Source organism: Peribacillus sp. ACCC06369, from assembly GCF_030348945.1.
Taxonomy (GTDB): domain Bacteria; phylum Bacillota; class Bacilli; order Bacillales; family DSM-1321; genus Peribacillus.
In genome coordinates this window covers 5,245,238-5,466,422 of the sequence record NZ_JAUCEN010000002.1, presented here as the reverse complement: position 1 = coordinate 5,466,422, position 221,185 = coordinate 5,245,238, and the positions used below count along the sequence as shown (strand labels likewise).

Sequence of the window (221,185 nt, the reverse complement as noted above, 5' to 3'; positions counted from 1 at the left end):
ACTTATCCCTCCTTTGCAAAATATTTTTAATAATAGTTTCTAAAATGTATAGGCACAAATAAACTCATCGATTGCCGTCTTTATATAAATTTTGACAGCAAAGGTTCGGTGAGCTGTATAAGGGATTTTTGTGTTGTGTAATGTGATGTCCCTAAAACTATATCTTGCGCTGTACAACCTTTGTACAGACTACATCTGGTAAGCCGGTGTAGATTTGGATGTTTATTCATCAACAGGTATTTTGAGAAATATATAATAAAGAAGAAAAAAGGGTTTTCGACAATATCCACCATCTGTGGACAAATTAATATACACAGGTCGAATAAGCTATCCACATGTTATACACAGTCTGTGGATAACCATTACCTGTTGATAAAGTTATTCAGAGTGAAAACACAAATATAATATCAGAAATTCAGGCGTCTTGCAATGGGTTAGAAAACTTTATCCACAACTTACCGAGCTTGTGGGAAAAACTTTTCCACAGGCTATTGTTATGTGCAAAAGTCTATAAATTGGGTTGTGGATAGAAAAAAACATGTCGAATTTTATCCACAGACCATGATTATGAATTGGATTAATTTAATTTTATTTTTGGATAAACCAAGTTGTTCAAGCTGGAAAACCTACATTGATAAAAATCGAATGATACATATTGAAGATGGTTTAGGTTCGTCCAAATTATGTCGGATGCTAGTCGATCAATTGAAGATACCTCGGGAATCTCATATATTTATTCGTGGAGGAATCGATGAAATTTTCCTCTCCCCAAAAATTTCTATATCAGTTCGGAGCAAAATCATTTACAATAGGCTAGGTAGTAAAAAAAGACCTACTGGACATTGAGCATTAAAAAGAAATATTTTTTTGGATGAGGTTGACAAGTAGAAACCTCCATCTATATAATTGTAAAGACTGTCTTTAACTGTTATTCCTCAGGGAGGTGTCATATAATGAAAAGAACTTATCAACCGAATAACCGCAAACATAGTAAAGTTCACGGTTTCCGTGCACGTATGAGCACGAAAAACGGACGTAGAGTAATCGCAGCACGTCGCCGTAAGGGCAGAAAAGTATTATCTGCATAGACCACTGAAAAGTCTCAGTGGTCTTTTTTCGCAAAATAAGGGATTTACTGAGACTCAATTCATGTAATGAAGGTGTAAAAATGAAAAAAAAGTTAAGGATTAAGAAAGAGGATGAATTTCAGCTTGTTTTTAAAAAAGGTGAATCTTCTGCTAATCGGCAATTTGTTGTCTATGTCCTTGAAAAGCCAGATCAGGATTATTTTCGGATCGGCCTTTCAGTCAGTAAAAAAATCGGGAACGCCGTTGTAAGGAACCAAATTAAAAGATACATACGGCAAGCGTTTTTGGAATTGAAAGAAGATATAGAAGAGGGTAAGGATTATATTGTGATTGCTCGAAAACCAGCGGCGGAGATGGACTTTTTCCAGGTGAAAAGCAGCTTGATCCACGTCCTGAAACGTTCTAAATCACTAAACTTTAAAATGAAAAAACAATAAAGTCCCCTTTATATCGAATACTAAGCATTCCTCGGATCATGTAGTTACTTGAGAAAAGATAATATAGAAAATTCCTATTGGAACTGTAGAAAAATGTGGATTACTTATGTGAAATCTGCTAATAAACAGTTCACAATTGTTTCAAAAAAGATTGATTGCAGTTAGGAGGAAATTACGGTTGAAAAAACGAATATTACTCATTATTGGACTAGCCTCGATAATGATGCTGTTAGCAGGGTGTACGGAAATTAAAGAACCTATTACTGCGGATAGTGAAGGTTTTTGGAATTCATACATTGTCTATCCATTATCAGCCCTGATCATTTGGCTTTCTGAAGCATTTGGCGAGAATTATGGTTTGGGAATCATCGGTGTTACATTAATCATACGCTTAGCATTACTTCCACTAATGATCAAACAGGTGAAAAGCTCGAAAGCAATGCAGGCCATTCAGCCTGAGATGAAAGAACTTCAAGCAAAATACAGCTCAAAAGATGCTGCCACACAACAAAAACTACAGCAAGAAACAATGGCTTTATTTTCAAAATATAATGTGAATCCATTGGCGGGATGTTTGCCGATAGTGGTGCAAATGCCGATTTTGATCGGATTTTACCATGCCATCAGCCGTACGGAAGAAATTTCTTTACATAGTTTTCTTTGGTTTGATTTAGGTTCCCCGGATCCTTTTTATGTTTTACCGGTGGTTGCTGGTATTACGACTTTTATCCAGCAGAAGATGTCCATGGCTGGAATGAACTCCAATCCACAAATGGCGGCACAAATGACGATGATGCTTTACATCATGCCAATTATGATTGTTGTTTTTGCTATTAATTTCCCCGCTGCTCTTTCTCTTTACTGGGTAGTAGGTAACCTTTTTGGTATCGTTCAAACATATTTCATTAAAGGTCCGGATCTTAGAAAAGCAGCTGCGGAAAACGCGGGAGGGGCAAAGAAAAAGTGAAAAAGGTAACTGCTACAGGACAATCTGTCGAAGAAGCAGTAAATTTAGCTTTAGCTCAACTGAACAGCACTAAGGATCGCGTGGAGATAGAAATAGAAGATGAAGGCAAAAAAGGATTTTTTGGTTTATTTGGTGCAAGGAAGGCGATTGTCCATGTGACATTGCCTGCCGATCCCATTGAAGAGACACTTGAATTTTTGAAGAATGTCAGCGTGGAAATGGGAGTCAATGCAGAAATTGATGTCCACCGTAAAGGTAAGAACGTAACATTCCATTTATCAGGTGAGAAAATAGCATTATTAATTGGAAAAAGGGGTCAAACACTAAATTCTCTTCAGTATTTAGCGCAGCTGGTTGCAAATCGATATTCGAAGCAGTTTTTGAATATTACTGTGGATGCAGAAGATTATCGAAATCGCCGCAATGAAACTTTAATCCAATTGGCTGATAGAATGGCAATTAAAGCCAAGAAAACAGGTAAGGCTGTTTCACTGGAGCCGATGCCTTCCTATGAACGGAAGGTCATCCATAATGCTCTCCTGCATTATCCAAAAATAAAAACAACTTCAAGTGGGACGGAACCATATCGCCATTTGGTCATTACTCCACTCAAATGAACCTTCTGCTTTAAAGCAGGGGTTCTTTTTTTTTAGGACATAATATCGATGTGTGTCGAATATCTTTTTATAAAAGGATAATTCAACAATTACTGACAACTCTTTTTATATTCCCATGATAAAGAAAAGGGAATGGAATAAAGGGAGGCTGGCGATATTTGTTATTCACATGTGGATAAGTTAAAATGAATGTTACAGAATATGGATTCATTGCATGTGGATAACCCTTGAAAGGAAGGAGTATCTACTTTTTTTCATGAATATACTGTGGTATTGTAGTAATTTAGGGATTCGACGATTTTATTATCAGAAAAAAATAGAAACATCAATATATAAGAGGTGAAAGCATGGAATTCGATACAATCACCGCTATCTCTACTCCCTTAGGGGAAGGGGCAATCGCCATCGTTAGAATCAGCGGTGATGAGGCCATAGAAATAGCCGATAGGATCTTTAAAGGACCAGGTGGAAAAGGATTGCTTGAAGTGAAATCACATACGATTCATTATGGCCACCTAATCCAGCCTAAAACAGGTGAAATCATAGAGGAAGTCATGGTTTCGGTCATGAAGGGTCCAAAGACATTTACAAGAGAAGATGTAGTTGAAATAAATTGTCACGGTGGAATAGTTTCGGTCAATCGGGTATTACAGCTCATTCTCTCACAAGGTGCTCGTTTAGCAGAACCTGGTGAATTTACGAAACGGGCTTTTTTGAATGGCAGGATCGATCTTTCTCAAGCTGAGGCCGTTATGGATTTAATCCGTGCTAAAACGGATAAAGCCATGAATGTTGCTTTAGGTCAAATGGAAGGCCGGCTTTCGAAATTAATCCAAAACCTACGTCAAGAAATTTTACAGACCCTCGCTCAAGTCGAGGTAAATATAGATTATCCGGAATATGATGATGTCGAAGAAATGACGCATCGTTTATTTTTGGAAAAAGGCATTTATGTGAAGACTGAAATAGAGAAACTGCTTCACACGGCCCAACAAGGGAAAATCTTGCGAGATGGGCTTGCGACGGTTATCATAGGGCGCCCCAATGTCGGAAAATCTTCTTTGCTTAACAGCTTGGTTCATGAAAATAAAGCGATTGTCACTGATATCCCAGGTACAACACGTGATGTAATTGAAGAGTATGTCAATGTTCGCGGTGTACCGCTTAAACTTGTCGATACAGCAGGAATACGCGAAACGGAAGATATCGTTGAACGAATTGGAGTTGAACGGTCCCGTGCAGTATTAAAAGAGGCGGATCTAATATTACTTGTATTGAACTATTCCGATGATTTTACAACGGAAGATGAAAAACTATTCCAAGCGGTTGATGGAATGGATGTTATCGTTATCATCAATAAAACCGACCTTCCACAGAAAATCGATTTGGCAAAGGTTAAGGAAAAGGCGGCATCCCATAAGGTTGTTTCCACTTCTTTACTTGAGGATAAAGGGGTCGATGAATTGGAAGAAGCCATCGCTTCACTATTTTTTGAGGGATCTTTAGAAACGGGAGACCTGACCTATGTTTCCAATGCCAGGCATATAGCTTTGCTAGGACAGGCATTACAGTCAATCGAAGACGCAATCGAAGCTATTGAAATGGGTACGCCGGTTGATTTGGTTCAAATTGATTTCACGAAAGCATGGGAGCTTCTTGGGGAAATCATTGGTGAAAGCGTTCAGGATAATTTAATCAACCAATTGTTCTCACAATTTTGTTTAGGAAAATAAGCGTAAAAGGAGGAAAAGGATATGCAATACGAAGCAGGTAGCTATGATGTCATTGTTATTGGTGCTGGTCATGCTGGTAGTGAAGCTGGCCTTGCGGCTGCAAGAGTCGGAGCTAAAACGTTGATGATCACCATTAACTTGGATATGGTCGCCTTTATGCCATGCAATCCGTCCGTTGGTGGGCCGGCAAAAGGTATAGTTGTTAGGGAAATTGACGCTTTAGGCGGTGAAATGGGGAAAAATATCGATAAGACCCATATCCAAATGAGGATGCTGAATACTGCTAAAGGTCCGGCTGTTCGAGCGTTGCGGGCGCAGGCAGATAAATTTCTCTATCAACAAGAAATGAAAAAGACGATAGAAGACCAAGAAAATTTGACATTGATTCAGGGAATGGTAGAAGAATTAATTGTTGAAAATGACGTTTGTACGGGTGTAATCACTAAAACTGGTGCGGTGTATCGTGCGAAAACTGTCGTAATAACGACGGGAACATATTTACGCGGTGAAATCATATTAGGGGAACTGAAATATTCAAGCGGTCCTAATAATCAACAGCCTTCCATCAGGCTATCTGAACATTTAGAGCAGTTAGGATTTGATTTGGTCCGTTTTAAAACGGGGACACCACCACGTGTGAATAGTTCTTCCATAGATTACAGCAAAACGGAAATTCAGCCTGGTGATGAAGTGCCACGTGCATTTTCTTATGAAACCACAAAGTTCATCACTGATCAATTACCTTGCTGGTTAACGTATACGAATGAGGGAACACATCAGCTCATTGATGATAATCTACACCGTTCACCAATGTATTCCGGAATGATAAAGGGAACTGGACCTCGTTATTGTCCTTCGATAGAAGATAAAGTCGTCCGTTTTAATGATAAACCACGGCATCAAATCTTCCTGGAACCTGAAGGTCGCAATACAAAGGAAGTTTATGTGCAAGGTTTATCTACCAGTTTGCCTGAAGATGTACAAGTGAAAATCCTACAAACCATTCCAGGCCTCGAAAAGGCGGAAATGATGCGTGCTGGATATGCAATAGAATATGATGCTATCGTTCCTACGCAGCTTTGGCCTACACTGGAAACGAAAAAAATCAAAAATCTGTATACTGCTGGCCAAATTAACGGGACATCCGGTTACGAGGAAGCAGCAGGACAAGGATTGATGGCCGGTATTAATGCGGGATTGAATGCAATAGGTAAAGAAGAACTGATTTTAAGCCGTTCGGATGCCTATATTGGTGTTCTCATTGATGACCTTGTAACGAAAGGTACGAATGAACCATACCGATTGCTTACTTCACGAGCAGAATATCGTTTATTGTTGCGTCATGATAATGCCGATTTGCGCTTAACGGAAATTGGATTCAATATCGGAATGATCCAAGAAGAACGTTATAATCGTTTCCTTTTGAAAAAAGAAGCGGTTGAAATGGAAAAAGAACGACTAAAATCAAATTTCATCAAACCGACTAAAGAGGTACAAGAAATCATTACAGCAAGTGGCGGCAGTGAGTTGAAGGATGGAATCCGTGCCTCTGATTTATTGAAACGGCCTGAGATGGATTATTCCCATATTCAGAAGTTGGCGCCAAGTGATGTCGAACTGAGCGATGAAGTGACGGAACAGGTCGAAATCCAGATCAAGTATGAAGGTTATATCGAAAAATCTCTACAGCAAGTCGATCGCCTGAAAAAAATGGAGAATAAAAAGATTCCAGAGAATATCGATTATGATGCAATTTCTGGTCTAGCAACGGAAGCACGTCAAAAATTAAAGCAGGTCCACCCGCTATCAGTAGCTCAGGCTTCAAGAATTTCCGGTGTGAATCCCGCTGATGTTTCCATTTTGCTTGTTTATTTGGAACAAGGTAAAATTGCCAGAGTATCTCAGTAATGGAAATACCCGAAAAGGATTGAAGAAAACATGAATATTGAACAGTTCCAACAAGCACTGCAGGAGAAAGGGATTGAGCTTTCTCCTCACCAGCTTGATCAGTTTGACACTTATTATCGATTATTGGTGGAATGGAACGAAAAGATGAACTTAACAGCCATCACTAATAAGGAAGAAGTTTATCTAAAGCATTTTTATGATTCAATCAGCGCAGCCTTCTATTTCGACTTTAACAAGTCATATCGAATTTGCGATGTTGGGGCTGGAGCCGGATTTCCGAGTATTCCATTGAAGATTTGTTTCCCTGATATCCACGTATCGATTGTGGATTCTTTGAATAAGCGAATCTCTTTTTTGAATCACCTTGCTGAGTCCTTACAATTAAAGGGAGTTTCCTTCTATCATGACCGGGCGGAAACCTTCGCCCAAAAACTGGAGCAACGCGAATCCTATGATATTGTCATGGCAAGAGCGGTAGCCAGGATGTCCGTTTTAAGTGAACTATGTTTGCCGCTTGTTAAGCCAAACGGGACGTTCATTGCCATGAAAGCGGCTAGTGCACAGGATGAAATGGACACAGGGAAAAAGGCCATTTTTACATTAGGCGGAGAAATCGAAGAAATTCATCCTTTCACATTGCCAGAGGAAAATAGTGAAAGAAACATCATTACAGTAAAAAAAGTGAAGAAGACTCCTAAAAAATACCCAAGAAAACCAGGGACACCGAATAAGCAGCCTATTGAATAACCTCTATTATATGGAGATGGTTTCATATTAAGCGTAAATGATTCGGATATATGGCTGGTACTTGCCCTAATTTTCTTTTACTATAAATGTACGAGCTTATTATCAATATTGTATTTGCCAACAAGAAGGCAATTTTTCGGTACAATGTCAAACGTGTGCCAGATTTTACAGTTGGGCTAGAAAGTCGGCGATTTTTCTTTTTGATTCAGGGAAATAATCTTGGGCAAGCCGGCGATATTTATAATAACTGGCCGTCAATTCCTCATTATTGCCTTGATGACGCCAGTCGACATGTTTTTCACAGTGAAGGGCCATATGTATAACCATGTCGGGAAATGTATGCAGGACTTGTCCTTTAAATAGAGAATATGTTATTTGGGAGTTTTAAAAGGTGGTGTAGGAAGATGAAGCATCCTTTTTCGCGGTTCTTTGGGTTTGGCGAAAAAGAAGAACAGCAACTAGAGATGGAGACACCTAGCAATAATAATGAAGAGATAAGAAAAATTTCCATTTCTGATATTGTGCCTAATCGATTTCAACCAAGGACAGTTTTTAATGACGATAAAATTGCTGAATTGGCTCAAACGATTCATACACATGGAATCATTCAACCAATTGTAGTAAGGGCTTATGGACAGGGGAAATATGAAATCATTGCTGGTGAGCGTCGTTTTCGAGCCATGCAAAAGCTTGGCTGGGAATTGGCACCTGCAATAATCAAAGATTTCACCGATACAGAAACGGCTTCCGTTGCGCTGATAGAAAACCTTCAGCGTGAAGAACTGACACCGATTGAAGAAGCTTTGGCTTACGGTAAACTATTGGAGCTGCATAGTTTAACCCAAGAAGCTCTGGCACAAAGACTGGGAATAGGACAATCTACCGTGGCGAATAAGCTTCGGTTGCTTAAGCTGCCCCAAGAGGTTCAAGATGCACTTCTTCAAAAGCAAATTACGGAACGCCATGCCCGCTCGTTGATACCGTTAAAAAGTCCAGAAAAGCAGCTTAAACTGCTTTTGGAAATCATCGAAAAGGGGTTAAACGTCAAGCAGACCGAAGAGCAGGTCGTCAAGCTCTTAACGGGTACTGTGCAAAAGCCGAAACCTAAGCGGAAAGCGTTTAGTAAAGACATGAGGATTGCCGTGAATACTATACGCCAATCACTCAGTATGGTTACAGACAATGGAATAAATTTGGATGCAGAGGAAGAAGAATTCGAGGAGTATTATCAATTCACGATTAAAATACCTAAGAAAAAAACTTGATTCCCTATCCTTAACCCTGCTTGGTAGTCTCTGATTACCAAGCTTTTTTTATTTTGTCGCCAACACTGGCATTTGCCATCTCAAAAAGGTTTCAATTTTCCCGGTATTTAATGCTGTTTAGATATATTTCAATTTTTAAGAGGAATTTAAGAAAACGATTTCTTCCAGTAACATTCATGATAAAATAGAAAGAAATAAATGGATTTACGGTAAAAGTTAATAGATATAGCGTGATGAAGATAGTTGAAAGCAGGTGAATTCGTGGGTAAGATTCTCGCCATTGCCAATCAAAAAGGCGGTGTTGGAAAAACGACAACTTCTGTCAGTCTGAGTGCTTGTCTTGCATACATTGGACAGAAAGTCTTAATGGTCGATATCGATCCGCAGGGAAATGCTACAAGCGGGGCAGGTATCGATAAAGCAGATGTGGAACAATGTATTTATGATGTATTGGTTGATGATGTCGAGGCCAGTACCGTCATCATGGAAACAAAGGTAGAAAATTTATATGCTATACCTGCGACCATTCAACTTGCAGGTGCTGAAATTGAACTTGTTCCAACCATCTCAAGGGAAGTCCGATTAAAAAGGGCATTGGAAGAGGTGCAAAGCCAATATGATTACATTGTGATTGACTGTCCTCCATCATTGGGTTTGCTCACGCTTAATGCATTAACGGCAGCTGATGCCGTTTTGATTCCTGTACAATGTGAATATTATGCACTGGAGGGCTTGAGCCAACTTTTGAATACGGTCCGTCTCGTCCAAAAGCATTTGAACCATGATTTGAAAATCGAGGGTGTGCTATTGACGATGTTGGATGCCAGAACAAACTTAGGTATCCAGGTTATAGAAGAAGTCAAAAAATACTTTCAGGATAAAGTCTATCAAACCATCATCCCCCGCAATGTCCGTTTGAGTGAAGCACCGAGCCATGGGGAACCAATAATTATATATGATCCAAAGTCACGAGGAGCGGAGGTCTATCTAGAACTGGCAAAGGAAGTGGTATCAAATGGCTAAAGGACTTAACGCACTTTTCAACAATGGGGAAATCAGTAAAGATGAAATCGTGCGCGAAATCAAATTAAGGGAATTAAGGCCAAATCCTTATCAGCCCCGAAAGAGCTTCCGACTTGAAGCTATAGAGGAATTAAAGCAATCTATCATGGAACACGGGATATTACAGCCGATTATTGCCCGGAAAAGCATTAAGGGATATGAAATCGTGGCAGGGGAAAGGCGTTATCGTGCTGCTAAGGAAGCGGGTTTAAAGACAGTTCCGGTTGTTGTGAGGGAATTGAATGAACAGCAGATGATGGAACTGGCGATTTTGGAAAACCTGCAACGGGAAGATTTAAATCCGATTGAGGAAGCGGCTGCTTATCAAACACTTCTTGAAAAATTGGAATTTACCCAGGAGCAGTTGGCCAATCGCTTGGGTAAAAGCCGACCCCATATCGCGAATTATGTCAGATTACTGTCTTTGCCTGAAGGGATTAGGAGTTATATCTCCGATGGGGAAATTTCCATGGGGCATGGCCGAGCATTACTGGGTTTAAAGAAAAAAGAGATGCTAAAGCCAGTAGTGGATAAAATCCTTAAAGAAGGAATGAATGTCAGACAGCTAGAGCAATATATACATCAATTGAATGATACCGTTTCACGTGAAACCAAAACTAAGAAACAAGAGAAAAAGGATATATTCATAAAGCAGCGGGAGTCAAGTCTGCGTGAAAGACTAGGAACGAGTGTAACGATAAAACAAAGTAAGAAAAAAGGGAAAATAGAAATCGAATTCTTCTCAAAAGAAGATCTAGAGAGAATTTTGGACTTGATCGATCAAGAGAACCTTTCCTCTTAGATTGCCTTTATGAAAAGATAGTGGCAACAGAAGTTAGATCTATTTTTCACTGTAGAAAATTAGGTGGATGAGATGGTATTATTAGGGGCTTTGGTGAATGGTGCCTGCATTTTAATCGGTTCGATTTTGGGAAGGTTTTTACAACATATACCTGAAAAGATAAAAGAAACGGTCATGAGCGGGATCGGTTTAGCCGTCATGGTCTTAGGCTTGCAGATGGGGCTGAAAAGTGATCAGTTCCTCATTGTCATTTTAAGTATTGTTGGAGGGGCAGTCCTTGGCGAATGGATGGATCTTGAGGCAAGGCTTAATTCTTTAGGCAATTGGATTGAACGCAGGATGAAAGCGACTGAAGGAACTTCGATATCTCAGGGGTTTGTAACGGCTACACTCATATTTGGCATTGGGGCGATGGCCATTATCGGTGCCCTGGATAGTGGTATCCGGAATGATCATGACGTTTTGATAACAAAAGCGATCATCGATGGATTTACAGCGCTGGTCCTCGCCAGTACGCTTGGCATAGGTGTACTTTTTTCAGCATTTCCAATCATTCTTTATGAGGGATTTTTAGCAATTTTTTCAAGACAAATCAATACGATGATCCCAACCGCTTTAATGGATTCCTTCATATTGGAGATGACGGCAACTGGAGGAGTCATGATTTTAGCCATTGGTTTGAATATTATCGGTGTCACCAAAATAAGGGTGGCCAATCTGCTTCCAGGCATAATGATTACCGTCATTCTGGTTACTATCATGTATTATGTATAAAAAAGAAGGAAGGGGTAAACCCTTCCTTCTTTTTTATGATCAGAAATACCAATCAAAGGGATTTTTCTTGCTTGAATGACCATGTGAAAGGAGTGATGGAAGGTTTTACTGGATAATGATCTTGTGCTTCGGAAATTCCTTCGGCGATGGTTTTGGCCATCTTCAGAACCAGATTAAGACGAGTGTTTTGTAAAACCATGAACTCCATGAATCCACTTACATTCACGATTCCTGTAATATGGGCATTTCCAACGGAAGGAAGTTCTTTATTGACTCCAGCACCTGGTTTCACTGGTCCTTGACCGATTTGAACAATACCCACACTTTTCATTTTGCCTAAACAAGCGTCGATTCCGACAATAAAGGGATTGGTATGAATCTTTTTTATTTCATTTAATTTTTCCTGTAAATTCATCGCATGAATAGGGTCATCCAGAGTACCGTACACATGGAATGTAGAAGAACCGCTTCCAGCTTTTTCACTAAGCAGAGTGCCGACAAGTGGTCCGAGGGAATCGCCTGTAGAACGGTCTGTGCCTATACAGACGATGACGATTGGTTGAAGCTTTCCAGTTGGTAGAAGGTTGATTAATTCCTGGGAAATTTGTTTGGATGCATCCGTATCTTCATGCAGGATGCGACTCAATCTATTTTTATTATTATTAAATAGACTAGAATTCAGATTCATCGGCTCCACTCCTTTACTTTATTTGGTATTACAGTATACGGATAATAAGGGAAAAATATACGGTATTTAACGTAATGGATGAGGGAATTTTTTGTAGAACATGCAAACAGGTGAAGGGGAAATGGATTGACGTCCTTCCTCTACCAATTGCTTTCATTAATACATTCTATTAGAAAAATACTTGATTAATTCGGAAAAAACTTCTAATTCCTTTACCTATATACCCATATTTTTTTTGTACAGAAACCCTTATTTATTGATAAAATAGAGAAAACTTCTCTTATTCAGGGTTATCTCACAGCAGTAGGGGTAGAGGACTACGTCTATATGGAAAAGTCATAGAGAAGATATAAAAGTTTTGCAGTTTGCATTAGGCAGGAGGAAAAGATGGATCGCATTTATGATAACGTTACAAAAGAGATATTGGATGAAAAGGTATGGCTGCTGATGGGCGAGGGCATTATTAAAATCTTCCTTGTTCTGTTATTATCGCGTATTATTATTTCAATAGGAAAGACGGTTATAAATAAATTTTTCGCGGTTCGCTTAAGAAGTCCTATTCGTGTTTCAGAGCGTAGAGAAACGACACTCATTAAGTTGCTGGAAAATATTGTAACTTACGTTATCAATTTCATTGCCTTGATAATGATTCTTGAAATTTTCTCATTCGATGTAAAGGCCTTACTGGCTGGAGCTGGTATTCTTGGTTTGGCAGTTGGGTTTGGTGCTCAAAGTTTGGTCAAGGATATAATTACAGGGTTTTTCGTCATTTTTGAAGATCATTTCTCGGTTGGGGATTATATTAAAATAAATAATTTTGAAGGGGAAGTCATTGAAATCGGGCTTCGTACTACGAAAATTAAAAGTGGTGCAGGGGAATTGCACTTCATACCCAACGGCAGCATCATCCAGGTTACGAATTATTCCATTTTAAACAGTATGGCTGTGGTTGATGTGACCATACCTAACGATGGGTCGGTCGAGCTTGCTGAGAAGGTGCTGATTGAACTCTTAAGCAGTATGGAAGGCAAATATGAAGCCTTGATTAAAGCACCTGAATTTTTGGGAATCGAAACAATAAGTGCTGAAGAAATCGTCCTTCGGATTACAGCGGAAACAAAGCCAATGCATCACATCGAAATCAGTAGGATATTAAGAAAAGAAATAAGTGCTGCGCTTGATTTAAGTGGGATTAAATCTACGTACAATGGCAGCGAGTCATAGGAATTAGGGGGGCTCATGGTTATGGAGGAGAAAGAATTTGGGCTTAAGGATGTTGTGGAAATGAAAAAGCCGCATCCCTGTGGAATAAACAAGTGGAAAATCATTAGGCTTGGTATGGATATCCGGATAAAATGTGAAGGTTGCGGTCATAGCGTAATGCTGCCTCGACGTGAATTCGCGAAGAAAATGAAAAAAGTTCTGCAAAAGCATGAGGAGTGATCATGCTTTTTTTTTTGGAATGAAAGTAGTCCTGCCATCTCAATGATTTACTTGTCTTTTTAGGGAGCGAAATCTATAATTGGGAAAGGTTTAGGTAATTGGATGGTCTTTATAGAAGATCAGTCTTTTTCCATATGTACGAATTATCTTGAAGGAGTGAAATATAAATGGCTTTAACAGCTGGTATAGTTGGTTTGCCTAACGTAGGTAAATCCACTTTATTTAATGCAATTACTCAGGCAGGTGCGGAATCTGCCAACTATCCTTTCTGTACGATTGATCCAAACGTCGGGATTGTGGAAGTGCCGGATCACCGTCTGCAAAAATTGACTGAATTGGTTAAACCGAAAAAGACGGTTCCGACAGCATTTGAATTCACGGATATCGCCGGGATTGTAAAAGGAGCAAGTAAAGGAGAAGGACTGGGTAATAAATTCCTTTCCCATATCCGTCAAGTGGATGCCATTTGTCAGGTCGTCCGATGTTTCGCAGACGATAACATTACTCATGTTTCCGGAAAAGTAAATCCAATCGATGATATCGAAGTCATCAACCTTGAATTGATCCTTGCCGATTTGGAATCCGTTGACAAACGCATCGACCGTGTCGGAAAAATGGCCAAGCAAAAAGATAAAGGCGCAGTGGCAGAACATGAAATTCTTGTGGCTTTAAAAGAGGCATTGGAAGATGAAAAACCAGCCCGTTCAGTTGAATTCACTGAAGAACAGCAAAAAATCGTGAAGGGCATGCATTTACTTACAGCGAAGCCGACGCTTTATGTGGCGAATGTGAGCGAAGATGAAGTGGCTAATGCTGACGATAATGAATATGTTCAGCAAGTTCGTGAATATGCTGCTAAGGAAAATGCCGAAGTAATCGTAATTTGTGCCAAAATCGAAGAAGAAATTGCAGAGCTTGAAGGTGAAGAAAAGGAAATGTTCCTATCTGAACTTGGCATTGAGGAGTCAGGTCTTGACCAGTTGATCCGTGCTTCATATAATCTGCTTGGATTGGCAACATACTTTACGGCTGGTGTACAGGAAGTGCGTGCATGGACATTCCGGAAAGGTATGAAGGCCCCTCAATGTGCAGGCGTCATTCACACGGACTTCGAACGTGGTTTCATCCGTGCCGAAATCGTTTCTTATACCGATTTGCTTGAAGCGGGTAGTCATGGTGCTGCAAAAGAAGCAGGAAAAGTTCGTTTGGAAGGAAAAGAATACATCGTTAACGATGGCGATGTAATCCATTTCCGTTTTAACGTTTAAGATTCAACTCCAGTCTGAAAGATCCTACAGCTCCATATGTAGGGTCTTTTTTGAGCCTTTAATCATTAGATTTCAATTAATTGTAATAAGTCGAACCGCTCGTTGCAAAGCCTCTTTAACTATGCTATAATTTTATCTTGTGAGTAATTATAAATAATTGCTCCTTGCCCAATTGGGCCGCTTAGACCAAAAGGAGGTGACAGTGATGAGAAAATACGAAATTATGTATATCATCCGTCCAAACATTGAGGAAGAAGCTAAAAAAGCTTTAGTTGAACGTTTCAACACAATCCTTTCTGATAATGGTGCGGAAGTAGAAGCAAAAGAATGGGGTAAACGCCGTCTTGCATACGAAATCAATGATTTCCGTGACGGTTACTACATGCTTCTTAAAGTTAACGCTGAAAGTGCTGCGATTCAAGAATTCGATCGTCTTGCTAAAATCAGTGAAGACATTATTCGCCACATGGCTACTAGAGAAGAAGTATAATCACATATTTAATATAAATTCTAATCTTGTTTCACATGAAACAGGCTTGAAACCTAGGGGTTGATTCTGATGATGAATCGCGTAGTTTTGGTAGGACGCTTAACTAAAGATCCTGAATTACGATATACACCTAATGGAGTTCCCGTAGCTACCTTTACTTTAGCTGTGAACCGTAGTTTTACGAATCAGCAGGGTGACCGTGAAGCGGATTTCATTAACTGTGTTGTTTGGCGTAAACCGGCAGAAAATGTAGCTAACTTCTTGAAAAAGGGCAGTTTAGCTGGCGTGGATGGACGTGTCCAAACACGTAATTATGAAGGACAAGACGGCAAACGCGTATATGTGACGGAGATTCTGGCTGAGAGCGTTCAATTCCTTGAACCACGAAGCAGTTCAGCGGGTGAAAGAAATGAAGGCGGTTCTTACGGTGGAGGTCAAAAAAGTTATAGCAATAATCATAACGGAAATGACAACAATTCGTATGGACAAAATCCTAATCAGAATCAACGGAGCAATAACAACTACACTCGTGTAGATGATGATCCATTTGCAAATGACGGTAAAACAATCGACATTTCAGATGACGATCTTCCGTTTTAAACAGCCGTTTAAAATGAAAATTGAAAAAGCAGGGAGGGAAATTTATTATGGCAATGGGTGGACGTAAAGGACGCGGTAAGCGTAAAAAGGTTTGTTATTTCACATCTAACGGAATCACTAAAATTGATTACAAAGATGTAGATCTTCTTAAAAAATTCGTCTCAGAACGCGGTAAAATTTTACCACGTCGTGTAACTGGCACTAGCGCTAAATATCAACGTAGATTAACGATTGCTATTAAACGCTCACGTACTATGGCATTACTTCCATATGTATCTGGTGAATAATAAATTGGCACATTGAGGAGTTTTCCTTAATGTGCCTTTTTTATAAAATCGGCTCTTATGCCTGAAAACCGCTGAATTGCGGTTTTTTTATTTTCAAAAGTAATTCATATGGCCATTTTCCTTAGAAAAAGTAATCATATCCTAAAAAAGAATGTGATGTTTGAAATATCCTAGCCGTAACGGATACAATATAAAGATGGAGATAAGACATTTTTAATCATAACAGGGGGGTGAAAACAAAGATGAATAGCGGAAGACGAATTGCGGAGGGTGGAGCCCTTTTGGCACTATATTGCATTTTATTGTTCATCACCATTCAAGTACCATTAGTGAATATCTTCACCACTTTCTTTTTACCCATTCCATTCATACTGTTCACAGCCAAACAAAAGTTATCGTGGAGTCTGGGTTACTTATTTATAGCCTCGCTGTTGTCAATCCTCATTGGGACGCTATTGTCTGTTCCGCTTACCTTACTTATGGGGGCAACCGGAATTGCGATCGGTTATTTTTTGAAAAGGGACAAATCGATGGCAACTATGTTCATAAGTGCAGTACTTGTCTTCCTGGGAGGCATTTTATTAATATATGCAGCTTCAGTGTTGATCATGGATGTTAATTACATAGAAGAATCGATGGATATGGTTGAAGAGTCCGTTGAAAATACAGTGGGCATCATGGATTCTTTTGGCCAGGCACCGACGGAACAAGTCAAAAAGCAGGTGTATGAAACTGTCGATATGTTAAACACACTGATGCCAAGTTTGTTCGTTCTGATGTCAGTCATCATGGTTTTATTGATTTTCTTCGCTGCGCATCCAATTGTGAAGAGGTTCAGTGATAAAACGTTAAAATGGCCCCATTTTCGAGATCTGCGACTCCCGAAAAGTCTTTTATGGTATTATTTAATTACGATGCTTCTTGCTCTTTTTGTGAATACGGACAAGAACAGTTTTGTATATATGGCCATAACGAACATATTTTTCATCTTGCAGTTCTTCATTTTATTACAAGGATATTCCCTGATATTTTATATCGCTCATGTGAAGTCATGGGCTAAAGCCATACCTGTTATAATCGTGGTTTTTTCTTTGCTGCTGCCGATTCCGATTATTACAACAGCCGTACGATTTTTAGGTATAATAGATTTAGGCTTTCCTTTTAGGGAGACAATCAAGAAAAAGGAATAGACTTTTTTGTAAAACAGATGCTTTTAGGAGCTGAAACTATGCCATCTTATTTGAAAGAATACTCGATTAAGTCCCCGTTGTATGGGATGCTGGCCGCGGGCGTTTTACTTTTGGGCGTACTGGCTTATTATAATTGGGTTATTGCACTTGTTGGACTATTGATTCTTGCTGGTTTATTTTATTTAACATTAAGAATGGTAGAAAAAAAGCAACGTAAGACAGAAGAGTATATAACGACTTTATCTTACCGATTAAAGAAGGTCGGCGAGGAAGCGTTATTGGAAATGCCAATTGGGATCATGCTCTTTAATGAGGATTATTACATTGAATGGACCAATCCATTCCTGGCTTCATGTTTTAGTGAAGACTCCTTGGCAGGAAGATCGCTCTATGATGTCGCGGACTCGATCGTTCCATTAATTAAGCAAGAGATCGAGACAGAGACACTTACGCTCCACGATAGGAAATTCAAAGTGGTCCATAAGCGTGAGGAAAGGCTTCTTTACTTTTTTGATGTGACGGAGCAAGTTGAAATTGAGAAATTATATGAAGATGAGCGAACGGCAATTGCGATCATTCTCCTTGATAACTATGATGATTTGACACAGGGTATGGATGATCAGCGTAAAAGCAGCATTAATAGCCTGGTCACCTCACTTCTTGATAAATGGGCAAGGGATAATGGCGTTTTCTTTAAACGGGTTTCCTCTGAACGATTCATCGCTGTCTTTAATGAGCATATCCTTCAGCAGCTTGAGAAGGGGAAATTCTCGATTTTGGATGAAATCAGGGAAACGACAGCCAAGCAAAATGTACCATTGACCTTGAGCATCGGGGTCGGCTCGGCCGTGTCATCCTTACCGGAACTAGGTACGCTTGCACAGTCCAGCTTGGATCTCGCTCTAGGTCGGGGCGGTGATCAGGTAGCAATAAAGCAAGCGAATGGTAAAGTGAAATTCTATGGCGGTAAAACCAATCCGATGGAAAAACGCACAAGGGTCCGTGCACGTGTGATTTCCCATGCATTGAAGGATATAGTCCTTGATAGCGATAAAGTCATTGTCATGGGCCATAAAAACCCGGATATGGACGCAATCGGTTCAGCGATAGGCATCTTGAAAGTTGCCCAAATGAATGAACGTGAAGGCTATATTGTTATAAACACCCAGCAGCTTGATAGCAGTGTCCTCCGTTTAATGGAGGAAATCAAAAATAAAAAAGAGCTTTATGCCCGGTTTATAACTCCTGATGATGCATTTGAAATGATTACGGATGAGACATTACTGGTTGTGGTCGATACACATAAACCTTCCATGGTAATTGAAGAGCGGTTATTGAATAGGATCGATAAAGTTGTAGTCATCGACCATCATCGCCGGGGTGAAGAGTTCATCAAAAACTCGTTGCTCGTCTATATGGAGCCATATGCGTCTTCAACAGCTGAACTTGTAACCGAACTGCTTGAATATCAGCCGAAACGCAGCAAGATTGATATGCTGGAATCGACGGCGCTTCTTGCGGGTATCATCGTCGATACGAAAAGCTTCACCTTAAGGACGGGGTCACGTACTTTCGATGCAGCCTCCTATCTTAGGGCACATGGAGCTGATACGGTACTTGTCCAGAAGTTCTTAAAAGAAGACGTGGACACCTATATTAAACGGTCAAAGCTCATTGAAGAGGTAATCTTTTATAAAAAGGGAATTGCCATTGCCTCGGCAAAAACCGATCAGGTCCATAATCAGGTGCTCATAGCTCAGGCTGCTGACACCCTATTGACCATGGATGGCGTTGTTGCTTCCTTTGTAATGGCTAAGCGATCTGATGATACAGTAGGCATAAGTGCGCGTTCTCTTGGTGATATCAATGTACAGGTGATCATGGAAATGTTGAATGGGGGCGGCCATTTGACAAATGCCGCTACTCAACAGGTATGCTCCATTGATGAAGCCGAAAGTCGATTGAAAGTAGCTATTGATGAATATTTAGAAGGGGGACAAAAAGAATGAAAGTAATATTTTTAAAAGACGTTAAAGGTAAAGGGAAAAAAGGGGAAGTTAAAAATGTTGCAGATGGATATGCACATAATTTCCTACTTAAACAAGGATTGGCTGTTGAAGCAAATAATACAAATGTGAAAACTTTGGAAGCACAGAAGAATAAAGAAGAATCACTTGCTGCCGAGGAACTGCAACATGCTGAAGAATTGAAAGTCCAACTGGAGAAATTAACGGTTGAGCTATCTGCCAAAGCCGGTGAGGGCGGGCGTTTATTCGGTTCCATCACGACTAAACAAATTGCATCAGAGCTTCAGAAGAAACATGGTATCAAGATTGATAAACGCAAAATGGAGCTTGCTGACGGTATCCGTTCTTTAGGACACACCAAGCTTCCAGTCAAGCTTCATCCTGAAGTCACAGCGACACTTACTGTGCATGTGAAAGAAATTAACTAATTTTAGTTGTTTCATATCTGTGAAAAATTGATAAAATAGAGGTAGACGAAAAATGTGATTGGGCATGTTGTCCTTTCACTTTTTTCTTTTTCACTAGAAACATATAAAAGGTATCCTCTTAGAATGGGAGGTTTTAAGATATGATAGAACAATTTCAGGATAGGATTCCCCCTCAAAATATAGAAGCCGAACAGGCTGTACTAGGAGCCATTTTTCTTGAGCCCTCTTCATTGACCGTTACATCGGAAGTTTTGATTCCGGAGGATTTTTACAGAAGCTCTCATCAAAAAATCTTTAATGTGATGCTTAAATTGAATGACGAAGGAAAAGCTGTCGATTTGATTACGGTGACAGAGGAACTGGCTGCGACCAAAAACCTTGAAGAAGTTGGCGGAGTTTCTTATTTAAGTGAATTGGCCGGATCGGTACCTACCGCGGCCAATATTGAATATTATGCCCGCATCGTCGAGGAGAAGTCATTGCTTCGCCGTTTGATCAGGACAGCGACCAACATCGCCCAGGAAGGCTACAGTCGCGAGGACGAGGTCGAGGAGCTGCTCGGGGAAGCAGAAAAAACGATCATGGAAGTGGCCCAGCGCAAGAATTCCGGGTCTTTTCAAAATATTAAGGATGTATTGGTGCGGACGTACGATAACATTGAAGTTTTGACTACCCGTAAAGGGGATGTCACGGGAATACCGACCGGGTTTGCTGAACTGGATCGAATGACAGCCGGGTTCCAACGTAATGACCTCATCATAGTGGGCGCCCGTCCTTCGGTTGGTAAAACCGCCTTTGCATTGAATATCGCACAAAACGTTGCAACCAAAACGGATGAGAATGTAGCGATTTTCAGTCTTGAAATGGGTGCAGAGCAGCTCGTTATGCGTATGCTCTGTGCTGAAGGAAATATCAACGCCCAGAATTTACGGACAGGTTCCTTAACTGATGAGGATTGGCGTAAATTGACGATGGCGATGGGAAGCTTGTCGAATGCCGGCATTTATATCGATGATACGCCGGGTGTGAGGATTGGCGAAATCCGTTCAAAATGCCGTCGTTTGAAGCAGGAACATGGCCTTGGCATGATATTGATCGATTACTTGCAGTTGATTCAAGGCGATGGTCGCTCAGGCGACAATCGTCAGCAAGAGGTATCCGAGATTTCACGTTCACTCAAAGCGCTCGCCCGTGAACTTCAAGTGCCCGTCATCGCCCTTTCCCAGCTATCGCGGGGAGTGGAGCAGCGCCAGGATAAGCGCCCGATGATGTCCGATATCCGGGAATCAGGGAGTATCGAGCAAGATGCTGATATCGTGGCATTCTTATACCGTGATGATTATTATGACAAGGAATCCGAGAATAAAAACATCATTGAAATCATTATAGCGAAACAGCGTAATGGTCCAGTAGGAACGGTTTCGCTTGCATTCGTAAAAGAATACAATAAATTCGTTAACCTCGAACGTCGCTTCGATGATGATTCGATGTCTCCCGGGGCGTAGAGAACAGCCTGCCATTCATGGAATGGCAGGCTGTTTTTATTTTGGGAAAAAGAAAGGGGCTGGTGATAATAATTAAAGAAATTAAAGGGCAGAATAATGATTGACAATCCAAAACCAATTTTAAAACGGAAAGGATTTTTCATATTTACGAACAAATAATTTATTAAAATGTGTATTGTTCGGATTTTGTATTGACTTCCAGTTTGGATTATTGATAAAATAGGTTTGTTTGATAAGAACCGGTTAAAAATCGGTATTACGTGAACCTTTGGAGGTGCTTTATTCAGATGTCATCAGTTGTAGTAGTCGGTACACAATGGGGAGACGAAGGTAAAGGTAAAATAACAGATTTTCTATCCCAGAATGCGGAAGCCATCGCTCGTTATCAAGGTGGGAATAATGCAGGGCATACAATAAAATTTAACGGCGTTACCTATAAACTGCATTTAATTCCGTCAGGGATTTTTTATAGTGATAAAATTTGTGTCATTGGAAATGGTATGGTGGTTGATCCAAAAGCTCTTGTAGAGGAGCTTGCTTATTTACATAGTCACGGTGTAAGTACGGATAATCTTCGTATCTCAAACCGTGCACATGTCATTCTTCCTTACCATATCAAATTGGATGAAGTCGAAGAAGACCGTAAAGGCGCCAACAAAATCGGAACGACAAAAAAGGGTATCGGCCCTGCTTATATGGACAAGGCTGCTCGTAACGGAATCCGCATGGCAGATCTTTTGGATCGTGAGATTTTCGAGGAAAAATTGTCTCAAAATCTTGTTGAAAAAAACCGTATGTTTGAACGTTTCTATGAAACGGAAGGTTTCAAGATTGAAGATATCATGGAAGAATACTATGAGTACGGACAACAAATTCAGAAATATGTTTGTGATACATCCGTTGTATTGAATGACGCACTTGATGAAGGAAAACGGGTATTATTCGAAGGGGCACAAGGTGTCATGCTTGATATCGATCAAGGAACATACCCATTCGTCACTTCATCTAACCCGGTTGCAGGTGGGGTTACCATCGGTTCTGGCGTAGGCCCTACTAAAATCAACCATGTAGTTGGAGTATGTAAAGCATATACAAGCCGTGTGGGTGATGGTCCTTTCCCTACAGAATTGCATGATGAAATCGGTAACCAAATCCGTGAAGTTGGCCGTGAATATGGTACAACTACAGGCAGACCGCGCCGTGTCGGCTGGTTTGACGCTGTTGTCGTCCGTCATGCTCGCCGTGTCAGCGGGATTACCGATTTATCATTGAACTCGATTGACGTATTATCAGGTCTTGATACGGTCAAAATTTGTGTAGCTTATGAATACAAAGGCGAGATTATTCATGAGGTACCAGCGACCTTGAAAGCGATTGGCGAATGTAAACCAGTCTATGAAGAGCTACCAGGCTGGCCAGAAGACATCACAGGGTGCAAATCATTGGATGAGCTTCCAGAGAACGCACGCCACTATGTAGAGCGGGTATCTCAATTGGTAGGCATTCCTTTGACTACTTTCTCTGTCGGTCCTGACCGTAACCAAACAAATGTCGTGAGAAGCCCTTGGCGTCTAGCGTAATTCATGAAAAAAGAGCTGGCTTTTTTGCCAGCTTCTTCTTTTTTTATAGGGTGCATGCATTCTGATGTCACGTTCGTGAGGCATGGGATACAGAATTAATGGAGTGAAACAGTAGTGAAAAAGGAAAAAGATAAGAAAATTTTAATTTTATTTCAAAAAACTATTGCCTAAACTATATTAATCATGATATTATCAAAAGCGTCGTCACAATAGAACAAGCCATTAACAACAGCAAGCGAGTAGCTGCATTGGAGATGTTAAGTTTACATCCGGCGAAGTTACATTTCATTAGAACGAGCCATTAGCTCAGTTGGTAGAGCATCTGACTTTTAATCAGAGGGTCGAAGGTTCGAATCCTTCATGGCTCACCATTTTTTTCGGCCCATTGGTCAAGCGGTTAAGACACCGCCCTTTCACGGCGGTAACACGGGTTCGAATCCCGTATGGGTCACTTCTTTATATAAATTCTTTACTGGTCCCGTGGTGTAGCGGTTAACATGCCTGCCTGTCACGCAGGAGATCGCGGGTTCGATTCCCGTCGGGACCGCCATTTTGTTTTTTTGTTCTAAAATAGAATATTTGGCTCAGTAGCTCAGTCGGTAGAGCAAAGGACTGAAAATCCTTGTGTCGGCGGTTCGATTCCGTCCTGAGCCATCCTTTTTAAAAACGCCTTTCCTTTAAGGCGTTTTTTTGTTTTACATCAGAAGTATTTTAAATGAAATCTTGTTAATAGATTGTTAACGATTTGTAACATACCAATTTTGGCCAATTTGTCATATAACTCGCTTTTACCCATACGGGGCTTATATCCACTCCTTTTTTCGTAATTTACCGAACTATCCTCATTAACATATTTATTGGTACTTGTTGTCACCATTTATACAGTTCTATTACATTATGAAGTCTATTTCTTGTTTTTTTTCTTATTATGGTAGAGTTATGAGTGGAAAAATCATTAAATCAGTCATATGTATGTAGATATTTAAAATGGACTAATAAATCTCAAAATAAATTTGATTAGTTTCTTAATTGGTGACTGAGCCGTTAAGGAGGACAATATATGTTTAGCTCAAAAGGTAAGGGGATCATCCTGTTGATGGTTTCCGTCATTTTATTGCTTGCAGGAAATCGGGCAACGGCTGCAGGGATATCGGAAACTAACACCATTCAGCATGTTTACCTTAACGATGAGTTCGTCGGAAGTGTGACGGATGAAACGGAAATAGAGAAGGTCGTAGCCGAAAAGGTAGAAGAAGCACAGGAAGATTATCCTGACTTTACATTCGATAGGGAGACACAGCTGACGTTTGTACCTGAAGAGGTATTCGATGTAGAGGTTAAAGAGGATCAGGCTGTAAAGGGTATTCAAGATCAGTTGAATGTGAAGGCAGAGGCGTATGAAATCGATATAGATAATCAGGCGGTAGCCTATGTTGCGTCAAAGGATGATGCTGAGGACGTTTTGGAGAAAATCACTTTATTATATGTAAATGAAGAGGAATTCTCCGAATATGAATCAGTTAAAAAAGAAAGCGAAACGGACGCGGGAGCGTTAAAAGAACCGGGAAGCAGAATTCTGGACATCAAATTTTCAGTTCCCGTCACGTTTAAAGAAACAATGGTCGATCCAGATGAAATCAAGACCGTCGATAAAACCCTTTCCATGATTGAAGAAGGAAAGGAAGAAAAGACGATTTATGAGGCTAAGGAAGATGAGGATCTTGAATCAATTGCCATTAGGCATGATATGGACCTGGATCAACTGTTGGAGCTAAATCCAGGACAGGAAGAGGACAAAGGTATTAAAGAGGGAGAGCGTCTCTATGTGACCCAGCGTACGCCCTATGTGAACGTAATGGTAGAAAGAGAAGTTTTTAAGGAAGAGAGGATTCCTTTTGAAAAGAAAGTGAAGGAGGATGACGAACTTCCAAAGGGCGAACTCATTACTGAACAAATAGGCAATGAGGGGATTCGGGCATACACCTACGCAGTATCTGAAACAAACGGTAAGAAAATCAGCGAAACGATCGTAAAAAAGGAAGTCACGGAAAAAGCCAAAACAGAAATCACCAGAAAAGGCACGAAGGTCATTCCTTCACAGGGAAGCGGTACATATTCATGGCCTGCAGACGGTGGTTATATTTCCAGTAAGCAGGGCCAGCGTTGGGGGAAACTTCATAAAGGTATTGATATCGCCCGGCCAACCACCAGAACCATAACGGCAGCAGATCATGGAATAATCGAAACTGCCGGAAACTCCGGAGGGTATGGAAATAAGATAACGATCAATCATAATAATGGGTATAAGACAGTGTATGCCCATTTGGATTCAATAGATGTAAAAGCAGGACAAAAGATTGAAAAAGGCATGAAAATTGGCATGATGGGTTCAACAGGGCACTCAACCGGTGTCCATCTCCATTTTGAAATATATAAAAATGGGTCTCTTGTAAATCCGCTAAACTATATAAGTCAGTAATCGATGGAAGTCTTCGAAAAATATTCGAAGACTTCTTCTGCTTCATATATAGATGAGAATAATAGGAAAAAGGTGATTTAATGCCTATAAAATGATAAAGTAGAATAGATACAATTTGCTTTCATTCCGGTGTTCAGCCCCTTTTATTGGGTATATATATATAATTTTGTTGAATCAGGTTGTTAGATTGGTGCAAACAGAAGGAAAAGTGAATAAGGTCCCGGATAAGGACACGGTTTTTAATAGATTCAGTTTAGTTATTAAAAAGGAGATAAGTACATGGATAAGAAGATTCTGGTAGTGGATGACGAAAAGCCAATTGCTGACATATTACAATTCAATCTAAAAAAGGAAGGCTATGAAGTTTTTTGTGCTTATGACGGCAATGAAGCCCTCAAGATGGTAGAAGAACGGCAACCTGATTTGATTTTACTTGATATCATGCTACCGCAGCGCGATGGGATGGAAGTTTGCAGGGAAGTAAGGAAGAAGTATGAAACGCCAATCATCATGTTAACGGCTAAGGATTCAGAGATAGATAAGGTCTTAGGCTTAGAGCTTGGAGCAGATGACTATGTGACAAAGCCATTTAGTACCCGGGAAATAATTGCCCGCGTTAAGGCGAACTTAAGACGTCAGCAAGCTGTCCCGGTCCCAGATCAAGAAAATGAACCGAAGGAAATTACGATAGGAACGCTCACTATCCATCCGGATGCCTATGTGGTATCCAAGCGGGGCGATACGATTGAATTAACGCATCGCGAATTTGAATTGCTTCATTACTTGGCGAAGCATATCGGTCAGGTCATGACAAGGGAGCACTTATTACAAACCGTGTGGGGCTATGATTATTTTGGTGATGTACGGACAGTCGATGTAACGGTCAGGCGTCTTCGTGAGAAGATTGAAGACAATCCAAGCCATCCTGGTTGGATTGTAACTAGAAGAGGGGTCGGTTATTACCTGCGTAACCCTGAACAGGAGTAGTCCTTATGAAAAAGGTTGGTTTTTTTCGCTCAATTCATTTTAAATTTGTTCTGATTTATGTTTTGCTCATTTTCGTAGCGATGCAAATAATCGGGGTATATTTTGTTGGGGAATTGGAAGAAAATCTTGTCGGGAACTTCACGAAATCAATAAAAGGTCACGTTAACCTTCTTACCTACAGTATTGGTGAAGAAATGGAAAAAGAGAGGGGAGAGGAAGATCCAACCCTCGAAGAAGCGATTTATACGATATTGAAAGACCGGGATAACTCATCGAATGATATTTCGGAAGTACGTGTCATCGACACCCGCAGCAGGCGTGTGATCGGAACTTCAGTCCCAAGTAACCAAGGTATCGTAGGAAAGAAGACAACGGAAGCCCTTATTAAAAATACGCTGATTTATGGAAAAGAAGATAGTGATGTTTTTCGAGATCAGAAAACCGGCAGGCGGCTCTGGGTCCTTTCGACACCCATTGAAGCAAATGAGGAGGTCATTGGTGCCGTTTATGTAATTGCAGAGATGGAAAATGTCTTTGAGCAGATGGATGAAATCAATAGTATCTTCATGACGGGCACAGCCATTGCCCTAGTGATTACGGCCATCTTAGGGATCCTGCTCGCACGAACGATCACCAGGCCCATGTCTGATATGAGAAAACAGGCCCTGGTGATGGCGAAAGGGAATTTCTCCAGAAAAGTTAGGGTATATGGCGATGATGAAATTGGTCAGCTTGCCGTCACTTTCAATAATTTGACCAAAAAGCTTCAAGAATCGCAATCAAGTACAGAAGGAGAGCGGCGTAAGCTTTCATCTGTCCTTGCCAATATGACGGATGGCGTAATTTCAACGGACAGACGCGGTCGGGTGAACTTGATTAATGAACCGGCGGCACAATTATTGAATGTCTCGCGTGAAACCGTCATGAATCAACCAATCATTGAGGTTTTGGGTCTTGAAGAAGAATATAAATTCGAGGATTTACTGGAAGAGCGAGAGTCCGTGATCCTTGATTACAGCAAAAAAAATCGGCCATTCATTTTAAGGGGAAACTTTTCGGTCATTCAAAAGGAAACGGGATTCGTTAATGGCTTGATTACTGTTTTGCATGATATTACAGAGCAGGAAAAGATCGAGGGTGAACGCAGGGAATTTGTTGCCAACGTTTCACATGAACTGCGAACTCCGCTTACAACGATGAGAAGTTACCTGGAGGCATTGGCTGAAGGGGCATGGAAGGACGAGGAAATCGCTCCATCCTTTTTAAGTGTGACCCAAAATGAAACAGAGCGAATGATCAGGCTTGTTAATGATCTGTTACAGCTTTCGAAAATGGACAGTAAAGATTACAGGCTTAAAACAGGCTGGGTGAATTTCAATAAATTCTATGACCATATCATCGATCGTTTTGAAATGACGAAAAATGATGATATCACGTTTAAGCGTGATTTGCCTAAGGAAGCTTATTTTGTGGATATTGATGAGGATAAAATCACCCAGGTTCTCTATAATGTAATCTCCAACTCATTAAAGTACTCACCTGAAGGGGGTCAAGTGACTTTCCGTGTCAGGGCATCGGATGGCTTTATCATTGTGAGCATTACAGATCAAGGAGTGGGTATCCCGAAAAACGTCATTGATAAAATATTCGACCGCTTCTACCGTGTGGATAAAGCAAGGTCGCGGAACTTAGGTGGGACCGGGCTTGGTTTAGCGATCGCAAAAGAAATGGTCGTGGCGCATGGCGGGAAAATATGGGCGGAAAGTGTGGATGGAAAAGGAACTACCGTGTTCTTTACACTTCCTTACGAACAGGAAGAAGAGGATGATTGGTCATGAATTTTGAACGTGCAAAAAGCATCATACTGATTATTTTGGTTGGGACAAGCATTTTTTTGACTTGGAGCATTTGGACGTACGAGCCTGAATATGATAAATTTGGTGACCAATCGAATTATATAAAGATTAAAAGCGATGTCCAGATTGTTAGTGATGTCATTAAACCTGTCAGTATCCTTTTTCATGGAAATGGTCGACATTTCCAGACTTCCAATCCGGTAGAGATAAATAGAATGGAAAAAGAATTTTCGCAATGGAATTTTACCGGCGTAAAAGAGATATCCGTAAAAAGGCTGCAAAGGAAATTTGATGATTTTGTCCACGAAGATGGGTCGATTGAAATCGAATATTCCGATGAGGTTCCCATCTCCCTCTATAAAACGGTATTGGGTATTACGGATACGGAAGTGCCTGGATTTTCATTCGATAGAATCATCATTAAACAAAAGGATATCAGTGGTAATGAATCTGCCGTTTATTTTGTTTCCTACGATCAAGGGAAGATCTATCAAGGTATGGTCGACTCTAAAAGACTAAGGCGTTTTATGGATTTGTTTTATACGGGTTCTTACGATAGGCACCCTGAATATACGGCCGAAACCATAAACAGCAAAAGGACATTGTTCGTTCCTGAAAAACCAGTGACGATCAGCAAATTTCAATATTATATCGACTCTTTGGATATTGGAGACCTTAAAAACGCTCTATTTAATAATCCGAAGTATGTACGACAGGACTCCGTTTCGGTCGGTGAGGAATACACGGATGGAACAAGACTCATGACGGTCAATAAAGAGAATTACCTAATTTCTTATATCAATCCGGCACAAAAGAGCAAGTTATTTGACAGTTCCAGTGACCTTCTCCAAAAAGGAATAGAGTTCATCAATGATCATACTGGTTGGGAAGATAACAATTACCGCTTTGCCTATATGTCGGAGAATGAGCAACGAGTGGTATTCCGCTTATTCGTAAATGGTTATCCGGCCTTCAATGAATCCGGGATGACCGAAATCGAGCAAATTTGGGGGAAAGAAGAAATTTATAGCTACGAGCGCCCATACTTTTCACTTGCCTCAGTCCTTCCGTCTGAAGGGTCGGAAATGACTTTAAAAAGTGGTAGAGAAGTCTTGAATCAGTTGAAATCGAAAGATAATATCGACTTCAAGAGCGTGGAGGACATCTCGATTGGCTATAAACTGCATAAATCCCTTGATTCCAAACTTGTCACACTAGTTACGCTTGAACCCACTTGGTATTATCGTATCGGCGATAAATGGTTTATTGTGCCTTTTGAAGAAGATGCGGGAGGCGATCAAAGTGGATTGGAATAATACAAAATCAATATTCATCATGGTTTTCTTCGTTTTGAATATTTTTCTTCTTTATCAATTTCTGGAAAAGATAAATGACTACCAAATTGAAAATTTCACAGAGTCCACAACGGAAGAACTCTTGAAGGAAGATGAGATTTCAATAGAAACCCCACTTCCGAAACAAAAGAAGGATCAATTCCTGATTGCCAACAGCAAGACTTTCGAGAAGAAAGATATACAGTACCTAAAAAATCAAAAAGCAAAAATCATAGATGATAAGAAGCTTGTAGGTACATTTAAAACACCAGTTGGCATGAAAGCGGAAATTCATGCAGCAGACGTTGATATATTCCTGAAGGAGTATATATTAAATGGAAATGAGTATCGTTTTTGGAGCTATGATCAGATCAACCAGACCATCACCTGCTATCAGGTGGCAGATAAAAAGATGTTTTATAATAATAGTAAGGGGAAGGTCACTCTATATCTGAACAAGAAGGGTGAAATCGTTTCCTATGAACAGATGTATTTAGAGGGAATTGAAAAATTCAATAAACCTAAAGAATTGGTATCTGCCTTAAATGCTATTGGAGCATTGTATAGAAATGGTGATATTAATCCCAAAAACACAGTCACGAATGTAGAACTGGGTTTTTATAATTCGCTGCAGACGACATCTGTGTCACATTTACTTGTGCCAACATGGTGGGTGGTCATTGATGATGAAACAGATCTCTTCGTGAATGCTTTTGATGGAGAGGTCATTGAATTGAATACAGAAGAAAAAATACTGGAGTGAGTATAGATGACTATGCATTTTAGTGTTCTCGCAAGCGGGAGTACAGGAAATGCCTTATTCGTGGAAACGGAGGATCAATCATTCCTTGTCGACGCCGGTTTAAGCGGTAAGGCCTTGGAAGCATTGTTTCAGGATATAGGCCGTGATATGTCGAAGTTATCCGGTATCCTTGTTACCCATGAACACAGCGACCATATTAAAGGACTTGGCGTGGTTGCCAGAAAACATAAACTCCCGATATATGCTAATGCAAAGACATGGAATGCCATGGATCGATCAATCGGTGAAATTGCAACTGATCAAAAGTTCACATTTGAAATGGAACAGGTCAAAACATTCGGCAGTCTTAATATAGAATCTTTCGGCGTTTCACATGATGCGGCAGAGCCGATGTTTTACGTCTTTCATCATGAAGATAAGAAACTCGTGGTCATTACTGATACAGGGTACGTAAGTGATCGCATGAAAGGAATCATCTCGAATGCCGATGCATATGTATTCGAAAGTAACCATGATGTGTCCATGCTCAGGATGGGAAAATATCCATGGAGCATTAAGCGCCGGATTTTAAGTGATGTCGGACATGTTTGTAATGAAGATGCCGCCCTTGCAATGAGTGAAGTGGCCGGTGATAAGACCAAGCGGATCTACTTGGCCCACTTAAGCCTTGATAACAATATGAAGGATCTAGCGAGAATGTCGGTAGAACAGACGTTAAAGACAAAGGGGATCATCGTTGGTGATCAATTTTCCTTATATGATACTGACCCGAAAAGACCAACTGAACTTGTTACCTTATAAAAAAAAGGAATGGATGAGGGATACCTTGTTCATTCCTTTTTTATTTTTAAAATTTCGATTCGTAAGTTACTATTCGGATTAAAAGGGGTATCGTTTGGTTAGAACTGTATAGGAAAAAGAAAAGTATTTTAAGTTTTCCCTAAAATAAAGGCATGCTTTTTTTTAGAAAAATTTCGGTAATTGAGTATAATTGAGGGAGGATACCAAACAATAGAATTGCTATAATTCATTCCTAAAATGAGAGGATGGAGCGGTCTTGGGTTATTATGATCAGAATGAGGAGAACCAAAATAAACGGAAAAAGAGCCATACGAGCTATTTTCTAGCTGGCTTGGGAGGAGCCATCATCGGGGCCTTACTAATTTTATTAGCCTTTCCAGGAAGTGGACTTTTAACTAACGAGGATAACGAAATTAAAACGGAAAAATCAACGGGAGGTGAGTCCACGGAGCAGTCCCAGCAAAACCTTACAGTTGATGTAACAAGTGCCGTCACCAATGCCGTTGATAAAGCCAGCGACGCAGTGGTAGGCATCACGAACATTCAGGAAACGAACTTCTGGGGTCAAGGGAGCAATGCCGAGGACAGTTCAGCTGAAGCTGGCACTGGTTCTGGTGTTGTCTACAAAAAAGATGGTGGCAAGGCCTATATTGTCACGAATAATCACGTCATTGAAGGTGCCAATGAACTGGAAGTGACATTAAGTGATGGCACTAAATTGCCAGCAGAACTACAAGGCAGTGACCCATGGACAGATTTAGCCGTCATTGTCGTTAGTGGTGATAAAATCAAAACCATTGCAGAATTCGGGAAATCCGACAAATTGAAACCTGGTGAGCCTGTGATTGCCATTGGTAACCCATTAGGCCTCCAATTCTCTGGATCCATCACACAAGGGATCATCTCTGGTTTGGAGCGTACGATAGAGGTGGATATCAATGAGGACGGACAAGTCGATTGGAATGCGGAGGTCATCCAGACCGATGCGGCGATTAACCCAGGTAACAGCGGGGGAGCACTCGTTAATATGTCAGGGCAGGTCATTGGAATAAATTCCATGAAGATTGCAGAAAATGCAGTGGAAGGAATCGGTCTTTCCATCCCAATTGATTCAGTTATTCCAATCATTAATGATATAGAAGAATTTGGTGAAGTGAAACGTGCCTTCTTGGGTGTAAACTTGGCATCTGTAGAAGAAATTTCACAATACCATCAGCAAAATACATTAAAGTTGCCAAGGAAAGTTACTGCAGGCGTTGCAATTACAGGCGTTCAAAGCAACTCTCCAGCATCAAAAGCAGGATTGAAGGAATTTGATGTCGTTGTTGGAATGGATAATGAAAAAATCCATGATGTCGTCGAATTAAGAAAATACCTTTACAATGAAAAGAAAATCGGTGATAAAGTTAAAATCATTTATTACCGTGACGGAAAGAAGGCAACTACGGAAGTCACGCTTTCAAGCAGCGAAATCTAAAACGCAAACGGACAGGGGGCGGGCAATGCTTCCTGTCCTTTATATTTCCTTGCGATTTTCTTATTTTTTGTTACGATTACCTGTGGATATATAATGAAATTAATTGAGTTCACCCAACCTGTGGATAATTGGGAACAGAAGTACTTGGAATAATGAGAGAGAAAGGAGATATGAAAGATGAAATTATATTGCTGTCAGGAGCATGTTGACATGGCGCTGGATGAAGTGGTATACGAATGTGAAACCTATCCTGTTTTAACGCTGGTTCCTGAAGAAAATCAGTTATCAACAACCTGTGAATATTGTCGAAACGTGGCAATATATCTAGTAGGGAACTAATATTCCCATACAAGATGTGGATAGATTTTGTGGATATGTGGATAACTATTGTGGATAACATGTTTGTAACCTGTTCTTAACTTGTTCTTAACATTTTTCGAACAATAAACCTGAGGGTGGAATTGTTTAGATTCAAGCTTTTTGTTGTTCAAAATAATAGCTCTGTTGGAAAGTGGATCCTTGGAAATCCAACATTATTCTTTATCGGATCTGAACTTGATCGATCCAAATTTTTTACCGTTGCCGCTTTCAGGGGCAGCGGTTTTTATTTGAAGGGTCATGGAACCCCTTCATTAAAAATTGGAAAGGATATGCTTGTTTTGCTTATAGGTCACTCTAAGGTATGATAATAGGTAGGCAAATCCGACTGATAGTAAAACCATAATGAAAGTTAGAGGATATATATGAAAATAACGATTATTACTGTTGGCAAGCTAAAGGAAAAATACTTAAAGCAAGGTATTGCTGAATATACAAAAAGGTTAAGTGCCTATGCTAATATAGAACTTGTTGAAGTACCTGATGAAAAAGCTCCGGAGAACCTGAGTGCAGCGGACATGGACATTGTAAAGCAAAAGGAGGGTGAACGGATCCTGGCCAAAATCAGCCCGGACACCTACGTGATAACGCTTGAGATCAATGGAAAACAACTTACTTCAGAGCAGCTGGCCACTCATATAGATCAGCTCGCCACTTATGGAAAGAGTAAAATTGCCTTTATTATTGGCGGGTCGCTTGGGCTTGGCAACGAGGTGTTATCAAGAAGTGATTATGCCCTTTCCTTCTCGAAAATGACTTTTCCGCATCAATTGATGAAACTGGTTCTAGTTGAGCAAATATATCGGGCTTTTCGGATAAATAGAAATGAACCATATCATAAATGAAAGAACTGATTCTGGGGAAATTCCCCGTAAGGTTAACATATTAAATCTTAATGTAATGAAAAGAGGGTAACGAATGAGTAAAGAGTCCATTTATGGTTTAACATTCGAACAATTGACAGCATGGCTTTTGGACCATGGCCATAAAAAATTCAGAGCTTCACAAGTCTGGGAGTGGCTTTATAGGACACGTGTGACGAGTTTCTCTGAAATGACTGATGTTAATAAAGAGTGCCTACAACTACTTGAAGATCACTTTGTCATCCAGACTTTGACTGAGCACGTTAAGCAAGAATCGGCTGATGGTACGATTAAGTTCTTGTTTAAATTACAGGATGGAAACCTTATCGAAACGGTTATGATGAGGCATAAATACGGGATTTCGGTTTGTGTCACCACCCAAGTGGGCTGCAATATTGGCTGCAGTTTCTGTGCAAGTGGATTATTGGCCAAAAGCCGTGATTTATCCAGCGGGGAAATAGTGGAACAAATCATGAACGTACAACTGCATCTGGATAAATTGGAACAAGAAGATGCTGTAAGCCATGTTGTTGTAATGGGGATTGGCGAACCGTTCGATAACTTTGAAAATATGATAGACTTTTTGAAGGTGATCATGGACCATAAGGGTCTTGCTATCGCTGCAAGGCGTATTACTGTCTCGACGAGCGGTCTTGCGAATAAGATTTATGAATTCACTGATACTCAATTACAGGTGAATCTGGCAATCTCATTACATGCTCCGAATAATGAGCTCAGGACACGGATCATGAAAATAAACCGAGGTATTCCAATTGAAAAACTTATGAAATCACTCGATTATTATTTAGAGAAAACGAATAGGAGAATTACGATTGAATATATCCTATTGAAAGATGTCAATGATCATCAAGAAGAAGCCGAGCAACTTGCCGAGCTTCTTGATGACAAAAAACATCGTCTCTATGTCAACCTGATTCCATATAATCCTGTAGATGAACATAGTCAGTACCAAAGAAGTGAAAAAGAGTCCGTTCTCTCGTTCTATGATACGTTGAAAAAGAGAGGCGTAAATTGCAAAATCCGGCAAGAACATGGAACGGATATTGATGCTGCTTGCGGCCAGCTTAGAAGCAAACAAATCAAGAAAGCTGAAGCCCAATAATTTACTAAAAGAGACCCAAGCCATAAACTCCATCAAAAAGAGGCCGCATATTTTGCGGCCTCTTTTGGTGTAATTTTATTATTTAGCTATTTCTTTTACTGAGGCGACTTCATACGTAGTAAGCTCGCTGCCTAGAATTGGAGATTCTTTTTTAGCTTCACCGGAACTAGGTTCAGGACGTTTATGTGCAGCTTTGAATGCATCGCTATTTCTCCAAGCAGTAAAGTTATCAAGGTTTTCCCAATACATATTAACGCTCAATTCATCGTGATCCGATAAGTTCTGCGTTAATAATACTTCAACTTTTACGAAGCCTTCCGTTGTATCAAGTGGACCTGGTGCAGTAAATCCTGGGGCCATGGCTGCCCCCATCCCTTTTTTGACTCTGATTCTATTCGTTACGATTATCATAAATCAGCACTCCTTTTGGACATCGGTTTTTAATCTACACCCTGTTTCCGCTTTAATCTCATACATATTTTAGCATATTGAAAGAAGCATGGTCCATTTTGATTAATCAAGATCATTAGCATCCTTTTTACTGATAATGAAGTTTCATTATATTGAAATAAGGCAATTGAATTTGGTTATTACAAGGTTTATCGATGTATATCGCGTATAATAGAACCTTGTATAAGGAAATTACGATTATGGAAACAATAAAGCAACATACTAAACAACAAAAGAGGCTGTTATATGAATGAATTAGGTTTTACTGATTATACATTAAGCGATGAAATTGTAAGGGCATTAGAAAGCTTGGGATATCAACATCCAACCGAAGTACAGCGTGAAGTGATTCCAGTGGCGCTGAAAAAGCGGGATCTTGTTGTTAAATCCCAAACGGGAAGTGGCAAGACCGCTTCATTCGGCATACCGATTTGCGAAATGGTCGATTGGGAGGAGAATAAGCCTCAAGCGCTTATTTTAACACCGACACGTGAGCTTGCTGTACAGGTAAAAGAGGATATCACGAATATAGGAAGATTCAAAAGGATAAAGGCTACTGCGGTTTATGGAAAACATCCATTCGCACTGCAAAAAGCGGAATTGAAACAAAAAAGCCATGTAGTCGTTGGAACACCGGGGCGGGTTCTGGATCATATCGAGAAAGGGACATTCGCCTTGGAACGCTTAACTCATTTAGTTATTGATGAAGCGGATGAAATGCTGAATATGGGCTTCATTGAACAAGTGGAAGCCATTATTAAAGAGCTTCCGAAAAATAGGGTAACCATGCTGTTCTCTGCCACATTACCTGAGAGTATAAAAAAGCTTTGTAAGCAATATATGAAAGATCCTTTGGATATTGAAATCAAAGCAAAGGGTTTAACGACGGAGAAAATAGAACATGCACTTATTGAAGTGAAAGAGGATGATAAGTTTTCCCTGCTTAGAGACGTCACCATCACGGAAAACCCCGATAGCTGCATCATTTTCTGTCGGACGAAAGATCGGGTGGACCAAGTATGCGAACAGCTAATGGATCTGGAATATCCTTGTGATATGATTCACGGCGGCATGCTTCAGGAAGATCGCCTTGCAGTGATGAATGAATTCAGAAGAGGGGAATTCCGCTATTTGGTTGCGACGGATGTTGCTGCACGTGGAATTGACATCGATAATATAACCCACGTGATTAACTATGACCTGCCATTGGAAAAGGAAAGTTACGTACATCGAACTGGAAGAACGGGCCGTGCCGGGAAAAAAGGAAAAGCCATTACTTTTGTGACGCCGTATGAAGACAAATTCCTTACTGAGATTCAAGGCTATATCGGTTTTGAAATCCCTAAGATGCCCGTTCCAACAAAAGAGGATGTCTCCAATAAAAAAATGGATTTCGAAGCGAAACTGGAAGCTCGTCCAAAGATAAAAAAAGATAAAAGTGAAAAATTGAATAAACAAATCATGAAGTTGTATTTCAATGGCGGAAAGAAAAAGAAAATCAGGGCTGTTGATTTTGTCGGAACTATCGCAAAAATTGATGGTGTGAATGCTGAGGACATCGGGATCATTACAATACAGGATAATGTTTCTTATGTGGAAATATTGAATGAAAAGGGACCGCTTGTCTTGAAAGTGATGAAAAATACGAAAGTAAAAGGCAAACTTTTGAAGGTTTCAGAGGCCTTTAAGAACTAAAGGTGTTGAATGGAAAAGAAGCGGGAAGACCCAAAATTGGTCTTTCCGCTTCTTTTTTATATGTATTCTTCTCTTCCCCAGTGTTTCGACGGGAATAATTCGACCTAAACCGTCCTCACTGGAATCATTTTTTTGTTTTATGATGACGGGAAGATTCTTTTTCTGAATTCTGTTTACCCGTCAAAATAGAGTGGTATATGAGGAAGGATAACGCAATTATACGAATTTAAAGTAAATACATACCACACGAATTAAACTGAAATTTTTGAACATGGAGGGGAATGAACAGGGATGACAAAAGCAAATGAAAGCGGAAGAATCGATGAACAAAGTAAGCAACGGCAGTTGGAACAATATCGAGTGGACGATAATGGGAAAAAGATGACGACTAACCAAGGTTTGCGTATTTCCGAGGATGAACATTCTTTGAAAGCGGGAACCCGCGGTCCCACTTTGATGGAGGACTTTCATTTTCGTGAAAAAATGACTCATTTTGACCATGAGCGTATTCCTGAGCGGATTGTGCATGCACGTGGGTCTGGAGCACATGGATATTTTCAGGTATATGAGCCGATGACCGAATATACAAAGGCCAAGTTTCTACAAGACCCTACAGTCAAGACGCCAGTATTCGTTCGTTACTCCACGGTAGCGGGTTCCCGCGGATCGGCAGACTCGGTTCGTGATGTCAGGGGATTCTCGACAAAGTTTTATACCGAGGAAGGAAACTACGATTTGGTTGGAAATAATATTCCGGTATTTTTTATCCAGGATGCCATTAAGTTCCCTGATTTAATTCATGCCGTTAAACCTGAACCTCATAACGAAATACCTCAGGCTGCGTCTGCCCATGATACTTTTTGGGATTTCGTCGCCAACAATGAAGAAACGGCACATATGGTCATGTGGCACCTTTCAGATAGGGCCATACCAAGAAGTTTCCGGATGATGGAAGGGTTTGGTGTCCACACATTCCGATTTGTGAATGAAGAAGGTGTGGCCCATTTCGTTAAATTCCATTGGAAGCCTGTACTGGGAGTTAAATCCCTTGTTTGGGATGAAGCGCAGAAAATTGCAGGGAAAAATCCTGATTTTCACCGCCAAGATCTGTGGGAAGCAATAGATACTGGAAATTATCCTGAATTTGAATTTGGCGTGCAAATGATTAAGGAAGAAGATGAATTCAAATTCGATTTTGATATCCTCGATCCCACTAAACTATGGCCGGAAGAACAAATCCCGGTGAAAATAATCGGGAAAATGGTTTTGAACCAAAATACGGATAACTTTTTTGCAGAGACGGAACAGATAGCTTTCCATCCGGGGCATGTTGTACCGGGTATTGATTTTTCAAATGATCCGCTGCTTCAGGGTCGTTTATTCTCATACACCGATACCCAGCTATCCCGATTGGGAGGCCCGAACTTCCACGAGCTTCCCATTAATAGGACGGTTGCCCCCGTTCATAATAATCAACGCGATGGCATGCACCGAATGTCAATAAATCCAGGGCCTGTCAGTTATCATAAAAACTCCCTTGCAGGTAACTCTCCTGAACCTGCTTCAGAGGAGGAAGGCGGCTATGCACATTACCAGGAAAAAGTCGATGGCAGAAAGGTCCGTCAACGCAGTGAAAGTTTCAAGGATCATTACAGCCAAGCAAAACTATTCTGGAATAGCATGACGGAAGTGGAGAAGGAGCATATTATTCAAGCTTTCCATTTTGAAGTGGGAAAAGTGAAAAGTAAGGACGTTCAGCAGCAAATTGTCGAGATGTTCAGTAATGTTGATGTAGAACTGGCAGAAACAATCGCTATTGGAGTGGGGGTGAATCCTCCTACAAACAAGAGTGATGTCAAATTGGATTGGGCTTCCCCGGCTTTAAGCCAAGAGCAAATGAAAGTAAACACGGCCGCAACAAGAAAAGTGGCGATCTTGGCTGCCGATGGTTTCAACGGATCAGAGGTTAATCAAGTTTTGGAATCCTTTAAATCAACAGGTATAACTGCTGAAATCATCAGTAATAATCGTGGAGTGATTACAAGTTCAAAAGGACAGCAAGTTGAGGTGAATCAGACATTCCTGACAGCCGATTCGGTACTTTTCGATGCTGTATATGTGGCAGGAGGCCAGGAGAGTGTCGATACGCTAAAGGCATCCAAGGAACCAATTTACTTTGTTGATGAAGCTTACAATCATTTCAAGGCGATTGGTGCAGGAAAAGAAGGAGCCGAGATTTTAACGAAGGCAGGCATAGGTTCCATTGAGCCAGCCGGAGGCATTGTAGCTGTTTCGGAGAAAAATGGTGTAGCTGCCTTTATCGAGGCAATTGCCAAGCACCGTCACTGGACACGCGCTTAATTTTGAAAAAAACCCCAGACTTGGAGTCTGGGGTTTTTTTCAATAAAGACAGTTCGTATCAAGCTACTTCGCTTTTTCTTCAAGAAGCGATGCAATGCCAACAATCACCTTTGTGGCCAGGACCATATTATCGACGGAAATAAATTCATATTTGCCATGAAAGTTCTCTCCGCCCGTAAAAATGTTGGGTGTTGGCAGTCCCATATACGATAATTGAGATCCGTCCGTACCACCGCGTATTGGCGAGATTTTTGGTTTTATACCGAGTTTCTCCATTGCTTCATGGGCAATATCCACGATTTCCTTCACGGGTTCAATTTTTTCCTTCATGTTGTAATATTGGTCCTGTAATTCAAGTTGGATACGATTCTGCCCGTATTTTTCTTTTAAATCTTCGATGACTTTCGTTATATATACCTTACGTTCATTAAATTTTTGGCGGTCGAAATCCCTGATGATGTAAGAGAGCTTGGTCTCTTCCACATCGCCGTGAAAAGAAAGAAGATGATAAAATCCTTCGTAACCCTCCGTATATTCCGGTGCTTCTGCCACTGGGAGCTTATTATGGAGTTCCATGGCGATTTTAGCCGAGTTCACCATTTTTCCTTTAGCCGTACCAGGGTGAATATTCGTACCTTTGATCAGGATCCTGGCCGATGCAGCATTGAAGCTCTCATATTCAAGTTCCCCAAGTGGGCCGCCGTCCACGGTGTAGGCAAATTGGGCATCAAAAGCATCTACATCAAACTTATGTGGTCCCCTGCCGATTTCCTCATCGGGAGTGAAGGCAACACGAATTTTTCCATGCTTGATTTCCGGATGCTGTATCAAATAATCCATGGCAGTCATGATTTCGGCAATGCCAGCCTTATTATCTGCTCCCAACAGGGTTGTTCCATCCGTTGTAATCAAGGTATGCCCTTTGTAGTTCTTGAGCGAAGGGAAATCATTAGGTGAGAGGATGACACCCAATTTTTCATGTAAAGTAAGATCTTTGCCATCATAGTTGTCAACGATCTGTGGTTTTACATCTTTCCCGGTGAAATCCGTTGCTGTATCGACATGAGCCAAAAATCCAACTGTCGGAATATCCTTTTTTGAATTGGCTGGCAAGGTTGCCATGACATAGCCATTCTGATCAATTGTCACTTCCTTCATCCCAATGGATTGAAGTTCCTGGACCAATGTATTTGCCAAGGTCAACTGTCCGGGTGTAGAGGGGCATGATGGATTTGCCTCATTCGATTGGGTATCCACTTTCACATAAGAAGTGAATCTTTCAATGATTTCATTTTTCACTTTCCTTCAACTCCTTTTTCCCTTATCTTACCATGATTGGTCGTGATGGAAAAATTATCTTTCACTAGGATGGTGGAGGAATTTCAGATCTTTGTCATCAGCAAAGAACAGCATATCTCCAATCGACATGCTGTTCCGGTGCTATCTCATTTTAGAGTGGTGTTGCTTTAAGCGGTGCATCATTCAAGGCCCATACGGATACGCTTTTCCCATGAACGGGAAAGGTCGCGTAACCATCTTCTTCAATGGTAATGTGGTCATCTCGATGACAGGTTAAATCACTCCAGATTTCACCAGCCCGATGTTTACCGACGAACATCCTTTTTTCACTGTTGTGATCACCATTGGAGATAACGACCGCACACCCCGAGCCTTCTAGCTCTTCAACCCCGAGCCGGACCCAGCCAATCGTATTATGATCATCAAAATAGTCCGTCTGTTCCCCGTAAGCTTTTTCATGCCTTGCATATAAGAGGCGATCGAGAATATCCTGTTTACCAGGTACCGGAGAAGGCCCGCCGATTCCATAATAGTCCCCGTAAAAGACACAGGGATAACCGCAAAGTCTAAGCAGGATAAGAGCATATGCCGATGGTTTAAACCAGTCCTTTACCCAGGATTCCAGTGATTCATGAGGTTGGGAGTCATGATTGTCGACAAAAGTGACAGCCTGCGCCGGATTGGTTTGGACGAGGGTATCATCAAAGATGGTTGAGAGGTCGAAGTCAGTTCCTGCTTTTGAAGCCTCATGAAATTTATAATGCAGGGAAACATCGAACAAGTTGAGGTCATGATTGGTTTGCTCTAAGTAAGTTTGACAAGCTTTAACATCCGCCTTCCAAAATTCGCCGACCATGAAGAAATGTTCCTTTGTATAAGGAATGAGTTCTTGTAGAAACTCATTGATGAATTCATAATCAATATGTTTAACGGCGTCCAAACGAAAACCATCACACTTTAACGTATCAACCATCCATTTTCCCCAGTTAATCATTTCCCGCCGAACTTCTGGCAGACTGTAATCGATGTTGGCAAACATTAAATAATCATAGTTTCCGAATTCATCGATGACATGCTTACTCCAGTGTTTATTTTCGCCTGTGATTCGATATACACCCATTTTGTCGTTTTCGGCATCGTAGTCAGTCCCATTAAAATGAGTATGGTTCCACTTAAAATCAGAGTATTTATTTTTACGGCCTGGAAAATCGAATGTTGTCCAGCCTTCAATTTCAAAAGGTTCTGAAATATCTTCCATACGATTGTCTGGATTGACTTCAATGACTTCTATTTTTTCGGTTCCATCTGCTCCTGCCTTGTGATTCATGACTAAATCGATATAAACGCAAAGTCCGTAGTTATGACAGGTGGCTATTGCTTGAAGCAATTCATCTTTGGTTCCGTATTTGGTACGAACGGTTCCTTTTTGGTCAAATTCCCCCAAATCGTATCCATCATATATTCCATACCCGTTATCCCCAATGGATTGCCCTTTGGTAACCGGCGGAAGCCAGACGCAATCAATTCCTATATCCTTCAACTTGGAGGCTGCATATTTCAATCTTTCCCAATGAGAACCATCTGCCTCAAGATGCCACTCGAAAAATTGCATCATCGTATGATTTCTTTTCATCCGTTCCCCCCCTGACACCGACACGTTTTGATAAAATTGAAGCAGAACGATCGGATAAAGTAATAGTGGAAATCTTTACCCTCTAATTTCAAATGATAAACAAGTAAACAAATCCCTCTGAATAGAGTTTCATTTACCTCTCTATTTTACTATTTTATACCAAATAAGGGTATTTTATATTGATTAGCAATTAAAAATTATTAAAAGGTGGAGGAATAACCCGGTTAAAGTATTAGGAAGGCGGAAAAACGATATAGTTTAAGTTCTTGGTCTAAAGTCATCGACGAAAATAATGGATGGCTTTACGCCAAAGCAATAAAAAAGGTATCCCGAATATTTTGGGATACCTTTTTCGTATTGGAAGGGCATGGTCTATCCTTTTTTACCTCTCCGTTTAAAGAAGTGGGCAAAGACCATTGCACCAAATAATAAGAGTAGGAGCACGGAAGATAGAATGATCGTATTTTTGGATGAGCTGCTGTTATCTGTCCCTTGTTGCCCCATGTTCCCGTTCATACCAGGAGTTGCTCCATTCTCGTCATTCACCATGTTAGGGGACTGCAAGGCAGCCCCATTCTCGCCGCCGCCCATGTTTGGTGGTGGCTGGCCTGCATTTGCGTTATCGCCCCTATTAGGAGCTCTGCCGCCCATACTGCTTTCTGTTTCAGCCTCCACAACCAGATCTCCAGAAAGCTGTGCTAAGATAGACTCAGCTCGTTGGGCAGCGAAGTCAACCAGGGTTTCCTCGCCTGACGTCGCTTCTGTATACTCTTCAATTGTATAGAATTTAGTCGGGTCCTTTTTCACATATGGTGTGATTAATGTAGAAATATCAGTTGTCATTGCTGTCATATTTTCTTCAGAGAAAAAATCTGTGGCAATGCCGTCTAGATAATCATAATATTTTTCACGGTACCCGTCGTTGGAAAGCAGGGCATTCAATAAAGGACGATCTTCAAGGGTTGTACCTGATACAGGTTCGGTAATGCTGAAGTTGATATTACTTTCATTCATGAAATTTGAACTCATATCCATCATTCGGCCACCGTTCTTATTCGGTGCTTCTCCAAGGGGCTCCGTGTCATCCTTGTTAGCAGTATCGTTACTCTCAGCAGCCACTTCATTTTCTTTATCGGATGCGCCTTCCTGGCGTCCCCCGCCTCCGGAAAAGCCTCCAAATGACATATTATAGTCCCAGGGCAGCATGGAAAAGACGCCATTTTCCTCATATAGATAGTAGTTATGCTTTAATGTGCCTTGATAGTGATCGAGGTTGACGAGGGCTGTATTGGCTGCAAAGTAGCGCAATGTTTCATCTACATCCAAAACTTCTTCTAAATCCCCGCCATTATTGATGGCATCAAGCATCTTGATCATCGCAGATTGATCAGAACTTTCATTTGTTTTTAAGTTCAACCCTGTATAATCATCAATATCTTCACCAATCCATTTTAAATCACTTCCGGTGCCATCAGGATAATAAAGGTCACCATTGCCAGATGGAAAGTTATTATTCAAAAATGTTTCATTAATAGATTCAACGCCTAAATATAAGCCCCATTCTTTTCCATTGATGGTCACGTACATATAGGAATGTCCGGGAGTTGCTATGCCCATCTTTTCCATTAGCTCATATGAAAGGTACTCCCTCATATACGTGGGGTCACTATAATTATTATTTAAATCAAATTCTTTCAGGCCATGTAAATTTTGATCTGACTGATAGTAATTAAAATCTATATTCCAGCTGTAGCGTTCCGAATCTTCCATTTGGACAACAGAGTTTAAGGAAAGGTTCCCTTTGGTTCGAAACCCTACATTTTCAACTTTTTCCCCATTAATGGTCACATCTGATGCAACAACTTCCTTTTCAGAGGGGTTATCCAGGATTGAATCCAAATCATCATCAGCCAATGTTATATCAACGGTTGTCACCTTGCTTTGGTCAAACACGGACCCCGTATATGTATTTCCTTTAGTGGCCTTTTCAATTGTCAGATTGGGAAGGAAAGACATCACTGCTATAAAGATGGCGATAAGTAACCCAATCGACGCTACGACGTATCTTGTCTTTAACATGCCAGGCTCCTTTCTTCTGCATTCTTATATGGCGGACAAGCCATGGAATCTTATGTCCGCCATCTATCTTAAGCAGTGAAGTTGCCATCATAACTCAACATGATGGCAGAATGAACGCTATTCATGTCCTTGACTTGATTAATGAATTCCGCATTATTATCTTTTAATCGAATTTCATATGTCACTTCAAGATTATTATCCGGCATGACCGACTTTGATTTGATGGAATGCTTTTTCACTTTATTGGATATCATTTCGTCTAACGTTTTTTCAATTGAGGCATCTGTATATTTAACGATAAATAAATAAGGATTTTCTACAGTGATCCGGTTCGCAAATGTGAGCATGACAATACCTATTAAAATAGCACCGATGATAACCAGTGGAATTAGTCCTGCCCCGCATAAAATCCCGGAAGCGGCTGCCCAGAATAGGAAGATCAAGTCCATGGGATCTTTAATTGGCGTTCTGAATCGAACGATGGAGAGGGCACCGACCATACCAAGGGAGATAACGATATTAGTTGAAATACCCATGATGATCAAAGCCGTTGCCATTGTCATGATGATGAGGGAAATATTGAAATTGTGTGAGTACATCACACCGGAAAAGGTCTTCTTATAAATGACGTAAATAAACAAACCGATGGCAAATGCCAACAATAACCCAATTAGGGAGTCAATGATTGAAAAGCTCTCTGTCTTGTCTAAAAAGCTTGATTTGAAAATATCATTAAAAGTGCTAGTAGTCGTCGTATCCATGTGCCATTCCTCCAAATATTATGTGTTTAGCTGAAATCAGCCGTATCTTCTGCTTAGTTGATATTTTGAAAAAGCCGTTTTTCTAGTATCGATGATGGATAACAATTGTTTGATGATATCCGGAAGAAACTCATCAAACTTTATTTCCAGGATGACCCAATCCGGGTCTAGTGCATCGACGACGATTAATTCGGGATTCAGGAAGTCCGTATCCCGATAGCTGGTTTTCACATTGCTGTCGAAGGTGACCCGCACATTTCCATACTCATAGATAAATACCTCCCTTTCATAGTCGACGACTGTTGTCGGCTTGATTTGGAAAAGGGTCATTTGAATGTATAAGTCCCTAAGGATATCCCTTGAATCTTCGGACATCCAATTTATATCCCCTGAACGAATTCGTTCGTATTCTTCGGCAGACAGCCTGCACTTCTGTTTATAGGTAAGGTTATCCCGCTTACTCTTTTTTTCTAGATTGATGAAATCAGTATTATGATCATAAAGTCTAGCCCTGAACTTATCCCTGTGATAGAACCCCTCCGTTTTTTGCCGCAGGATTTTATTGTCAAAGTTATCGAAATAGACACTTCGAATTAAATACTTCCCATCCAGCCCATGGGGATCAAGCCTCATGAAGTTTTTCAGATTATTTCTTAATAAATAACAATCTGCTCTGGTGATTGCATGCTTGAGTTCCCGCCTGCCCTTTAAATCATTCATTGTTGTTCCTCCTTTTTCATGTTTTTACTAGGTTCAGCTTATAAACACAATCTTAATAAAACCTTAATAACAATTTTCTGTTTAATAGATAAATAGAGAATAGGCCCCAGTTTTAACCTTTTCTTAATTTTATTGGAATTTATTAGAAGAAAAATGAGTGGATTTACTCATTGAGAATAATTATCATTATCAGTAAAATGAATCTCATGATAATGATAATTATTCTCAATTAATTCAATACATGGAGGCTCACTATGGTAACGAATACTCTTACAAAAAATGATCAATTACTGGAACAACAAAATACAAGGGAATCAAATGCCCGATCTTATCCTAGAAGATTACCGATAGCCATCGATCAAGCGGAGGGAATTTACCTAACAGACATGGATGGAAAACGATATATTGATTTTCTTGCCGGGGCTGGAACATTAGCGCTCGGTCACAATCATCCGGCTGTGCTTGAAGCAATGGAAAAAGTTCTTAAGGATAAACGGCCGTTACATACATTGGATTTTACGACGCCAATCAAAGAGCAGTTCGTTGATGAAATTTTTGAAAGCCTGCCTGAAGAATTCAGGAAAAATGCAAAAATTCAATTCTGTGGTCCTACTGGCGGGGATGCCATTGAGGCAGCACTTAAATTAGTAAAAACAGCCACAGGCAACAGAAGCATTTTATCCTTCCAAGGAGCTTATCACGGGGCAACCCATGCAACCATGTCAATCAGCGGCAATACAAAACCAAAGGAAAAGATACAAGGGTTAATGCCAGACGTACATTTCCTTCCGTATCCCTATCAATATCGCTGTCCTTTTGGAATAGGCGGAGAAGAAAGTCATAAAATCAGTAGCCAGTATATCGAAAATCTACTGAACGATCCTGAATCTGGATTATTGGCACCTGCAGGAATGATATTAGAGGCAGTACAAGGTGAAGGAGGTTCCATTCCCGCTCCAATTCCTTGGCTTAAGGAAATCAGAAGAATTACAAAAGAGAAGGGCATTCCGCTAATTATCGATGAAGTTCAATCCGGTATCGGCCGTACAGGAAAAATGTTTGCCTTCGAACATGCAGGAATCATTCCGGATGTTCTTGTCTTATCTAAAGCAATTGGCGGAAGTCTTCCATTATCGGTGGTAATTTATAACAAAGAGTTGGACCTATGGTCTCCAGGTGCACATATCGGTACGTTCCGGGGAAATCAATTGGCGATGGCAGCAGGAACAGCGACTTTAAAGTATATGAAAGAGACGAATCTTGTGGAGCATTCCGCTAAAATGGGTGAAATCTTAAAGGATATTCTTAAAGATTTGCAAAAAGATATTCAGCAGATCGGGGATGTTAGAGGCCGTGGATTGATGGTCGGTGTCGAAATGGTCAAGCATGAAGAACCTCAAAATCCGAATGGAAGCAATCCAGCTGATTCGGAACTTGCCAGTACCATTCAACAGGAATGTTTTCAAAGAGGATTGATTCTGGAAGTGGGCGGCAGACATGGAAGTGTAGTGAGGTTCCTGCCACCATTGATCGTAACGGAATCCCAGCTTCGCGAAGCCACTGCCATTTTTGAACAGGCTGTTCGTGCAGCTGTAGCTAGAGGGTGAATTATCAATGATTGAAATGATAAATAAAACGGATTTTGCTTATTCTCCATTGTTCTTGAATAACGAAGAAGGTTTCAATAACTACAGCCAGTCATTAAAAATCATGGAAAAGAAGCTGATGGCCTTTTTAAAAGGGAACAATTCACCATACTCTGGGAAAAATCCGTATGAAATAGAAGCAAGATTAAACGGACTGACCCTCGCTTCTCTAAAAGGGGAGACGATTGAAGCAGTTGCGGCTGAGCTGGCAGAGTTTATTATTGATGACAGCATCAATGTACACAGTCCTACTTGTATCGGGCATTTGCATTGCCCGACACTAATTCCAGCCGTGGCAGCCGAAATGATTATCGGTACGTTGAATCAATCCATGGATTCATGGGACCAAAGCTCGACGGCAACTTTCGTTGAAGAGCGTTTAATAGATTGGCTGTGCAGTCAGGTAGGGTTACCGGAACAAGCCGATGGGATTTTCACAAGCGGTGGTACCCAATCTAATTACATGGGACTGCTATTGGCAAGGGACGCCTATTGTAAGCGTTTCTGGGATGTGGACGTTCAACAGCACGGCTTGCCAGTCGAGGCGAAAAAACTGCGGATCCTATGCTCCGAGGCTGCCCACTTTACGGTTCGTAAATCAGCGGCACAGCTGGGGCTTGGTGAACAGGCAGTGATCACGATTAAAACAGATTCAAATCATCGTCTGTCCATGGATGATTTGAATCATCAGTTGCTGCTTTTAGAGGAACAGGATTTACTTCCATTTGCTATCGTTGCAACTTGTGGAACGACGGATTTTGGTTCAATCGATCCATTACATGAATTGTCCGAAGCTGCTAGGAAGAATCGGATATGGCTGCATGTGGACGCTGCATATGGCGGTGCGATGATTTTAAGCAAGGATTACAAAGAGTTAATCAGCGGAATTGAACGGGCCGACTCGATTACGGTTGATTTTCACAAATTATTCTATCAACCCATCAGTTGTGGTGCTTTTCTTGTCTCGGACAGCAACTCATTTCAATATATCCAGCATCACGCCGATTACTTGAATCCACAGGAAGATGAAGCGGAGGGCATGGTTCATTTAGTCAATAAATCGGTTCAAACGACGAGAAGGTTCGATGCACTGAAACTCTGGATGTCATTGAAGGTCGTTGGACTGGACACCTTTGCTGAAATGATCGACTATACTTGTCATCTTGCACGTGAAGTGGCTGTGAAGATCGAAAAAGCGGATGGATTCACAGTATTAAATAAAGATCCTGAATTGAATGCAGTTGTATTCCGTTATGATCCCTCGGGAGAAAGTGATCAGCTAGTAAATCTATTAAATAAACAGATTCAGCAGGAATTACTGAAAAGCGGACGGGCATTTTTAGCAAAAACGCGTTTTGACGGACAGGTATATTTAAAAATGACACTATTGAATCCAATGACAAGGCTTGAACACATAGAGGAAATTTTAGACGAAATTCGAGTTTTAGGTGAAATGTTCAAGATGATGGAGGAATGAAGATGAATGGTAAGCAAATAGCTGAAAGGGCAACGATGCAAAGCTTTCTGAACTGTTATTTCCGGGAAACCGGGAATTGCAGTTTAGAAGAAACGAGAAACTGGCCAGATTTGGAGGGTTCCATTCCGGATTCATTATTAGTCAGTAATCTCAGATCCCAAGATATTGCATTGCTTGTTCCACTTAAATATTGGTCGGTAACGGGGCGTCATATTTTTACCTTCCCGATTTACTACCAAACAGCATCCAAACAAGTACGTGAATTAGATTATGTGACAATGGTCTCGATTGTTTCTAAAGAGTTATTGAATGAGCAGGGCCGGACGGATAGTGAAGATGAATTGATGCTGCGTGTTATCCTTAGCAGCCAAAATATTCAACGTTATGTGGAAGCGAGGACAGAAGACGCTGATGCACTTCAAAGTCCTGATTTTACATACATCGAAGCAGAGCAGTCGCTTTTATTCGGCCACCTGTTCCACCCGACACCGAAAAGTAAGCAGGGCATTTCAGAAAAAGATGAATGGATCTATTCACCCGAATTAAAAGGGGAGTTTCAGCTGCACTATTTCCTGGCAGAGCCTTCGATCGTCATCCAGGATTCTAGTGAAGTCCGATCGGCAAGTGAGATCATTAAACAGGAATTAGCTGGTGACTTGGAGATTTCCAGTGAATTTCGTGACACGTATTGCCAAAAGGAAAGCCGATACAGCATTATCCCGGCACATCCGCTCCAGGCAAAAGTGCTTATCGAAAAAGAAGAGGTTAAGAGGCTAATCGAGCAAGGAACACTAGTTTATGCAGGACCGCTTGGAAAAAAATTCACGGCTACCTCTTCATTTAGAACGGTATATAGTGCCACATCGAGATATATGTACAAATTTTCCGTTCCGGTTAAGATCACGAATTCATTACGTGCGAATTTGCAAAAAGAACTAGATCGTGGTGTGGAAATTGCTAAATTAATAGATTCAAAAGTGGGCGATGATCTAAAAGAACAGCATCCCGCCTTCCGTGTTATTAAGGACCCTGCTTATCTAACGATCAAAACAACTGAACAAGAATCAGGTTTCGATGTTGATATTCGGGAAAACCCTTTTTATGAAAATGATAAACAAGCAAGCCTGATTGCAGGCTTATGTCAGGATAATGCCTATGGTGCACCATCAAGGCTTGGAGCGATCATCCGCAAATTGGCAGCTGATGAAAACCGCAGTACCGAAGAAGTAAGTAAGGAATGGTTCAAAATTTATCTTTCAATGACATTAAAACCGATGCTTTGGCTATTTGAAGAGTATGGAATTGTTTTAGAAGCCCACCAGCAAAATTCAATCATTCAACTTCAAGATGGCTATCCATCCACTTTTTATTATCGTGATAATCAAGGGTATTACTATTGCGAGTCCAAAGTAGACAGGTTGTTGAATATCCTGCCTGAACTAAGTGAAAAAAGCTTCACGACTTGTTCTGATGAAGTCGCTGAAGAAAGACTTCAATACTACTTCTTTTTCAATCACTTATTAGGCTTAATCAATAATTTTGGTACGGAAGGATTAGTATCAGAGAAAACCCTGTTACAGCTCGTTCAGGAACAATTGGAAACAAGCAGCAGGGAAAGCGAGGATGAAGGGTTGAATCGAGTTGTTTCAAGGCTGCTTCATGCCCGGGAATTATCTTGTAAGGCTAATTTACTGACGCGATTTCATGATATGGATGAGCTTGTCGGTTCACTTGAGACACAATCCGTTTATACAACGATTGATAATCCATTCGCGCAGGGGGTTTTAACCGCCTATGAAAAATAGTTATGAAGAAAATCTGAAGGACTGTAATCAACAGCTTTCATTTGTCAAAGTTGAATTTGAGAGGGATGTAGATACACTGCATAAATGGATGCATGAAGAACATGTGATACCCTACTGGAATTTAAATTTCACAAAAGAAAAGTTTGCTGTTCATTTGCAAAAGGCGTTGGCTGACACACACCAAACACTCTATCTTGGCTGCCTTGATGCAATCCCCATGAGCTATTGGGAATCGTATTGGGTAAAAGGCGATATCATCGAAGATTATTATGAGTCCGAAGAGGGAGATCAAGGCATTCATTTACTCATTGGTGATTCAGATTACCTTGGAAAAGGACTGGCTTTGCCGTTTTTACGTGCAATGGTGAAATACCAACTGCTTTCTTCTAGAACAAAAAAGGTGATGGCGGAACCGGACATTCGAAATGCAAAGATGATTTACTTATTTGAAAAGTGCGGTTTCACCCCAATTAAAGAAATTGAGCTCCCTGACAAAACGGCATTGCTAATGTCATGTACACGGGAGAATTTTGAGAGGAAGTGGAAGTATGGAGAAGCAACAATCTATCTATGACCTGGTAGGGATAGGGATAGGCCCCTTTAACCTTGGACTTGCGGCCCTTTTGGAGAAAACCCCGGAGTTGAATGCCGTCTTTTTTGAGAAAAAGCAGGAATTTAATTGGCATGAAGGAATGCTGCTGGAAGGGACAACACTGCAGGTACCGTTCTTTGCCGATCTAGTTAGCATGGCTGATGTGACTAGCCCATATAGTTACTTGAGTTATTTACAGCAGCATGATCGTCTCTATCATTTCTACTTTCTTGAAAAATTCTTGATTCCACGAAAAGAATATAACGACTATTGCCGCTGGACTGCCCATCAACTTAAAAGCTGCTGTTTTGGAAAGGCGGTGGAGGCGGTGGAGTATATAGGTGATCAAGGTGAACCCTTCTATCAAATCAGTGTAAGGGATGCACAAACACAAAAGATCGAAGTCTATTATAGCCGTCATGTTGTCATGGGAATTGGCACCGCCCCGACTGTCCCGTCGGCATTTCACCCATATATGGGGGAGAGCATCCTGCATTCGGCCGATTATTTACGGAACAAAGAAAATGTCTTAAAGAAAAAATCCGTAACGGTTGTCGGATCTGGACAGAGTGCAGCCGAGGTCTTTCTGGATCTACTGAATGAGCAGGAGCAATATGGCTATCAGCTTAACTGGTATACAAGATCCAAGGGGTTTTTCCCTATGGAATATTCAAAACTTGGGTTGGAATACTTCACTCCGGATTACCTTGATTTCTTTTATCGGCTGCCACAGGAAAAGAAGGATGAAATTCTGCCTAAACAGGATCTATTGTATAAAGGGATCAGCGCCACGACAATTGCAGCAATTTTTGACAAGATGTATGAAAAATCGATTGGAAATGCCGAACTTTCCATTGAACTTAGGGCCATGACGGAAGTTTCGGCGGTAACTCCCACCGAAAATGGCTGGGGATTGAAATGCCGACAGTGGGTAGAAGATAGAGAATTTGATGTGGACACAGAGGCGATTGTTTTTGGAACGGGCTATAAATCAACCCTTCCGGCATTCCTTGACACCATGGAAGACCTTTTAGTCCGCGATGATTTGGGGCGGCTTACAATAACGAAAGATTATAGAGTAGGAACGGCCATCACTACGCAGAATCACCTTTTTATTCAAAATGGCGAGATACATACACATGGTGTGGGTGCTCCGGATCTAGGCTTAGGGGCCTTCCGAAACTCCATCATTATCAATCAATTGGCAGGTAAAGAGATTTATCCATCAGAGCCAAAGGGTGCTTTTCAGTCATTCCGTGTAAAATCACCTGTCATGGCTTACTAAGAGAAGGGAAGGGAAGCATTATATGCAGTTCATAAATGAAGTGGAACAGGCGGTTTCAGAAAAAAATTGGTCGATAGTAAACCAAAACCTGCTGGCCAAGATGATTTCTGAGTATATGTATGAAGATATGATCAAACCAGCTGTCTTGAACGAAAATGCAGCAGGAAACCTATATGAGTTAAAGATAAATGAGGGGAGATCTTATCAATTTTTGGCTTCACCCCGTCTTTTTGACAGCTATGAAGTACAGGCCGAGTCGATCCAGGTATATGAAACGGAAGGTTTTACACAGGCCAATGATGCTATTCAATTCATTTTGGACATCCAGCCGGTAATTGGGATGACTGCAGAAACAACAGGACATTTAATCAAGGAATTCCATCATACGCTGCTTGCGGACCTCCAATTGCTATCCAAACCTGAACAAGACGCGGATGATTTGGTCGAACTGGACTATGCTTTACTTGAAGGGGAAATGAGCGGTCACCCTTGGATTGCTTATAACAAGGGAAGAATCGGTTTCGGTTTTGATGATTATTTGAAGTTTGCTCCAGAAAACCAGAAGGAAGTTCAGTTATCATGGATTGCGGTCCATAAAACGAGGGGTGAGTTCAATTCTATTGAAAAGTTGTCTTATAAGCAATTGATGGAGAATGAACTGGATGAAGAAACCCAAAAATCATTTGCAAAAAGATTGACAGAGAAAGGCCTGAAGTCAGAAAACTATTTCTACCTCCCAGTCCATGAATGGCAGTGGAAAAATGTAATCATCCAGAATTTTACCGATGACTTGGCTAAAGGGTTGATTGTAGCTTTGGGAAATGGTCCTGATGAGTATCTTCCGCAACAATCAATTCGGACATTTGTTAATGTGTCGAATAAGAATAAACACCACGTCAAGCTGCCGATGAGCATTTTAAATACGCTAGTCTACCGTGGATTACCAGCGGAGCGCACAGTCATTGCTCCAAAAATCACAGCGTATATTAAGAACATTTATGAAAATGATTCATTCTTGAAGGAAGAATGCAAAGTAGTGCTTCCAGGTGAAGTGGCCAGTTTAAACGTTGACCACCCGTATTTTTCCAAGCTGGAGAATGTACCCTATCAATATTTGGAGATGCTAGGCGGTATTTGGAGAGAAAGCATATACAGTTATATGGAAGAAGGCGAAAAGCCCATTACACTTGCTTCCCTTTTACATGTGGACTACAAAGGGAAGCCATATGTGGAGAGCCTTATTGAAAAATCTGGATTGACTGCGGAAGCCTGGACAGCTCTATTATTCGATGTCATTCTATCACCACTGCTACATTTTATCTATCAATATGGATTGGTCTTCTCGCCGCATGGTCAAAATACCATTTTAGTTTTGAAGGATTACAAGCCTCATCGTTTGGCCATCAAGGATTTTGTGGATGATGTAAACGTCAGTGATCAGCCGCTTCCTGAATTGAGTAAACTTCCTGATGATTTAAGAAAAGTATTAAGAAGTGAAACCCCTGAAGGACTGGTTCAATTCATTTTCACGGGACTATTCATCTGTCATTTCCGTTACTTGTCAACACTCCTGATGAAGAGGTCCCTTTTGGATGAGAATGTCTTTTGGGAAGGCGTCGCTCAAACAATCCTTACACATCAGAAAAAATTCCCTAGGTTACAGGATCGTTTCGATATATTCAATTTCTTTGCGCCAAAATTAACAAAACTTTGCCTGAATAGAAATCGGATGCTTCAATATGGATATAGCGATGGTGAAGACCGTCCGCATGCATCTGAGTTTGGGCATGTGAATAATGCCCTTTATGAAAAGTTACCTGCAAAAACGCAATAAAGTTAAACTGGCTCAGACTTTTGAGCTAATTTCAGACTGTAGACGAACTCAATAAGAATTGAGTACGTCTACAGTTTTTTTGGATTTTTAAATTTTGACCGTTGATTTCCGCTTCAGGTACTCGCTTTCCGCGGGCGGTCCGCCCTCGGAGGTCCCCCTTGGACGCGTATTCCCCCGCAGGGGCCTCGTACCTTCCGTTCCAACAGTTAGGTAGAACTCCTATTGCCTACCAAATAGAAGTATTAAATAAATCTAGAGGTAATGAGGATGTAAAACCTATATATGCAAAACGGAAAGAGACGGTAGAGTCCGATAAGTATTAAAAATGTACGCATTAAAAAGGATTGTGTTATCCGGCTTGATTCAAACTACCTAAAATTTTTCTTTGGAATAGGGCTTGCCGTTCATATAAATTGGTGATAAGCTATTGTGTAAACGGTTACACAAAATTATTGAGGTGGATATATTGGCAACTATTCGGGATGTTGCAAAGGAAGCTGGGGTTTCTGTGGCAACGGTTTCCAGAGTTATGAATGGCAGTGGTTATGCACATGAGGACACAAAAAAGGTGGTCATGGCAGCTGTTGAAAAATTAAATTATAAACCGAATGAAGTGGCAAGATCCCTTTATAATCGTAAATCCAAATTGGTTGGTTTGATTTTGCCAGACATTACGAATCCCTTCTTCCCTGAAATGGCAAGAGGTGTCGAGGATTATCTGCAGCAATTCGGGTATCGATTAATCTTTGGGAATAGCGATGAAAAGAGAGATAAAGAAATAGAATATATTGACACTTTTCTTCAGAATAATGTAGTGGGCATGATTGCTTCAACCAGTGAAGAAGCCAATGAAAATTTTGATAACCTGGAAATTCCAGTTGTCCTTCTTGACCGTACAGCAGAAAAATTACCAGCTGTTTATTCCGATCAAAAGACAGGCGGTAAGCTCGCAGCACGCGTATTGCTTGATAGAGGCAGTACAAATATCGTCCTCATCAGGGGACCAGTCGAAATAAAACCTGTATATGAACGGTACATGGCAGCATTGGAAGAATTGAAACAAGCCGAAGTGAATGTGCAAGTCATGGATTCATCCCTCACTCTTCAGGGCGGCCAAATTTGCGTGAGACAGCTGTTCGAGCAATATCCAAAAACGGATGGAATCATTGCTTGCAATGATATTGTTGCAGCTGCCGCACTTCAAGAGATTTTAAAACGGGGAATACGGATTCCGGAAGACATACAATTGATAGGCTATGATGATATCGCCTTCACTGCGTTATTGCACCCACCGTTATCGACAATTCGGCAGCCAGCCTACGAGATGGGGGCACAAGCCGCGGAAATGCTAATTAAAAAGATCAATCAGGAAAAATTGGAAGTGCCGCACAAAAAGCTCCCTGTTTCTTTTGTGGAGAGACAAACAACGAGAAGAAAGGCGGAGAAGGCATGATTAGAATTACAGTAGTGGGAAGTTCCTCAATGGACTTAGTGGTGACATCAGCTAAGCGGCCAATAGCAGGGGAAACGGTTTTAGGAGAGTCGTTCATCACGGTTCCTGGAGGAAAAGGAGCCAATCAGGCTGTGGCTGCTGCCCGACTTGGTGCTGAAGTATCCATGGTTGGATGTGTAGGTGATGATGTCTATGGTGAGATCATTTTAGAAAACCTGAAAAAAAATCATATAAACACGGAGTATGTGGAACCGGTTACAGGTACAGCCTCCGGTACAGCACACATTACCCTTTCAGAAGGTGATAACAGTATTATTGTCGTAAAAGGTGCAAATGATTTCATTACTCCTGAATATGTACAAAAGGCGAAAAAGGTCATTGAGGAGTCGGATATCGTGATGGTTCAGCAGGAAATTCCTGAGGAAACAGTGGAATTTCTGGCTGAATTGTGCAACACGCTTCAAAAGAAATTACTTTTGAACCCAGCTCCAGCCCGCAAGCTAAGCGAGGCTGTCATTCAACAGGCATCATTCCTTACGCCGAATGAACATGAGTTCGAAATACTTTTTAATGGCCGGGATCGAACGAAAGTCTTGACTGAGTATCCAAATAAATTATTCATTACCGAAGGGAAAAATGGCGTCCGTTATTTTGACGGGCATGAAGAAAAGGTCGTTCCAAGCTTTGTAGTGGAAGCAGTGGATACAACAGGGGCAGGCGATACATTCAATGCTGCCTTTGCGGTGGCCGTTGCAGAAGGAAAAAGTTTTGACGAATGCTTGTTATTCGCGAACCGGGCAGCCTCCATTTCCGTGACGAAGTTAGGCGCTCAAGGCGGCATGCCGCAAAGGAAAGAAGTCGAAAGGGGCCTTGAAGCATGAAACGTCAAGGAATCATCAATAGTTCAATAGCCAAGGTCCTGGTTGACCTTGGTCATACGGATTATATTGTCGTGGGTGATGCGGGGCTGCCGGTACCATCGGGAGTCTGGAAGATAGATTTAGCTTTGACTCCTGGAACACCATCTTTTCAAGATGTCGTTCGAGCCGTTCACGAAGATATGGTTGTTGAAAAAGTTATCGCTGCCACTGAAGTGAAGGATAAAAACCCAGAACAGCATCAATATTTGGAGCAGCAATTCGGGGAAGGGATTGAATATGTTTCCCATGAGGATTTTAAAAGGCTGACAAGTAACGCGAAAGCAATAATCCGGACTGGGGAGACGACGCCGTATTCAAATTGCATATTGCAGTCTGGAGTATTCTTTTAAAGAAAAGAGATGATGAGCATGCAAATCGAAATGCACAATATTTATAAAGCATTTGGACAAAACAAGGTATTGGAAGGTGTTCATTTTTCTTTAGAGGCAGGAGAAGTACATGCACTAATGGGGGAGAATGGAGCGGGGAAGTCAACCTTGATGAACATTTTGACCGGGCTGCATAAACAAGACCAAGGAACGATCGAGATTAACGGTAAAGAAACCTCATTCAAGGATTCAAAGGAAGCGGAAGAGGCGGGAATGGCCTTTATCCGTCAGGAATTGAATATTTGGCCAGAGATGACCGTGCTGGAGAATCTATTTATCGGCAGGGAAATGGTAAATACCTTCGGTGTCCTAAAGACGAAACAAATGAAAGCGCGTGCAAACGAGATTTTTAAAACACTTAATATTTCCCTTCCTTTTGATAAGGAAGCCGGCCTTTGTTCTGTCGGGGAACAGCAAATGATTGAAATTGCCAAGGCGCTTATGACGGATGCCGAAGTCATCATCATGGACGAGCCCACAGCAGCTCTGACCGATAGAGAAATAGAGAAGCTCTTTGAAGTGATGAAAGGACTTACTAAAAAGGGTGTATCACTAGTTTATATCTCTCACCGAATGGAAGAAATTTTTGCCATTTGTGATAGGATCACCGTAATGCGTGACGGAAAAACAGTCGATACGAAAAAAATTGCAGATACAAATTTCGATGAAGTCGTTCAAAAAATGGTCGGGCGGGAGTTGGAGGATCGTTTTCCTCATCGTGAAGCAAACCCTGGCGACGTAGTCCTCGATGTAAAAGGATTAACTAAAAAAGGGCTTTTTGAAGATATCCATTTCGCAGTACGGCAAGGCGAGATTGTGGGTGTAGCCGGATTGATGGGAGCTGGCAGAACAGAAATAATGCGCGCCCTTTTTGGTGTCGACCAAATAGACAGCGGTGAAATTACCATTGAAGGCAAGAAAGTTTCCATACGAAAACCAACGGATGCAGTTCGACACGGCCTGGCCTTCATTACGGAAAATCGTAAAGAAGAGGGGCTGATACTGGACTTTTCAGTAAGGGAAAATATCGGCTTGCCGAATCTGAAAAGCTTTGCTCCTAATGGACTCGTAAAAACGGAGGATGAGAAAAACTTTGCCGAAATGATGATTAAGCGACTTCACGTAAAGACATCTTCGGCTGAAACGATCATCGGCAATCTTTCCGGAGGGAATCAACAAAAGGTGGTAATTGCCAAATGGATCGGCACTTCCCCTAAAGTTTTAATTATGGATGAGCCAACCCGAGGCATAGATGTTGGTGCAAAACGTGAAATTTACGAATTGATGAATGAATTGACGGAGCGAGGCATCGCCATCATCATGGTTTCGTCAGAACTTCCGGAAATCATTGGAATGAGTGATAGAATCCTTGTGGTTCACGAAGGTGAGATTGCTGGGGAATTGTTAAAGCAGGAAGCGACGCAAGAAAAAATTATGGCATTGGCGACAGGAGGGAACTAGGATGAAACTTGAGGCTACAGGGAAAAGCGGGATTTGGCAGAAATTTGGTCCGTTACTTGCCCTGGTACTATTATTTATCGTAATAACCGTTTTAAATCCATCATTCATGGAACCGAATAATATTTTGAATTTATTGCGTCAAACCTCCATCAATGCACTTATTGCATTTGGAATGACCTTTATCATATTGACAGGTGGCATCGACTTGTCCGTCGGTTCCATTTTAGCTCTATCCAGCGCACTTATGGCTGGCATGATGGTCTCGGGAATGGATCCTATTTTAGCAATATTAGTAGGCATTCTGCTAGGTGCAATAATGGGTATAATCAATGGGATTCTCGTTTCAAAAGGAAAAATGGCCCCTTTCATCGTGACATTGGCCACCATGACGATATTCCGGGGATTAACGCTTGTGTATACGGATGGAAAGCCGATTACTGGAATTGGCGATTCTGAAATGTTCCAGATGCTTGGGAGAGGATACTTCCTGGGACTGCCAGTACCGGCTGTTGTGATGGTCATCGCTTTCTTAATCCTATGGTTCCTGCTTCATAAAACATCCTTTGGCCGTAAAACATATGCAATTGGCGGAAATGAAAGGGCTTCCCGCATTTCGGGAATTAAAGTTGACCGAGTCAAGGTGGCCATATATGGTCTGGCCGGTACGATGGCAGCAATTGCCGGTGCCATTTTAACATCCCGTCTGAATTCGGCACAGCCGACGGCAGGCCAATCCTATGAAATGGATGCCATCGCAGCCGTGGTCCTGGGTGGAACGAGCCTTTCAGGCGGTAAAGGGCGGTTGTTCGGTACGCTGGTGGGTGTCCTGATCATCGGTACCTTGAATAACGGCATGAATTTACTTGGTGTATCCTCTTTTTACCAGCAAGTGGTAAAAGGTGCAGTTATATTAATCGCGGTCTTACTTGACCGTAAAAAATCATAAGAAGAGGTGTAATCAATGAAAAAAATAGTATCGATCATCATGGTTCTTTCTTTAATGGTCTTAGCTGCCTGTTCAATGGATTCTGGTCTAAAAGATGATAAAAAAGAAAAGAAAGACTCCATGAAAGACGTGAAAGTCGGAGTCAGCATCTCAACTTTAAACAATCCATTCTTCGTTTCCTTAAAAGATGGTATTGAAAAAGAAGCAAAAGAAAAAGGCATGAAAGTTACAGTTGTTGACGCCCAGGATGATACAGCAAAACAGATTAGCGGAATTGAAGATTTAATTCTTCAAGAGGTTGATGTCCTTCTTGTGAATCCAACTGACTCTGCGGCAATAACTTCAGCCGTTCAAGATGCAAATGATGCGGGCATTCCCGTTATCACGATTGACCGCTCTTCAGACGAAGGTGACATTGAAACGTTCATCGCTTCCGATAATGTGGCTGGCGGTGAAATGGCTGCAGAATATCTAGTTAAAGAGCTTGGCGAAAAAGCGAAAGTAGTGGAACTTGAAGGGGTATCCGGAGCATCTGCAACTCGTGAACGTGGGAAAGGTTTCCACAATATTGCGGACAAGCAGTTAGATGTCCTGACAAGCCAAACGGCGGAATTCGACCGGACAAAAGGGCTTAACGTCATGGAAAATATCCTCCAAGGCAATAATGACATCCAAGCGGTATTCGCCCATAATGATGAAATGGCACTTGGGGCCATTGAAGCAATCAAGGCAGCAGGAAAAGACATCATCGTGGTTGGTTTTGACGGAAATGATGATGCATTGAAAGCAGTTGAAACCGGTGAACTAAAAGCTACAATCGCCCAACAACCGGCACTTATCGGTGAAGAAGCGGTTAATGCGGCTGAGAAAATCTTAAAAGGCGATAAAGTGGATGGCACAATATCCGTTCCATTGAAATTGGTCACCAAAGAATAATTGTCTGCAAACCATGAGAGTGCCAGAACTTTTCCGGCACTCTTTTTTTTTATAGTAAGAAAGAAATGTTTTAATCTCATTGATGTTATCTGAGTGTGGATATTCAGCTTGAATTGAGATGAATAAGAGGGTAAAAAAAAGTGAGATCACTCTTTTACAAAAGTAAGGCGGCCCCTGTTGGAACCGCCTCCTAAATCAACCGATTGCTAGAGTATACCTTGAGTCAGCATTGCATCCGCCACTTTAAGGAATCCGGCAATATTGGCCCCTATAACTAAGTTACCAGGCTCACCATATGCTTCTGCAGCTTCTACACTGTTTTTATAGATGTTTTTCATGATTTGATGCAGCTTGGCATCGACATCTTCAAAAGTCCAAGGCATTCTTGCGCTGTTTTGGGCCATTTCGAGTGCAGACACGGCTACGCCGCCTGCATTGGCCGCTTTTGCTGGTCCAAAAAGGATGCCATTATTAATGAATACTTCAATGGCCTCAAGGGTTGAAGGCATATTAGCACCCTCACCGACTGCCTTCACATTATTTTTGATCAGTAATTTTGCTGCTTCTTCATCGATTTCATTTTGTGTGGCACAAGGAAGTGCGATGTCGCATGGTACAGACCAAATGCCATAGCTTCCTTCATGGTATACAGCTTCGGGGTGTGCATCGACATATTCGCTCAATCGTTTTCGTTCCACTTCTTTTAAACGTCGAACTGTATCCAGGTTCAGACCGTTTTCATCATATATGTAGCCATTGGAGTCGCTGCAAGCAACAACTTTAGCTCCCAATTGTGTAGCTTTCTCAATGGCATGAATCGATACATTGCCAGATCCGGAAATAACGACAGTGCTGCCACGGAATTGTAACCCTTTGTCATTAAGCATCTCCTCGACGAAGTAAACCGTTCCATATCCAGTTGCTTCTGTACGGGCCAAGCTTCCGCCATAACTTATTCCTTTACCAGTTAAAACACCGGCATGGTAGCTACCTTGAATCTTTTTATATTGACCGAACAGGTAACCGATCTCCCTTGCACCGACTCCGATATCACCAGCTGGTACGTCTGTATCAGGGCCGATATAGCGAGATAGTTCCGACATGAAGCTTTGGCAAAAACGCATGATTTCCGCGTCCGATTTTCCTTTTGGATCGAAGTCTGAACCGCCTTTTCCCCCACCAATCGGCTGGCCTGTAAGAGAATTTTTAAAGATTTGCTCGAAACCAAGAAACTTTATGATGCTGGAATTGACAGTGGGATGGAATCGAAGACCGCCTTTGAATGGCCCGATTGCACTATTGAATTGTACACGAAAACCACGGTTGACTTGAACATTTCCCAGGTCATCAACCCAAGAGACTCGGAAGGTGATCATTCTTTCGGGCTCAACCAGCCTTTCCAATATCCCGCTTTTCATATAATTTGGATGTTTTGCAAAAACGGGGACCAATGAAAGGAATATCTCCTTTACGGCTTGATGGAACTCACTTTCGTGAGGATTACGCTCCTTTACCTGTGCGTATACTTGACTTACGAACTCTCTAGCAACTTGTAAATCCTCATGCTCGACTTCTTGTGAAGTGGTCATTGTTCTCTCTCCTTTAGTAAAGTCAAAAAATATTAATTAGGGTAAGCTTATCGGTTTTATATAATACTTTCATGATATAATTTAAAAGTGAAATAAACAATCTGAATATTAGATAAATAACATGCTGTTTTGATATGAAAGAGGGAGCTTAGATTGGAATTAAGGCAAATCGAATATTTCATTGAAGTGGCAAAGCGTGAACATATGACGGAAGCAGCAGTGGACTTGCATGTTGCCCAGTCTGCTGTCAGTCGCCAAATTTATAATTTAGAAGAAGAATTGGGCGTGCCCCTATTTATCCGGGAAGGCCGAAAGATTAGATTGACGCCTATTGGATATACATTTTTAGCCCATATGGAACAAGCTATGGATATAATCAATCGTGCTAAGCGTGAGATGGCTGAAAGTCTGGATCCAGAAAAAGGGACAATCCGCATTGGCTTTCCCAGCAGTTTAGCTTCTTATATATTGCCAAGGGTCATTTCCGACTTCAGGGAAAGTTATCCGCTGGCGAAATTCACATTGAAACAAGGTTCATATCGCTACCTGATAGATTCGGTGATAAAAGGTAACATAAACATGGCCTTGATTGGCCCCCTGCCGGTGAATGAAAAGAAAATCAAAGGAGAAACGCTATTTATTGAGAACTTAGTTGCCCTTTTACCAGAAAGCCATCCTTTGGCCTTGAAGAAGTCATTATCATTAAATGAGCTTCAAGGAAACCCGTTCATCGTATATCCAAAGGGCTATGTTTTAAGGGATCTCGTTATGAAAGCATGCAGACTGCATGGTTTCGAACCGGAAGTGGCATTTGAAGGAAAAGATACTGATGCTATAAAAGGCCTAGTGGCAGCAGGTCTGGGTATAACCTTGATTCCTGAGATTTCCTTGATTGATAGCTTGCCTCGCTTTACGGTTAAATTGCCGCTGGAGGATCCATCTGTAACCAGGGCTGTAGGGGTCATCGTTCCGACTGATAGGGAACTGATGCCAACGGAGAAATTGTTTTACCAATATTTGAAGGACACTTTTGCAAAATTGGAAGGATTTCAAAAATAGGATGGGTATCTATTAGAATAGTCATAAATCCAGCTAGTGAGAGAATCCTTAATCGGGTTCTTTTTTTGTCGCAAATGTATCGAAATATCTCCATGTAGCACCTCCTTAAAAGGGATATTTTATTTTGAAATAATACAATCCTAGTTTTTATTGGATGAAAGTGCGTTAAACTCATATTTATGAAAACGCTTTTATTTTATTAGTATAAAAATACTACTTACATTATCAGAAAATTCATGTTATTATACGGGCAGACATTATATGTAGCGGTGATATAGTTAATAGGCTTTTAAATTAAAGATATTTATTTTTTTTCGATTTTTTTGAAATTGAATATTCTGATAATTAATAAGGAGTGGAGATAAAGTGAGCAGGAAAGAATACATCAGTAATAGAATGTACAAGGCATCAACAGGGATAGCCAACGCAGTTTTGGTTACATTAGGGATCGGGTTATTGTTTGAATCCATAGGAGGTTATTTAGGTTGGGAGGTCTTCCTGGCAATAGGCGGGGCCGCAAAGGTCTTGCTAGCCCCAGCTTTAGGAGCAGGAATCGCTTATCAGCTAGGAGGAAATTCATTAATTATCTTTAGCGCCATGGCTTCAAGTGCAGTTGGCGGTGCCGCCATTAACAGAACTGCTGAGGGTGCCTTCACGATTGTTACAGGACAGCCACTAAGTGCTGTATTGGCAGCTGTAATTGCAACATATGTAGGTAAGCGTATAATTGGCAAAACAAAGTTGGACATCATGGCCATCCCAATGGGAGCAGTTCTTGTCGGTGGAGTTTCAGGATATGGCCTGGCTCTTGTCACCACTCCGCTCCTAACATGGATAAGCAGTCAAACCACCGCTGCGGTCGAGGGTTCTCCCTTAATCGGGTCCATGGTCATCGCCTTGGTATGGAGCATTTTATTGATGACACCAGCGTCTTCCGCTGCACTGGCAATCGCCTTGCAATTAGATCCCGTTTCCAGTGCGGCAGCTTTGATCGGATGTACCGTTCAGTTTGTTGGGTTCACTGTCATGTCTTATAAAGATAATGATATGGGTGGGTTCCTTGCCCAGATGGTCGTTACGCCAAAAGTTCAATTTCCTAACTTAATCAAAAAACCATTATATGTCGTCCCGCCTTTTGTAGCGGCAATCATTTGTGCCCCAATCGCTACCTTGGCATTCGATTTTCAAGTACCGTATGAACTTGGAGGCATGGGTTTAAGTTCAATGATTGCCCCGATTGCCATCATAACTGGTCAAGGGCTGTACACGTTCTTGGTTTATGTGGCAGTGGGTATGGTATTGCCAGCTGTAATCACACTTGCCTTACATCGGGTATTGAAGATGATGGGCAAAGTTAAGCCAGGCGATCTCCATTTAGAAGTATCATGATCAAGTTTTCGGGAAACCAGCCTGGTTAAGGAACCAGGCTGGTTTTTATTTATAAAGGGATTAGGGTAAAATGGGAAGGTAAGCATTTGCATAGATAGGATGATATATATGGGAAATGAAATAGATATAAAAGTGAAAGCTAAGTTCGTGAGTAAAATCGGCAAGGGTTTTCCCTTGATTGTTAAAGAGTCGATAGCCAACCTTAATGACCTTCAGGAAGAGGGATCTTTAGTGCGGTTGGTGGATGAAAACAACCGTTTTCTAGCAAAAGGATATTATGGTAAACAGAACAAGGGCTATGGCTGGGTATTGACCCGAAGAGAAAATGAAAAGATCGATCAAACCTTCTTTAACGGCAAAATCCAGGCAGCATATGAATTCCGAAAGTCTTTTTTTGAAGATACAGAGACTACGGCTTTCCGCTTGTTTAATGGGGAAGGTGATGGAATTGGCGGTTTAATCATTGATCATTATGATGGTCACTATGTGATTAGCTGGTATAGCAAAGGGATATATTCCTTTAAAGACTACATCATTAAGGCATTGCAGGATACGGTTGAAGTCAAATCGATTTATCAGAAGAAACGCTTTGATACAAAGGGGCAATACGTGGATGAAGACGATTTTGTCATGGGTGAACAACCGGAATTTCCGCTTCTTGTAAAGGAGAATGGAGTAAATTTCGCTGTTTACCTGAATGATGGGGCAATGGTCGGTGTCTTCCTTGATCAACGCGATGTCAGAAGGAAAATCCGGGATGAATACGCAAAAGGGAAAACCGTCTTGAATATGTTCTCCTACACTGGGGCATTTTCCGTGTTTGCCGCTTTAGGCGGTGCTGTTAAAACAACTAGTGTCGACCTGGCGAATCGCAGCTTACCAAAGACGATCGAACAGTTCAGTGTAAATGGAATAGATCCTGAAGCTCAAAATATCGTGGTGATGGATGTATTTAAGTATTTTAAATATGCAGTGAAGAAGGCTTTGAAATTTGAAATGGTCATCCTCGATCCACCCAGCTTTGCCAAATCGAAGAAGTTTACTTTCAGCGCCGGAAAAGACTATACGAATCTATTGAAGGATACCATATCCATTACGGAAGACAATGGGGTCATTATCGCATCAACTAATTGCAGTACGTTCGACATGAAAAAGTTCAAGAGCTTCATTGATATTGCCTTCAAGGAAATGAACGGAAAATACGAGCTTATGGAAGAATTTTCATTGCCGGCTGATTTTAAAACAAGTACGGAATATAAGGAAGGGAACTATTTAAAAGTAGTCTTCATTAAGAAAATTAAAGGATAAAAAAAGGCGTCCACAGTTCAAGCAGAGCTGTGAATGCCTTTTTTCATGAAATTGTTTCATGTGGAACGTACGATTATTCGGATTCACTTGATAGGCAGTTCTCTTTTCGAACCTTTCGATAAATGGAAAGAAGGACTCATGCGAATGCTTCTAGCCATGAAAAACTGAGCTGTATAATAGGTAAGCATGATCAGTGGATCTGAAAAGGCAACATCTTCGATAAATTTGTTCCAAGATAAAATGGAGTCGGAAATCACGAACAGAACCCCGCCGATGATTGCGGCTGCATTTCCGGTCATAAAAGCCGCCCAACCCATGAGGGAGATGACCGTTACATAACAGATTACAGGGATGATGAGGCTATTTTCACCTTTTTCAATTAAAGCAAGTACAATTTCACGACCAATCCAAGTGGAGTAAATAATAATTGGAAGAATCGTCGCAAATCGAAGCCAAGAAAAGGTCCATAGCTTAAAGAATGCCGAAATATAGAAAAGGTGGCCGATCAAGAAGGCGGAAAGCCCGATGACGAACCAGATTAACAAACCATCACCAAGCATGCAAAAAAATAAACCAAGAAGTATTAAGGATTGGTAACGATCATGCGTTCCCCCTGTTGTGCATGCATAAAGCAAAATCAATAACATGGGAATGACCTTGAACATGATTTTTATGGTTAAAGGCTCTTCCGGTATAAAAAAAATATATAATAGTCCCGTGAAAAGGATGGCAGTCGGTAAGCATTTCATTAGCATTTAATTCCCTCCTTCAATCTTTAATTCTATGTAAGGGGAAGGAACCCCTTGTCAATTAAAGAACTGTTTGAAAGAAAGACGTAAAAATTAAAAAACTGACTCCTGGTTAACCAGGAGTCAGTTTGATGTTATAGAATCATACGGCTTCTTTAACGAATGCTTGTTTTAGCCAGTTTTTACCCTCAACAAGCCTTGTGACAAGCATGGCACAAACCGTGTTTCCTGTTGAGTTAAGCAGTGTAGCGGGAGCATCGATGATGGTGGATATAACGGCAATGATCGGCAGGACTTCAACAGGAAAGCCGAATACACTAAGGATGAGCATTTCCCCAATCATACCGCCTCCAGGAATGGCACCCATAACAGCTCCAACCAAAAAGGCAACGGCAAGTATACTTAAAATGCTTGAAATGCTTGTCATATCCTTTCCAAATAAGCTGAATAGGAAAACGATTTTCAATACCCCGCCGAATACAGAACCATCTTTATGAGTGTTGGCTCCGAGTGGGATGACAGTCTCCGCTATATCCTTTGGCACGCCCATTTTCTTGACCGATTCCAGATTGACTGGAATTGACGCGGCACTGGAACAAGTGGCAATGGCTGTAATGGATGGTGTCAGCGCATTTTTCCAAAATAGTTTAACTCCATCTTTCCCACCTGCGATAAAGGCATACAAAGTGAAGAAGCCGAAATAATAAATTAAGGCTAAGACTAGATAAAGAATGAAAGTGCGAGCATACCCTTCTAAAATCTGCGGCCCAAGCTGGCCGATAATCGCCGCAAAATAAGCACCAAGTCCAATTGGAGCATAGTACATGACGATTTTGACGACTTTCATCATGACAGCTGTACCCGCTGTCAAAAACTCGGTAATCGGTTTTGCTTTCTCACCGACCAGTGCAGTGGAAAGTCCGATTAGAACAGAGAAAACGATAAGTTGAAGCATATTGCTTCTGGAGAACAGTTCTGGAAAATCGGACACCGTTACTGTGTTGACCAATTGACTGAAGAAAGGAACTTCCTCAATGGTCTCTTCAGAGGAACTGTTTTCCATCAGTTCTTTAATGGCTGTTGTATCTGTGCCTTCCAATGGATTGATGATGGTTGTCCCAATAAATCCAATGACGGCAGCTAAAGCGGCTGTAGTCAGGAAAACGACGACGATACTGCCCATGATTTTCCCGAGACGCTTCATTCCGCTCATATTGGCAATCGCTGAAGCAATGCTGAAAAATACCAATGGTACGATGATCGTGAACATCAGATTTAGGAATAAGTCCCCTAGCGGCTGTATGACCGAGGTTTTCTCCCCGAAAACGACGCCCGCTATCCCACCGATAATAATGGCAGTGAGTAGTATTAAAGAGGAACGATAGTTTTTGATAAAGCTCTTCATGAAAATTCCGTCCTTTCAGGATGAATATATCAATAAAAATATACTTCATTATCAACTCTAAAATGAGGTTTGACAATATTTTTTTATAGGAAGGAATGTTAAAAGATGAAACGCAATAAATAATAATAGGGAATGGATTGTGAAAATACCATGAAGGAGGGATGGAATGGCATATATTGAGGTGGAAGAAGGCGTTCGGTTGTTTTATGAAGAAAAGGGCCAGGGAAGACCAATTATTTTTATCCATGGTGTATGGATGAGCAGCCGGTTCTTTAGAAGGCAGCTTCCGTCCTTCTCAGAAAAATATAGAACGATCTTACTTGATTTAAGAAGCCATGGCCAGTCAAATCATGTTCATTACGGAAATACAGTCTCCGTTTATGCAAAAGATCTTCATGCGTTCATTGCTAAACTGGGATTAAAGGATGTCATACTCGTAGGCTGGTCCATGGGGGCTTTTGTCGTTTGGGATTATCTGAAGCAATTCGGTGAAGGAAATATTCATTCAACTGTGATTGTGGATGAATTGGCCTCTGATTTTAAGTGGCCCGATTTTAACATTGGTGCATTTGATATGGATACATTGATTGCCTTCATGACTGAAATTCAAACGAATCGTTCCCCATTTTTACAAAGTTTCCTTGCCTCCATGTTTAAAAATGAATTATCTGTAGCGGATGCAAGCTGGATGCTTAAGGAAGTGACCAAAATGCCGGAATCCATTGCTAGTGCCATTCTCTTTGACCAATCGATTGTTGACTATCGTGAATTCTTGCCAAAAATTAATATTCCCACACTTCTCTGTTTTGGAAGGCATGAAAAAGTGATTCCTGTAGCTGCAGGGGAGCATTTGCATAAAAACATTCCGCATTCCCAACTTGTAATCTTTGAAGATAGTTGCCATTGTCCATTTATGGAAGAAAGCGATTTGTTTAATGAAACCGTTGATTGCTTTATTCGAAAATTAAAAGGGTAAATAGAAAAGTAAGAAAGGACATGGCAGTAATGCATGTCTTTTCTTGTTTTACAACAACTTTGTTCTGAAATAAAAAAATATTGTAATTTTAGTGAATAGTCAGTAAAATGAATCTATTATTGTTAACGTTAACATAAAACAAATTAAACTTCTATAAACTATTCATGTGTAAAAATGTTAACGATAACATTATTGAGTTTATGACGTTTTATAGCAAATACAAACGAAAAGAAAGTGGTGAAATGATGAAAAAATTTATGGGAGAAGACTTTTTATTAACAAATGAAACTGCGGTGCATATTTACCAAAATTACGCAAAGGATATGCCGATTATTGACTATCATTGCCATTTAAGTCCTCAAGAAATTTATGAAAATAAGACATTCAAAAATATTACTGAAGCATGGTTATATGGGGACCATTATAAATGGCGGGTAATGCGGGCAAATGGTATCTCAGAGGATTATATTACAGGGCAGGCTGATGATTATGACAAGTTTGTAGCATGGGCGAAAACGGTACCAATGACAATTGGAAATCCCTTGTATAATTGGACTCACTTAGAATTACAACGTTTTTTCGATGTATATGATATTTTAAATGAAGAAACGGCCTCAACCATTTGGGAAAAAGTTAATAATTTGTTAAATGGCAGGGGTTTTGGTGCAAGGGATTTAATCTTGAAGTCGAATGTAAAAGTGATCTGTACGACGGATGATCCAGTCGATTCGCTTAAGTACCACAAGCTGCTGATGGAAGATCATGATTTTAATGTAAGCGTTTTACCGAGCTTCCGGCCAGATAAAGCTTTAGAAATTAATCGTAATGGTTATCTCGAGTGGGTAAGTAAATTGGAGCAGGCAGCAGGTCAAAAAATTGTAGACTACGATGACTTCCTTAATGCCTTGGAGTCAAGAATCCACTTTTTCCATTCAATTGGAGGCAGGGTATCCGATCATGCTTTAGATGTAATGGTTTACGAAGAAGCGACTAAAGAAGAGATTGCCGAAATATTCTCGAAAAGAATGCAAGGCGTCGAAGTCTCTCAAGAAGATGAGAAGAAATACAAAACATATACACTTAATTTTTTTGGCGGCATATATGCCAAGTTAGGTTGGACGATGCAATTCCATATAAATGCCCTGCGCAATAATAATTCAAAAATGTATAATCGGCTAGGTCCGGACACCGGTTATGATTCAATGAATGATGATGGAATAGCTAAGCCGCTTGTGAAAATATTGGATGCAATGGACAAAGAAGATGCTCTACCAAAGACGATTCTATATTCATTAAATCCAAATGATAATCATGTCATTGCCAGCATTATTAATAGTTTTCAAGATGGAAAGAAACCAGGGAAAATTCAGTTTGGAACTGCATGGTGGTTCAATGATAATAAGGATGGCATGCTAGAACAAATGAAAGCATTAGCGAATGTAGGACTCTTTAGTCGATTTCTTGGTATGCTGACGGATTCAAGAAGCTTTCTCTCATATACAAGGCATGAGTACTTCAGAAGGCTTGTATGCCAACTAGTAGGAGAATGGGTTGAAAATGGAGAGGTTCCAAATGATATGGATTTATTAGGAAATATTGTGCAAGGAATTTCATATTATAATGCGAAAAATTACTTTGAATTTGATATAAAAGAATAAATTTAGCTCTCTATTCTTCCTTCTCCCTAGGTGGAATGGAGGGTTCTGTTGAAAGGTATATCAGTATAAGTATAACTTAGTTTAACTTTGGAACAAAATGTAGATTATCAGGAGGATAATATGAGTACAGTCCTTGCTCAAGAAAAAGATCCGATAGAAGTGAAAAAAGAGAAATTGAGTTTGAAAGAGAAGATATCTTATGGTTTTGGTGATTTTGGAAACGGTTTCATGTTCGATCTCGGTCAACTTTACCTGCTTAAGTTTCTTACTGATATTGCTGGTATACCTGCAGCAGCTGCAGGTACAATTTTCTTGGTCAGTAAACTTTTTGCAGCCATTATGGATCCGATTGTTGGCTCCTCAATAGATTATCGTAAGAACATTGGTAAGCGCGGTAAGTTCAAACCATATTTAATTATTGGAAGTTTAGTATTAGCTATATTTACTGTGCTACTGTTTATTTCACCTGAGATATCAATTACAGGAAAACTTATATATGCCTATGCTTTATATATGATTTGGGGCATTGCTTATTCCTTTACCAATATTCCTTATGGTTCACTTGGAGCCGCAATGACACAAAATGCTGAAGATCGGACTTCCCTTGCCACTTTCAGGCAAATAGGTTCATTGGGAGCATTGTTGATCACTAGTGTCATTGTTATGCCATTGATTGTGAAATTTGAAAATCCTAAAGTAGGTTACCCGGTTGTAATGGGAATAATGTGTATTGTCGGAATCATTGGTTTCTATATTTGTTATCGAAATACAAAAGAAAGAGTTTTGGTTAAAGAGGCGCCAAGAGAAAAATTATCTTTTAAATCTATTATTAAAACATTTGTAACAAATAAGCCCTTATTAACACTGGTACTGATGACGATTTTTTCAATCTCAGCTTATAATATCAAGTCAGCATTATTAATCTATTTTGCACAATATAATTTAGGTAACGTAACCCTAGTGGCTAATATGAGTTTTGTCATTATCGGTTCCTCTTTCATAGGGGTTATCCTAATGCCTAAACTTGTCAAGAAATTCGGAAAAAAGCATACGGCGATGCTAGGATTCGCTATTTGCATTGTTGCTGATTTAATTAATTTCTTTATTCCAACCAATATCTATTCATTTACAATTTTATCTGCAATTGCTTTCATCGGGATCAGTATTCCAAATGGCATAACATGGGCACTTGTATCCGATATCATTGATTATGGTGAGTGGGTTTCAGGAGAGCGTAAAGAGGCAACGACATATTCACTGTTCAATTTTTCAAGGAAATTAGCTCAGTCTTTAGCCGGCTTTCTTTCAGGACTTGGGTTAAGTTTAATTGGTTATGTACCCAATGTGGCTCAAACAGCAGGGACCCTGCTTGGGATCAAGGGCCTACTAACCCTTTACCCTGCAATTGCGCTGACAATAGCCATGCTGATAATTGGAATTTTGTATAAATTAACAGACGAGAAACATGCAGAAATCATTCAAAAACTTGAAACCAGGTAATAGGGATATAAAATGAAAGGTGTAGTTTTGGCAAAGAACCATTTTGCAGATTGCAGGTCCTTACCGTCTCATGGATTTTCTATTAGGGGGATTGCAATCTGGAATTGCCAGATAAACATGGTATGCTAGTAGAAAGTATACTTTGTGATTTTAAAGGATGAGTGGAATGGTGACGATAAAAGATATTGCTAAGATAGCGAATGTATCTCATACGACAGTATCAAGGGCCTTGAATAATAGTCCTTTGATTAAAGAGGATACAAGGAAGAAAATACTGGATCTAGCCTCTCAGCTAAATTATACCCCAAATTATAATGCTAAAAGCTTGGTAATGAAGAAATCACACACAATCGGATTGTTTTTTACAAGCATCTCAAATGGTACATCACCCAGCTTCTTTACAGATACAATCAAGGGAGTCAACAGTGTCATTAATGAGAATTTCAATTTATTTGTACGCGGTATAGATGATTATGAGGATTTTTCAGCTATTAATAGTGGTAGGTTCGATGGGATTATTTTGATGAGCCAAAGTGATGTGGATAATGTTTTTATCTATTATGTATTGGAAAAAAAGATACCTCTTGTCGTGTTAAATAGACAAGTTGATGAAAAGAAACTGATTAATATTTTATCAAATGATTCAGAGGGATCCTATCAAGCGATTGAACATTTGATTCAAAATGGTCATCAGAATATCGCGATTATTGAAGGTAAAGAAGGATTTAAATCGACTAAAAAGCGGAAAGATGGCTTTATAAAGGCATTGATTGATTACGAAATCCCAATCAAAAGTGAATATGCTGTCAAAGGGAATTATGATATGCATAGTGGGTACCAGGCTATGGAAAAATTGCTTACCGTCAAGACGCCACCGACTGCTGTCTTCTGTTCCAATGACGATATGGCCATAGGGGCGATGAATGCTGTTTTTGCATATGGTTTGAAGGTTCCAGAGGATATATCCATTATTGGATTTGACGATATTGGATTTGCCCAATATACAACTCCGCGGTTAACAACTGTAAAAAGACCGATCGAGCAGATAAGTATAAAGGGGGCAGAGAACTTATTATCTCTAATTGGAAACCCTGGGAAACACGGGAAGCGAATTTTTGTGAATACAGAATTAAAGGTGCGAGATTCTGTGAAAAAATTGAAGTCATAAAAAATATGCCCATTTATTTTGAATGTAACTAATAAATGGGCAGTAAAATAAGTCTTATTTTTTTTAAAAATAAATGTTCACGTGTGCATTTGAGGAGGAGGAATGTTTAATGGAAAAAATAAGTAAGAAAATCAGTGGGGAACATCCCTTATACCAGGAAAAAATCCTTCAATTTGGAGAGGGGAATTTCTTAAGGGCATTTGTTGATTGGCAAATTGATGTACTGAATAAAAAAACGGATTTCAAAGGCAGTGTAGTGGTTGTCCAGCCAAGAGGTTCTGAAAAAATTGAGCGTTTGAACGAACAAGATGGATTATTCACTTTATATTTGCAAGGGATTAAAGAGGGAAAAGCTGTTAATGAGCATATGATTGTCAATTCGATAAGCAGAGGCATTGATCTAGTTAAGGACTATGATAAATATGTGGATTTAGCAGGTAGTGAAGAGCTAAGGTTTATTATTTCAAATGCCACGGAAGCAGGAGTTTACTTAGAAACGACTGACAGATTGGAAGACCGTCCTCAAAAAAGTTTTCCAGGTAAATTAACCGCTTTTTTATTTCACCGCTTCCAAGCATTTAAGGGGGATTACCAAAAAGGTTGTGTTATCATCCCGTGTGAATTAATAGAAGAGAATGGAGCTAAGCTTAGAGACATTGTTCTTCAGTTTGCTAGTATTTGGAATCTTGGGGAGGCGTTTGTCGAGTGGATTCTCCACGCCAATACATTCTGCAACAGTTTAGTTGATCGAATCGTACCTGGTTTTCCAAAAGATACGATAGATGAAATCACAGCAGAGTTAGGGTATCAAGATGATTTATTAGTAGTAGGTGAACAATACCATCAGTGGGTCATCGAGGGCCCTCAGTGGATCAAAACGGAATTTCCAATCGATCAAGTGGGTCTAAATACCTTTTTTGTCGATGACTTAACACCATATCGCGTACAGAAAGTGCGAATTCTGAATGGTGTCCATACAGCGATGACCCCTGTTGCCTATCTATCAGGAGTGGAAACAGTGGCAGAGGCGATGGAAGATGATACTACTGGACAATTTATAAAAGAATTGACTTTTGAAGAAATCATACCGACGCTTAACATGCCGACTGAAGAATTGAGAGCCTTTGCAAATGATGTTCTTAACCGTTTTAAAAACCCTTATATTAAGCATTATTTTTTGAGCATTAGCTTGAATTCCTTATCAAAATTTAAAACAAGGAATCTCCCGGCATTACTCGATTATGTGGAAAAGAAACAAGAGTTGCCCCGTCGAATGGTTTTTTCCTTGAGTGCTTTACTCATTTTTTATAAAGGTAAAAGGGGAGGAGAAATGATTCCGCTTGAGGATGACTCAAGTGTTCTTGAATTATTTAAGGCGTCGTGGAAATCGGTGGCTGAGGATACCATGAAAGTCGAGGAGCTTGTCGAGACGATTCTTGGGAACCAAGATATTTGGGGGATGGATTTGAATGGAATAAGCGGACTTACGAAATTGGTGGCAGAATATGTACATCAAATTGAAGAGTCAGGTATTAAACCTTCGTTGGAAGCAATGATGAAGGAACAATCCGTAAAATAGGGAGGTCCTTTATCATGAAGGATATTTTTCAAATACATGAAAATGACAATATAGCATTAGCCTTAAGAAAATTATCAAAAGATGAACGCTTCATTATAAATGGAACAGAATTAGTGATAAAGGAAGAGGTTGAAAGAGGACATAAAGTGGCATTAAAAAATCTTCAAAAAGATGATCATGTAATTAAGTACGGTTTTCCAATTGGTCATGTTTTGCAAGAGGTGGAAATTGGCGAGTGGGTCCATACGCATAATACAATAACCAATTTATCAGGTACTCAGGAATATAGCTATGAACGGAAGCTTATAGATAATCCTTTCCATGATGAAAATTTAACATTTAAAGGATATAAAAGGGGAAATGGATCCGTGGGAATCAGAAATGAGCTCTGGATTGTTCCCACAGTAGGATGTGTTAATGGCATTGCCGAGAAAATCATCAAAAGATTTGAAAAAGAGGTAGGGAATATTACACCTTTTGATAATATGCTTGTCTTTAAACACAATTATGGCTGCTCGCAATTAGGGGATGACCATGAAAATACAAAGCAAATCCTGTTGAATGCAGTGAACCATCCAAATGCGTCAGGCGTTCTCGTACTGGGGCTGGGATGTGAAAATAATGAAATGGTCAAATTCAAAGAAGATCTGGGAAATGTGGATGAAAACCGAATTAAATTTCTTGTATCACAAGACGTGACGGACGAAATAGAGGCTGGAGTAAAGTTAGTTAAAGAAATCCATGCCTATGTTCAGGGTGATAAAAGGGAAGACGTTCCATTATCGGAATTGAAAATAGGCTTAAAATGTGGGGGTTCGGATGGATTCTCAGGAATAACGGCTAACCCCCTTTTAGGTAGGTTTTCAGATTTTCTGATAGCACAAGGTGGAACGACCGTCTTAACAGAAGTACCTGAAATGTTCGGGGCGGAAACCATCTTAATGGAACGAGCGAAGAACGAGGATATCTTCCATAAAATTGTTGCCGTAATCAATGATTTTAAAGAGTACTTTTTAAAGTTCGACCAGCCAGTCTATGAAAATCCTTCCCCTGGAAATAAAAAAGGGGGTATTACAACGCTTGAAGATAAATCTTTGGGGTGCACACAAAAGGCGGGATCATCTCCAATTGTCGATGTATTGAAGTATGGGGAAGTGCTGAAAGCGAAGGGCTTAAACCTACTGAGTGCCCCAGGAAATGACTTGATTGCTTCTTCAGCACTCGCTGCCACTGGCTGTCAGATGGTATTATTCACCACTGGACGAGGAACACCGTTTGGGACATTCGTTCCTACGATGAAGGTGTCCACCAATACATCATTATATAAATCTAAACCACATTGGATTGATTTTAATGCAGGTATCTTGTTGGATGATGACATTTCCTCTGAATACATTTTACGGAAATTTATTAATTATATCATTCAAATAGCTAATGGCGAATTTGTAAACAATGAGAAAAATGACTTTAGGGAACTCGCTATTTTTAAAACAGGTGTTACCCTTTAGTATATATTTCAGTTCGTAAAAAATCTGGTGAAATGGATAAAGGATGATAAAGTAAGCAAAACACTAACGAGATGATGAAGAAAGGATGCGGGCGGGTAGTGCCTCGCATTCTTTTTTTATTGTAGTAACAACACTCATTAATAGTTTCCCACTGGTTTTTTTCTGCTTTCTAAGAGGTTTCAGCAAGAAATAAAGGGAATACTGGTACTATGGACGTCAGCACTGCAATTAGATGGTGTTAATAATTTAAATAGGAATATTTTATATCCTTTTCACAGGAATTGGGCTATTATGAGGTGGATTTAAACTGGTAAGATCGTTATCTGTTATTGAGAGAAACTCATGCAGAAAGTGATGGAGAGGATAAAATGGATGATCAGTTACCATACAATGAAATTATAGATGTATGTTTGCTTGCGGGAAAAATCATGCTTCAGAACGGAGCGGAAACTTCGCGGGTGGAAGATACGATGGTGAGAATTGCTGCAGCTTTTGGATGCGGTGACTCACACAGTTTTTCAACACCTACAGGAATCATTTTTTCGCTGGATGGTATGCACCCAGCTTCAAAATTGATTCGAGTTTCCCAACGATCTACAGATTTACATAAGGTAACGCTTGTTAACAGTATATCCCGAAGCATTTCCAGCAAGGAAATGACACCGGAGGAAGCTTATTTACGATTAAAACAAATCGAAAAGGCTGGGATGGGGTATCCCATGTGGGGTCAGGTTTTTGCAGCTTTTATAGCGAGCGGCTGTTTTTTAATCATGTTCCAAGGACAGTGGAATGATTTCATCTGGTCCTGTATAGCTGGGGGAATGGGATTCTCCTGCCTGCTTTATTTGCACAGGTTACTGGAAGTTCGTTTTTTTGCTGAATTTATAGCCTCTTTGGTTGTGGGTTTAGTAGCTATGTTCTTTGTCCAGATTGGTGTTGGAGGTCATTTGGATACGATAATCATTGGAGCGGTGATGCCCCTTGTGCCAGGTCTGTTAATTACGAATGCAGCCAGGGATTTAATTGCAGGCCATTTAGTTTCGGGTCTATCCAAGGGTGCGGATGCAGGTTTGACTGCTTTAGCAATTGGGGCAGGAATATCTGCAGCGTTTGTTTTCTTATGATTTTAGGGGAGGAAGAATGATGTTTGCACAGCTTATTACAAGTTTCATTGCCTCAGCCGCCTTTGGAGTCATCTTCAATGTACCGAAAAATTCATTGTTTCAATGTGGTTTCGTGGGGATGTTAGGGTGGCTTCTATATTATTCTTTGGTTGAAAATGAGATAAACAGCATCATTGCAACATTAGCGTCTGCATTCATCGTTGCGGTCATCAGCCAGTATTTTGCTAAAAGGTATAAAACGCCAATCACGATTTTCAATGTATCGGGAATCATCCCCCTCGTGCCTGGAGGTTTGTCGTATGATGCGATGAAGCATTTTGTCGGAAATGATTTTTATGTCGCCGTTCAATTGGCCGCCAAGGTCTTCATGCTGGCTGGTGCCATTGCAATGGGGCTGATCTTTGCAGAAGTCATGAACCAGTTGGTAACTAAATACAATAGAAGAAAGTTAAGGTTGGGAAGTTAGGGTAAAGGAATCCAATTAATCTTCCTGATAATATGTTTCTAAATAAAGAGAAAGGAGAGCAGGCGGAATACCTGGATCTCCTTTCTCTTTTTTATATTTTAAAATAATAAGTAATCTAGCTTATATAGGATCTTTCATTCCAGTGTTAGCTGTAACCAATATTTCATCGAATTTTTTGGCATCAGCTTTCTTGCTTGACAGCAGAGTTCCGACGATGGCTGCGATAAAGCCAATCGGGATCGAGACGATGCCTGGATTGGCAAGCGGGAATAATGGTTCCCCAACGAATATTGCCGCTCCCTCTATCGGTGACCAGACATTGGGACTTAGGAACACAAGCAATAAAGAACTGACCAGTCCAACTATCATGCCCGTAACAGCCCCGGCTGTGTTAAAACGTTTCCAGAATACCGTGAAGATGATGATGGGCAGATTGGCACTGGCAGCGACGGCAAAGGCAAGTGAAACAAGGAAGGCGACATTCATGTTTTGGGCAAATAAAGCAAGGATGATGGAGAGAATGGATACTCCGATGGATGCCCAACGGGCTGCAACGACTTGTTCTTTGTCAGTGGCCTGACCTTTACGGATGATGTGGCCATAAAAGTCATGGGCAAAAGCAGAAGCTGCCGATAGAACGAGACCTGCTACAACCGCTAAAATGGTTGCGAAAGCAACTGCAGAAACAAAGGCGAACAGGAAGTCACCTCCAATGGCTTCGGCAAGCAGCGGAGCGGCCATATTGCCGGCAGCATTCGCGGCTATGATTTTGTCATATCCAACAAAAGCTGCCGCTCCAAAGCCCAGGAAAATGGTCATTATATAAAAGATGCCAATGATCCAAGTGGCATATACTACGGACTTGCGGGCTGTGATGGCGTCTTTTACCGTAAAGAAACGTATGAGAATGTGAGGAAGTCCAGCTGTACCGAGTACCAGCGCCAAATTAAGGGATAAAGTATCCAAAGGATCCTTGAATTTGTTACCTGGGTTGAGGAAATCCCCGCCTAAAGGGGTGGCTGTTTTCATCTGCTTGAACATCTCGATCACGCTAAAGTCGAATTTCGCCAACACGATAATGGAGATGATGAATGTACCTGCCATCAATAAAACGGCTTTTACGATTTGGACCCAACTGGTGGCCGTCATACCGCCAAATACGACATAGACGGTCATTAAAATACCAACAATGATGACGGAGTATAGATAATCAATTCCAAGTAAGAGTTTTATAAGGGCACCTGCACCGACCAGTTGGGCAATCATATAAAAGGTTGAAATGGAAATGGTGTTAAGGGCAGCGACCCCGCGTACCTTCTTTTCATTGAAACGGGCAGCGATCATGTCCGCCAGTGTATATTTACCAAGGTTACGGAGCGGTTCGGCCACGATATAGAGAACGACCAGATATGCAACCAGAAAACCTATGCTATAGAAAAAACCATCAAATCCAGAGAGTGCGACCATGCCGGCTATCCCCAAAAATGAGGCTGCGGACATATAATCACCCGCAATGGCCCAGCCATTCTGCCAGCCAGTCAGGCTGCTATCCGCCGTATAAAAGTCCGCGGTCGTTTTAGTGCGCCGTGAAGCAAAATAGGTAATGACCAATGTTAGCCCGACAATGATTAGAAATAATATGAAAGCAAGTATATTCATGGTAAATTCACCTTTATCCTTTCGCTTCTTTAACGATTTTTTCTACTAATTGGTCAAATTTCGCAGCTTTTTTGGAATAGAGGATGCATAATGTCCAGGTCATGATAAATTGAGCGAAGGCAAAAACCCAGGCCCAGCTGATTGCCCCGAAAGCATAGGAGTTAAGGACTTTAGAATAGGAAGTTAGTATGGGTAAGGTGAAATAAAAGACCATGAAAAAGATGGATAGTGGGACGATGAAATTGCGTTTTTTCCTTAGGAGTTCTTGAAATGATTGTGATTGGACAATCTTGGTGTAGTCAGTGGAAGCGCTTACCTCGGTTTCCTTTGCGATTGAATCGTTTGATGCCAAGTTGGTTCCCCCTTCATCTCTATTAATTTGGTTTTCATTACCAATTTTTCTGATAACAGTATCAGTATATATTTTTCAGAATATATTGTAAATTTAAATGCTAAAATTAACTCTTTTTTCGTTCGACATAGTTTTAATCATTACTTGAGAGAAATGGGTACAAGCAAAAATAAAGGCTGGCTTGAACGAACATCAAGGAAATCAAACCGGCTGCCATTAAGGAAAAGTTAAGCTTCTTTCACGATACTGGTTTCAACGAAGGAAATCTGAAAGGAGAAAAATGATGAAAAAGTTGATATTGATAGGTACGGTTTTAGTGCTGGCGATCGGGGGATGCGTTTGGTTTTTCATGAAGGATAATGCTGAGCCTGTAATTGCAAAGTCGGTGACGGCTACGGTAGAAAAGGGAGATCTTGAAGTTCAAATAAGCGGTTCCGGATCGGTCGCCGCAATCAATAGTGAGGACATCACTTCCTCGGTAACGGATGAAGTGGATGAAGTCCTTGTAGCGAAGAATGAGTTGGTTGAGAAAGGTGATGAACTCATTACCTTCACGGATGGAAGTGATCCGATAACGGCCCCATTCGATGGTACCGTGACAACATTGGATGTAGAAGAAGGGGATCGTGTATCAAGCAGTGAAGTGGTGGCACATGTTACGGATTATAAAAAATTGAAAACCACGATCAGTGTTGATGAATTGGATGTTCCAAGTGTTAAAAAAGGACAAAAAGTTGAAATTAAAGCCAGTGCTTTTGAAGATGAAACGTTCACGGGTGAAGTGACGAGTGTAGCAAAGGAAGGTACATATGAGAATGGTGTTTCTTCATTCGATGTCACTATCAAGATTGACAAACCTGGCGATATAAAAATTGGGATGTCGACTGAAGTGAGCATTGTGACGAATAGTGTAAAAGATGTTTTATATGTTCCGATTGAAGCAGTCCAAATGGACGGTGAAGAGAAATATGTGAATATACAACAATCCGGTGCAACTGAAGGGGCTACCAGTACAAAGGCAACGGTTGAGACTGGGATCAGTAACGATAGGTATATTGAAATAACTTCAGGCCTTGAAGAGGGTCAGTATGTTTCCTTGCCCATTACCATCAATGAAAGTTCCACTGGCAGTGGCGGCGATGGAATGAGGGGAGGCCAAGGTGGCGAAATACGAATGCAGAGTGGCAGCGGAATGCCGAGCGGCGGGATGCTAAACGGTGGCGGAATGCCAAGTGGCAAGGGAGGTCAGTAATATGGCGAACCCTATCATAAAAATAAACAACATGTCCAAATCGTATGAATTAGGCGGCGAAACGGTTAAGGCTCTTCAAGATGTCTGTCTTACAATCGATAAAGGTGATTTCATTTCCATCATCGGACCTTCCGGATCAGGGAAATCGACCTTCATGAATATGATTGGCTGCCTTGACAAGCCTGACATGGGTGAATATCTTCTTGATGGAAAAGAAGTGGAAAAGATGAAGGATAATGAGTTAGCTGCCATTCGAAACATCAAAATAGGATTCATCTTTCAAAATTTCAACCTATTGGCAAAACTGACAGCGTTGGAGAATGTCGAACTTCCCCTGGTTTATAGAGGGGCAAGTTTGAAGGAAAGAAGAGAAGTGGCCAATGCGTGCCTTGATATGGTAGGACTGAGTGACCGGAAGAATCATTTGCCGACCCAACTTTCGGGTGGACAGCAGCAAAGGGTTGCGGTTGCAAGGGCACTTGCCGGTAATCCTCCCGTCTTATTGGCGGATGAGCCGACGGGTGCTCTTGATAGCAAAACGAGTAAAGAAGTGCTGCAAATGCTGAAAGAGTTGAATGAAAAGGGACAAACAATCATTCTTATAACCCATGACTTGGAAGTGGCAAAAGAAGCAACTCGTGTCGTTCGGATACAGGATGGTCAGCTATTTGAAAACGGAGGTGATTGGATTGAACCTGAGCGAATCAATGAAGATGGCTATACGCAGTATCAAAACCAATAAAGTCCGAGCATTTTTAACCATGCTTGGGATCATAATTGGAGTTGCCTCTGTAATCGTTCTGGTTTCGATTGGGCAGGGTTCCTCACAGTCCGTTCAGGATGAGATCAATAGCCTGGGAACGAACCTGATAACGGTAAGTGTCACGGATACCGACTCCGTGGAGTTGACGGATGACACAATTGAACAGTTTAAAGATCTGGGCGGGATATCGGAAGTTGCACCCGTGGTCACTGGCCGCGTTTATGCTAAAAACGGAGAAGCATCGGCACAGGTTTCAATGACCGGTGCAACTTCATCCTACTTATCAGTTAGGGATCTAGAGCTCAGTCAAGGCCGGTTTTTGTCGGATATGGAAACGGAATTACGCTCCAAGGTCGTTGTCCTGGGATCGGATACAGCCAACACGCTTTTTGAAAATCAAAAAGCTGTGGACCAGAACGTTCTTATCGGCGGCGTTTCCTATCGAGTGATCGGTGTGCTGAAATCGGTAGGCACCTCAATGGGATCGAGCGGGGATGATGTAATCATTGCACCGATTACCACTGCCGAAAGGGCTTCAGGCAGCACGACAATCGGAACGGTATATTTAAAAGCGGATAACGAGAATATCATTGATAGGGCGATGTACCAGGTACAAGGTACGATGACCACATCATTCCCAGATCAGAGTGATAACTATTCTGTGTCCAATCAAGAAGATCTGATGGATACAATGAGCTCTGTGTCGGATACGTTCACACTCATGCTTGGCGGTATTGCCAGTATTTCGTTACTAGTAGGCGGAATTGGAATCATGAATATCATGTTGGTTTCCGTCTCAGAGAGGACGAAGGAAATCGGGATCAGAAAAGCAATTGGGGCAAATCGGAAATCGATTCTTCTCCAGTTTTTAATTGAAGCGATGGTCTTGAGCTGCTTAGGGGGATTGCTGGGAGTTGGAATTGGATTGGGAATTGCAAAATTGATTTCAGTTTTTTCAAGTTTAACGATTAGTTATTCATGGTCGGTGACATTGTTTGCCTTCTTATTCTCCATTTTAATCGGGATAATCTTTGGCGTATTTCCTGCCAATAAGGCATCCAGGTTAAATCCAATCCAAGCACTGCGTCACGAATGAACATTCAATTTGAAAGAAAGCAGGCGATTAAAAGCCCGCTTTCTTTTGCATATGAAAAAGGATAAAATCAACATATATCACAATTGAGGCGGTTGGGAGGTACCCTACATGAAGGTTTTGGTGGTAGAAGATAATGTTTCATTATTAGAATCGATCCGACAAATTTTGACGGATGAATACGAAGTGGATACAGCGGATAATGGGGAAGATGGGCTATTCATGGCTCAGCAAAGTATATACGATATCATCATTTTGGATGTAATGCTTCCGGGAATCGATGGATTTGAAATCGTCCGGAAAATCAGGGAAGCAAGAATAGATACAAGTGTCTTGTTTTTGACGGCAAAAGATGCACTTGAGGATCGTGTCAGAGGATTGGAAATGGGTGGCGATGATTATTTAGTCAAGCCGTTCCAGGCACCGGAACTTAAGGCCAGGATTCGTGCCCTGCTTCGAAGGAGTGGCATTATATCGCTTGAGCAGCATGTGAAATACCGTGATATTGAACTGTTGGAAAAAGAAAAGGATATTTTGGTTGATGGAAAGGTCATTAAAATGACCTTGAAACAGTTTGAGTTACTGGAGTATTTAATTCAAAATAATGGAAAAATATTGACGCGTGAGCAGATTTTCGACCGCATTTGGGGGTTTGATTCAGATACGACGATTGCCATTGTGGAAGTGTTCATCCATCACCTTAGAAAAAAATTGGAACCTTTCAATTATCATAAAGATATTCAAACCGTTCGGGGTATTGGTTATATGCTAAAACAACCATAAGGGGATCATTATGTTCCAAAAAACACGGCTTCAACTAACATTATTGAATTCTATCGTCTTTATTGTCTTAATAGCCATCTTAAGCAGAACAATTTATTTCTATACGGAAAATCAGATCTATAAGGATGTCAATGATTCACTTAAAAAGGATTACAGGGACTTCAATAATGGAGGCATGCCAGGCGGACGTCCGCAAGGTGAATTTCTCTTAGGACCGGGACCGAGTGTCATCGTTTGGGGACCAGATGATACGATCATTGAGCCAAGACTGAGTGTAGACCATTTTTTTAAGGTCAATGAACAACAATTTTTCCCTGAAACTTTTGATGGGATTGAAGAAATATCGGTGAATGGATACACGTATCGGGCCCTTTCCACCAAGGTCGATACGAAGTATGGTGAGATGGCCGTACAATTCATCAGGAATGTGGATACAGAAAAAGAAATGCTCGATCGCTTGCTGCTCATATTGTTTGTTGGTGGAGGAATTGGAAGTCTAGTGGCGGTAGGGGCAGGCTATCTTCTAGCAGGACGGGCCCTTATACCAGTCAAGAAATCCTGGGATCAGCAGCAGCAGTTTGTCTCGGATGCTTCGCATGAAATTCGAACGCCGCTTGCTGTCATTCAATCGCGGGCTGATTTGCTATTTCAATCACCGAACGCGACAATCGAGGAAAAAGCCGTTGATATATCCATCATTTCGAAAGAAGTCCGCCGATTGAATAAGCTTGTTAACGGACTATTGACCTTAACCAGAACGGATTCGAATCAAATGGAGGTTAAGAAATCGAACTTTTTCCTTGATGACTTACTTATCGATATCGTGGAACAGTATACGGATATAGCTTCTTTTCAAGAGAAATCAATCATTAGCCATGCTCCCGAACAGGTGGTGTTTCATGGGGATAAAGAGAGAATTCATCAGCTATTGGTAATCTTGGTAGATAATGCTATGAAATTCACCGAGGAAGGCGGGGAGATTTCCCTATCCTGCATAAAGAATGCTTCATCCATCATTCTTACTGTAGAGGATAATGGAAAAGGCATTCCGCAGGAAGACCTCCCCTTGATTTTTAACCGTTTTTATCAAGTGGAGCAATCCCGTTCAGCAAATGAAGGCTCCGGTTTAGGTCTATCCATAGCCAAATGGATTGTAAACACACATCAAGGGACCATCAAGGTTACAAGTGAACAGAATGAACGCACCCGTTTTGAAATCACTTTTCCAAAAAATCAAAAGAAAAATTAATAAGCTAATAGACTCTTAATTTTTTCTTGTTGCTTAAGGAAAAATTAAGGGTCTTTTTAGATAATCCTTATGAGAATTAGATTTATTTTCGGAGGAGAATTCATGATGAATAGACTTGGTAAGTTACACTTTTTGGTAGGAATATTGGCTTCGGTCCTTTTGATGGCTCAAGCAGTCATCGGGATCATGATGTATGTGAATGGCAGCGGCAATGAACCCATGAATGGTCAAGCGATGATGGATCGGCCTGTTGACCGCAACACAACTGAATCTGATGCAACGGGAGAATCATCGAAGAGCAGTACTGCTGCAACCGATGATTCAACTGCGGAAACAACACCAAATGATACACAGAGCAGTATGGCGGACGGGCCTAATGGTTCTGGAACTCCGGGGGAGATGCCAAGTGGTGGCGGTTTCCAAGGCAGAGATTCTTTTGCAGGTAAATTCATCAATTTTTATCAAGGGGTAGGCGGGCTTGCTGCATCAATCATCATCTTTGTAATTGGAAGCACAGGATTGGTTACATCGATGATGTCCAGAAAAACAGCAGCCTAAAAAATCGATATTATTTTAGGAAAGAGAAGGTTCCTTTCGAAGGGGAGCCTTCTTTTTTAATTCACGAAACCCATTACTGTCACTAATTGTTATTTTAAAAAGGGAAATAATAATTGCACAAAAAAAAATATTAGTTTAATATAGACTTCTGGAGAGGTACGTACATGTATTTTGGATAAAAGAGAAAACGTTTGCATAAATTTTTTGAGGGTATCCTACTATTAATGCACGAACATTAAATTCACCCTTAGTGGAGGCAGAATATATGAAATTTCTGATTGCAATTTTAGGACTGCTTATTGTTTTTGGACTAGCTATCTTAGCCAGCAGTGACAGGAAGAAAGTTAAAATTAAACCGATCATCCTCATGGTGATCATGCAGCTTATTTTAACTTATCTATTATTAAATACGAAGTTCGGTTTAGTGATCATCAATTCGATTGCCGATGGGTTCGGAAAACTTTTAGAATGGGCAAATGAAGGGATCACCTTTGTATTTGGCGGGATTGTAAACGAAGGAGCATCGCCCTTCTTTTTAAATGTCCTTCTTCCTATCGTATTCATCTCGGCATTAATTGGGATTTTACAGCACTTCAAGATCCTTCCGTTCATCATGAAGTGGATTGGATTTTTGCTAAGTAAAGTGAATGGGATGGGTAAATTGGAATCTTACAATGCGGTAGCGTCAGCAATAGTGGGCCAATCCGAGGTTTTCATAACCTTGAAAAAACAACTTGGTGCCATTCCGCCATCTCGCATGTATACGCTTTGTGCGTCAGCCATGTCAACCGTATCGATGTCGATAGTCGGTGCTTATATGACGATGATTGAACCAAAGTATGTTGTGACGGCTATTGTTATTAACATGTTTGGTGGATTTATCATTGCATCCATTATCAATCCTTATACGGTAACGGATGAAGATGATATTCTCCCTATTGAAGAAGGGGCAGAGAAGCAGTCGTTTTTCGAAATGCTTGGGGAATATATCATGGATGGATTTAAGGTTGCTATCACTGTAGCCGCGATGTTAATTGGTTTCGTTGCATTAATTGCAGGAATCAACAGTGTATTCGACATGATCTTCGGCATCAGCTTCCAAGACATCTTGGGGTATATTTTTGCCCCGTTTGCCTTTATCATGGGGATACCAATTTCAGAAACAGTTACTGCAGGCGGAATCATGGCGACGAAGTTAGTAACAAATGAATTCGTTGCCATGCTGAGCTTAGGGGACGCATCAGCAGCCTTGAGCGATAGGACAATAGGGATCGTTTCAGTTTTCTTGGTTTCATTCGCTAATTTTTCATCTATTGGAATCATTGCAGGTGCAGTCAAAGGACTTCATGAAAAACAAGGAAATGTTGTGGCCCGTTTCGGCTTGAAGCTGCTATACGGTGCGACACTTGTCAGCATCCTATCAGCGATCATCGTAAGTGTGATACTTTAATTAACGGATCTAATATAAAAGAGGCACTTGGGTTTACTCCTAAGTGCCTCTTTTATATTTATGTAGCAAAGATTAAAACAATGGTTTTTGAATTTGAAGGTGTTTGGCTTACTGGTATATAATACATAAAATGACAAATGAGAAAGGGGAGTTTTAGGATGACGATTGGTGGAATAGAAACAGCTATCTTTGCAGGAGGTTGTTTTTGGTGCATGGTCGCTCCCTTTGATGAAATGGATGGGATAATTAAAGTGACATCGGGTTATACGGGCGGTAATTTTGCCGCGCCTAGTTATAAACAAGTGATTACCGGTTCGACTGATCATGTTGAAGCGGTTCAAGTGGAATTCGATCCATCGATCATTCCCTATAAAGCGTTATTGGAGCTATTTTGGCAGCAAATCGATCCAACGGATGACGGAGGACAGTTCTCGGATAGGGGAAAGCAATACAAGGCAGCCATTTTCTATCTTAATGAACGTCAGAAACAGGAAGCAGAGCAATCGAAGGAAGATTTAATGATGAGTGGGCGGTTTAAGGAACCTATTGTAACGGGTATTCTACCCTCGGGGAAATTTTACGCGGCTGAGGAATACCATCAAGAATTCTATCGGAAAAATCAATTTCGCTATGCATTGTATCGTAAAGGCTCGGGACGGGATACTTTCATAAAAGAAAATTGGCCTAAGGATAATGCACACCTTAGAAAGACCTTAACCGAAATTCAGTTTCATGTCACCCAGGTAAATGGCACGGAGCCGCCTTTCGATAATGCCTATTGGGATCACTTTGAAGAAGGGATTTATGTGGATGTCGTTTCTGGGGAGCCCCTATTCAGTTCGCGGGATAAGTATGATAGCGGTTGTGGATGGCCGAGCTTCACGAAGCCAATCATGTCGGCAAGTGTCAATGAAAAAATGGATCTCAGCCACCGAATGACCCGGACCGAGGTGCGCAGCAGGGACGCAGATTCACACCTTGGACATGTTTTTCCTGATGGCCCCGGTTCTAAAGGCACGAGATATTGCATAAACTCTTCCGCCCTCCGCTTCATTTCTAGAAATGATATGGAGAGAGAGGGATATGGAGACTTATTATTACTCTTTAAAATGAAATAACTAGTTGAGGGGAACGCAAATGGATAAAATAGATGAAAAGTTATATCGATACATCCTTGATAATTCTTCCAATATTACAGAAAACTGGCTAGCTTTAAGGGAAAAGCAGTTTGGTTCCATCTATTCAATGGACTCTAATGAGGAAATCGAAAAGCTTCTTAGGGAACAGAATACATTGACCATCAAAACAGTGACCAGTGCTTTACATGAAGATAAAACTGTTTTCATCGAAACAATGGAACAGTGGGCCACACTTGTTGCGAAAAGCAGGGTTGAATCGGACACACCCATTTACGAAGTGTTGGAAGCACTTAATAAGGTGCGGGAAGCATATTGGGGCTTTATCACTGATTATATGCTAAAGGATGATACGGGAATCACGAAGGCGACGATCATCCGTTGGAGCCGGCTTATTAATCGTGCATTCGATCAATTGAACCGTGAGTTCACTGAGCAGTATTATCTTTTGACAAAAGAACGATTATTAGCTCAACAGGATCTGATTAATGAACTGGGCGCACCTGTCATTCCCATTATTGATGCCATTGCGGTATTGCCGTTAATCGGTGATATCGATACCTACCGGGCAAAGGGAATATTGGATACGACTCCAAGCAAATGCATTATCAAAAATATTTCTCACTTATTCATCGATTTATCGGGAGTCTCCATTTTAGATACGATGGTTGCCCAACAGATCTATCAATTGATAAGCACCCTGAACCTATTAGGCATTCAATCGACCATTTCCGGCATTCGTCCTGAAGTGGCCCAGACATCGATTCAGTTAGGTCTTGATTTTAGTCAGGTTTCGACACATAGTACTCTTAAACAAGCTCTTTCCAAGCAAGGGATCAAACTTTACGAGAGAAAATGATATAAAGGTGCAGAGAGTGAAAAAGAACCAGATCCCGCTAGGAATCTGGTTCTTTTCAGTGATTCTATAACTTGAAGGAACTTTTCAAACCAACAATTTGGTTGAAAACCAAGTGATTGGCAGTAGTGAGTTTTGAATCAACATTGTAATAGCCATGCCTGAAGAATTGGAATTTTTCCTGAGGCTTAACATCTTTCATGTTGGGCTCGACAAATCCTTGTAAAATTCCCATGGAATCAGGGTTTACCCGCTCCAAGAATGATTTTTCTTCTTCTTCATCAGTTTCCTTATCCAAAATTAAAGGCTGGAAGTTGCGGAATTCTGCTGAAACGGCTTGTGAAGCTTCGACCCAGTGCAATGTCCCTTTTACTTTACGGCCAGTGAAACCCGATCCGCTCTTCGTTTCAATGTCATATGTGCAGCGAAGTTCAATAACGTTACCGGCTTCGTCTTTTATCACTTCTTCACATTTAATGAAATAAGCATGTTTCAAACGGACTTCATTGCCCGGGAAAAGACGGAAATACTTTTTCGGCGGGTTTTCCATGAAATCGTCCTGTTCGATATATATTTCACGTGAAAACGGAATTTGTCGTGTACCCATTTCCGGAACTTCCGGATTGACCTCAGCATCCAGCCATTCAATCTCACCTTCCGGATAGTTGGTGATGACCACTTTAAGCGGGTTTAGGATAGCCATGGTCCGTGGAGCCTTCAACTTTAAGTCTTCCCGTACGAAATGGTCCAGCATTTGAGAGTCTACGACACCGCTTGTTTTTGCGACACCTATCTCTTGGCAGAACGCACGAATCGCTTCGGGTGTATACCCGCGTCTACGTAGGCCTGAAACGGTAGGCATCCGTGGGTCGTCCCAGCCGTCCACGAAGCCCTCATCCACAAGCTGCTTCAGTTTTCGCTTGCTCATTACTGTATTGGTCAGGTTAAGACGGCCAAATTCATATTGTTTTGGTTTGCTGTCCATTTCACAGTTTTCAACGATCCAGTCATAAAGAGGGCGTTGATCTTCGAACTCAAGCGTACAAATGGAGTGGGTGACTCCCTCGATGGCATCTTCAATTGGGTGGGCAAAGGCATACATCGGATAGATGCACCATTTGTTGCCGGTATTATGGTGTTCCGTATGGGAAATACGGTATATGACGGGATCGCGCAAATTAATGTTAGGCGAGCTCATATCGATTTTTGCACGCAATACTTTTGTGCCGTTCCCGAATTCACCGCTGCGCATCTTTTCAAATAGTTCAAGGTTTTCCTCGACGGTTCTATTGCGGTAGGGGCTATCCTTCCCCGGCTCGGTAAGCGTTCCGCGATATTCACGAATTTGGTCGGCATTAAGGTCGTCCACATATGCCAGTCCTTTATTGATGAGCAGCACTGCTCTTTTATACATTTCATCGAAATAGTCGGAAGCGAAGAACAGGTTATCCCAGTCATAACCGAGCCATTTTACATCTTCCTTAATGGAATTGACAAACTCAATATCCTCTTTCAATGGATTCGTATCATCAAAACGAAGGTTTGTTTTCCCATTGAAATCATCAGCCACCCCAAAATTCAAAATGATTGATTTGGCGTGCCCGATATGTAAATACCCATTTGGTTCAGGAGGGAAGCGGGTGATGACATGATCATGTTTTCCGGACTCTAGATCATCTTTTATAATATTTTTAATAAAATTCGAAGAGTTATTTTCCAACTGAATTCGACCTCTTTCATTTATATACTTCTTTTAATTTTACCTGTATATATACCATAAATACAGATATTTTTCCATGTTCGAGCCGGAATCAGGGTTTTTGGGATACGTTCTGAAACAATTCATCAAGTATATAGTTTGTACAGTCAGATCGAAAATATCCCAGAAACCTTGAACATATAAATGGGCAAACTACCTAACTGGCAATTATAGAAAACAAGAACGGTTTTTATATGCAAAATAAGCAATACAGGAATCATGCCTGTATTGCTTATAATGATTGTCCACGCTCTAGGACAGATTATCCGTGAAGACGACGAATTGCTCTCGCTATTAGATAGATTTTAGAATTCAAATCAAAAGACTGTCGTTTGCAAGAATTCTTTTGTACGCTCTTCTTTTGGATTGGTGAAGAATTCTTTTGGCGGGCCGCTTTCGACAACCCTCCCATTGTGCATGAAGACAATCCAATCCCCAACCTCACGTGCAAAGCTCATTTCATGTGTAACGACTACCATTGTCATCCCTTCCAAGGCAAGTTCCTTCATCGTAGCAAGAACCTCCCCGACAAGTTCGGGATCAAGAGCCGAGGTTGGCTCATCAAAGAGTAGGATATCAGGTTTCATGGCAAGGGCGCGGGCTATGGCAACACGCTGTTTCTGCCCACCTGAGAGCTTGCTTGGATAAACATCCGCTTTATCTGATAAGCCGACTTTGGCAAGCAATGCTTTTGCTTCTTCAATCGCCTGGGCCTTTGGGATCTTTTTGACGTGAGTAGGTGCTTCAATGACATTTTCAAGTACGGTCATATGAGGGAAGAGATAGAAATGCTGAAAAACCATTCCGACTTTCTCACGGATTTTATTAATATCATGGGTACCCGGATTGACTTCCGTTCCTTCAATAAGGATTTGCCCGCTGTCTTTCTTCTCCAAATAATTCAAACAGCGGAGAAGTGTGCTTTTTCCGGAACCGCTTGGTCCAATCAGACAGACAACATCGCTATCCAATACCTTCATATCAATATCTTTGAGTACATGTAGGTCTCCATACGATTTATTTAAGTTCCTAATGCGAATCATTTCTTTTTGTTCCATTTCAATTCCCCCTATCGATCACTAATGGACAGTTTCTTTTCGAATAAATTGACGATAATGGTCAGGAATGCCACAAGAATCAAGTAGTAGACCGCTACAATCAATAAATAAGTCATCTCATCGAAATTATTAGAGCCTAACGTGGTGGCAACATTAAACAGCTCATTCATGGATATGAAGGCTGCCAGTGATGAATCTTTCAGTCCGATGATGAATTGGTTGCCTAGCGGCGGCAATGCACGACGGAAGGCTTGAGGTAAGATGATTCTTCTTAATGTGAGCGAATTGCTCATGCCAAGGGAGCGTCCGGCCTCCATTTGGCCTTTGTCGATGGATTGAATCGTACCACGTAGGATTTCTGAGATATAAGCCCCATTATGGAAGGCTAGGGCAAGTGACGCCGCCCAGAAGTCAGGCAGTAAGAAGAGGTTGCTGATACCGAAATAGAGTATGAATATCTGTACGATTAAAGGTGTTCCACGTACCAGGAATACATATGTATCTGAAATCCATGCAAGAATTTTTATATTGGATATTTTTAAAAGTGCAAATAGCAAACCGATGACGATACCTACCAATATGGAGACTACCGTCAGTTCCAATGTGAGGAGCATGGCTCGGATGAATACGTCCGATGAGCTAAATAATGTATCAAAAAAATGTGAAAAACTTGGCAATGTAATGACTCCCTTTCTATCAATCTTTATTCAGGCTTAGTTGTGATGTCCTCACCAAAGTATTTTTTGCTGATTTCAGCAAGCGTTCCATCTTCACGGAGGTTTTCAAGAGCTTCGTTGATGCGTGCAAGCAGCTGAGGGTTGTCGTTAGGCAGTACGATGGCCTGCTCGCTTCGTTCGATCAATTGCCTTCCTTCGATGTCGAAACCTTCCTTGGTCGCTTCCTTGCCGGTTACGAAGTCGGTGATGACGGCATCATGACGTCCTCCGCTCAATGCTTTCAGGGCGGTGATATCACTATCGTAGGTTTTTACATTGGTTGTATATTTTTCTGCTGTGGTTGCGTACGTAGAGCCTTTAGAAGCCGCAACTTCCTTACCTTTTAAATCTTCAACCGTTTTAATATCACTATCCGAACGGACGAAAATTTGAGGACCTGAGTAGTAATATGGGGTCGAGAAGGCAACATGTTTACTTCGTTGTTCATTGATTGTATGACTGGCAACCGCGGCATCTGCCCGACCGGTTTTAACACCTTCCACGATACCTTTGAACTTTATCCGTTTAGGCACTGGCTCTAGGTCGAGTTCCTTTGCAATGGCATCGCCAACTTCAATATCGAACCCGGTTACGGTCATGTCATCATTGACATAACTGAATGGCTTGAATTCACCTGAGGCAGCGAAAACAAACTGGTCCTCATTGATCAGCTTACTCCCGTCCTCCAGCTGGTCCTTTTCAGCACAGCCGGACAGAAGACCAAGAACAGCCAGAATGGATACAATGAATGTAACTGATGATTTCATGATAATTTCATTTCCCCCTTTGAAAAAAAACTAATAGAATGGTCTATACCCTTATGAGGCAGTGAATAACCTTATTAACTAGGGAAAATAAAACTGAAATAAAAAAGGTAGTCCAGATCATACCGACATTTCATTCAAGAATCCCCCTTCACTATGCGTTTCATAAAGGTTCTCGGCCTTTGCCTTCATTTCCTTTAAATTCCCCAGTTATTTATTGGAAGAATGATAGTGCCTATTAATAGAGGATGAGAACTACTGGTATCTTTTCATCCTCATAACTAGGTCACTTCCATTTCCATATAAAAAAGTCGACCGTGATCAGGCCGACTTTTCCGCGAGTAAAACCTATGAAATATGAATAGAGGATAGCTTTATAAAATGGAAACTCCATTTGATTTTGCAAGAGTTACTAAAGTAGAACTAGTGACTCTTGAAATAAAAGACCCTCATTTCATATCATCACTTTCTCTTTATTTACTCAAAAATGAAACCCATTGTTCCAATGTTGGAACTTTAAACAATTTACTTTTATATACGATTAAATTATTACAATTCAATCTTCATTAATAAAAGATATGTGGGCTGAATTAAAAGCTGATGCTTCATTTAAATCCCATGTATCAAGTTCAAAAGAAGGAAGAATTAAAGATCAATTCATTTGTCATGCTGTAAATCCATTAACAATTTACAAGTCACCTTGGAACTTAGAACCTTGGCGTCCAGATTTATCGCTAGTATTAACCTATAAAAACAAATGTAACCCAAAGTAGTAGGGCTACATTAATTTTTATTTGAAATAAGAGGTGATTTCATATGTTTAGCAGTTCGAATCAAGCGATATTTGATCCAGGTTATATTTTTTTACTGTTAATTATTTTAGGGATTGTCTATTTAGTTTACTTTACGTTAATTGTAGTTACTATAAAATTAAACGCTCTAACTATAAGTACTTTAACTATATCTTTCATTACTTATTTGATTGTTGGATTTTATATGGCGGGAACCGGTTATTATATGGATGAACATCCAGATTATAACTTAGTGTTTATTGGCTATGGATTTACGGATTTAATTTTATTGGCGTTCCCTTATATCTTTTTATCTCTAGCGGCAAGTCTAGGTGAAAAAAAATAAATAATAAATAAAAAAGCATCTCTAAACTGAGATACCTCGTTTCAATATCATATTAGTTCTTTTTACGATTACTCCCCCTGTTAGAGAAGGGGGGCTTTTAGACCTTCATTCACTTTGATTTACGAAATTTCCGCCACTACATCTCTAAACTTGGATATTAAAAGTTGGATTTTTTATTACGCTTTTTTCTTTTTACCAAATAGACAATGAAAGAAATTAAAGCAACCAATAATATGAATATGGTAATTTGATATCCTACATCAAACCAATTCACAATTGTTTCATTCATGTATTGCCCTCTCAATCCTTTTCAATAACCTAACTGTTTCGATATCATAATAACTTGCCTTATCATTTGGATCTCCACTGCATTTGCCGTAGCCAAGAAACAAATGAGTAGGCGATTTAAGCGTTTTCTAGATTTATAGTCTATTTACAGTTATTCCAGTACTATATTCTTTAGGGGTTAAACTATGAATTAAGGGATAGATCTTAGATGAGTTCGACGCATAAAAACCAAGGGATGAGTTTGATTTACATAAACGTTTACCCTATTTGACTTCTAAATAAGTAATCCAGAAAAGTCCAGGTTGTGGAAACAAGTGAACAAAAAAGGAAAAGTAACTGCAAAAACGCCTCTTCCTTTTTTCTCTTTATTTTTTTGATATTTTACGTAATAAATACAAAGCGTATATGATGGCTGGTATAGATACAACCATTAAAATCATGTTTATTAAACCAAATATAAAGTAAGAAGACGATACATCCATTTTAATTTCACCCTACCCTATTAAAGTTTTTAATCTCTAGCGGCTTATCCCAATTTGTCGCATTTAAAACTTTGTCTTATTTTTTGAATTTTCTTACAATTTTAAAAAGAAGAAAGCCAATTATAAATATTATAACTAGTGCTATTAAAGCTCCTATTGGACTAAAGGTTTTCATATTATTTCTCCTTAGAATGCATATAAGTTGAAGGACCCACTAGTTGTTTTAACTTCTACATTAGCATCAGTGTATGTGTATACTACAGCAATTGCACTATATTTTACAGTCTTATCCATTGCCCACGATGTTTTTTTTGTGGTTGTGCTACTTTGAGCGGAACCACTATAAACTATGCCTACGTAAGTTCCGCTTTTTCCCAGTACGCCATAAGCAACATTTGTTACAGCAGTTTTTATTCCTTTAACTTTTGAACTTCCAGCAGGAATCGTAGCTTTAAGGTTCCCTCGATAACTATGATTTAATACATTTATATTTGTATAAACTTTTCCAGTGAATTTAACAGTAACACCATATTTTGATTTTGATTTACTAAAAGATTGGCTATTTGTATTACCAAATTTCAGTGAAATTGGTTGAATTAAGTTAGTTGGTTGGACGGCAATGTCCTCTGTTTCGTTTGTACTTGAAGCATAAGCTCTTATAAACTCTGTATCTTCCAAAGAAAAGGGTTCATTTATATTATATTTTGAATTAATTTTTTCAAATCTATCAATGATTTGTTCGTCTGATAAATTTTTATTAATTTTAAATTTAATTTCCTTTATTTCAATCGGGTCTAATGATGTTGGTTGTCTTTCAACTGGCTTTTCCTCCGTTACAGGTGAGTTACCTTCAGCTGCAAATACATGAGATGGAAGTAGAGCGGGTCCTAAAACTAGAATCAAGGATAAAAATAGTAAAGATTTCATTTTTTGTATCATTGTTATTTCTCCCTCCATTTAGTTTGTGTATTCTATGTTAAATGAAAAGAGAGACAAGCATTTCTCAAAATTGAAATCAAATGTTTTAATACTGAAACAACCAAAAGATTACGTGATTTCGAATCTCTTACGAATACAGCCATTTAGTTTTTAATTTTAAAGTAGCCATATCTTATTTTCCCCACTCCATCATTGTTTTGTTTTAACGTCAAATACGAATCAGTTTAAATTGGAAAGAATAATATCGACTGTGCTTCCGGAATAGGTATAGCTCAGAATAAGAGATGTTGTAATAATGCTGCCAGCAAGTGGTTGGATAGTTTTTTAATATTGTCTAAAATCATCCCAAACGTAACATAAGAAATGATTTTTAGAGTTTCAATATATAAATAATTTATTTCATTATTGGAACCTTTATTAATTTCTATTAAATATAAACACCAATTTTTTTACAGGAGAAAGATGTTATAGATAGGATATTAAGGTACAAATCCTTGTAAGCAAAAATTTTCAAATGTGTTGTATAAGATACGTTGAATTATTTCTACTGTGTAATCTGTGTATGTTGTAATAATAGTGGAATGTTTCAGATCGTCGTGGCTACCAACAAAATCCCGATTTGATTGACTGACTTTAATTTTGGCCATGAATTGAAGTATAATATAGCAAAATAGAAGAAGGGCAGTTGGGAAAATGGTGAGCAACTTTGTGCAAGAGCAGTTACAGGAGTTTCGCGAGAAAAATCAAGATAGAGGCCGTTTAATAATAAAATGTCCGGACCAGCCGGGAATTGTTTCAACAGTTACAGCCTTTCTAAAAGAATATGATGCAAATATTGTTGAATTGAGTCAATATTCGATGAATCCTGAGGGCGGTACCTTTTTCACCAGGATTGAATTCGATTGTCCAGGATTAAAGGACAAGGCAGCCGATATGCAACTGGCATTCCAGGAAGTTTCGACAGCATTTTCAATGCAATGGACATTTAACCATGTGAGTGATCTGAAGAGGACGGCAATCTTCGTTTCCAAGGAACCGCATTGCCTTTTGGAATTGCTATGGGAGTGGCAAAGTGGGGATTTATTGGCTGATATTACGCTAGTCATCAGCAATCATGAAGATACCAGGCAAATTGTCGAATCGATGGGCATCCCGTTTTATTATATTCCTGCAAATAAGGATATACGTAAGGAAGTGGAGACGAAACAGCTTGGACTTCTGGAAGAATTCAATGTGGACTTAATTGTACTGGCTAGGTATATGCAGATTTTGACGCCGGATTTTGTTGCCGCCCATCCAAACAAAATCATCAATATACATCATTCATTTTTACCTGCATTCATTGGTGCCCGGCCTTATGAAAGAGCTTATGACAGAGGTGTTAAGCTGATTGGGGCGACTTCCCATTATGTGACGAATGATTTGGATGAAGGTCCAATCATCGAGCAGGATATTGAACGTGTGGGTCATCGTGATTCTGCAGGGGATATGAAGAAAATCGGTCGTTCAGCTGAACGGAGAGTGCTGGCACGTGCCGTTAAATGGCATTTGGAGGACCGCGTCCTCGTTCATGAAAATAAAACGGTAGTCTTTTAAAGTGAAGAGCCCCCTTTGGTTTGCCAAGGGGGGTTCCGTTTGCGACAAAAGGAGGGCCGGAATGCTCCATCCTTGTACCATGATTATATTAGAATACTGAATTATCCGTCATGCTTCTTACTTGATTATACGAATGAAACCTTCATAGATTGAAGAAATTTGCGACACTCCTGCCGAATAACTGGCTAGCCGAGACCCAGGAGACGCTTGTCGGCGAGGAGGCTTGGCAGACAGTCGGCGGAAAGGGAGCGGATTTCTGAAATCAGCTGGAACTTTTTTGAAAGTAAACTGGTTTTTCTCTAATTTGTCGTCTACAGTCTGAATCCCCCTTTGGGTTTGCCAAGGGGAGTTTTTAGGATGGAATGTAGTGAGTGCTAGTATGTGTATTCCACCCTTACTGAGGCAGTGATGTTCAATTCACCAGGCTGAATCGGGGTAGTCGCCATTTTTGAAAAGGTACTTGTTTGATAAAGCATTGGGGTTGCCGTTTCGGATAGCTCTTCAACCTTATTAGGGACTGGGTTCAACGAGATTCCCAGTGTTCGAGCCATGGAGAGTGCTTTTTCATATGCATTTTTTAAAGCGAGAGAAAGTGCCTGGTTATAGTATGCTTCTGGATTGGATAAAGAGAAGCGGATGCTGGTGATTGAATTGGCGCCGCTTCTGACGGCCGTGTCGATTATGCTGCCTATTTTTTCGATGTCGGTCGTTTGGGCTTGTATGATGTGCTGGACTTTGTAGTTCTTGAATAATTCTTTTCCGTCAATATAATCATATTGCGGATCGATTCTGTAATCACTCGTTTTCAATTGCTCTTCGGGAATGCCTGCGGATTTAAGTGATGCGATGACATTTGCGATTGCTTGGGAATTGGCTTGCTGGGCCTTTTGCGGGTCCTTATCCTCTGTTATGACTCCTAAGGTGATTGTGGCTTGATCCGGAGCGGCAGATAGCGTATCTGAGCCGGAAACCTTCAATGTATGTTCATCGTTGCGGTAATAATCCCTTTCGGGGGCATTGTATTCTTGATTCATTTTGACACCAGCCTTTTTAAAGAGATAATCTCACCCCTATTGTACGAATTATGAACGGGAAACATGATTGAAATATCCCCTTTGTCATTAATTCATCGAACAATCACAAAAAAAACACTCGGCCTGGACCGAGTGCACATTACTTATGAATGACTTGAACCCTGCCCACCTGGCCATCAGTCAATCTTACTTTAATACCATGAGGGTGGGTGCTGGAGTTGGTTAAAATATCCTTTACAGTGCCGCTTGTCAGTTTTCCGGTGCGTTGATCTGCTTTAAGTACAATGTCCACAGAGGCACCTGGGGTAATATCTTTCCGGTTTTTACCGTTCATGTTCAATTCAATCCTTTTCAGAGTTATTTGCAGCCATTCAACTATGCAGTAACTTCAGTATAAGGAAAACGGCGGGCCCAGTCGACTATTAGATAAAATCACAAATTGGCAGTCAGCGAATTTTCTTCAATGGTTCGACAGCAGGGCCATTCAACACTTCACCAGCGATGGAGTAGCGGGAGCCATGGCAAGGGCAATCCCAAGTACGGTCGCCGCTATTCCAGGCAACTTCACACCCCATGTGTGTACATGTGGAATCAACGATATGAAGCTGGCCATCATGATCACGGTAACACCCAGCTTTGTCTCCATTCACCTTCACGATTGCTCCTTCATCAATTCCTATGTCTTCCGGCGTTTTATGATTGACAGCCAATTTGCCTTTGATCAGATGCTTCGCCACATCAGCATTATCTTGAAGAATATTCTTCACGCCTTTTAAACGGGCAGGATCATACAATTCTGCATACCGGTTAGCTCTTTGTAAAATCCGGTCAGTTAAGATCTTGGCGGCAATCGATCCGTTCGTCATTCCCCATTTCGCATAGCCGGTAGCTATCAGGACGTTTTGCTGATTGGATGTCACTGGACCGACGAAGGGGATATTATCTGGTGTCACAATATCCTGTGCCGACCAGCGGTAGGGAATGTCTTTCACATCGAAATACTGGGCACTGAAGTCCTTCAGTGCTTCATAATGCTCGATCGTCGAGATTCCCTGGCCTGTTTTATGGCCATCTCCGCCAACAAGTATAAGTTTTTCCCCATTGTCCAATTCGGTATAGCGAAGGGAGCGGCTAGGGCTGTCGGCACTGTAATACATCCCGCCTGGATACTCCTGTTCAGTCTTGATGCCAAGCACATAGGACCTACTTACATGAACACGGGCAAAGTATAAGCCCTTTTCATCATTAAAGGGGAAGTGGGAGGCAACGATGACCTGATTGCTTTTGATTGTATGTCCAGTATCGGTCTGAACGGTCGGTGGATCGCCGTCTTCGATCTTCATGGCCGTTGTCCGTTCATAAATGGTGCCACCGCTCTCGAGAATGGTTGAAATGAGGGCAGTTAAGTATTTTAACGGATGAAACTGTGCTTGATCTTTCATTATCACAGCAGCTTTACAAGGAATGGAGAAAGGGATATTCTCCGCATAATCCCCGCGAATGCCGAGTTTTTGATAGGCTTTCAATTCATTTTGAATTTTGCTTTTATATTCCTCCGTATTTGCGTACACATAGGCATCCTGTTCAGTCAAATTACAATCAATCGAATGTTCTTCTACCAAGTCTTTGATCAGCTTCATTCCATCTGCGTTGGCTTCATAATAAAGTTTGGCCTTCTCGACACCATGGTCAGTGATCAACTGGTCATAAATCAAGCCATGCTGAGCCGTGATTTTTGCCGTAGTGTGTCCTGTCGTTCCAGTAAGGATTTCGCCTGCTTCAATCAGTGTGACTTTAACCCCTTGTTTAGCTAGTAGATAAGCAGATGTGATTCCGGTAATTCCGCCGCCCACTATTAAGACATCAGTTGTTAAGTCTGTATCTAGTTTAGAAAAAGAAGGGAAAGTTAACTCACTGCGCCAATACGGTTCCGGAAATCGGGGAAGGTCTGTATTTTTTTCAGTCATTTGAATACCTCCATACAGTTCATTAGTTGAATTGTCCATTTATTACCATACCCAAATCCGCTATTTATACGCTTATTTTTGTAAGAAGAAAGATTAAAAAATTACATTATTTGGTTTGTTTACAATTATGTATACATGTAAACAAAAATAGATGCATTGTACACAAATATGTATACATGTTTACAAATACGTACACATGGCTATATATAAGGTGTATACATGCTTGTTCCTAATGTATACAAAAATGAATACAATTCGACAAATGAAAATAAAGCTACAGCTAATGAAGCATCGACTAATATAGAAATCTCTTCTATCGAGAGTGCTCCACCTAATTTTTTCTATGAAAAAGGGGGTGTTTTTAGATGAGTTCTAGAATCGCAGCAGTAGACGTAGGAAATGATGCGATTAAAACTATATATGGAAAGCTAGAGCCTAAAACTATATATGCCAAATGTCATTGCAAAAGACATGAAAATCGGCCAGTCATAGGAATCGAAGAACTCGATGTAAAAAAACCTTGGAAGGGATACATATTAGAGTCCATTCACCAGCCTTGCAAGACGATAATGCCATTTATCGTGTCGGAAATTTAGCGACAAAAAGTGATAACCCAACAGAACTAGATTTGGGGAGCAGTAAATCAGAGGAGGACCAAACATTAGTATTTGCGTATACATAAGCATCTTGTACATTCAATAGAATGTTCTTCTATCAATCCTTTGATAGCTCCGTTCCTTCAGTGTTGGCCTCATATAGTATAGTCTGGCCCATTCCTCACTGTGATCAGTAATAAATTGGTCGTAAATCAAGCCGTGCTGCACCGTGATTTTTGCTGTAGTGTGTCCTGTCGTTCCAGTAAAGATTTCGCCTGTTTCAATCAGTGTGACTTTAACACCTTGTTTAACTAGTAGATAAGCAGATGTGATTACAGTAATTCCGCCGCCTACTATTAAGATATCAGTGGTTAGATCTATATCTAGTTTAGAAAAAGAAGGGAAAGTTAACGCACTGCGCCAATAGGGGTCCGGAAATCGGGGAAGATCTGTATTTTTTCATTCATTTGAATACCTCCATACAGTTCAGTTAGTGAATCGTCCATTTATTACCATACCCAAAGTGCTATTTATACGCTAATTTTTGCAAGAAGAAAGATTGAAAAAAATACATTATTTGGTTTGTTTACAAATACGTATGCATGTAAACAAAAATAGACACATTGTACACAAATGAGTATACATGTTTGCAACCACGTACACATTGCTATATATAAGGTGTATACATATTTGTTCCTATTGTAAACAATTTGAAAACAATTCGACAAATATAGCTACAACTTATGAAGGATTGACTATCGTGGAAACTTTTCCTATTCTTAAAGGGAAGGCTTCACTTAAATTTTTTTCTATTAAAAAGGGGATGTTTTTAGATGAGTTCTAGAATCGCAGCAATAGACGTAGGAAATGATGCTATCAAGGCTATTTTTGGAAAGCTAGAGTCTGAACTTTATATACCGAACGTCATTGCAAAAGACATAGAGGATCGTCCAGTTATCGGGATTGAGGAACTTGATGAAAAAAACCCATTGGAAGGGATTCATATCAGAGTTCATTCACCAGCCCTTCAAGATAATAATGCTATTTATCGCGTTGGGAACTTAGCGACAAAAAGCGATAATCCTACCGAATTGGATTTGGGAAGCAGCAAATCAGAAGAAGATCAAACATTGGTCATGCTTTTTGCGGCTCTGGCATTAGACGCTGCCAAACAGGGGAACAATGATACATTCAAAAAAGTTAATAATGTTGTGGAAGCCAATTATACACTTGGAACAGGCCTGCCTCTTCGTGAGGTTAAAGAAGGAAAAGACGTCGGGTATCGGTCGAAATTACTCGGATCTGTCCATCAGGTGGAATTTTTAATTACCCCTAAATACCAAGGGTTGAAAGTTAATATCAAATTCGATGAAGTAAAAGTCTATCCAGAGGGCTTTGCAGCATACATAAATTTGGTCATGGATAAAGATTTGAATATCATTAACCGTGAATTAATAGATAGAAGAATCCTCATTCAGGATATCGGTGGTCTATCGACAGATATCGCGGTCATTAAAAATCGTAAAGTTGACGATGACAAGGCACAAGGATTCAATTTAGGAGTAGCTGAAGCTCTTGAAGCAATTCGCGAAGAAATCAGGAAGAAACATGGTGTCGAGTTGGACAGCAGGCGCGATGTCGTTGAAATCATCACGAAGAAAAATGATCGCAATCATATTATGGTTCGCGGAAGCCGGACAAGCGTCCATGATATCGTTGACCGTATTTTGGGAGAACTGGCCAAAAAGCAATATCGCCACCTGCGCAACGTATGGCAAAAAAATTCACAAACGGAAATCTGCTATTTTGTAGGCGGGGGATCGATTGTCCTGAAAGATTACTTGAAAACATTGAATCAAAATTTCGATGGCTATAACATAGACTTTTTCGAAGATGAGCGGGAAAGCGTTTGGATGATGGCAAACGCCTATTATAAATTGATTTCGGATTTTAACCGCCGGAATGCAAAGGAACAGAATCAGTCCCAGCAAAAGAAGAAAGAACAAAGATCGGGCTCCATTAAATAGGTGAGAGAATGAAAAAAACAGCTTCTTCTGAAATTAAAAGAGGGCAAGCCATCACTTTTCGTATCCCTTCGGATGTATCAGACTATACGTTAAGACAGCTGCAGAAATTGAAGGAAACGGAAAGAAGGAATTTTTCCAGTAAAATTGCCGAGTATGTTCTCGATGGAGTCGGGCAATCCACCCATCAGGATCGGGAAATGATTGCCCTGCCCATGCCGAACAAGCTAAGCAAATCTCAGCGTGATTGGCTCAAGCATTCCCACTCAGAAGCTATGCTCGGAACGATTATGTACAACCTTTTATCCGATCCTTTACGCGCTACGGCCTTGCTTGCCTCTTTGAACGGCAATGTATTGAATGAGGAATCGTATATGCAGGCCGAGCCTGAAGAAACGGAAGCTGGGGAGGTCCAGGAAGACCTGCCTAAGAAAGACCTGGATGACTTTGATTGGAATAGTTTGGATGAAACTGAACAACAAGTGAAAGAACCCGAACCGAAAGAGGAAGAGGAAAATCTCGACGATCTCCTGGGTGATTTTCTTGATCAAATGAACCAGTGAACTATAGGAGGATATTTGACGATAAGTTGGATATCCTCCTTTTTCTTTTGCGGGGGCTATAAGAATGATACATACCCCGTTAAACTAGACATAAAAAAGAGTATATTAAGCTGCAGCCTTTTCCCGGTAAACAAACGGGGAAAGGCTTTTTCTTTTGAATGACAGATGTCCCCCCTCGTAATCGCTGAACATTCCTTATAAAGCACGCATTAACCGGCCATTCACTTTTCAATAGCCACGCAAGAAGGTTTGTTTTCCCCAATCACAATCCGGTTTAACCCTTTATTCCATATTCGATTGAAGGTTTTTTTGTATGGGGAAATTGTCGAATTAGCCGTACGTTTAAGCAACTGTTCCAAGATTAGCACATGTTATGTCGATTTTGAGAAATGGACATCTTCCTTCCCATGTAACATTAGATATGCCCCCCCTTTTTTCTAGGCCGACTATGGTTTCCTTGATATCGGCTCATGGAATGTGTAAAACAACTGTCGAAAAATGAATAAAAGACATGGGAGTTTTCAGATGAAACAATTATATGAAATAACAGGAATATTTACCGTGCTTATCATGGCGTTCTTCTCCTTCCAGTCAACTACCGTCGGGGCAAACGAGGTCTGCGGTCCCACAACGGGAACTTCTATTCAGTTATTGGACAATAACGGGAAGTTAAAACAAACGTTGTCACTAGAAGCAAACTCTTCCACCACAACGATCCGGAGAATCCTTAATAAGGCCATTACGAGGGTTTCAGTCTACCCGCAAGATGAATCGAATGGGAAACGAGGAACGGTTCGTTTGTCAAAAGGCCAGTTCACGGCGAGTGCCTTTATTGTGATGAAGGAAGGGGTAACTTTAGAAGGGACGGTAGAGAATGATAGGCCCGTCACGACAATGTGTACCCAGCCCACAAGCGATGCTGTCACCATAAAAATCATGGTGAGTCATACTGGTGTCAAGAACCTGATACTCGATGGGAAAAGACGGACGGAAGATCCCCGAACTGGTGAACCGAGGAACCATTATTCGGCACGGAACAGGGGGATCGAGGTAACTGCAATCGATCAATCCAAATCCACGGCTGATTTGGTGTCTGTCTATTCGGTTACGAACGATTTGGAGAGGCTTCAAAATATCCTGATCGAAGATGTTCAAATCACCGGGTATGAGGGATATGGCATTTATTTAGAACACGTAAATGGAGTCACTGTCAAAGGGTCTGATTCAAGAAAAAGAAACAAAATGATCATAAAAGATATTGGATATGCAGGCATCGGAGGGTATTCTGCTAGTAACGTGACTGTAAGGCATACGACGGTGAGAGATCTTGGACCTGGGGAGACAGTGGGAAATACCAAGCAAAGCTATGGCATGGCCTTTAGCCACCGGAAAGACAAAGCGGGAGATGTCATGACTCAATCAAAGTTTCCGCGAAGTGACACGATCGTAATTGATGGGAATGTGGTGGCGAATAACCCATCATGGGAAGGGATTGACACCCATTCAGGCCATAATGTTTCCTTCACGAATAATGTCATCTTAAATACGCGTTTTCCAATCATTGTCGGAGGATTGGATTACAAGGGAGGAAGTGTCTCAGCTTATCCACCCAGCAACATCAAGATTGTAGGGAATATCTGAAACGGAAATGGGATTCCTGCAAACGGTCGTGATTAAAGGCAATTATGTGAATAATGTCCAGGCTAATGTCGAGGAATGGGGAGGCATCAGTATCCATGTGACCAAAAATGCACTTATTGAGGGCAATACCATTGAAAATAGCTTCAACAATGGGATTGCGATTCTTAGTTCCAATAAGTTCACCAAACTCCAAGGAAACATCATTAACCACATTAACAAATCCGACGAAAAGTTTATTCAAGCGGGCATTGGTATCAGGGGGTCCCATAATAATGGCAGCCCTACAAATGACTATGCCATTACCACTTTGAACATGGAAAATAACGTGATTGAAAGGAATAACATATTTACCGAAGTTGGACGTGAAATCCATGTACAAGACAAAACGGTTCACAACCGCCTGGATAATTGGATTGCGATCTCAGCCCTCCTAGACTGGAACCAACCTAAAGAGAGGAAAAAACAATGATGCAAGATGGTGAAGCCCTTTTTAGCTTATTGGCGATAAGGTTTATCTATCTAGTAGGTTTCAAAATTAAAACGACCCATTCTAAAAAAGGGACAGGGTTCAACTATATTCGATGTTACATTTGATATCTGGGTGAAAGCAATCATCAGTAAATCAACTGATTCACACTGGGTATAAGGAAGTGATAAAGTGAAAATTCTTTATTTGCATCAATATTTTAATACCGATAAAGGAAGTACTCGATCTTATGAAATAGCCAAATTTTTAGTTTCTAAAAATAATAAAGTCACCATCATCACCGGAAATGCCACAGATTCGTGTGGGGGAATAAAGATAATATCAACCAAAACTAAATATAAACAAGAATATGGTTACCTGAAAAGATTACTATCGTTCATTCATTATATGTATAAGAGTTTCTTTATTGGGGTGAAGGAAAAAGGGGTAGACGTTGTTTATGCTTCCTCGACTCCATTGACGATTGGGTTAATAGGTATGCTTCTTGCTAAGGTAAAGCGCAGCAAATTTGTGTTTGAAGTAAGGGATTTATGGCCAGATATACCTATTGAGCTGGGAATCATAAGAAATAAATGGTTAAAGAGAGTGTTATTGAAGCTAGAAAGCATGATTTATTCCGCAGCTGATAAAATCATCGTGCTTTCGCCTGGAATGAAAGAAGATTTATTGAAAAAAGGAGTTAAACAGGAAAAGATTTCAACGGTTACTAACTTTGCGGATATAGACTATTTTTCTCGGATTTGTTCCGAAGATAAAGAAGGAGCATTGGAAAAATTGGACTTGAAAGCGAAGTTTATCTGTTTATATGCGGGTACATTAGGATTTATCAATAATATCGATTATATTTTACAGCTTGCCGAAAAGACGGATGACCCTGATATTGTCTATCTAATTGTTGGGGATGGAAGGGAAAAAGAGCGATTAATTCAAGTGAAAGAAAGCAAAAAATTAAACAACGTTATTTTCCTTGATCAGGTATCTAAAAAAGAGGCGTACTTATTAATGGCCGTATGTCATATGGGTCTGTGTTTTGTCCGAAATAATGAAATATTGGATAGGAATAGTCAAAATAAACTTTTTGATTTTTGGGCCGCCGGAAAACCAACATTAATAAACTATAAGGGCTGGCAACATGAGGTTATGACAAAATACCACGCAGGCCATGGTTTTGAATATAGTGATATATCAAAAATGATAGAGTATGTAAAAGCAATGAAGAGAGACAAACAAATGCATATGAAAATGCAAGAAAATGTAAAGCTGTTAGCCCTGAATTATGAGAAAACCAAATTGATTTCTAAAATAGAAAGAACATTATCGGAATTGGTCGTTATTAATCATTGAATATTCAAGAATGTGTTTTTCTTGAACATTGGGTTAGTAAGAATTTTATATTTGTCTGCTTCTCACTTAACTTGAAGATCTAATTTTGGAAAAAGGATGGAGTTCTATGGAGAATATCGTAAATACAAAGCCAGTGATAACAGGTTGGGTAAAATGGGAATACCTTAAAAACATTGAGCACATTTTGGATTCTGGCAGATTAATTCTAGGTGATTTTACCCGGAAATTTGAAGAAAGCGTCAGACAATACAGTGATTCTAAGTATGCTGTCGCACTTTCTAGTGCAACGGCAGCCATTGAAATTATATTAAAGTATCTGGATGTTGAAGACAAAGAAGTGATCATGCCAAGCAATACGTTTATTTCTCCAGTATATGCGGTGAAAAATGCGAAAGGAAGAGTCGTTCTTTGTGATATTAATTTAGAGGATTTCAATTTGGATTTAAATAGCCTGAAGAACGCCGTGACTCCTAAAACGAAAGTTGTCCTAATTACATATATTGCTGGAAAGATCCCTGATAACATCTTTGAGATTAAAGAGTTTTGTGATGAGAATGATCTTTATCTAATCGAAGATGCTTCACATGCTTTTGGTGCCACTATAAATGGATATAAAGCCGGTACAATTGGATTTGCTGGGGTTTTCTCAATGTACCCCACTAAAATTGTTACAAGTGCCACAGGCGGTGTCATTACATCGGATGATATAGATTTAATCAAATACTGTGAGTTGTTAAGGCACCATGGGAATGAAAATGGTGCAGTCAATCAAGTATTATCCGGTGACATGCTTCTTAGTGAATTTAATGCATTGCTTGGTTATCTGCAAGTTCAGGAAGCTTATGGGATGATCCAGGTCAGGCAGGAAATCTTCCGTTTCTATAAAGAGAATTTAAAAGATATTTTTCAAGAACACGGTCTTTACTTCCAAGCTTCATCTGACCACAATGAATCTTCATTTTATAAAATTATCGTCATGTCTAAAAGCAAAGAGCAATGCGAAACATTTAAAAGGCATTTAAAAGAGGGTCATATAAGCACGGGGCATTGTTATGGGGTCCCGTTACATTTACAACCCACATTGCTAGAGGAATATCCCCTTGCCTCTCTCCCGAATGCCGATAGATTTCGTGAATCTCATTTCACGTTACCATGTCACTTGGATTTATCCGATGAGGATCTGAAATACATTGTAGCGAAATGTAAACAGGCAGTGGAACATGGCAATTAAAAATAGGATTGGAGTGGTAGGTTCAGGTCCCATAAGTTGTGCAATGATCGATGCCATTAATGAAAGTTCAAATGGAGAGGTAATTGGAATTTGGGGGAGAAGATTCCATTTCGCCAAGGAGCTTGCAAAAGAAAAAGGAGTTTCTAAAGTTTATGGATCCCTGAATGAAGTCTTTGAAGATGAGGAGCTGGATACTGTTTATATTGCTACGCCAAATGCCTCCCATTATGAACAAGCTATGGCGGCCATTGAGCATGGAAAGAACGTCATTGTGGAAAAAACGGCATTCATGACAACCGATCAAGCAAATCGAGTTTTCGATGCTGCAGATAAACAAAATGTTTTTGTGTTTGAGGCAGTAAGATCCATTTATGAACCTAACTTTCATAGTTTAAAGAATGCCATTAAAAAGTTAGGGAAAATTCATGGGGCAACTCTAAAGTATCAAAACTACTCCAAGCAGTATTTGGCTTTACTAAAAGGAGAAAAAGCTCCACTTTTTGATAAAAATCATGGTGGCGGCACATTAAGGACAATTGGCATTTATCCTATTTATGCAGCCATTCAATTATTCGGTGTTCCCGTTAACAGCTTTTATTTTAAACAAATGATCGTAAAAAATATTGATTTGGGCGGTACGCTCATTTTTGAATATAAAGATTATAAGATAACCATGTTGATTTCAAAAATTAATTTTACGAATGATTCAATATCGGAAATTTACGGAGAGAACGGAACGTTGCGTTTTCATTCATTATACGATATTCGAAAAATTAGTTACCACAGTATCAGTAATAACATTAGAGAAACAATAAGCAACCCCATTAGTGATAATAGTTTGCTTTATGAAATTACTGAATTTTCGGAACATATTTTAATGAAAAATAAAACAGCGTACAGAGAACGAAAGAACATAACACTTCAAGTGATATCTATCATTGAACAAGCACTAAATGGAGGAACATGATGAAAAAAATATTGCTAGTAACAGCGCACCCAGATGATGCGGAAATCAGTATGGGCGGTACCATTCGTAAGCTACTGAATCAAGGACATTACATTATCAACATCATATTTTCCATCCCTTCGAATATCAAGGTCAGAAAACAAGAGGCTATGGAGTCATCAAGGAATTTTGGATATGAGGTACAGTTCTCTAAATATAGCGAGGGTAAAAACGTTGAGGATATTCCTATGCATATATTAATAAAAGAGCTCGATGAAATCATTGAAAAGATCAATCCTGACGAAGTCTACACACATTGGATGAATGACAGTCATCAAGATCATCAAAAATTATCTAAGGTCGTAAGAAGCTGTTTTAGGAAAAAACAGTTTACTCTATATGAATTTGAACAAATTAACCAAAATAATAACATCGCCGCCAATCAATTTCACCCGAATATTTATAGTGATATTACAGAGTTTATGGAAGATAAAAAACGTATGATTACCTTGTTCCAATCACAGTTATCCGGTTATATGGGGCATTACTTAGTTAATGCCGAGCATATCGGTAGTTGGAGGGGCTCCCAAGTGAATTGTAAATACGCGGAAACATTCCTACTAATCTTTTCAATAGAGGTTCTGTAGGTGGAAAAACAGAAGATAGTCACAATTCACCAGCCTAATTTCCTGCCTTGGATCGGATTGATTCACAAGATTTTTCAATCGGATGTATTTATATATCTATTGGATGTGAAATACTCTTCAAGTAATTTTCAAAATAAAACATATATTTTAGGTGCTGACGGAAAAGAGTCAAGGCTAACTGTGCCACTTCAAAAAAAACCTGAAATGTTACATGAAAAAGTAATCAGTTATCACTCCCCAAATCAAAAATGGAAAAGGAACCATTTGAAGCAAATCTCGGAAGTTTATAAAAAAACTCGGCACTTTCAAGATTTCTTCCCACTGCTGGAAGAAGCATATCAAAAAGAACACGCTTTGTTAGTAGATTTAAATATTCACTTAATTGAATTGATCTTACATTATTTAAACTATGAAGGAGAAACACAACTTTCCACTGAGTTTAAAACGTCGTTTGGAAAAACTGAGAGATTAGTCAGCTTAATTAAGCAAGCTGGCGGTGCATGCTATTTAAGCGGAAAAAGCGGAAAGGATTACTTGGAAGAAGAATTGTTTCATAAAGAAGATATTGAAGTCGTATATCAAAATTTCATTCATCCTGTCTATTATGTGAAAAATGAGAAAGAATGTGTAAAAAATTTATCAATTCTTGACTGGATCATGCACTATCCAGCGGATCAAATAAAAGAAACGTTAATGGACGATAGATTAGGCTAATCTGAAAAGCAAAATTTAGTATATAAAATAAAGATGTGGCGTGGTATGAGAATATGAAAATGAAAAATGATTTTATGAATAAAATACTTTTATTATTAACAGGGAATTCAATTGCACAGCTTATTCTATTCGCAAGTTCTCCCATACTGACAAGAATATATACACCAGAAGATTTTGGTGTGTTTGCAACCTATACTTCCCTTTTGGCCATTCTCATGTCATTTTCATCTCTTTGTTTAGAAAAGGCGATTCCTTTAGAAAAAAACCATAAGAATACGGTTCACTTAATGTACATCAGTTTGTTTACGATTGCCGTTGTTTGTATGCTGAATATTATTTTAAGCCTTTTGAATCTATCGTTATTTCAAATATACGGGATTAAGACGACTATAAAAAATGACCTTTTGCTTTCAAGTGGTCTATTTTTTGCAGGGATATACCAAGTGTTGCTTTACTGGTTGGTGAAAGAGGATAAGTTTAAAGGTATAACTCATTCTAAAATACTGCAATCGATTAGCAATGTAATAAGCCAGTTCTCGCTTACGTCCATTAATCATCTTACTCCAGGAATAGGTTTAGCTACGGGAGATATGATTGGAAGAGGAATTACCCTTGTATATATTTGGCGATTTTTCTTAAAGCAGATGCATTGGCCGAAAGTGAACTTTAGAAGAATCCGGTATCTGTTCAAAAAGTATGAGGATTTCGCTAAATACTCCACGTGGTCAACACTATTAAGTTCTTTATCCATGCAAATCATATTTTTGTTATTAATGCGCCTATACGGACCTGAAGTGACAGGTTATTTTTCCATGGCTTCAAAAACGGTAGGTCTGCCCATTACGATGGTGGGAGCGAGTATTTCACCAGTATTCTACACCGAAGCGTTAAAAAGCATTACAAATGATCCTCGAAGAGTTTTGAAATTATATAGAAGCATCCTTGCTAAGTTAGCGATGGCAGGTATACCGTCACTGATACTGCTTGCTTGGATCGCCCCAGGGCTCTTCAGCTTTGTTTTTGGTGAAGAGTGGCGTGTTTCCGGTGAATATGTGACGTTGATGTCATTTATGTTTATAAGTCAAGTGATTGTCATACCGATTTCCCAAATATTGTATTTAATAAAAAAACAACGGACTCAGCTTCTATGGGATGTTTCAAGGCTGTTACTGTCATCTATTGGAGTACTGGTCATTTTCATTTCAGGGGGTTCAGCTGAAACAGCCATTTTATACTATAGCATTTGTATGGGGGCGAGCTACTACTTTTTTGCTCTCCTTGGATATAGAGCGATACATTCCATAGATCGAGAGGATAACCTAAAAAAATGAAGCTGATTCAACTGGGCCTGGTAGGAATATACGTCTGGTTACTGGATATATCCTACGTTTACTTTATTTCCCCTGAATATGCTTATATGGGATATATATATCAACAACATCCAAGTGCAGTCATGATAGGTGTTTCCATGTTTTTCATTATATTGCCAGCCATATTCATAAAAAAGGATTTAGATAAGCCGTCGGAACTCGTTTTCTGGATTTTGTATTTTATTGTCTATATACCGGTAGTATGGGTTCCAAATTATTTATTTGATACGATAAAGCCTGATTTCATATATACGAATGTTCTTTTGTTTTTTTGTTTACTTATCATTGGAAATGTTAATAGATTGCCAGCCATGAAGTTTATACATCCTAATGTTAATCTCGGTCTACTAAAAATCATTTTTGTTATAACATTATTGATTTTTTTTCTTTACATCTTCAAGGTTTCGGGCGGAATTAGTCTAAAGCCTCCTATAAATTCTGAGGATATCTATGATAAGCGAATGACTTTTCGAACAAAACTAACCCCTCTTGCAGGCTATATTATACAGTGGCTTGCAAAAGTATGTAATCCTTTAATCGTGACCATTGGCTTATGCAAAAAAAAATATATCTATGTGGTTATCGGACTAGGGCTGCAATACCTTTTGTACACCGTCAATGGCTTGAAATCCACCCTTTTATCGACTGGATTATTAATCATTGTATTCATTGCTTTTCGGAAGAAGGGAAGGAATTTCTCCATTCTTTTTTGTGTAAGTCTTTGCTCGCTGTTAGGCATCAGCATTTTTCTGGATTTTATCCTTGATCAGACATATTTATCTAATTTGTTTGCAAGAAGGATGATCATCACACCGGGTTTGCTGACAACCTATTATGTAGACTTCTTTTCAAATAATCCAAAAGCCTTGCTATCGTATAGTATTTTTGAAAAATTCATAGACCCTGTTTATGACCAGACTCCGCCCTTCATTATCGGTACAGAGTACTTTGGGCGACCTGAAATGGCAGCCAATGCCAATATGTTCGCCGATGCTTTTGCTAATTTCGGTTATATTGGATTCTTGGTTTATACAGTGATCTTAGCAGCGATATTATGGCTTTATGATAGCCTGACAGAAAATGAAAAGTGGCAAGGTGTTGGCATAATCCTGTTTGTTGTACCTGCATGGTGTTTAGCGGATACTGCGCTTACAACAACGTTTGTGACAGGCGGGATGGTTTTTACTTTCGTTATCATGTATTTATTGTTAGGGTCAGATTTACAAAAGGGAGATAAGAGATGAAGTTATTTTATAATATTAGTTCGGTGCACCCATGGAATGATACCAGGATTTATTTTCGGCAAGCCTTTTCTTTTGGAGAAACAGGAATGTACAAGGTGAAGCATATAGCGATTGAAAATAACCTAATCCCTGATAATATCCCTGTCAATATAGAAGTTGAACTGTTGACTAAGAAATCCAGGAAAGGGCGTATGTTAAATTGGATTGCTCTTTACCTGAAGATTAAGAAAGATAAACCTGATGTGATTCAGTTTCATGATCCGGAGCTGCTGATTTTAATGAACATAATAAGAAGGATTCCCCGTTATCATCCAGTCATTGTTTATGACATGCATGAAAATGTACCAAAGGTCCTTATGAGAAAAAAAATCCCCGAAATTGCATTGAGTATGTATCGTTATTTGGAGAAACAATTGCTAAGGGCATGCAGCGGGGTCGTGTTTGCAGAAATGACGTATAAAGATGACTATCAATTCTTAACTTGTCCAACAACGGATGTTTACAATTACCCGAAAATTCCTGTAATGAAAGAAAATAAAGTAAAAGAAGATGTGTTTACATTTATCTACCTAGGAAGCATATCTGATATACGTGGCGGGGAAACCATGCTGCTTCTTGCAAAAAGATTAGTAGAATTAAAGAAAGTATTTCACATGAAGATCATTGGAACGGGCAGAGAAGTATACATCGAAAAATTGAAAACATTCATCCTTGACAACGGCTTAGAAGATTATATCAGTCTAGAGGGTGTAGTGGCCTTTGATAAAGCATTCCAATCCATCCAGAAAGCACATGCAGGCATGGCGTTTTTAGTTCCTGATCCTAATTTCATGGGTGGTAAAACAACAAAGTGTTTTGAATATATGGCCGCTGGCATTCCATTTATGGTTTCTGATTTTCTTATTCAAGATGTACTGGATAAATGGCGCTGTGGAATGTCGGCTGATGTAGCAAACATGGATGAAATGGTTCAAAAAGCGGTTTATTTACTGGAATCCCCTGAAATGGCAGCGAACATGGGGGAACGAGGAAAAGCTGCATATAGACAAGAATATAATTGGGAGAATGAAGAGGAGAAGCTGCGATCACTGTTCGATAAATTAATATAATGTTCTTAGGAGGCATATCATGGGTTTATTTAAATGGTTCAATAAGTTGGCATTTATTAATACCTGGGGGAGACTGGGCGGCATTCATGGAATAATCGTCATGTTTGTTTACCGGATAGGCAATATAATTTACTATAAAGTGAACATTCCAATCTTAAAACAAGTATTATGGATTATGTACCGCATGGTAGATTTGTTAATCATAAGACTTTTCCTGAATTGCGAGTTTCCTGGGCAATGTCAAATTGGAAAGGATTTACGTCTGCCTCATGGAGCTAAAGGCGTTCTGATCAACCCATATTGCAAAATAGGGGATCATGTTACGATTATGCATCAAGTATCGCTCGGACAAAATAAAGAAAGTAAAAAAGCACCTATCGTTTGTGATCATGCGATTATAGGAAATGGCGCTAAAATACACGGTGGCATTAGAATTGGCACGAATTCGAAAGTGGGGGCAAATGCAGTTGTTTTGACATCCGTTCCCGATAATTGCACGGCAGTTGGAGTACCAAGTGTGATTAAAGGTAAGCAGAAAGAAAACGTTATAAAGTAATTGCACGTAAACAAAATAAAGGAGTGTTCAATTAACATGAATTGAACACTCCTTTTTATTATTCCATGGTGCCCTTCATGAAATGATCAAGCCAGGAAAATCAGTTGGTAAAGGAATAGAACAGCAAACATATACACAAACGGATGCACTTCACGGAATTTGCCTCTTGCCATTTTTAAAATGGGATAGGCGATGAATCCGAGTGCTATCCCGTTGGCGATGCTTGATGTTAACGGCATGGCGACAATGACCAAAAAGGCTGGGAATGATTCATCAAAGTGTGTCCAGTCAATTTCATTAATGCTTTTAATCATCATACTTCCCACGATGATCAAGCTAGGTGCCGTGATTGCCGCTACATTTGAGACAGCTCCTATCAATGGACTGAAGAAGGCTGTTATCAAGAAAAGGATGGCCACTACCAAAGCGGTTAAACCTGTCTTGCCGCCCGCTCCTACACCAGCTGATGATTCAACCGAGGCAGCGGTCGGGCTTGTACCGAACATGGCGCCAACAGTAGTGCCGACGGAATCTGCAAAGAAGGCACTGCCGGATTTTTCAAGCTTATTCTCCTTCAGCAATCCAGCTTGGCGGACAATTCCTAATAAAGCACCGGTCGTATCGAATAGCATTACAAGCAAAATGGAGAATACAACGCCATAAAGCCCGTAGTTAATGACATCGGCGAAAGATGTGATTGGATTGGCGACTATTATTCCTTCAGGTAAGGAGGGGGTGGAAACCAAACCGTTAATTTCCAATTGGCCTGTAAAGAAAGCGATAATGGCGGTCACGATCATTCCGATGAAAATGGCGCCCTGTACATTACGAACGATCAGCACAATCGTTATGACCAGACCAACCAATGTAAGTGCCACACTGGGATCCCTGAAGCTTCCAAGGGTAACCAGGTTGGATTCATGCTGTGTTACGACACCTGACAAACGAAGTCCGATAAAGGTGATGAAAAGTCCGATTCCGGCACTGATTGCATGCTTTAAGTTATTGGGGATGGCCTCGATCAATTTTGAGCGGAAAGAGGTAAGGGATAAAAGGATAAAGATGATACCCGTAACAAAGACTGCAGAAAAGGCAACTGTGTATGAGATATCATGGGTTCCCAGTACCGAGTATGCAAAATAGGCATTCAATCCCATAGCCGGGGCTATGACAATCGGGTAATTGGCTAATAGGGCCATGCATAGGGTACCGACTATTATTGCGATTATGGTTGCTGTGAATGCCTGGTCGAAAGGAACACCGGCATCAGAAAGGATCATTGGGTTTACAACGATGATATAAGCCAGTGTTAAAAAGGTTGTAAGCCCCGCAAGTACTTCCGTCTTAATATTTGAATTCCGTTCTTTTAATTTAAACATGCGGTCACTCCTTTTTTATATACAAAAAATCCTTGTAAAAATCTACAAGGAGGAGATGCTTACCCTTTTTCAAGTAAGTAGCTCGATATATGGATAATAAATCTAATAAATTATATTAGAAAAATAACTAAAGTACAATAGGATGAAAAATTTTAAGGTACAGGTTTTCTCGAAAATAGATAATGATATACTAACAAATAGCTTAGACTAAGGAAAATGACTTAAAGTGAAGGAAGCTGTTACCATTAAAGTGGATTTACCAGTCAATTAAATGAAGAAATTCAGAAAGTAGGCCCATACATGACAGAATTCATCGACCTTGGCGTCAGCCCGGCGATTAACATGATATTAAAGCAAATAGGAATATCCCAGCCAACCCCCATACAGGAGAAATCGATTCCAGATATCCTTGCTGGAAGAGATGTCATCGCGAAGGCGCAGACGGGGACGGGGAAGACTTTGGCGTTTTTGTTGCCAATCCTCGAAAAAGTCGATCCCTCCGCATCCCACATACAATCACTGATCGTCACGCCAACCAGGGAATTGGCTTTGCAAATCACTGCTGAATTGAAAAAATTCGCTAATGAAATCGAAGGACTTCAAGTGCTTGCAGTTTATGGCGGACAGGATGTCGAGCAGCAAATGAAAAAGCTGACAAGAAACATCTCCGTGGTGGTCGCCACGCCAGGCAGGTTATTAGATCATTTACGAAGAGGCACCATCGATCTATCACAAACTCAAACACTCGTGCTTGATGAAGCTGATCAAATGCTTCATATTGGATTTTTACCAGAAGTGGAAGAGATCATGGGACAGCTTCCAGAGGAGCGCCAAACGTTGCTCTTTTCAGCGACGATGCCTGAACAGGTGCATCAATTGGCTAAACGATACATGACTAAACCATTAACTGCCGCTGTGAAGGCTGAGCAAGTAACGGTCGAGAAAATCAGGCAGCTTGTCATTGAGACGACCGATCGTGCCAAACAGTCTTCACTAATTAACATGATCAAAGAAGAACAGCCATACCTTGCGATCATATTTTGTCGTACAAAACGTCGCGTTTCGATTTTGAATGATGCCCTGAAGGCAGCTGGATTCAATTCTGAAGAACTTCACGGTGACCTTTCACAGGCAAAGCGGGAGCGTGTCATGAAAAACTTCAGAGACGCAAAGCTTCAATATTTAGTGGCAACGGACGTTGCTGCCCGGGGGCTCGATGTAGAAGGCGTGACCCATGTGTTTAATTATGATGTTCCCGAGGATGCAGAAAGTTACATCCACCGAATTGGCCGTACAGGCCGGGCGGGTGAGAATGGCTTGGCTGTAACCTTCATAGCAACGAAGGATCTTCAGCTTTTAAGCGATATTGAAAAAGGGATCTCCATGAAAATCGAGAGAAGGACGATTGAAGGAGTGAAAATGTTCCAACCTGATGAGGTGAGGCAAAACAGGAAGCGTTATGAAGACTCTTCTGATGAGGGTACCCGCCGACCGCGTTCGGGAGGAGGAAGGAAACATCGGGAACGGATAGATACGAGAGGACCGAATCGAGGCAGTCACCGTTCTGTAAATCAAGCGGACAATCGTGAAGTCGAGAGGGAGAAACCACGGGGAGGCCGGATGGAAAACAGCCGCGGACCCAAACGTGAGGATTCACGGGGAAGCCGTTCGGAAAACGGTCGTGGATCTATACGTGAGGATTCACGGGGAGGCCGTTCGGAAATCGGCCGCGAACCAAGGCGAGAGAATCGGCGGGGGGCCCGCTCGGAAGATAGCCGTGGACCAAAACGTGAAAATCCACGAGGAGATCAAAGAGATAGCCGTAGATCTACTAGTACACAAGGTCCAAGTAATCGCAGGGGTGGATCTGGCAGCAGCCCCAATAGAGGGAGAAACCGGTAAAAGGGGGAGTCGGGAGTGGAAAAGCCTTGGTTGGCAGAATATCCAGTTTCGTTGGAGCTAGCAGGGAAATTGGTCATGCTGCAGTTTCCGGAAATTGAGTTGAAAGAGATCAAGCAACTTGGGGAGGGTTTCGATAACACGGTCATACAGATCAATGGGCAATTTGTATTCCGTTTCCCCCGCCGCCCTATTGCAGTTACGTTGATTCAGGTGGAAAATCAGCTTTTGCCTTCAATTGCAGGCACTTTTCCGCTTGATATCCCTGAACCGATCTTTTTTGGGAAACCAAGTACTCTATATCCTTATCCTTTTACCGGTTATAAAATGGTAAAGGGACACTTGCCTGTAGAAGGATCGGTTGAAAATAAGGTCGAATCGGCAAAAAGATTTGCCCGTTTTTTGAAAGTTCTTCACAGTTTCCCTGTGGAAAAGGCTAGGCGTTTAGGTGTACAGCTTGATGGGATGATGAGGCTTGATGTTTCCTTTCGCAAGAAATCGCTAATGGAAAATGTCTCAAGTCTATTAAGGCTGGGATACTTGGAACAGGCCAATGCGGTTAAGGAATTTGTTGAAGGGCTAGGCGAATTGGATGTTCAGCATCCGATTTCACTCGTTCACGGAGACATTCATATCCGGAATGTCTTACTTGATGATGAAGGCGTTCTCGCAGGTATCATTGATTGGGGAGATGTGCATATCGGAAACCGAGCCATTGATTTTTCTTTTTTATACAGTTATTTTCCAAAAGAGGTGCGCCGTGATTTTTTTGAAATCTATGGTGAAATCGAAAAGGAAACAGAAAGCTTAGCCAGGTTCAGAGCCATATATATGCTTGTTACATTACTCGTTTATGGCATTGACCGCCATGATGAAGAGCTGATTGTTATTACGAGTACCGGTTTGAAATTTGCTAAGGAAGAATAAGAATAATTGTAATGCTTTTTTGACGTTTAGGAGGTTCATATGAAGGCAAGTTATTATCATTCAATCACATTAATGGGGAACATGCTGGATCAAGCTAATATACCTTACCAATATACAGGTCGATCTGCTCTTTTCGTGCAAGGAGTTGAAATTGATGAGTATAAGAACATCGAAATTGATGTACAATGGGATGTCTTTACTGAGGCTTTAGATCTTTTTTCCAAATACTCCCCAACAAAGCCTGAAAGAAGTCCTGAGACTGCCTCCTTTCTAATGGATGTCGAGGGGGCTTCGGTAACTGTCCGCTGTCGGTTTAACACGACCATTAAAACAGATCCTTACCGGTTATCTATAAAGCTGGGGGATATGGAGATTTGGTGCAGGTCGTTGTACAGTTATTTATACGATGAAGAAATGAGCAGGTACAGTGCCGAGATTCATGCTTATTTATCTGCCGAGCAGCAGGGATTCACAGCGGAAAATGAACAGGCGTGGAACCAGAATAATTATTTAGCGCTTGTCAATCGTTATGGAGATCCCGTGGAATTGGCATCAAAAATCAAGCAAAATCCAAAATGGAGACTGCATCCTTTTTATAAATATATGGGGGATGTAACAAGTAAAAAGATAACTCATTTGATGGGGTCGAACGGTGTTAAAGCAGTTGCCCTGGCCATATTGGGAGCTGAAGTGAAGGTTGTTGATTTTTCCCAGGAAAATGCAACGTTTGCAAATGAGCTGGCCAATGGGGCCAATGTTACCATCGAGTATATCGTTTCAGATGTCCTTTCATTATCAACAGAGCATGAATCAGGGAATCAGGATTTGGTTTTAATGGAGCTCGGTGTGCTTCACTATTTAATAGATCTGCAGCCGTTATTTGAAAAAATTAAAATGATGTTGAAACCTGGAGGCCGATTCGTACTGCATGAATTTCACCCTATTTCAACAAAGCTCATTACTTCCAATGGTAAAAAACATAAGATTTCAGGCAGCTATTTCGCCCCGGCCATCGAAAACAATGAGGTCGCTTTTTCGAAGCATATGCCAGATGAGGAAAAAGGGAGCCTTTCAAGAGTTGTACAGCGTAAATGGACAATCGGGGAACTTATAACGTCGATAGGTCAATCAGGACTTGTCATTAAAGTACTCGAGGAAGAACCAAATCATAAAATCCACGATATTGGACTTCCGAAAACCTATACCTTGGTGGCGGAAAGAGTTTAAGCCGCAGGTTAAGGAAATATGGCTGGCTGAAGGAGCCTTCCACGCTTTTCATTTTAAAATGGGAGCGACAAATAAATAGAAATCAAAAGAACCAGTATAATTATCGATACTGGTTTTCTTCTGCATTTAAATAAGTTTTTGTTCTCTTTTATTTCATTGTGATATCTGCCTTTATGGGATTTAGCCTACATGGTTTCCAAAATTTTAGGATTTCATTAAATGTTGCAATTCTTCAAAAAGCAATTCAGCAGCTTTAGGAGTCAGAATGATTGAACCATCTCCCAGGATAAGATTTTGACTTGATACCTCTCCTGTTAATATACATTCATTTTGCGGTTCATGTTTTTTTAGGATGATATGTTCGTCATCTATAAACAATTCAAGTGGGTTACTTATCTCCAAATTCAGCATCTTTCTTATTTCACTAGGTATGCAAAATCTTCCTAATGGATCTAGTCTCCGTACAATTCCAGTGGGCTTCATATCATGCTCCTTTCTGGCTAGAACCAAGGTTACGAAATATTTCTTCCAGAGATGGTTCATTGACCTCAAGCCGATAGATATCCACTTTTGTATTAGAAAAGGCTCGATTAATGACAGGAATACTTGATTCTTCAGCTACTACTAACGATGTATTTTCTGTTCCCCACTCAATGTCTTTTCCAATTTTCTCGAAAATTTGTTGTAACCCAGCTTTGTGCTCAATAGGAATCTTTCCATGTTTCACCTTAACTGTTAATTGGGATTGATACTTATGTCTTAATTGTTCCATGCTTCCCTGAGCTTGAATAATGCCTTTATCCATTATTGCAATTTCATCACAAAGCTTTTCAACTTCATTTAAGTTATGAGATGTTAAAAATATCGTTTTCCCCTCTGCAGCTACATTTTTAATCAAGGAATGGATATTTAGAACCGCGTTTGCATCTACACCAGAAGTTGGTTCATCGAGAAAGATTAAATCCGGATCATTAATGAGCGCCTGGGCGACACCTAATTTTTTCTTCATCCCGAACGAATACTTCTTGGTTTTCGTTTTAATTGCATCTCCAAGTTCAACACGTTCTAATAACGCAATTAAATCAGCTTTTGAACGTCTCACACCTAATACATTTCCTAAGAACTTTAAATGTTCAATACCGGTTAGATCGTCATAGAAAGTGGAGTAATCAGGAAGGACGCCTATTCTTCGCTTGATTTTATCTTCCGTAATCTCACTTGAGCCGAGAATTTTAAAATCGCCGGAGGTAGGTGTGGTTATGCCCGTTACCATATTAATAAAGGTTGACTTTCCAGCTCCATTTTTCCCTAAGAAGCCGAATATATGACCCTGGGTAACATTTAAATCAACTTGATTGACAACGGTATGATCTCCATACTTTTTGGTTATTTGATTTGTTTCAAAAGCATACATTAGAAATCCCTCTTTCTAAGAATTATTATGCTTGATAAAAGAAAGACCAGTGACAAGATTGGGATGAAATAAACATAAAAGGACTGTTCTTGCCCAACATAAAAGTAAGGGGTCAAGTAACTAAATATCCTCAGGAAGATTATTTCTTTTGAAACCATACCCCAAATCCCCAAAACTGGAAGTGTAATCGATAGAATGATACCTAAAAATATACTTAATCCAGGTTTATTAATTAAGGTTGAGATAAATAGGAACAGGGCAACAAAGTACGTAATAAAAATAACTGATTCAATCAATTCGGCAAAGTAGAATGTTTTTGCAAAAGGAATCAACATGATTAAAGAAAGTAAAATACATACAAACCAGAAGAGTGAAACCCCTAAAAATTTTCCGATAACAATTTTGTCCCTCGACAATTTTGTTACTAAAAAACGCATGGTTCGAGAATGGGTCTCCCGATTTATCACATCATGAGATAAGCTCGTAACAAAAATAGGACCTGCGAGCAACAGGAGAATATAAAGACCGCCCATATAAGCATTATCAAGACCTACATCCTGTAACTCAGAGCTCCATTTACTAAGTAACTTCGCTGACCCTAATGTAACCCCAAGCATAAAAATAATAATAATAATTGAGCGAATACTCTTGAAAAGACTCTTGAATTCTCGTAAACATATCGTTGTCATCGTGACAGCTCCTTTCACCACTTATTATAAGAGCGCAAGATTAACATTTACATAAAGGTACATTAACAGAACCTTAAAATTGTTAATTTTGGATAATTACAACATGTTATTCGTGATATATTTTTAATCAGGGGTGATAAATATGCATGCATCAAGAATATTAATCGTGGATGATGAAATGACGTTGGTTAAGATGGTCAAAGTGTTATTGAAAAAAGAAGGCTTTACAAACGTCGATGCTTCATATGTTGGGAGAGATGCACTCGACTTAATTGAACAAAATGAATATGATTTAATTTTGTTAGATGTCATGCTTCCGGATATGGAAGGGTTTGATATTTGTTCCATCATAAGAAGAAGATCGGATGTTCCGATTTTTTTTCTCACTGCTAGAGGTTCAGATTTTGATAAAGTATCAGGATTTGCATATGGGGCTGATGATTATATAACGAAGCCATTTAACCCATTGGAACTGGTAGCCCGAATTAAAGCTCAATTGAAAAGAAATAAAAAGAATCTTAGTTTTTCACAAGTTAATGATAGATTTGATAATGGCGTCTTATTCATTAACTATAATGAGGCTGTTGTTAAAGTAAATGGGAAAGAAATAAACTTGTCAGCACAGCTTTACCAGCTTCTGACTTTCTTCGCCAAGTCTCCTAATCAGATTTTTTCAAAACAACAACTTTATGATAGGGTGTGGGGGGCAGGCTCTTACGGAGATGAAAATACCGTTATTGTACATATGCGAAAGCTAAGGGAAAAAATCGAACAAGATCCAAGTAATCCAAAGCTATTACTTACAGTTCGCGGCATTGGGTATAAATTTGTGAGCAAATCGGTCAAATGAGTGTTACACAGCATCTGATAATTAAATTTATTGTTCAAATTGTCATGGCTTTAAGTTTTTTGATTTTCTTTTCAGTAATTGGCCTTCTCATTCTAGCATTTTCCATCATTGAACAAGATGCAAAGGAGGATTTTTCTAAAACGCCAGGTGATTTCCTGCAGCAATCCATAAAGCTAAATGACGGAAAAGTAAGCGTAAATGAGAATATCAAGGAAAGCATTCTTAAACAGGATGGATGGCTACAGATCATTGATAAAAAAGGTGAAGTTCAGTTTTCCCTGAATACTCCTCAGGGCCTTCCATCGGCGTATTCAAAACAACAAATAATTGAAATGACATCAAATCAAACGAATAAAAGGACGTTTTGGTCCCTTGATATAGAAAACCAATCATTCATTGCCCTATTTGGTTCGAAGCGATCTTTGGATGAAATCATCAGAGTGGTTAGAGAACAGATGGGGAAATCAGACGCAAAACAGTTGGTGACCGAACAAATCAAAAAAGTGTTATCCAAGGAAAAGGCTAACCTTTACATTTATGATGATCAGAGTGAGTTATTGAGAAAGCATGTAACGAATGAAAATCTAGCAGAACCTTCCTTGTTTCAGATAGTTGATTTTCAAGATAGCTACTGGGAAAAAACAGAGAATATCGCCACTTACTATAATAAGGAGTCAGACACATCTTATGTCGTAATAGCCCCTAATAAAAACTACGAAGAACACATGTTTAGTTCAATTAATATTAATCAAACCGTACTAAGAGGCCTAGTTATTACCCTCATTGTGATGCTGCTTATTCTATTTATGATTTCTTGGTGGTATGCCCAGAAGTTTGGAAAGCCGATTATCCATATCATTCATTGGCTTCAATTGTTAGCCAAAGGTGTCTATGAGGAACCACTGGGAAAACGTAAGGATTTGGCGTACAGTCTGAAAACAAACGGAAATCTTAAATCTTCTTTTAAACCGTTTAAAGAGGTCATAAATTCGTTGAAAAAGCTGACAATTATGCTAAAAGAAAGTGAATTGCAGCAGAAAAAAATACAGCAAACGAGAGAAGAATGGATTTCGGGACTTTCACATGATCTGAAAACTCCTCTAAGTACCATCTACGGATATGCAGTGATGTTGAATTCTTCTGATTATAATTGGACAGAGGATGAAGTTCGTGACTTTTACTTATCGATAGAACAGAACGCTTCTTATATGTCAGATCTCATAGAGGACATCAACTTGACCTACCGCATAAAAAATAATGCGCTTCCGATGTATAGAGAAGAAGTTGATATTAATGACTTTATTAAGGAAGTTGTAAATCAGTTTTTTAAAACGAATGTTGAGAAACATCACTTTTATACCGTCGACGTTGAAGATAATCCCATTTTCTATAAAATTGATAAGAAGTATTTCAAGAGAATTATTGTGAATCTGCTAAGTAATGCAGCAAAATACAATCTTGAAGGAACTTCAATTGGGGTGATCGTAAAACAAGGGAAAGGTTGTTTCAGCATCCATGTTCAGGACAATGGAATAGGCATGGACGAATATACGAAGCAAAATTTATTTAATCGGTATTATCGTGGCACATCTGTAAAAGAAGATACTGATGGAACAGGGTTAGGACTTGCTATAACAAAACAACTCGTAGAATACCATAATGGAATGATCGAAGTCGAAACTGAAGAAAATAAGGGGACAAAGATTACGCTCCTCTTCCCGAATTAGGACACCAGCAAATGTTGCACTACTTAGGATCCAAGAAAGAACTGGCCACCAGTTCAGCCTTTTTTTAAGCAGGATATATATTTTCATGTAAAATGTTCTAAGTTGAAAAGTAGAAGCTTGTAGAGAGAAATGACAATTTTTCTCTACAGGCTATTAGAAAAGAAACGTCATAGAAGGAGTAGTACTTTCAATGGAGAATTTTACTTTGAAAAGCTTTCACAACAATGCCGACTCGTGTATGTACTTCAAGTTTCTTGGAAATATTACTAATATAGTACTCTACCATCCTCTGCGAATAGTTTAATTCTACCGCAATTTGTTTATTGGGCACTTCATTGGCAATTAGCTGAATAATACGACTTTCTACACTATTAAACCCCACTTTTTCATTCTTCACGATAACACTCCTCCATTATTTATAAAACAAATATTATCAGAGTTATTAGTTGATTTGGTAATAAAGGTCCAGATGGGTCATAACTACGTTTAATTTATCCCAATTAACAAATATTTTGCCCTAATTTGCAATATTTGCATAAATTATCCTAAAAATAGATGTAAAATTACTCCTTTTATGGTATTTTTGTAAAGCTAAGGAGGAAGTTTGTCGTGTTATTGTCGATTTTCGGTGGGTTTTTGGAAACGTTAGTCATTATCCTAGTGGGGTATCGACTAATTGGAATTTCTTTAAAAGATAAAATGATCCCGATATGCATCGTAAGTTTTTATGGAAGCATTATTCTGTTAATGGTAAAAGAAACATTGCCTTCGATAACTTACCTTCTAGTAACGATTTTAGCGATTGGGTTTCTGTTGACTTTTGTCACGAACCTGAATAGTTTTGCATCAATTATAGCTGTGTTGCTAGGATGTCTTTTATTGTTAGTCTCAGAGGTTATCGGATTCACGCTCTTTAAGGAATTCCCATATATACATTCTTTGAGTGCTTTACCTTTAGTAAGGGCCATTCCGCACCTTGTGATAATGGTAATATTTTATGTAATCTTGAGAAAAGCAAATTATTATATTCCGATACCAGTCAAGAAAAAACAAAATAAAAACGATACTATTTTATCTGTTTTAGTATTCTTATTTGGCCTTCTTTTTTTGTTTTACATTTTCGTTTTTGAATTCAAACAGTTAAAGTTTTTAAGCATAACATCAGCTATAGTATTAGTTTTAATTACAATTTCATTATTGTATATAATTCGGTATCATATGGTGAAAAAAATTGAGGATCTGGCTGTTTCCTTAGATGGTCAATATGAAGAAGACATTTCTAAACATATCACTACAATGCGTTCGCAGCGACACGACTTTATTCATCACATATTAGCGCTGAAACAAATGCTGAACAGTGGAAAATACCATGACTCAGTAGACTATGTTAACTCAGTGCTAGAAGAAATATCCTATGTAAGCGATATATTACCGATAGCTTCAGAAGCTGTTGGGGGGTTATTACTTTCCTACAAAGAGAAAGGTGCCAAAAAAGGCATCAACATGTACTACTACATTGCAGATGATTTATCTTCCTTTCCTTGTAAGATTTATGAAACAAATAAGATATTCGGAAATTTAATCCTTAATGCAATTGAAGCTGTCGATCAATTAGAAGAGGAAAAGAGATATATCAACATGAAAATCCAAAGAAACGATGTCCATTATATTTTAGAAGTAAGCAACTTTATAGAGGGTGGAACTTTAGAAAATATTGGTAGCATCTTCGATCAAGGCTTTACGACTAAAAAAAATGCATGCAACACTGGACAGGGATTGGCCATTGTTGAAAGTCTTGTCATACAGTACGGAGGACATATATACCCAGAAGTCATAGAAGACATGATTACGTTCATTGTAAAAATACCGCATGGAGGGCAATATGTTTAAGCATTTCTTACCGAACCTTTTGGCAACGAACATCTCAAATCTAGTTGTCTCTGAGAATCCACAACTCGTAAAAAGTAAAGATAAAATTCGCTATGGACTTGAATGGATGATATCGGGGATGAATCAAATCGTTTTGGTCAGTTTACTTGTTTGGCCTTTAGGAATCTTACCTGAAACCATGATGGGCTTGCTTTCAGGGGCTCTCCTTCGAATGTTTTCAGGAGGTGCCCATTTCAAAGGGTATTATTCATGTCTTATTCTTAGCACGTTGCAAATTATTTTTCTGACATTAATTTGCGTACAATATACAGACGTTCTTTCATCCTATAAGATTCTATTTATCTTATTATTACTGATAAGTTTTTTGATTACTGCTCAAAAAGCACCAATATTACATAAAAAAAAGCACCTTTTCACACAAAAAAGTATTTTAAAACAGAAAATGAAGGCTGTGACCACATTTATCCTATGCACGGGATTGAGCGTTTTTCTACCTCAAACCATAATGTATTGTGTGTGGTCTGCTCTAATTTTCCAAGGACTATCCTTAACGGATTTTTGGGGGAAAAGCGTCTTAATTTTAGATGCTTTTATATATAAAATTACCTTAAAGGGGTTACATTGATTATGTTGAAATTTCTAACTTTTGCTATTGGAATGATATCGTTATTTTTTAATTCCATCACCTCGATGAGTAGTTGTTTCTGGTTTTCCTACGAACCAGAGCTACCAGATGAAGAAAACTAGGAGTCATGATGGGATTTATACGTCTTGCTGTTATTGATGATCAGGAACCGATCCTTAACGAGATTAAGGGGTTTGTAACTAAATTCCCAAATGTGAATTTGATATTAAGTACAACTGATGTGAGTGAATTGTTTAATTCTATCGATCAGGGGCTGACCATTGACGTAATATTATTAGATATTAATATGCCTGTGTCCAATGGATTTGACATTGCCCATTATCTGAAAGAGAATCATCCCCAAATCAAGATTATTTTCATGAGTGCCCATCAAGACTTCGCTTTGCAGGGTTACAAATATTACCCAGAAGATTTTTTAACTAAGCCAATTAATATCGTAAGACTAAAGCAGACACTTGATCGCCTTAGTTATACGCATAAAAAGATAAGAAGAATTGGCGTAAAAGCGAATGGGAAAATCTCTTTAATCGATACCGCCAACATTCTCTATATAGAGAAAAAGGGGAGAAAAACATTTATCCACCTAAAAGATGCAGAGACTGTGGAATGCTCGGAAGGCTTAAATAAGTTAGAAGACATTCTTAATCAGTGTAATTTTTATCGAACGCATCAATCCTATTTGGTGTCGATTGACCAAATCGAATACATAGAATCGGACAATTATATGAAATCATATAATGTGAAATTACATCACTGCAATCACAAGATTAACTTAAGCCGGCACAAATTTACGGCATTAAAAAATCTCATCGAACGACATTTTTAATTTTTTATTAAGTGCCAAAGAAGGGATGACCTTTCTTTGGCATTTTACGTTTTTTAAATCATCTTCAATAACATAAGATATATGTACCTAAATAACCAGAACCGCCAAGAACTACAGTAATAGCGAGTGCTGTGTGAGAATTTGAGATGATTGGCCAAGTAACAAGTCAAACTTTTGCCGACACGTTCCACGACAAAGAAGCTCTGCAGAGTTTTACATTATCAAACAAGATAATGGATGTGGATAAACCAAGTAAGTGGTATCAGCTTGTTAAAAGAAGGTGTTAATTTGAAAAAAAACGGTCAAGTAATAATTTGGGTTAGTATTGCGTTAATTCTATTGATCATATGGATAGGAATGAAATAGGTAAAGGGTTCTTATCTAATTTTAGATAAGAACCCTTTACCTATATTTGGCGTCTGTCAACTGTACCGGACCAAAGGGAGGATAAGGAGTTGATAGACTCGTCTCCAAAGGTAACACCCAATTTAACTGCCTGTGTAGCCCCTAGTAAGGGGAATTCTGTGCTCCCTGCCAGGAATTAATAGTGGGATCCCAAAAAAGGAGATAAGTATGGAGGAGCCGTACGATGAACCGCAGGAAGTGATCCCATTTATCCTTTTCTATCCTGTTAAATAACAAATATAAACAAAATAAAAAGCGCTGCTCCGGATGGAGTACGCCTTTTCATGAAGTGGGAATGGAATTAAGCACCTTTATTTATCACTACTTACGGTATCTTTTTTCTTTGTTGATTGTCGAAGCAAGTAACTGATTAAGAAACTAGATCCACCCGTTATGTAAAAGATGATGCCCCATTCTTCTGCCTTTTCAACTCCAAAAAACCGGAGCGTTAAACCAACGAAACTTAATACAAAGATAATTTCGAAAAATACGGTCAGTTTCTTCACTATAAAAACTCCTTTTCTAAGTTTAAAAGCTGATTATGTATAACATGGATTTTATGCTCTTAATTTATAGCGTTAAATAAATGAAAGCCTCTCATCTCCATCCAGGAGAAACTGAATTACTAATCCATGAAAGGAAATTTTACCATAATTTACATGGAAATTCTATGAATGTAAAAGGATCTGCGGAAAGACGAAACCATCTGTGACAAAGGGTCTTCGGGTTTCCGAAACATTGCCTTTTTTACCTTTTTTTTCTTTTTTTCTTTTGTATTATTAAAGCAAGATATCGTAATGACATTAGGAAATTATAAAAAAACCAAAAGGTGGATGATTAAAAATGTTAAGTATCGCTATTAAAATTTATAACGCAATCTCAAAATACGGATCAAAGGCATGGGCCGCAATCAAAGCTGGCGCAGCATCAGTATACAATGCAGCAAAGGCTGCATGGGAAGCTGGATACTGGGCTTTCACTAAATGGTTAGCATCAAATGCAAGTGCACTATATGCAATTTATGATGCATTAAAAGCTGCTGGACTAATAGATTAATTTATTAATTTAACTTAAGCAACAAAACCTAATACTTATCCTAATGTCATTACTTTATCTGTCATTTTCTGGTACGATATAAATACTAAGAGTTAATTGGATGTGATTGCGATTAATAGTATAGAGGTCCATCATCTAAATAAGAGTTTTGGTTCCAAGAAAGTATTAGACAATTTAAATTTAACTATTGAACGTGATTCAGTAGTAGCGATAGTAGGAAGTAACGGAATTGGGAAAAGTGTTTTCTTAAACTGCTTATTGAACTTTATGGATTATGATTCAGGTGAAATTAATATTTTGAATGAAAATCATAATAATCATAACTTCCTGAGAACAGTTACATCGTTCGTTTCGGTAGATAATCAACTGCATTTGGAGAAGGTCACCGGAAGAGAGTTCTTTGAACTTATAATTTCTATATACAACCTTCCAGAAGAATCAGTTGTTGCTAAATATACATCCTATGCAGAGGAATTGAATGTAATAAATCAATTAGATTCCACATTTAGTTCTTTATCTTTCGGAACAAAGAAAAAAATCCAATTGATCGGTAGCATTCTTTATGATCCTAAGGTATTGGTTTGTGACGAAATTTTCGAGGGCTTGGACCATGAGGCTGTTAACTGGGTGAAAGCATATTTCCTAAAACGAAAAGCAAATGGAGAAGCTACTTTATTCACGAGTCATATCATGGACCATACATGGGATATTTCAGACTATATATACCGATTGGAAAATGGAAAGCTTCATAGTCAAAAAAATGAAGAAATGACAGAGAGGGTAGTAGAATGAATTTTCATTCATACAGCAAGCTATACAATATCTATACCGAAGAAAAGAGTCTAAACCAAAAGCAAAAAGCTGTAAAATTAATATTCACAGCTCTTTTTTGGGTTTCTTTGCTCTTTATCCTTTTGTCTTTTTTTGATGTACATACGAGTACGGTAATCCACTATTATATTATTGTGCTCACTGTAATCGAGTTGTTATTGCTTTTCGTGTTTATGGCGTTATATGAAAGCACCACTTATATCATAAGCTTTTCCAAAACCATTCCGATTAAGCCCAACCAACTCTTTTTTTATCATTTGATTAAATCGAACCTAACAGCAGAAATTGTTCTAGAGCTTACAATCGTGATTTCTTTTCTTTTATTTTACGGGGCACCAACGTTAAATATCCTATTGCTATTATTCTTTGTTTTCTCATTGAAGTTTCTTCGGACATATTCTGAGTTTTTCATCCTTTGGTTTAAGAAGTATCAGGTTCGATTCCCGTATTTTCCAGCCATTACCCTTCTCATCGTTTTAATCTTATATATTAATTCAAGTAAGCTTTCGCCTTTATTATCCAAATTGGATTTCACGATAACAACCATTTTGCTTATTCTCTGCATGTTTTTAGTCATAACGTTTATCACTTATCCAATCATTGTTGGTGGATTAATAAAAGAAAAAGGTGCCAATCTAGATTCTCAGAAATTCAATCACGTCACGAACCGGATATCTACAAGGATAGTGAATATCCTCATACGGAATAAAGTTATAAATGGTCTAATAAAGTACAATTTCTTCAGGCTACTGAGAGATGTTAACTATATTAGTAAACTCATTACGATAAATATTACGGTTATCGTTTTTAATATACTTAGTATGTATTTGCCTTTTATGAAAATGGAAGATATACATACTAACTTTTTCGTGGATACCATTTATATTGCTTTCTTCGTCAATTTCCTAAATTTAACCAATATCAAAATTGAATACAAATTACATCAAAAGCTTAGACTTGATTTATTACCCGTTTCATTAAAAACGGAACGAATTGCTGTAGACATTACGAACAGTTTTTTTCTATTTGTAACGTTCACCATTCTTCTTCTATTAAAAGTATTCGTAGAGGGTCTTCCCTTATTATTGATACTTGATGGTTATAAGGCATTCTACTGTTTTCTTATGTTAAGCTTAATTTTAGATTGCTTTTATAAGTATGAAATTCAAAAGAAGATAAAAGCCTTGATGATCGTTTCGTATATGGTTATTGGCATCTTTATTGAATCGTTATTTATTATTAAAACAATCTTTATAATTCAATTGTCTATAGCCGTTACATTGACACTGATCCTTTACCTCCTAAGGTATAGAGGAAAACCCAAAAAACAAAAGGTGAGTAACTACCAATATAACCGTACATAGAACATCTTTCTGATTATCTAATAGCACAGTTTTTCACAGTTTCATTCAAAATGAAAACGGTCCAGTGAAATAACAGAGGGAAAAATCAATATATAGAAAAAAATGTAGAATTGACTTTCAGACTGTAGACAAATTCGAAAAAAGCGAGTTTGCCTGCAGTTTTTTTCTTTAATAAACGTTCCAGTTGTTTTCAGACTCCGCTCCCTTCCGCGACTGTCTGCCAAGTCACCTCGTCGAAGCTCTTTGGTGTCTCGTCTAGCCAGTTATTCGGCAGGAGTGTCGCAAATTTCCTCAATCCAATGGGGATTACAGATAAAACAGTAAATGACCATCTTTTTAAATCATGGTTCGGGATGAGACCTGTCCGAACAATTAAAAGTATGATCTAGCTTTTTATTTATTTCATAATAAAGGGGATGCCGCGTTCTGCGACATCCCCTAAAAAAATTAATTTTGGGCAGACCATTCTTCTACATCCCATACTTTGGTAACCCAATCTTCATAGAAATCAGGTTCATGGCATACGAGGACAATCGTTCCTTTATACTCTTTCAATGCACGTTTCAGTTCTTCTTTTGCAACGACATCCAAATGGTTTGTCGGCTCATCGAATAACAGCCAATTGCTTTCGGTAAGCATAAGTTTGCACAGGCGTACTTTAGATTGTTCACCACCGCTTAAATGGCTCATCGGACGTGTAATGTGCTCGTTTTTCAAACCGACACGGGCAAGAATGGCACGTACCTGCGGTTGGTCCAGATGTGGAAATGCATTCCATACTTCATCTATCGGCGTCGTATTGCCTGCTTTCACTTCCTGTTCAAAATAAGAAGAAAAAAGGAAATCGCCAAGTGATCTTTTGCCGCCTAGAGGATCAATTTTACCTAATATCGTTTTTAAAAGAGTGGATTTACCAACTCCATTACAGCCGACCACGGCAATTTTTTCTCCCCGTTCGATGGTCATGGACAACTTCGGAAGTAATGGGCGGTCATATCCGATTTCCAAATCTTCACCTTCAAATACATAACGGCTGCTCGCACGTGATTCTTTAAAATCAAAGGTAGGTTTCATTGCAGTTTCTGGACGATCGATGCGTTCCATCCGGTTCAATTGCTTTTGACGGCTCTTTGCCCGACCGGTCGTTGAGTAGCGGGCTTTATTTTTTGCAATGAAGTCTTCCTGCTTTTTAATGAATTCGCGCTGTTTTTCATATGCGTTAATATGTTGGTTTTTATTCAATTCAGCCAGCTCAAGGAATTTTTCATAAGTTGCCGTGTAACGGGTCAGTTTTGAAAATTCAAGATGGAAAATGACGTCGACGACGCCGTTCATGAACTCAGTGTCATGCGAAATTAATAAGAATGCATTAGGATATTCCTTTAAGTAGCTGCTCAGCCAGCGGATATGCTCTACATCCAAGTAGTTCGTCGGTTCATCAAGGAGCAGCACTTCAGGCTGTTCCAAAAGTAACTTTGCTAGTAAAACCTTTGTCCGTTGTCCACCGCTTAGGGCAGAGACATCACGGTCCAAACCGATTGCATCCAACCCTAAACCGCGTGCCGCTTCTTCAATTTTAATATCCAGATTGTAAAAACCGCCGGCTTCCAGCTTGTCCTGAATCTCACCCATTTGTTCCAAGAGTTCTTCAAGTTCTTCTGGAGTGGCCGTCCCCATTTTCTCTGTTACTTCATTCAGTGCTTTTTCCTGCTCGAATAAAGGTAAGTATGCATCCCTTAAGACGTCGCGAATCGATTTACCTTTTGAAAGTATCGTATGTTGATCAAGATAGCCATATTCGACACCAGGTGTCCATTCCACCCGGCCATCATCATGGATAAGTTGTCCTGTAATGATATTCATCATCGTTGATTTCCCGACACCATTTGCCCCGACCAGACCAACATGTTCACCGGCCATCAGGCGGAAGGAAACATCCTTGAATAAGGTACGGTCGCCAAAGCTGTGTGCTAATTTATCTATAGAAAGTAAGCTCATTTTATATTGAACCTCCCAATTAATTTGAAAAAATCCCTACGTTTCATCATACTAAAAACTGCACGGGATTGCTATCTAATCTATTAATTTACATTTATCCCCTTGGGTACAAGTGAGCCCAGGCGGGAAATTCAATGGATCGATACCTGTTGGATCTGTTTTTGGGATGCCATGCCTGTGCATTATCGCCCTGTCATAAATTATATGAGATAATAGAGGAATCAGTTTAAAAGGGAAAGGATGTCACTATGAGTAAAACAGTCGTACTGGCCGAGAAACCTTCGGTCGGAAGAGATATAGCGAAAGTGCTGAATTGCGGGAGAAAGGGAAATGGTTTTTTTGAAGGCGATCAGTATATCGTCACTTGGGCCCTGGGTCATTTGGTCACACATGCAGATCCGGAAACTTATGATGAAAAATATAAAACTTGGCGCCTTGAGGACCTGCCCATGTTGCCGCCGTCTTTGAAATTGGTCGTGATCAAGCAATCAGGCAAACAGTTCCAATCGGTTAAAACACAATTGAACCGCAATGATGTCAAGGATGTCATCATTGCAACAGATGCTGGCCGCGAAGGGGAGCTCGTTGCACGCTGGATTCTCGAAAAAGCGAATGTAAAGAAGCCGATCAAACGGCTTTGGATTTCCTCTGTAACGGATAAAGCGATCAAAGATGGATTTAAAAAGCTGAAGGATGGCAAGGAGTATGAAAACCTATTTGCCTCTGCTGTTGCTAGGGCAGAAGCGGACTGGATCGTTGGGATGAACGCGACACGGGCTCTTACTACGAAGCACAATGCCCAGCTATCCTGCGGCCGCGTCCAAACGCCGACACTTGCGATGATTGCAAAAAAAGAAGAAGAAATAAAACAATTCCAGCCTAAGAAATATTATGGCGTTTCGGCAACTGCAGAATCCAATTTGCGCCTAATCTGGCAAGATGCCCAATCTAAAGATATCCGCACATTTGACAAAGCCAAGGCAGAAAAGGTTCTTTCAGCCGTGAAGGGGAAAAAGGCAGAAGTGGTGGAAGTGAACAAAGCACATAAGAAAAGTTTTGCCCCTTCTTTATATGATTTAACGGAACTTCAAAGGGACGCCAATAAGAAATTTGGTTATTCGGCGAAAGAGACGTTATCGATCATGCAGCGCTTATATGAAAGCCATAAAGTCTTGACGTATCCAAGGACGGATTCACGCTTTTTATCAACGGATTTGGTTGATACGCTAAAAGAAAGATTACAGGCTGTCAGCATTAAACCATATGCCCAGTATGCATCAAGGATCCTGCGCAGCCCGATTAAGGCCAATAAATCGTTCGTGGATGATAGCAAGGTCTCGGATCACCATGCGATCATCCCCACTGAGCAGACTCCGCTACCGGGAAAACTGAGCGACAAAGAATCTAAAATCTATGATTTGGTCGTTAAAAGGTTTCTTGCCGTATTAATGCCGCCTTTTGAATATGAGCAAACGACCGTCACCGCAAAAATGGGACAGGAGACGTTCATGGCAAAAGGGAAGGTCGTCCTGAAATCTGGCTGGAAGGAAGTCTATGATCACCAATTCGACGAGGAAGAAGCTAAAGATGGCCTTGCTGAGCAACTGCTTCCGAACGTTCAAAAAGGTGACAGTTTATCCATTTCGACTGTGAAACAAACAGAGGGTGAAACGAAACCACCGGAGCCGTTCAATGAAGGGTCGCTTCTTTCGGCAATGGAAAATCCTGCTCGTTTCATGGCAGGGGAAAGCAAGGAACTCATCAAGACTCTGGGTGAAACTGGAGGGATTGGGACTGTTGCAACACGTGCTGACGTTATTGAAAAATTGTTCAATAGCTTCCTGATTGAAAAGAGAGGGAAGGGCCTTCATGTAACTTCGAAAGGTAAACAACTCCTTCAATTGGCACCTGAAGACTTACGATCTCCAGCACTGACAGCTCAATGGGAGCAAAAGTTAACAGCGATTGCCAAAGGACAGCTACCAAAACAGGCATTCATCGGCGATATGCGCACCTATGCCAAAAATATCGTTCAAGAAATCAAAAATAGTGACCAAAAGTTCAAGCATGATAACGTGTCAGGAACGAAATGTCCTGATTGCGGCAAGCTGATGCTTGAAGTGAATAGTAAAAAGGGAAAAATGCTTGTCTGTCAGGATCGTGAATGTGGCCACAAAAAAGGTGTTTCACGTGTAACAAATGCCAGATGTCCACAATGTCACAAAAAGATGGAAATGCGCGGTCAAGGAGAAGCACAGACATTCACCTGTAAATGCGGTTTTCACGAAAAACTTTCTTCTTACAATAAACGAAGAGGGCAAAATAAAAATCAAAAAGTATCAAAAAATGAAGTCTCCAATTATATGAAAAAGCAAAATAAAGAAGAGCCGATCAATACTGCCTTAGCGGATGCTTTGGCCAAACTGAAATTCGATAAATAAAAGAAAATGGTCCTTCACTTTAAGCTTAATAGTGAAAGGGCCTTTTTTTTGGGGGGTATTTGCATGGGGCGGGGTGGGCAAGTTCATTGTGGGCAGGTCCATCTTTCCAGACAAAAGATTGCCGCTTGATGAAGTGGCGAAATCCATATAAAAGTAAAAGACAGCAGAAAAGGATGGAGCATTCGCTCCATCCTTTTCCATATATCACTGCTTAGGGTTAAATTTCATTCAGTACGGTGCCGTGTAATTCATATTCAAGTGTTTCGTCAGTTGTATGTGTGTATTTATCCGTATCTGCTAGTGTAAGCGTACTAAATGTCTGCTGATCACCCGGACTGAAAATTGCTTCATCATTCTCTGGATTCCATAGGTTGTAAATACTCATGATCAGTATCCTCCTCCTTTGGGCGAGAAGACTAGTAATTCCCATTTTGGTTATCGACTAACTCTTCAATTGACTCTAACGCTGATCACCGGGACTAAACACCGCTGCGTCATTCTCTTTGTTCCATTGGCTTCTGATTGTACTCATCGTGCACATCATCTCCTTTGGTGAGAATGTCTTACAGTATTTATCTACCCGGATGGGACAGGTTAAAACATATATTTCAAAAAAATATTACTTTTCTGCGGATATATATATCGAAAAACATCATTAATTAAAACTTCTCTTTAAACAGAGTCAAAAAGTTGAAAGAAAATTAAATGGTTAATCTCATAATGTAATGTTCGCCGATACTTCCGACTTTTCTCATACCGGTATCTAGAAATCCGACCTTTACATTGGAAGCCCCTCAAAAACCTAAATAGGTAAGGCCATACCAACAGAAAAACCCTGTTACGACGCGGAGATACCGCATTGTAACAGGGTTTTAAAATTAGCGTCCCAGATAGGAATCGAACCTACGACCTACAGCTTAGGAGGCTGTCGCTCTATCCTGCTGAGCTACTGGGACATATAAAAAAAGTCGACGACCTATTTATTATATTTCTTATAGGCAAACTTTTCAAGTTAATAGCAATAATAATTATGAAAAAATCATCTAAACGCTTAGCGGGTCTCTTATTTCTGCTTTTTCCTTTTTTTTCGTTAAATGGAATACTTTATTATTGGTTGGTTTTCTGGTACTATTATACTAGAAAAAAATAGGAGAATGATAGTGGGAAAATACAGAGTTTTACTGTTTGTGGCATTGCTGGGGATATTAATTTTACCTGCATGCTCACAAGGGATTTTAGAGGGTATAGGCACAAAGAGGGCTGCGCCGATTGCGGAAGATGACATTGAAGTGGTTGAGGCAGCGGAGAATGGCACCGGACAGGATTCAAAGGACGAACCGGAACAAATCGATACGAGAAACTGGATAAGGGCCGATTCCGCGGTTCAGTTTCCAATATTGATGTATCATAGCATTTCTGAAGGTAATGGCCTTCGGGTTCCAAGAGAGGAATTCCAATCCCAAATGACTTGGCTTCGGGAGAATGGTTACTATACATTATCCCCTAAAGAAGCATTCCTCGTTTTAACCGAAAATCGGATGCCAAGTGATAAGTGCGTCTGGCTTACTTTTGATGATGGCTATACAGATAACTACACGGAGGCTTTCCCCATATTAAAAGAATATGATATGAAAGCAACCATCTTCATGATCGGGAAGTCCATTGATAAAGGTCATCACCTGACTGAAAATCAAATGTTGGAGATGAGCAGGAATGGGATTTCAATCGAAAGTCATACTATCAACCATTTGGAGTTGAACCGGATGACGGCAGAGCAGCAAGAAGCGGAAATGGTTCAGTCGAAGGAGCTATTCGACCGTATCCTCGACCAGGACACGACAGTAATTTCCTATCCGGTTGGCCGGTATAACGAAGAAAGTCTATGGGTGTCAGAAGAAGCTGGATACAAGATGGCAGTCACTACCGAACCTGGAGGAGCTTCAAGGGACCAAGGGATGCATTCCCTGCATAGGGTTCGGATTTCACCGGGATTATCAGTCGAGGGATTTGCGTCCCTGATTGAAAATGCTTCTAATCATTGAAGATGGACGGGTCATTTCGAGGCAAGTCAGAAAAATCATATAATAATCGATTCTTACATGGTGTATAATGAAAGGCAGTGAAAATTATATACATATGAACGATTTGGTGTCTTAATGACTTAAAAGGGAAGTTGGTGAAATGCCAGCGCGGTCCCGCCACTGTATATGGGAGCCAACGGATGTTTACCACTGTATGAGATATGGGAAGGTGCCGTTGACGATGACCATGAGCCAGGAGACCTGCCAAAATTCGTACACCTGTAACCTACGCGGATGGGAAGGTGTGTGGCAGACCCTAAAGAGTCCGTAATTATATTGTTGCCATACAAGCATCTTCCGTTTAACGGGAGGTGCTTTTGTTTTGGGGTGCATCTTCCGATAATGCGTTTTGTTCATTAGGTGTGAAGAAATTAAAAGAAAAAAAGATTGTGGGGAATGAAAATGAAGAAGATTTTTGGTCTGATACTGGTGATGTTGCTGACTGCAGGTATGATGGTTGGCTGTAGCGATGCTACTAATGAAGGAAAAGAAAAGCAGGAAACGAATCATGCCAAACAGGAAGTTTTCCCGATTACGATTAAAGATGCAACAGGCGAAAAGGTGACGATAGAACAAAAACCGAAGAAAATCGTTTCGTTGATACCAAGTAATACGGAAGTTGTCTTTGCACTTGGCTTGGGTAAAAAGGTTGTTGGTGTTTCCGACTATGATAATTATCCGGAAGAAACGAAAGAAATTGAAAAAGTTGGCGGAATGGAAATGAACACGGAGATGATTGTCTCCTTGAAGCCCGACCTTGTTCTTGCCCATGCATCCAGTGCCCATAATTCGAATGAGGGTTTGCAGCAGCTTAAGGATGCTGGAATTGCTGTCCTCGTAGTCAATGATGCACAAAGCTTTGACCAAGTCTATGATTCTATTGATATGATTGGACAGGCAACAGGGGAACATGATAAGGCAAACGGAATCGTTACGGACATGAAAACGAAGCTCAAGGATATTCAGGAAAAAGCCAAATCCGTAAAGGAAGCGGATAGGAAGACCGTTTTTGTGGAGGTTTCACCGTCACCTGAGATATATACACCTGGAAAAAATACCTTCATGAATGAAATGCTTCAAATTATTTCAGCGGAAAATGCAGCTGCTGAACTGGACGGATGGGCAAAAATTGATGAAGAGTCTATGATTGCTGCAAATCCGGATGTCATCATTACAACGTATGGTTATTATACAAAAGATGCAGTAAGTCAAGTGAAGGGCCGAAAAGGGTGGCAAGACGTAAATGCTGTGAAGGATGACCAAGTCTTTGATGTCCATTCCGACTTGGTGACCCGTTCCGGTCCACGCTTAATAGAGGGAGTAGAGGAACTTGCCAAATCAGTCTATCCGAACCTATTTGACAACTAAATGGATGATTGCTTATTTGATTGCGTTATTATTTTTGTTATTCGCAATGACGATAGGCATTTCCTTTGGTTCGGTGCCAGTACCGATTCCTGTACTATTACAAATTATCGGCAAGGAGATTTTTCATTTACCGATTTCAGCTGATCCGGATGTAATGCTTACGAATATTGTGATGAACATCCGCTTGCCGCGTGTGTTGCTAGCGGGTTTTGTTGGGGCATCACTTGCGATTTCGGGAGCGGGGTTTCAGGGCCTGCTCCGGAATCCGCTCGCTGACCCTTACACATTAGGTATTTCATCAGGAGCATCAGTCGGTGCCGTATTGACAATATTCTTGAATATATCACTACCATTCATCGGTTTATATACTCTTCCGGCATTGAGCATCGTGTGCTCAGTGCTCACGATGTTCTGCGTACTGGCTTTTGCAAAAAAAATGGATCGATCGATGAAAGTGGAAACGATCATTTTAACGGGAATCATTTTCAGCTCGTTTTTAAGTGCCTTCATTTCATTGATGATTGCGCTGACTGGTGATGAATTAAGACAAATCATCGGCTGGCTGATGGGAAGCGTTTCAATGCGCGGCTGGAATTATATTGCAATCATTTTGCCGTTTTTTATTATTGGTTCGTTGATCTTGATCATGAATACGAGCGAATTGAATGCGATGACTTTCGGGGAAGACCGGGCAAAACACTTAGGTGTTAATGTTAAGCGGCGGAAAATGTGGATTTTGATAGCCGGTTCGGTGTTGACAGGGGCAGCCGTTGCCGTTTCAGGGGCGATTGGCTTTGTAGGATTGGTCATTCCTCATTTTGTCCGAAAGATTTGGGGACCTGACCATAAACATTTGCTTCCGTTGTCATTGCTGGTAGGAAGCGGATTCCTAATATTGGCGGACTTTGTAGCACGGTCGATCATTGCCCCATCGGAACTGCCAATCGGGGTGATCACTTCACTTATCGGGGCACCCGCATTCGCGCTGATTTTATTAAAGAGACGGAGAGAAGGGTAAGATGGATGCTTGAAGTTAAAGGGTTAACAGGTGGATATGACAACAAAGCTGTTTTGGACTCTGTTACTTTTGATGTACATAAAGGGGAATTATTCGGGATTCTTGGCCCAAATGGCAGCGGAAAAACGACGCTTTTAAGTATGCTTAGCGGGGTGCTCGATTATACGGGCGGAAGCATACGGATAAGAGGAAGGGATTTGAAGGATTATTCGTCAAAACAACTTGCACAGGTCATTGCTGTGCTCCCTCAGCATTCCTCATTAGCTTTCTCATATACGGTGAAAGAGACGGTCTCACTTGGGCGATATGCCCATCAAACAGGTTGGTTCCATAGTTGGTCCGCAGAAGATGAAACGATTGTCCAACGGGTTATGGAACAAACGGGAGTAGCGGATTTTCACGATCTTCAATTTGAACGATTATCAGGCGGGGAGAGACAAAGGGTCTTATTGGCACAGGCACTTGCCCAAGAACCGGAAATCCTTTTTTTGGATGAGCCTACGAACCACTTGGATCTTTCCTATCAAAAGGATCTTCTTGATCTAATGAGGAAAATGGCAAAAGAGCAAAAGTTGACCGTTATTTCAATTTTTCATGACTTGAATTTGGCTGGGTTATATTGTGATCGGCTTATGTTGCTTGAAAAAGGGAGAATTTTGGTTGTGGATGTGCCGAATGAAGTGCTCCGACAGGAACGGATTCAGGGGGTATATCGTACGACGATCGAAAAACATCCACATCCCGCCCTTCCGAAACCGCAAATGTTCATCGTTCCGGAAAAGCATGGCTATGATACTATCCCATTGGAAATTGATGATTCTTATCTGACAGTCGGATCTGAAATGATTCAATTGAATTCCCCGATCCCGCTTAGAACGATGTCTTCTGGAGTGACTGGTTCGGGGACGGGATGGCATAAATATTTCGTGAATAGGCATGTCCATCATGGATATGCTTGCGAGGATCATCATGTTGAAATGGCTGATTATTTAAAAACTCATGGATTTGACCCGCAGCAAACGGTAGGGATGATGACGGCTGTCTTTCTCGATACGGTTGCCTTCAAGTTATTAAGAGCTGAAAATTTCTCGGTTTTTATCATCGTGACCGCTGGTGTAGGGAATGCCATCGACGCATCTTTAGCTGACCGACATTCTTGGAGTTCCGCTCCAGGAACGATAAATACATGGATCTTCGTAAATGGGCATTTGGCAGAAGAGGCTTTCATCCACAGCATAGTTACTGCGACCGAGGCAAAAGTAAAAGCGCTTCATGATTTGCATGTCTTGGATAAGGTGACAAATACATGTGCAACAGGAACATCGACAGACAGCATTTTGATTGCGGCAACTCAAAGAGGGGCAAAGCTTCAATATGCAGGCACCATCACTCCGTTAGGGAAGCTGATCAGCCGCGGTGTATATGATTGTACAGTGGAAGCATTAAACAATAATCGGAAACGGATTGAGGATTTATGATTTACCATCATCTTTTTGCGGTTACGCTGGCGTTTTTCCTTGATCTAATAATTGGTGATCCGCCAAATTGGCCTCATCCAGTCAAATGGATAGGAACGATGATAAGCAAGTTTGATCAGGCATTCAATAGAGGAACACATAAGAAGCGGAATGGACTCTTCATGTTGTTCATCGTCTTGTCGGTGGTGTTATTGATTACTGGTCTTACCGTCTATTTGGCTTATCGTATCCATCCGCTTGCAGGTATCCTTTGGGAAGCTGTTGTCATTTCCACTACGATAGCTCAGAAAGGCTTGAAGCAAGCTGGAATGGATGTTTGCCATCCGTTGAATCGAGGGGATTTTCCTGAAGCGAGGCTAAAGCTTGCCTATATCGTGGGCCGTGATACTGCGGATCTTGATGAATCCGAAATAGTCAGGGGCACCGTGGAAACCGTAGCGGAAAATACCAGTGATGGGATTACAGCCCCGATGTTTTGGGCAGCCATTGGCGGTGCGCCGCTCGCGATGGTGTACAGGGCGATTAATACCTGCGATTCCATGGTAGGGTACAAAAATGATAAATATGGGCAATTCGGCTGGGCTTCAGCCAAGCTCGATGATATCGTCAACTGGATTCCCAGCCGCCTCACCGGGTTTCTGATGTTGCTGAGCTCGAAATCCGGCTATCATGGATTTGGTGCTAGATGGAAGATATTATTCAATGACGCCAAAAAACATCCAAGCCCGAATAGCGGGTGGTGTGAAGCAGGCGTTGCTGCCATTTTGGGAATACAGCTTGGAGGCCGGAATATGTACAAAGGAATTGTTTCCGACCGTGCGAGGATGGGAGTTTCGATTGTTCGATTGGAAGCAAAACATATACCAAAAACGATTACCATCATGCATCGGTCATCTTTTCTATTTCTACTGATGCTATGGCTAGGGGGACTTATTCTTGACGTTACCTTCACATGGCTCTAATCCTCATTATCTTTACGAAGCGCTGAAAATCGAAATGCCTGAATCGGTTCTCGACTTCAGTGCTAACATCAACCCATTGGGTCCGCCTTTACGCATAAAGGAACAGTGGTCTGGTTTTTTCGAAGGAATCCTTCAATACCCAGATCCGCATGCCATTGAGCTGACAAAATCGATCGCAAAAAAAGAAGCTCTTCCAGAGCAATCCGTTTTGGTGGGTAACGGTGGTGCAGAAATAATCATGTTGGTAGCGAACAGATTAGCCAATCAAAGGGTGTTAATCATTCAGCCTGCATTTGCGGAATATGCAGAGGCATGTTTGGCGGCAGGGTGTGAGGTCGATTTTCATCAACTTAATGCACCTGAGTGGCAACTTGACTTGGATCGATTGATTTCGCGGTTACCCGAATATGATGCAATTTTCTTGTGTACCCCTAATAATCCGACGGGTGTTTCTTTTAAGCGGGATGAAGTTAGGGAATTGATCTTCGAATGTCAAAAAGCGGATTGCCTGGTTGTCATGGATGAGGCTTTTTATGATTTTACGGAAGACGCCTTTACTTATGCTACTTTAATCAATGAATTTCCACATTTACTCATTCTAAGATCAATGACCAAAATCTTTGCCATTCCGGGTTTAAGACTAGGCTATTTGCTTGCGGCACCGGATATCATAACTCAGGTAAGAACTTATAAACCGCATTGGAGCGTCAACCATGTGGCATTGGAAGTAGGGGAAATCTGTCTTGCAGAAGAAGAATATATGAGAGAAACAAGAGACTATATTCAATTGCAAAAGCAGAAACTATTCCGGTTTTATGAGGAGCAAGGATTGATTGTCTCCAATAGCACAGTTAATTTTTATTTAGTGAAAGATGAAACCTTATCCCTTTTCCCCTTTTTGCTGAAAAAAGGAATCGTACCGCGCCATACCTATAATTTCCCGGGTTTGGATGGAAAGTGGCTTCGGTTTGCAGTGAAGAGTGAACATGATAACGAAGCACTGATGGAGGGGGTAAGACAGTGGAGAAAGCAAGGCTCTGTTTTATAACCGGGGGTGTCCGTTCCGGAAAAAGCAGTTTCGCAGAAAGAAAAGCCCTGGAGTATGCACTCCAAAAGGATGGGAACTTGCATTACCTCGCCTGTGGGCTTGTCAGTGATGTTGAAATGGGTGAACGCATCCATAGGCACCAGAAAGATAGAGAACGCAGCCCAATTGCCTGGCAGACTTCGGAATACGCAACGGATATTACAAGAATAGGAGCGGACATTAATCAGGATTCTATAATCCTAGTCGATTGTCTGACAACCCTGCTTGATAACGAACTATTTGGCCCTGGCATTCCGCTCGAAAAAGAATTTTTAGATAGCGTTTTTTCAAAAATAATAAACGGGATCAATGAGATTAGAAAACAATCCAGTTGTTTAATAGTCGTGAGCAATGAATTGGTGCAAGAACCGATTTTCCATAATGAATTCCTCCATCTATACGGAAAAACACTAGGTCTGCTTCATCAAACGATTGTCGGGCAGGCCGATGAAGCCTATCTCATTGAATCGGGAATACCATTGCGGAAGAAAGGGTGCATCCAGGAATGAACGGAGCGATCGGATTTTTAATTAACCTGCAGTTCTTTACGATTTTTCCAATAAAGAAACAGCTTCCGATGGAGAAGAAATATATTCACCGTGCCATTCAAACCTTTCCATTAGTCGGTCTTTTACTAGGCTTGATATTGGGTGGTGTTTTATATGCACTAGTGGAATGGACCCCATTGTCCTCCCTTGCGATTGCCTTTTTCCTTTGGTTTTTGACGATGGCATTAACTGGAGGTTTACACCTCGATGGGTGGATCGATGCAAGTGATGCTTTTTTTTCCTATCAGGATAAAGAGCGCAGATTGGAAATCATGAAGGATTCAAGGACAGGTGCATTCGGTGTCATCTCCGTCATCGTCCTATTGGCAGCACGGTTTCTTTTTATCTATGAAATTGTCGAAAGGGTAAATGAATGGACATACTTCTTGATCATTGCCCTTCCGCTCTTAAGCAAATGTGTGATGGGCTATTTGCTCATCCGGATGCCGCTGGCTAAAAATGAGGGACTCGGTGCTTTTTTTCAAAGTGCAGTAAGGAAAAGCAGTTTGCCCATTTATTGGCTGTACCTCTTTGTAAGTCTGGCGATTGCCTGGATCATCGATTTTAAGCTTGTCACCCTATTTTTCATCATGTGTCTGGCTGCGCTGTTTTTCCTGCTTTATATAAAACGTAAAGTGGTAAGTTGGTTCGGTGGGATAACTGGGGATGTACTGGGTGCATCCGTGGAAGGGGTTGAGCTTTGGTTATGGCTGATATTGTGGCTATTACACTACTTCGCCATGGGCTGACAGAAGCGAATGAGCGAAAGGCCTATTTAGGCTGGACGGATTCCCCATTAAGTATCGAAGGAGAAAAGGAAATACTGGGCTTAAGGGGCTCTTACCCGCAGTATGAAAAAATTCACACGAGTGATTTGCCTCGTTGTGTGGAAACTGCAAGGCTGTTGTTTCCAGATGTAGTTCCGGTCAAAAACCCCTCGTTTCGTGAAATGAACTTCGGGAGTTGGGAAGGGCGAACGTATGAAGAGTTGAAGACCGATGAAGATTATATTAATTGGCTGGAACGTCCCATGGAGGCAATGGTGCCTGGGGGTGAAAGTTATCCGGCATTTTCCGAACGTGTCAATGATGGCTGGAATCAATTGATTGCCTGTAAGGAGAACCGATTTGCCCTAATGACGCATGGAGGGGTAATACGTGATTTATTGGTCCGCTATGCCCCGATGGAAAAGTCTTTTTTTGATTGGGGGACTTCCCATGGCAGGGGATATGAGCTGATATGGGAAGACCGGAACAGTTTAAGGAGGGGAGAACGCTGCACTTTGTTACAGGAGGCGCCTATAATGGGAAAACTAAATGGGTAAAGCAATTGTATGGTTTGGAAAATGATGTCCTTTGGCTATCCGGTTATCGAAAAGAACAGCCGAAATTGATTGATTTTCAAGGCGAGACTGTTGTATTGCAAGGGTTGGATGCATGGATTCAGCAAGATGCAGAAAAAATGGATTCAGATTCGATTCGAAAAAGATGGAAGGAAATCATGGCTGATTGGCGAATATGGGAGAAAGAAAGGGATGAACACAACTGCATTGTGATCGGTTCTGATATTTCCAAAGGCATTGTCCCGATGGAAGCGAGAGATCGCAGATGGCGCGATGCCTGCGGATGGGTCTTTCAAGATGTAGCATCCATATCAAGGCGCGTTGATATCATCTGGTATGGAATAAACCAGCGAATAAAATAGAGGAGGTAATGGGGATGAAAATCTATACACGTACAGGGGATAAGGGACAAACAAGCGTAATCGGTGGTCGGCTTGACAAGGATGACATCCGTGTTGATTCTTATGGAACGGTGGATGAAGTGAATAGCTATATCGGTCTTGCGGTTACTGAATTGGACCCCGCGATATTTACGGATGTATTGGCCGATCTAGAGAAAATCCAGCATGAGTTATTTGACTGTGGCGGTGATTTGGCAACCGTTTCCGAGAAGGCCCCACAAAAGTTGACGGATGAGGCCATTACCTATTTGGAAGAACGAATAGATGCCTTCATAATCGAAGCTCCGGAATTGGAAAAGTTTATCCTGCCTGGCGGCACAAAAGCTGCTGCAACCATTCATATTGCCCGTACAGTTACAAGAAGGGCGGAACGATTGGTCGTTTCATTGATCAAGTCTGGTGCGGCTGTTTCACCATTATCACTTCAATATTTAAATCGTTTGTCGGATTACTTCTTTGCTGTTGCACGTGTGATCAATTTCCGTCTTGGTGTGAAAGATGTGGAATATATCCGTAGCGCAAATGTGTTCCGTGGAGGGAAAAGAAAGGAAAAAGAGTAAACATGGATGTAAGAAAAATTAGTGCAATTGCTATATTCATTGCCTTATCGGCAGTAGGGGCAATGATTAAAATCCCTTCCCCGATCGGGAGTATCGCTTTGGATAGTTTTCCGGCCCTTTTGGCTGCCATCGTACTTGGCCCGGTATCGGGGGCTATTGTAGCTGGGCTTGGTCATATCATTTCAGCGTTCATTGGCGGAATGACACTTGGGCCATTCCATTTTTTGATCATGGTCGAAATGGCGGTTCTCGTATGGATGTTTGGAATTTTATATATACAAGGAAAAAAAGTAGGCGCATTTTTCCTCTTCTTTATCGGTAATGCTTTCATCTTAGCCTTGCCTTTCGCATTTCTGATCAGCTATGGTTTTTACGCGTTGTTGGTTCCGGGATTAACGGTGGCGACGGCGGTAAATGTAGTATTGGCAGTCCTTTTACTGCCCCGCTTGGAGCCTGTTTTGAAAAAAATGATCTTTAAAGATGGACTCGTAGAATGAGTGATTCATTGATTTTACCATTTTCTGAATCAGATTCATTGATTGTTTCAAGTGATAATAGCGGCGGAATCGGCCTGAAGGAAAAAGATCTTGTCCATGTTCCTTATGAGGTCGTTGGATATTATTCCTTTCGGGTTGCCGTCATGGAATGTTTGGGCGTTGGCGGAAGTCCAGTATCCGTTGTCCTAAATAATTTCTGCGGTGATGAAGCCTGGGAGGACTTGACCAGGGGTGTCAGGAAGGGGCTGAAAGAATTGGGAATGGAGGACCTTCCCATTACTGGCAGCACAGAAAGTAACATGCCGCTTCTTCAATCCGCGGTTGGACTTATGGTGATCGGTAAACGAGTGAATGAATGTATTAAAAAGCAACATCCTTTACGAAAAATCGCACTGATCGGCAGGCCGCTCGTTGGAGAAGAAGTAATGGATCAGCAAGATTGGGTCGCGCCATTATCTTTATATAAAAGCCTATGTGAAATGGAAGACGTTCAGGCACTTCCAGTCGGCTCAAAAGGGATAGCATATGAATGGGAGCATCTGGATCAAAGTGGTGAAGGTGTTTCTGTGCATATAAGCAATGAAGTCGATATTGAAAAATCGTCAGGGCCATCCACCTGCTTCCTCATTGCTTATCCTGAACAACTGGAGAAAGAAATCAAGCACCGATCCGGTCCTCTTTTTATTGGTGAATGATCATTTCATGACTGAATCAGGTATCGAGTTTAGTTCACGTTGAACAGGTTCGATGCTTTTTTCATTGAAATCTTACCTATATGGATTCCTTATCCTGATTTAGAGTGAATGATTGAATAAGACGTTTAGTTTATTTGGATAGAGCCAGAACAATAGTTTGTTGATTTATGCGCTTGTTTCCACCATTTTCTTGATCGTTATCAAAGCCCATTTATTGCGTTACTTCTCGCTTCCGTCCTTTAGGGATTAGCAGGTATGGATGTTCCGGATGTTGCAGATGCTGTTCAGACAGGGAGATTTGATCATCGGTATTCCCGCAGCACATTTTAGCTGGTCCTGTTTTTAGTTCCTACATATCTCATTGGAGAACTGATCATCGCCCTCATGGTCCTCTGTGGTGGTTTCATTCTTTACATTAGGTTACGCTAGGGGTATTAATAAAGTAGCACTAAACCAATTCATGTCAGCCTGCCTTGCTCCACCTGCGTCCATTATCTTGATTATCGGAGCGGGCGGTGCATTTAAAAATGTATTGAACACGGGCGGAGTGGGTGAAGCCGTTGCAAGTTTAACGACATTCTTTGATATTTCACTAATTCTGTTTGGCTGCGTTGCAGCTATGATTCGTGTGGCCACAGGTTCAGCAATTGTCGCGATGACAACTGCGGTAGGTATTGTGCTGCCGATCATCTTCTGTACCAGGTGTTAATATTGAATTGCCGGTCCTTGCAATCGGTTCAGGTTCATTCATTCTATCCCACGTGAATGATGCCGGATTTTGGATGATCAAAGAGTTCTTTAATTTACAGTCGCACAAACGCTAAAATCTTGGACGGTTATGGAAACGATTGTATCAGTCGTTTCACTTATCCTAATCTTACTATTGAATTCAATTGTTTAAGAGAGAGGAGCATGATGTTAGTATGGGACATTCAGGTTATATGATGGGGATCGATATTGGTACGACGAGTACGAAGGTTGTTCTTTTTTCAAAAAGGGGGGAGGTTGTCCAATCCTGTTCGAAGGGATACCCTCTTCACAGTCCAACGCCTTCGGTTGCGGAACAAGATCCAGAAGAAATTTATAAAGCGGTCATCATTGCAATAGGCGAGGTTATGATTACAAGCGGAATAAAGAAGGATGAACTGGGTTTCATATCGTTCAGTTCGGCGATGCATAGCTTGATCGCCATGGGTAAAGACGGTAATCCGCTTACGAATAGCATTACATGGGCGGATAATCGAAGTGCTGCCTATGCGGGGAAATTGAAGGCTTCGGAACAGGGGATGCAATTGTATCACAGGACGGGGACGCCCATTCATCCAATGTCCCCAATCACGAAAGTAATGTGGTTAAGAAGTGAGCATCCCGGGACTTTTAACGAAACGGACAAATTTATAGGGATTAAAGAATACATCATCTATAAATTTTTCAATGAGTATGTGATGGATTATTCGCTCGCTTCTGCAACGGGCATGTTCAACTTGAATGACTTGAATTGGGATGAAGAGGCACTCACCATTGCTGGAATTGGGGCTGACAAGCTGCCAACGCTTGTCCCCACAACGCATATTCTCTCAGGTTTAAGTGAGGAATTAGCTGCAAAAATGAACATTCAGGCAGGTACCCCGTTTGTTATTGGCGCGAGTGATGGCGTGCTTGCGAACTTAGGGCAAAACGCCATCAAGCCAGGCGTTCTGGCAGTGACAATCGGAACGAGCGGTGCAGTAAGAACCGTTAGTGACCGACCGCTTACCGACCCGAAAGGCAGGACATTCTGCTATGCCCTTACTGAGAATCATTGGGTAATCGGTGGACCGGTCAACAATGGGGGAATCACCTTCCGATGGGCACGGGATCAATTAGGACGTGTGGAAATCGAAAAAGCGAAGGCTTCTGGACAGGACTCCTATGAGATACTGACGGATATGGCTTCCAATATTGCACCTGGATCGGATGGGTTGATATTCCATCCGTATATGGCAGGGGAACGGGCGCCATTATGGAGTGCCGATGCAAGGGGCTCCTTCTTTGGACTGGCTCTTCATCACACTCGTGACCATATGGTCCGGGCAGTGCTGGAGGGTGTGATGTATAACTTATACAGTGTCCTTCTTGCTGTTAGGGAACTGACTGGTGCTCCCGAGAAAATTCATGCAAGCGGTGGGTTTGTCCGCTCGAAGCTCTGGCGTCAAATCATGGCTGATATATTTAATCAGAACGTGACAATTCCAGAAAGCTTTGAGAGTTCGAGCTTAGGTGCCGCCGTTCTGGGGTTGTACGCTTTAGGGGAAATCGAGAGCCTCGATGAGGTTGAGGGTATGATTGGTGAAACGAATGAACTTGTCCCAATCGAAGAGAACGTTAAAGTGTATGAAGAATTAATGTCGATTTATTTATCCGTGAGCAGGAATTTAGAAGACGACTATAAGAGGATCGCTGATTTCCAAAGACGTCATTTAGAATGAATATAAGGAAAGCACAGATGCATGAGCACTGTGCTTTTCTTTTTGCCTGTATTTAAAAATGGTAAGATGATAGAAAACGATAAGGGGATTTATAATATGGGAGCAAGTAAAACGAATGCAATGCGAATTCTAGATAACAAACGTATAGAGTATGGCATGATGAGTTATGATGCCACCGATGGAAAAATCGACGGGATCACTGTTGCGGACAAAATTGGAAAAGCGCCAGAAACCGTTTTTAAAACGCTTGTTACCCATAACGGACCACAGCAGCTTTATGTATTCGTCATTCCTGTAGCCACCGAACTGGATTTGAAAAAAGCAGCGAAGGCGGCAGGGGCAAAAAAAATAGAAATGCTTGCAGTTAAAGACCTGCAAAAATACACAGGGTACATTCGGGGAGGCTGTTCCCCGATTGGAATGAAAAAGCAATACCCGACCTTTATCGATGAAAGTGCAGCAAACCTGCCTGAAATCATCGTAAGCGGAGGGAAGATCGGTACACAGATCGTTTTAAAACCGTCAGAATTCCTGGAGGTCACACAAGCGGAATCTGTAGGCCTAATAAAATAGACTGTTGACCTTTAGGCATTCACCTATTAGGTCTTTTCTGCATACGCTGTCTTGAAGTTCACATCTGTATTGTGAGGGAGAGTGTGAAAGTGACAGGAAAAGTGATGCATTATTTCGCTGGAGGCAATACGGCTAAAGGTTTTTATAGTTTATATGATTCCAATTTAGCAGGCCTGGAAAGATTATTCATATTAAAAGGCGGACCTGGTTCCGGTAAATCGACCATAATGAAAAAAATCGGCCAAGAATGGCTGGATAAAGACTATGACATCGAGTATTTACATTGTTCGTCCGATAATGATTCCATTGATGGCGTGATCATACCGGCTTTGAAAATCGGACTCGTGGATGGGACCGCGCCGCATGTGATTGAGCCGAAGGCACCTGGGGCCATTGAGGAATATGTCAATCTAGGAGCTGCCTGGAATTCCCAGCAGCTGGCTTCTGAAAGAGCCGCCATCATAAGATTGACGAATGCGAGAAGCAAGAGTTTCGAGAAGGCATATGCCCTATTCGCTGAAGCATTGAAGATACATGATGAATGGGAAGACATTTATAAAGCAAATATTGATTTCGCAAAATTGAACGGGTTGACCAATAAATTGATAGAAGGCTTTTATAGAGATATCATCCTCAATAAGAAGTCGGATGTTCGTCACCGATTCTTAGGGGCCGCTACACCAAAGGGTGCAGTTGATTTCATCCCCAATATTACTGAGGGAATACAAAAACGGTACTTTTTAAAGGGACGCCCAGGTTCAGGGAAATCAACGATGCTGAAGAAGATTGCAAAGGCTGCGGAACAAAGAGGCTTTGATGTGGAAGTATATCATTGCGGTTTCGATCCGCATAGCTTGGACATGGTAATTGTCCGGGAGGTAGGGATCGCCATTTTTGACAGCACATCCCCTCATGAATATTTCCCGAGTTGTGAAGGTGATGAAATCATTGATATATATAAAACGGCCATCCTGCCAGGAACGGACGAAATTTATGCTGATCAGTTAAAGGATGTTTCCTCCAGGTACCGGACGAAAATGAATGAAGCGACAGCCAGTCTGGCTAAAGCAAAAGAGTTGCATGACGAACTTGAAAAGATTTATGTAAAAGCGATGGACTTTACAGCCATCGATGACATTCAAAGAGACATCCACGAACAGATTATTGAACGGGCACAGGAAGTTGATAGCCAAACGATCCTGCATTAAAAAAACAAACTGCACCTAACTTAATTAGGTGCAGTTTATTTATGTACATAATTGGATTAAGTCACACCAAGAATCGATATGGGTTTGTTAAACGTGTTTATCCACGCCGATTCGGTTAAAATAGGGATTATATTGAAAAGAAGGAGCCGGTTGAATTGATAAAGACGATTGCGATTGATATGGACGGAACATTGTTAAACAAAATGCAAAAGGTCAGTGAGGAAAATAAACATGCAATCCAGAGGGCGCAAAGTGAGGGAGTGGAAGTGATCATTGCTACTGGAAGATCTTATGTTGAAGCAAGGTTCGCTTTAGATGAAGCAGGAATCGTTTGCCCTGTAATCTGTGTAAATGGTGCTGCCCTCTTCACGGAGGATGGAAAGATTGCTGCTTCCAATCCAATGTCAGCTGCCACTGCTAAAATGGTCGCTGGATTCCTCGAAGAACAAGGGATTTATTTCGAAATATATACGAGTCAGGGGATTTATTCTAAAGACTATGAAAACGCAATATCCGCTTTGGTTGATGTATTCGTTACAGCCAATCCGGACATTGACCCTGAGAATATGCGGAAATATGCGGAGGAGCGTTTACAGCTTGGACAGGTAACTTCCATTTCCGATTATTCCGAGTTATTCAGCCATTCGAATGTGGAATATTATAAAATTCTCAGCTTCTCAAAAGATTTAAGTTTATTGAATCAAATTGCAACGAAATTGAAAGGACAGGGAGTTACAGTCACTTCATCAGGACGTGAAAATGTGGAAATCATGAGTGGGACAGCTCAAAAAGGTACGGCACTTGAAACATATGTGAATGAAAAATCCGGTTCGATGCAGGAAACCATGGCCATTGGGGATAATTATAATGATGTATCCATGTTTGAACGGGTAGGTTTGTCTGTCGCAATGGGAAATGCCCCGCTTGATATTCAAAAACTGTGTGATGAAGTAACAGGCAAGAATGATGAGTCCGGTGTAGCGGAGGCCATTTTAAAGGTACTTAAACAGTCAGCCTATTAAACTCATGAATCGGAAGGGGAAAAGTTTTGAAAAAATGGCTCTTATTTTTCCTTATGGCAACAATGACTTTAACTGGTTGTAACATGAATGAAGAGGACAGCAAAACCCAGCCGAATCCTGATAAAGAAGTGACGGGCACTTTAGGAGAAGATCCGGATGTGCTAGTAACGAACCTGCATATCCCATGGTCGATTCAGAAGGAAGGGGACACAATGTATGTCTCAGAGCGGACAGGAACCATCGTAGAATGGGACAAGGGTAAGATGACACGGCAAAAGGTCAACCTTAAAAAGACATTGTCTACAAAAGCGGAAGCTGGGTTACTTGGATTTTCGTTAACTCCCGATTTCGCTAAGAGCAGGCAAGCTTTCGCCTATTATACGTATGAAGAAGGCAGGGAATCCATCAATCGAATCGTCATTTTACAAAAAGATGATGATAAATGGCAGGAGATGGAGACCTTGATCGATGGCATACCAAGCGGGGAATTCCACCATGGTGGCCGAATCAAGGTTGGACCGGACGATAAGCTATATGCAACAACAGGTGATGCAAGAAAGCCGGAGATCGCACAGGACATAGATTCTTTAGGCGGGAAGATTTTGCGCATGAATCTGGATGGCACCATTCCGAAAGATAATCCTTTTGGGAACTCATACGTCTATTCATACGGTCACCGCAATCCACAAGGTCTGGCGTGGGATGAAGTCGGACAATTGTATGAAAGTGAGCACGGCGATTCGGCTCACGATGAATTAAATAAGATCGATCCAGGTAAAAACTACGGCTGGCCAGAAATAGAAGGCGATGAGCAAAAACCTGGTATGGTAAATCCATTGATTCATTCCGGTGAAAATACATGGGCTCCTTCTGGAATGGCCTATTTTGACGGAAAGCTTTATTTTGCAGCATTAAGGGGCGAAGCGCTTAAGGGTTATGATGTACAGAGCGGAAAACTGACTAATATCATTACGGGCTCAGGAAGGATACGTGATGTTTTCGTAGATGGAGAATCCCTTTATTTCATAAGCAACAATACGGATGGCCGAGGAAATCCTGATGAAAAAGACGATAAGCTATATCGTTTGCCACTATCTCGGTTAAAAGGAAATATGCCCTGAAGTTATCAATGCGAAGGCGCTACAAGTCGGAGACGAGGTGTTTGTGAATCATGATAACACCGTTTCGAATGAGGTTGTCCAAGATCCATTGCATTATATTTAATATTAAAGATGATTCTTCAATCTCTCCCGGAAGCCTCGCTTTTAATAGCGGGGTTTCATTTTTTATATGGCCTCGAAGCATCGACCACAAAGAGCATGGCCCCCATTTGACCCAACCTCACGAGTAAAAGCGTGAACCTCACGAGTAAAAGCGCGAAATTCACGAGTAAAAGCGTGAACCTCACGAGTAAAAGCGCGAAATTCACGAGTAAAAGCGTGAACCTCACAAGTAAAAGCGCGAAATTCACGAGTGACGCCCAAATTCACGAGTAAAAGCGCGAAATTCACGAGTAAAAGCGTGAACCTCACAAGTAAAAGCGCGAAATTCACGAGTGAAATCCGGAACCTCACGAGTAAAAGCGCGAAATTCACGAGTAACGCCCAAATTCACGAGTAACGCCCAAACTCACGAGTAAAAGCGCGAAATTCACGAGTAACGCCCAAACTCACGAGTAAAAGCGTAAACCTCACGAGTAAAAACTCCAAATTCACGAGTAAAAGCGTGAAATTCACGAGTAAAAGCGTGAAATTCACGAGTAAAAGCGTGAAATTCACGAGTAAAAGCGTGAAACTCACGAGTAAAAGCGTGAAATTCACGAGTAAAAGCCGGAAACTCACGAGTAAAAGCGCGAAATTCACGAGTAACGCCCAAACTCACGAGTAAAAGCGTGAAACTCACGAGTAAAAACTCCAAATTCACGAGTAAAAGCGTGAAATTCACGAGTAAAAGCGTGAAACTCACGAGTAAAAGCGTGAAATTCACGAGTAAAAGCGTGAAACTCACGAGTAAAAGCGCGAAATTCACGAGTAACGCCCAAATTCACGAGTAAAAGCGTGAACCTCACAAGTAAAAGCGCGAAATTCATGAGTGAAAGCCGGAACCTCACGAGTAAAAGCGCGAAATTCACGAGTATTCGCACGAAATTCACGAGTAAAAGCGTGAAATTCACGAGTAACGCCCAAATTCACGAGTATTCGCTCCATACTTCCAAGTAAAAGCATGAACCTCCTGAATTTTGTCCCGGAAGCAATAAAGAAGCTGATGAAACAGTATGCATACAATTATTTTCGTTCATCAGAAGGCTAGACATTTCTAATGAATAGGTGTATAGTTACCTAGGTAACTAATTTACAGGAGGAATACCTTTGTCCTTTAATAATGGTTTTTTTCATCATAACTTACAATTTTCAAGGTCATTTACTAAAAAATTAAATGAACAATTGGCCAAGGTTGATCTTTTTCATTCCCAATGGTCGATTGTATATTATCTGAATGAGTTTGGTTGTTCTACGCTTGTTGAAATAAGCAATTATCTAGATGTGGAGAAACCGACCGTAACGAGGACGGTAAACCGGTTGGAGGAACTTGGTTTGATTGAACAAATCCCAGGAAAAGATAAGCGGGAGCGGAGAATACAGTTAACGGAGTCAGGTGTAAGGACTTATCAAAAGGCCAAAAAGGTAGTTGAAGAATTTGAACTTCAATTAATGAGCGGTTTGGCTGAAGAGGATCGAGAGGCAACGTTACGAACGTTGATTTTCCTGAAGGAAAAATTAAAACAATAGTAAGGAAGAAGGATTGAAATGAATCACAAACCGAAATTGTGGACGAAAGACTTTCTGATTGTCTCGTCTGCGAACTTTTTTCTATTTTTAACTTTTTATGTCTTGATGGTGACATTGACCATTTACACGATTGATAACTTTCATGCGTCGCAAGCACAAGCGGGACTTGCCTCAAGTATTTTTGTCCTCGGGGCTGTGCTTGTCAGACCGATTGCAGGGAAAAAAATTGACAAGATCGGCCGCAGAAAAATGTTGCTTGGATCCTTGATTCTATTCCTGATCGCATCCATTGGCTATTTCCTGGTTAATAGTTTATCCCTCTTATTGATCGATCGGCTTATTCACGGTTTTGCTTTTGGCCTTGCCACTACGGCAACTGGAACAATTGCTGCAGATATCATTCCAAATGAGAGACGTGGGGAAGGGACAGGTTACTTTGCCATGAGTACTAATTTGGCAATGGCGTTCGGTCCGTTTATTGGATTGCTGATCACACAGCATTTTAGTTATTCCATCATTTTCTATGCTGCCTCTTTATTTGCCGCGTTTTCTTTAGTGGCATCGTTATTCATGAATGTTCCTGAAGGAGAAAAAGGCAGAGCTTCACAACAAGAAGGATTTAAAATTAGTGATTACTTTGAAAAAAAAGCTCTGCCCATTTCCATTTTTATCGGATTTGCCGGATTTACCTATTCGAGCATTTTGTCGTATTTAACATCTTTTGCAAAGGAAATGGATTTAATGGATGCGGCAAGTTTTTTCTTTGTCGTATTTGCTGTATTCCTTTTGGCGTCCCGTCCGTTTACAGGAAGAATGTTTGATGTGAAGGGGGAGAATGCAGTCATTTATCCTTCGCTCTTACTATTTGCCGTGGGTATGGTCATTCTCAGCCAATCCCATCATGGTATTACGCTTCTGATTGCCGGTGCCTTTATCGGAGTGGGATATGGTACGTTCCAATCAAGTTGTCAAGCCATTTCCATTAAGGAAGCACCATCAAATCGGATGGGATTAGCCACATCCACGTTTTATACAATGTACGATTTTGGAATCGGTGTTGGCCCATTCCTTTTGGGATTCCTTATTCCATTTACCGGCTTCAAAGGGTTGTTCATAGGAATGTCTGTCTTGGCATTCGCTCTTATAGGGATTTACTTTTTCGCACATGGTAGAAAAGCCGCGGCAAGAAAGAAAATGCAGCGGGAAGAACGCTTGTCTGCTTAATTTTTTGAATATGCATGTATGAAATAATCAAAAATGGGGATGCTTATATTATGATTGATTTTCCAAAGTATCCCCCTTTTCTCCGCCTGTAATCCACAGGCGTTTTTTTTATGCCATAAACAAAAAAACCGCCTAATTGGCGGTTTCTTTAAAATTTATAGGTCCATAATCGTTCTTTGCGGATCCAGTCGAGAAAATCAGCATCCTGATTTTCGAATTTCTCTTTCCAATCGATCACCATTGCCTGCGTTTGCGAACGGTGGGCAGTGAATGTAGCTACCTTTTTTTCTTCGACGGCGGAGATATCATGGATGATGTCAGGCTGCCCTAACTCATCGATGCAGTTATTGGAGAACGCGACACAATGAAGTTTAGGTCTCTCTTTCTCTTCCATTCTTTCCACGGCCCGAACCACAGCCCGTGCTGTCGCTTCATGGTCTGGATGGACACTGTATCCTGGATAAAACGTTATGATCAATGAAGGATTCAATTCATTGATGGCTTCGGTAAATAATGAAGTCAGCTTTTCATCATCTTCGAATTCAATTGTCTTATCACGCAATCCAAGCATGCGCAAATCTTGGATGCCCATCGAATTTGCTGCATCGATTAATTCTTTTTTGCGAATTTTAGGGAGCGATTCCCTTGTTGCAAATGGAGGATTGCCTAAATTACGTCCCATTTCTCCTAAAGTTAAACATAAATAGGTGACAGGAGTGCCAGCTTCTCTATGGAGTGCCAGCGTTCCGGAGACCGAAAAGGCTTCATCATCGGGATGTGGGAATATAACTAATACATGACGTTCTTTTTCCAAGGTATATTTCTCCTTCCGTTCTACTTACAGTAAGTATGGTTATCGGTGAATGGGAGTTTTCATCGGAATTATATTATACATATCAAGCTAGTCGTGATCATTCAAAGGGAGTAGGGCTGAGCTGCATGGAGACAGCAAGTTTTCCGGAAAAATCAAGGCCTGCCAACAGCAATCTCCCTTGTTCATCCATTTCGAAGTGGTTGACGCCTTCAGCATATACCCAGCCAATATTGAGCTTCAAGCCGATGCGGTAGGGTCCATCCCCAACTATCTTCCCATGTTCATACTGGATAAAAGCATTACGAATATAAGCACCTGCCGAAAAGAAAGCTTCATCTACATGAGTGGCATAGGCGCCATTTGTCGTTTCAAGGTGAAGATATACATCTTGTCCGGCGAAAGAATCAATAGCATTTTGCACCTCTGTACGGTCTATAGGTTTCATTCTATAATTTCCTCCTTAACTGGGCGGCTAGATAAGCTTTTCCTTCTTTTCATTCTACTAAATAAAAACAAAAAAAGCGAAAAAGGCCGCTCGATGAATTTGAGCAGCCATTAAACTTTGGTCTATTATTTTGTGTTTTCAGCATTTCCATATTTATGGTATGCACCATGATTGACAGGTCCAACATAGTCATTCATCTTCCAAGAATGGCGAACCGCCTCGGTAATGAAGTCTTTTGAAATGAGGACAGCCTCACGCGGACTTTTCCCTTCAGCCAATTGAGCTGCAATGGCTGCTGACGATGAACAGCCGGCACCGTGTGTATTGGTTGTTTCGATTTTCTCGGATTCAAGGATCTCAAATTCTTTTCCATCATATAAAAGGTCGATTGCTTTGTCATAATCCAGTTTATTACCGCCTTTGATCAAGACATATTTTGCACCAAGTGCATGAATCTTTTCGGCTGCACCCTTCATATCATCGATCGTTTTGATAGGCGCTGTTCCTGCTAACTGAGCAGCCTCGAACAGGTTAGGCGTAACTACAGTTGCACGTGGAACAAGTAGTTCACGCAGGGCTACAGCCGTTTCAGGGTGCAATACTTCATCTTCACCTTTACATACCATAACTGGATCGATTACGACTTTGTCCAGTTTCAACTCGTCTATTTTACGGGCAACAAGTTCAATGATCTCCACTGATCCAAGCATTCCCGTTTTCATGGCATCAATGCCGATTGATAGAATCGTTTCGATTTGGGCTTCCAAAACCTCGACCGGTGTAGGGAATACATTATGTGACCAGCCGTTCTTGGGATCCATCGTAACGATTGTCGTTAAGGCGGACATACCGTAAACGCCGAATTCTTGAAATGTCTTTAAATCTGCTTGAAGACCCGCGCCGCCGCTCGAATCCGATCCGGCAACTGTCATAGCTCTTTTCATAGTCATTATGTGACCTCCTCAGGAGAATTGGATTTCGATATTATCAGCATACCAGATAATATGCTATTTTTAGAATATACCAAAATTTCTTTTATGTAAAACTTAGTTTTCACCCTAAAATGAGTGCCTATAAGAAGGAGATGGAATGGCCTCGCATAAGCCATTTTTAAAATTGAAATAATACATGGATTTCAGGAAATTGGATAGATGGGCCGCCTGCTTTTAAGCTTTGAATCCTATTTTCCATCTTTTGATATACAAAGCAAAGTTTGTGAAAGTGTCATTATTTTGAAAATTGATTTAAAATATTTAAATATAGTGGACATATTTATTATAGCTTTACCGTTGGATGCTAGATTAAACCCCAAAAAGGGAGGGTGATTCGTATGGAGTGGACAATGTTGCTGTTAGCTGGTGGGAAATCAAGCCGTATGGGAGTGAATAAGGCCCTGTTGACCATAGGTGGCGTTGTGAACATTTCAAGAGTGGCATCCGTATTGAAAAAGGTATCAGAAAACATTCTGGTCATTACGAATACATTTGAAGATTATCGTTTTCTGCAACTTCCGTTAATACCGGATTTACATAAAGATCAAGGACCACTTGGGGGATTGCATGCAGGGATGGCCTCCTCGAAAACGGAGCTCCAATTCCTTACAGCCTGTGATATGCCGTTTGTGAGTGCAGCTGCCATAAATGATATCATATCCTATTATGAACCCGAATTCGATGCTGTCATTCCGGAGATAAATGGCAGGATTCAGCCGCTTTTTGCTGTTTATCATAAAAGATGTCTTCCTGTACTGACAGAATGTTTATTGAAAAACGAATTAAAAATGAGTCTATTTTTGGAAAAGATTTCGGTGAAAATCATGAAGGAAAGCGATTTTAAGATATATCATGAAAATCCTGAACATTTTCAATACCTTTTTTTCAATATGAATACGAGGGAAGATTATCAAGAGGCAGGTTATATTAGCCAAACCGAATTATATATAAAGGATGGTAGAGATGAATTATAAAATTTCAAAAGAGCCGATTGTCATCCAGGAAGTGATTGATAAAGTAGTAGAGAGGAATGCAGGTGCCGTCACGACCTTTATTGGTACAGTGAGGGAAATGACGAAAGGAAAAAAGACCCTCTTCTTAATTTACGAAGCATATGAACCGATGGCCATCAAGAAATTAGAGCAAATCGGATCTGAGATCAAGGAGCGTTGGCCTGATGCGGAAACGGCGATCACCCATCGTGTAGGTAAACTTGAAATCACGGATATCGCAGTCGTAATTGCCGTTAGTACGCCACATCGAAATGATGCATATGAGTCAAACAGGTATGCAATTGAAAGAATTAAAGAAATCGTCCCGATTTGGAAAAAAGAACATTGGGAGGATGGGGAGACATGGGTCGGAAACCAGTTGGAAACCGTTTCATATCCAAAAGGAAAACCGGAAGAGGTGGATATCGATGATTAATGTACTTTTATTTGCCCAATTGAAAGATGCGTTAGGCAAAGAGACTCTTTCTATAGAAGGAAATGGAATGAGTGTGGCCCAGCTAAAAGGAAAGATGAGGGTGGAATTTCAATTGGAAGGTCTTGAATCCGTGATGACAGCGGTCAATGAAGAATTTGCCGACGATGACACGGTTCTATCTGATGGAGATACAGTAGCTTTCATTCCACCTGTCAGCGGAGGCTGAGAGAATCGGATCGAATTGGAGGGGAGGGTTTACAGTGAAAGAGCGTTATTCAAGACAGACTTTATTCGCCCCCATTGGTGAAGGCGGCCAATTGAAAATCTTGAAGAAGCATGTCTTACTTCTAGGGGCAGGGGCTTTGGGATCTGCTAACGCCGAGGCCCTTACTCGTGCGGGAGTAGGGAAGCTTACGATTGTCGACAGGGATTATGTGGAGACTAGTAATTTACAGCGCCAACAAATGTATACGGAACGGGATGTCGAGGAGAATCTGCCAAAAGCAGAAGCGGCAAAGCGTCATTTATTTGAAATCAATCATGAAGTTGAAGTGAATGCCATCATCATGGATGCAACCGCCCAGAACCTTGAACAGCTGCTTGGTGATGTTGATTTGATATTGGATGCGACCGATAATTTTGAGACACGGATGATTATAAATGATTTGTCACAAAAGCTTCAAATACCTTGGATTTATGGGGCATGTGTGGGGAGTGTGGGCATGACTTTGACCATTCTTCCCGGACAGACGCCATGTTTGCACTGTTTACTTAAATCTATCCCCATTCAAGGAATGACCTGTGACACAGGAGGAATCATATCGCCAGCTGTAACGATGGTAGTGGCACACCAAACTGCCGAAGCTTTGAAAATCCTTGTTGAAGACTGGAAATCGGTTCGACCTGCACTTGTTACTTTTGATCTGTGGAGGAATCAATACCAAACCGTTCGATTATCAAAAGCTAAAAAGAAAGATTGTCTCTCTTGCGGAGATCAGAGGACATATCCCTTTTTAACTATGGAAAACGCAACGAAAACTGCGGTTCTTTGCGGAAGGGATACTGTACAGGTAAGACCGCCAAAACCTTTGAAACTTCAACTCGATAAATTAGCCAAGGAACTGAATGGCAGCGGCTATTTGGTAAAATTCAATCCATTTCTACTCTCTTGTGAAAAAGCCGGGGAACGTATTGTCATTTTCAAGGATGGCCGGGCGTTGATTCACGGCACGAAGGACATGGTCCATGCAAAGGCCACGTACCAAAGAATTCTGGGTTAATGAATATAAAAAACGAGGCTGCCGATTAAGGAGCCTCGTTTTTTATGAATCATAATAGGGTAATGGTTTTCGGGTATTAGTGTGTAACCCCGCTTTTTTCTTATTTGGAAGCAACGATGACGACTTTTCCTTCGTCAAGCACTTCCTCGTAACGTTCTGCCTCCATATCACTAAGGCCAAGGTTGCTCATTCGATTACGAAGTTCATCTCCGCGTGATTTAAATAGATTTCCAACGGAATCAAGGAAACCCTGTTCCTTCATGCCTACATCTTCTGTATTTGTATTCTCGGTAAGGTGTTTTGAACGGGTTTTATCATGGGCAAACAAATATACATCGTCCTTCGTATAACCTGATGTGACTAGTTCATCGATTTTTTCCTTTGCTTGTAAACCGTTTTCTACTACATGTACTTGATACATATAAACTCCTCCTTGAATTTCAGTGTAAGATTCTCTTGGATATAGGTAAATGGAATCTTGCTTATTACAGTTCTTGAATGGCTATAGTAGTATATAACCTTATTTGGTTACCGATAAACATTTATACCGAATTTATTCAGTAAGTGGTGAAGCGGAACACCTTCTGGATGCGGTAGGTCAAGTATTTGAAGACAGGCAGTTTCTTCTGATATTCACTGTAATCAACGGTGTATGTTCCATTTTGATTTGTCCATAGTCTTTGAAAATAGCTATCGACATCATTAGAAACGTCCGCATCATTTGGAGCATGGATTTCAACATTGGCTTCAAGGTTATAGTCATCTAGATTACGTGATGTATAATTAGCCGATCCTCCAAGAATAATCGTTTCATTAGCCTTTTGGATCATCATCAACTTTGTATGGAACTGTTCTTTATCTGTTTTGTACCAGCGGATCGAGATATTTTCATCCCCAAGTTTTTCGAATTCAGCGGCAACTGGAAGATTAGGAAGCCCGATTTTCTCACTTCCGAAAGCATTTTGATTCGGATCCAATATCATTTGGATCTTTACACCACGTTTAGCTGCATCGGTTAATGCTTCGACAACATCACGATCGGCAATGTAGAACATGGCAAGATGGATCTTGTCGCCTTTTTCTGCATCCTTTATTACTTTAAGGACATGTTTATTGATTTTTCCTTCCGTTAGCAATTGTACCGATATCGGTCCTTTATCTGCTGATGCCCCTTTGAACTCAGGAAATGACTTTGGACCTCCCGAGAATTTCGAAGCTGCTTCTTCGGCTTTAACAAAGTCGCCGATGATATTCCCATCCATCTGAAACGCAATATTGGAATGGAATCCACTTGCGTCATGAGGATTGGCAGAAGAGATGATGGCCGTTTTTTCGGTAGCGACCACTTTTCTATGATTGGCCTTAATATTCATCAGTCTAAGATAAGAACGAAAGGTGACCTTTGGTGCGCTTTTAGCCATTGGATTCACAATCCATCCTTTCCCGCTTTCACCGAACCATTGGAAAAAGGTCCGATACACACCTGAATAGAGGGGATTCGGATCCCGAAGCCGGTCTAAGTTGGTAACGATGACATCAATGCCATTTTTCTTCATCGTTTCCAATGCCTCTAACTGGTAGGCATTATAGGAAGTATTCACTTCATCAGTAATGAAGATAACCTGGAGGTCAGGTTTCTTTTTCTTCTGTTCAACCAGTTTATCCTTCAGATTCTCGGTTAACTTCGGGAAGTTCATCTTTTCATCATAAAAAGCATTAAACAAAAACATATCGATTACGATAAAAGAATCAGCGTCTTCTATGGCTTGATTTATGGTTTGGAAAATTCGCTGCTCATGTTGCAGATTCCCTTGTTCATCGTGATAGGAAAGGTCATAGATGAAATCAATATCCTCGACATGATGAACCTTCCCTTCATAAGAAATGCCATCAGGGAGAGGCTTGTAGCTGTTATAGACGATTACGGCCGTAATGACGATCAAAATGCAGACAAGCAGATAAAACAGTTTTCTTTTATACCATTTTTTCATAGGGAATCCTCCAACATGGATAAATTGCTTGCTAACTATCTATTTTCCCACATAGGGGTATATAGAAACATAAATCTTAATCTATGGAAAAAGGTAAGGCGATTAGTTTGATATAATATAGTTTCAAAAGGTTGAAAGGGGCTGTGGCACATGGAAAAGCAGTTATTAACAAATGATTGGTGGCCTCTATTGGAAGAGGAATTCAAAAAAACATATTACCAGGAGCTAAGGGAATTTATAAAGCAGGAGTACAGTCAGCAAGTCATTCACCCGGAACAAGATGATATCTTCAATGCGCTTCACTATACCTCTTATGAAGACGTAAAGGTTGTCATCCTTGGACAGGACCCTTATCATGGCCAGGATCAAGCGCATGGCCTTAGTTTTTCAGTTAAGCCGGAGGTTCGCATCCCGCCTTCTTTAAGAAATATCTTTAAAGAGTTACACACTGATCTAGGATATGAGGCTCCTGATAATGGTTACCTTGTTGAATGGGCGGGACAGGGGGTGCTTCTATTGAACACAGTCTTGACTGTCCGCGAGGGAGAGGCTCATTCACACCGAGGAAAAGGATGGGAAAATTTCACGAATCAAGTTATTCGCCTATTGAATGAACGTCCGAAACCGGTTGTATTCATCCTGTGGGGGAAACCTGCTCAATCCAAAATCCCTTTGATTGATGAAACCCGTCATAGAATCATTAAGTCCGTCCATCCTAGTCCGCTGTCTGCCTCCCGTGGTTTCTTTGGCAGCAAACCTTTTTCCAAAACAAATCAGTTGCTGGTGGAAATGGGGGAATCCCCAATTGATTGGAAAATCTCGAAGCGATGATATGGGCAAGAAAAAGGAACGGGTGAATTGTATGGCGTGCTGTCATTTCTATATAACTTGGGATCCCAGGTTTCCAAAGGGCTGCCGTGCGTTTCAATTCAAAACATCAAACCTGCCCTCTCTTGAGGTCTTTCGTTCTTCAGGACAACCATGCTTGAAATTTCACTCCAAGCCAATTAAAAAGTAGGGATATGCAAGGTGTTTTCTTCTCTGATTTTTGCTATGCTAGTTATGAAAGTTTTGACCTGTAAATAGACGAGGTGGTAAAGGTGGATATTTCATCAAGACAAATGTTAGATAAAATCGAAGAGCTTGTTTTGAAAGCGAAACAGGCAAATTCAGAAGATAAGGTGCAGGGGTATGTAATTGCCATTAAGTCCCTTTGTGAAGTAATGGTTGATGAAAAGGCTGGGAACATCAGCATCCCGAAGCCAATCACATTGAGCCAGCCCGTTATGTCGGCTACATCGAATGTAGAACCGGTTAAAATGGAAGAAGCCAATGGGGAATCCTTGTTTGATTTTTAAATTAGAGTAGGGGAGCGAAATCATAGTGAAACTGTTCATCATTTTAGGTGCATTGAATGGGTTTATTGCTGTAGCACTAGGTGCATTCGGTGCACACGGACTGGAAGGGAAAATTCCTGATAAATATTTAGAAACATGGCAAACCGCTGTTCAATATCAAATGTTCCATGCGGTGGGTTTATTAGTGCTTGGTTTATTGGCTGGGAAGATTTCAAGTCCGCTAATCAACTGGTCCGGCTGGCTCATGCTAATAGGAATCATCCTTTTTTCCGGTAGTCTATTCGTTCTTAGCGTTACGCAAATCAAGGTCCTGGGAGCAATCACACCGCTTGGCGGAGTCTCATTCTTGGTTGCTTGGGTCCTAATGATCATTGCTGCATATAAATACTTGTAATGAAGACAGCTGATCTTCTTAGGTCAGCTTAATTAGAAAAGTCCCCCCAATAAAGAAGAGCCTCAAAATCAAATAGATTCTGAGGCTCTTCTTTATGGAAGTTTCTTCACCTTGGCGGATAGGTGGCAAGCCCAGCGCCTCCAAATGGATAGTCATATTCGATTTCCTCATCAAACGTTACATAATCTAAGTATACCATCGGAATTAAGTATCGTTTTCCCGTTTCAGGGTCGCTTATGATCAAATGATCGCGTCCTGCAGCCTCGATGATTCCTTTGAAGATCACTGCATTCCATTCCGTGTTGTTTTCAAACGTGGTATAAACAGTGGCTAATTTCCCTTTATTCAAACGCAAAATGTTCTCGATGTACGACGCTTCGACCGGTAGCATGCCAGGTATCTGTGGTCCGGAAGTGCCTCCGTTCATCATCATGGGCACTTGTTGTTGCGTGCCTCCATTCATCGTCATGGGCACTTGTTGTTGCGTGCCTCCATTAGTGGGCATTTGTGGCTGTTGGTATGCTTGCTGCTGGTAACCCTGTTGCGGGTTAGGATTCTGCTGCCGCAGGTTAGGCTCATTATTTTCATAGGGGTAATAGGGGCTTCCTCCGTACGGGTAATTACCATAAGGATTATTTTGTGACATTGCATTCCCTCCTAAAAGGTTTATTTGATTTTGTGGAATTTGGACAATCCGAGAGTGTGGAATGGGAGAAACAGTGCGATTTATAGCGACCGGTAGTTCTGGATAATCCCCGGGTGGCTTAAAAAACCACAATGAATTTGAGTGATACGTAACGGTTGCCGTTCATGATTTAAGTCGAACCCTCTTGTCTGCTAATGAATGGAAGTAACGTTCCTTCACCTCGCTGAAGTCAGGAAATTTTCCTGAAGCTGAATGGGACTGTGAAAAAATAAATTCATCACTATTGAAAATGTATGGGATATGCATTGGTTTTATTCCAAAGATGGGGAAAAATAAAAAGGAGTGGACGCAAAAGGAAAAAGCTTCCGGAAACCGGAAGCTCATCGTCTTATACGTATAAGAAAGAAGGTACGTTTTCTTCCGGCAGGATATTGCCTACAAAGAAAGAACCAAATGCAGCGTATCGTGCACTCACTTCATCAAAACGCATTTCATAGATCAATTTTTTAAATTGAAGGACATCATCCGCGAATAGTGTAACGCCCCATTCATAATCGTCAAAACCGACAGAACCGGAAATGATTTGTTTTACTTTACCGGCATAACTGCGGCCAATCAAGCCGTGGGAACGCATTAAGCCTTTGCGTTCTTCCATGGAAAGCATATACCAGTTATCATCTCCATCACGACGCTTGTCCATTGGATAGAAGCATACATGTTTCGCTTTTGGAAGTATCGGATAAAGTCTAGAACGAACATGAGGGTTCTGATAAGGGTCCTCACCATCTCCACTTGCCAAGTAATTGCTTAATTCCACGACGGAAACGTATGAATAAGCGGGGATTGTATACTCGGCAAGCTTCGTTTTGTTGAATTCATTTTCAATTATATTCAATTCTTCCATGGTTGGGCGGGCAAACATTAGCATGAAGTCCGCTTTTTGACCAACGATGGAATATAGGGCATGGCTGCCTTCGTTGTCGCTTTGTGTCATATTCCATTTATCCAGTAAACCTTGGAATTCTGAGATAGCCAATTGGCGTTCGTCACTTGATAAGGTTTTCCAAGAAGCCCAGTCGATCAGACGGAAGTCATGTAAACAATACCAGCCATCCAGTGTTTGTGCTGCTTCACTCATTACGATCACTCCTAAGTCTTATTATAACTTTAATATATCATAGTTTCAGTATAAGGAAATTTATATCAACCCGCAAACACCATCACTGTTTTTCGGTGTTCAAACAAATTTCAAATTTACGGAATGGTTGGTGACCAAAGTGGCTGGAATTTACCTAGCTGCTAGAGTATTCTTAAAAGAAGACGACTATGGAATTCTTGCCGAATGGTTAAATATAGGAAAAACAGGGGAAACGTATCTAAAAAAGGAGGAAGAGCCAGTGAGTGATTTATTTGAAATTTTGGAATCGAAAGTTATGGGGCATAATTTAAAGATCGTTTTTCCAGAAGGGTTGGATGAACGGATTTTGGGAGCGGCAGGCAGGCTTGCCAAAGCTAAACTGGTGACACCTGTATTGATCGGGGATATCGGGTTGATTCAAGAGAAGGCAAAGGATTTGAAAATCTCCCTTGATGCAATCGAAATATATGATCCGAAGAATTATATCATGATGGATGAAATGGTTGAAGCGTTTGTGAAGGTCCGTGAAGGTAAAGAGACTGATATACAAGCACGTGAAATCTTAAAGGATGAGAACTATTTTGGAACCATGCTCGTCCATATGAAACTGGCACATGGAATGGTGAGTGGTGCAACGCATTCGACTGCCGATACGGTTCGCCCCGCCCTAAGGATCATCAAGACAAAGCCAGGCGTCCAAAAAACATCGGGTGTATTCATCATGGTCCGGGAAGAAGAAAAATATGTCTTCGCGGATTGTGCGATAAATATAAACCCTGATTCCCAGGACCTGGCCGAAATCGCAATCGAAAGTGCGAAGACTGCACTAATGTTCGATATCGAACCGCGTGTGGCTATGTTGAGCTTTTCTACGAAGGGGTCGGCAAAATCACCCGAGACGCTAAAAGTAGTCGATGCCGTCGAATTGGCAAAAGAAATGGATCCTGAAATCATTTTGGATGGGGAATTTCAGTTTGACGCGGCTTTTGTTCCTTCGGTAGCAAGAAAAAAAGCACCGGATTCCCTTATTCAGGGGGATGCGAATGTTTTTATTTTCCCAAGCCTCGAAGCAGGGAACATTAGCTACAAGATGGTACAGCGCTTGGGTGGCTTCGAAGCGGTCGGCCCGATCCTTCAGGGGCTGAACCGTCCTGTAAATGACCTTTCGAGGGGATGCAGCGAAGAGGATGTATATAAGCTGGCAGTCATTACAGCGGCACAGGGGATTGTGGCGCAGTATCAATAGGCCGCTTGAGGATAAAAAGTAGAGGGAGATTCGTATGAGTGAAACAGATTCATTATTAATGCAACAAGAGTGGCGGGTTATTGATCAATCCTCCGTTGGACCTCAGTTTCCTGCTCTAGAGTCCTTTGCGATGGATGATACATTTTGCGCTTCCGTAGGGTCAGGTAAATCAGCAGCCGTAGCAAGAGCGTGGGTACACCATCGAACCATCGTCCTGGGTATACAGGATACGAAGTTGCCCTTCCTTAAAAAGGGTTTGGATCATTTAAAAGAACATGATCATCAGGCCATTGTAAGGAATTCCGGAGGGCTGGCAGTCGTGCTGGATGAGGGGGTCCTGAATTTTTCGCTCATTTTTCCTGAAAATGAGCGAAAAATTGAAATCAATCGTGGATATGATGCGATGTGGGAGCTTGTCCAATTGATGTTTTCCGATTTCCCAGTCACGATGGAGGCAAGGGAAATCGTCGGTTCCTATTGTCCTGGAAGTTATGATTTAAGTATAAATGGGCAGAAGTTTGCGGGCATATCCCAACGCAGGATTCGTAATGGCGTAGCGGTGCAAATCTATTTGTGTGTTAATGGAAGCGGGGCTGAACGTGCCAGTCTCGTTAAGGGTTTTTATGATGCAGCTAAAGGAAATGCAGAAACCAAATTCGTTTATCCTGATATCGTCCCTTCGGTAATGGCATCCCTTACAGAATTATTGGGCGTGCAATTGAGTGTTCAGGATGTGATGCTCAGATTCCTTCATGTCTTGAAGGAACATAGCGGAAAGATATTCTCTGACACTCTTTCTGTTCAGGAATGGCCGTTATATGAGGCATACTTGACAAGAGTGGTGGAACGCAATGATAAAGTATTCGATTCAATAAAGGATTGATATGCAAAAGGCTGTTCCTGTGTCAGGGACGGCCTTTTGCATGTAATACGACTTTAGCATTCACTGAAACTGTAAAAGGGACTGTATGATAGGCAGCAGAGGTATAATCACCGAACATCCTTGGACGATTTTATCCTTTTTTCTTGGCCATGAAAAAAAGAGCCTTGTTGGCTCCCTTTTTCGGATAAACATGGGTGAATGGCCTTTAGCATGTGGTTGATCTATGTAACTGAACCCCACATTATCAAATTACTCAGCCATTTTTTCCAAATTTCCATTCCGGTCCATCTTGAACTTAGTTGCCGGACGTTCCTCTTCTTCTAACAAGACCAGCTTTCTTGCTCGGTTCATGATATTCATCAAAGTTTCATAATCTTCCTGCATCAAGCCGCTGTTTTGTTCTAAGTGGCTGATTTTATTCTCCAAATCTTCGTTTCGCTTTTTCAGTCCTTTAATTTCGAGCTTCAATCTTTCATTTTCGGTTTTTAATACTTCGGCTTGAAGCATACGGCCATTCATAGATTCCAAATACGCGATGACGGTATCTAGGTTCATGGCTTTTTCCAAAGTTACTGGAGTGTTCTGTGGCTTAGGAGCGAGAGCTTCAGCCACAACGAATTCTTCTGCTGCTTCATAATTGGTGGTATCGACTTCGGATTGCAAGTCTAGTTCCTCTTCTTGTACTTGAGAAACCACTATGTCCGAAATCGTTGGGGACGGCGGTGTATAAAGAAGCCGTTTTTTCCCTCCTTGATCTTTTCCAAGAATCCTTTGCCGTTGCTTACGCTGTTTCTTGGCAAGGGATAGCGCTTTATCATAATTATGGCGGACAACTGCATTCCAGCGGAATCCGCATGCGGCAGAGGTGCGATTCAACTTATCTCCTACCTCTTCAAATGCATTTAGCTGAGTGCTGCCTTCTCGCACATGGCGCAATACCGTTTCTGCCAAAAGCAAATCATCTTCTTCTGTCCAGGCGTCTTGACGAACCTTCATTTCTACATACTCCCTTTCTGGTAACTTTTAAAATAAATAACTATATAAAATATCGTGTGGCAGTGATTTATGGAGTGTTCTACTAGCATTTTGGACAAAATTTGGATTTTTTATACAAAAAGGTTGAAAGGATACTAGTTTTTTGATTAATTACATCATTTGCTAGCGGCTGCCCTTTCCTTTTCACATCATCCAGCCCTCTTGATATTCATAAGTAGAAACGGTAAAATACCTTTTAGTCATATAAATGGAAAGAAAAATAGTTTGTCATGGAAAGGATGGTACCGGAGGATGTCCAATGAATTCAGAGTGTGTGATGACTGCTTGGCGGTAAACATCAAAACATTGATCCCCCGTCTTGAAAAGCTTGATCCCGACGCGAAAATTGAAGTGGGCTGTCAATCCTATTGCGGTCCTGGCAGAAAGAAATCATTTGCCTTCGTCAATAACCGTCCAGTTGCTGCACCGACAGAAGACGAGTTACTAGATAAAATCAATAAAAAACTAAAGTAGGATCCATGAGATATAGTTGGAGTGGATTGTTTGCTTTTGATAAATGGAACAAGCTGTTCATCACCCAGATTCAACAAACTGCGGTGATTTTTTATTTCCTTATTTTCGAGACTAAACCCGACGGGAACTTCCGTTTTCTTACAAAATGACCCCTCTTACTAGAAAGGGGAAAGTTAGGGTTTTTTGTCAAAACACGCTATAATGAGTGCATCGAGATTATGAAAAAGAGGGTAGTTCATGGAATATTCCGGCGAAAAATTACAAGAAGAAAAAGTATTCAAGGACCCGGTGCACCGATATATACATGTTCGTGATCGGGTTATATGGGATTTAATAGGAACGAAGGAATTCCAGCGTCTTCGAAGGATCAAACAGCTGGGAACGACTTATTTAACCTTTCATGGTGCGGAACATAGTCGGCTTAGCCATTCGCTTGGAGTATATGAGATAGTTCGGAGAATCGTCGATGATGTTTTCGAGGGCAGACCGGAGTGGAAACCTGAGGAACGGTTACTATCCCTATGTGCAGCCCTTCTGCATGATTTGGGCCATGGTCCCTTCTCTCATTCTTTTGAAAAGGTGTTTGACCTGGATCATGAGCAATTCACGCAGCAGATAATCGTCGGCGATACGGAAGTGAATAAGATCCTCCTTCGAGTAGGGCGTGATTTCCCGAAAAAAGTGGCAGAAGTCATAGCGAAAACCTATAAAGGCAAATTAGTAGTCAGCCTGATTTCAAGTCAGATCGATGCTGATAGAATGGACTATTTACAGCGTGATGCTTACTTCACTGGCGTGAGTTATGGACATTTCGATATGGAAAGGCTTTTGCGTGTAATGAGGCCCAGGGAAGAACATGCCGTCATAAAACAAAGCGGGATGCATGCGGTTGAGGATTATATCATGAGTCGCTACCAAATGTATTGGCAGGTTTATTTCCATCCAGTTACGAGAAGTGCGGAGGTCATACTTACCAAGATTCTACATAGGGCGAAACATTTATATGAATCCGGTTATGAGTTTGCTCAAGAACCGCACCATTTTTATTCATTGTTCAAGGGAGAAGTGACTTTAACGGACTATTTGAAAATGGATGAAGCGGTGATGCTCTATTATTTCGAAGCATGGGAAGAGGAAAACGATGCGATTTTAAAAGATTTATGCACTCGCTTCGTTAACCGTAAACTATTTAAATATGTGGAATTCCATCCATCGAACAGTCAAATGAACAGATTGATGGAATTAAGGACTTTATTCAAGAAGGCGGGCATCGATCCGGATTATTATCTCGTCGTAGATTCTTCATCGGATCTGCCGTATGATTTTTACCGGCCAGGTGAGGAAGAGGAGAGACTGCCGATTCACTTGCTGAAAAATAATGGCGAAATTCGGGAATTATCGCGTGAATCCGAAATTGTCGATGCAATTTCAGGAAAAAGAAGAACGGATCATAAGTTGTATTATCCAGCAGATTTATTGCGTGATGAATCTACGAAGAAAAATATAAAAAAACAGATTCGTAAGCTTTTGGAGCTATCGGATTAAAGTGGTACATTTTTGGTGAGGAGTGACGAGCCTTGTTTAAGGATCATGCAAACATTATCAATGCAATTTCTACTGCCGGTGAAATCTCGGGTCGGAAAAAATTACAAAAAATCGTTTATATCGCGAAGAAGCTGTCCTTCCCATTTCATGAAAAGTTTCAGTTTCACTTTTACGGACCATATTCGGAGGAGTTGACCTTGCGGATTGAAGAGCTCTGCGAAATGGGTTACTTGAATGAAGTAAGGGAAAAAAAAGCAGGGTATTATCAGTATTGTTATTCGATTACGGACGCCGGCCAGGATTTCCTATCCATCCAGGAAGTGGAGATGCCAGCTCTTGAGGCATGCTTACTGGATATGAACGAACAGAATGCCCGGTTTTTGGAGCTTGTTTCAACGGTGTTATACTTTGACACGCTTGAAAAAGAAGAAGTCACCGAGAAAATTTTCACGCTGAAAAGCAAACAAAAATATACGCTTGAAGAAATTGATGAGGCATATGAATATATTGAGCAGTTAAAAACAAAAGCTAAGCCGAATTGATGGCTTAGCTTTTCCCCATTATGTAAAGCTCATTGATCGCTTTTACGGACACCGGCTACTGCCAAGTGATTTTTTGACATTTCTTCAATGAAAATCGTAACGGCTTCAGCTGGTGCTCCAGTTGTTTCCGTAACGGCTGCAGTCACCTTTTCAACTAAAGCTTTCTTTTGTTCGTCTGTACGGCCTTCAAGCATTTTGACTGTTACATATGGCATCTCTCATTCCCCCCTTCCTCTCTCATCTTGTAGTGTTTCACAATGGAAAAATAATTGCAAGACACGGAAGTCAGAGTTTTTTCACTTCTTGCTCTTTTGATGTATACTAACGGTAATAAATATTGGGGGAGAAGCTATCAATGCAATTCTTGGAGCAAATAGAACGGTTTTTGTTTTATCCTTTGGAACAGCTTCCATATGTTATTGTGTCACTGTTAATCGCATTTACGGTTCATGAATTTTCACATGCTTATGTAGCCTATAAGTTCGGTGACCCGACTGCAAAGAATGAAGGAAGAGTCACATTGAATCCGATTTCGCATTTGGATCCGATCGGAACTCTGTTGATATTGATAGCCGGATTTGGTTGGGCGAGACCTGTACCGGTTAATCGTTTTCATTTCAAGAATCCAAAATTGGCAGGGGTGCTTGTCTCTTTTGCCGGTCCGTTCAGTAATTTGCTTGTTGCAATTTTGGGGTATTTGATTTTTTATGGGTTGCTGGCGGCAGGCGTTGGACCTGATTTACCGTTCTTCGTTCAGCCATTCTTCGAGGTGCTCATCAACTTAAATATCCTTTTGTTTGTATTTAATCTGTTACCGCTGCCGCCGCTCGATGGTTATAGGATCGTACAGGATCTTGTTTCAGCTGACTTGCGGGCAAAAATGACCCAGTATGAACAATATGGCTCACTGATTTTTTTGATTCTGATCATCACACCGCTGAGCAAGTATACAATTGGCCCGATTTTGAACAATGTTGTACCATTGGTAGGCGACGTCCTGAGTCGGTTCTTTACACTTTTTCTTTTTTAAACGATAGGAAATGACAAACCATAAAGGGGGATATAAACATGGAAGAACAACCAAAGAAAAAGGTAGGCTTCAATATTATAAAAAACGACCCTACAGAAGGTCATGGCGGATATGGAGCAGGTGTTTTAACGCTCGATAATATTTCTCCGGTCATAATCGATGTGGATGCAGGTGAAGCCGAGGTCGATATCGGCGCGATGCATGCAAGGAGTGCAGTGGAAAAAGGAATTAAATTTTTAAAGACTAAAGAAGAGGTCCCGAATGCCAAACCTTACTGGCTTGTTTGGGTGACCATTGAAGCCACTCAAAATGGTCCGCACTATGCAGGTGTGACAGCTTGTGAAATGACGGTCGACCGCTCAATTAGACGCGGTTATAAATCGCTTCCGGAGCATGTTAACCGGATGGATAAATCACTGAAACGGCAAATCATCGTCGAGGACATGGATGATAAATCCAAACGTATACTTGCAGACTTCCTGAAAAACCATGATGCAGGAATGTGGGAGCGCTCTTCTGCACTGCTCAAGGAGTCATTGACGGTTTGAATCTGATTTAATCGATGAAATGTTAGGTTTAGTGAAAAATTCACTTGTAGGAAACGGATAAAATAAGTAAACTTAAAGACAGCAGTTTAGACACTGTGGAACTAGGACAGAAAAACCCCGAAGCCGCTACCGGCTTCGGGGTTTTTCGTTATCCCCATGGTTTTAAGACTTTTTTGTACCACGGTGCCTTCTTTTGTTCTTCTCCTTTTGGGGCATGTTTCGGGCTTTCACCCTTAAAGTGCTCGGCACAGTATTCGACAGGTTCGGAGCCTTTAACATAATAAGTAAGTCTTGAGGCAGGACAATCCTTTGTTGCCAATTTTCCACTGACGGGATTCACGTTTACCCCGATTACGTTTTCCGTTTCCTTAAACGATTTTGCTGGTTTACCTTGTAGGCCCTTTTCCATATAAGAAGCCCAGATTTTCTTTGCATAGCCTTTTTCAGCAGGGTTCTCGATCTTTTTACCTTGATCATATCCAGTCCATACTCCAGCTACAAGCTCCGGTGTGTAACCAATCATCCAGCTATCCGTCGGGGTGGAACCTGATTTGCCGGCATATGGGCGGGTCAGCTGGGAGCTGATGGTGCTGCCGGTCACTTTCGTATAGCCATTTAAGGTTTCATCAAAAACCCCGGTAAGCATCTGAGTCATGACAAATGCCTTATCCTCATCCAAAATCTGTTCCGGTTTCTTATTTCCATCAAAAATCACTTCACCTTTTTGATTTTCAACCTTTTTGATGAACACGGGTTCAACCTTCTTGCCGCCGTTAGCCAGAATGCTGTACGCATTCACCATTTCAATCGCCCTTACACCTGACGTACCAAGTGCAAGGGATGGAACGGCATCCATTTTCGCCGTGATGCCGAAACGATGCGCTGTATCAACCAGGGTCTGTTCCCCAAGGAACAGGTGCGTTTTTACGGCGAAGATGTTATCGGAAAGAGCAATGGCCTGAGCCATCGTTATTTCGCCTTCCGCATATTGATGGTTGTAATTATGCGGTGTATATGACGAGTGACCATCATCGAAAGAAAATGTAGTAATCTCACTTTTTAAAGTGGTAGATGGTGTGAAACCATTCTCCAGCGCTGAGTAGTATAGCAATGGCTTCATCGTGGAACCGGGCTGGCGAACTGCCTGTGTAGCTCGATTGAATGGCGACTCCGCATAATCTTTACCACCGACCAGTGCACGGACTTCCCCGGTGTCCGGATCCATTGCCACTATCGAAGCTTGAATCCCTGAAGACTTGGGTATGGTAGTGGAAAGGACCTCTTCGGCAACATCCTGCTGGGTTTCATCCAGTGTGGTATAGACCTTAAGTCCGCCTAGCTCGATCGTCCGGTCATCTAAATGAAGCTGTGATTTTAAAGCCTGCTTGACCGCATCCTGGAAATAAGGAGCGGTTTTATTGGTGACCGTTCCGTGCTCGCCCTTTAATGTAAGGGATGTTTGCAATGCTTCCGCGATGTTTTTTCCTGAAATGTAGCTTTTGTTTTTCATGGCTTGCAGGACAACTTTCTGCCTTGATTTCGCTTTTTCAAAGTTATCCAATGGAGAATAATTTGACGGACCTTTTGGTATTCCGGCCAGCATGCTCGCTTCAGGAAGAGTCAAATCCTTGGCATCCTTGCCAAAGTAATATTGACTTGCAGCTTGGGCTCCATATGCGCCATGGCCATAGTAAATCGTATTTAAATAGCCTTCTAGAATTTCCTTTTTTGAGTAGTTCATTTCTAAACGTACAGTATAGAAGGCTTCATTGAGTTTCCGCGACCACGTTTTGTCATGACCCAGAAAAAGGTTCCTGGCATACTGCTGGGTAATGGTGCTTGCACCCTGGACTTTGGACATTGCTTTGATATCCGCAAGGATGGCACCGCCGATCCGTTTTATATCAAATCCATTATGAGTGTAAAATTGACGGTCCTCAACAGCGACAGTTGCTTTGATGAGCTGTGGTGAAATCGAATCCATTCCGGCCCAATAACGTTTCTGGCCATTATCGGTTTCCCCGATCACATTTCCGCTATCACTATAATAGAGAGTGGACTGCGGCACGACCAAAGGAGGCGGACCTAATATTTTTGCATAAATCAGTAAGGAGAGAAGCAATACAAAGAGTATAGTGAGCCCGATTGTGGCAAGGATAATGAAGGCCCGTACATATTTAGTTGTCCTTTTAAATCGTTCGCTTGGAATCAATTCCATTGCTTTCACCTCTCTTATCAGAAAAAGAATCTATTATCTATTACTATTATGGAAAAAAAAGAAATTTTTAAACATAAGAACTGCATTTACGAAATTTATCTTGCATTTCTGCTAGATTCGTCTATAATTTTTCTAGCTAATGACTATACCGATTTTGGGGAACCTATTAGGTGACTGACAATATGAAATGGAAAAGGAGCGTTAATAAATGAGCATTTGGTTTACTGAAAAACAAACAGAGAATTTTGGTATTACGATGAAAGTGAATCGTACTTTACATACGGAGCAAACTGAGTTTCAAAAGCTGGATATGATTGAAACGGAAGAGTGGGGCAATATGCTATTGTTGGATGACATGGTAATGACTTCACAGCGCGATGAATTCGTTTACCATGAAATGGTAGCCCATGTTCCTTTATTCACTCATCCTAATCCAGAAAACGTTTTGGTTGTTGGCGGAGGGGACGGAGGAGTTATCCGTGAAATCCTGAAGCATCCAAGCGTAAAAAAAGCTACATTGGTGGATATCGATGGGAAAGTCATCGAATACTCAAAGAAATTCTTGCCTGAAATTGCAGGCATGCTTGAAGATCCGCGTGTAGACGTACAAGTGGGGGATGGCTTCATGCACATCGCCAAAAGTGAAAATGAATATGACGTGATCATGGTCGACTCAACTGAACCTGTTGGACCTGCTGTCAATTTATTCACTAAAGGTTTTTATGCCGGGATTTCCAAAGCTTTGAAAGAAGATGGGATTTTTGTGGCACAATCAGACAATCCTTGGTTTAAAGCAGACTTAATTCGTGATGTACAACGTGATGTAAAAGAAATATTCCCAATCACTAGCCTTTATTTAGCGAATATCCCGACGTATCCAAGCGGCCTTTGGGCGTTCACGATCGGGTCGAAAAAATATAATCCATTAGAAGTGACGGAAGACCGTTTTCATGAAATCGAAACGAAATATTATACAAAAGAACTTCATAAAGCAGCTTTCGTTCTGCCTAAATTCGTTCAAGATTTAGTGAAATAAGGGAGGCGTGGACCATGAAATTCGATGAAGCCTATTCAGGCAATGTATTCATTAAAAGCCACCCAGTTTTTGAAGAATCTGAAGCTGTGCTATACGGTATGCCGATGGACTGGACCGTAAGTTTCCGTCCTGGTTCCCGCTTCGGCCCTACCCGGATTCGAGAAGTTTCGATTGGTTTGGAAGAGTACAGCCCATATTTAGATCGTGAATTAGAAGAAGTTAAATTCTTTGATGCCGGAGATATCCCATTACCATTTGGTAATCCGCAGCGCAGCATCGATATGATTGAAAAATTTGTCGACAGCTTGTTGGATGCAGGTAAGTTCCCAATGGGGATGGGAGGCGAACACCTTGTCACATGGCCTGTCATCAAAGCCATGTACAAAAAGTATCCCGATATGGCCATCATCCATATGGATGCCCATACAGATTTACGTGAGGATTATGAGGGAGAACCACTTTCCCATGCTTCCATCATCCGCAAATCCGCGGAGCTTATCGGTCCGAAAAATGTATACTCTTTCGGCATCCGTTCCGGTTTGAAGGAAGAATTCCAATGGGCAAAAGAAAACGGCATGCACATCTCTAAATTTGAAGTTCTTGAACCTCTTAAAGAAGTACTGCCGCAGTTAGCAGGGCGTCCTGTATATGTAACGATCGACATCGATGTTCTTGATCCAGCGCATGCGCCAGGAACGGGCACCGTAGATTGTGGGGGCATCACTTCAAAAGAGCTTTTAGCTTCGATTCATGAGATAGCCCGATCTGAAATTAATGTAGTCGGCTGCGATTTAGTTGAAGTTGCACCGATTTATGACCCATCCGAGCAGACAGCGAACACGGCGAGCAAGCTGATTCGCGAAATGATTTTAGGTTGGGTTCAAAAAGGTTAATGGATGGAAGACTTGACTGTTCCTGTTTTTTAGCAGGAATGGTCTTTTTTTATCCATCCCTGAAAAGAATTTACACCTGATTGACTCTTTTTTAATTCCACCCAATGGAGTCATTATTGCGTTAAAATCAAATGAATTGCAACAAGATGATTTCGACAGTTTATCCTCAATTTTTTGGAATTACATTTTATTTTCCGCTCCAAGTTGAAACTTCCTTGAAGAGTATTTATACTTATAAAGTTAAGAACGACATGATGAAGGAAGTGTAGCTTTGACTCTTCATGATATAGATAAGCATGCTATTAAAGTGACTTTACAGACAAAAATCAAGCATGGCTCAGAAACCGAAACGTATGAGCTGGTCACATTTGGTACAAAAATGTATAAAGGTTCAGATTTATATTTGCAATATAAAGAGGAAAGTGAAGTCGGTCAAACACAAACGACCATCAAGCACAAAAAGGATGAAACGATCCTGCTTAGAAATGGTGCCATTAAAATGAGGCAGCTTTTCCGCCTACAGGAAGCGACAAATGGACATTATGAAAGTATATATGGCAGGTTAGGGTTACGGACGACCACGAAGAAAATTCATCATCAATGGGATGAGCAGTCCAAACAAGGGAAACTTGTTCTTAAATATACGTTACATATGCAGGGAAGCGAACCCGGTCAATATGAGATGACGATTTCCTATAAGGAGGAAGCATAGCACATGAATATAGTAAAAGAGGTACAGGAAAAACTGAAAGAAGAAATTAAAGCGGCGGTCATTAAAGCTGGTTTAGCAACGGAAGAGCAGATTCCAAATGTTGTATTGGAACTTCCAAGAGATAAAACACACGGAGATTACTCCACGAATATGGCCATGCAATTAACGAAGGTTGCAAAGAAAGCACCCAAAATGATAGCAGAAGCAATCATCGAAAACTTTGACAATTCAAAAGCGTCCATTGAAAAAATAGAAATTGCAGGACCAGGTTTCATAAACTTCTACATGAATAATTCTTATTTGACAGAATTGATTCCTGTCATTTTGAAAGTGGATGGAGCATATGGGGAAAGTGACTTTGGAAAAGGTGAAAAAATCCAAGTGGAGTTCGTTTCCGCGAACCCGACCGGTGATCTCCATCTAGGTCATGCCCGTGGTGCAGCAGTAGGTGATACGTTATGTAATATCCTGTCTAAAGCAGGTTATGATGTTTCACGTGAATACTACATCAATGATGCAGGTAATCAAATCAATAATTTGGCCATTTCCATAGAAGCCCGTTATTTCCAGGCACTTGGCCTCGAAAAGGATATGCCTGAGGGCGGTTATCATGGCGAAGATATCATTGGAATCGGTAAAACGCTCGCAAGTGAATATGGGGATAAATATGTAAATGCGGATGAAAAGGAACGTTTTGAATTTTTCCGTGAGTACGGCTTGAAATATGAAATGGAAAAATTGAAAACGGACTTGGGAAATTTCCGTGTCGGATTTGATGTATGGTACTCGGAAACATCCCTATATGAAGACGGTAAAATTGATGAAGCCCTCAAAGTGTTGAGGGAAAGGGGCCATGTCTATGAGGAAGAAGGGGCTACATGGTTCCGCTCTACGGAATTAGGCGATGATAAGGACCGGGTGCTTATTAAACAGGATGGGTCTTACACATATCTGACACCTGATATTGCCTATCACCGGAATAAATTGGAGCGCGGCTTTGAAACGTTGATCAATATCTGGGGTGCGGACCACCACGGCTATATCCCGCGTATGAAAGCAGCGATCGAAGCGTTAGGGTACAAACGTGAGCAGCTTGAAGTGGAAATCATCCAGCTTGTTCACCTGTACAAGGATGGCGAGAAAATGAAGATGAGTAAGCGTACTGGTAAAGCAGTTACGATGCGTGATCTTATTGAGGAAGTAGGACTGGATGCAACACGTTATTTCTTTGCGATGAGAAGTGCGGATACTCATATGGACTTCGATTTGGATCTTGCGGTATCACAATCCAATGATAACCCGGTTTATTATGCACAATATGCTCACGCCCGCATTTCCAGCATTTTACGCCAAGGTGTGGAACAAGGGATCAGCTATGAAGGAATCACTGATTTCTCTTCCCTTTCTACTGAAAAAGAAGTGGAGCTTTTGAAGAAGTTAGGTGAATTCCCGCAGGCAATAGCGGAAGCAGCCGAAAAACGTATGCCTCACCGCATGACGAATTATATATTCGACCTCGCTTCCACATTCCACAGCTTCTACAATGCCGATAAGGTTTTGGATGTTGAAAAGTTGGAGAGAAGTAAGGCACGTCTAGGACTGGTTAAATCCGTCCAAATTACTTTAAAGAATGCATTAGCTATAATCGGGGTTTCGGCACCGGAAAAAATGTAATGGAAAAAGCGGCTGTTTCTAGCGAAACAGCCGCTTTTTTTTTTTAGGTTAATTAGCACTCGACTGCACCGCCGCTCACCCTTTTTACACTACGAACCTTAGATATATCTTCAATCAGCTGCAGCATTGCCCGGTCCTTCATCTTGGCCTCGATCATGAAATCCACGTCCTGTCCAAGCTCTTTAAGAACTTTAAAAAGGGGCATGATAAAGTCCAAATCGATATAATCTGCATGCGAGCGAAATTCACCTGCCGATTTTGGGGATGAAATATGAATCTTTGGTACCGCCCCTGCCTGACTCCAAGTGGTGAACACCTCGGTGAGCAGCTCGTTAAGCGGCTCATCTGAAAGGTTTGCGAGATGATGGTGGTAATCGAATACAAGTGGGATGCCTTCCCTTGTACATACGCTCAGTGTTTCAGATGCTGTATACGTTTTATCATCATTCTCCAAAGTCATTCTTTCCTTGACATGCATAGGAAGCGATTTAAGGTTGTCATGAACCCTTACTATGGCGGACTCTTTATCACCATAGGCCCCACCGACATGGATATTGATGAAAGAGGTGTCCGCAATGCCCATTGCTTCCAGCATTTTATAATGGAACTCCATATCTTTTACGGCATTTTGTGTAATCTCGGGTTTAGGGCTGGTAAACAGCGTAAACTGATTGGGGTGAAAACTGACCCTCATCTTGTGTGCAGTAACCCAATCCCCAAGCTGTTTCCACTCTTTTTTAAAAGGAGTCACGAAATCCCATTCTATTTCGGGATGTGTGGCTAAAGGCACAATGGAACTGGACATCCGGTATATTTCTACTTGGTGGGCGGTGTTATATTGAAGGACCCTTAAGGTATTTTCAATGTTCTGCCGTGTCACACTCAGGAGTTTTTCCATCCCTTTTTCCGTGCCAAGTGTGCTATATCGCTTGAAAGTAAGTGTTTTAGCTGGAGAAGCTTCCCATAAACAGGTGGCGTTGGATACGAAACCAAATCTTATTTTCATTATATTTTTCTCCTTGAACAACGGGATTTCAAAGAAAAGGGGAAAGGATGGAAGCCAACGATTCTTTTACTGAACGGACTACATTCATGGAGGATAGCGCGTCCCCGCTTAATGGCTTGGATTCAGCTAGGTCGACCGCCAATTCCTTTTCTACATCTCTTATGAATGTCGGGTCAAATACCAGACAATTGATTTCACTATTTAAAAAACAACTGCGTTTATCAAAATTAGCCGTACCGATATCACAGATTGTATCATCAATCAGTATCACTTTGGAATGGTAGAACCCTTTTTGAAATTGCATGATTTCTGCCCCTTCTTTTAATAGTACCCGAAAGTAGGGAAAGGAAGCTTCCTTGACAAGGGCATGGTCTGAATTTTCGGGCACGATGACCGTAACGGAAACATTGCGTGCAAGGGCTTCCCTTAATTCGTGAAATAAAGTTTCACTGGGAATGAAGTATGGAGTCCCGATAATGATCTTTTTATTGGCTTGCTGTATCAATCGTGTCATGGACAATTCAAGATCACTTCCATTCATGACGACAACCTGATTTGCCTGCGACCCAGGATTCAGTGTCGGGAAATAGGCAGGTGTTCCCCTGTAATCCTCGTTTGTATCATGGAACCAATCCGTGAGGAAGACTTCCTGAAGGTCCTTGACCCCCTCTCCGGTCATTTTCAAATGATAATCTCTCCAAGGGTTCAGCTTCTCCCCTTGGTTTATATATTCCTTACCGATATTAAAGCCGCCAAGATAGCCGATTTTGCCGTCTATCACTGTAATTTTACGGTGGTTTCTTTTTTGTATTGTATAGAAAAGGAAGGGGAGTTTCGGTTTAAAGCTAAAAGAAAAATGAACGCCGCTTTTAGTTAGTTCCTGAATGGATTTACGGGACATCTTTTTACCTCCTACCCAATCGACTAAAAGCCGCACTTCCACGCCCTCTTCCGCTTTTGATTGCAGTAAATTCAAAAAGTCCTTGCTGAATTTATCATTTTTTACAATATAAAAAAGGATATGGATGGAATCCTTAGCTTGCTTGACCTCTTTCATAAAATCATCAAACAGGATTTTCCCTGAAGTGAATACAGTCATGTCACTGTTCCGAGGCGGATATTTAACGGTGGTTGCCTGTTTCATATAACGCTTATGCCCTAACTTAAGATCAACCCAGCACCAAGTGAAGATCAATAAAAATATAGAGGCAAGCTTAGTGATTATTTTCAAAAAAAATCCCCCCTAAATGATTTCATTTTAGTTTGGCTCAAATTCCCTGTTAGTAACCATTAAAAAGCGGGGGAAAAGGTCCTCATTTTTTTTAGAATACAGAAGGGGAATTTACGGAATTGTCGAATTATACATTAAAGTGCATAAAACTAAATTTTTTTTAGAAAGAAAAAAGTTGACTGAATGCTCATTCATTATATAATGGAATTAATCAAATTTCAGAAAAATGCCATTTTTCTATTTTATTTAAATGGTTACCTGGCATTTACAATTTACTTAGAGGGGGGAAAGACTGCATGGAAATGAATGGCTTACTATGGATCAACTTAGTTGCATTCCTGCTTGTAATCGCTTACGCCGCCGGTTTATTTGTCTATTTGATAAAAACTCGTATAGCTTATATAAAACTTGGCAAAAAAGTGGAATTCGATAACCGTGTGAAAGATCGTCTTGTGAAAATAGGGGTTTATGTATTTGGACAGAAGAAGCTCTTTAAGGATAAAAAGAGCGGAATCATTCATGCCTTGTTATTTTATGGTTTCATCTTAGTGCAATTTGGCGCAATTGACTTTTTCGTCAAAGGTTTAAGACCGGGGTGGCATTTACCGTTTGGCCCTGTTTATCCAGCCTTTACTTTCTTCCAGGAAATTGTGACGCTTACCGTTCTTGTTGCAATCCTATGGGCGGCTTACCGTCGTTATGTCGAGAAGCTCGTTCGCTTGAAAAGGGATTTCAAAGCAGGTTTGGTTGTCATCTTCATTACCGGTATCATGATTACCGTATTACTGGGGAATGGAATGGGAATGATCTGGCATGGTCACGATGCAACTTGGTCAGAGCCAGTCGCATCAAGCATCGCTTTCCTATTCGGCTGGATGGGAACAACAGCAGCAACAGTAGTTTTTTATGTAGCTTGGTGGCTGCATTTACTGATCATACTATCTTTCCTTGTTTATATCCCGCAATCTAAGCATGCTCACTTGATTGCCGGTCCGATAAATGTATTCCTGAATCGCCTGGACAATCCAGGGAAATTGAAACCGGTTGATTTGGAAGAAGAGGTCCTCGACAAAGAAGGCAATCAATATTACGGTGCCAAATATATCGAAGACTTGACGCAGTATCAAATGGTGGACCTCTATGCCTGTGTGGAGTGCGGGCGCTGTACGAATATGTGCCCGGCTACAGGTACCGGTAAAATGCTGTCACCAATGGATATCATCATCAAGATGCGTGACCATTTAACAAATACAGGCGCGGCTGTTACAACGAAGCAGCCATGGGTACCATCTTTTGTTTTTGGAAATAACAAGGGAAATAAGATAGCTTTGGCTGGTGCCGCGCAGGGGGCGCAGGAATCAGCTGCAGCAACGGAAGCTTACAGCCCGAGCTTGATTGGTGAAGTCATTACGGAAGAAGAACTTTGGGCTTGTACCACATGCCGGAACTGTGAAGATCAATGCCCGGTAATGAATGAACATGTCGACAAAATCATCGATATGCGCCGTTATCTAGTGTTGACAGAGGGCAGGCTTGATCCTGATGCTCAACGTGCCATGACAAATATTGAACGTCAAGGAAACCCGTGGGGACTGAACCGTAAAGAGAGAGAAGATTGGCGCAGCCTTCGGGAAGATGTTAGCGTCCCTACCGTGAAGGAATTACAAAAGGCAGAAGAAGAATTCGAGTATTTATTCTGGGTGGGTTCAATGGGGTCGTACGATAACCGAAGCCAGAAAATTGCCCTTTCCTTTGCTAAATTAATGAATGAAGCGGGCGTCAAGTTTGCGATTCTCGGAAATAAGGAGAAAAACTCAGGGGATACTCCTCGTCGATTGGGTAATGAGTTTGTTTTTCAGGAACTTGCAATGAAAAATATAGAAGAATTCCAAAAGAATGAAATAAAGAAAATCGTTACGATCGATCCGCATGCATACAATATCTTTAAGAATGAGTATCCGGATTTCGGATTGGAAGCGGAAGTGTACCATCATACTGAATTGTTAGCCAAACTTGTTAGTGAAGGCAGGTTGGTGCCACAGTATCCGGTGAATGAGACCATTACATTCCACGATTCCTGTTACTTGGGAAGGTACAATGAAGTTTACAGCCCGCCGCGTGAAATTTTACAATCCATTGATGGTGTGAAGCTTATCGAGATGGAGCGTAACCGTGAAAAGGGTATGTGCTGTGGAGCTGGAGGCGGTTTGATGTGGATGGAAGAGGAAACGGGTAACCGCATTAATGTGGCCCGTACTGAACAAGCACTAGCCGTCAGTCCAACAGTGATCAGTTCCGGATGTCCTTATTGCCTGACCATGCTATCTGATGGGACGAAAGCAAAAGAAGTTGAGGAAAATGTTAAAACGTATGATGTAGCAGAACTACTCGAAAAAGCGGTCATTGGTGAAAATAAATCGATTGCATCCTAATTTAAAATGGAATTGCCTGCTTCTTCTATATGGGATGAAATAAATGGAAGCAGGTAATTTTTTTCAATATTTACAAACTAAATATTTTCATTTTTGGGAAAATTGTATAATATAGTATGATATTAAGCGCTTACAACACTATTTTTTTAACTCCATATTGAGCGAGCGTTCAATCAATGTTACTTATAGGGGGAAATAATGATGGCAAAAACAGTGATTATTAGCGGTGTGAGAACACCTTTTGGTAAATTTGGCGGTGGTCTTAGCAGTTTGACGGCATCACAACTTGGTGGAATTGCAATCAAAGAGGCACTTGTTCGGGCAGGGATTGAAGGCAGCGAAGTAGACGAGGTCATCATGGGGAATGTGCTTCAAGCGGGCCAAGGACAAATACCTTCCCGCCAGGCAGCACGTCATGCTGGGTTGCCTTGGGAAGTGAAAACGGAAACCATTAATAAAGTATGCGCATCAGGACTTCGCAGTGTCACATTTGCTGATCAGATCATTCGCCTTGGTGAAGAAGAAATCATTGTTGCCGGCGGAATGGAATCGATGAGCAATGCGCCTTATATCCTTCCGAAAGCAAGGTGGGGACTAAGGATGGGTGATGGCGAACTGAAGGATACCATGATTTCGGATGGACTTAGCTGCAGCTTTACAGGCGCTCATATGGGGACTTACGGAAACAGTACTGCCGAGGATCTTGAAATCACCCGTGAGGAACAAGATAGCTGGGCTTACGAGAGTCATCAAAAGGCGATAAAAGCAATCGATGGCGGTATTCTTGCAGAAGAAATCATTTCCGTACAGGTGCCTGTGCGAAAAGGCGAACCAATTACCATCGAACATGATGAAGCCCCAAGAAAAGATACATCTGCCGGGAAGTTAGCTAAATTAGGTCCAGCTTTCAATAATGAGGGGACCATTACGGCTGGTAATGCTCCGGGTGTCAATGATGGGGCAGGTGCACTCGTATTGATGAGTGAGGAACGTGCGGAAAAAGAAGGGAAAACGCCTTTTGCCTATATTTTAGCTCATGCAGAAGTTGCAGTGGAAGCAAAGGACTTCCCTAAAACGCCAGGTTTGGTCATAAATGAACTCCTGAAGAAGACAGGTAAATCGATAGAGGAAATTGATTTGTTTGAAGTGAACGAAGCATTTGCAGCGGTTGCACTGGCAAGTGGGAAAATTGCCAACATCGAGCCGGGAAAAGTGAATGTTAACGGAGGGGCTGTAGCATTAGGTCACCCAATCGGTGCAAGTGGTGCCCGCATCATCATTACACTGATGCATGAATTGAAACGTCGCGGAGGAGGTTTGGGCATCGCAGCGATCTGTAGTGGCGGCGGTCAGGGAGATGCCATTTTAATCGAAGTGCCGAAACAAGGATGATAGTTTCATAGATTATTGAGGAGGGGTTTTCATGAGCATTCAAAAAGTGATGGTCATTGGTGCGGGACAGATGGGAGCTGGCATTGCCCAGGTTTGTGCAATGAGCGGTTATGAAGTTCTTTTACACGATTTAAAAGATGAGTATGTAGAAAAGGGATTAGGGACAATCACCAAGAACCTTTCCCGGCAAGTTGAAAAAGGGAAAATGGAATCCGAGGAGAAAGATTCAATCCTTTCCCGCTTGACGTCATCGACGGATTTGAAAAATGCAGCAGCGGTGGATTTAGTAATTGAAGCTGCAGTGGAAAATATGGAAATTAAAACAAAAATATTCGCCGAGTTGGATGAAATCACACCACAGCACGTCATTCTTGCATCCAACACTTCTTCGCTTCCGATTACCGAGATAGCCGCAGCCACGAAAAGGCCTGAAAAGGTAATTGGCATGCATTTCATGAACCCCGTTCCAGTCATGAAGCTGGTTGAAATCATTCGTGGCCTTGCTACATCGGATGAAGTTTATAAAGAAGTTGAAAAGATGGCAGAAACCTTGAACAAGGTACCGGTGGAAGTCAATGATTTTCCAGGTTTCGTAGCGAATAGGATTTTAATGCCGATGATCAATGAGGCCATCTATACACTTTACGAGGGCGTCGCTACTAAAGAGGCGATCGATGATGTAATGAAGCTGGGAATGAACCATCCGATGGGCCCGCTTACACTAGCTGACTTCATTGGGCTCGACACATGCTTATACATAATGGAAACCCTTCACCAAGGACTGGGTGACGATAAATATCGACCGTGTCCGCTGTTAAGGAAATATGTAAAAGCTGGGTGGCTAGGCAAGAAATCAGGACGCGGCTTTTACGAATATAACTAATCATAGAAAGAATTTGCACCTAGGAAGGAGTGAAGGAATGGATTTCAAGTTTACCGAAGAACAGGAAATGATACGGAAGATGGTAAGCGACTTTGCGGTGAATGAGATTACCCCTCATATCGAGGCAATGGAAAGAGGCGAATTTCCAAAAACGATACTGCAAAAAATGGGTGTGCTTGGTTTGATGGGAATCCCTATCCCGGAACAATACGGTGGCACGGGTATGGACTTTATGTCTTATATCATCGCCATCAATGAGATTTCCAAAGTAAGTCCCACTCTCGGTGTCATACTGTCCGTTCATACTTCTGTTGGCACAAATCCAATCGTTTATTTTGGAACGGATGAGCAGAAGCAAAAATATGTGCCTAAGTTAGCTGCTGGTAAATTTCTTGGCGCCTTTTGCTTAACTGAGCAAAGCTCAGGTTCGGATGCTGCGAGTTTGAAATCAAAGGCGGTAAAGGAAGACGGAGTATATCGAATAAATGGATCAAAGGTATTCATCACAAATGGCGGGGAAGCTGATGTGTTCATTGTTTTTGCCTCAACCGATCCGCAGATGGGAAGCAAGGGAATATCAGCTTTTATCGTGGAAAAAGGAACCCCAGGCTTAATCATCGGTAAAGATGAACGTAAAATGGGCCTTCATGGCTCGAGCACCGTGCAGGTAACGTTCGAGGATATGAAAGTCCCTGCAGCCAATCTCCTTGGCGAAGAAGGTGAAGGCTTTAAGATCGCAATGGCCAACTTGGATGTGGGAAGGATCGGGATTGCTGCCCAAGCGCTGGGAATTGCTGAGGGTGCCATGGAACATGCCGTCCAATATGCAAAAAGCAGGGTGCAATTCGGCAAACCTATTGCCAAACAGCAAGGGATTGGTTTCAAACTGGCTGAAATGGCAACGGGCATAGAAGCTTCAAGGCTACTGGTCTATCGGGCGGCTTATTTACGCTCGCATGGATTGAAGTGCGGTAAAGAGGCGGCCATGGCTAAGCTATTCGCTTCGAGGACGGCTGTCGAGGTGGCGATAGAAGCAGTCCAAGTTTTCGGAGGCTATGGTTATACAACGGAATATCCGGTCGAACGCTATTTCAGGGATGCAAAGGTAACTGAAATTTATGAGGGTACCAGCGAAATACAGAGAATGGTCATCAGTAAGAATCTATAATTACGATAAATTTTTGGAGGGCATAGCCATGCAATTTAAATTAACGGAAGAACATGAAATGATCAGAAAAATGGTCCGCGACTTTGCCCAGAATGAAGTGGCTCCGACAGCTGCCGAGAGGGATGAAGAAGAACGGTTTGACCGTGAGATCTTCGATAAAATGGCTGAACTTGGATTGACTGGGATTCCGTGGCCTGAGGAATACGGCGGAATTGGAAGTGATTACTTAGCGTATTGCATAGCGATTGAGGAACTTTCCCGCGTTTGCGCTTCTACTGGGGTGACTTTATCAGCCCATACTTCGCTCGCAGGATGGCCAATATATAAATTTGGGTCTGAAGAACAAAAACAAAAATACCTTCGCCCGATGGCACAGGGTGAAAAAATCGGTGCATACGGCCTGACTGAACCCAGCTCAGGCTCAGATGCAGGCGGTATGAGAACGACTGCAAAGCTTGTAGGTGATGAATATATTATCAGCGGTTCAAAAATCTTCATTACGAATGGCGGGATTGCGGATACATATGTCGTGTTTGCATTGACAGATCCAAAATCCAAACAAAAAGGAACGAGTGCCTTTATCGTTGAAAAGGACTTCCCTGGTTTTAGTGTTGGTAAAAAAGAGAAGAAGCTGGGAATCCGTTCATCACCGACCACGGAAATCATCTTTGATGAGTGCCGAGTTCCTAAAGAAAATCTCCTTGGAAAAGAAGGGGAAGGCTTTAAAATTGCAATGATGACGCTTGATGGCGGACGGAATGGAATTGCTGCCCAGGCAGTAGGCATAGCCCAAGGTGCATTGGATGCCGCAGTTGATTATGCAAAAGAGCGCGTCCAATTCGGCAAGCCAATTTCTGCACAGCAAGGAATCGGTTTTAAATTGGCGGATATGGCAACAGGTGTTGAAGCTTCCAGGCTATTAACCTATCAGGCTGCCTGGTTGGAATCAGAGGGCTTTCCTTATGGAAAAGAGTCGGCCATGTCCAAACTTTTTGCCGGGGATACAGCAATGAAAGTGACGACAGAAGCCGTCCAAGTTTTCGGGGGTTATGGATATACAAAAGATTATCCAGTAGAGCGGTATATGCGCGATGCGAAAATAACCCAGATTTACGAAGGTACACAGGAAATTCAAAAGCTGGTCATCTCACGGATGGTTACTAAATAGGATTGAAACTGAGGTTTTCCGATAAGGCACTGCCCTTACCGGAATTCCCTTTTCAATTTATTCGGAAGAATGTCTTTGGTAATTAAATGATGGGCTTTCTAAAAGGAGTTTGAAAATGGAAAAAAGAGAGGTTCTTGCATCTGTAAAGGATGAGCGGCTGGTTGAAAAAAGGCGTACACAAATGATTAAAGGAGCGGTGACCCTTTTTAAGGAAAAGGGATTTCATCGTACGACTACCAGGGAAATCGCCAAAGCGGCCGGCTTTAGTATCGGCACGTTATACGAGTATATCCGAACCAAGGAAGATATATTATATCTCGTCTGTGACTTTATCTATGATGAAGTCCAGGAAAAGCTTCAGAAAGAAATAGAACAGAGTGATGGGACACTTGAAAGTTTGAAGCTGACGATCGCCTATTTTTATAAAGTGATGGATGATATGCAGGACGAAGTGCTGGTGATGTATCAGGAAGTGAAAGCTTTGACGAAAGATGCCTTACCTTATGTTCTGAACAAGGAACTTCGGATGGTAGGCATGTTCGAAAAGGTGATAACGAAATGTGTTGAGAATGGGGAGCTGTTTTTGACTGAAAAACAAATAAGCCTTGTTTCACATAACATTTTCGTTCAGGGACAGATGTGGAGTTTTAGAAGATGGGCTTTGCATAAACAGTATACGCTTCAAGAGTATGTTGAACTGCAGACGCAATTATTGATTCAAAATGTATCGCTTCAGAAAAGCACTGATATAAATATGTTTCAATAAGGAGGAGCCAAATGAGTACAGTCAAAGTGTATAAACCCAAGAACCATATCAGATTCGTTACAGCTTCGAGTTTATTTGATGGACATGATGCATCAATCAACATAATGAGGAGAATCCTTCAGTCCAGCGGGGCAGAAGTCATTCACCTAGGTCATAATCGTTCGGTGGAGGAGATCGTGAATGCGGCCATCCAGGAAGATGTTCAAGGCATAGCCATGTCATCATACCAAGGCGGGCATGTGGAATATTTTAAATATATGTATGACCTACTGAAGGAAAAGGGAGCCGAGCACATTCGGATTTTTGCCGGCGGAGGCGGGGTCATCATCCCGAGGGAAATTAAGGAACTCCATGATTATGGGATTGCCCGTATCTTTTCTCCCGATGAAGGTCGGGAATATGGGCTTCAAGGCATGATAAATGTATTGATGGAGGAGTGTGATTTCTCGACTGTCAAACCATCTTTACAGGAACGTTTTGATGAATTGATCGCAGGGGGGACAAATGCCATTGCCCAATTCATTACCTTTGCTGAAAATAGACTCGATGCTTCACAGGAATCGGCGGCAGCGGTGGAGAGTCTTTTTGAGCAGATCAAGACTTCGGAAAAGAAGGTTCCGGTCCTTGGGATTACAGGGACGGGGGGCGCCGGAAAAAGTTCATTGACTGATGAATTGATACGAAGGTTCATTAACGAAGTTCCAGACGAGAAAGTCGCCATTCTTTCTGTCGACCCGACCAAACAAAAAACAGGCGGTGCCTTGCTTGGTGACAGGATTAGAATGAATGCGATCTTTTCAGAGCGTGTTTATATGCGAAGCTTGGCCACGCGTCATTCAAAAAGTGAGTTGTCTTTGGCGATAAGGGATGCCATTTCAGTCGTGAAGGCAGCTGGCTTCGATTTAATCATCGTTGAAACGAGTGGAATTGGTCAGGGAGATGCAGAAATTGCCGAGATATGCGATGTATCCATGTATGTAATGACGAGTGAATTCGGTGCGCCTTCCCAACTTGAAAAAATCGATATGATTGATTACGCAGACTTGATAGTCATTAACAAATATGAGCGCAAAGGCTCTGAAGATGCTAAAAACCAAGTTCAAAAACAATACCAAAGAAGCCGTACGCTTTTTGATCAAGATCCATCTGAAATGCCAGTATATGGAACGATCGCTTCCCAATTCAACGACCCAGGCACAAATGCTTTATTCGCTGCACTGATTGAAAAGCTTAATGAAAAATCAGGGACGGATTGGAGTACCGCCTTTTCGAAAGAAGCGGATGTTTACAAGCAAAATGTCATAATTCCAACTGATCGTCGTTATTATTTACGTGAAATCAGTGATTCGGTCAGATCGTATCATAAACGTGCGGCTGAACAAGTGCGTATTGCCCGCAGGCTTTTCCAGATTGAAGGAGCAATTGAAGCAGTTAAGGAAAATGAGAACAACGAAGACATGGTGGCTTCTTTAGAAAAATTGAAAAAGGAAACCGCTTCGAATTTATCACCTGAATCTAAAAAAATCCTTTCTGGATGGATGGATTTAAAGGAAAAGTATGCGGGGGAACAGTTTGTAACGAAAGTCAGGGATAAAGAAATCATCACGAAGCTGAAAACTAAAAGTTTATCAGGTTTAATGATTCCGAGAGTATCACTGCCTAAATATGTTGATTATGGAGAGATCTTAGGATGGGTATTCCGTGAGAACGTTCCGGGCTTCTTTCCTTACACAGCGGGAGTCTTTCCATTCAAGCGTGAAGGGGAAGACCCGAAGCGGCAATTTGCCGGCGAAGGATCGCCCGACCGAACCAACAGGCGTTTTCATTATTTGTCAAAGGATGATAATGCTAAACGGCTAAGTACGGCTTTCGATTCTGTAACTCTATATGGAGAGGATCCTGATCACCGGCCTGATATCTATGGAAAGGTAGGGGAAAGCGGAGTCAGTATCTGTACGTTGGATGACATGAAAAAGCTGTATGCAGGCTTTGACCTATGCCACCCCTCGACCTCTGTATCCATGACCATCAATGGACCGGCACCAATCATTTTGGCCATGTATATGAATACTGCAGTCGATCAGCAGGTTCAACGGAAAGAAGAAGAGTTAGGCCGTTCTCTTACGGAAGCCGAACTTGAAGAAGTGCAGGCTTATACTCTTCAAACAGTACGCGGAACTGTTCAAGCGGATATTCTGAAAGAAGACCAAGGCCAGAATACATGCATCTTCTCTACGGAATTTGCTTTAAGGTTAATGGGGGATATTCAAGCTTATTTCATCGATCGGAAAGTCAGGAACTATTACTCTGTATCCATTTCTGGCTATCACATTGCAGAAGCGGGTGCCAATCCCATTTCACAGCTGGCTTTTACATTAGCGAATGGCTTTACTTACATTGAATATTATTTAAGCCGCGGAATGAATATTGATGACTTTGCCCCGAATCTGTCGTTCTTCTTCTCGAATGGACTGGATCCGGAATATACGGTTATCGGCAGGGTGGCAAGAAGGATTTGGGCTACAGTCATGCGGGATAAATATGGTGCGAATGAACGTAGCCAGAAGCTGAAATATCATATACAGACTTCAGGGCGCTCCCTTCATGCGCAAGAAATTGATTTTAATGATATCAGAACGACACTTCAGGCTTTAATGGCACTGCAGGACAACTGTAACTCCCTGCATACCAATGCGTACGATGAAGCCATCACGACGCCTACAGAAGAATCCGTTCGCCGGGCAATGGCCATACAAATGATCATTACAAAGGAGCATGGGCTCTCAAAAAATGAAAACCCGATGCAAGGTTCCTTCATCGTAGAGGAATTGACGGATCTGGTTGAAGAGGCTGTACTGCAAGAGTTCGATCGCATCAATGATCGAGGCGGTGTGTTGGGTGCAATGGAGACACAGTATCAGCGCGGGAAAATCCAGGATGAATCGATGCATTATGAAATGAAAAAGCATACGGGCGAATTGCCTATCATTGGGGTCAATACGTATTTGAACCCAAATCCTCCTTCTGAAGAAGCTGTGAACAGCATGGAGATTGCCCGTGCAACAAAAGAAGAGAAGGAAGGGCAAATCATCAACCTTCAGGCATTTCAGGAAAGAAATAAGGAGTTCACTGATGAAGCCCTGACAAAACTGAAAGTGGCTGCCATGAATGGGGAAAATATCTTTGCTGAACTCATGAATTGCGTGAGAGTGGCCAGTTTGGGCCAGATAACCAGGGCGCTATACGATGTAGGCGGTCAATATCGAAGAAATATGTAGTGTAAGAAGGGGGGCTCCGACGTTTAGGAGCCTCTTTTTTTAAATAATTTCCGTCTTTTTTAACAAAATGAAGATTTTACCTTATAATTATTTGGAAAAGGGGCAAAAATGAAGAATCAGCCCTATTGGAGTTGAGAAAATGAACCTGAAAATGATTGGGTTGATCATAGGTTACATTCTTGCCATCATTATTTTATTTGAGCTGTATGAGCACCAATTGGGTGCCATCTCTTTTTTTATCCTGACTGTTGTCTTTTTTACGGCAGCCTATCGTCAGAAATCGAAAAAAGAAAATGAATGATTTTTCAGTCCTGTGAACGAGAGACCTTAAGGTAAATCTGTGAAAGTATCAGATAGAACTAGCATAAACCCATTTAGATTGTTTATAATGGAGTATATGTCTAGCAGGAATTGTCGTTATTTTATCGAAATACTGTTTTAGATTATTTTTTTATGTGAAAAAACACGGATTTCAGTGTTTGAATAGAGAAGGGAAGTGCGGAATTTGAGTTTAAAACAACACTCAAAAGAGCAATTATTGGAAATGTCCTTAATTGAGATGGCATATGATTTGTTAGTGGAAAGAAATGAACCGATTCCATTTAAAGAATTAATAAGTGAATTAGCTTCGCTGCACCATTTATCTAAAGCGGAAGTGGCAAAAAGAATCGCACAATTCTACACGGATTTAAATGTGGATGGCCGCTTCACTTCACTTGGAGACAACCGCTGGGGATTGAAAACATGGTACCCAGTTGACCAAATCGAAGAAGAAGTTGTACATGTTGTTAAACCTAAAAAGAAAAAGAAAGCTAAAAAGGCTGCTGTCGTTATCGACGATTTCGATGAACTTGAAGACGAAGATCTTGACTTTGAAGAAGATGTCGATGATCTGGACGAAGATGAAGATGACGACGATGATGATATCCTAGGTACTCCAGTTATCGACGAAGTGCTTTTGGATGATGACGTGGATGATGATGACGATCTGGAAGAAGAAATAATTGAAGATGATGCATTTGTCCTGGATGATGATGAGGACGAAGATGAAGACGAAGAAGAGTTGGATGAAGATAAAGAGAAATAAATAATCGCCCTTGACTTTTTGAGGCGAAATTTGTAGAATCATTTTTGGGCTCCTTAAAAAAGGACACAATGATTAAATTATATCGCTCCCTTACTTTTATTGTAAGCGGAGCGTTTTTGTTTTTAATGATGGAATGAATAAATGACATCATTTTTTTATTTTTAAAAATGATTTCTCGTAGAATTGTAAAAACTATAGAGAACATATTTTGTTTACTGTCATTTAAGGAAATTTATTCTTGTTCATGTATCCTGCATGACTCTCACTAAAGACCTTTAAGTGATTAATGGTTTGTACCGATTTCGGTTTTTAGCTTTTAACCGCTTGTGTGGCGGAAGATTTGATGCAGGTTCTGATTGAAATGTGAAGAACAGCATTGGAAGAAAACATTCTATAGGAGGATATAAGATGACAAAATATATTTTTGTGACAGGTGGAGTAGTTTCTTCCTTGGGAAAAGGGATAACGGCCGCTTCTTTAGGTAGACTTTTAAAAAATAGGGGATTGAATGTTACCATCCAGAAGTTTGACCCTTATATCAACTTGGATCCAGGTACGATGAGTCCATATCAACATGGTGAAGTGTTTGTAACGGATGATGGTGCTGAAACGGATTTGGATTTGGGTCACTATGAGCGTTTTATTGATATCAACCTTGGTAAACACAGCAATGTGACTACAGGTAAAATTTATTCGACTGTCCTGAGAAAAGAACGCCGTGGCGATTATTTAGGTGGAACAGTTCAAGTCATTCCCCATATCACGAATGAAATTAAAGAACGGGTTTTCCGTTCAGGTAATGAAACGAATGCAGATATAGTCATCACCGAAATTGGTGGTACTGTTGGGGATATCGAGTCACTTCCATTCCTTGAAGCGATTCGTCAAATTAAAAGTGATATCGGAATCAATAATGTTATGTATATCCATTGTACACTTGTACCTTACATCAAAGCTGCTGGTGAAATGAAAACAAAACCGACACAGCATAGTGTAAAAGAATTACGCAGTCTTGGCATTCAGCCAAATATCATCGTTGCACGTACAGAAAGCCCAATTTCACAAGATATGAAGGATAAAATCGCTTTATTCTGCGATATTGATAAAAATTCTGTTATCGAGTGTCTTGATGCGGATACACTTTACTCCATCCCTCTTGCGCTTCAAGCACAAAATATGGATCAAATCGTTTGTGATCACTTGAAATTGGACTGTGGCGAAGCGGATATGGAAGATTGGAAAGAATTGGTCAAAAAGGTTACTTCTTTATCAAAGAAAACGAAAATCGCCCTAGTCGGAAAATATGTTGAATTGCAAGATGCTTATCTTTCTGTAGTGGAAGCACTTAAGCATGCAGGTTACGCATTTGATGCAGATGTTGAAATCGACTGGGTGAATTCTGAAGATGTAACAAAAGAAAATGTTGCCGAACTTCTTCAAGGTGCAGATGGAATCCTTGTTCCTGGTGGTTTTGGAGATCGTGGAATCGAAGGGAAAATTGCAGCCACCGAATTTGCCCGCACGACAAAAACACCGTTCTTCGGAATTTGTTTAGGCATGCAGTTGGCATCCATTGAATATGCACGTAACGTCTTAGGATTGCCAGAAGCACATTCAGCTGAAATCAAAGAGGATACTCCAGATCCAATCATCGATCTTCTTCCTGAGCAAAAGGATGTTGAAGATTTGGGTGGTACACTGCGTCTTGGTCTGTATCCATGTAAGCTTATCGAAGGAACTAAAGCATTCGAAGCTTATAATGATGAGGTTGTTTATGAACGTCACCGTCACCGTTATGAATTCAATAACCACTACCGTCAGGCTATGGAAGAGGCAGGATTCGTCTTTTCCGGTACAAGTCCAGATGGTCGTCTGGTTGAAATCATTGAATTGAAAGATCATCCTTGGTTTGTGGCTTCTCAATTCCATCCGGAATTCACGTCACGCCCTAACCGTCCACAGCCGCTATTCCGTGACTTTGTGGGTATGTCTTTAAAGCGCAGCGCAAAACTTTAATAAACAAAAAAACAGCCCATGGCTGTTTCAGACTGTAGGCAAACTTGAAGGAAATCGAGTTTGCCTACAGTTTTTTTATGGCTTGTACAATTTGGACGTTGATTTCCATTCCAGGCACTCGCTTTCCATGGGCAGTCATGGAGCCTCCTCGGCTTGCGCCTGCGGGGTCTCCCTTAGACGCGCTTTCCCCGCAGCAGTCTCGCACACCCGCTCCAATCAACTTTGTTACAACATTTAGATAGCAATCATACTTGAGGAGTTGAAGGTGTTGCTATGGGTCAGTTGGCTCGGGAACATCATTTGAAGGAAGTTATATTTCCCGAACCCTTTTTTAGATGATGAATTTATCATTCTTCATCTTCATATTCTTTTATGATTTCTTCAAGAGTGAATTTAATCCCATAATAAGCGAAAAGAGCGGCAATGAGGGTAGGGTACCCATATCGATTTCCAGTTTCATCGGGAATCAATCCTCGTTGGATACGTAAATCTATATGTACGTCAGCCAACTCTAAAAGTGAATCTTCTTTAGAAGGAACGGATGTAGAAACCGCAACAAATGGTATATCTTTTTCCTTTAGTTGTTTTGCCAGCATCAAAGCTTCAAAATCATCCGAATGGCGACTGAATATAAGGAATCGATCTTCCCCGGAAATAGTTTCTACTGATTCATATCTTTGTGCCTTAGGGAAGGGTTCTGCCCCATCTAAAGCCTCGGCAGTGACGCCCTGCATTTCACCAATACCGTGAATGAACACAGTGCCATCCCCAACTACAGCCTGAGCCAGCAAGCGTCCGGCATCCTCCATTTCAAAGGCTTCATTATCAATCATTTTTTTAAATAAACCGCTTATCTGTGTCGAGAAAATTTTTAACATGAGTAGGGACTCCTTTAAAAAATAATATACTTAATTATAAAGGACTTTCCCTTTCATTGACAGGTTTCAGGGCTTTTGATCCAAAGGGCTGAATTTACAAAATCGGTCGAAAAAACAAAAAAATTAAAAATCCTTTTAGCCATATAGCAGGAATTTTGTTACAATTATCGAATATGAACATAGAAATCATGAATGAAATCAATGCGTTGGACTACATGTGATTTGACGCAATCTATGTAACTACCCTTTTTCGGGTAATATGGCCGATTAGGCTAATACATTTAATTTTATAAATCAGGAAGGGGAGAGGTGATAAAATGCCAGGGAAAATATTGATTGTTGATGATCAATTTGGGATTCGTATTTTATTGAACGAGGTTTTACATAAAGAAGGGTATGAAACATTTCAAGCTGCAAATGGCATTCAAGCCTTGGAAGTGCTAAATAACCATTCACCTGATCTTGTATTACTGGATATGAAGATTCCGGGAATGGATGGAATTGAGATCCTGAAAAGGATGAAAGTGGTCGAGCCGGACATCCGGGTCATAATCATGACCGCATATGGTGAACTTGATATGATCCAAGAAGCAAAGGATTTGGGTGCAATGACCCACTTTGCAAAGCCGTTTGATATTGATGATATTAGAAAAGCCGTTCGTGAATACTTACCGATTCAATCTAGTTAACGGTCTTGAAAATTCAATATTATTGACGAAAGAATTGCCGCGGCTATCTTTTTAAGAGGGCCGTGTTTTTTTTGGAATAAAATTTGAGGCTTGGCATAGTGTATTTGTTGCTGTTTTTTTGATGTATTGATATGCTAAAAGAGGAGAGATATTCTGATTTATAAGCGTATGCTACTTTAGTTTTAGGGAATATCTAGAAAGAATTAACTTTAAAAATAATAACATCCACTAGTAGGAGGAAATCAAATGCCTTTAGTTTCTATGAAAGATATGCTGAATAAAGCTCTTGATGAAAAATATGCAGTAGGTCAATTCAATATCAATAACCTGGAATGGACCCAAGCTATCCTAGCTGCTGCAGAACAAGAAAAATCTCCAGTCATCCTTGGTGTTTCCGAAGGGGCTGCCCGTCACATGGGTGGTTTTAAAACGACTGTCATGATGGTTCAAGGATTGTTGGAAGACATGAAAATCACTGTTCCTGTGGCCATTCACCTTGACCATGGTTCAAGTTTTGATAAATGTAAAGAAGCTATCGAAGCTGGATTCACTTCAGTAATGATTGATGCTTCACACCATCCAATCGAAGAAAATATCGAAACAACCAAGAAGGTTGTCGAATTCGCTCACGCACGAAATGTTTCGGTTGAAGCGGAAGTGGGCACGGTTGGCGGACAAGAAGATGATGTAATTGCTGATGGAGTCGTATATGCAGATCCTCAAGAATGTGAACAGTTAGTTAAAGAAACGAATGTCGACTGTTTTGCTCCAGCATTGGGATCCGTTCACGGACCGTACAAAGGTGAACCTGACCTAGGCTATAAAGAAATGGAAGAAGTACGAGATTTAACGAACAAACCTCTTGTTCTTCATGGCGGTACAGGCATTCCTACGAAAGATATCCAAAAAGCGATTTCTCTTGGAACATCAAAAATCAATGTGAATACGGAAAATCAAATTGTGTTCACAAAAGCTGTTCGTGAAGTTTTGAATAACGATGCTGAAGTATACGATCCTCGTAAATTCATGGTTCCTGGCCGTGAAGCTATTAAAGAAACTGTCATCGGCAAAATACGTGAATTTGGTTCAAACGGCAAAGCATAATTTTTCAACTGCAGCATAAGGGTTCCATCCCTTTGCATGTAAGATGCCATAGGTAATGTTTCCATTGGGGGGGGCACCTCCCCTAATGGTTTCTTTTAGATGCAGGGCTGAATCCAAGCTCTATTTTTTGAAGAATTAGAATTCAGATGCATATAGGGAAAGAAAAAATCGATTACATACGGAGGCTATTTTATGAAATTCTTTATAGATACAGCAAACATGGAAGAAATCAAACAAGCGCACGAACTGGGCGTTTTAGCTGGAGTTACGACTAACCCGTCCCTTGTTGCAAGAGAAAAGGGAGTTTCTTTCCATGACCGGCTAAAAGAAATCACAAGCCTTGTTAAGGAATCCGTTTCTGCAGAAGTCATTGCGCTTGATTTTGAAGGAATGATGGCTGAAGCCAAAGAACTTGTTGCGATTGCACCTAATATCACGATTAAAGTACCAATGACTCCAGACGGTTTGAAGGCTGTTGCAGCTCTTACAAAACAAGGTGTCAAAACAAATGTCACCCTTATTTTCAGTGCTAACCAAGCATTATTGGCAGCTAGGGCAGGAGCGACTTATGTATCGCCATTTTTAGGACGCTTGGATGACATCGGCCAAAATGGTTTGGATTTAATTTCGGATATTGCTGACATATTCGCGATCCATGATATCAATGCTGAAATCATTGCAGCTTCTATCCGCCATCCGATGCATATTACAGAAGCGGCTCTTAAAGGGGCACATATTGCAACGATCCCTTATAAAGTTTTAATTCAATTATTCCACCACCCATTAACGGACAAAGGGATTGAAGCTTTCTTGAAGGATTGGAATTCACGTACTGAAGCATAATGCCTTGCCGCTAAGTCACTATAGATTGCACCGTTTAAATAAAATTAACATAAATTAGAAATTTTTATCTTTTTTTTACATGAATTTTCTACTTTTGTGTAAACTAAAGAACTAGATAGTGAATGTTGTCGGATTATGAAATTCTCCTGTGGTAAAATATTACTTTTTTTGAAAGTAGCATCTAAGTGCTTAGCGTGGAAGGGAGTTTATTATGGAAAAACTTAAAATTGCCGGTGGCTATCCTTTAAAGGGAAGCATTCGTGTCAGCGGAGCAAAAAATAGTGCGGTCGCCCTTATCCCTGCAACAATTTTAGCGGACTCTCCCGTAACGATTGAAGGCCTGCCTGATATCTCGGATGTTCAGATGCTGAAAGAGTTAATGGAGGAAATTGGCGGTGAGGTATCCTTTGATGATGGGGAAATGACAGTGAATCCCAGCAGGATGATTTCAATGCCTCTTCCAAATGGAAGAGTTAAGAAGTTACGCGCCTCTTATTATTTAATGGGGGCAATGCTTGGTAAATTCAAAAAGGCAGTGATTGGTTTGCCTGGAGGCTGCCATTTAGGACCTCGCCCAATAGATCAACATATTAAGGGGTTCGAAGCACTAGGCGCACAAGTGACGAATGAACAAGGAGCCATTTACCTTAGGGCGGACGAGCTACGGGGAGCACGCATTTATTTGGATGTCGTTAGTGTAGGGGCAACGATCAATATTATGCTTGCCGCCGTTTTGGCCAAAGGCCGCACTGTGATTGAAAATGCTGCGAAAGAACCGGAAATCATCGATGTTGCCACTTTGTTGACCAATATGGGAGCGAAAATCAAGGGGGCAGGAACGGATATCATCCGTATTGATGGTGTGGAAAGTTTGCATGGGTGCAAACATACAATCATACCGGATCGGATTGAAGCCGGTACTTTCATGATTTTAGCAGCTGCTGTCGGTGAAGGAATCTTGATCGACAATGTCATTCCCCAGCATTTGGAGTCATTGACTTCCAAAATGAGGGAAATGGGGATTAATATTGAAGCCGGTGATGATCAGATATTTGTTTCACCGGGAGAAAAATATAAATCCGTTGATATCAAGACGTTGGTTTACCCTGGATTTCCAACAGATCTTCAGCAGCCTTTCACTTCTCTTTTAACGAAAGCCAGCGGTTCTAGCATGGTGACCGATACGATATACGGGGCACGATTCAAGCATATTGATGAACTGCGACGCATGAATGCGAAGATCAAAGTCGAGGGCAGAGCGGGCATCATTGATGGTCCTGTCCAACTTCATGGGGCAAAAGTGAAGGCAAGCGATTTACGTGCCGGAGCAGCTCTGGTAATTGCCGGTTTAATGGCTGAAGGGATTACAGAAGTGACCGGGCTTGAACATATAGATCGCGGATATAGCCATCTGGTTGAGAAACTTTCAGGTTTGGGAGCAACGATTTGGCGTGAAGAAATGACGCAAGAAGAGGTGGAGCAGCTTAAAAGCTGATCCCTTTTCTTGTTACCTCATTGTGTTACTATATATGATATAATGTGTTATACTAATATAAATAAATCATGCTAGTGTACATGAGGGGGAACCGGAAATGGAAAGAAGTTTATCGATGGAGCTTGTTCGCGTAACAGAGGCGGCGGCACTAAATTCTGCTCGTTGGATGGGAAGAGGAAAGAAAGACGAAGCAGATGATGCAGCAACAACTGCAATGCGGGATGTTTTCAATACTATTCCCATGCAAGGGACGGTTGTAATCGGTGAAGGGGAAATGGATGAAGCGCCAATGCTTTATATTGGTGAGAAGCTTGGTACTGGTCTTGGGCCACTAGTGGATGTTGCAGTTGATCCTTTGGAAGGAACGAACATCGTTGCATCTGGCGGCTGGAATGCATTGGCTGTATTGGCGATAGCCGATAAGGGGAACTTGCTTCATGCCCCGGATATGTATATGGATAAAATAGCTGTCGGTCCCGAGGCTGTTGGTCAGATTGATATCAATGCTTCTGTGTTGGACAACCTGAAAGCGGTAGCCAAGGCAAAAAATAAAGATATCCAAGACGTAGTCGCAACAGTATTGAACCGCGACCGCCATTCGAAAATCATTCACGAACTTCGTGAGGCTGGGGCACGTATCAAGTTGATCAACGATGGAGATGTAGCCGGTGCCATCAATACGGCTTTCGATCTTACCGGTGTTGACATCTTATTCGGATCTGGCGGAGCTCCAGAGGGAGTTATTGCAGCTGTTGCCTTAAAATGCCTCGGAGGGGAAATTCAAGGTAAGCTTCTTCCTCAAAGTGATGAAGAAGTTGAACGCTGTTTAAAAATGGGCCTTGATGTAGGAAGAGTCCTGAGAATGGAAGACCTTGTTCGCGGAGATGACGCGATTTTTGCTGCGACAGGTGTGACTGATGGAGAACTTTTACGCGGTGTACAATTTAAAGGGCATTACGGCGAAACACAATCCGTAGTCATGCGTGCTAAATCTGGTACCGTTCGTTTCATTGATGGACGCCACAGTCTTAAAATTAAACCGAATGGTTTGATTGACTGAGAACGTTTTTTAGAAAGTATCACCGATAAAAAGCGAGCGGTTTCATCGCTCGCTTTCTCTTTTAAAAAATTTAAGTTGAATAATTAAAATAAAAAAAGTAAAATAAAGCTTGGTCTACTATTAATTGATTTAGATATATAAAATCTGCCCTTTCACTCCAAACTTCAAGAAGCCTTCAAATAATTTTCTTCTTTACATGTAAAAATGTATCATCCTTTCTAAGAAAACTCTGGTCGGGTACATGGATTGCGGTTTTTCTTCCATCTAACAAACCATTTCTTTTTCAGTATGGGTGAAAACGTTTAATTAATAAAAGTGTGGTGTCATAATGAATTTAACTATTTCTAATTTAGAAAACATGAAACTAAAGGATCTCTATGAGCACGCGCGTGAATATAAAGTTTCCTATTACAGCAAACTTTCAAAAAAGGAACTTATTTTCGCTATCCTGAAAGCACAAGCTGAGCAGGATGGTCTCCTATTCATGGAGGGCGTTTTAGAGATCATCCCTTCTGAAGGCTTTGGATTCCTGCGTCCAATTAATTATTCTCCAAGCTCGGAGGATATTTATATTTCCGCTTCACAGATCCGCAGATTCGATTTGCGAAATGGAGATAAAGTGTCCGGTAAGGTAAGGCCTCCAAAAGAAAATGAGCGCTATTATGGATTGCTGCATGTTGAAGCCGTCAATGGCGATAATCCGGAATCAGCTAAAGAGCGTGTTCATTTTCCAGGTTTAACACCGTTGTATCCAAACAGGCAAATCAAACTGGAAACGACACCGAAGAACATATCAACTAGAATTATGGATGTCCTGGCGCCGGTCGGTTTTGGACAGCGTGGGTTGATTGTCGCACCGCCAAAAGCTGGTAAAACGATGCTCATCAAAGAAATTGCCAATGCGATAACCACGAACCATCCTGAATCCGAATTGATTGTGCTGTTGATCGATGAACGCCCGGAAGAAGTGACGGACATTGAACGTTCCGTTGCTGGAGACGTGGTAAGTTCAACGTTCGATGAAGTGCCGGAGAACCATATTAAGGTAGCTGAGCTAGTGTTAGAACGGGCTATGCGACTTGTGGAGCATAAGCGGGATGTAATCATTTTAATGGACAGCATCACTCGACTTGCCCGTGCTTACAACCTTGTCATTCCGCCGAGCGGGCGTACATTATCCGGAGGGATTGACCCTGCTGCATTCCATCGTCCAAAACGTTTCTTCGGTGCGGCAAGGAATATCGAGGAAGGCGGCAGCCTGACGATCCTTGCTACAGCATTGGTAGATACGGGTTCAAGAATGGACGATGTCATTTATGAAGAGTTTAAAGGTACGGGTAATATGGAACTGCATTTAGATCGTGCACTTGCCGAAAGACGTATCTTCCCTGCAATCGACATTCGTCGCTCAGGCACTCGTAAAGAAGAATTGTTAATTCCGAAAGATCGCCTGGATAAACTATGGGCCATTAGGAAAACGATGTCGGATTCACCTGATTTCTCAGAGAAATTCCTTCGCCGTCTAAAACAGACAAAAGGCAATGAAGAATTTTTCAGTAAGTTGGATGAAGAAATGACAGAAATGAAAAAGGGACCAGCGAGCGTAAAACGTTCTTAAACAGTGAAAGAAACAAACTGTTGCACAACTAGTCTTAAGTTGCTATAATGAGTTCATGTGTTTTTACAATAAATGTGAGAGTGTTTTTCCCTCACCTTGAAGTATATAACTCTGTTTCGAATGATTCAGGGCAGAAGGAGCTGAAAAGAATGAAAACTGGAATTCATCCAAATTATAAACTTTCAAAAGTATCTTGCTCTTGCGGAAACACTTTTGAAACTGGTTCAGTTAAAGAAGAGATCAAAGTTGAGACTTGTTCAGAGTGCCATCCATTCTATACTGGTCGTCAAAAATTCGCTGAAGCTGGCGGACGTGTTGATCGTTTCAACAAAAAATACGGTATTAAATAAGCCGGACTTTTTAAAAACAGGCAAGTATTTTTCTTGCCTGTTTTTTCTTTTCTGTAAACAAGTAAGAATTTATATAAAGCCGGGTCCACTTCAATTATGGCCAAGGGATCGACAGGTGGAAGGGAGTAGCTGTTTCCATGTATGTAATGAAACAAACAGGCTGGATCGAGCTTATTTGCGGAAGCATGTTTTCAGGTAAGTCTGAGGAATTGATTAAACGAGTCAGCCGTGCTCAATTTGCTAAAGAGCAAATAGCTGTATTTAAACCAGCTATAGATAATCGCTATGCGGAAGAGGCTGTCGTATCACACAATGGCTCTTCTGTGATGGCAAAACCGATTGCCCATTCAACGGATATTTTTAAGTGTTTGGACAAGCCCTTGGATATCATTGCAATAGATGAAGTTCAATTTTTTGATCATGAAATTATCGGGGTTGCCCAGCATCTTGCGGACAGCGGTTATCGAGTGATTATGGCTGGACTCGATCAAGATTTCAGAGGTGAACCATTCGGTCCTATGCCCGTTCTATTATCGCTGGCAGAATCAGTGACTAAGCTACAGGCTGTGTGTGAAGTGTGCGGATCTCCTGCGAGCAGGACACAGCGGTTGATAGATGGGGCGCCGGCCTCCTATGATGAGCCGATCATCCTTGTGGGTGCATCGGAATCATACGAGCCCCGCTGCCGCCATCATCACGAAGTTCCAGGTAAGCAAGCTGTTGGGATTAAAGAACATATTTGAATGATGGTGCCCTATGATCCGATGAGATCTTAGGGTACTTTTTTTTGAAGAAATGGTTAAATCATAGCGGAAAGTGTGTTTATTCTAAAGGCGGTAAGATCTACGTAAAAAAACTGCTGAAGGTATTCAGGTGGTAAGACCAATACATGGAAGGGAAATAAAAGATAAATACTGCCCCATTTTGGGAAGGCTAACAAGGAAATGTTCTTCTTAACTAGTCAAAATGGAGGGAAAAAATATGAAATCAAAACTGTTTTTTATGACGGCCTTTCTTCTTGCTGCACTAACGGCATGCGGTCAGAATGACAATGCAATAAATAATGATTCGGAATATGGTGATCAATCCCGGGATGGCCAGGATTTTGTTGGCAATGGTTTAAGTCGTGTGTCCAATAATGATTGGGATAATGAAGCGGAACGTCCATCGGATCAAGTCCTCAACACACCGCATCATACATCCAATAATTCTCCATCCATGGGGCAGGAAATTGATGAAATCAGAGGGATCATTAAATCGGAAACTAATTATGAGGCAGGCTCCGTTTGGTTTAATGGCAATACCATACATGTTACGGTCCATGATAACGGCGAAATCAAGACGGAAAAAGAAAGAAATAAGGAAAAGCAGCGAATTCAAGGCATGATAACCAAGGTTGTGCCCCAATATAATATAGATGTTGAATTAAAGAAATAACCACAATTTTGAATCCTCTTTGACGTTGATTATTCACCTATACTATAATTAACCTAGAAGTGAACTAAGCTGGGGCACTGAACTACTTATTTATAGTTAGAAAAGATGGATTACTTCCAATACGTTTCATGGAGATGTTTTGGAAAATTTATGAGGTGAATAATTTGTTTGATCGATTGCAAGCAGTAGAAGATAGATATGAAAGATTGAATGAACTATTAAGTGACCCGGAGATCATTAATGACTCTAAGAAGCTAAGGGAATATTCCAAGGAGCAATCCAGTATTCAAGAGACGGCATCGGCTTATAAAGAATATAAAGCGGTTCGTGAGCAACTCCAGGAAGCCAAGGCGATGCTGGAGGACAAACTTGATGCGGATATGCGCGAAATGGTTAAAGAAGAGATCAATGAACTTGAAGAGACCATACAAGGCCTTGAGGATAAACTGAAAATATTGCTCATTCCTAAAGACCCTAACGATGATAAGAACGTAATCATGGAGATCCGCGGAGCGGCAGGCGGAGACGAGGCGGCCTTATTTGCAGGTAGCCTATACCGAATGTATAGCCGTTTTGCTGAGGTTCAGGGTTGGCGGACTGAAGTCATTGAAGCAAGTCCTACAGGGCTTGGAGGCTACAAGGAAATCATATTCATGATTAATGGAAATGGCGCTTATTCAAAATTGAAATTCGAAAATGGAGCCCATCGCGTTCAGCGAGTACCTGAAACTGAATCAGGTGGACGGATTCATACTTCTACAGCCACGGTTGCCGTTTTACCGGAAGCTGAGGAAGTGGAAGTCGAAATCCATGATAAGGATGTTCGTGTCGATACCTTTGCGTCAAGCGGTCCTGGAGGGCAAAGTGTCAACACGACCATGTCAGCGGTACGATTGACACATATTCCGACGAATACGGTTGTATCTTGTCAAGATGAAAAATCACAAATCAAGAACAAAGAAAAAGCAATGAAGGTTTTGCGTGCCAGGGTGTATGATAAAATTCATCGCGAAGTGCAGGCTGAATATGACCAAAATCGAAAGCTTGCTGTTGGAACGGGCGATCGATCCGAAAGGATTCGCACGTATAACTTCCCGCAAAACCGCGTTACCGACCACCGTATTGGTTTAACGATTCAAAAGCTGGATCAAATCATGGAAGGTAAACTGGATGATGTCGTGGATGCTTTAATCATGGAAGACCAATCTTCCAGGCTGGAAAATGCAGATGAATAATTCTGCCTTGAAAGTGTTTGAAGCCCTTAAATGGGCTTCTTCTTTTTTAAAGGAAAATGATCGTGACGCCAATGCAGGGGAGATCCTGTTACAGCATTTTTTAAAACTAACGCGCTCCCAGTTACTGGCCAACCTTCATGATGAGCTCAGTGAAGCGGATTTTGGACAATTTAAGGCAGCAGTTGAGCTTCATGCTGATGGAACGCCCATCCAATATATAATAGGCAGTGAAGAATTTTATGGACGGACCTTCTTTGTGAATGAAGAAGTGCTGATACCGAGACCTGAAACAGAAGAATTGATTTATTATACATTACGTAAGCTTCCGGCCGTTTTTATGGAGGGACAGAAGCTCCGTTTAGCGGATATTGGGACAGGCAGCGGTGCAATCGCCATTACGATGAAGCTTGAAAAATCAAACTTGTCGGTGACGGCCACGGACATAGCAGATCCTTCACTTGAGGTGGCGAAGAAAAATGCCGAATCACTTGGTGCCGAAGTGCAGTTCGTGCAAGGTGATTTACTTCAGCCGTTGATTAACATAAACCAGAAAGTGGACATCCTTTTATCTAATCCGCCATATATACCAAATGATGATCAAAAATCCATGTCTGTAGTCGTAACGGGTCATGAACCCCATCGTGCATTATTTGCGGGTATCGATGGTCTGGACTTTTACCGCCGCTTTATGGAACAGTTACCTCTGATTATGGAGGTGCCTGGGCTGATCGGTTTTGAAGTGGGCGCTGGGCAGGGCCAGGCAGTTGCCGATTTATTAAAGCGGACTTTTCCTGCCGCAGAAGTATCCGTTGTAAATGACATTAATGAAAAAGATCGAATGGTCTTTGCTGAATTAAAATGATTCGTCTCCCTATGTGAGACGGATTTTTTTATATGGACATCCCTCATTATCGATTTGGAATCTATATTTCCAGCATCAATTTTTTTATTTTTACTAGTTTAAGATAGCTGGAAAATGGTGAGACTAATTCATGTGAGGGGGCGAAGGCGATGAAAACTAAACATTTAGCCATTATTTATCTATTAATCTTAACAATAGGAACGATTGTAAGTATATATATGCCTAAAGCGGAGATGGTCGGTGCAGAAGAAACGATGGTAATTCCGGATGAGGCGATTCGTCTGAGGATACTTGCTAATAGTGATACAGAAAAGGATCAAGCGGTTAAACGGCTGATTAGGGATCAGGTAAATGAAGATATCACAAAATGGGTCGAGGAGCTTACTTCATTGGATGAAGCGAGGGATGTGATCACCTCGCATCTACCGGATATTCAAGCCACGGCTGAAGCAGTTATAAAGGAACATGGTTTGGAACAGTCAGTAAAAGTGGATTTTGGACAAGCCGAATTTCCGACAAAACTTTACGGGCAGTATTTATATCCTGCAGGGGATTATGAAGCTGTGATCATCACACTTGGTGAAGGGGAAGGGGCTAATTGGTGGTGTGTGTTATTTCCTCCACTATGTTTCTTGGATTTTTCAAATGGAACGGCTGTAAGTCAAAGTCCGATTGTCGAGGATGAAGATGAAGAATCTGTAACTTCGGAAGGGAAGGTTTATGCTGCAACGAATGAGGAGAAAGAACCTGTTCCAGAGGAAGCGGTTGAAGAAGAAGTACCGGATGAAAAGGTAAAAGGGCCAGAGGCAGTAGTTGAAGAAGAAGCAATTGAGGAAAGTGTGGAAATACCACAAGAAGAGGTAAAAGAAGAGGTTATAGAGCCAGAAGTAAAAGGAGAAGTGACAGAAGAAAAAGGTATGGATGAAGTAACGGAGGAAGTGATTGATGGGAATGTAGGTGAAAACAAGGTTAAACTTGCGGCATCCACTGAACAAGGTCAACAATTATATGAAGGGGAAAAGGAGCCAGAGGTGGAAGTGAAGTCCTTATTTGCAGAAATCCTAAATGATCTTTTTTAAAAAGAGGGGGGGCCCTCTTTTTTTATGATCAGATAATTTTGAAAACATATCCACAGGGTTATTAACAAAAAATCAAAAAAGTCTGTCATTAATCATTAATATCCACAAACTTATCCACGGTTTCGGTATGGTTATCCACATTTTGTGGATAACACTTGAATTATGTGTATACTTCTTTTATACTTTCAAAGTATCTTTCAAGTAAAATTAGGACGATAAGTTGATAATACCGTTCATATAAAAGCGATTATATAAAATAAGAAATGTTAAAAGGCGATGGTGTTTAAGATGAAAACGAAAGTTTGGTCAGTGGATAAAGATGTGGATAATTTACAAAGTTATCCCCAGATTACACAATCAGCTGAATTATTAAAGGATAATCAAGTGGTTGCTTTTCCTACAGAGACCGTTTATGGACTTGGAGCGAATGCCAAAAGTGACGAGGCAGTCAAAAAAGTGTTTGAAGCAAAGGGGCGTCCGAGTGATAATCCATTAATCGTTCATATAGCCTCAGCTGATCAGTTGTCAGGTATTGTAGAGGAGATTCCTGATCAAGCACGGAAGCTGATGGCTGAGTTTTGGCCGGGTCCTTTGACTTTGATCATGAAACGAAAACCGGGCCAGCTATCGAATCTTGTGACAGCTGGATTGGAGACGGTGGCTGTCAGGATGCCGGATCATCAGGTTGCACTCGGGCTAATTCGTGCGAGTGATTTGCCCATTGCAGCTCCAAGTGCAAATACTTCAGGAAAACCAAGTCCCACTTCAGCTAAACATGTTGAAGATGACTTGATGGGCCGGATTGCAGGTATAGTCGATGGCGGGACTACGGGTGTGGGTGTAGAATCAACAGTGCTTGATTGTACAGTTGAAGTCCCTGTTATTTTAAGGCCTGGCGGGGTGACTCTGGAACAGCTGGAAGCTGTCATTGGAGAAGTCAGGCAAGATGTCGCTTTGAAGAATCAGGAAACGGCGCCAAAAGCTCCGGGCATGAAATATACCCACTATGCTCCGAAGGCCCCTCTATACTTAGTCAAGGGTAATCAAGATTTCCTTCAGAAACTTGTGGATGAAAAAAGAAGTGACGGGTTAAAGGTAGGCATCATAACGGCTTTAGAGCATCAACAGTACTATCAAGCGGATTATGTGGTTGTCCCAGGTTCATTAGCGGATTTACATACAGTTGCCACAGGCTTATATGATACTTTACGACAGTTTGATGAGCTGGAGGTCGATATCATTTTTAGTGAAATGTTTCCTGAATGTGGGATCGGAGCCGCTGTCATGAACCGTCTTGAGAAGGCAGCAGGTCATCAAATCATCGAGGAACATGTGTAATAAGGACTGATTTATTCTTCTAATTCTTTTCGGACATGCATAACATGTAGTAGGCACGTCCGAGGGAGGATTGGAATGAATACATTTGCTGGGGAAATCATCACCTTATTGCTCATGGCATTCGCATTGGGAATGGATGCCTTTTCTGTCGGCCTTGGAATGGGAATGTTTAAGCTAAGGTTGAGGCAAATATTTTTTATAGGGCTGATAGTAGGTATTTTTCATATTTGGATGCCCTTGCTTGGTATGGGGGCAGGCCGTTTCATTTCAGAAAAATTCGGGACCTTTGCTACGTATGCCGGCGGTCTATTGTTGATCATTCTTGGTATCCAGATGTTTATCCCGGGTAAAAAGGGAGAAGCTGGTATCAGGGAAAATAAGATGCTGGCTCCGGTCGGGAAAGGTCTATTCATTTTTGCTTTAGGTGTAAGCCTGGATAGCTTCTCAGTAGGGTTAACCTTGGGTATTTACGGTGCAAAAACGATTTTAACCATTCTTTGTTTTGGGGTGGCTGCCACTTTTTTAACGTGGGCAGGCCTTTTACTGGGTAAAAAAATGCAAGGGTTGCTCGGGGTGTATAGTGAGATTCTTGGCGGAAGCATCCTGTGTGCATTTGGATTGAAATTATTATTCTCTTTTTAATTCACTTGACTTCATATCTTTCCTTCCTCAACTGTTCCGATTACCGGGGCGGTTTTTATTTTTTCTTATGACATCAAGAGTGCTTATTTTTTTGACTATAAAGAACGGGCTATAGCTTATAATGTATAAAAAGGAGGCGTTAAAATGATACGAGTATTATTTGTATGTACGGGCAACACATGCAGAAGTCCCATGGCAGAAGCGATATTAAAAAACAAGAATATTGAGGGTATTGAAGTGAAGTCCGCTGGCGTTTATGCTTCAGCCGGCCAGGATGCTTCATTGCATGCTAAAAATGTATTGATTGAAAATGAAATAGTGCATAATCATCATTCAACGCCTTTATCCGAGAAGGAAATGGAGTGGGCTTCTCATATTTTCACCATGACGGAAGGGCATAAAGCGGTCATCATCCGTACATACCCCAAGATGATCGGTAAGACTTTTACTTTGAAAGAATTCGTTATTGACGATAAATATGACAGGGATATAATGGATCCGTTTGGCGGTTCTGAAGGCATTTATCAAGAGACGTTCAAGGAACTGCAGGAACTAATAGAAGAATTAGTCATAAGGCTCAAAGAGTAAACGACTTACAGGGGAAAAAGAATGGAAGAAAGAACACATTATAATAGTTTGGCTTGCGAAAAAATTTAGTTTTCTTCATCACAGCCCAAGCTCTGATTGTCTATTCATCCTTTCAGTGTTCCAATTTCGTGCTCCCTCCAATTTTATTTGAAAAGGTGAGTTCGCTAAGTTTTAGTGTAGGGACGCTTATATTAGGCATATTGGGATCGGGGGTTCTTGCGTTTTTTGCTGCTGTTGTTCAGGAGTACTTCAAATTTGGTTCAAACTATTCAAGTTGAGGTCCAGACGTTGTAAAACACGATCAAGTCATATCGGCCAAATGAAGAAGCCCAAAAAGGAACGGGTACGGATATAGCGATAGAAGGAATGACAAAAACGGTACATAATGTGGTCGCTGCAGTAAAAGATATTACTGAGCTTGTTGACCATCTAATCGAAAGTGTAGAATCAAGGCAGTCCCAAGAAGTGGTTGCCATTGCAGAAGAAATATCTGCTGGAGCGGAAGAAGTAACGGCTAGGCAAGCGAACAAGCAATTGTCATGGAAAAAGTCGAAAAATCGGCATTGATCTTAAAGTGCTAGCGGAAAGTTGAACAGGACGATTATACGCTTTCACACTTGGCACTTTTTCTGCAGGAAACCTGAGTTGGTTTCCTGCTTCTTTGAGGTCAGAAAAAGGCTGGCCATCCTTTATCTTTTCATAATTTTGTGACACAATAAAATCAAATAAAAGTTAGAGGAGGATTTTGATGAAAGTTGCGATTGCTTCGGATCATGGTGGTATACATATCCGTGAAGAAATAAAGAATTTAATGAATGAGTTACAGATTCCATTTGAAGATTTTGGCTGTGAATGCAGTACTTCAGTGGATTATCCTGATTATGCCTTGCCGGTTGCTGAAAAAGTGGCACAGGGTGAGTTCGATCGGGGTATTTTAATCTGTGGCACTGGAATTGGAATGAGCATTGCAGCCAATAAGGTTAAAGGGATACGATGTGCATTGGTTCATGATGTCTATAGTGCGAAATTGACCCGTCAGCATAATGATACCAATATGTTAGCGATGGGTGAACGTGTCATTGGCCCGGGTCTTGCCAGGGAAATTGCACAAACATGGCTGACTTCGGAATTTGAAGGCGGGCGTCATCAAAACAGGATCGGAAAGATAGCGGAGTATGAAGGTAAACACAGCTAATCGTTAAGGTTTTGGAAAAAAGGATCTAGAGGGATCTCCCTTTTCTTCCGATAGCAAGTTTTCTTATTGAAAGGATGCGTTTTCATGACAAGTGATGCTACATTTTCAAATGAGCTTGAGATATGGGAAAACCAGTTTCGGAAACTATTATTTGAGTTTCAAGAAGAGGCAGCTTTAAAAGAGAAACAGCTACTGGTAATCGGTTGCAGTACAAGTGAAGTGATCGGAAAACGGATCGGTACTGAAGGGACCCTCGATGTTGCGGGGATGATTTTTTCCGTAGTGAACGATTTTCAAGAAAAAACGGGTATCCAGGTTGCATATCAATGTTGTGAGCATCTAAATAGGGCATTGGTTTTGCAAAGGGAAATCGCGGTTCGAAACAATTATGAAGAAGTTTCGGTTGTACCTGTCAGAACAGCTGGGGGATCGATGGCGACGTTCGCCTATCAACAATGGAAAGATGCTGTCGTCGTTGAGCGCATTAAAGCGGACGCAGGGATAGACATTGGGGACACCTTCATTGGCATGCATTTGAAGCATGTGGCGGTTCCAGTTCGATCTGCAATTAAAGAAATAGGACATGCACATGTGACCATGGCAAAAACCCGCCCGAAACTAATTGGCGGGGAGCGGGCCGTTTATCAGGACATCCCTGAAAACAAGAGTTGCATTTAATGGGTGAGACAGCATTTCTCGAATGGGGAATGCTGTTTTCTAATTGAATGTGGGCAAAATCGTAAAGCTCAAGTAGGGTTCACAAAAAAAACTTTATTTTGTGGTGCTAATAGAATGGTGATTTTACTCATTAAATATAGGGTTAAAGAGCTATTTAACATGTTTTAGATGTTAAATACGAACATTTTTAAATGAAAAAACATTTAATGTTCGATAAAAATAGACTATCGCTTCTAAATTAGACATGTTAAAATGGAGTAGAATTTTCTAATAATTATTGGTAAGGCTTTTTCATGCTTTCCTGAAGGCATGTTGCACATAAAAACTAAAAAGCGAATCACGCACAATTTGAGGAGGAATTACGGAATGAATCGTTTAGCAAAGCAAGATGAGCAAGTGTTTAACGCAATTCAACTGGAATTAGGGCGTCAAAGAAGTAAAATTGAGCTTATTGCTTCTGAAAACTTCGTGAGTGAAGCTGTCATGGAAGCTCAAGGGTCGGTCCTGACTAATAAGTATGCAGAAGGATACCCTGGAAAACGTTACTATGGCGGATGTGAGTATGTCGACATCGTTGAAGATCTTGCACGTGAGCGTGCGAAAGAAATTTTCGGCGGAGAGTATGTGAACGTACAGCCTCACTCTGGAGCTCAAGCCAATATGGCCGTTTACTTTACAGTGCTTCAAACTGGCGACACAGTGCTTGGGATGAACCTTTCACATGGAGGTCACTTAACACACGGAAGTCCAGTTAACTTCAGTGGTGTTAACTACAATTTTGTTGAATATGGTGTCGACGAAAAAGATCACCGTATCGATTACAATGATGTATTGGAAAAAGCGCGTCAGCACAAACCGAAATTGATCGTAGCGGGTGCAAGTGCATATCCACGGGAAATTGATTTCAAGCGATTCCGTGAAATTGCAGATGAAGTCGGTGCTTATTTAATGGTCGATATGGCTCATATCGCAGGTTTAGTTGCGGCTGGATTACATCAAAGCCCAATTCCTTATGCTGACTTTGTAACGACAACCACTCATAAAACACTTCGCGGACCACGCGGGGGGATGATCATCTGTAAAGAAGAATTCGGTAAGAAGATCGATAAATCCATCTTCCCTGGAATTCAAGGCGGTCCATTGATGCATGTAATATCCGCTAAGGCTGTTGCATTCGGAGAAGCGCTTCAAGATGAATTTAAAGTGTATGCACAACAAATCATCGACAATGCTAAACGCTTGGGCGAAGGTTTAAAGAAAGAAGGATTCACCCTAGTTTCTGATGGAACGGACAATCACTTGATTCTTCTTGATGTGCGCTCTACTGGATTAACGGGAAAAATCGCTGAACATGTTTTGGATGAAATTGGTATTACCGTTAACAAAAATGCGATTCCATATGATCCGGAAAAACCATTCGTTACGAGTGGTATTCGTATTGGGACTGCGGCAGTGACATCACGTGGCTTCGGACTGGAAGACATGGATGAAATAGCTGCAATCATCGGACTTGTTTTGAAAAATAATGAAGACACTGCTAAGCTTGAAGAAGCAAAACAGCGTGTTGAATCATTATCGAACAAATTTGAATTATATCCTTCATTGTAATAACGGAGCCGCTCCCTTTTAAAGGGGGCGGTTTTTTTGCACCTTATAGAGGTTAGTATGTTAGAAGAGTCCGAATAGTGAAAATAGGTCTGACATCTAAACCTTTATTGAAGATTGAAACGTTTTTCTGTAAAATAGGTTGAAGTGAATTTTAAAAGGACACGAAAAATTTTTCTATTCGATTAGGGAAATCATAAAAAAGCGCAAAACTATGCAATGGAATTGGAGAGATGCTAAATGGGAAAAGTTTATGTTTTCGATCACCCGTTAATTCAACACAAATTAGCCTATATACGTGATATAAATACAGGAACAAAAGAATTCCGCGAACTAGTGGATGAAGTTGCATCATTGATGGCATTTGAAATCACAAGGGATATGCCGCTTGAAGAAGTGGAAATCCAAACACCTGTAAGCACAGCGAAAGTGAAAATGCTTTCTGGTAAAAAAGTGGGGATCGTCCCGATTTTACGTGCAGGCATAGGGATGGTGGACGGAATCATTAAGCTGATTCCTGCTGCAAAGGTCGGACATGTTGGTCTTTACCGTGATCCCGAAACATTGAAACCGGTTGAATATTATGCGAAAATGCCAAGTGATTTGGCAGAAAGAGAATGCATTGTCGTTGACCCGATGTTAGCAACTGGCGGTTCAGCCATCGAAGCGATCAATTCTATTAAAAAGCGCGGTGCAGTCAATATTAAATTCATGTGCTTGATTGCAGCTCCAGAAGGTGTGGAAGCATTGAAAGAAGCCCATCCTGATGTTGATATTTATATTGCAGGACTTGACGAAAAACTGAATGAACATGGTTATATCGTTCCAGGTCTGGGAGACGCAGGAGATCGTTTATTCGGCACAAAATAAGGAAAGAAACTGAGGTGTCACGAATGAACAAACCGATAAAGGTCATGACAATTTTCGGGACGAGACCAGAAGCTGTCAAAATGGCTCCTTTAGTACTCGAATTTCAAAAACACCCAGAATATTTCAACCCAATCGTTGCTGTTACGGCTCAGCATCGACAAATGTTAGATCAAGTTCTCGAATTATTTTCCATTCAGCCAGATTATGATTTGAACATAATGAAAGAAAGGCAAACGCTTGCTGATATTACAACAAGAGCCTTAAATGGTCTTGATTCAGTAATGAAGGAAGCCAAGCCTGATATTGTTCTTGTCCACGGTGATACAACCACAACGTTTGTCGCAAGTCTGGCTGCTTTTTATAATCAGATCGTCATTGGACATGTAGAAGCGGGGCTGCGCACATGGAATAAGTATTCCCCCTATCCGGAAGAGATGAATCGACAGCTCACCGGTACGATGGCGGATTTGCATTTTGCGCCGACTTCAAAAGCAGAAGAGAATCTGCTGAACGAAAACAAGAGAGACAGTATCTTCGTGACGGGAAATACGGCAACCGATGCTTTGAAAACAACTGTACGGTCCACGTATTCCCACCCGGTTTTAAATGGACTAGGGGAAGACAGGCTCATTTTACTAACCGCCCATCGCAGAGAAAATCTAGGGGAACCAATGAGGAATATCTTCAGGGCCGTCAAGAGAATCATTGCTGAGCATGATGACGTTCAAGTGGTTTACCCTGTCCATTTAAATCCTGTTGTTCAAGAGCTGGCAAACGAAATTCTCGGGGACGATCCGCGGGTTCATTTAATCGAACCCCTGGACGTATTGGATTTCCACAACTTCGCTTCTAGAGCCTATCTGATTTTGACTGATTCTGGAGGAATTCAAGAAGAGGCACCGTCACTAGGTGTACCTGTTCTTGTTTTAAGGGATACGACTGAACGCCCAGAGGGGATTGCAGCCGGAACCTTAAGGTTGGCGGGTACTGATGAACAAACCATATTTAATATGGCACATGAATTGCTCACCAATAAAGGGGAGCATGAAAAGATGTCCAAGGCTTCAAATCCATATGGGGACGGAAATGCTTCGGTCCGCATAGCTGAAGCCATCCGTTACTATTTTAAGCAAGTAAATGTACCACCAACTAGATTTGAATCATAAAAAGGAAAAGCCATGCGGCTTTTCCTTTTTTATTTGCATACTCCAAGGTTGTTGAGAAAAGATAACTGCTAAGGGGATGATTATATTGGGAAAGAAAACGTTGATATTGTTTGTTTTCCTTTTTATATGTATTTATTCAAATGAAAAGGGATTGGCATCTGTCATTCTGCCTCCTTTACCAAAACTATCTGAATCTAAGGAAGTAACGGCAGTTGTCACGATGGATAAGGCGTTTCAGCAAAAAAAGATCAAAGAACTGCTTGAAAAATATCCATCCCTTCAATTAAGGAATGTTTATTCGGTTGCCCTGAATGGATTTTCCCTACATGGGAAAATGAATGAAATAGAACAACTCAAAAAGGAGAATGAAATTCAGGCAGTAACGGAAGTATCCATGTATCATGCCGTGTTGGATGAAAGTGTCCCATACATAGGAGGAGGCAGGGTGAGGGGTTTTTTCGATAAGGAGAATCACCGAATCACCGGGAAAGGGGTAAAAGTGGGAATTATCGATACCGGGATCGATTATACACATCCAGATTTACAACGTGCTTATAAAGGAGGGCAGGATCTGGTTGATGGTGATGAAGATCCGATGGAAACCAAAAATCAAGGCGAGCTGGATACAATACACGGAACTCATGTGGCAGGTATCATTGCGGCCAATGGAAAAATGAAAGGTGTTGCACCAGAAGCGGAGATATATGCATATCGAGCTTTGGGACCAGGTGGAGCAGGGGATACAGAGCAAGTCCTAACGGCTATTGAGTCAGCTATGAAGGATAAGGTGGATGTATTGAACCTCTCTCTTGGGAATAACGTTAATGGCCCTGATTTACCTATCTCTCTTGCATTGAATAAGGCTGTGGAAAGCGGCATCGTTGCCGTGACATCAAACGGGAATTCCGGTCCGGCTGTATGGACTGTCGGCTCCCCTGGAACAGCAGAAAAAGCGATTTCCGTTGGAGCGTCGACCCCACCATTAAGGGTTCCCTATATGGTCTACGGACTTGGTTCGAAAAAGTATCAATCTCATTTAACCTTGTTTCAAGGCTCTGAGAAATGGAAGCTGACATTTTCTGAGGATGTCATATACGGGGGACTGGGAAATGAAGAAGACCTGAAGCATGTTCGCGATAAGATAGTGTTGATGGAGCGCGGCACACTTACCTTCCAGCAAAAAATATCCAATGCAGAAAAGGCAGGTGCAAAAGGGGTCATTGTTTATAATAATACGAGCGGGACCTTTACTGGAAGCTTGGAA

At 40.9% G+C, this 221,185-nt stretch carries 210 protein-coding genes, 5 tRNA genes, 2 pseudogenes and 1 riboswitch (1 of these 218 only partly in view); of the genes and pseudogenes, 170 read left to right on the top strand and 47 right to left on the bottom strand.

Going from position 1 to position 221,185, the window contains the following annotated elements; translation table 11 throughout:
- Positions 1–953: 953 nt before the first annotated feature.
- From rpmH to rsmG, 7 genes are all read left to right on the top strand, one after another.
- The gene (rpmH, locus tag QUF78_RS27705; protein WP_034316183.1) at positions 954–1,088 is read left to right on the top strand and encodes a 50S ribosomal protein L34; all 135 of its coding nucleotides are present in this window, start codon (positions 954–956) and stop codon (positions 1,086–1,088) included.
- An 80-nt stretch (positions 1,089–1,168) separates the two neighbouring features.
- Entirely contained in the window at positions 1,169–1,525 is a 357-nt protein-coding gene (gene rnpA, locus QUF78_RS27700; RefSeq protein WP_289327203.1) for a ribonuclease P protein component, read from the top strand.
- A gap of 178 nt (positions 1,526–1,703) precedes the next feature.
- On the top strand, positions 1,704–2,492 hold the full coding sequence (gene spoIIIJ, locus QUF78_RS27695; protein WP_289327202.1) for a YidC family membrane integrase SpoIIIJ: 789 nt from the start codon (positions 1,704–1,706) through the stop codon (positions 2,490–2,492).
- Positions 2,489–3,109, top strand: a complete 621-nt coding sequence (jag, locus tag QUF78_RS27690; RefSeq protein ID WP_289327201.1) for an RNA-binding cell elongation regulator Jag/EloR — start codon at positions 2,489–2,491, stop codon at positions 3,107–3,109. The genes spoIIIJ and jag overlap by 4 nt, the downstream gene beginning before the upstream one ends.
- 347 nt (positions 3,110–3,456) lie before the next feature.
- Entirely contained in the window at positions 3,457–4,842 is a 1,386-nt protein-coding gene (gene mnmE, locus QUF78_RS27685; RefSeq protein ID WP_289327200.1) for a tRNA uridine-5-carboxymethylaminomethyl(34) synthesis GTPase MnmE, read from the top strand.
- Positions 4,843–4,863: 21 nt separating this feature from the next.
- The gene (gene mnmG, locus QUF78_RS27680) at positions 4,864–6,750 is read left to right on the top strand and encodes a tRNA uridine-5-carboxymethylaminomethyl(34) synthesis enzyme MnmG (RefSeq protein WP_289314134.1); all 1,887 of its coding nucleotides are present in this window, start codon (positions 4,864–4,866) and stop codon (positions 6,748–6,750) included.
- Between the two features lie 30 nt (positions 6,751–6,780).
- Entirely contained in the window at positions 6,781–7,497 is a 717-nt protein-coding gene (rsmG, locus tag QUF78_RS27675; protein WP_289327199.1) for a 16S rRNA (guanine(527)-N(7))-methyltransferase RsmG, read from the top strand.
- 165 nt (positions 7,498–7,662) lie between these two features.
- Here the strand turns inward: rsmG and QUF78_RS27670 are convergent, their stop codons facing one another.
- Positions 7,663–7,824 (bottom strand): hypothetical protein, encoded by a 162-nt coding sequence (locus tag QUF78_RS27670; RefSeq protein ID WP_289327198.1) that lies wholly within the window; start codon positions 7,822–7,824, stop codon positions 7,663–7,665.
- 77 nt (positions 7,825–7,901) lie between these two features.
- Here QUF78_RS27670 and noc point away from each other — a divergent pair, with 77 nt between their 5' ends.
- The 4 genes from noc to QUF78_RS27650 all read left to right on the top strand — a co-directional run bounded on the left by noc (position 7,902) and on the right by QUF78_RS27650 (position 11,400).
- On the top strand, positions 7,902–8,762 hold the full coding sequence (gene noc / locus QUF78_RS27665; protein ID WP_289314137.1) for a nucleoid occlusion protein: 861 nt from the start codon (positions 7,902–7,904) through the stop codon (positions 8,760–8,762).
- A 261-nt stretch (positions 8,763–9,023) separates the two neighbouring features.
- Positions 9,024–9,785, top strand: a complete 762-nt coding sequence (locus tag QUF78_RS27660) for a ParA family protein (protein WP_289314138.1) — start codon at positions 9,024–9,026, stop codon at positions 9,783–9,785.
- Positions 9,778–10,626: a ParB/RepB/Spo0J family partition protein gene (locus QUF78_RS27655; RefSeq protein WP_289327197.1), complete on the top strand. Its 849-nt coding sequence runs from the start codon at positions 9,778–9,780 to the stop codon at positions 10,624–10,626. Before QUF78_RS27660 ends, QUF78_RS27655 begins: the two co-directional genes overlap by 8 nt.
- Before the next feature lie 72 nt (positions 10,627–10,698).
- A complete protein-coding gene (locus tag QUF78_RS27650; protein ID WP_289314140.1) occupies positions 10,699–11,400 on the top strand; it encodes a DUF554 domain-containing protein in 702 nt (233 codons plus the stop codon).
- Between the two features lie 52 nt (positions 11,401–11,452).
- Here QUF78_RS27650 and yyaC read toward each other — a convergent pair whose 3' ends face one another.
- On the bottom strand, positions 11,453–12,088 hold the full coding sequence (yyaC, locus tag QUF78_RS27645) for a spore protease YyaC (protein WP_289327196.1): 636 nt from the start codon (positions 12,086–12,088) through the stop codon (positions 11,453–11,455).
- A 387-nt stretch (positions 12,089–12,475) separates the two neighbouring features.
- On the opposite strand from yyaC, the gene QUF78_RS27640 reads away from it, so the two are divergent.
- From QUF78_RS27640 to rlmN, 25 genes are all read left to right on the top strand, one after another.
- Positions 12,476–13,312, top strand: a complete 837-nt coding sequence (locus QUF78_RS27640) for a mechanosensitive ion channel family protein (RefSeq protein WP_289327195.1) — start codon at positions 12,476–12,478, stop codon at positions 13,310–13,312.
- Positions 13,313–13,333: 21 nt separating this feature from the next.
- Positions 13,334–13,531 (top strand): DUF951 domain-containing protein, encoded by a 198-nt coding sequence (locus tag QUF78_RS27635; RefSeq protein ID WP_289314143.1) that lies wholly within the window; start codon positions 13,334–13,336, stop codon positions 13,529–13,531.
- Positions 13,532–13,698: 167 nt separating this feature from the next.
- Positions 13,699–14,799 (top strand): redox-regulated ATPase YchF, encoded by a 1,101-nt coding sequence (gene ychF / locus QUF78_RS27630; protein ID WP_289314144.1) that lies wholly within the window; start codon positions 13,699–13,701, stop codon positions 14,797–14,799.
- Between the two features lie 205 nt (positions 14,800–15,004).
- Positions 15,005–15,289, top strand: coding sequence for a 30S ribosomal protein S6 (gene rpsF, locus QUF78_RS27625; RefSeq protein ID WP_034316153.1), 285 nt, complete (start codon positions 15,005–15,007; stop codon positions 15,287–15,289).
- A 69-nt stretch (positions 15,290–15,358) separates the two neighbouring features.
- The gene (gene ssb / locus QUF78_RS27620) at positions 15,359–15,889 is read left to right on the top strand and encodes a single-stranded DNA-binding protein (protein WP_289327194.1); all 531 of its coding nucleotides are present in this window, start codon (positions 15,359–15,361) and stop codon (positions 15,887–15,889) included.
- A 47-nt stretch (positions 15,890–15,936) separates the two neighbouring features.
- Positions 15,937–16,176 carry a 30S ribosomal protein S18 gene (gene rpsR, locus QUF78_RS27615; RefSeq protein WP_230161608.1) on the top strand — a complete coding sequence of 80 codons (240 nt, stop codon included), beginning with the start codon at positions 15,937–15,939 and terminating at the stop codon, positions 16,174–16,176.
- Between the two features lie 230 nt (positions 16,177–16,406).
- Complete coding sequence (locus QUF78_RS27610; protein WP_289327193.1) at positions 16,407–17,366, top strand: YybS family protein; 960 nt, start codon at positions 16,407–16,409, stop codon at positions 17,364–17,366.
- A gap of 38 nt (positions 17,367–17,404) precedes the next feature.
- Positions 17,405–19,375, top strand: a complete 1,971-nt coding sequence (locus QUF78_RS27605; RefSeq protein WP_289327192.1) for a DHH family phosphoesterase — start codon at positions 17,405–17,407, stop codon at positions 19,373–19,375.
- On the top strand, positions 19,372–19,821 hold the full coding sequence (gene rplI / locus QUF78_RS27600) for a 50S ribosomal protein L9 (protein WP_289314148.1): 450 nt from the start codon (positions 19,372–19,374) through the stop codon (positions 19,819–19,821). The genes QUF78_RS27605 and rplI overlap by 4 nt, the downstream gene beginning before the upstream one ends.
- A 140-nt stretch (positions 19,822–19,961) precedes the next feature.
- Positions 19,962–21,326 (top strand): replicative DNA helicase, encoded by a 1,365-nt coding sequence (dnaB, locus tag QUF78_RS27595; RefSeq protein WP_289314149.1) that lies wholly within the window; start codon positions 19,962–19,964, stop codon positions 21,324–21,326.
- A 287-nt stretch (positions 21,327–21,613) separates the two neighbouring features.
- Positions 21,614–22,906 (top strand): adenylosuccinate synthase, encoded by a 1,293-nt coding sequence (locus QUF78_RS27590; RefSeq protein WP_289314150.1) that lies wholly within the window; start codon positions 21,614–21,616, stop codon positions 22,904–22,906.
- A 295-nt stretch (positions 22,907–23,201) separates the two neighbouring features.
- Positions 23,202–23,277 (top strand) — tRNA-Lys (locus QUF78_RS27585).
- 8 nt (positions 23,278–23,285) lie between these two features.
- Positions 23,286–23,357: transfer RNA gene (locus tag QUF78_RS27580), tRNA-Glu, on the top strand.
- Between the two features lie 23 nt (positions 23,358–23,380).
- A tRNA-Asp gene (locus QUF78_RS27575) sits at positions 23,381–23,456 on the top strand.
- 31 nt (positions 23,457–23,487) lie between these two features.
- A tRNA-Phe gene (locus QUF78_RS27570) sits at positions 23,488–23,560 on the top strand.
- A 406-nt stretch (positions 23,561–23,966) separates the two neighbouring features.
- Positions 23,967–25,385 (top strand): peptidoglycan DD-metalloendopeptidase family protein, encoded by a 1,419-nt coding sequence (locus tag QUF78_RS27565; RefSeq protein ID WP_289327191.1) that lies wholly within the window; start codon positions 23,967–23,969, stop codon positions 25,383–25,385.
- Positions 25,386–25,664: 279 nt separating this feature from the next.
- Positions 25,665–26,372 (top strand): response regulator YycF, encoded by a 708-nt coding sequence (gene yycF, locus QUF78_RS27560; protein WP_034316131.1) that lies wholly within the window; start codon positions 25,665–25,667, stop codon positions 26,370–26,372.
- A 5-nt stretch (positions 26,373–26,377) separates the two neighbouring features.
- Complete coding sequence (walK, locus tag QUF78_RS27555) at positions 26,378–28,210, top strand: cell wall metabolism sensor histidine kinase WalK (protein WP_289327190.1); 1,833 nt, start codon at positions 26,378–26,380, stop codon at positions 28,208–28,210.
- Positions 28,207–29,544, top strand: a complete 1,338-nt coding sequence (locus QUF78_RS27550) for a YycH family regulatory protein (protein WP_289327189.1) — start codon at positions 28,207–28,209, stop codon at positions 29,542–29,544. The genes walK and QUF78_RS27550 overlap by 4 nt, the downstream gene beginning before the upstream one ends.
- The gene (locus QUF78_RS27545) at positions 29,531–30,325 is read left to right on the top strand and encodes a two-component system regulatory protein YycI (RefSeq protein ID WP_289327188.1); all 795 of its coding nucleotides are present in this window, start codon (positions 29,531–29,533) and stop codon (positions 30,323–30,325) included. The genes QUF78_RS27550 and QUF78_RS27545 overlap by 14 nt, the downstream gene beginning before the upstream one ends.
- Before the next feature lie 6 nt (positions 30,326–30,331).
- Complete coding sequence (locus QUF78_RS27540; protein WP_289327187.1) at positions 30,332–31,126, top strand: MBL fold metallo-hydrolase; 795 nt, start codon at positions 30,332–30,334, stop codon at positions 31,124–31,126.
- Positions 31,127–31,382: 256 nt separating this feature from the next.
- Positions 31,383–32,603, top strand: coding sequence for a S1C family serine protease (locus QUF78_RS27535; RefSeq protein ID WP_289327186.1), 1,221 nt, complete (start codon positions 31,383–31,385; stop codon positions 32,601–32,603).
- Between the two features lie 177 nt (positions 32,604–32,780).
- Entirely contained in the window at positions 32,781–32,942 is a 162-nt protein-coding gene (locus QUF78_RS27530; RefSeq protein WP_065310847.1) for a CxxH/CxxC protein, read from the top strand.
- A gap of 404 nt (positions 32,943–33,346) precedes the next feature.
- Positions 33,347–33,826 (top strand): 23S rRNA (pseudouridine(1915)-N(3))-methyltransferase RlmH, encoded by a 480-nt coding sequence (rlmH, locus tag QUF78_RS27525; protein ID WP_289327185.1) that lies wholly within the window; start codon positions 33,347–33,349, stop codon positions 33,824–33,826.
- A gap of 73 nt (positions 33,827–33,899) precedes the next feature.
- Positions 33,900–34,967, top strand: a complete 1,068-nt coding sequence (gene rlmN / locus QUF78_RS27520; RefSeq protein WP_289314159.1) for a dual-specificity RNA methyltransferase RlmN — start codon at positions 33,900–33,902, stop codon at positions 34,965–34,967.
- Positions 34,968–35,045: 78 nt separating this feature from the next.
- Here rlmN and QUF78_RS27515 read toward each other — a convergent pair whose 3' ends face one another.
- Positions 35,046–35,378, bottom strand: coding sequence for a heme oxygenase (locus tag QUF78_RS27515; RefSeq protein WP_289327184.1), 333 nt, complete (start codon positions 35,376–35,378; stop codon positions 35,046–35,048).
- Positions 35,379–35,663: 285 nt separating this feature from the next.
- On the opposite strand from QUF78_RS27515, the gene QUF78_RS27510 reads away from it, so the two are divergent.
- Together QUF78_RS27510 and QUF78_RS27505 are read left to right on the top strand one after the other, a co-directional pair.
- Positions 35,664–37,112 (top strand): DEAD/DEAH box helicase, encoded by a 1,449-nt coding sequence (locus QUF78_RS27510; protein ID WP_289327183.1) that lies wholly within the window; start codon positions 35,664–35,666, stop codon positions 37,110–37,112.
- A gap of 291 nt (positions 37,113–37,403) precedes the next feature.
- Complete coding sequence (locus QUF78_RS27505) at positions 37,404–39,473, top strand: catalase (protein ID WP_289327182.1); 2,070 nt, start codon at positions 37,404–37,406, stop codon at positions 39,471–39,473.
- A 63-nt stretch (positions 39,474–39,536) separates the two neighbouring features.
- Here the strand turns inward: QUF78_RS27505 and pepT are convergent, their stop codons facing one another.
- From pepT to QUF78_RS27480, 5 genes are all read right to left on the bottom strand, one after another.
- Positions 39,537–40,772 (bottom strand): peptidase T, encoded by a 1,236-nt coding sequence (gene pepT, locus QUF78_RS27500; protein ID WP_289327181.1) that lies wholly within the window; start codon positions 40,770–40,772, stop codon positions 39,537–39,539.
- Positions 40,773–40,923: 151 nt separating this feature from the next.
- The gene (locus QUF78_RS27495) at positions 40,924–42,405 is read right to left on the bottom strand and encodes an alpha-amylase (protein WP_289327180.1); all 1,482 of its coding nucleotides are present in this window, start codon (positions 42,403–42,405) and stop codon (positions 40,924–40,926) included.
- 372 nt (positions 42,406–42,777) lie between these two features.
- On the bottom strand, positions 42,778–44,484 hold the full coding sequence (locus QUF78_RS27490) for a CotH kinase family protein (RefSeq protein ID WP_289327179.1): 1,707 nt from the start codon (positions 44,482–44,484) through the stop codon (positions 42,778–42,780).
- A gap of 68 nt (positions 44,485–44,552) precedes the next feature.
- Positions 44,553–45,245 (bottom strand): DUF4956 domain-containing protein, encoded by a 693-nt coding sequence (locus QUF78_RS27485; protein ID WP_289327178.1) that lies wholly within the window; start codon positions 45,243–45,245, stop codon positions 44,553–44,555.
- A 36-nt stretch (positions 45,246–45,281) separates the two neighbouring features.
- Positions 45,282–45,965 (bottom strand): polyphosphate polymerase domain-containing protein, encoded by a 684-nt coding sequence (locus tag QUF78_RS27480; protein ID WP_289327177.1) that lies wholly within the window; start codon positions 45,963–45,965, stop codon positions 45,282–45,284.
- A 254-nt stretch (positions 45,966–46,219) separates the two neighbouring features.
- On the opposite strand from QUF78_RS27480, the gene QUF78_RS27475 reads away from it, so the two are divergent.
- The 12 genes from QUF78_RS27475 (at position 46,220) to rbsB (ending at position 60,709) form a co-directional block, all read left to right on the top strand.
- The gene (locus QUF78_RS27475; RefSeq protein ID WP_289327176.1) at positions 46,220–47,572 is read left to right on the top strand and encodes an aspartate aminotransferase family protein; all 1,353 of its coding nucleotides are present in this window, start codon (positions 46,220–46,222) and stop codon (positions 47,570–47,572) included.
- 7 nt (positions 47,573–47,579) lie between these two features.
- Positions 47,580–49,088 (top strand): pyridoxal phosphate-dependent decarboxylase family protein, encoded by a 1,509-nt coding sequence (locus QUF78_RS27470; protein WP_289327175.1) that lies wholly within the window; start codon positions 47,580–47,582, stop codon positions 49,086–49,088.
- 2 nt (positions 49,089–49,090) lie between these two features.
- Entirely contained in the window at positions 49,091–50,893 is a 1,803-nt protein-coding gene (locus tag QUF78_RS27465; protein WP_289327174.1) for an IucA/IucC family protein, read from the top strand.
- On the top strand, positions 50,883–51,467 hold the full coding sequence (locus QUF78_RS27460; RefSeq protein ID WP_289327173.1) for a GNAT family N-acetyltransferase: 585 nt from the start codon (positions 50,883–50,885) through the stop codon (positions 51,465–51,467). The genes QUF78_RS27465 and QUF78_RS27460 overlap by 11 nt, the downstream gene beginning before the upstream one ends.
- Positions 51,442–52,770: a lysine N(6)-hydroxylase/L-ornithine N(5)-oxygenase family protein gene (locus tag QUF78_RS27455; protein ID WP_289327172.1), complete on the top strand. Its 1,329-nt coding sequence runs from the start codon at positions 51,442–51,444 to the stop codon at positions 52,768–52,770. Before QUF78_RS27460 ends, QUF78_RS27455 begins: the two co-directional genes overlap by 26 nt.
- Before the next feature lie 22 nt (positions 52,771–52,792).
- Complete coding sequence (locus QUF78_RS27450) at positions 52,793–54,604, top strand: IucA/IucC family protein (protein WP_289327171.1); 1,812 nt, start codon at positions 52,793–52,795, stop codon at positions 54,602–54,604.
- Between the two features lie 466 nt (positions 54,605–55,070).
- On the top strand, positions 55,071–56,057 hold the full coding sequence (locus QUF78_RS27445) for a LacI family DNA-binding transcriptional regulator (RefSeq protein WP_289327170.1): 987 nt from the start codon (positions 55,071–55,073) through the stop codon (positions 56,055–56,057).
- A complete protein-coding gene (gene rbsK, locus QUF78_RS27440) occupies positions 56,054–56,938 on the top strand; it encodes a ribokinase (RefSeq protein WP_289327169.1) in 885 nt (294 codons plus the stop codon). The genes QUF78_RS27445 and rbsK overlap by 4 nt, the downstream gene beginning before the upstream one ends.
- Complete coding sequence (gene rbsD, locus QUF78_RS27435) at positions 56,935–57,327, top strand: D-ribose pyranase (RefSeq protein WP_289327168.1); 393 nt, start codon at positions 56,935–56,937, stop codon at positions 57,325–57,327. The genes rbsK and rbsD overlap by 4 nt, the downstream gene beginning before the upstream one ends.
- Before the next feature lie 18 nt (positions 57,328–57,345).
- Positions 57,346–58,827: a sugar ABC transporter ATP-binding protein gene (locus QUF78_RS27430; RefSeq protein ID WP_289327419.1), complete on the top strand. Its 1,482-nt coding sequence runs from the start codon at positions 57,346–57,348 to the stop codon at positions 58,825–58,827.
- 1 nt (position 58,828) lies between these two features.
- The gene (locus tag QUF78_RS27425) at positions 58,829–59,773 is read left to right on the top strand and encodes an ABC transporter permease (protein WP_289327167.1); all 945 of its coding nucleotides are present in this window, start codon (positions 58,829–58,831) and stop codon (positions 59,771–59,773) included.
- 15 nt (positions 59,774–59,788) lie between these two features.
- Positions 59,789–60,709 carry a ribose ABC transporter substrate-binding protein RbsB gene (gene rbsB, locus QUF78_RS27420; protein ID WP_289327166.1) on the top strand — a complete coding sequence of 307 codons (921 nt, stop codon included), beginning with the start codon at positions 59,789–59,791 and terminating at the stop codon, positions 60,707–60,709.
- 206 nt (positions 60,710–60,915) lie between these two features.
- On the opposite strand, the gene gdhA is transcribed toward rbsB, so the two are convergent.
- Entirely contained in the window at positions 60,916–62,298 is a 1,383-nt protein-coding gene (gdhA, locus tag QUF78_RS27415) for an NADP-specific glutamate dehydrogenase (protein WP_289327165.1), read from the bottom strand.
- A gap of 153 nt (positions 62,299–62,451) precedes the next feature.
- Between gdhA and gltC the strand changes: the two genes are divergently transcribed.
- The 3 genes from gltC to QUF78_RS27400 all read left to right on the top strand — a co-directional run bounded on the left by gltC (position 62,452) and on the right by QUF78_RS27400 (position 66,054).
- A complete protein-coding gene (gene gltC / locus QUF78_RS27410; protein WP_289327164.1) occupies positions 62,452–63,357 on the top strand; it encodes a glutamate biosynthesis transcriptional regulator GltC in 906 nt (301 codons plus the stop codon).
- Positions 63,358–63,753: 396 nt separating this feature from the next.
- Complete coding sequence (locus QUF78_RS27405; protein WP_289327418.1) at positions 63,754–64,746, top strand: PTS sugar transporter subunit IIC; 993 nt, start codon at positions 63,754–63,756, stop codon at positions 64,744–64,746.
- 108 nt (positions 64,747–64,854) lie between these two features.
- The gene (locus QUF78_RS27400; RefSeq protein WP_289327163.1) at positions 64,855–66,054 is read left to right on the top strand and encodes a class I SAM-dependent rRNA methyltransferase; all 1,200 of its coding nucleotides are present in this window, start codon (positions 64,855–64,857) and stop codon (positions 66,052–66,054) included.
- A gap of 83 nt (positions 66,055–66,137) precedes the next feature.
- Here the strand turns inward: QUF78_RS27400 and QUF78_RS27395 are convergent, their stop codons facing one another.
- Positions 66,138–66,809, bottom strand: coding sequence for a lysoplasmalogenase (locus QUF78_RS27395; protein WP_289327162.1), 672 nt, complete (start codon positions 66,807–66,809; stop codon positions 66,138–66,140).
- 136 nt (positions 66,810–66,945) lie between these two features.
- Positions 66,946–68,208: a dicarboxylate/amino acid:cation symporter gene (locus QUF78_RS27390; RefSeq protein ID WP_289314186.1), complete on the bottom strand. Its 1,263-nt coding sequence runs from the start codon at positions 68,206–68,208 to the stop codon at positions 66,946–66,948.
- 166 nt (positions 68,209–68,374) lie between these two features.
- Between QUF78_RS27390 and QUF78_RS27385 the strand changes: the two genes are divergently transcribed.
- From QUF78_RS27385 to QUF78_RS27350, 8 genes are all read left to right on the top strand, one after another.
- Entirely contained in the window at positions 68,375–69,184 is an 810-nt protein-coding gene (locus QUF78_RS27385) for an alpha/beta fold hydrolase (protein ID WP_289327161.1), read from the top strand.
- A gap of 245 nt (positions 69,185–69,429) precedes the next feature.
- Entirely contained in the window at positions 69,430–70,842 is a 1,413-nt protein-coding gene (uxaC, locus tag QUF78_RS27380; protein WP_289327160.1) for a glucuronate isomerase, read from the top strand.
- A 120-nt stretch (positions 70,843–70,962) separates the two neighbouring features.
- A complete protein-coding gene (locus QUF78_RS27375; protein WP_289327159.1) occupies positions 70,963–72,342 on the top strand; it encodes a glycoside-pentoside-hexuronide (GPH):cation symporter in 1,380 nt (459 codons plus the stop codon).
- A gap of 166 nt (positions 72,343–72,508) precedes the next feature.
- Positions 72,509–73,510 carry a LacI family DNA-binding transcriptional regulator gene (locus QUF78_RS27370; RefSeq protein ID WP_289327158.1) on the top strand — a complete coding sequence of 334 codons (1,002 nt, stop codon included), beginning with the start codon at positions 72,509–72,511 and terminating at the stop codon, positions 73,508–73,510.
- Positions 73,511–73,619: 109 nt separating this feature from the next.
- Positions 73,620–75,089, top strand: coding sequence for a tagaturonate reductase (locus QUF78_RS27365; protein ID WP_289327157.1), 1,470 nt, complete (start codon positions 73,620–73,622; stop codon positions 75,087–75,089).
- A gap of 14 nt (positions 75,090–75,103) precedes the next feature.
- Positions 75,104–76,597 (top strand): UxaA family hydrolase, encoded by a 1,494-nt coding sequence (locus tag QUF78_RS27360; protein ID WP_289327156.1) that lies wholly within the window; start codon positions 75,104–75,106, stop codon positions 76,595–76,597.
- Between the two features lie 368 nt (positions 76,598–76,965).
- Entirely contained in the window at positions 76,966–77,721 is a 756-nt protein-coding gene (locus QUF78_RS27355) for a threonine/serine exporter family protein (protein ID WP_289327155.1), read from the top strand.
- 16 nt (positions 77,722–77,737) lie between these two features.
- Complete coding sequence (locus QUF78_RS27350; protein ID WP_289327154.1) at positions 77,738–78,187, top strand: threonine/serine exporter family protein; 450 nt, start codon at positions 77,738–77,740, stop codon at positions 78,185–78,187.
- Between the two features lie 120 nt (positions 78,188–78,307).
- Here QUF78_RS27350 and QUF78_RS27345 read toward each other — a convergent pair whose 3' ends face one another.
- Both QUF78_RS27345 and QUF78_RS27340 read right to left on the bottom strand, forming a co-directional pair.
- On the bottom strand, positions 78,308–79,846 hold the full coding sequence (locus QUF78_RS27345; RefSeq protein WP_289327153.1) for a solute symporter family protein: 1,539 nt from the start codon (positions 79,844–79,846) through the stop codon (positions 78,308–78,310).
- 13 nt (positions 79,847–79,859) lie between these two features.
- Entirely contained in the window at positions 79,860–80,180 is a 321-nt protein-coding gene (locus QUF78_RS27340; RefSeq protein WP_370017128.1) for a DUF485 domain-containing protein, read from the bottom strand.
- 301 nt (positions 80,181–80,481) lie between these two features.
- Between QUF78_RS27340 and QUF78_RS27335 the strand changes: the two genes are divergently transcribed.
- The 9 genes from QUF78_RS27335 (at position 80,482) to QUF78_RS27295 (ending at position 89,341) form a co-directional block, all read left to right on the top strand.
- Positions 80,482–81,450: an efflux RND transporter periplasmic adaptor subunit gene (locus QUF78_RS27335; protein ID WP_289327152.1), complete on the top strand. Its 969-nt coding sequence runs from the start codon at positions 80,482–80,484 to the stop codon at positions 81,448–81,450.
- A gap of 1 nt (position 81,451) precedes the next feature.
- On the top strand, positions 81,452–82,192 hold the full coding sequence (locus tag QUF78_RS27330) for an ABC transporter ATP-binding protein (RefSeq protein ID WP_289327151.1): 741 nt from the start codon (positions 81,452–81,454) through the stop codon (positions 82,190–82,192).
- A complete protein-coding gene (locus QUF78_RS27325; RefSeq protein WP_353957933.1) occupies positions 82,119–83,309 on the top strand; it encodes an ABC transporter permease in 1,191 nt (396 codons plus the stop codon). The genes QUF78_RS27330 and QUF78_RS27325 overlap by 74 nt, the downstream gene beginning before the upstream one ends.
- 108 nt (positions 83,310–83,417) lie before the next feature.
- Positions 83,418–84,089: a response regulator transcription factor gene (locus QUF78_RS27320; protein ID WP_289327150.1), complete on the top strand. Its 672-nt coding sequence runs from the start codon at positions 83,418–83,420 to the stop codon at positions 84,087–84,089.
- Between the two features lie 10 nt (positions 84,090–84,099).
- A complete protein-coding gene (locus QUF78_RS27315; RefSeq protein WP_289327149.1) occupies positions 84,100–85,338 on the top strand; it encodes a sensor histidine kinase in 1,239 nt (412 codons plus the stop codon).
- A gap of 105 nt (positions 85,339–85,443) precedes the next feature.
- A complete protein-coding gene (locus QUF78_RS27310) occupies positions 85,444–85,896 on the top strand; it encodes a hypothetical protein (RefSeq protein ID WP_289327148.1) in 453 nt (150 codons plus the stop codon).
- 265 nt (positions 85,897–86,161) lie between these two features.
- Positions 86,162–87,346, top strand: a complete 1,185-nt coding sequence (locus QUF78_RS27305; RefSeq protein WP_289314197.1) for a NupC/NupG family nucleoside CNT transporter — start codon at positions 86,162–86,164, stop codon at positions 87,344–87,346.
- 158 nt (positions 87,347–87,504) lie between these two features.
- Positions 87,505–88,464 (top strand): peptide-methionine (R)-S-oxide reductase MsrB, encoded by a 960-nt coding sequence (msrB, locus tag QUF78_RS27300; protein ID WP_289327147.1) that lies wholly within the window; start codon positions 87,505–87,507, stop codon positions 88,462–88,464.
- Between the two features lie 19 nt (positions 88,465–88,483).
- Positions 88,484–89,341 (top strand): STAS domain-containing protein, encoded by an 858-nt coding sequence (locus QUF78_RS27295; RefSeq protein ID WP_289327146.1) that lies wholly within the window; start codon positions 88,484–88,486, stop codon positions 89,339–89,341.
- A gap of 64 nt (positions 89,342–89,405) precedes the next feature.
- Here the strand turns inward: QUF78_RS27295 and QUF78_RS27290 are convergent, their stop codons facing one another.
- The 4 genes from QUF78_RS27290 to QUF78_RS27275 form a co-directional block, all read right to left on the bottom strand.
- Positions 89,406–91,058 (bottom strand): glutamine--tRNA ligase/YqeY domain fusion protein, encoded by a 1,653-nt coding sequence (locus QUF78_RS27290; protein ID WP_289327145.1) that lies wholly within the window; start codon positions 91,056–91,058, stop codon positions 89,406–89,408.
- A gap of 356 nt (positions 91,059–91,414) precedes the next feature.
- Entirely contained in the window at positions 91,415–92,155 is a 741-nt protein-coding gene (locus QUF78_RS27285) for an amino acid ABC transporter ATP-binding protein (RefSeq protein WP_289327144.1), read from the bottom strand.
- Positions 92,156–92,166: 11 nt separating this feature from the next.
- Positions 92,167–92,832 carry an amino acid ABC transporter permease gene (locus QUF78_RS27280; protein ID WP_048685680.1) on the bottom strand — a complete coding sequence of 222 codons (666 nt, stop codon included), beginning with the start codon at positions 92,830–92,832 and terminating at the stop codon, positions 92,167–92,169.
- Between the two features lie 26 nt (positions 92,833–92,858).
- Positions 92,859–93,638 carry a transporter substrate-binding domain-containing protein gene (locus QUF78_RS27275; RefSeq protein WP_127777595.1) on the bottom strand — a complete coding sequence of 260 codons (780 nt, stop codon included), beginning with the start codon at positions 93,636–93,638 and terminating at the stop codon, positions 92,859–92,861.
- 575 nt (positions 93,639–94,213) lie between these two features.
- On the opposite strand from QUF78_RS27275, the gene QUF78_RS27925 reads away from it, so the two are divergent.
- Positions 94,214–94,408 (top strand): DUF2599 domain-containing protein, encoded by a 195-nt coding sequence (locus QUF78_RS27925; RefSeq protein WP_353957648.1) that lies wholly within the window; start codon positions 94,214–94,216, stop codon positions 94,406–94,408.
- A gap of 43 nt (positions 94,409–94,451) precedes the next feature.
- Positions 94,452–94,772 carry a hypothetical protein gene (locus QUF78_RS27270; RefSeq protein ID WP_289327143.1) on the top strand — a complete coding sequence of 107 codons (321 nt, stop codon included), beginning with the start codon at positions 94,452–94,454 and terminating at the stop codon, positions 94,770–94,772.
- A 956-nt stretch (positions 94,773–95,728) separates the two neighbouring features.
- On the opposite strand, the gene QUF78_RS27265 is transcribed toward QUF78_RS27270, so the two are convergent.
- Positions 95,729–96,481 (bottom strand): hypothetical protein, encoded by a 753-nt coding sequence (locus QUF78_RS27265; RefSeq protein ID WP_289327142.1) that lies wholly within the window; start codon positions 96,479–96,481, stop codon positions 95,729–95,731.
- A gap of 696 nt (positions 96,482–97,177) precedes the next feature.
- On the opposite strand from QUF78_RS27265, the gene purU reads away from it, so the two are divergent.
- Positions 97,178–98,077 (top strand): formyltetrahydrofolate deformylase, encoded by a 900-nt coding sequence (purU, locus tag QUF78_RS27260; protein WP_289327416.1) that lies wholly within the window; start codon positions 97,178–97,180, stop codon positions 98,075–98,077.
- A gap of 374 nt (positions 98,078–98,451) precedes the next feature.
- Here purU and QUF78_RS27255 read toward each other — a convergent pair whose 3' ends face one another.
- The 3 genes from QUF78_RS27255 to QUF78_RS27245 form a co-directional block, all read right to left on the bottom strand.
- Complete coding sequence (locus QUF78_RS27255) at positions 98,452–99,111, bottom strand: SIMPL domain-containing protein (RefSeq protein WP_289327141.1); 660 nt, start codon at positions 99,109–99,111, stop codon at positions 98,452–98,454.
- A 139-nt stretch (positions 99,112–99,250) separates the two neighbouring features.
- Positions 99,251–99,445 (bottom strand): YwbE family protein, encoded by a 195-nt coding sequence (locus QUF78_RS27250; RefSeq protein WP_034316239.1) that lies wholly within the window; start codon positions 99,443–99,445, stop codon positions 99,251–99,253.
- Positions 99,446–99,557: 112 nt separating this feature from the next.
- The gene (locus QUF78_RS27245) at positions 99,558–101,078 is read right to left on the bottom strand and encodes an FAD-dependent oxidoreductase (protein ID WP_289327140.1); all 1,521 of its coding nucleotides are present in this window, start codon (positions 101,076–101,078) and stop codon (positions 99,558–99,560) included.
- Positions 101,079–101,443: 365 nt separating this feature from the next.
- Here QUF78_RS27245 and QUF78_RS27240 point away from each other — a divergent pair.
- Positions 101,444–101,757 (top strand): annotated as a pseudogene (locus tag QUF78_RS27240) (ParM/StbA family protein); the annotation flags it as partial.
- A gap of 16 nt (positions 101,758–101,773) precedes the next feature.
- Here the strand turns inward: QUF78_RS27240 and QUF78_RS27235 are convergent.
- Complete coding sequence (locus QUF78_RS27235; protein WP_289327415.1) at positions 101,774–102,007, bottom strand: hypothetical protein; 234 nt, start codon at positions 102,005–102,007, stop codon at positions 101,774–101,776.
- 500 nt (positions 102,008–102,507) lie between these two features.
- Between QUF78_RS27235 and QUF78_RS27230 the strand changes: the two genes are divergently transcribed.
- From QUF78_RS27230 to QUF78_RS27170, 13 genes are all read left to right on the top strand, one after another.
- The gene (locus QUF78_RS27230; RefSeq protein WP_289314210.1) at positions 102,508–103,701 is read left to right on the top strand and encodes a ParM/StbA family protein; all 1,194 of its coding nucleotides are present in this window, start codon (positions 102,508–102,510) and stop codon (positions 103,699–103,701) included.
- An 8-nt stretch (positions 103,702–103,709) separates the two neighbouring features.
- Positions 103,710–104,261, top strand: coding sequence for a hypothetical protein (locus QUF78_RS27225; RefSeq protein WP_289327139.1), 552 nt, complete (start codon positions 103,710–103,712; stop codon positions 104,259–104,261).
- 525 nt (positions 104,262–104,786) lie between these two features.
- Positions 104,787–105,902: a right-handed parallel beta-helix repeat-containing protein gene (locus tag QUF78_RS27220; protein WP_289327138.1), complete on the top strand. Its 1,116-nt coding sequence runs from the start codon at positions 104,787–104,789 to the stop codon at positions 105,900–105,902.
- A gap of 7 nt (positions 105,903–105,909) precedes the next feature.
- Positions 105,910–106,371, top strand: a complete 462-nt coding sequence (locus QUF78_RS27215; protein WP_289327137.1) for a hypothetical protein — start codon at positions 105,910–105,912, stop codon at positions 106,369–106,371.
- Between the two features lie 189 nt (positions 106,372–106,560).
- On the top strand, positions 106,561–107,733 hold the full coding sequence (locus QUF78_RS27210; RefSeq protein WP_289327136.1) for a glycosyltransferase family 4 protein: 1,173 nt from the start codon (positions 106,561–106,563) through the stop codon (positions 107,731–107,733).
- Between the two features lie 106 nt (positions 107,734–107,839).
- Complete coding sequence (locus QUF78_RS27205) at positions 107,840–108,964, top strand: DegT/DnrJ/EryC1/StrS family aminotransferase (protein WP_289327135.1); 1,125 nt, start codon at positions 107,840–107,842, stop codon at positions 108,962–108,964.
- Positions 108,954–109,931: a Gfo/Idh/MocA family protein gene (locus QUF78_RS27200; RefSeq protein ID WP_289327134.1), complete on the top strand. Its 978-nt coding sequence runs from the start codon at positions 108,954–108,956 to the stop codon at positions 109,929–109,931. The genes QUF78_RS27205 and QUF78_RS27200 overlap by 11 nt, the downstream gene beginning before the upstream one ends.
- Positions 109,931–110,557, top strand: coding sequence for a PIG-L deacetylase family protein (locus QUF78_RS27195; protein ID WP_289327133.1), 627 nt, complete (start codon positions 109,931–109,933; stop codon positions 110,555–110,557). Before QUF78_RS27200 ends, QUF78_RS27195 begins: the two co-directional genes overlap by 1 nt.
- Positions 110,558–111,271, top strand: a complete 714-nt coding sequence (locus QUF78_RS27190; RefSeq protein WP_289327132.1) for a WbqC family protein — start codon at positions 110,558–110,560, stop codon at positions 111,269–111,271.
- A 59-nt stretch (positions 111,272–111,330) separates the two neighbouring features.
- Positions 111,331–112,602, top strand: coding sequence for an oligosaccharide flippase family protein (locus QUF78_RS27185; protein ID WP_289327131.1), 1,272 nt, complete (start codon positions 111,331–111,333; stop codon positions 112,600–112,602).
- Positions 112,599–113,885 (top strand): hypothetical protein, encoded by a 1,287-nt coding sequence (locus tag QUF78_RS27180; RefSeq protein ID WP_289327130.1) that lies wholly within the window; start codon positions 112,599–112,601, stop codon positions 113,883–113,885. The genes QUF78_RS27185 and QUF78_RS27180 overlap by 4 nt, the downstream gene beginning before the upstream one ends.
- Positions 113,886–113,971: 86 nt before the next feature.
- A complete protein-coding gene (locus QUF78_RS27175; protein ID WP_289327129.1) occupies positions 113,972–114,994 on the top strand; it encodes a glycosyltransferase in 1,023 nt (340 codons plus the stop codon).
- Between the two features lie 19 nt (positions 114,995–115,013).
- A complete protein-coding gene (locus QUF78_RS27170; protein ID WP_289327128.1) occupies positions 115,014–115,550 on the top strand; it encodes a serine O-acetyltransferase in 537 nt (178 codons plus the stop codon).
- An 86-nt stretch (positions 115,551–115,636) separates the two neighbouring features.
- Here QUF78_RS27170 and QUF78_RS27165 read toward each other — a convergent pair whose 3' ends face one another.
- Positions 115,637–116,929, bottom strand: coding sequence for an NCS2 family permease (locus QUF78_RS27165; protein ID WP_289327127.1), 1,293 nt, complete (start codon positions 116,927–116,929; stop codon positions 115,637–115,639).
- A 300-nt stretch (positions 116,930–117,229) separates the two neighbouring features.
- On the opposite strand from QUF78_RS27165, the gene QUF78_RS27160 reads away from it, so the two are divergent.
- From QUF78_RS27160 to QUF78_RS27150, 3 genes are read left to right on the top strand one after another with little or no spacing between them, the layout of a single operon-like run.
- Positions 117,230–118,831, top strand: a complete 1,602-nt coding sequence (locus tag QUF78_RS27160; RefSeq protein WP_289327126.1) for a DEAD/DEAH box helicase — start codon at positions 117,230–117,232, stop codon at positions 118,829–118,831.
- A gap of 15 nt (positions 118,832–118,846) precedes the next feature.
- A complete protein-coding gene (locus tag QUF78_RS27155; RefSeq protein ID WP_289327125.1) occupies positions 118,847–119,755 on the top strand; it encodes a phosphotransferase in 909 nt (302 codons plus the stop codon).
- A gap of 39 nt (positions 119,756–119,794) precedes the next feature.
- Entirely contained in the window at positions 119,795–120,982 is a 1,188-nt protein-coding gene (locus QUF78_RS27150; RefSeq protein ID WP_289327124.1) for a class I SAM-dependent methyltransferase, read from the top strand.
- A gap of 204 nt (positions 120,983–121,186) precedes the next feature.
- On the opposite strand, the gene QUF78_RS27145 is transcribed toward QUF78_RS27150, so the two are convergent.
- The 3 genes from QUF78_RS27145 to QUF78_RS27135 are packed head-to-tail and all read right to left on the bottom strand — an operon-like array spanning position 121,187 to position 123,085.
- On the bottom strand, positions 121,187–121,465 hold the full coding sequence (locus QUF78_RS27145) for an AbrB/MazE/SpoVT family DNA-binding domain-containing protein (RefSeq protein ID WP_289327123.1): 279 nt from the start codon (positions 121,463–121,465) through the stop codon (positions 121,187–121,189).
- 1 nt (position 121,466) lies between these two features.
- On the bottom strand, positions 121,467–122,396 hold the full coding sequence (locus tag QUF78_RS27140) for an ABC transporter ATP-binding protein (protein WP_289327122.1): 930 nt from the start codon (positions 122,394–122,396) through the stop codon (positions 121,467–121,469).
- Positions 122,396–123,085: an ABC transporter permease gene (locus QUF78_RS27135; protein ID WP_289314228.1), complete on the bottom strand. Its 690-nt coding sequence runs from the start codon at positions 123,083–123,085 to the stop codon at positions 122,396–122,398. The genes QUF78_RS27140 and QUF78_RS27135 overlap by 1 nt, the downstream gene beginning before the upstream one ends.
- A gap of 142 nt (positions 123,086–123,227) precedes the next feature.
- Between QUF78_RS27135 and QUF78_RS27130 the strand changes: the two genes are divergently transcribed.
- Both QUF78_RS27130 and QUF78_RS27125 read left to right on the top strand, forming a co-directional pair.
- Positions 123,228–123,935: a response regulator transcription factor gene (locus QUF78_RS27130; protein WP_289327121.1), complete on the top strand. Its 708-nt coding sequence runs from the start codon at positions 123,228–123,230 to the stop codon at positions 123,933–123,935.
- Positions 123,932–125,662 (top strand): sensor histidine kinase, encoded by a 1,731-nt coding sequence (locus QUF78_RS27125; protein WP_289327120.1) that lies wholly within the window; start codon positions 123,932–123,934, stop codon positions 125,660–125,662. The genes QUF78_RS27130 and QUF78_RS27125 overlap by 4 nt, the downstream gene beginning before the upstream one ends.
- Positions 125,663–125,849: 187 nt before the next feature.
- Here the strand turns inward: QUF78_RS27125 and QUF78_RS27120 are convergent, their stop codons facing one another.
- Positions 125,850–126,059: a response regulator transcription factor gene (locus QUF78_RS27120; protein ID WP_289314231.1), complete on the bottom strand. Its 210-nt coding sequence runs from the start codon at positions 126,057–126,059 to the stop codon at positions 125,850–125,852.
- A gap of 212 nt (positions 126,060–126,271) precedes the next feature.
- On the opposite strand from QUF78_RS27120, the gene QUF78_RS27115 reads away from it, so the two are divergent.
- From QUF78_RS27115 to QUF78_RS27105, 3 genes are all read left to right on the top strand, one after another.
- Complete coding sequence (locus QUF78_RS27115; RefSeq protein ID WP_289327119.1) at positions 126,272–127,552, top strand: sensor histidine kinase; 1,281 nt, start codon at positions 126,272–126,274, stop codon at positions 127,550–127,552.
- A 19-nt stretch (positions 127,553–127,571) separates the two neighbouring features.
- Complete coding sequence (locus QUF78_RS27110; RefSeq protein WP_289327118.1) at positions 127,572–128,177, top strand: accessory gene regulator B family protein; 606 nt, start codon at positions 127,572–127,574, stop codon at positions 128,175–128,177.
- Positions 128,178–128,307: 130 nt separating this feature from the next.
- Positions 128,308–129,024: a LytR/AlgR family response regulator transcription factor gene (locus QUF78_RS27105; protein WP_289327117.1), complete on the top strand. Its 717-nt coding sequence runs from the start codon at positions 128,308–128,310 to the stop codon at positions 129,022–129,024.
- Positions 129,025–129,740: 716 nt separating this feature from the next.
- On the opposite strand, the gene QUF78_RS27100 is transcribed toward QUF78_RS27105, so the two are convergent.
- Positions 129,741–129,935: a hypothetical protein gene (locus QUF78_RS27100; protein WP_289314235.1), complete on the bottom strand. Its 195-nt coding sequence runs from the start codon at positions 129,933–129,935 to the stop codon at positions 129,741–129,743.
- Between the two features lie 337 nt (positions 129,936–130,272).
- On the opposite strand from QUF78_RS27100, the gene QUF78_RS27095 reads away from it, so the two are divergent.
- The 3 genes from QUF78_RS27095 to QUF78_RS27085 all read left to right on the top strand — a co-directional run bounded on the left by QUF78_RS27095 (position 130,273) and on the right by QUF78_RS27085 (position 132,680).
- Positions 130,273–130,485, top strand: coding sequence for a hypothetical protein (locus tag QUF78_RS27095; protein WP_289327116.1), 213 nt, complete (start codon positions 130,273–130,275; stop codon positions 130,483–130,485).
- A gap of 102 nt (positions 130,486–130,587) precedes the next feature.
- Entirely contained in the window at positions 130,588–131,277 is a 690-nt protein-coding gene (locus QUF78_RS27090) for an ATP-binding cassette domain-containing protein (RefSeq protein WP_289327414.1), read from the top strand.
- Positions 131,274–132,680: a hypothetical protein gene (locus tag QUF78_RS27085; protein WP_289327115.1), complete on the top strand. Its 1,407-nt coding sequence runs from the start codon at positions 131,274–131,276 to the stop codon at positions 132,678–132,680. Before QUF78_RS27090 ends, QUF78_RS27085 begins: the two co-directional genes overlap by 4 nt.
- 447 nt (positions 132,681–133,127) lie before the next feature.
- On the opposite strand, the gene QUF78_RS27080 is transcribed toward QUF78_RS27085, so the two are convergent.
- Entirely contained in the window at positions 133,128–134,678 is a 1,551-nt protein-coding gene (locus tag QUF78_RS27080) for an ABC-F family ATP-binding cassette domain-containing protein (RefSeq protein WP_061465848.1), read from the bottom strand.
- A gap of 248 nt (positions 134,679–134,926) precedes the next feature.
- Between QUF78_RS27080 and QUF78_RS27075 the strand changes: the two genes are divergently transcribed.
- Positions 134,927–137,119: a DNA topoisomerase III gene (locus QUF78_RS27075; protein ID WP_289327114.1), complete on the top strand. Its 2,193-nt coding sequence runs from the start codon at positions 134,927–134,929 to the stop codon at positions 137,117–137,119.
- Between the two features lie 217 nt (positions 137,120–137,336).
- On the opposite strand, the gene QUF78_RS27070 is transcribed toward QUF78_RS27075, so the two are convergent.
- Both QUF78_RS27070 and QUF78_RS27065 read right to left on the bottom strand, forming a co-directional pair.
- Complete coding sequence (locus QUF78_RS27070) at positions 137,337–137,504, bottom strand: hypothetical protein (protein WP_289327113.1); 168 nt, start codon at positions 137,502–137,504, stop codon at positions 137,337–137,339.
- 497 nt (positions 137,505–138,001) lie between these two features.
- Positions 138,002–138,075: transfer RNA gene (locus QUF78_RS27065), tRNA-Arg, on the bottom strand.
- Between the two features lie 204 nt (positions 138,076–138,279).
- On the opposite strand from QUF78_RS27065, the gene QUF78_RS27060 reads away from it, so the two are divergent.
- The 19 genes and pseudogenes from QUF78_RS27060 (at position 138,280) to QUF78_RS26970 (ending at position 155,548) form a co-directional block, all read left to right on the top strand.
- Positions 138,280–139,161, top strand: a complete 882-nt coding sequence (locus QUF78_RS27060; protein WP_289327112.1) for a polysaccharide deacetylase family protein — start codon at positions 138,280–138,282, stop codon at positions 139,159–139,161.
- Positions 139,162–139,248: 87 nt separating this feature from the next.
- Positions 139,249–139,423: riboswitch (cobalamin riboswitch) on the top strand.
- Positions 139,424–139,602: 179 nt separating this feature from the next.
- The gene (locus tag QUF78_RS27055) at positions 139,603–140,568 is read left to right on the top strand and encodes an ABC transporter substrate-binding protein (protein WP_289327111.1); all 966 of its coding nucleotides are present in this window, start codon (positions 139,603–139,605) and stop codon (positions 140,566–140,568) included.
- Between the two features lie 4 nt (positions 140,569–140,572).
- Positions 140,573–141,586: a FecCD family ABC transporter permease gene (locus QUF78_RS27050; RefSeq protein WP_483313898.1), complete on the top strand. Its 1,014-nt coding sequence runs from the start codon at positions 140,573–140,575 to the stop codon at positions 141,584–141,586.
- Positions 141,587–141,591: 5 nt separating this feature from the next.
- The gene (locus QUF78_RS27045) at positions 141,592–143,064 is read left to right on the top strand and encodes a heme ABC transporter ATP-binding protein (protein ID WP_289327109.1); all 1,473 of its coding nucleotides are present in this window, start codon (positions 141,592–141,594) and stop codon (positions 143,062–143,064) included.
- A complete protein-coding gene (gene cbiB / locus QUF78_RS27040) occupies positions 143,061–144,026 on the top strand; it encodes an adenosylcobinamide-phosphate synthase CbiB (protein ID WP_289327108.1) in 966 nt (321 codons plus the stop codon). The genes QUF78_RS27045 and cbiB overlap by 4 nt, the downstream gene beginning before the upstream one ends.
- Positions 144,001–145,074, top strand: a complete 1,074-nt coding sequence (gene cobD / locus QUF78_RS27035) for a threonine-phosphate decarboxylase CobD (RefSeq protein ID WP_289327107.1) — start codon at positions 144,001–144,003, stop codon at positions 145,072–145,074. Before cbiB ends, cobD begins: the two co-directional genes overlap by 26 nt.
- The gene (locus QUF78_RS27030; RefSeq protein WP_289327106.1) at positions 145,047–145,622 is read left to right on the top strand and encodes a bifunctional adenosylcobinamide kinase/adenosylcobinamide-phosphate guanylyltransferase; all 576 of its coding nucleotides are present in this window, start codon (positions 145,047–145,049) and stop codon (positions 145,620–145,622) included. Before cobD ends, QUF78_RS27030 begins: the two co-directional genes overlap by 28 nt.
- A complete protein-coding gene (gene cobS, locus QUF78_RS27025; protein WP_289327105.1) occupies positions 145,619–146,410 on the top strand; it encodes an adenosylcobinamide-GDP ribazoletransferase in 792 nt (263 codons plus the stop codon). The genes QUF78_RS27030 and cobS overlap by 4 nt, the downstream gene beginning before the upstream one ends.
- A complete protein-coding gene (locus QUF78_RS27020) occupies positions 146,368–146,985 on the top strand; it encodes a histidine phosphatase family protein (RefSeq protein ID WP_289327104.1) in 618 nt (205 codons plus the stop codon). The genes cobS and QUF78_RS27020 overlap by 43 nt, the downstream gene beginning before the upstream one ends.
- On the top strand, positions 146,901–147,365 hold the full coding sequence (locus tag QUF78_RS27015) for a bifunctional adenosylcobinamide kinase/adenosylcobinamide-phosphate guanylyltransferase (RefSeq protein WP_289327103.1): 465 nt from the start codon (positions 146,901–146,903) through the stop codon (positions 147,363–147,365). Before QUF78_RS27020 ends, QUF78_RS27015 begins: the two co-directional genes overlap by 85 nt.
- A 14-nt stretch (positions 147,366–147,379) precedes the next feature.
- Positions 147,380–147,964, top strand: a complete 585-nt coding sequence (locus tag QUF78_RS27010; protein ID WP_289314252.1) for a cob(I)yrinic acid a,c-diamide adenosyltransferase — start codon at positions 147,380–147,382, stop codon at positions 147,962–147,964.
- A 2-nt stretch (positions 147,965–147,966) separates the two neighbouring features.
- Positions 147,967–148,461 carry an ECF transporter S component gene (locus QUF78_RS27005; RefSeq protein WP_289327102.1) on the top strand — a complete coding sequence of 165 codons (495 nt, stop codon included), beginning with the start codon at positions 147,967–147,969 and terminating at the stop codon, positions 148,459–148,461.
- On the top strand, positions 148,458–149,156 hold the full coding sequence (locus tag QUF78_RS27000; protein WP_289327101.1) for an ATP-binding protein: 699 nt from the start codon (positions 148,458–148,460) through the stop codon (positions 149,154–149,156). Before QUF78_RS27005 ends, QUF78_RS27000 begins: the two co-directional genes overlap by 4 nt.
- 360 nt (positions 149,157–149,516) lie before the next feature.
- Positions 149,517–150,057 (top strand): annotated as a pseudogene (locus QUF78_RS26995) (GntT/GntP/DsdX family permease); the annotation flags it as partial.
- A gap of 22 nt (positions 150,058–150,079) precedes the next feature.
- Entirely contained in the window at positions 150,080–151,624 is a 1,545-nt protein-coding gene (gntK, locus tag QUF78_RS26990; protein WP_289318251.1) for a gluconokinase, read from the top strand.
- A 96-nt stretch (positions 151,625–151,720) separates the two neighbouring features.
- A complete protein-coding gene (gene ybaK, locus QUF78_RS26985) occupies positions 151,721–152,197 on the top strand; it encodes a Cys-tRNA(Pro) deacylase (protein WP_289327100.1) in 477 nt (158 codons plus the stop codon).
- Between the two features lie 89 nt (positions 152,198–152,286).
- Positions 152,287–153,405 carry a PRK06851 family protein gene (locus QUF78_RS26980; RefSeq protein WP_289327099.1) on the top strand — a complete coding sequence of 373 codons (1,119 nt, stop codon included), beginning with the start codon at positions 152,287–152,289 and terminating at the stop codon, positions 153,403–153,405.
- A gap of 155 nt (positions 153,406–153,560) precedes the next feature.
- Complete coding sequence (locus QUF78_RS26975) at positions 153,561–154,427, top strand: Cof-type HAD-IIB family hydrolase (RefSeq protein ID WP_289327098.1); 867 nt, start codon at positions 153,561–153,563, stop codon at positions 154,425–154,427.
- A 26-nt stretch (positions 154,428–154,453) separates the two neighbouring features.
- Positions 154,454–155,548, top strand: coding sequence for a PQQ-dependent sugar dehydrogenase (locus QUF78_RS26970; RefSeq protein ID WP_289327097.1), 1,095 nt, complete (start codon positions 154,454–154,456; stop codon positions 155,546–155,548).
- A gap of 165 nt (positions 155,549–155,713) precedes the next feature.
- Here QUF78_RS26970 and QUF78_RS26965 read toward each other — a convergent pair whose 3' ends face one another.
- Genes QUF78_RS26965 through QUF78_RS26955 form a run of 3 tightly spaced genes read right to left on the bottom strand, consistent with a single transcriptional unit; the run spans position 155,714 to position 156,600 of the window.
- Positions 155,714–156,022 (bottom strand): hypothetical protein, encoded by a 309-nt coding sequence (locus QUF78_RS26965; RefSeq protein ID WP_289327096.1) that lies wholly within the window; start codon positions 156,020–156,022, stop codon positions 155,714–155,716.
- 15 nt (positions 156,023–156,037) lie between these two features.
- A complete protein-coding gene (locus QUF78_RS26960) occupies positions 156,038–156,289 on the bottom strand; it encodes a hypothetical protein (RefSeq protein WP_289327095.1) in 252 nt (83 codons plus the stop codon).
- Entirely contained in the window at positions 156,286–156,600 is a 315-nt protein-coding gene (locus QUF78_RS26955) for a hypothetical protein (RefSeq protein ID WP_289327094.1), read from the bottom strand. Before QUF78_RS26955 ends, QUF78_RS26960 begins: the two co-directional genes overlap by 4 nt.
- A gap of 196 nt (positions 156,601–156,796) precedes the next feature.
- On the opposite strand from QUF78_RS26955, the gene QUF78_RS26950 reads away from it, so the two are divergent.
- Together QUF78_RS26950 and QUF78_RS26945 are read left to right on the top strand one after the other, a co-directional pair.
- The gene (locus tag QUF78_RS26950; RefSeq protein ID WP_289327093.1) at positions 156,797–157,216 is read left to right on the top strand and encodes a MarR family winged helix-turn-helix transcriptional regulator; all 420 of its coding nucleotides are present in this window, start codon (positions 156,797–156,799) and stop codon (positions 157,214–157,216) included.
- A gap of 18 nt (positions 157,217–157,234) precedes the next feature.
- Entirely contained in the window at positions 157,235–158,440 is a 1,206-nt protein-coding gene (locus tag QUF78_RS26945) for an MFS transporter (protein WP_289327092.1), read from the top strand.
- Positions 158,441–158,588: 148 nt separating this feature from the next.
- On the opposite strand, the gene bshB2 is transcribed toward QUF78_RS26945, so the two are convergent.
- The 3 genes from bshB2 to pdxK form a co-directional block, all read right to left on the bottom strand.
- Positions 158,589–159,254, bottom strand: coding sequence for a bacillithiol biosynthesis deacetylase BshB2 (gene bshB2 / locus QUF78_RS26940; protein WP_289327091.1), 666 nt, complete (start codon positions 159,252–159,254; stop codon positions 158,589–158,591).
- A 97-nt stretch (positions 159,255–159,351) separates the two neighbouring features.
- Entirely contained in the window at positions 159,352–159,699 is a 348-nt protein-coding gene (locus tag QUF78_RS26935) for a YojF family protein (protein WP_034315946.1), read from the bottom strand.
- Between the two features lie 125 nt (positions 159,700–159,824).
- Positions 159,825–160,649 (bottom strand): pyridoxine/pyridoxal/pyridoxamine kinase, encoded by an 825-nt coding sequence (gene pdxK / locus QUF78_RS26930; RefSeq protein WP_289314263.1) that lies wholly within the window; start codon positions 160,647–160,649, stop codon positions 159,825–159,827.
- Between the two features lie 380 nt (positions 160,650–161,029).
- On the opposite strand from pdxK, the gene mobA reads away from it, so the two are divergent.
- Genes mobA through QUF78_RS26910 form a run of 4 tightly spaced genes read left to right on the top strand, consistent with a single transcriptional unit; the run spans position 161,030 to position 163,399 of the window.
- Positions 161,030–161,665 carry a molybdenum cofactor guanylyltransferase gene (mobA, locus tag QUF78_RS26925; RefSeq protein WP_289327090.1) on the top strand — a complete coding sequence of 212 codons (636 nt, stop codon included), beginning with the start codon at positions 161,030–161,032 and terminating at the stop codon, positions 161,663–161,665.
- Positions 161,655–162,119: a molybdenum cofactor biosynthesis protein MoaE gene (locus QUF78_RS26920; protein ID WP_289327089.1), complete on the top strand. Its 465-nt coding sequence runs from the start codon at positions 161,655–161,657 to the stop codon at positions 162,117–162,119. Before mobA ends, QUF78_RS26920 begins: the two co-directional genes overlap by 11 nt.
- A complete protein-coding gene (gene moaD / locus QUF78_RS26915; RefSeq protein WP_289314266.1) occupies positions 162,112–162,345 on the top strand; it encodes a molybdopterin converting factor subunit 1 in 234 nt (77 codons plus the stop codon). The genes QUF78_RS26920 and moaD overlap by 8 nt, the downstream gene beginning before the upstream one ends.
- Before the next feature lie 34 nt (positions 162,346–162,379).
- Positions 162,380–163,399, top strand: a complete 1,020-nt coding sequence (locus QUF78_RS26910; RefSeq protein WP_289327088.1) for a MoeB/ThiF family adenylyltransferase — start codon at positions 162,380–162,382, stop codon at positions 163,397–163,399.
- 100 nt (positions 163,400–163,499) lie between these two features.
- On the opposite strand, the gene QUF78_RS26905 is transcribed toward QUF78_RS26910, so the two are convergent.
- Both QUF78_RS26905 and QUF78_RS26900 read right to left on the bottom strand, forming a co-directional pair.
- A complete protein-coding gene (locus QUF78_RS26905) occupies positions 163,500–163,820 on the bottom strand; it encodes a YflT domain-containing protein (protein ID WP_289327087.1) in 321 nt (106 codons plus the stop codon).
- A 136-nt stretch (positions 163,821–163,956) separates the two neighbouring features.
- Positions 163,957–165,390 carry a phospholipase D family protein gene (locus tag QUF78_RS26900; RefSeq protein WP_289327086.1) on the bottom strand — a complete coding sequence of 478 codons (1,434 nt, stop codon included), beginning with the start codon at positions 165,388–165,390 and terminating at the stop codon, positions 163,957–163,959.
- Positions 165,391–165,540: 150 nt separating this feature from the next.
- Here QUF78_RS26900 and QUF78_RS26895 point away from each other — a divergent pair, with 150 nt between their 5' ends.
- From QUF78_RS26895 to QUF78_RS26880, 3 genes are all read left to right on the top strand, one after another.
- Positions 165,541–166,221, top strand: coding sequence for a uracil-DNA glycosylase (locus QUF78_RS26895; protein ID WP_289327085.1), 681 nt, complete (start codon positions 165,541–165,543; stop codon positions 166,219–166,221).
- A gap of 260 nt (positions 166,222–166,481) precedes the next feature.
- Positions 166,482–166,748 (top strand): YwdI family protein, encoded by a 267-nt coding sequence (locus QUF78_RS26885; RefSeq protein ID WP_353957932.1) that lies wholly within the window; start codon positions 166,482–166,484, stop codon positions 166,746–166,748.
- Between the two features lie 25 nt (positions 166,749–166,773).
- The gene (locus QUF78_RS26880; RefSeq protein WP_054398573.1) at positions 166,774–167,142 is read left to right on the top strand and encodes a DUF423 domain-containing protein; all 369 of its coding nucleotides are present in this window, start codon (positions 166,774–166,776) and stop codon (positions 167,140–167,142) included.
- 106 nt (positions 167,143–167,248) lie between these two features.
- Here the strand turns inward: QUF78_RS26880 and gerQ are convergent, their stop codons facing one another.
- The gene (gene gerQ, locus QUF78_RS26875; RefSeq protein WP_289327083.1) at positions 167,249–167,788 is read right to left on the bottom strand and encodes a spore coat protein GerQ; all 540 of its coding nucleotides are present in this window, start codon (positions 167,786–167,788) and stop codon (positions 167,249–167,251) included.
- Positions 167,789–168,176: 388 nt separating this feature from the next.
- Positions 168,177–168,926 carry a hydrogen peroxide-dependent heme synthase gene (gene hemQ, locus QUF78_RS26870; protein ID WP_289327082.1) on the bottom strand — a complete coding sequence of 250 codons (750 nt, stop codon included), beginning with the start codon at positions 168,924–168,926 and terminating at the stop codon, positions 168,177–168,179.
- A gap of 259 nt (positions 168,927–169,185) precedes the next feature.
- Here hemQ and pta point away from each other — a divergent pair, with 259 nt between their 5' ends.
- Positions 169,186–170,172: a phosphate acetyltransferase gene (pta, locus tag QUF78_RS26865; protein ID WP_289327412.1), complete on the top strand. Its 987-nt coding sequence runs from the start codon at positions 169,186–169,188 to the stop codon at positions 170,170–170,172.
- A 34-nt stretch (positions 170,173–170,206) separates the two neighbouring features.
- Entirely contained in the window at positions 170,207–171,055 is an 849-nt protein-coding gene (lipL, locus tag QUF78_RS26860; RefSeq protein WP_289327081.1) for an octanoyl-[GcvH]:protein N-octanoyltransferase, read from the top strand.
- Positions 171,056–171,304: 249 nt separating this feature from the next.
- On the opposite strand, the gene QUF78_RS26855 is transcribed toward lipL, so the two are convergent.
- On the bottom strand, positions 171,305–172,051 hold the full coding sequence (locus tag QUF78_RS26855) for an RsfA family transcriptional regulator (RefSeq protein ID WP_289327080.1): 747 nt from the start codon (positions 172,049–172,051) through the stop codon (positions 171,305–171,307).
- Between the two features lie 291 nt (positions 172,052–172,342).
- Between QUF78_RS26855 and QUF78_RS26850 the strand changes: the two genes are divergently transcribed.
- From QUF78_RS26850 to QUF78_RS26840, 3 genes are all read left to right on the top strand, one after another.
- Positions 172,343–172,564 (top strand): YuzB family protein, encoded by a 222-nt coding sequence (locus QUF78_RS26850; RefSeq protein ID WP_048683566.1) that lies wholly within the window; start codon positions 172,343–172,345, stop codon positions 172,562–172,564.
- 237 nt (positions 172,565–172,801) lie between these two features.
- Positions 172,802–174,109 (top strand): HD domain-containing protein, encoded by a 1,308-nt coding sequence (locus QUF78_RS26845; RefSeq protein ID WP_148358379.1) that lies wholly within the window; start codon positions 172,802–172,804, stop codon positions 174,107–174,109.
- Between the two features lie 32 nt (positions 174,110–174,141).
- A complete protein-coding gene (locus QUF78_RS26840; RefSeq protein WP_076368383.1) occupies positions 174,142–174,651 on the top strand; it encodes a YwgA family protein in 510 nt (169 codons plus the stop codon).
- A 29-nt stretch (positions 174,652–174,680) separates the two neighbouring features.
- On the opposite strand, the gene QUF78_RS26835 is transcribed toward QUF78_RS26840, so the two are convergent.
- Complete coding sequence (locus tag QUF78_RS26835; protein WP_061465772.1) at positions 174,681–174,866, bottom strand: 2-hydroxymuconate tautomerase; 186 nt, start codon at positions 174,864–174,866, stop codon at positions 174,681–174,683.
- A gap of 140 nt (positions 174,867–175,006) precedes the next feature.
- Between QUF78_RS26835 and QUF78_RS26830 the strand changes: the two genes are divergently transcribed.
- Both QUF78_RS26830 and QUF78_RS26825 read left to right on the top strand, forming a co-directional pair.
- Positions 175,007–175,681 (top strand): site-2 protease family protein, encoded by a 675-nt coding sequence (locus tag QUF78_RS26830; protein WP_289327079.1) that lies wholly within the window; start codon positions 175,007–175,009, stop codon positions 175,679–175,681.
- Between the two features lie 38 nt (positions 175,682–175,719).
- Positions 175,720–176,229: a YwhD family protein gene (locus tag QUF78_RS26825; RefSeq protein WP_289314279.1), complete on the top strand. Its 510-nt coding sequence runs from the start codon at positions 175,720–175,722 to the stop codon at positions 176,227–176,229.
- A gap of 148 nt (positions 176,230–176,377) precedes the next feature.
- On the opposite strand, the gene QUF78_RS26820 is transcribed toward QUF78_RS26825, so the two are convergent.
- A complete protein-coding gene (locus QUF78_RS26820; RefSeq protein WP_289327078.1) occupies positions 176,378–178,447 on the bottom strand; it encodes a transglycosylase domain-containing protein in 2,070 nt (689 codons plus the stop codon).
- Between the two features lie 208 nt (positions 178,448–178,655).
- Here QUF78_RS26820 and speE point away from each other — a divergent pair, with 208 nt between their 5' ends.
- The 4 genes from speE to argS all read left to right on the top strand — a co-directional run bounded on the left by speE (position 178,656) and on the right by argS (position 182,762).
- Positions 178,656–179,483, top strand: coding sequence for a spermidine synthase (speE, locus tag QUF78_RS26815; RefSeq protein WP_053348438.1), 828 nt, complete (start codon positions 178,656–178,658; stop codon positions 179,481–179,483).
- 14 nt (positions 179,484–179,497) lie between these two features.
- Complete coding sequence (gene speB, locus QUF78_RS26810; RefSeq protein ID WP_289327077.1) at positions 179,498–180,376, top strand: agmatinase; 879 nt, start codon at positions 179,498–179,500, stop codon at positions 180,374–180,376.
- A gap of 271 nt (positions 180,377–180,647) precedes the next feature.
- The gene (locus QUF78_RS26805; RefSeq protein ID WP_289314282.1) at positions 180,648–181,088 is read left to right on the top strand and encodes a YwiB family protein; all 441 of its coding nucleotides are present in this window, start codon (positions 180,648–180,650) and stop codon (positions 181,086–181,088) included.
- Positions 181,089–181,091: 3 nt separating this feature from the next.
- Entirely contained in the window at positions 181,092–182,762 is a 1,671-nt protein-coding gene (gene argS / locus QUF78_RS26800) for an arginine--tRNA ligase (RefSeq protein WP_289327076.1), read from the top strand.
- Positions 182,763–182,814: 52 nt separating this feature from the next.
- Here argS and uvsE read toward each other — a convergent pair whose 3' ends face one another.
- Complete coding sequence (uvsE, locus tag QUF78_RS26795) at positions 182,815–183,768, bottom strand: UV DNA damage repair endonuclease UvsE (RefSeq protein WP_289327075.1); 954 nt, start codon at positions 183,766–183,768, stop codon at positions 182,815–182,817.
- Positions 183,769–183,796: 28 nt separating this feature from the next.
- Complete coding sequence (cls, locus tag QUF78_RS26790) at positions 183,797–184,999, bottom strand: cardiolipin synthase (protein WP_289327074.1); 1,203 nt, start codon at positions 184,997–184,999, stop codon at positions 183,797–183,799.
- 302 nt (positions 185,000–185,301) lie between these two features.
- On the opposite strand from cls, the gene QUF78_RS26785 reads away from it, so the two are divergent.
- The 10 genes from QUF78_RS26785 (at position 185,302) to QUF78_RS26740 (ending at position 199,189) form a co-directional block, all read left to right on the top strand.
- On the top strand, positions 185,302–187,431 hold the full coding sequence (locus QUF78_RS26785; RefSeq protein ID WP_289318256.1) for a (Fe-S)-binding protein: 2,130 nt from the start codon (positions 185,302–185,304) through the stop codon (positions 187,429–187,431).
- Between the two features lie 201 nt (positions 187,432–187,632).
- A complete protein-coding gene (locus QUF78_RS26780) occupies positions 187,633–188,823 on the top strand; it encodes an acetyl-CoA C-acetyltransferase (protein ID WP_289327073.1) in 1,191 nt (396 codons plus the stop codon).
- 31 nt (positions 188,824–188,854) lie between these two features.
- The gene (locus QUF78_RS26775) at positions 188,855–189,706 is read left to right on the top strand and encodes a 3-hydroxybutyryl-CoA dehydrogenase (RefSeq protein WP_289327072.1); all 852 of its coding nucleotides are present in this window, start codon (positions 188,855–188,857) and stop codon (positions 189,704–189,706) included.
- Positions 189,707–189,743: 37 nt separating this feature from the next.
- Positions 189,744–190,874, top strand: coding sequence for an acyl-CoA dehydrogenase (locus QUF78_RS26770; RefSeq protein WP_289327071.1), 1,131 nt, complete (start codon positions 189,744–189,746; stop codon positions 190,872–190,874).
- 28 nt (positions 190,875–190,902) lie between these two features.
- Positions 190,903–192,042, top strand: a complete 1,140-nt coding sequence (locus QUF78_RS26765; RefSeq protein WP_289327070.1) for an acyl-CoA dehydrogenase — start codon at positions 190,903–190,905, stop codon at positions 192,040–192,042.
- A gap of 115 nt (positions 192,043–192,157) precedes the next feature.
- A complete protein-coding gene (locus tag QUF78_RS26760; protein WP_289327069.1) occupies positions 192,158–192,808 on the top strand; it encodes a TetR/AcrR family transcriptional regulator in 651 nt (216 codons plus the stop codon).
- Positions 192,809–192,819: 11 nt separating this feature from the next.
- Positions 192,820–196,086, top strand: a complete 3,267-nt coding sequence (gene icmF / locus QUF78_RS26755) for a fused isobutyryl-CoA mutase/GTPase IcmF (RefSeq protein ID WP_289327068.1) — start codon at positions 192,820–192,822, stop codon at positions 196,084–196,086.
- Positions 196,087–196,225: 139 nt separating this feature from the next.
- The gene (locus QUF78_RS26750) at positions 196,226–196,387 is read left to right on the top strand and encodes a hypothetical protein (RefSeq protein ID WP_289327067.1); all 162 of its coding nucleotides are present in this window, start codon (positions 196,226–196,228) and stop codon (positions 196,385–196,387) included.
- Positions 196,388–196,582: 195 nt separating this feature from the next.
- Entirely contained in the window at positions 196,583–197,173 is a 591-nt protein-coding gene (gene rpoE / locus QUF78_RS26745) for a DNA-directed RNA polymerase subunit delta (RefSeq protein ID WP_353957931.1), read from the top strand.
- Positions 197,174–197,581: 408 nt separating this feature from the next.
- Complete coding sequence (locus tag QUF78_RS26740) at positions 197,582–199,189, top strand: CTP synthase (protein WP_289314294.1); 1,608 nt, start codon at positions 197,582–197,584, stop codon at positions 199,187–199,189.
- A 347-nt stretch (positions 199,190–199,536) separates the two neighbouring features.
- Here the strand turns inward: QUF78_RS26740 and QUF78_RS26735 are convergent, their stop codons facing one another.
- Complete coding sequence (locus QUF78_RS26735) at positions 199,537–200,067, bottom strand: DUF2529 domain-containing protein (RefSeq protein WP_289327065.1); 531 nt, start codon at positions 200,065–200,067, stop codon at positions 199,537–199,539.
- Between the two features lie 317 nt (positions 200,068–200,384).
- On the opposite strand from QUF78_RS26735, the gene QUF78_RS26730 reads away from it, so the two are divergent.
- The 22 genes from QUF78_RS26730 to QUF78_RS26625 form a co-directional block, all read left to right on the top strand.
- Entirely contained in the window at positions 200,385–200,756 is a 372-nt protein-coding gene (locus QUF78_RS26730; protein ID WP_289327064.1) for a response regulator, read from the top strand.
- A gap of 246 nt (positions 200,757–201,002) precedes the next feature.
- On the top strand, positions 201,003–201,860 hold the full coding sequence (locus QUF78_RS26725; RefSeq protein ID WP_214744241.1) for a class II fructose-bisphosphate aldolase: 858 nt from the start codon (positions 201,003–201,005) through the stop codon (positions 201,858–201,860).
- 192 nt (positions 201,861–202,052) lie between these two features.
- Complete coding sequence (gene fsa / locus QUF78_RS26720) at positions 202,053–202,703, top strand: fructose-6-phosphate aldolase (protein ID WP_289314296.1); 651 nt, start codon at positions 202,053–202,055, stop codon at positions 202,701–202,703.
- A 211-nt stretch (positions 202,704–202,914) separates the two neighbouring features.
- Positions 202,915–204,198, top strand: coding sequence for a UDP-N-acetylglucosamine 1-carboxyvinyltransferase (locus QUF78_RS26715; RefSeq protein WP_289327063.1), 1,284 nt, complete (start codon positions 202,915–202,917; stop codon positions 204,196–204,198).
- Between the two features lie 97 nt (positions 204,199–204,295).
- Entirely contained in the window at positions 204,296–205,258 is a 963-nt protein-coding gene (gene glpX / locus QUF78_RS26710) for a class II fructose-bisphosphatase (protein WP_289327062.1), read from the top strand.
- Between the two features lie 328 nt (positions 205,259–205,586).
- The gene (rho, locus tag QUF78_RS26705) at positions 205,587–206,876 is read left to right on the top strand and encodes a transcription termination factor Rho (RefSeq protein ID WP_289314298.1); all 1,290 of its coding nucleotides are present in this window, start codon (positions 205,587–205,589) and stop codon (positions 206,874–206,876) included.
- 149 nt (positions 206,877–207,025) lie between these two features.
- Complete coding sequence (gene rpmE / locus QUF78_RS26700; protein ID WP_053348458.1) at positions 207,026–207,226, top strand: 50S ribosomal protein L31; 201 nt, start codon at positions 207,026–207,028, stop codon at positions 207,224–207,226.
- 137 nt (positions 207,227–207,363) lie between these two features.
- Positions 207,364–207,969 (top strand): thymidine kinase, encoded by a 606-nt coding sequence (locus QUF78_RS26695; RefSeq protein ID WP_289314299.1) that lies wholly within the window; start codon positions 207,364–207,366, stop codon positions 207,967–207,969.
- A gap of 238 nt (positions 207,970–208,207) precedes the next feature.
- A complete protein-coding gene (locus QUF78_RS26690; protein ID WP_289327061.1) occupies positions 208,208–208,663 on the top strand; it encodes a hypothetical protein in 456 nt (151 codons plus the stop codon).
- Between the two features lie 164 nt (positions 208,664–208,827).
- Entirely contained in the window at positions 208,828–209,898 is a 1,071-nt protein-coding gene (gene prfA / locus QUF78_RS26685) for a peptide chain release factor 1 (protein WP_289327411.1), read from the top strand.
- Positions 209,891–210,760 carry a peptide chain release factor N(5)-glutamine methyltransferase gene (gene prmC / locus QUF78_RS26680; protein ID WP_289327410.1) on the top strand — a complete coding sequence of 290 codons (870 nt, stop codon included), beginning with the start codon at positions 209,891–209,893 and terminating at the stop codon, positions 210,758–210,760. Before prfA ends, prmC begins: the two co-directional genes overlap by 8 nt.
- A 149-nt stretch (positions 210,761–210,909) precedes the next feature.
- Positions 210,910–211,839, top strand: coding sequence for a stage II sporulation protein R (gene spoIIR / locus QUF78_RS26675; protein ID WP_289327060.1), 930 nt, complete (start codon positions 210,910–210,912; stop codon positions 211,837–211,839).
- A 288-nt stretch (positions 211,840–212,127) separates the two neighbouring features.
- On the top strand, positions 212,128–213,177 hold the full coding sequence (locus tag QUF78_RS26670; protein ID WP_289327059.1) for an L-threonylcarbamoyladenylate synthase: 1,050 nt from the start codon (positions 212,128–212,130) through the stop codon (positions 213,175–213,177).
- Positions 213,178–213,252: 75 nt separating this feature from the next.
- Positions 213,253–213,819, top strand: coding sequence for a manganese efflux pump MntP (locus QUF78_RS26665; protein WP_289327058.1), 567 nt, complete (start codon positions 213,253–213,255; stop codon positions 213,817–213,819).
- A gap of 144 nt (positions 213,820–213,963) precedes the next feature.
- Positions 213,964–214,407 carry a low molecular weight protein arginine phosphatase gene (locus QUF78_RS26660; protein WP_289327057.1) on the top strand — a complete coding sequence of 148 codons (444 nt, stop codon included), beginning with the start codon at positions 213,964–213,966 and terminating at the stop codon, positions 214,405–214,407.
- 366 nt (positions 214,408–214,773) lie between these two features.
- Positions 214,774–214,974, top strand: coding sequence for a hypothetical protein (locus QUF78_RS26655; RefSeq protein WP_289327056.1), 201 nt, complete (start codon positions 214,774–214,776; stop codon positions 214,972–214,974).
- 181 nt (positions 214,975–215,155) lie between these two features.
- Complete coding sequence (gene rpiB, locus QUF78_RS26650; protein ID WP_289314307.1) at positions 215,156–215,602, top strand: ribose 5-phosphate isomerase B; 447 nt, start codon at positions 215,156–215,158, stop codon at positions 215,600–215,602.
- Positions 215,603–215,686: 84 nt separating this feature from the next.
- Complete coding sequence (locus tag QUF78_RS26645) at positions 215,687–216,280, top strand: TIGR01440 family protein (protein ID WP_289327055.1); 594 nt, start codon at positions 215,687–215,689, stop codon at positions 216,278–216,280.
- A 366-nt stretch (positions 216,281–216,646) separates the two neighbouring features.
- Positions 216,647–217,888, top strand: coding sequence for a serine hydroxymethyltransferase (locus QUF78_RS26640; RefSeq protein WP_289327054.1), 1,242 nt, complete (start codon positions 216,647–216,649; stop codon positions 217,886–217,888).
- Between the two features lie 237 nt (positions 217,889–218,125).
- Entirely contained in the window at positions 218,126–218,755 is a 630-nt protein-coding gene (gene upp, locus QUF78_RS26635; RefSeq protein ID WP_289314309.1) for a uracil phosphoribosyltransferase, read from the top strand.
- A gap of 23 nt (positions 218,756–218,778) precedes the next feature.
- Complete coding sequence (gene wecB, locus QUF78_RS26630; protein ID WP_289327053.1) at positions 218,779–219,921, top strand: non-hydrolyzing UDP-N-acetylglucosamine 2-epimerase; 1,143 nt, start codon at positions 218,779–218,781, stop codon at positions 219,919–219,921.
- Positions 219,922–219,997: 76 nt separating this feature from the next.
- Positions 219,998–221,185, top strand: the 5' portion of a protein-coding gene (locus QUF78_RS26625; protein ID WP_483313873.1) for a S8 family serine peptidase. Its footprint extends 1,047 nt past the window's final position; 1,188 of the gene's 2,235 nt are visible here — the first part of the coding sequence; the start codon lies at positions 219,998–220,000; the stop codon falls past the right edge of the window.

Coding starts and splice junctions, on each gene's coding strand:
- gdhA (WP_289327165.1), bottom strand. CDS start 62,298: ATGACCACTTCACAAGAAGTCGAGCATGAGGATTTACAAGTTGCTAGA.
- uxaC (WP_289327160.1), top strand. CDS start 69,430: ATGAAAAAATTTATGGGAGAAGACTTTTTATTAACAAATGAAACTGCG.
- QUF78_RS27465 (WP_289327174.1), top strand. CDS start 49,091: ATGAATGGTAAGCAAATAGCTGAAAGGGCAACGATGCAAAGCTTTCTG.
- QUF78_RS27350 (WP_289327154.1), top strand. CDS start 77,738: ATGATGTTTGCACAGCTTATTACAAGTTTCATTGCCTCAGCCGCCTTT.
- QUF78_RS27650 (WP_289314140.1), top strand. CDS start 10,699: ATGGTATTATTAGGGGCTTTGGTGAATGGTGCCTGCATTTTAATCGGT.
- QUF78_RS26820 (WP_289327078.1), bottom strand. CDS start 178,447: ATGGAATTGATTCCAAGCGAACGATTTAAAAGGACAACTAAATATGTA.
- ssb (WP_289327194.1), top strand. CDS start 15,359: ATGATGAATCGCGTAGTTTTGGTAGGACGCTTAACTAAAGATCCTGAA.
- dnaB (WP_289314149.1), top strand. CDS start 19,962: ATGATAGAACAATTTCAGGATAGGATTCCCCCTCAAAATATAGAAGCC.
- QUF78_RS27460 (WP_289327173.1), top strand. CDS start 50,883: ATGAAAAATAGTTATGAAGAAAATCTGAAGGACTGTAATCAACAGCTT.
- QUF78_RS27385 (WP_289327161.1), top strand. CDS start 68,375: ATGGCATATATTGAGGTGGAAGAAGGCGTTCGGTTGTTTTATGAAGAA.
- QUF78_RS27515 (WP_289327184.1), bottom strand. CDS start 35,378: ATGATAATCGTAACGAATAGAATCAGAGTCAAAAAAGGGATGGGGGCA.
- QUF78_RS26735 (WP_289327065.1), bottom strand. CDS start 200,067: ATGTTAAAAATTTTCTCGACACAGATAAGCGGTTTATTTAAAAAAATG.
- QUF78_RS27370 (WP_289327158.1), top strand. CDS start 72,509: ATGGTGACGATAAAAGATATTGCTAAGATAGCGAATGTATCTCATACG.
- fsa (WP_289314296.1), top strand. CDS start 202,053: ATGAAATTCTTTATAGATACAGCAAACATGGAAGAAATCAAACAAGCG.
- pdxK (WP_289314263.1), bottom strand. CDS start 160,649: ATGACTATGAAAAGAGCTATGACAGTTGCCGGATCGGATTCGAGCGGC.
- QUF78_RS27670 (WP_289327198.1), bottom strand. CDS start 7,824: ATGGTTATACATATGGCCCTTCACTGTGAAAAACATGTCGACTGGCGT.
- cobS (WP_289327105.1), top strand. CDS start 145,619: ATGAACGGAGCGATCGGATTTTTAATTAACCTGCAGTTCTTTACGATT.
- QUF78_RS26645 (WP_289327055.1), top strand. CDS start 215,687: ATGACAAGTGATGCTACATTTTCAAATGAGCTTGAGATATGGGAAAAC.
- gerQ (WP_289327083.1), bottom strand. CDS start 167,788: ATGTCACAAAATAATCCTTATGGTAATTACCCGTACGGAGGAAGCCCC.
- rnpA (WP_289327203.1), top strand. CDS start 1,169: ATGAAAAAAAAGTTAAGGATTAAGAAAGAGGATGAATTTCAGCTTGTT.
- argS (WP_289327076.1), top strand. CDS start 181,092: ATGAATATAGTAAAAGAGGTACAGGAAAAACTGAAAGAAGAAATTAAA.
- icmF (WP_289327068.1), top strand. CDS start 192,820: ATGAGTACAGTCAAAGTGTATAAACCCAAGAACCATATCAGATTCGTT.
- QUF78_RS27075 (WP_289327114.1), top strand. CDS start 134,927: ATGAGTAAAACAGTCGTACTGGCCGAGAAACCTTCGGTCGGAAGAGAT.
- lipL (WP_289327081.1), top strand. CDS start 170,207: ATGAGTGAAACAGATTCATTATTAATGCAACAAGAGTGGCGGGTTATT.
- rpiB (WP_289314307.1), top strand. CDS start 215,156: ATGAAAGTTGCGATTGCTTCGGATCATGGTGGTATACATATCCGTGAA.
- spoIIR (WP_289327060.1), top strand. CDS start 210,910: ATGAAAACTAAACATTTAGCCATTATTTATCTATTAATCTTAACAATA.
- QUF78_RS27425 (WP_289327167.1), top strand. CDS start 58,829: ATGAAACTTGAGGCTACAGGGAAAAGCGGGATTTGGCAGAAATTTGGT.
- QUF78_RS27360 (WP_289327156.1), top strand. CDS start 75,104: ATGAAGGATATTTTTCAAATACATGAAAATGACAATATAGCATTAGCC.
- rlmN (WP_289314159.1), top strand. CDS start 33,900: ATGAGTAAAGAGTCCATTTATGGTTTAACATTCGAACAATTGACAGCA.
- QUF78_RS27530 (WP_065310847.1), top strand. CDS start 32,781: ATGAAATTATATTGCTGTCAGGAGCATGTTGACATGGCGCTGGATGAA.
- QUF78_RS27470 (WP_289327175.1), top strand. CDS start 47,580: ATGATTGAAATGATAAATAAAACGGATTTTGCTTATTCTCCATTGTTC.
- QUF78_RS27230 (WP_289314210.1), top strand. CDS start 102,508: ATGAGTTCTAGAATCGCAGCAATAGACGTAGGAAATGATGCTATCAAG.
- QUF78_RS27310 (WP_289327148.1), top strand. CDS start 85,444: ATGAATAGACTTGGTAAGTTACACTTTTTGGTAGGAATATTGGCTTCG.
- QUF78_RS27505 (WP_289327182.1), top strand. CDS start 37,404: ATGACAAAAGCAAATGAAAGCGGAAGAATCGATGAACAAAGTAAGCAA.
- rpsR (WP_230161608.1), top strand. CDS start 15,937: ATGGCAATGGGTGGACGTAAAGGACGCGGTAAGCGTAAAAAGGTTTGT.
- QUF78_RS27015 (WP_289327103.1), top strand. CDS start 146,901: ATGGGAAGACCGGAACAGTTTAAGGAGGGGAGAACGCTGCACTTTGTT.
- QUF78_RS27165 (WP_289327127.1), bottom strand. CDS start 116,929: ATGTTTAAATTAAAAGAACGGAATTCAAATATTAAGACGGAAGTACTT.
- prmC (WP_289327410.1), top strand. CDS start 209,891: ATGAATAATTCTGCCTTGAAAGTGTTTGAAGCCCTTAAATGGGCTTCT.
- QUF78_RS26945 (WP_289327092.1), top strand. CDS start 157,235: ATGAATCACAAACCGAAATTGTGGACGAAAGACTTTCTGATTGTCTCG.
- QUF78_RS26825 (WP_289314279.1), top strand. CDS start 175,720: ATGGAAGAACAACCAAAGAAAAAGGTAGGCTTCAATATTATAAAAAAC.
- QUF78_RS27050 (WP_483313898.1), top strand. CDS start 140,573: ATGATTGCTTATTTGATTGCGTTATTATTTTTGTTATTCGCAATGACG.
- QUF78_RS26765 (WP_289327070.1), top strand. CDS start 190,903: ATGCAATTTAAATTAACGGAAGAACATGAAATGATCAGAAAAATGGTC.
- QUF78_RS27270 (WP_289327143.1), top strand. CDS start 94,452: ATGTTTAGCAGTTCGAATCAAGCGATATTTGATCCAGGTTATATTTTT.
- QUF78_RS27245 (WP_289327140.1), bottom strand. CDS start 101,078: ATGACTGAAAAAAATACAGACCTTCCCCGATTTCCGGAACCGTATTGG.
- QUF78_RS27365 (WP_289327157.1), top strand. CDS start 73,620: ATGGAAAAAATAAGTAAGAAAATCAGTGGGGAACATCCCTTATACCAG.
- QUF78_RS27145 (WP_289327123.1), bottom strand. CDS start 121,465: ATGAAGCCCACTGGAATTGTACGGAGACTAGATCCATTAGGAAGATTT.
- QUF78_RS27160 (WP_289327126.1), top strand. CDS start 117,230: ATGACAGAATTCATCGACCTTGGCGTCAGCCCGGCGATTAACATGATA.
- rlmH (WP_289327185.1), top strand. CDS start 33,347: ATGAAAATAACGATTATTACTGTTGGCAAGCTAAAGGAAAAATACTTA.
- glpX (WP_289327062.1), top strand. CDS start 204,296: ATGGAAAGAAGTTTATCGATGGAGCTTGTTCGCGTAACAGAGGCGGCG.
- QUF78_RS26670 (WP_289327059.1), top strand. CDS start 212,128: ATGAAAACGAAAGTTTGGTCAGTGGATAAAGATGTGGATAATTTACAA.
- QUF78_RS27655 (WP_289327197.1), top strand. CDS start 9,778: ATGGCTAAAGGACTTAACGCACTTTTCAACAATGGGGAAATCAGTAAA.
- QUF78_RS26835 (WP_061465772.1), bottom strand. CDS start 174,866: ATGCCATATGTAACAGTCAAAATGCTTGAAGGCCGTACAGACGAACAA.
- QUF78_RS26920 (WP_289327089.1), top strand. CDS start 161,655: ATGAATTATAAAATTTCAAAAGAGCCGATTGTCATCCAGGAAGTGATT.
- QUF78_RS26730 (WP_289327064.1), top strand. CDS start 200,385: ATGCCAGGGAAAATATTGATTGTTGATGATCAATTTGGGATTCGTATT.
- QUF78_RS27315 (WP_289327149.1), top strand. CDS start 84,100: ATGTTCCAAAAAACACGGCTTCAACTAACATTATTGAATTCTATCGTC.
- QUF78_RS27020 (WP_289327104.1), top strand. CDS start 146,368: ATGGCTGATATTGTGGCTATTACACTACTTCGCCATGGGCTGACAGAA.
- QUF78_RS27275 (WP_127777595.1), bottom strand. CDS start 93,638: ATGAAATCATCAGTTACATTCATTGTATCCATTCTGGCTGTTCTTGGT.
- QUF78_RS26895 (WP_289327085.1), top strand. CDS start 165,541: ATGGAAAAGCAGTTATTAACAAATGATTGGTGGCCTCTATTGGAAGAG.
- QUF78_RS27480 (WP_289327177.1), bottom strand. CDS start 45,965: ATGAATGATTTAAAGGGCAGGCGGGAACTCAAGCATGCAATCACCAGA.
- mobA (WP_289327090.1), top strand. CDS start 161,030: ATGGAGTGGACAATGTTGCTGTTAGCTGGTGGGAAATCAAGCCGTATG.
- QUF78_RS27005 (WP_289327102.1), top strand. CDS start 147,967: ATGGATGTAAGAAAAATTAGTGCAATTGCTATATTCATTGCCTTATCG.
- QUF78_RS27590 (WP_289314150.1), top strand. CDS start 21,614: ATGTCATCAGTTGTAGTAGTCGGTACACAATGGGGAGACGAAGGTAAA.
- QUF78_RS27085 (WP_289327115.1), top strand. CDS start 131,274: ATGAATTTTCATTCATACAGCAAGCTATACAATATCTATACCGAAGAA.
- QUF78_RS27255 (WP_289327141.1), bottom strand. CDS start 99,111: ATGAATCAAGAATACAATGCCCCCGAAAGGGATTATTACCGCAACGAT.
- QUF78_RS27510 (WP_289327183.1), top strand. CDS start 35,664: ATGAATGAATTAGGTTTTACTGATTATACATTAAGCGATGAAATTGTA.
- QUF78_RS27010 (WP_289314252.1), top strand. CDS start 147,380: ATGAAAATCTATACACGTACAGGGGATAAGGGACAAACAAGCGTAATC.
- QUF78_RS27295 (WP_289327146.1), top strand. CDS start 88,484: ATGGATAAAATAGATGAAAAGTTATATCGATACATCCTTGATAATTCT.
- QUF78_RS27330 (WP_289327151.1), top strand. CDS start 81,452: ATGGCGAACCCTATCATAAAAATAAACAACATGTCCAAATCGTATGAA.
- QUF78_RS26905 (WP_289327087.1), bottom strand. CDS start 163,820: ATGTATCAAGTACATGTAGTAGAAAACGGTTTACAAGCAAAGGAAAAA.
- QUF78_RS26780 (WP_289327073.1), top strand. CDS start 187,633: ATGGCAAAAACAGTGATTATTAGCGGTGTGAGAACACCTTTTGGTAAA.
- QUF78_RS27000 (WP_289327101.1), top strand. CDS start 148,458: ATGAGTGATTCATTGATTTTACCATTTTCTGAATCAGATTCATTGATT.
- QUF78_RS26655 (WP_289327056.1), top strand. CDS start 214,774: ATGACAAAAACGGTACATAATGTGGTCGCTGCAGTAAAAGATATTACT.
- QUF78_RS27565 (WP_289327191.1), top strand. CDS start 23,967: ATGTTTAGCTCAAAAGGTAAGGGGATCATCCTGTTGATGGTTTCCGTC.
- QUF78_RS27925 (WP_353957648.1), top strand. CDS start 94,214: ATGTGGGCTGAATTAAAAGCTGATGCTTCATTTAAATCCCATGTATCA.
- QUF78_RS27430 (WP_289327419.1), top strand. CDS start 57,346: ATGCAAATCGAAATGCACAATATTTATAAAGCATTTGGACAAAACAAG.
- QUF78_RS27175 (WP_289327129.1), top strand. CDS start 113,972: ATGTACAAGGTGAAGCATATAGCGATTGAAAATAACCTAATCCCTGAT.
- rplI (WP_289314148.1), top strand. CDS start 19,372: ATGAAAGTAATATTTTTAAAAGACGTTAAAGGTAAAGGGAAAAAAGGG.
- QUF78_RS27345 (WP_289327153.1), bottom strand. CDS start 79,846: ATGAATATACTTGCTTTCATATTATTTCTAATCATTGTCGGGCTAACA.
- QUF78_RS27150 (WP_289327124.1), top strand. CDS start 119,795: ATGAAGGCAAGTTATTATCATTCAATCACATTAATGGGGAACATGCTG.
- QUF78_RS27095 (WP_289327116.1), top strand. CDS start 130,273: ATGTTAAGTATCGCTATTAAAATTTATAACGCAATCTCAAAATACGGA.
- QUF78_RS27485 (WP_289327178.1), bottom strand. CDS start 45,245: ATGGATACGACGACTACTAGCACTTTTAATGATATTTTCAAATCAAGC.
- QUF78_RS27475 (WP_289327176.1), top strand. CDS start 46,220: ATGGTAACGAATACTCTTACAAAAAATGATCAATTACTGGAACAACAA.
- QUF78_RS27140 (WP_289327122.1), bottom strand. CDS start 122,396: ATGTATGCTTTTGAAACAAATCAAATAACCAAAAAGTATGGAGATCAT.
- mnmG (WP_289314134.1), top strand. CDS start 4,864: ATGCAATACGAAGCAGGTAGCTATGATGTCATTGTTATTGGTGCTGGT.
- rpmH (WP_034316183.1), top strand. CDS start 954: ATGAAAAGAACTTATCAACCGAATAACCGCAAACATAGTAAAGTTCAC.
- QUF78_RS27105 (WP_289327117.1), top strand. CDS start 128,308: ATGGGATTTATACGTCTTGCTGTTATTGATGATCAGGAACCGATCCTT.
- QUF78_RS26900 (WP_289327086.1), bottom strand. CDS start 165,390: ATGAAAAAATGGTATAAAAGAAAACTGTTTTATCTGCTTGTCTGCATT.
- speB (WP_289327077.1), top strand. CDS start 179,498: ATGAAATTCGATGAAGCCTATTCAGGCAATGTATTCATTAAAAGCCAC.
- rbsB (WP_289327166.1), top strand. CDS start 59,789: ATGAAAAAAATAGTATCGATCATCATGGTTCTTTCTTTAATGGTCTTA.
- QUF78_RS27490 (WP_289327179.1), bottom strand. CDS start 44,484: ATGTTAAAGACAAGATACGTCGTAGCGTCGATTGGGTTACTTATCGCC.
- QUF78_RS27070 (WP_289327113.1), bottom strand. CDS start 137,504: ATGAGTATTTACAACCTATGGAATCCAGAGAATGATGAAGCAATTTTC.
- QUF78_RS27195 (WP_289327133.1), top strand. CDS start 109,931: ATGAAAAAAATATTGCTAGTAACAGCGCACCCAGATGATGCGGAAATC.
- QUF78_RS27540 (WP_289327187.1), top strand. CDS start 30,332: ATGACTATGCATTTTAGTGTTCTCGCAAGCGGGAGTACAGGAAATGCC.
- QUF78_RS27335 (WP_289327152.1), top strand. CDS start 80,482: ATGAAAAAGTTGATATTGATAGGTACGGTTTTAGTGCTGGCGATCGGG.
- QUF78_RS26850 (WP_048683566.1), top strand. CDS start 172,343: ATGTCCAATGAATTCAGAGTGTGTGATGACTGCTTGGCGGTAAACATC.
- QUF78_RS26775 (WP_289327072.1), top strand. CDS start 188,855: ATGAGCATTCAAAAAGTGATGGTCATTGGTGCGGGACAGATGGGAGCT.
- QUF78_RS26690 (WP_289327061.1), top strand. CDS start 208,208: ATGAAATCAAAACTGTTTTTTATGACGGCCTTTCTTCTTGCTGCACTA.
- QUF78_RS27400 (WP_289327163.1), top strand. CDS start 64,855: ATGGGAAATGAAATAGATATAAAAGTGAAAGCTAAGTTCGTGAGTAAA.
- QUF78_RS27635 (WP_289314143.1), top strand. CDS start 13,334: ATGGAGGAGAAAGAATTTGGGCTTAAGGATGTTGTGGAAATGAAAAAG.
- QUF78_RS26750 (WP_289327067.1), top strand. CDS start 196,226: ATGAACCTGAAAATGATTGGGTTGATCATAGGTTACATTCTTGCCATC.
- uvsE (WP_289327075.1), bottom strand. CDS start 183,768: ATGAAAATAAGATTTGGTTTCGTATCCAACGCCACCTGTTTATGGGAA.
- QUF78_RS27135 (WP_289314228.1), bottom strand. CDS start 123,085: ATGACAACGATATGTTTACGAGAATTCAAGAGTCTTTTCAAGAGTATT.
- QUF78_RS26660 (WP_289327057.1), top strand. CDS start 213,964: ATGATACGAGTATTATTTGTATGTACGGGCAACACATGCAGAAGTCCC.
- QUF78_RS27170 (WP_289327128.1), top strand. CDS start 115,014: ATGGGTTTATTTAAATGGTTCAATAAGTTGGCATTTATTAATACCTGG.
- QUF78_RS26785 (WP_289318256.1), top strand. CDS start 185,302: ATGAATGGCTTACTATGGATCAACTTAGTTGCATTCCTGCTTGTAATC.
- QUF78_RS26695 (WP_289314299.1), top strand. CDS start 207,364: ATGTATGTAATGAAACAAACAGGCTGGATCGAGCTTATTTGCGGAAGC.
- ychF (WP_289314144.1), top strand. CDS start 13,699: ATGGCTTTAACAGCTGGTATAGTTGGTTTGCCTAACGTAGGTAAATCC.
- QUF78_RS27205 (WP_289327135.1), top strand. CDS start 107,840: ATGGAGAATATCGTAAATACAAAGCCAGTGATAACAGGTTGGGTAAAA.
- rpmE (WP_053348458.1), top strand. CDS start 207,026: ATGAAAACTGGAATTCATCCAAATTATAAACTTTCAAAAGTATCTTGC.
- QUF78_RS26715 (WP_289327063.1), top strand. CDS start 202,915: ATGGAAAAACTTAAAATTGCCGGTGGCTATCCTTTAAAGGGAAGCATT.
- QUF78_RS27395 (WP_289327162.1), bottom strand. CDS start 66,809: ATGCTAATGAAATGCTTACCGACTGCCATCCTTTTCACGGGACTATTA.
- QUF78_RS27375 (WP_289327159.1), top strand. CDS start 70,963: ATGAGTACAGTCCTTGCTCAAGAAAAAGATCCGATAGAAGTGAAAAAA.
- QUF78_RS26665 (WP_289327058.1), top strand. CDS start 213,253: ATGAATACATTTGCTGGGGAAATCATCACCTTATTGCTCATGGCATTC.
- QUF78_RS27180 (WP_289327130.1), top strand. CDS start 112,599: ATGAAGCTGATTCAACTGGGCCTGGTAGGAATATACGTCTGGTTACTG.
- QUF78_RS26845 (WP_148358379.1), top strand. CDS start 172,802: ATGGAATATTCCGGCGAAAAATTACAAGAAGAAAAAGTATTCAAGGAC.
- rho (WP_289314298.1), top strand. CDS start 205,587: ATGAATTTAACTATTTCTAATTTAGAAAACATGAAACTAAAGGATCTC.
- QUF78_RS27185 (WP_289327131.1), top strand. CDS start 111,331: ATGAAAAATGATTTTATGAATAAAATACTTTTATTATTAACAGGGAAT.
- QUF78_RS27250 (WP_034316239.1), bottom strand. CDS start 99,445: ATGAACGGTAAAAACCGGAAAGATATTACCCCAGGTGCCTCTGTGGAC.
- QUF78_RS27355 (WP_289327155.1), top strand. CDS start 76,966: ATGGATGATCAGTTACCATACAATGAAATTATAGATGTATGTTTGCTT.
- QUF78_RS27200 (WP_289327134.1), top strand. CDS start 108,954: ATGGCAATTAAAAATAGGATTGGAGTGGTAGGTTCAGGTCCCATAAGT.
- QUF78_RS27640 (WP_289327195.1), top strand. CDS start 12,476: ATGGATCGCATTTATGATAACGTTACAAAAGAGATATTGGATGAAAAG.
- QUF78_RS27080 (WP_061465848.1), bottom strand. CDS start 134,678: ATGAGCTTACTTTCTATAGATAAATTAGCACACAGCTTTGGCGACCGT.
- moaD (WP_289314266.1), top strand. CDS start 162,112: ATGATTAATGTACTTTTATTTGCCCAATTGAAAGATGCGTTAGGCAAA.
- speE (WP_053348438.1), top strand. CDS start 178,656: ATGAGCATTTGGTTTACTGAAAAACAAACAGAGAATTTTGGTATTACG.
- mnmE (WP_289327200.1), top strand. CDS start 3,457: ATGGAATTCGATACAATCACCGCTATCTCTACTCCCTTAGGGGAAGGG.
- yycF (WP_034316131.1), top strand. CDS start 25,665: ATGGATAAGAAGATTCTGGTAGTGGATGACGAAAAGCCAATTGCTGAC.
- rbsD (WP_289327168.1), top strand. CDS start 56,935: ATGAAACGTCAAGGAATCATCAATAGTTCAATAGCCAAGGTCCTGGTT.
- QUF78_RS27045 (WP_289327109.1), top strand. CDS start 141,592: ATGCTTGAAGTTAAAGGGTTAACAGGTGGATATGACAACAAAGCTGTT.
- QUF78_RS27450 (WP_289327171.1), top strand. CDS start 52,793: ATGCAGTTCATAAATGAAGTGGAACAGGCGGTTTCAGAAAAAAATTGG.
- QUF78_RS26830 (WP_289327079.1), top strand. CDS start 175,007: ATGCAATTCTTGGAGCAAATAGAACGGTTTTTGTTTTATCCTTTGGAA.
- QUF78_RS27305 (WP_289314197.1), top strand. CDS start 86,162: ATGAAATTTCTGATTGCAATTTTAGGACTGCTTATTGTTTTTGGACTA.
- rbsK (WP_289327169.1), top strand. CDS start 56,054: ATGATTAGAATTACAGTAGTGGGAAGTTCCTCAATGGACTTAGTGGTG.
- QUF78_RS26760 (WP_289327069.1), top strand. CDS start 192,158: ATGGAAAAAAGAGAGGTTCTTGCATCTGTAAAGGATGAGCGGCTGGTT.
- msrB (WP_289327147.1), top strand. CDS start 87,505: ATGACGATTGGTGGAATAGAAACAGCTATCTTTGCAGGAGGTTGTTTT.
- QUF78_RS27130 (WP_289327121.1), top strand. CDS start 123,228: ATGCATGCATCAAGAATATTAATCGTGGATGATGAAATGACGTTGGTT.
- QUF78_RS27055 (WP_289327111.1), top strand. CDS start 139,603: ATGAAGAAGATTTTTGGTCTGATACTGGTGATGTTGCTGACTGCAGGT.
- wecB (WP_289327053.1), top strand. CDS start 218,779: ATGAACAAACCGATAAAGGTCATGACAATTTTCGGGACGAGACCAGAA.
- QUF78_RS26855 (WP_289327080.1), bottom strand. CDS start 172,051: ATGAAGGTTCGTCAAGACGCCTGGACAGAAGAAGATGATTTGCTTTTG.
- rsmG (WP_289327199.1), top strand. CDS start 6,781: ATGAATATTGAACAGTTCCAACAAGCACTGCAGGAGAAAGGGATTGAG.
- QUF78_RS27405 (WP_289327418.1), top strand. CDS start 63,754: ATGTACAAGGCATCAACAGGGATAGCCAACGCAGTTTTGGTTACATTA.
- walK (WP_289327190.1), top strand. CDS start 26,378: ATGAAAAAGGTTGGTTTTTTTCGCTCAATTCATTTTAAATTTGTTCTG.
- QUF78_RS27215 (WP_289327137.1), top strand. CDS start 105,910: ATGGGATTCCTGCAAACGGTCGTGATTAAAGGCAATTATGTGAATAAT.
- QUF78_RS27455 (WP_289327172.1), top strand. CDS start 51,442: ATGGAGAAGCAACAATCTATCTATGACCTGGTAGGGATAGGGATAGGC.
- hemQ (WP_289327082.1), bottom strand. CDS start 168,926: ATGAGTGAAGCAGCACAAACACTGGATGGCTGGTATTGTTTACATGAC.
- QUF78_RS26770 (WP_289327071.1), top strand. CDS start 189,744: ATGGATTTCAAGTTTACCGAAGAACAGGAAATGATACGGAAGATGGTA.
- QUF78_RS26640 (WP_289327054.1), top strand. CDS start 216,647: ATGAATCGTTTAGCAAAGCAAGATGAGCAAGTGTTTAACGCAATTCAA.
- noc (WP_289314137.1), top strand. CDS start 7,902: ATGAAGCATCCTTTTTCGCGGTTCTTTGGGTTTGGCGAAAAAGAAGAA.
- QUF78_RS27320 (WP_289327150.1), top strand. CDS start 83,418: ATGAAGGTTTTGGTGGTAGAAGATAATGTTTCATTATTAGAATCGATC.
- QUF78_RS26725 (WP_214744241.1), top strand. CDS start 201,003: ATGCCTTTAGTTTCTATGAAAGATATGCTGAATAAAGCTCTTGATGAA.
- QUF78_RS27225 (WP_289327139.1), top strand. CDS start 103,710: ATGAAAAAAACAGCTTCTTCTGAAATTAAAAGAGGGCAAGCCATCACT.
- QUF78_RS27390 (WP_289314186.1), bottom strand. CDS start 68,208: ATGAAGAGCTTTATCAAAAACTATCGTTCCTCTTTAATACTACTCACT.
- QUF78_RS27220 (WP_289327138.1), top strand. CDS start 104,787: ATGAAACAATTATATGAAATAACAGGAATATTTACCGTGCTTATCATG.
- gntK (WP_289318251.1), top strand. CDS start 150,080: ATGGGACATTCAGGTTATATGATGGGGATCGATATTGGTACGACGAGT.
- cbiB (WP_289327108.1), top strand. CDS start 143,061: ATGATTTACCATCATCTTTTTGCGGTTACGCTGGCGTTTTTCCTTGAT.
- QUF78_RS27285 (WP_289327144.1), bottom strand. CDS start 92,155: ATGGAACAAAAAGAAATGATTCGCATTAGGAACTTAAATAAATCGTAT.
- ybaK (WP_289327100.1), top strand. CDS start 151,721: ATGGGAGCAAGTAAAACGAATGCAATGCGAATTCTAGATAACAAACGT.
- rpsF (WP_034316153.1), top strand. CDS start 15,005: ATGAGAAAATACGAAATTATGTATATCATCCGTCCAAACATTGAGGAA.
- QUF78_RS27125 (WP_289327120.1), top strand. CDS start 123,932: ATGAGTGTTACACAGCATCTGATAATTAAATTTATTGTTCAAATTGTC.
- QUF78_RS26740 (WP_289314294.1), top strand. CDS start 197,582: ATGACAAAATATATTTTTGTGACAGGTGGAGTAGTTTCTTCCTTGGGA.
- upp (WP_289314309.1), top strand. CDS start 218,126: ATGGGAAAAGTTTATGTTTTCGATCACCCGTTAATTCAACACAAATTA.
- QUF78_RS27550 (WP_289327189.1), top strand. CDS start 28,207: ATGAATTTTGAACGTGCAAAAAGCATCATACTGATTATTTTGGTTGGG.
- QUF78_RS27495 (WP_289327180.1), bottom strand. CDS start 42,405: ATGAAAAGAAATCATACGATGATGCAATTTTTCGAGTGGCATCTTGAG.
- QUF78_RS26935 (WP_034315946.1), bottom strand. CDS start 159,699: ATGAAACCTATAGACCGTACAGAGGTGCAAAATGCTATTGATTCTTTC.
- QUF78_RS27265 (WP_289327142.1), bottom strand. CDS start 96,481: ATGATACAAAAAATGAAATCTTTACTATTTTTATCCTTGATTCTAGTT.
- yyaC (WP_289327196.1), bottom strand. CDS start 12,088: ATGAATCTGAATTCTAGTCTATTTAATAATAATAAAAATAGATTGAGT.
- QUF78_RS27605 (WP_289327192.1), top strand. CDS start 17,405: ATGCCATCTTATTTGAAAGAATACTCGATTAAGTCCCCGTTGTATGGG.